Source organism: Halomicrobium sp. HArcht3-1 (assembly GCF_058933345.1).
On the sequence record NZ_JBZYDM010000001.1, the window covers coordinates 111078 to 332924 of the forward strand.

The 221847-nt window shown below is 64.4% G+C and carries 245 protein-coding genes and 2 tRNA genes (2 of these 247 running past the window's edge); 134 read left to right on the top strand and 113 right to left on the bottom strand.

The genetic code is table 11. From position 1 onward, the window contains the following. On the bottom strand, window positions 1-225 hold the 5' end (the start) of the coding sequence (locus tag AC5FRW_RS00560) for a DUF502 domain-containing protein (RefSeq protein ID WP_493566466.1). The gene continues 471 nt to the left of window position 1, outside the view; only the first 225 of its 696 coding nucleotides appear in the window; its start codon is at window positions 223-225; its stop codon lies off the left edge, out of view. A gap of 237 nt (window positions 226-462) precedes the next feature. On the opposite strand from AC5FRW_RS00560, the gene AC5FRW_RS00565 reads away from it, so the two are divergent. Continuing rightward, window positions 463-1509: a hypothetical protein gene (locus tag AC5FRW_RS00565; RefSeq protein WP_493566467.1), complete on the top strand. Its 1047-nt coding sequence runs from the start codon at window positions 463-465 to the stop codon at window positions 1507-1509. 48 nt (window positions 1510-1557) lie between these two features. On the opposite strand, the gene AC5FRW_RS00570 is transcribed toward AC5FRW_RS00565, so the two are convergent. The 7 genes from AC5FRW_RS00570 to AC5FRW_RS00600 form a co-directional block, all read right to left on the bottom strand. Further along, window positions 1558-2802, bottom strand: a complete 1245-nt coding sequence (locus tag AC5FRW_RS00570) for an aminotransferase class V-fold PLP-dependent enzyme (RefSeq protein ID WP_493566468.1) — start codon at window positions 2800-2802, stop codon at window positions 1558-1560. A gap of 61 nt (window positions 2803-2863) precedes the next feature. Next, complete coding sequence (locus tag AC5FRW_RS00575; protein ID WP_493566469.1) at window positions 2864-3028, bottom strand: hypothetical protein; 165 nt, start codon at window positions 3026-3028, stop codon at window positions 2864-2866. Window positions 3029-3099: 71 nt separating this feature from the next. Then, window positions 3100-3390 (bottom strand): hypothetical protein, encoded by a 291-nt coding sequence (locus AC5FRW_RS00580; RefSeq protein WP_493566470.1) that lies wholly within the window; start codon window positions 3388-3390, stop codon window positions 3100-3102. 53 nt (window positions 3391-3443) lie between these two features. Beyond that, window positions 3444-4331 carry a hypothetical protein gene (locus tag AC5FRW_RS00585; protein ID WP_493566471.1) on the bottom strand — a complete coding sequence of 296 codons (888 nt, stop codon included), beginning with the start codon at window positions 4329-4331 and terminating at the stop codon, window positions 3444-3446. A gap of 70 nt (window positions 4332-4401) precedes the next feature. After that, complete coding sequence (locus tag AC5FRW_RS00590) at window positions 4402-4692, bottom strand: DUF424 domain-containing protein (RefSeq protein WP_493566472.1); 291 nt, start codon at window positions 4690-4692, stop codon at window positions 4402-4404. Beyond that, complete coding sequence (locus AC5FRW_RS00595; RefSeq protein ID WP_493566473.1) at window positions 4689-5432, bottom strand: tetratricopeptide repeat protein; 744 nt, start codon at window positions 5430-5432, stop codon at window positions 4689-4691. Before AC5FRW_RS00595 ends, AC5FRW_RS00590 begins: the two co-directional genes overlap by 4 nt. 53 nt (window positions 5433-5485) lie before the next feature. Then, window positions 5486-5692 carry a hypothetical protein gene (locus AC5FRW_RS00600; RefSeq protein WP_493566474.1) on the bottom strand — a complete coding sequence of 69 codons (207 nt, stop codon included), beginning with the start codon at window positions 5690-5692 and terminating at the stop codon, window positions 5486-5488. A 76-nt stretch (window positions 5693-5768) separates the two neighbouring features. Here AC5FRW_RS00600 and thpR point away from each other — a divergent pair, with 76 nt between their 5' ends. After that, window positions 5769-6329 (top strand): RNA 2',3'-cyclic phosphodiesterase, encoded by a 561-nt coding sequence (gene thpR / locus AC5FRW_RS00605; RefSeq protein WP_493566475.1) that lies wholly within the window; start codon window positions 5769-5771, stop codon window positions 6327-6329. Here thpR and AC5FRW_RS00610 read toward each other — a convergent pair. Continuing rightward, the gene (locus tag AC5FRW_RS00610; protein ID WP_493566476.1) at window positions 6326-6592 is read right to left on the bottom strand and encodes a DUF7999 family protein; all 267 of its coding nucleotides are present in this window, start codon (window positions 6590-6592) and stop codon (window positions 6326-6328) included. The genes thpR and AC5FRW_RS00610 overlap by 4 nt on opposite strands. Window positions 6593-6811: 219 nt before the next feature. Between AC5FRW_RS00610 and AC5FRW_RS00615 the strand changes: the two genes are divergently transcribed. Continuing rightward, on the top strand, window positions 6812-7615 hold the full coding sequence (locus AC5FRW_RS00615; RefSeq protein ID WP_493566477.1) for a ZIP family metal transporter: 804 nt from the start codon (window positions 6812-6814) through the stop codon (window positions 7613-7615). On the opposite strand, the gene AC5FRW_RS00620 is transcribed toward AC5FRW_RS00615, so the two are convergent. Continuing rightward, complete coding sequence (locus AC5FRW_RS00620; protein WP_493566478.1) at window positions 7616-8128, bottom strand: hypothetical protein; 513 nt, start codon at window positions 8126-8128, stop codon at window positions 7616-7618. 152 nt (window positions 8129-8280) lie between these two features. Between AC5FRW_RS00620 and AC5FRW_RS00625 the strand changes: the two genes are divergently transcribed. Genes AC5FRW_RS00625 through AC5FRW_RS00635 form a run of 3 tightly spaced genes read left to right on the top strand, consistent with a single transcriptional unit; the run spans window position 8281 to window position 9380 of the window. Beyond that, the gene (locus AC5FRW_RS00625) at window positions 8281-8433 is read left to right on the top strand and encodes a 50S ribosomal protein L39e (RefSeq protein ID WP_493566479.1); all 153 of its coding nucleotides are present in this window, start codon (window positions 8281-8283) and stop codon (window positions 8431-8433) included. Next, a complete protein-coding gene (locus AC5FRW_RS00630) occupies window positions 8433-8711 on the top strand; it encodes a 50S ribosomal protein L31e (protein ID WP_493566480.1) in 279 nt (92 codons plus the stop codon). Before AC5FRW_RS00625 ends, AC5FRW_RS00630 begins: the two co-directional genes overlap by 1 nt. 3 nt (window positions 8712-8714) lie before the next feature. After that, complete coding sequence (locus tag AC5FRW_RS00635; RefSeq protein WP_493566481.1) at window positions 8715-9380, top strand: translation initiation factor IF-6; 666 nt, start codon at window positions 8715-8717, stop codon at window positions 9378-9380. Between the two features lie 16 nt (window positions 9381-9396). Here AC5FRW_RS00635 and AC5FRW_RS00640 read toward each other — a convergent pair whose 3' ends face one another. Beyond that, entirely contained in the window at window positions 9397-10140 is a 744-nt protein-coding gene (locus AC5FRW_RS00640; RefSeq protein WP_493566482.1) for a hypothetical protein, read from the bottom strand. Window positions 10141-10300: 160 nt separating this feature from the next. Here AC5FRW_RS00640 and rpl18a point away from each other — a divergent pair, with 160 nt between their 5' ends. From rpl18a to ftsY, 3 genes are read left to right on the top strand one after another with little or no spacing between them, the layout of a single operon-like run. Next, complete coding sequence (gene rpl18a / locus AC5FRW_RS00645; protein WP_493566483.1) at window positions 10301-10474, top strand: 50S ribosomal protein L18Ae; 174 nt, start codon at window positions 10301-10303, stop codon at window positions 10472-10474. Next, window positions 10471-10935: a prefoldin subunit alpha gene (gene pfdA, locus AC5FRW_RS00650; protein ID WP_493566484.1), complete on the top strand. Its 465-nt coding sequence runs from the start codon at window positions 10471-10473 to the stop codon at window positions 10933-10935. Before rpl18a ends, pfdA begins: the two co-directional genes overlap by 4 nt. A gap of 11 nt (window positions 10936-10946) precedes the next feature. Continuing rightward, window positions 10947-12062: a signal recognition particle-docking protein FtsY gene (gene ftsY, locus AC5FRW_RS00655; protein WP_493566485.1), complete on the top strand. Its 1116-nt coding sequence runs from the start codon at window positions 10947-10949 to the stop codon at window positions 12060-12062. A gap of 57 nt (window positions 12063-12119) precedes the next feature. Here ftsY and AC5FRW_RS00660 read toward each other — a convergent pair whose 3' ends face one another. The 4 genes from AC5FRW_RS00660 to AC5FRW_RS00675 form a co-directional block, all read right to left on the bottom strand. Continuing rightward, window positions 12120-13955 carry a PDC sensor domain-containing protein gene (locus AC5FRW_RS00660; protein ID WP_493566486.1) on the bottom strand — a complete coding sequence of 612 codons (1836 nt, stop codon included), beginning with the start codon at window positions 13953-13955 and terminating at the stop codon, window positions 12120-12122. 429 nt (window positions 13956-14384) lie between these two features. Beyond that, window positions 14385-15530, bottom strand: coding sequence for a thiolase family protein (locus AC5FRW_RS00665; RefSeq protein WP_493566487.1), 1146 nt, complete (start codon window positions 15528-15530; stop codon window positions 14385-14387). Between the two features lie 74 nt (window positions 15531-15604). Beyond that, the gene (locus AC5FRW_RS00670) at window positions 15605-16255 is read right to left on the bottom strand and encodes a bifunctional 4-hydroxy-2-oxoglutarate aldolase/2-dehydro-3-deoxy-phosphogluconate aldolase (protein WP_493566488.1); all 651 of its coding nucleotides are present in this window, start codon (window positions 16253-16255) and stop codon (window positions 15605-15607) included. A gap of 300 nt (window positions 16256-16555) precedes the next feature. Continuing rightward, on the bottom strand, window positions 16556-16930 hold the full coding sequence (locus AC5FRW_RS00675) for a cupin domain-containing protein (RefSeq protein ID WP_493566489.1): 375 nt from the start codon (window positions 16928-16930) through the stop codon (window positions 16556-16558). Between the two features lie 110 nt (window positions 16931-17040). Here AC5FRW_RS00675 and AC5FRW_RS00680 point away from each other — a divergent pair, with 110 nt between their 5' ends. Continuing rightward, window positions 17041-18450: a signal recognition particle protein Srp54 gene (locus AC5FRW_RS00680; protein WP_493566490.1), complete on the top strand. Its 1410-nt coding sequence runs from the start codon at window positions 17041-17043 to the stop codon at window positions 18448-18450. 24 nt (window positions 18451-18474) lie between these two features. On the opposite strand, the gene AC5FRW_RS00685 is transcribed toward AC5FRW_RS00680, so the two are convergent. After that, the gene (locus tag AC5FRW_RS00685) at window positions 18475-19059 is read right to left on the bottom strand and encodes a methyltransferase family protein (RefSeq protein ID WP_493566491.1); all 585 of its coding nucleotides are present in this window, start codon (window positions 19057-19059) and stop codon (window positions 18475-18477) included. Between the two features lie 114 nt (window positions 19060-19173). Between AC5FRW_RS00685 and AC5FRW_RS00690 the strand changes: the two genes are divergently transcribed. From AC5FRW_RS00690 to AC5FRW_RS00700, 3 genes are all read left to right on the top strand, one after another. Next, a complete protein-coding gene (locus AC5FRW_RS00690) occupies window positions 19174-19752 on the top strand; it encodes a magnesium transporter (protein ID WP_493566492.1) in 579 nt (192 codons plus the stop codon). Between the two features lie 49 nt (window positions 19753-19801). Next, a complete protein-coding gene (locus AC5FRW_RS00695) occupies window positions 19802-20320 on the top strand; it encodes a magnesium transporter (protein ID WP_493566942.1) in 519 nt (172 codons plus the stop codon). Between the two features lie 75 nt (window positions 20321-20395). Then, the gene (locus AC5FRW_RS00700; protein ID WP_493566943.1) at window positions 20396-21433 is read left to right on the top strand and encodes a nucleoside recognition protein; all 1038 of its coding nucleotides are present in this window, start codon (window positions 20396-20398) and stop codon (window positions 21431-21433) included. Window positions 21434-21482: 49 nt separating this feature from the next. On the opposite strand, the gene AC5FRW_RS00705 is transcribed toward AC5FRW_RS00700, so the two are convergent. Next, window positions 21483-22373 carry a CBS domain-containing protein gene (locus AC5FRW_RS00705; protein WP_493566493.1) on the bottom strand — a complete coding sequence of 297 codons (891 nt, stop codon included), beginning with the start codon at window positions 22371-22373 and terminating at the stop codon, window positions 21483-21485. A 64-nt stretch (window positions 22374-22437) separates the two neighbouring features. Here AC5FRW_RS00705 and AC5FRW_RS00710 point away from each other — a divergent pair, with 64 nt between their 5' ends. Beyond that, window positions 22438-23361, top strand: coding sequence for a lamin tail domain-containing protein (locus tag AC5FRW_RS00710; protein ID WP_493566494.1), 924 nt, complete (start codon window positions 22438-22440; stop codon window positions 23359-23361). Between the two features lie 28 nt (window positions 23362-23389). On the opposite strand, the gene AC5FRW_RS00715 is transcribed toward AC5FRW_RS00710, so the two are convergent. Then, window positions 23390-23959, bottom strand: a complete 570-nt coding sequence (locus AC5FRW_RS00715; protein ID WP_493566495.1) for a hypothetical protein — start codon at window positions 23957-23959, stop codon at window positions 23390-23392. A gap of 67 nt (window positions 23960-24026) precedes the next feature. Here AC5FRW_RS00715 and AC5FRW_RS00720 point away from each other — a divergent pair, with 67 nt between their 5' ends. Then, window positions 24027-25130, top strand: coding sequence for a molybdopterin-dependent oxidoreductase (locus AC5FRW_RS00720; protein ID WP_493566496.1), 1104 nt, complete (start codon window positions 24027-24029; stop codon window positions 25128-25130). A gap of 24 nt (window positions 25131-25154) precedes the next feature. On the opposite strand, the gene AC5FRW_RS00725 is transcribed toward AC5FRW_RS00720, so the two are convergent. The 3 genes from AC5FRW_RS00725 to AC5FRW_RS00735 are packed head-to-tail and all read right to left on the bottom strand — an operon-like array spanning window position 25155 to window position 26806. Next, entirely contained in the window at window positions 25155-25796 is a 642-nt protein-coding gene (locus tag AC5FRW_RS00725; protein WP_493566497.1) for an HAD family hydrolase, read from the bottom strand. Continuing rightward, window positions 25793-26215 (bottom strand): RNA-binding domain-containing protein, encoded by a 423-nt coding sequence (locus AC5FRW_RS00730; RefSeq protein ID WP_493566498.1) that lies wholly within the window; start codon window positions 26213-26215, stop codon window positions 25793-25795. The genes AC5FRW_RS00725 and AC5FRW_RS00730 overlap by 4 nt, the downstream gene beginning before the upstream one ends. 15 nt (window positions 26216-26230) lie before the next feature. Next, a complete protein-coding gene (locus tag AC5FRW_RS00735) occupies window positions 26231-26806 on the bottom strand; it encodes an AAA family ATPase (RefSeq protein ID WP_493566499.1) in 576 nt (191 codons plus the stop codon). Between the two features lie 84 nt (window positions 26807-26890). Here AC5FRW_RS00735 and AC5FRW_RS00740 point away from each other — a divergent pair, with 84 nt between their 5' ends. After that, window positions 26891-27265: a YccF domain-containing protein gene (locus AC5FRW_RS00740; RefSeq protein WP_493566500.1), complete on the top strand. Its 375-nt coding sequence runs from the start codon at window positions 26891-26893 to the stop codon at window positions 27263-27265. A 375-nt stretch (window positions 27266-27640) separates the two neighbouring features. Here AC5FRW_RS00740 and AC5FRW_RS00745 read toward each other — a convergent pair whose 3' ends face one another. From AC5FRW_RS00745 to AC5FRW_RS00760, 4 genes are all read right to left on the bottom strand, one after another. Further along, a complete protein-coding gene (locus AC5FRW_RS00745; RefSeq protein WP_493566501.1) occupies window positions 27641-28483 on the bottom strand; it encodes a polyprenyl synthetase family protein in 843 nt (280 codons plus the stop codon). Window positions 28484-28653: 170 nt separating this feature from the next. Continuing rightward, window positions 28654-29604, bottom strand: coding sequence for an electron transfer flavoprotein subunit alpha/FixB family protein (locus AC5FRW_RS00750; protein ID WP_493566502.1), 951 nt, complete (start codon window positions 29602-29604; stop codon window positions 28654-28656). After that, window positions 29601-30392: an electron transfer flavoprotein subunit beta/FixA family protein gene (locus AC5FRW_RS00755; RefSeq protein ID WP_493566503.1), complete on the bottom strand. Its 792-nt coding sequence runs from the start codon at window positions 30390-30392 to the stop codon at window positions 29601-29603. Before AC5FRW_RS00755 ends, AC5FRW_RS00750 begins: the two co-directional genes overlap by 4 nt. 132 nt (window positions 30393-30524) lie before the next feature. After that, window positions 30525-31694 carry a helix-turn-helix transcriptional regulator gene (locus AC5FRW_RS00760; protein ID WP_493566504.1) on the bottom strand — a complete coding sequence of 390 codons (1170 nt, stop codon included), beginning with the start codon at window positions 31692-31694 and terminating at the stop codon, window positions 30525-30527. Between the two features lie 156 nt (window positions 31695-31850). On the opposite strand from AC5FRW_RS00760, the gene AC5FRW_RS00765 reads away from it, so the two are divergent. Next, a complete protein-coding gene (locus AC5FRW_RS00765; protein ID WP_493566505.1) occupies window positions 31851-33089 on the top strand; it encodes a DUF7096 domain-containing protein in 1239 nt (412 codons plus the stop codon). 33 nt (window positions 33090-33122) lie between these two features. Then, window positions 33123-33602: a type IV pilin N-terminal domain-containing protein gene (locus AC5FRW_RS00770; RefSeq protein WP_493566506.1), complete on the top strand. Its 480-nt coding sequence runs from the start codon at window positions 33123-33125 to the stop codon at window positions 33600-33602. A 12-nt stretch (window positions 33603-33614) separates the two neighbouring features. Here AC5FRW_RS00770 and AC5FRW_RS00775 read toward each other — a convergent pair whose 3' ends face one another. After that, a complete protein-coding gene (locus tag AC5FRW_RS00775) occupies window positions 33615-34241 on the bottom strand; it encodes a methyltransferase domain-containing protein (protein ID WP_493566507.1) in 627 nt (208 codons plus the stop codon). Window positions 34242-34414: 173 nt separating this feature from the next. On the opposite strand from AC5FRW_RS00775, the gene ahaH reads away from it, so the two are divergent. The 13 genes from ahaH to AC5FRW_RS00840 all read left to right on the top strand — a co-directional run bounded on the left by ahaH (window position 34415) and on the right by AC5FRW_RS00840 (window position 46760). Further along, window positions 34415-34747, top strand: coding sequence for an ATP synthase archaeal subunit H (gene ahaH, locus AC5FRW_RS00780; RefSeq protein WP_493566508.1), 333 nt, complete (start codon window positions 34415-34417; stop codon window positions 34745-34747). Further along, complete coding sequence (locus AC5FRW_RS00785) at window positions 34734-37007, top strand: V-type ATP synthase subunit I (protein ID WP_493566509.1); 2274 nt, start codon at window positions 34734-34736, stop codon at window positions 37005-37007. Before ahaH ends, AC5FRW_RS00785 begins: the two co-directional genes overlap by 14 nt. A gap of 309 nt (window positions 37008-37316) precedes the next feature. Further along, window positions 37317-37583: a F0F1 ATP synthase subunit C gene (locus AC5FRW_RS00790; protein WP_493566510.1), complete on the top strand. Its 267-nt coding sequence runs from the start codon at window positions 37317-37319 to the stop codon at window positions 37581-37583. Window positions 37584-37604: 21 nt separating this feature from the next. Then, window positions 37605-38189: a V-type ATP synthase subunit E gene (locus tag AC5FRW_RS00795; RefSeq protein ID WP_493566511.1), complete on the top strand. Its 585-nt coding sequence runs from the start codon at window positions 37605-37607 to the stop codon at window positions 38187-38189. After that, window positions 38186-39265 (top strand): V-type ATP synthase subunit C, encoded by a 1080-nt coding sequence (locus tag AC5FRW_RS00800; protein WP_493566512.1) that lies wholly within the window; start codon window positions 38186-38188, stop codon window positions 39263-39265. The genes AC5FRW_RS00795 and AC5FRW_RS00800 overlap by 4 nt, the downstream gene beginning before the upstream one ends. Further along, window positions 39262-39585, top strand: a complete 324-nt coding sequence (locus AC5FRW_RS00805) for a V-type ATP synthase subunit F (protein WP_493566513.1) — start codon at window positions 39262-39264, stop codon at window positions 39583-39585. The genes AC5FRW_RS00800 and AC5FRW_RS00805 overlap by 4 nt, the downstream gene beginning before the upstream one ends. 1 nt (window position 39586) lies before the next feature. After that, window positions 39587-41347: an ATP synthase subunit A gene (locus tag AC5FRW_RS00810; RefSeq protein ID WP_493566514.1), complete on the top strand. Its 1761-nt coding sequence runs from the start codon at window positions 39587-39589 to the stop codon at window positions 41345-41347. Between the two features lie 2 nt (window positions 41348-41349). Beyond that, window positions 41350-42768, top strand: a complete 1419-nt coding sequence (locus tag AC5FRW_RS00815) for a V-type ATP synthase subunit B (protein ID WP_493566515.1) — start codon at window positions 41350-41352, stop codon at window positions 42766-42768. A 176-nt stretch (window positions 42769-42944) separates the two neighbouring features. Next, window positions 42945-43700: a bacteriorhodopsin gene (locus AC5FRW_RS00820; RefSeq protein WP_493566944.1), complete on the top strand. Its 756-nt coding sequence runs from the start codon at window positions 42945-42947 to the stop codon at window positions 43698-43700. Window positions 43701-43775: 75 nt separating this feature from the next. Continuing rightward, window positions 43776-44510, top strand: a complete 735-nt coding sequence (locus tag AC5FRW_RS00825; protein ID WP_493566516.1) for a lycopene cyclase domain-containing protein — start codon at window positions 43776-43778, stop codon at window positions 44508-44510. Then, window positions 44480-45541 carry a Brp/Blh family beta-carotene 15,15'-dioxygenase gene (locus AC5FRW_RS00830; protein WP_493566517.1) on the top strand — a complete coding sequence of 354 codons (1062 nt, stop codon included), beginning with the start codon at window positions 44480-44482 and terminating at the stop codon, window positions 45539-45541. The genes AC5FRW_RS00825 and AC5FRW_RS00830 overlap by 31 nt, the downstream gene beginning before the upstream one ends. A gap of 72 nt (window positions 45542-45613) precedes the next feature. Continuing rightward, the gene (locus AC5FRW_RS00835; protein ID WP_493566518.1) at window positions 45614-46306 is read left to right on the top strand and encodes a V-type ATP synthase subunit D; all 693 of its coding nucleotides are present in this window, start codon (window positions 45614-45616) and stop codon (window positions 46304-46306) included. A gap of 61 nt (window positions 46307-46367) precedes the next feature. Then, complete coding sequence (locus AC5FRW_RS00840) at window positions 46368-46760, top strand: DUF6276 family protein (RefSeq protein WP_493566519.1); 393 nt, start codon at window positions 46368-46370, stop codon at window positions 46758-46760. 274 nt (window positions 46761-47034) lie between these two features. On the opposite strand, the gene prf1 is transcribed toward AC5FRW_RS00840, so the two are convergent. Continuing rightward, complete coding sequence (gene prf1, locus AC5FRW_RS00845; protein WP_493566520.1) at window positions 47035-48288, bottom strand: peptide chain release factor aRF-1; 1254 nt, start codon at window positions 48286-48288, stop codon at window positions 47035-47037. Between the two features lie 284 nt (window positions 48289-48572). Here prf1 and AC5FRW_RS00850 point away from each other — a divergent pair, with 284 nt between their 5' ends. Beyond that, entirely contained in the window at window positions 48573-49388 is an 816-nt protein-coding gene (locus AC5FRW_RS00850; protein WP_493566521.1) for a MinD/ParA family ATP-binding protein, read from the top strand. A gap of 16 nt (window positions 49389-49404) precedes the next feature. Here the strand turns inward: AC5FRW_RS00850 and argS are convergent, their stop codons facing one another. The 4 genes from argS to pyrH form a co-directional block, all read right to left on the bottom strand. Continuing rightward, a complete protein-coding gene (gene argS, locus AC5FRW_RS00855) occupies window positions 49405-51150 on the bottom strand; it encodes an arginine--tRNA ligase (protein WP_493566522.1) in 1746 nt (581 codons plus the stop codon). 70 nt (window positions 51151-51220) lie between these two features. Continuing rightward, complete coding sequence (locus AC5FRW_RS00860; protein WP_493566523.1) at window positions 51221-52966, bottom strand: site-2 protease family protein; 1746 nt, start codon at window positions 52964-52966, stop codon at window positions 51221-51223. A gap of 40 nt (window positions 52967-53006) precedes the next feature. Beyond that, window positions 53007-54788, bottom strand: a complete 1782-nt coding sequence (lysS, locus tag AC5FRW_RS00865; protein WP_493566524.1) for a lysine--tRNA ligase — start codon at window positions 54786-54788, stop codon at window positions 53007-53009. Next, window positions 54785-55504 (bottom strand): UMP kinase, encoded by a 720-nt coding sequence (gene pyrH, locus AC5FRW_RS00870; protein ID WP_493566525.1) that lies wholly within the window; start codon window positions 55502-55504, stop codon window positions 54785-54787. Before pyrH ends, lysS begins: the two co-directional genes overlap by 4 nt. A gap of 435 nt (window positions 55505-55939) precedes the next feature. On the opposite strand from pyrH, the gene AC5FRW_RS00875 reads away from it, so the two are divergent. Then, entirely contained in the window at window positions 55940-56188 is a 249-nt protein-coding gene (locus tag AC5FRW_RS00875; RefSeq protein ID WP_493566526.1) for a DUF7123 family protein, read from the top strand. A gap of 115 nt (window positions 56189-56303) precedes the next feature. Next, a complete protein-coding gene (locus AC5FRW_RS00880) occupies window positions 56304-57449 on the top strand; it encodes a site-2 protease family protein (RefSeq protein ID WP_493566527.1) in 1146 nt (381 codons plus the stop codon). A gap of 16 nt (window positions 57450-57465) precedes the next feature. On the opposite strand, the gene thiL is transcribed toward AC5FRW_RS00880, so the two are convergent. Beyond that, on the bottom strand, window positions 57466-58338 hold the full coding sequence (gene thiL, locus AC5FRW_RS00885) for a thiamine-phosphate kinase (protein WP_493566528.1): 873 nt from the start codon (window positions 58336-58338) through the stop codon (window positions 57466-57468). Window positions 58339-58424: 86 nt separating this feature from the next. On the opposite strand from thiL, the gene AC5FRW_RS00890 reads away from it, so the two are divergent. Both AC5FRW_RS00890 and AC5FRW_RS00895 read left to right on the top strand, forming a co-directional pair. Further along, window positions 58425-59453: a lysylphosphatidylglycerol synthase transmembrane domain-containing protein gene (locus AC5FRW_RS00890; protein ID WP_493566529.1), complete on the top strand. Its 1029-nt coding sequence runs from the start codon at window positions 58425-58427 to the stop codon at window positions 59451-59453. 71 nt (window positions 59454-59524) lie between these two features. Beyond that, window positions 59525-59986 carry a 30S ribosomal protein S19e gene (locus tag AC5FRW_RS00895; RefSeq protein ID WP_493566530.1) on the top strand — a complete coding sequence of 154 codons (462 nt, stop codon included), beginning with the start codon at window positions 59525-59527 and terminating at the stop codon, window positions 59984-59986. A gap of 391 nt (window positions 59987-60377) precedes the next feature. On the opposite strand, the gene AC5FRW_RS00900 is transcribed toward AC5FRW_RS00895, so the two are convergent. Both AC5FRW_RS00900 and AC5FRW_RS00905 read right to left on the bottom strand, forming a co-directional pair. Next, window positions 60378-60890: a DUF8154 family protein gene (locus tag AC5FRW_RS00900; RefSeq protein ID WP_493566531.1), complete on the bottom strand. Its 513-nt coding sequence runs from the start codon at window positions 60888-60890 to the stop codon at window positions 60378-60380. After that, the gene (locus AC5FRW_RS00905; RefSeq protein WP_493566532.1) at window positions 60883-61575 is read right to left on the bottom strand and encodes a nucleotidyltransferase domain-containing protein; all 693 of its coding nucleotides are present in this window, start codon (window positions 61573-61575) and stop codon (window positions 60883-60885) included. The genes AC5FRW_RS00900 and AC5FRW_RS00905 overlap by 8 nt, the downstream gene beginning before the upstream one ends. Window positions 61576-62019: 444 nt before the next feature. Between AC5FRW_RS00905 and AC5FRW_RS00910 the strand changes: the two genes are divergently transcribed. From AC5FRW_RS00910 to AC5FRW_RS00925, 4 genes are read left to right on the top strand one after another with little or no spacing between them, the layout of a single operon-like run. Next, a complete protein-coding gene (locus tag AC5FRW_RS00910; RefSeq protein WP_493566533.1) occupies window positions 62020-62370 on the top strand; it encodes a DNA-binding protein in 351 nt (116 codons plus the stop codon). After that, entirely contained in the window at window positions 62371-62994 is a 624-nt protein-coding gene (locus AC5FRW_RS00915; protein WP_493566534.1) for a DUF7411 family protein, read from the top strand. It begins immediately after the preceding gene. 46 nt (window positions 62995-63040) lie between these two features. After that, window positions 63041-64351: a histidine--tRNA ligase gene (gene hisS / locus AC5FRW_RS00920; RefSeq protein ID WP_493566535.1), complete on the top strand. Its 1311-nt coding sequence runs from the start codon at window positions 63041-63043 to the stop codon at window positions 64349-64351. A gap of 39 nt (window positions 64352-64390) precedes the next feature. Further along, the gene (locus AC5FRW_RS00925) at window positions 64391-64783 is read left to right on the top strand and encodes an SHOCT domain-containing protein (RefSeq protein ID WP_493566536.1); all 393 of its coding nucleotides are present in this window, start codon (window positions 64391-64393) and stop codon (window positions 64781-64783) included. On the opposite strand, the gene AC5FRW_RS00930 is transcribed toward AC5FRW_RS00925, so the two are convergent. Beyond that, the gene (locus tag AC5FRW_RS00930) at window positions 64784-65305 is read right to left on the bottom strand and encodes a GNAT family N-acetyltransferase (RefSeq protein ID WP_493566537.1); all 522 of its coding nucleotides are present in this window, start codon (window positions 65303-65305) and stop codon (window positions 64784-64786) included. It lies immediately after the preceding gene. 96 nt (window positions 65306-65401) lie between these two features. Here AC5FRW_RS00930 and truA point away from each other — a divergent pair, with 96 nt between their 5' ends. The 5 genes from truA (at window position 65402) to AC5FRW_RS00955 (ending at window position 70824) form a co-directional block, all read left to right on the top strand. Next, window positions 65402-66196 carry a tRNA pseudouridine(38-40) synthase TruA gene (gene truA / locus AC5FRW_RS00935; protein WP_493566538.1) on the top strand — a complete coding sequence of 265 codons (795 nt, stop codon included), beginning with the start codon at window positions 65402-65404 and terminating at the stop codon, window positions 66194-66196. Window positions 66197-66250: 54 nt separating this feature from the next. Further along, complete coding sequence (gene pepF / locus AC5FRW_RS00940; RefSeq protein WP_493566539.1) at window positions 66251-68041, top strand: oligoendopeptidase F; 1791 nt, start codon at window positions 66251-66253, stop codon at window positions 68039-68041. An 85-nt stretch (window positions 68042-68126) separates the two neighbouring features. Further along, window positions 68127-69347 carry a proteasome-activating nucleotidase Pan2 gene (gene pan2 / locus AC5FRW_RS00945; protein ID WP_493566540.1) on the top strand — a complete coding sequence of 407 codons (1221 nt, stop codon included), beginning with the start codon at window positions 68127-68129 and terminating at the stop codon, window positions 69345-69347. A 606-nt stretch (window positions 69348-69953) separates the two neighbouring features. Next, window positions 69954-70424: a pyruvoyl-dependent arginine decarboxylase gene (locus tag AC5FRW_RS00950; RefSeq protein WP_493566541.1), complete on the top strand. Its 471-nt coding sequence runs from the start codon at window positions 69954-69956 to the stop codon at window positions 70422-70424. A 49-nt stretch (window positions 70425-70473) separates the two neighbouring features. Next, entirely contained in the window at window positions 70474-70824 is a 351-nt protein-coding gene (locus tag AC5FRW_RS00955; RefSeq protein ID WP_493566542.1) for a DUF5811 family protein, read from the top strand. Window positions 70825-70851: 27 nt separating this feature from the next. Here AC5FRW_RS00955 and AC5FRW_RS00960 read toward each other — a convergent pair whose 3' ends face one another. The 3 genes from AC5FRW_RS00960 to AC5FRW_RS00970 form a co-directional block, all read right to left on the bottom strand. Then, window positions 70852-71043, bottom strand: coding sequence for a DUF8015 family protein (locus AC5FRW_RS00960; protein WP_493566543.1), 192 nt, complete (start codon window positions 71041-71043; stop codon window positions 70852-70854). Between the two features lie 79 nt (window positions 71044-71122). Next, entirely contained in the window at window positions 71123-72937 is a 1815-nt protein-coding gene (gene infB / locus AC5FRW_RS00965; protein WP_493566544.1) for a translation initiation factor IF-2, read from the bottom strand. Between the two features lie 122 nt (window positions 72938-73059). After that, window positions 73060-73626 (bottom strand): plastocyanin/azurin family copper-binding protein, encoded by a 567-nt coding sequence (locus tag AC5FRW_RS00970; RefSeq protein ID WP_493566545.1) that lies wholly within the window; start codon window positions 73624-73626, stop codon window positions 73060-73062. Window positions 73627-73716: 90 nt separating this feature from the next. Here AC5FRW_RS00970 and AC5FRW_RS00975 point away from each other — a divergent pair, with 90 nt between their 5' ends. Both AC5FRW_RS00975 and AC5FRW_RS00980 read left to right on the top strand, forming a co-directional pair. Beyond that, window positions 73717-73956 carry a PRC-barrel domain-containing protein gene (locus AC5FRW_RS00975; RefSeq protein WP_493566546.1) on the top strand — a complete coding sequence of 80 codons (240 nt, stop codon included), beginning with the start codon at window positions 73717-73719 and terminating at the stop codon, window positions 73954-73956. Further along, a complete protein-coding gene (locus tag AC5FRW_RS00980) occupies window positions 73957-74415 on the top strand; it encodes an NOB1 family endonuclease (RefSeq protein WP_493566547.1) in 459 nt (152 codons plus the stop codon). A gap of 12 nt (window positions 74416-74427) precedes the next feature. Here AC5FRW_RS00980 and AC5FRW_RS00985 read toward each other — a convergent pair whose 3' ends face one another. The 3 genes from AC5FRW_RS00985 to AC5FRW_RS00995 form a co-directional block, all read right to left on the bottom strand. Further along, a complete protein-coding gene (locus AC5FRW_RS00985) occupies window positions 74428-74574 on the bottom strand; it encodes a CopG family transcriptional regulator (protein WP_493566548.1) in 147 nt (48 codons plus the stop codon). A gap of 47 nt (window positions 74575-74621) precedes the next feature. Continuing rightward, entirely contained in the window at window positions 74622-75377 is a 756-nt protein-coding gene (locus AC5FRW_RS00990; protein WP_493566549.1) for a CPBP family intramembrane glutamic endopeptidase, read from the bottom strand. Window positions 75378-75445: 68 nt separating this feature from the next. Further along, window positions 75446-76750 (bottom strand): phosphoglucose isomerase-related protein, encoded by a 1305-nt coding sequence (locus AC5FRW_RS00995; protein WP_493566550.1) that lies wholly within the window; start codon window positions 76748-76750, stop codon window positions 75446-75448. Between the two features lie 110 nt (window positions 76751-76860). On the opposite strand from AC5FRW_RS00995, the gene AC5FRW_RS01000 reads away from it, so the two are divergent. Next, complete coding sequence (locus AC5FRW_RS01000) at window positions 76861-77523, top strand: DUF8056 family protein (RefSeq protein ID WP_493566551.1); 663 nt, start codon at window positions 76861-76863, stop codon at window positions 77521-77523. A gap of 60 nt (window positions 77524-77583) precedes the next feature. Beyond that, a complete protein-coding gene (locus tag AC5FRW_RS01005) occupies window positions 77584-78039 on the top strand; it encodes a DUF5812 family protein (protein WP_493566552.1) in 456 nt (151 codons plus the stop codon). 16 nt (window positions 78040-78055) lie between these two features. Here AC5FRW_RS01005 and AC5FRW_RS01010 read toward each other — a convergent pair whose 3' ends face one another. Further along, window positions 78056-78364: a DUF7968 family protein gene (locus AC5FRW_RS01010; RefSeq protein ID WP_493566553.1), complete on the bottom strand. Its 309-nt coding sequence runs from the start codon at window positions 78362-78364 to the stop codon at window positions 78056-78058. Between the two features lie 101 nt (window positions 78365-78465). On the opposite strand from AC5FRW_RS01010, the gene secF reads away from it, so the two are divergent. Further along, the gene (gene secF, locus AC5FRW_RS01015; protein ID WP_493566554.1) at window positions 78466-79347 is read left to right on the top strand and encodes a protein translocase subunit SecF; all 882 of its coding nucleotides are present in this window, start codon (window positions 78466-78468) and stop codon (window positions 79345-79347) included. Next, a complete protein-coding gene (locus tag AC5FRW_RS01020) occupies window positions 79344-80963 on the top strand; it encodes a preprotein translocase subunit SecD (RefSeq protein WP_493566555.1) in 1620 nt (539 codons plus the stop codon). Before secF ends, AC5FRW_RS01020 begins: the two co-directional genes overlap by 4 nt. Window positions 80964-81068: 105 nt before the next feature. On the opposite strand, the gene rnhB is transcribed toward AC5FRW_RS01020, so the two are convergent. Next, on the bottom strand, window positions 81069-81701 hold the full coding sequence (rnhB, locus tag AC5FRW_RS01025) for a ribonuclease HII (protein ID WP_493566556.1): 633 nt from the start codon (window positions 81699-81701) through the stop codon (window positions 81069-81071). Between the two features lie 151 nt (window positions 81702-81852). After that, complete coding sequence (locus AC5FRW_RS01030; RefSeq protein WP_493566557.1) at window positions 81853-82464, bottom strand: translation initiation factor IF-2 subunit beta; 612 nt, start codon at window positions 82462-82464, stop codon at window positions 81853-81855. Between the two features lie 303 nt (window positions 82465-82767). On the opposite strand from AC5FRW_RS01030, the gene AC5FRW_RS01035 reads away from it, so the two are divergent. Then, window positions 82768-83718 (top strand): DUF4397 domain-containing protein, encoded by a 951-nt coding sequence (locus AC5FRW_RS01035; RefSeq protein WP_493566558.1) that lies wholly within the window; start codon window positions 82768-82770, stop codon window positions 83716-83718. A 289-nt stretch (window positions 83719-84007) separates the two neighbouring features. Here AC5FRW_RS01035 and AC5FRW_RS01040 read toward each other — a convergent pair whose 3' ends face one another. From AC5FRW_RS01040 to AC5FRW_RS01050, 3 genes are all read right to left on the bottom strand, one after another. Next, the gene (locus tag AC5FRW_RS01040) at window positions 84008-84202 is read right to left on the bottom strand and encodes a cold-shock protein (protein WP_493566559.1); all 195 of its coding nucleotides are present in this window, start codon (window positions 84200-84202) and stop codon (window positions 84008-84010) included. 215 nt (window positions 84203-84417) lie between these two features. Further along, complete coding sequence (locus AC5FRW_RS01045) at window positions 84418-85488, bottom strand: SDR family oxidoreductase (RefSeq protein ID WP_493566560.1); 1071 nt, start codon at window positions 85486-85488, stop codon at window positions 84418-84420. Continuing rightward, the gene (locus AC5FRW_RS01050; RefSeq protein ID WP_493566561.1) at window positions 85488-87068 is read right to left on the bottom strand and encodes a succinic semialdehyde dehydrogenase; all 1581 of its coding nucleotides are present in this window, start codon (window positions 87066-87068) and stop codon (window positions 85488-85490) included. Before AC5FRW_RS01050 ends, AC5FRW_RS01045 begins: the two co-directional genes overlap by 1 nt. 89 nt (window positions 87069-87157) lie before the next feature. Between AC5FRW_RS01050 and AC5FRW_RS01055 the strand changes: the two genes are divergently transcribed. Beyond that, window positions 87158-88171 (top strand): deoxyhypusine synthase, encoded by a 1014-nt coding sequence (locus AC5FRW_RS01055; RefSeq protein ID WP_493566562.1) that lies wholly within the window; start codon window positions 87158-87160, stop codon window positions 88169-88171. 21 nt (window positions 88172-88192) lie between these two features. Here AC5FRW_RS01055 and AC5FRW_RS01060 read toward each other — a convergent pair whose 3' ends face one another. Continuing rightward, window positions 88193-89881: a hypothetical protein gene (locus tag AC5FRW_RS01060; RefSeq protein WP_493566563.1), complete on the bottom strand. Its 1689-nt coding sequence runs from the start codon at window positions 89879-89881 to the stop codon at window positions 88193-88195. Window positions 89882-90080: 199 nt separating this feature from the next. Between AC5FRW_RS01060 and AC5FRW_RS01065 the strand changes: the two genes are divergently transcribed. After that, window positions 90081-90584, top strand: a complete 504-nt coding sequence (locus AC5FRW_RS01065; RefSeq protein WP_493566564.1) for a GNAT family N-acetyltransferase — start codon at window positions 90081-90083, stop codon at window positions 90582-90584. 1 nt (window position 90585) lies between these two features. Here AC5FRW_RS01065 and AC5FRW_RS01070 read toward each other — a convergent pair whose 3' ends face one another. Continuing rightward, the gene (locus AC5FRW_RS01070; protein ID WP_493566565.1) at window positions 90586-92160 is read right to left on the bottom strand and encodes an ATP-binding protein; all 1575 of its coding nucleotides are present in this window, start codon (window positions 92158-92160) and stop codon (window positions 90586-90588) included. A gap of 166 nt (window positions 92161-92326) precedes the next feature. On the opposite strand from AC5FRW_RS01070, the gene AC5FRW_RS01075 reads away from it, so the two are divergent. Next, complete coding sequence (locus AC5FRW_RS01075) at window positions 92327-93514, top strand: redox-regulated ATPase YchF (protein ID WP_493566566.1); 1188 nt, start codon at window positions 92327-92329, stop codon at window positions 93512-93514. Between the two features lie 29 nt (window positions 93515-93543). Here the strand turns inward: AC5FRW_RS01075 and AC5FRW_RS01080 are convergent, their stop codons facing one another. Then, entirely contained in the window at window positions 93544-93792 is a 249-nt protein-coding gene (locus tag AC5FRW_RS01080; RefSeq protein ID WP_493566567.1) for a HalOD1 output domain-containing protein, read from the bottom strand. 230 nt (window positions 93793-94022) lie between these two features. Next, window positions 94023-94739 carry a helix-turn-helix domain-containing protein gene (locus AC5FRW_RS01085; protein ID WP_493566568.1) on the bottom strand — a complete coding sequence of 239 codons (717 nt, stop codon included), beginning with the start codon at window positions 94737-94739 and terminating at the stop codon, window positions 94023-94025. Window positions 94740-94906: 167 nt separating this feature from the next. Between AC5FRW_RS01085 and AC5FRW_RS01090 the strand changes: the two genes are divergently transcribed. Further along, on the top strand, window positions 94907-96115 hold the full coding sequence (locus AC5FRW_RS01090; RefSeq protein ID WP_493566569.1) for an aminotransferase class V-fold PLP-dependent enzyme: 1209 nt from the start codon (window positions 94907-94909) through the stop codon (window positions 96113-96115). A gap of 48 nt (window positions 96116-96163) precedes the next feature. Here the strand turns inward: AC5FRW_RS01090 and AC5FRW_RS01095 are convergent, their stop codons facing one another. Together AC5FRW_RS01095 and cysK are read right to left on the bottom strand one after the other, a co-directional pair. Next, on the bottom strand, window positions 96164-96730 hold the full coding sequence (locus tag AC5FRW_RS01095) for a hypothetical protein (RefSeq protein WP_493566570.1): 567 nt from the start codon (window positions 96728-96730) through the stop codon (window positions 96164-96166). Between the two features lie 86 nt (window positions 96731-96816). Next, window positions 96817-97749, bottom strand: coding sequence for a cysteine synthase A (gene cysK / locus AC5FRW_RS01100; RefSeq protein WP_493566571.1), 933 nt, complete (start codon window positions 97747-97749; stop codon window positions 96817-96819). A 151-nt stretch (window positions 97750-97900) separates the two neighbouring features. Here cysK and AC5FRW_RS01105 point away from each other — a divergent pair, with 151 nt between their 5' ends. After that, on the top strand, window positions 97901-98029 hold the full coding sequence (locus AC5FRW_RS01105) for a DUF8556 family small protein (RefSeq protein WP_493566572.1): 129 nt from the start codon (window positions 97901-97903) through the stop codon (window positions 98027-98029). Between the two features lie 253 nt (window positions 98030-98282). Here the strand turns inward: AC5FRW_RS01105 and AC5FRW_RS01110 are convergent, their stop codons facing one another. Further along, a complete protein-coding gene (locus AC5FRW_RS01110; RefSeq protein WP_493566573.1) occupies window positions 98283-98987 on the bottom strand; it encodes an SOS response-associated peptidase in 705 nt (234 codons plus the stop codon). An 82-nt stretch (window positions 98988-99069) separates the two neighbouring features. Here AC5FRW_RS01110 and AC5FRW_RS01115 point away from each other — a divergent pair, with 82 nt between their 5' ends. Both AC5FRW_RS01115 and AC5FRW_RS01120 read left to right on the top strand, forming a co-directional pair. Beyond that, entirely contained in the window at window positions 99070-99453 is a 384-nt protein-coding gene (locus AC5FRW_RS01115) for a hypothetical protein (protein WP_493566574.1), read from the top strand. A gap of 38 nt (window positions 99454-99491) precedes the next feature. Beyond that, complete coding sequence (locus AC5FRW_RS01120) at window positions 99492-100721, top strand: ornithine cyclodeaminase, nickel-pincer nucleotide-dependent (protein ID WP_493566575.1); 1230 nt, start codon at window positions 99492-99494, stop codon at window positions 100719-100721. A 299-nt stretch (window positions 100722-101020) separates the two neighbouring features. Here the strand turns inward: AC5FRW_RS01120 and AC5FRW_RS01125 are convergent, their stop codons facing one another. From AC5FRW_RS01125 to AC5FRW_RS01155, 7 genes are all read right to left on the bottom strand, one after another. Continuing rightward, window positions 101021-101764 carry a class I SAM-dependent DNA methyltransferase gene (locus AC5FRW_RS01125; RefSeq protein WP_493566576.1) on the bottom strand — a complete coding sequence of 248 codons (744 nt, stop codon included), beginning with the start codon at window positions 101762-101764 and terminating at the stop codon, window positions 101021-101023. A gap of 76 nt (window positions 101765-101840) precedes the next feature. After that, complete coding sequence (locus AC5FRW_RS01130; RefSeq protein ID WP_493566577.1) at window positions 101841-102113, bottom strand: DUF7553 family protein; 273 nt, start codon at window positions 102111-102113, stop codon at window positions 101841-101843. Between the two features lie 116 nt (window positions 102114-102229). Then, a complete protein-coding gene (locus AC5FRW_RS01135; RefSeq protein ID WP_493566578.1) occupies window positions 102230-102595 on the bottom strand; it encodes a hypothetical protein in 366 nt (121 codons plus the stop codon). Continuing rightward, the gene (gene cruF, locus AC5FRW_RS01140; RefSeq protein WP_493566579.1) at window positions 102592-103443 is read right to left on the bottom strand and encodes a bisanhydrobacterioruberin hydratase; all 852 of its coding nucleotides are present in this window, start codon (window positions 103441-103443) and stop codon (window positions 102592-102594) included. Before cruF ends, AC5FRW_RS01135 begins: the two co-directional genes overlap by 4 nt. Beyond that, a complete protein-coding gene (locus AC5FRW_RS01145) occupies window positions 103436-104326 on the bottom strand; it encodes a prenyltransferase (protein WP_493566580.1) in 891 nt (296 codons plus the stop codon). The genes cruF and AC5FRW_RS01145 overlap by 8 nt, the downstream gene beginning before the upstream one ends. A 4-nt stretch (window positions 104327-104330) precedes the next feature. Then, complete coding sequence (gene crtID / locus AC5FRW_RS01150) at window positions 104331-105833, bottom strand: bifunctional phytoene desaturase/3,4-desaturase (RefSeq protein ID WP_493566581.1); 1503 nt, start codon at window positions 105831-105833, stop codon at window positions 104331-104333. 52 nt (window positions 105834-105885) lie between these two features. Beyond that, on the bottom strand, window positions 105886-107052 hold the full coding sequence (locus AC5FRW_RS01155; protein WP_493566582.1) for an MFS transporter: 1167 nt from the start codon (window positions 107050-107052) through the stop codon (window positions 105886-105888). Between the two features lie 118 nt (window positions 107053-107170). Here AC5FRW_RS01155 and AC5FRW_RS01160 point away from each other — a divergent pair, with 118 nt between their 5' ends. Next, complete coding sequence (locus AC5FRW_RS01160) at window positions 107171-107857, top strand: SDR family oxidoreductase (protein ID WP_493566583.1); 687 nt, start codon at window positions 107171-107173, stop codon at window positions 107855-107857. Window positions 107858-107920: 63 nt separating this feature from the next. Next, window positions 107921-108790, top strand: a complete 870-nt coding sequence (locus tag AC5FRW_RS01165) for a ZIP family metal transporter (protein ID WP_493566584.1) — start codon at window positions 107921-107923, stop codon at window positions 108788-108790. Window positions 108791-108807: 17 nt separating this feature from the next. Here AC5FRW_RS01165 and AC5FRW_RS01170 read toward each other — a convergent pair whose 3' ends face one another. The 3 genes from AC5FRW_RS01170 to AC5FRW_RS01180 all read right to left on the bottom strand — a co-directional run bounded on the left by AC5FRW_RS01170 (window position 108808) and on the right by AC5FRW_RS01180 (window position 109963). Next, window positions 108808-109236 (bottom strand): DUF3887 domain-containing protein, encoded by a 429-nt coding sequence (locus AC5FRW_RS01170; protein WP_493566585.1) that lies wholly within the window; start codon window positions 109234-109236, stop codon window positions 108808-108810. Between the two features lie 81 nt (window positions 109237-109317). Further along, a complete protein-coding gene (locus tag AC5FRW_RS01175; RefSeq protein ID WP_493566586.1) occupies window positions 109318-109620 on the bottom strand; it encodes a DUF7521 family protein in 303 nt (100 codons plus the stop codon). A gap of 1 nt (window position 109621) precedes the next feature. After that, entirely contained in the window at window positions 109622-109963 is a 342-nt protein-coding gene (locus AC5FRW_RS01180; protein WP_493566587.1) for an ArsR/SmtB family transcription factor, read from the bottom strand. 100 nt (window positions 109964-110063) lie between these two features. On the opposite strand from AC5FRW_RS01180, the gene AC5FRW_RS01185 reads away from it, so the two are divergent. Continuing rightward, window positions 110064-110948 (top strand): CPBP family intramembrane glutamic endopeptidase, encoded by an 885-nt coding sequence (locus AC5FRW_RS01185; RefSeq protein WP_493566588.1) that lies wholly within the window; start codon window positions 110064-110066, stop codon window positions 110946-110948. Window positions 110949-111017: 69 nt separating this feature from the next. Here the strand turns inward: AC5FRW_RS01185 and AC5FRW_RS01190 are convergent, their stop codons facing one another. From AC5FRW_RS01190 to tenA, 8 genes are all read right to left on the bottom strand, one after another. After that, the gene (locus AC5FRW_RS01190) at window positions 111018-111551 is read right to left on the bottom strand and encodes a YkgJ family cysteine cluster protein (protein WP_493566589.1); all 534 of its coding nucleotides are present in this window, start codon (window positions 111549-111551) and stop codon (window positions 111018-111020) included. A 70-nt stretch (window positions 111552-111621) separates the two neighbouring features. After that, complete coding sequence (locus AC5FRW_RS01195; RefSeq protein WP_493566590.1) at window positions 111622-113268, bottom strand: histidine kinase N-terminal 7TM domain-containing protein; 1647 nt, start codon at window positions 113266-113268, stop codon at window positions 111622-111624. Window positions 113269-113441: 173 nt separating this feature from the next. Beyond that, complete coding sequence (locus AC5FRW_RS01200; RefSeq protein WP_493566591.1) at window positions 113442-113765, bottom strand: transcription factor S; 324 nt, start codon at window positions 113763-113765, stop codon at window positions 113442-113444. Window positions 113766-113878: 113 nt separating this feature from the next. Further along, window positions 113879-114436 (bottom strand): ATP-binding protein, encoded by a 558-nt coding sequence (locus AC5FRW_RS01205; RefSeq protein WP_493566592.1) that lies wholly within the window; start codon window positions 114434-114436, stop codon window positions 113879-113881. Beyond that, entirely contained in the window at window positions 114436-115794 is a 1359-nt protein-coding gene (locus AC5FRW_RS01210) for an NRAMP family divalent metal transporter (protein ID WP_493566593.1), read from the bottom strand. The genes AC5FRW_RS01205 and AC5FRW_RS01210 overlap by 1 nt, the downstream gene beginning before the upstream one ends. Before the next feature lie 128 nt (window positions 115795-115922). After that, on the bottom strand, window positions 115923-117452 hold the full coding sequence (locus AC5FRW_RS01215) for a sodium:solute symporter family transporter (RefSeq protein WP_493566594.1): 1530 nt from the start codon (window positions 117450-117452) through the stop codon (window positions 115923-115925). Further along, on the bottom strand, window positions 117446-118204 hold the full coding sequence (locus AC5FRW_RS01220; protein ID WP_493566595.1) for a TenA family protein: 759 nt from the start codon (window positions 118202-118204) through the stop codon (window positions 117446-117448). The genes AC5FRW_RS01215 and AC5FRW_RS01220 overlap by 7 nt, the downstream gene beginning before the upstream one ends. Then, window positions 118201-118866 (bottom strand): thiaminase II, encoded by a 666-nt coding sequence (tenA, locus tag AC5FRW_RS01225; RefSeq protein WP_493566596.1) that lies wholly within the window; start codon window positions 118864-118866, stop codon window positions 118201-118203. The genes AC5FRW_RS01220 and tenA overlap by 4 nt, the downstream gene beginning before the upstream one ends. 104 nt (window positions 118867-118970) lie before the next feature. Between tenA and AC5FRW_RS01230 the strand changes: the two genes are divergently transcribed. After that, window positions 118971-119894, top strand: coding sequence for a thiamine-phosphate synthase family protein (locus AC5FRW_RS01230; protein ID WP_493566597.1), 924 nt, complete (start codon window positions 118971-118973; stop codon window positions 119892-119894). A gap of 5 nt (window positions 119895-119899) precedes the next feature. On the opposite strand, the gene AC5FRW_RS01235 is transcribed toward AC5FRW_RS01230, so the two are convergent. The 4 genes from AC5FRW_RS01235 to AC5FRW_RS01250 all read right to left on the bottom strand — a co-directional run bounded on the left by AC5FRW_RS01235 (window position 119900) and on the right by AC5FRW_RS01250 (window position 123538). Beyond that, complete coding sequence (locus AC5FRW_RS01235; RefSeq protein WP_493566598.1) at window positions 119900-120463, bottom strand: DUF8135 domain-containing protein; 564 nt, start codon at window positions 120461-120463, stop codon at window positions 119900-119902. Next, window positions 120460-121494 (bottom strand): ribbon-helix-helix protein, CopG family, encoded by a 1035-nt coding sequence (locus AC5FRW_RS01240; protein WP_493566599.1) that lies wholly within the window; start codon window positions 121492-121494, stop codon window positions 120460-120462. Before AC5FRW_RS01240 ends, AC5FRW_RS01235 begins: the two co-directional genes overlap by 4 nt. Window positions 121495-121602: 108 nt before the next feature. Beyond that, on the bottom strand, window positions 121603-122442 hold the full coding sequence (locus tag AC5FRW_RS01245) for an RAD55 family ATPase (RefSeq protein ID WP_493566600.1): 840 nt from the start codon (window positions 122440-122442) through the stop codon (window positions 121603-121605). A gap of 115 nt (window positions 122443-122557) precedes the next feature. After that, window positions 122558-123538: a beta-ribofuranosylaminobenzene 5'-phosphate synthase family protein gene (locus tag AC5FRW_RS01250; RefSeq protein WP_493566601.1), complete on the bottom strand. Its 981-nt coding sequence runs from the start codon at window positions 123536-123538 to the stop codon at window positions 122558-122560. A 108-nt stretch (window positions 123539-123646) separates the two neighbouring features. Between AC5FRW_RS01250 and ilvD the strand changes: the two genes are divergently transcribed. After that, window positions 123647-125380 (top strand): dihydroxy-acid dehydratase, encoded by a 1734-nt coding sequence (ilvD, locus tag AC5FRW_RS01255; RefSeq protein WP_493566602.1) that lies wholly within the window; start codon window positions 123647-123649, stop codon window positions 125378-125380. A gap of 20 nt (window positions 125381-125400) precedes the next feature. Here ilvD and AC5FRW_RS01260 read toward each other — a convergent pair whose 3' ends face one another. The 3 genes from AC5FRW_RS01260 to AC5FRW_RS01270 all read right to left on the bottom strand — a co-directional run bounded on the left by AC5FRW_RS01260 (window position 125401) and on the right by AC5FRW_RS01270 (window position 128450). Beyond that, the gene (locus AC5FRW_RS01260; protein WP_493566603.1) at window positions 125401-125814 is read right to left on the bottom strand and encodes a VOC family protein; all 414 of its coding nucleotides are present in this window, start codon (window positions 125812-125814) and stop codon (window positions 125401-125403) included. 113 nt (window positions 125815-125927) lie between these two features. Next, window positions 125928-126731: a TrmB family transcriptional regulator gene (locus AC5FRW_RS01265; RefSeq protein WP_493566604.1), complete on the bottom strand. Its 804-nt coding sequence runs from the start codon at window positions 126729-126731 to the stop codon at window positions 125928-125930. An 81-nt stretch (window positions 126732-126812) separates the two neighbouring features. Next, window positions 126813-128450, bottom strand: a complete 1638-nt coding sequence (locus tag AC5FRW_RS01270) for a DUF255 domain-containing protein (RefSeq protein WP_493566605.1) — start codon at window positions 128448-128450, stop codon at window positions 126813-126815. An 87-nt stretch (window positions 128451-128537) separates the two neighbouring features. On the opposite strand from AC5FRW_RS01270, the gene AC5FRW_RS01275 reads away from it, so the two are divergent. The 11 genes from AC5FRW_RS01275 (at window position 128538) to AC5FRW_RS01325 (ending at window position 135851) form a co-directional block, all read left to right on the top strand. Then, window positions 128538-129128 carry an FxsA family protein gene (locus AC5FRW_RS01275; RefSeq protein WP_493566606.1) on the top strand — a complete coding sequence of 197 codons (591 nt, stop codon included), beginning with the start codon at window positions 128538-128540 and terminating at the stop codon, window positions 129126-129128. 86 nt (window positions 129129-129214) lie between these two features. After that, window positions 129215-129288 (top strand) — tRNA-Ile (locus AC5FRW_RS01280). A 172-nt stretch (window positions 129289-129460) separates the two neighbouring features. Beyond that, complete coding sequence (locus AC5FRW_RS01285; RefSeq protein WP_493566607.1) at window positions 129461-129712, top strand: DUF7563 family protein; 252 nt, start codon at window positions 129461-129463, stop codon at window positions 129710-129712. Next, a complete protein-coding gene (locus AC5FRW_RS01290) occupies window positions 129709-130566 on the top strand; it encodes a DNA adenine methylase (RefSeq protein ID WP_493566608.1) in 858 nt (285 codons plus the stop codon). Before AC5FRW_RS01285 ends, AC5FRW_RS01290 begins: the two co-directional genes overlap by 4 nt. After that, on the top strand, window positions 130563-130760 hold the full coding sequence (locus tag AC5FRW_RS01295) for a helix-turn-helix domain-containing protein (protein ID WP_493566609.1): 198 nt from the start codon (window positions 130563-130565) through the stop codon (window positions 130758-130760). The genes AC5FRW_RS01290 and AC5FRW_RS01295 overlap by 4 nt, the downstream gene beginning before the upstream one ends. Then, window positions 130757-131440 carry a DNA cytosine methyltransferase gene (locus AC5FRW_RS01300; RefSeq protein ID WP_493566610.1) on the top strand — a complete coding sequence of 228 codons (684 nt, stop codon included), beginning with the start codon at window positions 130757-130759 and terminating at the stop codon, window positions 131438-131440. The genes AC5FRW_RS01295 and AC5FRW_RS01300 overlap by 4 nt, the downstream gene beginning before the upstream one ends. Next, window positions 131437-131736 carry a hypothetical protein gene (locus tag AC5FRW_RS01305; RefSeq protein ID WP_493566611.1) on the top strand — a complete coding sequence of 100 codons (300 nt, stop codon included), beginning with the start codon at window positions 131437-131439 and terminating at the stop codon, window positions 131734-131736. The genes AC5FRW_RS01300 and AC5FRW_RS01305 overlap by 4 nt, the downstream gene beginning before the upstream one ends. Continuing rightward, complete coding sequence (locus AC5FRW_RS01310) at window positions 131733-131864, top strand: hypothetical protein (protein ID WP_493566612.1); 132 nt, start codon at window positions 131733-131735, stop codon at window positions 131862-131864. The genes AC5FRW_RS01305 and AC5FRW_RS01310 overlap by 4 nt, the downstream gene beginning before the upstream one ends. Continuing rightward, window positions 131864-132379, top strand: a complete 516-nt coding sequence (locus AC5FRW_RS01315; protein ID WP_493566613.1) for a hypothetical protein — start codon at window positions 131864-131866, stop codon at window positions 132377-132379. Before AC5FRW_RS01310 ends, AC5FRW_RS01315 begins: the two co-directional genes overlap by 1 nt. Continuing rightward, on the top strand, window positions 132376-134070 hold the full coding sequence (locus AC5FRW_RS01320) for a DUF7845 domain-containing protein (protein ID WP_493566614.1): 1695 nt from the start codon (window positions 132376-132378) through the stop codon (window positions 134068-134070). Before AC5FRW_RS01315 ends, AC5FRW_RS01320 begins: the two co-directional genes overlap by 4 nt. Window positions 134071-134672: 602 nt before the next feature. Then, window positions 134673-135851, top strand: a complete 1179-nt coding sequence (locus AC5FRW_RS01325; protein ID WP_493566615.1) for a restriction endonuclease — start codon at window positions 134673-134675, stop codon at window positions 135849-135851. Between the two features lie 40 nt (window positions 135852-135891). Here AC5FRW_RS01325 and AC5FRW_RS01330 read toward each other — a convergent pair whose 3' ends face one another. From AC5FRW_RS01330 to AC5FRW_RS01365, 8 genes are all read right to left on the bottom strand, one after another. Next, window positions 135892-136272: a PD-(D/E)XK family putative nuclease gene (locus AC5FRW_RS01330; protein ID WP_493566616.1), complete on the bottom strand. Its 381-nt coding sequence runs from the start codon at window positions 136270-136272 to the stop codon at window positions 135892-135894. 163 nt (window positions 136273-136435) lie between these two features. Further along, the gene (locus AC5FRW_RS01335) at window positions 136436-137608 is read right to left on the bottom strand and encodes a hypothetical protein (RefSeq protein WP_493566617.1); all 1173 of its coding nucleotides are present in this window, start codon (window positions 137606-137608) and stop codon (window positions 136436-136438) included. Continuing rightward, window positions 137601-138392: a hypothetical protein gene (locus AC5FRW_RS01340; RefSeq protein ID WP_493566618.1), complete on the bottom strand. Its 792-nt coding sequence runs from the start codon at window positions 138390-138392 to the stop codon at window positions 137601-137603. Before AC5FRW_RS01340 ends, AC5FRW_RS01335 begins: the two co-directional genes overlap by 8 nt. Next, window positions 138392-138979, bottom strand: a complete 588-nt coding sequence (locus AC5FRW_RS01345) for a DUF8063 family protein (protein ID WP_493566619.1) — start codon at window positions 138977-138979, stop codon at window positions 138392-138394. Before AC5FRW_RS01345 ends, AC5FRW_RS01340 begins: the two co-directional genes overlap by 1 nt. A gap of 6 nt (window positions 138980-138985) precedes the next feature. Next, window positions 138986-140527: an Env/VP5 family phage fusion protein gene (locus AC5FRW_RS01350; RefSeq protein ID WP_493566620.1), complete on the bottom strand. Its 1542-nt coding sequence runs from the start codon at window positions 140525-140527 to the stop codon at window positions 138986-138988. Then, window positions 140524-140748 carry a hypothetical protein gene (locus tag AC5FRW_RS01355; RefSeq protein ID WP_493566621.1) on the bottom strand — a complete coding sequence of 75 codons (225 nt, stop codon included), beginning with the start codon at window positions 140746-140748 and terminating at the stop codon, window positions 140524-140526. Before AC5FRW_RS01355 ends, AC5FRW_RS01350 begins: the two co-directional genes overlap by 4 nt. 6 nt (window positions 140749-140754) lie before the next feature. Continuing rightward, window positions 140755-141186, bottom strand: a complete 432-nt coding sequence (locus AC5FRW_RS01360; protein WP_493566622.1) for a DUF8023 family protein — start codon at window positions 141184-141186, stop codon at window positions 140755-140757. 106 nt (window positions 141187-141292) lie between these two features. Then, entirely contained in the window at window positions 141293-142456 is a 1164-nt protein-coding gene (locus AC5FRW_RS01365) for a hypothetical protein (protein WP_493566623.1), read from the bottom strand. 125 nt (window positions 142457-142581) lie between these two features. Here AC5FRW_RS01365 and AC5FRW_RS01370 point away from each other — a divergent pair, with 125 nt between their 5' ends. From AC5FRW_RS01370 to AC5FRW_RS01380, 3 genes are all read left to right on the top strand, one after another. Further along, a complete protein-coding gene (locus tag AC5FRW_RS01370; protein ID WP_493566624.1) occupies window positions 142582-142764 on the top strand; it encodes a DUF8053 family protein in 183 nt (60 codons plus the stop codon). A gap of 223 nt (window positions 142765-142987) precedes the next feature. Further along, window positions 142988-143245, top strand: coding sequence for a DUF7386 family protein (locus tag AC5FRW_RS01375; RefSeq protein ID WP_493566625.1), 258 nt, complete (start codon window positions 142988-142990; stop codon window positions 143243-143245). A 111-nt stretch (window positions 143246-143356) separates the two neighbouring features. After that, window positions 143357-144430 (top strand): PDDEXK family nuclease, encoded by a 1074-nt coding sequence (locus tag AC5FRW_RS01380; protein WP_493566626.1) that lies wholly within the window; start codon window positions 143357-143359, stop codon window positions 144428-144430. Window positions 144431-144457: 27 nt separating this feature from the next. Here the strand turns inward: AC5FRW_RS01380 and AC5FRW_RS01385 are convergent, their stop codons facing one another. Further along, window positions 144458-145816: a DNA cytosine methyltransferase gene (locus AC5FRW_RS01385; RefSeq protein ID WP_493566627.1), complete on the bottom strand. Its 1359-nt coding sequence runs from the start codon at window positions 145814-145816 to the stop codon at window positions 144458-144460. 115 nt (window positions 145817-145931) lie between these two features. Here AC5FRW_RS01385 and AC5FRW_RS01390 point away from each other — a divergent pair, with 115 nt between their 5' ends. The 6 genes from AC5FRW_RS01390 to AC5FRW_RS01415 all read left to right on the top strand — a co-directional run bounded on the left by AC5FRW_RS01390 (window position 145932) and on the right by AC5FRW_RS01415 (window position 150041). Then, window positions 145932-146186: a transcriptional regulator gene (locus AC5FRW_RS01390; protein WP_493566628.1), complete on the top strand. Its 255-nt coding sequence runs from the start codon at window positions 145932-145934 to the stop codon at window positions 146184-146186. A 2-nt stretch (window positions 146187-146188) separates the two neighbouring features. After that, on the top strand, window positions 146189-146977 hold the full coding sequence (locus AC5FRW_RS01395; protein ID WP_493566629.1) for an HhH-GPD family protein: 789 nt from the start codon (window positions 146189-146191) through the stop codon (window positions 146975-146977). Window positions 146978-147058: 81 nt separating this feature from the next. After that, complete coding sequence (locus tag AC5FRW_RS01400) at window positions 147059-147913, top strand: hypothetical protein (RefSeq protein WP_493566630.1); 855 nt, start codon at window positions 147059-147061, stop codon at window positions 147911-147913. 92 nt (window positions 147914-148005) lie between these two features. Further along, window positions 148006-149064: a Cdc6/Cdc18 family protein gene (locus AC5FRW_RS01405; protein WP_493566631.1), complete on the top strand. Its 1059-nt coding sequence runs from the start codon at window positions 148006-148008 to the stop codon at window positions 149062-149064. A gap of 165 nt (window positions 149065-149229) precedes the next feature. Next, complete coding sequence (locus AC5FRW_RS01410; RefSeq protein ID WP_493566632.1) at window positions 149230-149766, top strand: hypothetical protein; 537 nt, start codon at window positions 149230-149232, stop codon at window positions 149764-149766. Window positions 149767-149804: 38 nt separating this feature from the next. Beyond that, the gene (locus AC5FRW_RS01415) at window positions 149805-150041 is read left to right on the top strand and encodes a hypothetical protein (RefSeq protein ID WP_493566633.1); all 237 of its coding nucleotides are present in this window, start codon (window positions 149805-149807) and stop codon (window positions 150039-150041) included. A gap of 7 nt (window positions 150042-150048) precedes the next feature. Here AC5FRW_RS01415 and AC5FRW_RS01420 read toward each other — a convergent pair whose 3' ends face one another. Then, the gene (locus tag AC5FRW_RS01420) at window positions 150049-150363 is read right to left on the bottom strand and encodes a winged helix-turn-helix domain-containing protein (RefSeq protein ID WP_493566634.1); all 315 of its coding nucleotides are present in this window, start codon (window positions 150361-150363) and stop codon (window positions 150049-150051) included. Window positions 150364-150658: 295 nt separating this feature from the next. Here AC5FRW_RS01420 and AC5FRW_RS01425 point away from each other — a divergent pair, with 295 nt between their 5' ends. Together AC5FRW_RS01425 and AC5FRW_RS01430 are read left to right on the top strand one after the other, a co-directional pair. Next, window positions 150659-150781, top strand: coding sequence for a hypothetical protein (locus AC5FRW_RS01425; RefSeq protein WP_493566635.1), 123 nt, complete (start codon window positions 150659-150661; stop codon window positions 150779-150781). Continuing rightward, window positions 150778-151830, top strand: coding sequence for a tyrosine-type recombinase/integrase (locus AC5FRW_RS01430; RefSeq protein WP_493566636.1), 1053 nt, complete (start codon window positions 150778-150780; stop codon window positions 151828-151830). The genes AC5FRW_RS01425 and AC5FRW_RS01430 overlap by 4 nt, the downstream gene beginning before the upstream one ends. 224 nt (window positions 151831-152054) lie before the next feature. Here AC5FRW_RS01430 and AC5FRW_RS01435 read toward each other — a convergent pair whose 3' ends face one another. From AC5FRW_RS01435 to ahbB, 4 genes are all read right to left on the bottom strand, one after another. Further along, on the bottom strand, window positions 152055-152501 hold the full coding sequence (locus AC5FRW_RS01435; protein ID WP_493566637.1) for a pyridoxamine 5'-phosphate oxidase family protein: 447 nt from the start codon (window positions 152499-152501) through the stop codon (window positions 152055-152057). Window positions 152502-152559: 58 nt separating this feature from the next. Next, the gene (gene mptA / locus AC5FRW_RS01440) at window positions 152560-153489 is read right to left on the bottom strand and encodes a GTP cyclohydrolase MptA (RefSeq protein WP_493566638.1); all 930 of its coding nucleotides are present in this window, start codon (window positions 153487-153489) and stop codon (window positions 152560-152562) included. 122 nt (window positions 153490-153611) lie between these two features. Further along, window positions 153612-154205, bottom strand: coding sequence for a HalX domain-containing protein (locus tag AC5FRW_RS01445; RefSeq protein ID WP_493566639.1), 594 nt, complete (start codon window positions 154203-154205; stop codon window positions 153612-153614). Between the two features lie 106 nt (window positions 154206-154311). Further along, on the bottom strand, window positions 154312-155349 hold the full coding sequence (gene ahbB, locus AC5FRW_RS01450) for a siroheme decarboxylase subunit beta (RefSeq protein ID WP_493566640.1): 1038 nt from the start codon (window positions 155347-155349) through the stop codon (window positions 154312-154314). 136 nt (window positions 155350-155485) lie between these two features. On the opposite strand from ahbB, the gene AC5FRW_RS01455 reads away from it, so the two are divergent. Both AC5FRW_RS01455 and AC5FRW_RS01460 read left to right on the top strand, forming a co-directional pair. Further along, a complete protein-coding gene (locus AC5FRW_RS01455; RefSeq protein ID WP_493566641.1) occupies window positions 155486-156574 on the top strand; it encodes an anthranilate phosphoribosyltransferase in 1089 nt (362 codons plus the stop codon). A gap of 44 nt (window positions 156575-156618) precedes the next feature. Beyond that, window positions 156619-157515: an alpha/beta fold hydrolase gene (locus tag AC5FRW_RS01460; protein WP_493566642.1), complete on the top strand. Its 897-nt coding sequence runs from the start codon at window positions 156619-156621 to the stop codon at window positions 157513-157515. Window positions 157516-157546: 31 nt separating this feature from the next. On the opposite strand, the gene AC5FRW_RS01465 is transcribed toward AC5FRW_RS01460, so the two are convergent. Then, the gene (locus tag AC5FRW_RS01465) at window positions 157547-158311 is read right to left on the bottom strand and encodes a hypothetical protein (protein WP_493566643.1); all 765 of its coding nucleotides are present in this window, start codon (window positions 158309-158311) and stop codon (window positions 157547-157549) included. Between the two features lie 75 nt (window positions 158312-158386). On the opposite strand from AC5FRW_RS01465, the gene AC5FRW_RS01470 reads away from it, so the two are divergent. The 4 genes from AC5FRW_RS01470 (at window position 158387) to AC5FRW_RS01485 (ending at window position 161913) form a co-directional block, all read left to right on the top strand. Next, window positions 158387-158992 (top strand): class I SAM-dependent methyltransferase, encoded by a 606-nt coding sequence (locus AC5FRW_RS01470; protein ID WP_493566644.1) that lies wholly within the window; start codon window positions 158387-158389, stop codon window positions 158990-158992. Between the two features lie 226 nt (window positions 158993-159218). Next, window positions 159219-159917: a potassium channel family protein gene (locus AC5FRW_RS01475; RefSeq protein ID WP_493566945.1), complete on the top strand. Its 699-nt coding sequence runs from the start codon at window positions 159219-159221 to the stop codon at window positions 159915-159917. Window positions 159918-160051: 134 nt separating this feature from the next. Then, a complete protein-coding gene (locus AC5FRW_RS01480) occupies window positions 160052-160591 on the top strand; it encodes a peptidylprolyl isomerase (protein ID WP_493566645.1) in 540 nt (179 codons plus the stop codon). 158 nt (window positions 160592-160749) lie between these two features. After that, window positions 160750-161913 carry an MFS transporter gene (locus AC5FRW_RS01485; RefSeq protein ID WP_493566646.1) on the top strand — a complete coding sequence of 388 codons (1164 nt, stop codon included), beginning with the start codon at window positions 160750-160752 and terminating at the stop codon, window positions 161911-161913. A 38-nt stretch (window positions 161914-161951) separates the two neighbouring features. Here the strand turns inward: AC5FRW_RS01485 and AC5FRW_RS01490 are convergent, their stop codons facing one another. After that, window positions 161952-162371 (bottom strand): dual specificity protein phosphatase family protein, encoded by a 420-nt coding sequence (locus AC5FRW_RS01490; RefSeq protein ID WP_493566647.1) that lies wholly within the window; start codon window positions 162369-162371, stop codon window positions 161952-161954. 3 nt (window positions 162372-162374) lie between these two features. Then, window positions 162375-163076, bottom strand: coding sequence for a hypothetical protein (locus AC5FRW_RS01495; protein ID WP_493566648.1), 702 nt, complete (start codon window positions 163074-163076; stop codon window positions 162375-162377). Window positions 163077-163230: 154 nt separating this feature from the next. On the opposite strand from AC5FRW_RS01495, the gene AC5FRW_RS01500 reads away from it, so the two are divergent. The 8 genes from AC5FRW_RS01500 (at window position 163231) to AC5FRW_RS01535 (ending at window position 169907) form a co-directional block, all read left to right on the top strand. Next, window positions 163231-163803, top strand: coding sequence for a metallophosphoesterase family protein (locus tag AC5FRW_RS01500; protein ID WP_493566649.1), 573 nt, complete (start codon window positions 163231-163233; stop codon window positions 163801-163803). Window positions 163804-163898: 95 nt separating this feature from the next. Then, complete coding sequence (locus AC5FRW_RS01505) at window positions 163899-164858, top strand: DHH family phosphoesterase (RefSeq protein ID WP_493566650.1); 960 nt, start codon at window positions 163899-163901, stop codon at window positions 164856-164858. An 88-nt stretch (window positions 164859-164946) separates the two neighbouring features. Next, entirely contained in the window at window positions 164947-165288 is a 342-nt protein-coding gene (locus AC5FRW_RS01510) for a ferredoxin (protein ID WP_493566651.1), read from the top strand. Window positions 165289-165390: 102 nt separating this feature from the next. Further along, entirely contained in the window at window positions 165391-166581 is a 1191-nt protein-coding gene (locus AC5FRW_RS01515; RefSeq protein WP_493566652.1) for an MFS transporter, read from the top strand. Between the two features lie 109 nt (window positions 166582-166690). Continuing rightward, window positions 166691-166775 (top strand) — tRNA-Leu (locus tag AC5FRW_RS01520). 254 nt (window positions 166776-167029) lie between these two features. Continuing rightward, a complete protein-coding gene (locus tag AC5FRW_RS01525; RefSeq protein ID WP_493566653.1) occupies window positions 167030-167542 on the top strand; it encodes a DUF5813 family protein in 513 nt (170 codons plus the stop codon). Between the two features lie 512 nt (window positions 167543-168054). Next, window positions 168055-168729, top strand: a complete 675-nt coding sequence (locus AC5FRW_RS01530; protein ID WP_493566654.1) for a hypothetical protein — start codon at window positions 168055-168057, stop codon at window positions 168727-168729. Continuing rightward, on the top strand, window positions 168729-169907 hold the full coding sequence (locus AC5FRW_RS01535) for an inorganic phosphate transporter (RefSeq protein ID WP_493566655.1): 1179 nt from the start codon (window positions 168729-168731) through the stop codon (window positions 169905-169907). The genes AC5FRW_RS01530 and AC5FRW_RS01535 overlap by 1 nt, the downstream gene beginning before the upstream one ends. Before the next feature lie 49 nt (window positions 169908-169956). On the opposite strand, the gene AC5FRW_RS01540 is transcribed toward AC5FRW_RS01535, so the two are convergent. After that, window positions 169957-170187 carry an Lrp/AsnC family transcriptional regulator gene (locus tag AC5FRW_RS01540; RefSeq protein WP_493566656.1) on the bottom strand — a complete coding sequence of 77 codons (231 nt, stop codon included), beginning with the start codon at window positions 170185-170187 and terminating at the stop codon, window positions 169957-169959. Between the two features lies 1 nt (window position 170188). Continuing rightward, window positions 170189-170875, bottom strand: coding sequence for a potassium channel family protein (locus AC5FRW_RS01545; protein ID WP_493566657.1), 687 nt, complete (start codon window positions 170873-170875; stop codon window positions 170189-170191). A gap of 85 nt (window positions 170876-170960) precedes the next feature. Between AC5FRW_RS01545 and AC5FRW_RS01550 the strand changes: the two genes are divergently transcribed. Together AC5FRW_RS01550 and AC5FRW_RS01555 are read left to right on the top strand one after the other, a co-directional pair. Then, window positions 170961-171191: an Lrp/AsnC family transcriptional regulator gene (locus AC5FRW_RS01550; RefSeq protein ID WP_493566658.1), complete on the top strand. Its 231-nt coding sequence runs from the start codon at window positions 170961-170963 to the stop codon at window positions 171189-171191. A gap of 49 nt (window positions 171192-171240) precedes the next feature. Beyond that, window positions 171241-171564 (top strand): DUF7991 family protein, encoded by a 324-nt coding sequence (locus AC5FRW_RS01555; protein ID WP_493566659.1) that lies wholly within the window; start codon window positions 171241-171243, stop codon window positions 171562-171564. On the opposite strand, the gene tmk is transcribed toward AC5FRW_RS01555, so the two are convergent. Continuing rightward, window positions 171565-172155 carry a dTMP kinase gene (gene tmk / locus AC5FRW_RS01560; RefSeq protein WP_493566660.1) on the bottom strand — a complete coding sequence of 197 codons (591 nt, stop codon included), beginning with the start codon at window positions 172153-172155 and terminating at the stop codon, window positions 171565-171567. A 141-nt stretch (window positions 172156-172296) separates the two neighbouring features. Here tmk and AC5FRW_RS01565 point away from each other — a divergent pair, with 141 nt between their 5' ends. From AC5FRW_RS01565 to cofG, 5 genes are all read left to right on the top strand, one after another. Continuing rightward, window positions 172297-173202, top strand: a complete 906-nt coding sequence (locus tag AC5FRW_RS01565) for a complex I NDUFA9 subunit family protein (protein WP_493566661.1) — start codon at window positions 172297-172299, stop codon at window positions 173200-173202. 129 nt (window positions 173203-173331) lie between these two features. Further along, window positions 173332-174513, top strand: a complete 1182-nt coding sequence (locus AC5FRW_RS01570) for a tubulin/FtsZ family protein (protein WP_493566662.1) — start codon at window positions 173332-173334, stop codon at window positions 174511-174513. Window positions 174514-174541: 28 nt separating this feature from the next. Then, window positions 174542-175267, top strand: a complete 726-nt coding sequence (locus AC5FRW_RS01575; protein ID WP_493566663.1) for a hypothetical protein — start codon at window positions 174542-174544, stop codon at window positions 175265-175267. Beyond that, window positions 175268-175885 carry a 2-phospho-L-lactate guanylyltransferase gene (gene cofC / locus AC5FRW_RS01580; protein WP_493566664.1) on the top strand — a complete coding sequence of 206 codons (618 nt, stop codon included), beginning with the start codon at window positions 175268-175270 and terminating at the stop codon, window positions 175883-175885. Window positions 175886-175928: 43 nt separating this feature from the next. Next, on the top strand, window positions 175929-177044 hold the full coding sequence (gene cofG, locus AC5FRW_RS01585; protein ID WP_493566665.1) for a 7,8-didemethyl-8-hydroxy-5-deazariboflavin synthase subunit CofG: 1116 nt from the start codon (window positions 175929-175931) through the stop codon (window positions 177042-177044). Here the strand turns inward: cofG and AC5FRW_RS01590 are convergent. After that, complete coding sequence (locus AC5FRW_RS01590) at window positions 177041-177688, bottom strand: helix-turn-helix domain-containing protein (protein ID WP_493566666.1); 648 nt, start codon at window positions 177686-177688, stop codon at window positions 177041-177043. The genes cofG and AC5FRW_RS01590 overlap by 4 nt on opposite strands. A gap of 86 nt (window positions 177689-177774) precedes the next feature. Here AC5FRW_RS01590 and AC5FRW_RS01595 point away from each other — a divergent pair, with 86 nt between their 5' ends. From AC5FRW_RS01595 to AC5FRW_RS01610, 4 genes are all read left to right on the top strand, one after another. Then, window positions 177775-179100 (top strand): cytochrome P450, encoded by a 1326-nt coding sequence (locus AC5FRW_RS01595; RefSeq protein ID WP_493566667.1) that lies wholly within the window; start codon window positions 177775-177777, stop codon window positions 179098-179100. A gap of 97 nt (window positions 179101-179197) precedes the next feature. After that, window positions 179198-180217 (top strand): sodium:calcium antiporter, encoded by a 1020-nt coding sequence (locus AC5FRW_RS01600; RefSeq protein ID WP_493566668.1) that lies wholly within the window; start codon window positions 179198-179200, stop codon window positions 180215-180217. 119 nt (window positions 180218-180336) lie between these two features. Next, window positions 180337-181692 carry a 7,8-didemethyl-8-hydroxy-5-deazariboflavin synthase subunit CofH gene (gene cofH / locus AC5FRW_RS01605; RefSeq protein ID WP_493566669.1) on the top strand — a complete coding sequence of 452 codons (1356 nt, stop codon included), beginning with the start codon at window positions 180337-180339 and terminating at the stop codon, window positions 181690-181692. A gap of 158 nt (window positions 181693-181850) precedes the next feature. Next, a complete protein-coding gene (locus AC5FRW_RS01610; protein ID WP_493566670.1) occupies window positions 181851-182879 on the top strand; it encodes a phosphoribosylaminoimidazolesuccinocarboxamide synthase in 1029 nt (342 codons plus the stop codon). 100 nt (window positions 182880-182979) lie between these two features. On the opposite strand, the gene AC5FRW_RS01615 is transcribed toward AC5FRW_RS01610, so the two are convergent. Next, window positions 182980-183954, bottom strand: a complete 975-nt coding sequence (locus tag AC5FRW_RS01615; RefSeq protein WP_493566946.1) for a formyltetrahydrofolate deformylase — start codon at window positions 183952-183954, stop codon at window positions 182980-182982. A 205-nt stretch (window positions 183955-184159) separates the two neighbouring features. On the opposite strand from AC5FRW_RS01615, the gene AC5FRW_RS01620 reads away from it, so the two are divergent. From AC5FRW_RS01620 to purQ, 6 genes are all read left to right on the top strand, one after another. Continuing rightward, entirely contained in the window at window positions 184160-185884 is a 1725-nt protein-coding gene (locus tag AC5FRW_RS01620) for a PKD domain-containing protein (RefSeq protein ID WP_493566671.1), read from the top strand. A gap of 110 nt (window positions 185885-185994) precedes the next feature. Further along, complete coding sequence (locus tag AC5FRW_RS01625) at window positions 185995-187239, top strand: hypothetical protein (protein ID WP_493566672.1); 1245 nt, start codon at window positions 185995-185997, stop codon at window positions 187237-187239. 114 nt (window positions 187240-187353) lie between these two features. Beyond that, window positions 187354-188568 (top strand): hypothetical protein, encoded by a 1215-nt coding sequence (locus tag AC5FRW_RS01630; protein WP_493566673.1) that lies wholly within the window; start codon window positions 187354-187356, stop codon window positions 188566-188568. 253 nt (window positions 188569-188821) lie between these two features. Next, window positions 188822-190102 (top strand): hypothetical protein, encoded by a 1281-nt coding sequence (locus tag AC5FRW_RS01635; protein ID WP_493566674.1) that lies wholly within the window; start codon window positions 188822-188824, stop codon window positions 190100-190102. A gap of 237 nt (window positions 190103-190339) precedes the next feature. Then, window positions 190340-190597 (top strand): phosphoribosylformylglycinamidine synthase subunit PurS, encoded by a 258-nt coding sequence (gene purS / locus AC5FRW_RS01640; protein ID WP_493566675.1) that lies wholly within the window; start codon window positions 190340-190342, stop codon window positions 190595-190597. Between the two features lie 52 nt (window positions 190598-190649). Further along, window positions 190650-191327, top strand: a complete 678-nt coding sequence (gene purQ, locus AC5FRW_RS01645) for a phosphoribosylformylglycinamidine synthase I (protein ID WP_493566676.1) — start codon at window positions 190650-190652, stop codon at window positions 191325-191327. Window positions 191328-191352: 25 nt separating this feature from the next. Here purQ and AC5FRW_RS01650 read toward each other — a convergent pair whose 3' ends face one another. The 4 genes from AC5FRW_RS01650 to arcS all read right to left on the bottom strand — a co-directional run bounded on the left by AC5FRW_RS01650 (window position 191353) and on the right by arcS (window position 195752). Then, the gene (locus AC5FRW_RS01650; protein ID WP_493566677.1) at window positions 191353-192090 is read right to left on the bottom strand and encodes a DUF4013 domain-containing protein; all 738 of its coding nucleotides are present in this window, start codon (window positions 192088-192090) and stop codon (window positions 191353-191355) included. 305 nt (window positions 192091-192395) lie between these two features. Further along, window positions 192396-193472, bottom strand: coding sequence for an archaeosine biosynthesis radical SAM protein RaSEA (locus AC5FRW_RS01655; RefSeq protein ID WP_493566678.1), 1077 nt, complete (start codon window positions 193470-193472; stop codon window positions 192396-192398). 37 nt (window positions 193473-193509) lie between these two features. Next, entirely contained in the window at window positions 193510-193944 is a 435-nt protein-coding gene (locus tag AC5FRW_RS01660) for a VanZ family protein (RefSeq protein WP_493566679.1), read from the bottom strand. A 35-nt stretch (window positions 193945-193979) separates the two neighbouring features. Further along, window positions 193980-195752 (bottom strand): archaeosine synthase subunit alpha, encoded by a 1773-nt coding sequence (gene arcS / locus AC5FRW_RS01665; RefSeq protein WP_493566680.1) that lies wholly within the window; start codon window positions 195750-195752, stop codon window positions 193980-193982. Between the two features lie 149 nt (window positions 195753-195901). On the opposite strand from arcS, the gene AC5FRW_RS01670 reads away from it, so the two are divergent. Both AC5FRW_RS01670 and AC5FRW_RS01675 read left to right on the top strand, forming a co-directional pair. Further along, window positions 195902-196126: a DUF1059 domain-containing protein gene (locus tag AC5FRW_RS01670; protein WP_493566681.1), complete on the top strand. Its 225-nt coding sequence runs from the start codon at window positions 195902-195904 to the stop codon at window positions 196124-196126. Window positions 196127-196263: 137 nt separating this feature from the next. Then, a complete protein-coding gene (locus tag AC5FRW_RS01675; RefSeq protein WP_493566682.1) occupies window positions 196264-196428 on the top strand; it encodes a DUF1059 domain-containing protein in 165 nt (54 codons plus the stop codon). 104 nt (window positions 196429-196532) lie between these two features. Here AC5FRW_RS01675 and tgtA read toward each other — a convergent pair whose 3' ends face one another. Then, window positions 196533-198002 carry a tRNA guanosine(15) transglycosylase TgtA gene (tgtA, locus tag AC5FRW_RS01680; protein ID WP_493566683.1) on the bottom strand — a complete coding sequence of 490 codons (1470 nt, stop codon included), beginning with the start codon at window positions 198000-198002 and terminating at the stop codon, window positions 196533-196535. Between the two features lie 95 nt (window positions 198003-198097). On the opposite strand from tgtA, the gene AC5FRW_RS01685 reads away from it, so the two are divergent. Continuing rightward, window positions 198098-199126: a DUF7972 family membrane protein gene (locus tag AC5FRW_RS01685; protein ID WP_493566684.1), complete on the top strand. Its 1029-nt coding sequence runs from the start codon at window positions 198098-198100 to the stop codon at window positions 199124-199126. Between the two features lie 2 nt (window positions 199127-199128). Here the strand turns inward: AC5FRW_RS01685 and AC5FRW_RS01690 are convergent, their stop codons facing one another. Then, window positions 199129-201057: an SLC13 family permease gene (locus tag AC5FRW_RS01690; RefSeq protein WP_493566685.1), complete on the bottom strand. Its 1929-nt coding sequence runs from the start codon at window positions 201055-201057 to the stop codon at window positions 199129-199131. A 57-nt stretch (window positions 201058-201114) separates the two neighbouring features. Next, the gene (gene thrS, locus AC5FRW_RS01695) at window positions 201115-203037 is read right to left on the bottom strand and encodes a threonine--tRNA ligase (RefSeq protein WP_493566686.1); all 1923 of its coding nucleotides are present in this window, start codon (window positions 203035-203037) and stop codon (window positions 201115-201117) included. Window positions 203038-203131: 94 nt separating this feature from the next. On the opposite strand from thrS, the gene AC5FRW_RS01700 reads away from it, so the two are divergent. From AC5FRW_RS01700 to AC5FRW_RS01710, 3 genes are all read left to right on the top strand, one after another. After that, window positions 203132-203569 (top strand): universal stress protein, encoded by a 438-nt coding sequence (locus AC5FRW_RS01700; RefSeq protein WP_493566687.1) that lies wholly within the window; start codon window positions 203132-203134, stop codon window positions 203567-203569. A gap of 131 nt (window positions 203570-203700) precedes the next feature. Then, entirely contained in the window at window positions 203701-204504 is an 804-nt protein-coding gene (locus AC5FRW_RS01705; protein WP_493566688.1) for an RICIN domain-containing protein, read from the top strand. Window positions 204505-204841: 337 nt separating this feature from the next. Further along, window positions 204842-205546, top strand: coding sequence for a hypothetical protein (locus tag AC5FRW_RS01710; protein WP_493566689.1), 705 nt, complete (start codon window positions 204842-204844; stop codon window positions 205544-205546). Window positions 205547-205660: 114 nt separating this feature from the next. Here the strand turns inward: AC5FRW_RS01710 and AC5FRW_RS01715 are convergent, their stop codons facing one another. Then, window positions 205661-206818 (bottom strand): DUF5305 domain-containing protein, encoded by a 1158-nt coding sequence (locus tag AC5FRW_RS01715; protein WP_493566690.1) that lies wholly within the window; start codon window positions 206816-206818, stop codon window positions 205661-205663. Window positions 206819-207074: 256 nt separating this feature from the next. Between AC5FRW_RS01715 and AC5FRW_RS01720 the strand changes: the two genes are divergently transcribed. From AC5FRW_RS01720 to AC5FRW_RS01760, 9 genes are all read left to right on the top strand, one after another. Then, complete coding sequence (locus AC5FRW_RS01720; protein ID WP_493566691.1) at window positions 207075-207536, top strand: hypothetical protein; 462 nt, start codon at window positions 207075-207077, stop codon at window positions 207534-207536. 126 nt (window positions 207537-207662) lie between these two features. Then, entirely contained in the window at window positions 207663-209285 is a 1623-nt protein-coding gene (locus AC5FRW_RS01725; RefSeq protein WP_493566692.1) for a CARDB domain-containing protein, read from the top strand. Window positions 209286-209388: 103 nt separating this feature from the next. Further along, window positions 209389-210279, top strand: a complete 891-nt coding sequence (locus tag AC5FRW_RS01730) for a hypothetical protein (RefSeq protein ID WP_493566693.1) — start codon at window positions 209389-209391, stop codon at window positions 210277-210279. 67 nt (window positions 210280-210346) lie between these two features. Next, window positions 210347-211492, top strand: coding sequence for a signal peptidase I (locus AC5FRW_RS01735; protein ID WP_493566694.1), 1146 nt, complete (start codon window positions 210347-210349; stop codon window positions 211490-211492). A gap of 91 nt (window positions 211493-211583) precedes the next feature. Beyond that, a complete protein-coding gene (locus AC5FRW_RS01740) occupies window positions 211584-213092 on the top strand; it encodes an RAD55 family ATPase (protein ID WP_493566695.1) in 1509 nt (502 codons plus the stop codon). After that, a complete protein-coding gene (locus tag AC5FRW_RS01745; protein ID WP_493566696.1) occupies window positions 213089-213664 on the top strand; it encodes a DUF7504 family protein in 576 nt (191 codons plus the stop codon). Before AC5FRW_RS01740 ends, AC5FRW_RS01745 begins: the two co-directional genes overlap by 4 nt. A gap of 60 nt (window positions 213665-213724) precedes the next feature. Beyond that, the gene (locus AC5FRW_RS01750; RefSeq protein WP_493566697.1) at window positions 213725-214237 is read left to right on the top strand and encodes a gamma carbonic anhydrase family protein; all 513 of its coding nucleotides are present in this window, start codon (window positions 213725-213727) and stop codon (window positions 214235-214237) included. A 48-nt stretch (window positions 214238-214285) separates the two neighbouring features. Further along, window positions 214286-214726, top strand: coding sequence for a hypothetical protein (locus AC5FRW_RS01755; protein WP_493566698.1), 441 nt, complete (start codon window positions 214286-214288; stop codon window positions 214724-214726). Between the two features lie 26 nt (window positions 214727-214752). Then, complete coding sequence (locus AC5FRW_RS01760) at window positions 214753-216486, top strand: glutamate-cysteine ligase family protein (protein WP_493566699.1); 1734 nt, start codon at window positions 214753-214755, stop codon at window positions 216484-216486. A 36-nt stretch (window positions 216487-216522) separates the two neighbouring features. On the opposite strand, the gene AC5FRW_RS01765 is transcribed toward AC5FRW_RS01760, so the two are convergent. From AC5FRW_RS01765 to AC5FRW_RS01780, 4 genes are all read right to left on the bottom strand, one after another. Then, window positions 216523-217551 (bottom strand): dipeptide epimerase, encoded by a 1029-nt coding sequence (locus tag AC5FRW_RS01765; protein WP_493566700.1) that lies wholly within the window; start codon window positions 217549-217551, stop codon window positions 216523-216525. Then, window positions 217548-218561: an N-acetyltransferase DgcN family protein gene (locus AC5FRW_RS01770; RefSeq protein ID WP_493566701.1), complete on the bottom strand. Its 1014-nt coding sequence runs from the start codon at window positions 218559-218561 to the stop codon at window positions 217548-217550. The genes AC5FRW_RS01765 and AC5FRW_RS01770 overlap by 4 nt, the downstream gene beginning before the upstream one ends. A gap of 107 nt (window positions 218562-218668) precedes the next feature. Next, window positions 218669-219562 (bottom strand): Vms1/Ankzf1 family peptidyl-tRNA hydrolase, encoded by an 894-nt coding sequence (locus AC5FRW_RS01775; protein WP_493566702.1) that lies wholly within the window; start codon window positions 219560-219562, stop codon window positions 218669-218671. Window positions 219563-219635: 73 nt separating this feature from the next. Then, window positions 219636-219983 carry a DUF5802 family protein gene (locus AC5FRW_RS01780; RefSeq protein WP_493566703.1) on the bottom strand — a complete coding sequence of 116 codons (348 nt, stop codon included), beginning with the start codon at window positions 219981-219983 and terminating at the stop codon, window positions 219636-219638. A gap of 335 nt (window positions 219984-220318) precedes the next feature. On the opposite strand from AC5FRW_RS01780, the gene AC5FRW_RS01785 reads away from it, so the two are divergent. Beyond that, entirely contained in the window at window positions 220319-221746 is a 1428-nt protein-coding gene (locus AC5FRW_RS01785; RefSeq protein WP_493566704.1) for a hypothetical protein, read from the top strand. Between the two features lie 55 nt (window positions 221747-221801). After that, window positions 221802-221847: the start of an ArsR/SmtB family transcription factor gene (locus tag AC5FRW_RS01790; protein ID WP_493566705.1), read on the top strand. Its footprint extends 611 nt past the window's final position; the window shows 46 of its 657 coding nt (coding positions 1-46); its start codon is at window positions 221802-221804; its stop codon lies beyond the right edge, outside the window.

Genomic DNA, 221847 nt, shown 5'->3' on the forward strand with positions numbered 1-221847 from the left:
GCCGAGGACGACGACCGCGGTGAGGACGGCGACGATCGCCAACAGCTGGGCCGCGAGCGGTTCGTTGGCGGTGTACGTGGTGAGTCCGGTCTCCTCGACGATCGGATCGATAAACCCCAAGAGCCAGTTCGACAGGACCTTGATGACGTAGACGGTCACGACCAGCGGTGCGACGAGGATCAGTCCGGCCACGAAACTCCGTTTGACGGCGTCTCCGATGCCCATACCCCCTGCTGGGCGAGGCGACGCAAAAAGATAGCGTGGCACGGGTACTGACCGCCAGCCAACGACCCACTGACACATTCACTATTAGTTTTGATAACTGTGGGCGAACGATTATAGCGCAGTTCAGACAGAGCTAGGACCATATGAGTGCCGGCAGTGTGCCGCTTACTATCTCTCTTCTTGCACACTCTCCGGTCTGTATCAATATCAATGCTGATTACTTGCGGAGTGGTCACGATGCGTAGGGGTCCACTGGCTGCCGTCCGCCGAACGATCACCGGCGCCAGTCCACCGATCAGCATCGGCCCGGTGCACGTCGTCGCGTCGTTGCTCGTCCTCGCCGCGCTCGCGAGCGGGGCGCTCGCAGTCTCGGTCAGCGACGACGACACCGTAGTCAGCCCAGCGGGCGGAGCGACGGCTGATAACGGTCTCGTCACGACGACGCTGTTCGAATCCTATCACGCTGTCGCCCCACAGCGTGGTGTCCGCTCCGTGTTCGGTCCCGACCAGTCCTTCGACGCCTCGCTGTCGCCCAACGCCACCGACAGCGACGGTGACGGACTCGCCGACGCCGTCGAGCGACGCCACGGGACCGACCCGGAGAACCCCGACACGGACGGCGACGGGCTGCTCGACGGGCACGAAGTGACTCGCCCGGATCTCTATCCCGACGCCGATCCACTCGAACACGACATCTACATCGAGGTCGACGCGACCGGTGACCGTCGACTCGGCACGCGGGCAATCGCACAGGTCGAAGAGGCCTTCGCCGACGCCCCGGTCGAGAATCCCGACGGCAGCCGTGGGATCGACGCCCACGTCCTCGTCGACGACCGCGGCCTATCGAGCAACGCGACGGTGTACTCGCGCGACCGGCCCGGCCCGCGCGACGACATCTACGACTTCCGGGACGCGACGTTCGACGCCCGCGGCGCGGGCTACTACTACGTCCTCGTGACCGACGACGCGGCGTACAACGGGGACGCTCGCTACGTCGGTGCCGGCCGCCCCGGCGTCGTCGTCATGCAGACCTTCGACTCGCCGACACTGACCGCCTCGCTGTTCATGCACGAACTGGGCCACGCCTTCGGTCTGGACGCCGGTGCCACGGGGATCGATGCAGAGACCCACTCGACTCAGGAGTACGACAGCGTGATGAACTACAATGGCCTGTACGACCAACTGACCTACTCCGACGGGACCGACGACGTGGGCCGCGACGAGTGGGCTTTCGTCGCCGAGGAACGCTACCGGCCGCCGCTACGCGTCGACGACGACTCGTAAGGCGAGCGAGACGAGTCGGTTCGCTCGGCGGAGCCGCGCGTTCGACCGTCAGGCGAACAGTTCCCGGGCCTGCTCCAGCGACTCGACGAGCGCGTCCACTTCCTCGCGCGTGTTGTAAATGTAGAACGAAGCACGCGCCGAGGCGGGGACGCCGAGTTTGTCGTGGAGTGGCTGCGTACAGTGATCACCCGCTCGCACCGCGACGCCGTTGGCATTCAAGATCTCGGACACGTCGTGTGCGTGGACCGTGTCGAGATTGAACGAGACGAGTGCGGCGCGGTCGTCGCCAGCGGGGCCGAGGATGTCGATGTCGTCGAACTCCTGCAGGCGGTCGTAGGCGTACTCGGCCATCTCTTCGCCGTGGCGTTCGACTCGGTCCATGCCGATCGAATCGAGGTAGTCACAGGCCTCGGCTAGCGCGATCCCTTCGCTGATCGGGGGCGTGCCGGCCTCGAACTTCCAGGGGAGTTCGTGCCACGTCGAGTCCTCGAAGGTGACCTTCTCGATCATCATGCCACCGTAGAGATACGGCTGCATCGCCTCCAGCAGGTGCTCTTTCCCGTAGAGGACGCCGACGCCCGTGGGACCGCACATCTTGTGGCCCGAGAAGGCAAAGAAGTCGGCGTCGATCGCCTCCACGTCGACGGGCATGTGCGGGACCGACTGGGCACCGTCGACGAAGATCAACGAGTCGTGATCGTGGGCGATGTCGGCAAGCTCTCCGACGGGGTTGATCGTCCCCAGCGTGTTCGAGACGTGGACGACGCTGACCATCGCAGTGTCATCGGTGATCAGCTCGCGGGCGTGGTCCATGTCGAGGTAGCCGTCCTCGTCGACCGCGATGTACTTCACCGTCGCGCCGGTCTTCTTTGCGATCTGTTGCCACGTCACGAGCGCGGCGTGGTGTTCCATCTCCGTGAGGACGATCTCGTCACCCTCGCCCAGTTCGGCCAGCCCCCAGGCGTAGGCGACGGTGTTCATCGACTCCGTCGTGTTCTTCGTGAAGACGACCTCTTTCCGGCCGCCGCTGGCACCGATGAACTCGGCGACGCGGTCGTGGGCCTCCTCGTAGGCGATGGAGGCTTCCTGACTGAGCTGGTGGAGTCCGCGGTGGACGTTGGCGTTGTAGTGGCGGTAGTAGTGACTGATCGAGTCGATCACCTGCTCGGGCGTCTGGCTCGTCGCTGCGTTGTCCAGATACACCAGCGGCGTCCCGTCGAACTCCCGTTCGAGGATCGGGAAGTCCGCGCGGATTCCCTCGACATCGAGCGCCTCGGCGTCGGTGTGGCTCATTACCTCACAAGAGGGTCTCGACGGGCAACTTTCCTTCGGTTCCCCGACCCGCTGGACAGTGTCACTCGCGCTCTGGTCCCGTCGACGCCCGTATCTGACGGTGGTACTCGTCCAGTCGAGACACGTCCCAGACGAGGTCGGCGAGCAGGTGGACGTACAGGACCGCAGCGACGAAGGCGGTCATCGAAAGATCCCACAGCGCGAGTGCGGGGACGACCACGCCCACGATCAGGACGTGACTGATACTGTCGGCTGTAACTGTTTCAAGATATTTGCGACCCGGGGTCGCAAAATTCTTCACAGATTTACAGCCGACAGTATGAGGAGACGCTGCAGCGGCCAGATCGATCCCGAGTCGAAGATCCGGTCCTGCCCGAGGAAGACGAGCCGTGGATTCGCCAGACACCGCCGGAGCGCCTGCCACTCGCCGGTCGTCAGGCGAGCGACGAGGAAGTGATCGACGTCGATGCCGACCCCTGCGAGGAGTGCGACGACGAGCGCCACCGGCCAGCCGACGAGCAGATCGAGTACGAGGACGGCACCGACGGCGACGACGACGGAGAGGACGGCGTGATCGCGCGAGTCCATCGCCCGACCGCTCGCCCGCGACCCCCTTCAAGTGGTGTGTCCGACGGACGGCGTTACGTCTCCCAATCGAGGTCGTCGCGCCACTCCTCGGGAACGACGACCAGGACGCGGTCGGCCGCCAGACTGTCAGTGACGCCAAAATGCAGGTCATCGCCGCCGACGACGCCCGCGTCCGTGGCGGCCATCTCGTCCCAGTGGTTCACGACGCTGTCCGGGATCGAGACCGTCCGCTCGTCGTCGATCCGACTACTCGCGACGTAGCGGACGCCCTCACGCGTCGTGATCGCGTCGTAGTCGTTCGAGACCAGTACGACGTCGTCGGCCTCGCGGATTCCCCACGCGACTTCACTCCCGAGCGTGAGGAACTGTCGGTCGAAGGCCTGCTGGGGTGCTGGAACCTCGTTGCGGTACTCGTCGAAGGCCGCCTCGCCGAGTCGTTCGTATGTCTCGCCGATCGCGGTCCCTGCGTCGGTCGCATCGACCGACTCGGCACCGCTTCCGACCTCGTCTGCGTACTTCGGGGGTTCCTCGCTCTCCGCACCAGTCTGTGCCGTCGCGCCGGTGTCTCCTCGTTCGTCGACTTCCTCCTTGGACCCGGGGACGGCGTCGGCCGAGCCAGTGTCCTGTGTCTCGGCGAACGCGTCGACTGTCGTCTGCTCGCTGTCTCGGCCGCCCGTGCTGGCCCGCTGTGCCCGTGCGACGGCCAGTAACAGACCGCCTGCGAACAACTGGAGGGTTGCACGTCCCCACCGACGACGGCGGAGCGAGTCCAGTCCCCGCAGCGCTATTGCACCGCCGGCGACGCCCGCGACGAGGCCCGACTTCACGCCTCGGCGCGCGCCTGCCCGGAGTCGCTCACGTACCGGGCGGTCGTCCTCTCCGCCCGACGATACCTGTCCGTTCTCGTCGTCGGACCGCCGACTGGCCTGCCGATAATTCATACTGGAAGAATGTTCGATCTCGAAACATTTAGAGTTGTGCCAGCACCTGGGGGCGACGGCCCGGATTCGGTCACAGCCAGAGCAACTGGGCGTGCAGCGTCCCGTCGAGGTCGAGCACGTTCTCCTCGTCGACGAAACCGTGTTCGATCGCGAGTGAGACGGCGTCGGTGCCGACGAGGTTGGCGACCGAGCAGCGCGCGAGGCTGTCGACGACGGCCTGTTCGTCGACTTCCTCGCCGTCGTAGAACCCCTCGTCGACGGTCAGCGAGACCTGGCCGTTCTCGAAGGTCTCGCCGAGCACGTCGGGGTCACAGACCGAGACGAGCGTCCCCTCGTCGGTGTCGCGTTCGTTGAGTATCATCCGGTTCGTTCGTCGACGAGTTCCTGTTCGGCCTGCTCGCGCAGTTCTTCGGCCTCTTCGACGAGGTCTTCGGCGCGTTCGAACTCCTCCATCTCTTCGAGCGCGCGGGCCTTCTCTTCGAGGATGTCGGGGTTACGGAAGCCGAGTCGGGTTGCGTTGTCGAAGGCGTTGACGGCGTCCTCGGCCAGCCCACGTTCGAGCAGGAAGAAGCCGCGGTTGTACCAGGCTTCGGCGAAGCGGGGATCGATCTCGACGGCGCGTTCGGCGTGTTCCAGTGCCTGCTCGGTCCGGCCCGACTCCCACAGTGCGTAGGCGAGGTTCGTCTCCGCCGTCGCGGCGTGCTCGGAATCTTCGAGCACGTCGAGGGCCTCTTTGTACGCGCCGATGGCAGCGTCCCACTCTTCGAGTTCGGCGTGGGCCGCGCCCTTGTTCGTCCACGCCTCTTGTTCGATCCGGTCGTCGTCGGTGAACCGAGCGGCCCGCTCGAAGGTTTCGGCGGCCTGCTCGTGGCGATTGATGTGGACGTAGGAGACGCCGACTTCAAGCAGTTGCTCGGCGTCGACGTCGTCGGCGGGCATGTTGCCCTCGTCGAGCATGTCCGTGAGGACACGGGAGTCGACTGGGTCGACCTTGTCCGTGTCGACGGAGAGTTCCGGCGGATCGATGTCGAACCCCTCGTAGGGGTCGCCAAAGCCCTGCCCGGAGGAGAACTCGTGGTCGTCGCGCTCTCGATCAGTCATAGTCCCGGGTTGGCGGTCAGGAGGGTTAAGGGCTACGTCACCGGGTCAGCATCTCATTTCCCGTCGGCGGCCCTGCGTCTGTCGGCCGACCGGCCGACGAAGAGGACGCTCACGAGCAGGTACAGTCCGCTCCCGACCACTAAGATCGCAGCGATCGGGGTCGGGCGTGCCGTCCCCGCTTCGAGGGCGGCACCGATCACGAAGATCAGGAGGGCGGTACAGCGACGGACGGTCCGGCGGAGGAGGGCAACGTCGTCCATACGCCTCCGTCCGGTGGCGACGGTCTTAGTGGTGGTGTCCTGCAACGCTCAAGTCGACGGCGACCGATCTCCCGGTATGGGAAAGCGACTGTTCGTCAGCGTCGACCTCGACGGACTGACCGAGGCGGTCGCCACAGCACAGGAACCCTTGGCGGACGCGAGTGGCCTCACGCTCGTCGACCCAGCTCAGGCCCACGTCACGCTGAAATTCCTCGGTGACACCGACCCCGCGCGCGTCGACGACCTCGTCGCCCAACTCGAACGGGCCGTCACGGACAGTGGTGTGGCACCCTTCACCGCCTCGTTCGAGGGACTGGGCGTCTTTCCGAGTCTCGACTACATCAGCGTCGTCTGGCTGGGCGTCGGCGCGGGCAGCGCGGCACTGACCGCCCTCCACGAGGCAATCGAGCAGCGGACGACGGCGATGGGATTCGAACCGGACGACCACGACTTCACGCCACACGTCACGCTCGGGCGATTGCAACACGCTGGCGGCAAGGAACGTGTCCAAAACGTCGTCCGCGAGCGCGAGCCAGTAGTGGGTGAGCGACGCGTCGAGGAGATTCGATTGACAGAGAGCGTCCTTGGGAACGACGGCCCGACGTACTCGACGGTCGAATCGATCCCGCTCGATTAGAGACCGGGAGCCAGCGGCGCACCGGGCTTGACCCGAGTTACGACCCAGTCGAGTCCCTCGGGGTCGGCAGGGGCCAGTTCGAGTCGGACGGTGCTCCCGACCGGGCGTGCGGCCAGCTTCTCTTTGACCATCCGATCGGCGTAATCGACGACGTGATACACCTCGTCGGTCGTCGTCTCGCGGACGGTGAGCGCGCCGTCCGGCCCGACTGGCTCTTCGATAGCGAACGATCGTTCACTGCTGGTCGACTTCGTGGTTGACATACACTCGGTTACTGCGAATTATTGTATAAATGTTTGCTTCAAGGTGGCGGTAGGTGGTGCTATGTCTGATAATGTATCCGGTATCGTCCAAGGATGTGGGGTCTCTCGGCAGAATTATAGGTGTTCTAGGACTGGGTGGGCGCAGTCGGCAGTTTAGGTCTCCCGAAAAATAGTCATATTGGTGATAGGTCTTATTACCGTCCACGGGCAAGCACCGGTATGGCACTCGTCGAGAACCTCGCTCTCGTGTTTGTCGCTGGTTTGATAACTGCGCTGGCGACGGGGCTTGGAGCGATCCCCTTCTTTCTGGTCGAGGACTTCAGCGACCGGTGGAACGTCGCGCTCTGGGGTGTCGCCTCGGGGATCATGGTCTCGGCATCACTCTTCGGTCTCGTGCGGGAAGGACTCGCGTACGGGTCAGCACTCTTGCTCGTGCCCGGTCTGCTTGCCGGCGTCGTGCTGGTCGTCGCCGGGCACAGCGTGGTCGACTCTTTCGATCACCACCCCAAACAGTTCGAAGCCGCGGATTTCAAGAAACTCGTGTTGATTCTGGGCGTGCTGACGATCCACAGTTTCCCCGAGGGCGTCGCTATCGGCGTCTCGTTCGCCGAACTGGGGTTCGCCAGTGCGGAGACCATCGGCGTGTTCGGCGTCGCGATCCCGGTGCTTGCGGTGTTTATGACCATCGCCATATCCATCCACAACGTCCCGGAAGGGGTCGCCATCTCGATTCCACTGCGCTCGATGGAGATCAGCGAGTGGAAGATGGTGTGGTGGGCCGTCTTCTCGTCGCTGCCCCAGCCCATCGGCGCGGTCATCGCTTTCGCCTCTGTCCGTCTGGCCCGGGAGTTTCTCCCCTTCGGCTTTGGCTTTGCGGCCGGCGCGATGATCTATCTCGTCGCGACGGAGTTCGTTCCCGAGGCACTGGACTACGGCAAGGGACTTCCGGGCGGCGGGAAACGGGAACTCGTGACGGGCGCGCTCACCGGCGTGTTACTGATGGTGCCACTGGCGTTCGTGTAGTCAGAACCGATTCTTCACGACTTCCAGATCGACGAACGCTGCGAGCGGTTCCGCGAACTCGTCGACGCGGTTCTCCATCCGGTAACTGGAGTGGTCGACGACGAAGTAGTAGGGACCACCCACGTCGATCGACTCCCTTGCCCCGCCGTCCTGTGTCGCGGCTTCGTACGTCGATCCGTCGCCGTCCCGCGGAAGAGCAACTTTGCTGAACGCTTCGTATCCGGCCGGCGTACGGTCCGGCTCTCGGCCTTTGATGTACGCCTCGTAGTGTTCGTACTCGTCCTCGCCGGCGAAAAAGTACACGTCGAAGCGCCGGTCGTCCGACCGGACCGTGTAGGAGATCGCACCGCCGGTGTCCGAGATGTCGGGAATCTCCTCGACCCAGCCACTGCCGGGTTCGACGCGAACACTCTTCTGGACGCTCACGATCGCTTCCCCACCCAGTCCAAGACAACCGGCGGTTCCCAGTGACGCTCCAGCGCCGATCGCCTGCAGGAAACCCCTTCTTTTCATCTATGATACTATCCAGTTTTCAACCGCTTAATCGTAACTGCCCAGTTTCTATCGGTGATAACGCCGCTCGTTGTCGGCGTTCGAGACGACGGTGCGCCACGTTGGTCGAAAAGAACACACATTTAAGCTACGGCGCGGAAAGGACGCACATCATGAGCCGGAAATCCAAAGCCCAGAAGAAGCGACTGGCGAAGCTCGACCGACAGAACAGTCGGATTCCCGCGTGGGTCATGCTCAAGACCGACCGCGAGGTCCAGCGAAATCACAAGCGCCGCAACTGGCGACGGAGCAACACTGACGAATAATGAGCGCCAACGACTTCGAAGAGCGGGTCGTCACCGTCCCGCTTCGTGACGCCGACGCCGAAGCGAACCACAAGAAAGCAGACAAGGCGATGACGCTGATCCGCGAGCACCTCGCGAAGCACTTCGCCGTCGACGAGGACACCGTCCGCCTCGACCCCTCGATCAACGAAGCGATCTGGGAGCGCGGCCGGTCGAACCCGCCGAGTAAACTCCGCGTGCGTGCCGCCCGCTTCGACGAAGAGGGCGAGAGCGTCGTGGAAGCCGAGACTGCAGAGTAAATCTTGCTCCGCGCGGCTTTCTCGGGTTCGTCGTACATCGGTGTCTTCGCCCGGACGACGGACGACTGTCTGCTAGTTCGCCCCGACATCGAGGAGTCGTTGCAGGACGACCTCGGTGCAGAGCTTGGTGTGCCGGTCGTCCCGACGACGGTCGGTGGCTCCGGGACCGTCGGCGCGCTCGCGACCGGGAACGAGAACGGGCTGCTCGTCTCCAGTCGCGTCAGCGACCTCGAAATCGACCGGATCACCGAGGCCGTCGACCTGCCGGTCCACGAACTGCCGGGTCGAATCAACGCCGCCGGCAACGTGGTCCTCTGTAACGACAGCGGTGCCTACGTCCACGCCACCCTCTCGGACGAGGCCGTCGCCGCCGTCGAGGACGCACTCGACGTCCCAGTCGAACGCGGCACGCTCGCGGATGTCGAGACGGTCGGCACCGCCGCCGTCGCCACGAACCGCGGCGTCCTCTGTCACCCGAAAGCGACCGACCCGGAACTCGACGCCCTCGAAGCACTCCTCGACGTGCCGGCCGACATCGGGACGATCAACTACGGTGGGCCGCTGGTCGGCTCTGGCCTGCTCGCCAACGAGAACGGCTACGTCGTCGGACAGGACACGAGCGGCCCGGAACTGGGTCGCATCGAGGACGCACTGGGCTACATCGACTAGCCTGCCGACTCGCTGCTCATTCTGTCGGACTGATCGTCAGATCGTCGAACCACGTCTTTCCGCCCGCTCCGTTTGGGCTTTCTTCGATTCCGAACGCGACCGTCCCCGCCGGCAGGGACTCGCCGACGGCCAGTTCGACCCGATGATCGCCGTCGACAGCGGCGGTGATCCGTTCGTCTGTCAGTTCGATTTCGAGCCGGTGGGTCCCCTCGGCACCGATCTCGGGGAATCGCTGCCGGAACCCGCCGGTGGGTCCGCTGACGACCAGCTGTTGTGGGCGCACCTGCACGTACGTACTGGCTCCGTCCGGCACGTCGCCGATGCCGACCGTGCAGTCGCGAAACTGTGGGTCGGAGCCAAACCGGAAGTCGACGCTGATCGTCCCACCACCGGGCCACCGAAGCGCACCGGCCGGCGGTGCGAGCAGCGCTTCAGCGCCAGTGTCGACCGTGTCCACGAGCGCACTGTTGCCGTCGATCCCAGCCGTCACCGACCACGATTCGTGTGAGCCGGTGATCGGGCGGTACTGCCCGAGTCGACCGCCAGCGAAGTCGTCGCTGAAGCCAGCCGACCGTGCCGTGGCCCCTGTCTCGCTGCCCGCCGTGGATGCCCCCTCTCGTTCGGTCGTGGTCGCCGTCTCGATGGTCGTCGCCGTCGATTCCTCCGTGTCGTTCCGACCGGGACAGCCGGCGAGACCCGCCAGCCCACTCCCGGCAAGCGCCAGCACCCGTCGTCGTCGAATCGTGCGCTCGCTCGCCATCGTCGTCTGGTCGTGGTCACACCGGCTTTGCAATGGCGTCGATACCGTTCCCGTAGCCAGCGGCTACTCCGTCGACGGATGGCGACGACGGTCGCTGTGGGCCGCTGTCACGCGTATCGCAAGGAGAAGATACTTCCCTGTCCCCGCCACATCCAGAGGCATGAGTGAGTTCACGGTCACGGGAACGTTCGAGTCCCGCGACGGCCCACAGGAGTTCGAGAAGTCTATCGAGGCACCGAACGAGAACGTCGCGCGCGACCGAGCCTTCGCTGCTTTCGGTTCCGAGCACGGTCTCAAGCGCACACAGGTCGACATCAGTGAGGTGGCACAATGATGGGCGGTGGCGGCGGTGGCGGCGGCCAGATGCAGCAGATCCAGCAGGAGATCGAACAGATCGAGCAGGAACAGGAAGCTATCGAGGAGGAGATCGAGAGCCTCCGTACCGAGCAGACCGAGATCGACGAGGCCATCGAGGCCGTCGAGACGCTCGACAGCGGCGACACGGTGCAGGTTCCGCTGGGCGGCGACGCCTACCTCCGTGCCGAGATTCAGGACATCGACGAGGTCATCGTCTCGCTGGGTGGCGGCTATGCCGCAGAGCGTGACGAGGACGGCGCTATCGCCAGCCTCGAAACGAAGAAAGACACCATCGACGACCGCATCGAGGACCTGCAGGGCGACATCTCCGAACTCGAAGCCGAGGCCGAGCAGATGCAACAGCAGGCCCAGCAGATGCAACAACAGCAGATGCAGCAGATGATGCAACAGCAGCAGGAAGAAGGCGACGACGAGTAAGGTAGGAGCCGATGTTCGACGGACTGAAAGACAAGCTCGGCAGCTTCACCTCCGATGTCGAAGAGGACGTCGACGAGGAGGCACAGGAAGCCGCCGAGGCAGAGGCGGAGACAGAGAGTGACGACGCTGCCGTCGAGAGCGAGCCCGAAGAAGCCGCCGCGTCGACCGACGACGCCGACCTCGACGAGGCCGGTGACTCGCCCGACGCTGCCGACGAAGCGGACGACGCTGCCGACGACCGCGGCCTGACAGAGAAGGCCAAGATTCTCGCCACGGGCAAGTCGATCATCGACGAGGACGATCTGGAGGGGCATCTCGACGATCTGGAACTGGCCCTGCTGTCCAGCGACGTGGAGATGGGCGTCGCCGGCGAGATCCTCGATGGCGTCAGGGAGAACCTCGTCGGCGAGACCCGTCGCCGCCTCTCCAGTACGGGCAACCTCGTCCGTGACGCCCTTCGTGAGGCGCTGTACGACGTGATCAGCGTCGGCCAGTTCGACTTCGAGCAGCGCATCCGCGAGGCCGACAAGCCCGTCGTCATCATCTTCACCGGCGTCAACGGCGTCGGAAAGACGACGACCATCGCGAAACTCTCCGAACGCCTCGAAGGGCAGGGGCTGTCGACCGTGCTCGCCAACGGGGACACCTACCGTGCTGGTGCGAACGAGCAACTCCAGAAACACGCCGACAACCTCGACCGGACGCTCATCTCCCACGAGCAGGGATCGGACCCCGCGGCTGTCATCTACGACGCCGTCGAGTACGCCGAGGCCCACGACACGGACGTGGTACTCGGCGATACGGCCGGGCGACTCCACACCTCCGACGACCTGATGGCCCAACTGGAGAAGATCGACCGGGTGATCGACCCGGATATGACCATCTTCGTCGACGAGGCCGTCGCCGGACAGGACGCGGTCAACCGCGCTCGCGAGTTCGACGAGGCAGCCGAGATCGACGGCGCAGTACTGACGAAGGCCGACGCCGATCCACAGGGTGGCGCGGCCATCTCGATCGCCCACGTCACCGGGAAGCCGATCCTCTTTCTGGGGACCGGGCAGGACTACGACGACCTCGAACGGTTCGATCCCGAGGCGGTCGTCGACCGATTGCTCGTCGACGAGTAAATCGGCGACCGACTGCGAATTTTGGGTTTCGCTCACCTGCCTCACACCGACCGCCGATCAGTCGTCGGTGTCTTCGACGCGAGTCGGGCCTTGCGTGAAGACGAACTCGTGTTGTTCGTCGGTCTCGAAGCGCCCGATCACGTCGGCGAGTGGCTGGACGTAGTGTACCAGTTTGTCGGCCTGTTTGGACACCTCGTTGAGTTCTGCGGCCTGTTCTTCGGCGGCACCGGCGACCGTTTCCGCCTCCGAGAGCGTCTCGTCGGTGTGCTGTGCAACGGTATCGAGCCGTGTCGCGACGGTGTCGAGTGCCCGGTGGCCCGCTTCGAGGTCACCCGCGTCGAGTGCATCGATCGCTTCGTCGACGGCTTCGGCGGCGCGACGGACCTTCTCGCGTTGCTCGTTGGTGTCGTCGGAGATCGTCTGGATCGACGTGGCGACCTGTTCGGCAGCGATGCGGACACTCTCGGCGCTGGTCTCGACGACAGTGCCAGACTCTTCGACCTGATCGGCGAAGGTCTCTAACTGGCCGATCGTCTTTTCCAGTTCCGCGATCATCGCGTTGAAGTCGTTTGCGATGGCGTCCATCGCGTCGTTCTCGCCGTCGGTCTCCATGCGCTGGGTCAGGTCGCCGGCCGTGGCCCGATCCATGACGACAGAGTACGCCTGCGCTTTCCCTTCCAGATAGTTGTTGGTCTCGATGGCCTCGGTGCGCGCCACTTCGGCCTCCTTACGGGCGCGCTCGGCTTCGTCGATCTGCTCGCGCAGCGAGTCACGCATCGTCGCGAAACCGTCGTAGAGATTGCCGATACTGTCGATTCGATCGCTCTCGATCTGTACGTCGAGGTCGCCAGTCTGCATCGTCTCGGCCTTTCCGCGTAGCCGGTCGAGTGATCGAGACGTGTTGTGACCGATCACCGCACCGACGACGCCGATGATCGTGACACCCGCGAGCGTGGCGAGCAGCCCCTGTGTGACGACGCTTCGGACGACGCCGTAGGCGGTATCGATGTCCGTGTGGACGAGGACGACCCAGTCGGTGTTCGGAACGCGGGCGTAGCCGACCACGTATTCGTCGTCACCGATGGCGGACGTTTCGCCGACGACGCCCGTCGCCGGACCGCCAGTGGTGGCCCCGCCGCCGGATTGATCTGCAGTACGTGCCGCGGCCGCTGCGCCGTTGTCTTCGCCGTAGTCGACGAGTCGCTTGCCACGCGACTCTCGAAACAGGACCTGATTCCGGGCATCGACGACGAACGTGGCACTGTCACTGCTCGATTCGAGCCGCGAACTGTAGCGATTCAGCGGCACGGTGTAGACCACGACCCCATCACGCTCGGGGATCGGGCTGCTGTATGCGATCCGCCTAGAGGGGTCCCCTTGCTCAGAGGCACTCCGGTATCCGGGTGTCACTGTCGTCCCTGTGTCCTGAAGGGCCTGACGAACCGTTCCGTTGAGCGTATCGATGTTCTCGCCGACGAACTGTGCTCTCGTCGACGCTTCGATGGTGCCGTTGGCCGTGTCTACGTAGTGGAGGTTCGCCGTCCGGTCGCCGTTACTACCAAGGACGCCGCGGTTGCGCATCTGGGCGGTGACCACGCTCTGGATCTCGGTTGTGTTCCCGTTCTGGACGGTCTCGGTGTTCGCGACGGCCGAGACGAACTGGAGATTCTGCTGATTCCAGCCAGCCAGTTGCTGGGCCTCTTCGTGGGCGATATCGGCGTGTCTGTCGTCGACCTGCTGTTTGAACTCCGACTGGATCTGTGTGGTCCCGGCGACACCGACACCGCCGACCATGACACCGATACACAGCAGTGCAATGAAGAACTTCAGCGCGAACCGTCGGCGGATCGCGTTCGGTGTAATCTTGCTGAGGAGTGACGACAGCCCACTCATCGGCCACCTCCGCGCTCGCTCACTCGACAGTGATTCAGCTGATGCCGACGCAGCAAGTGATGTCCGTTCGTTTGCATACTAATCGCCACCACGGCACTATTTGATAAATATTAGGTTTTCCGGAATGAAATAGAGTATTTTACTATTCTTTCCGCCAGTGGTGGATGTCTGAACACACAACTGCTATTCGGACGGATCGCCGATGTCGGTTCAACGATTTCGAATCCGTGGGTACACGACTGCAGTTGACAGCCACCGAGACAGTAATACTGGAGACGGGGCGCCACTGCCGGGACCATAGGGCGATTGCTGCTATCGGGACGATACAGTCGACGGACGGGTCGACTGGGCTGCTGTTGTGTGGTGCTGTCCGACGACCCGCTCTAGCCCAGTGTAACGACACGGTCCTTCTCGCAGCGCATACGCCCGCTACGGGCGTTCGAGCACCGTAACCACGACGCAGTTACCGAACCCCCCGACGTTGCAGGCGAGGCCCACGTCGGCCGCGACCTGGCGCGGGCCCGCGCTGTCGGTCAACTGCTCGAACAGTTCGACCCCCTGTGCGACGCCAGAGGCCGAGAGTGGATGTCCTTTCGACTTGAGACCACCGGAGGTGTTGATCGGCATGGCTCCCGTTCGGTGGGTCCGTCCGGCGACGGTGTCGCGCCACGCCGCGCCCGCGTCGGCCAGCCCCAGTGCCTCCATCTGGAGGAGTTCGAGGATGGTGAACATGTCGTGGAGTTCGGCCACGTCGATGTCTTCGGGACCGAGTCCGGCCCGGTCGTAGGCCCGACGGCCGGCCTCGCTGGCGGCCGGCATCGTCGTCAGATCCTCGCGCTGGTGGACGACGTGGGTGCCGGTCGCGCCGGCGACGCCGGCGACGCGGACGTAGGGCCGGGCGAGTTCGCGGGCCCGTTCCTCGGTGGTAAAGAGTAACGCGGCGCTCCCGTCCGAGATCGGACAGAAGTCGTAGAGTCGGAGCGGGTCGGCGACGATTGGTGAGTCGAGCACCGTCTCCACGTCGACCCTCTTCTGGAAGTGGGCCTTCGGATTGTCGACGCCGTGGGCGTGGTTCTTGACAGCGACTTCGGCCAGCGCCTCGCGTGGCGCGTCGTAGCGCTCCAGATAGTGGCGGGCGGTGAGTCCGGCAAACGAGGGGATGGTAACGCCGTGTCTGTACTCGCAGGGATGGGTGATCGCCGACACGCCGTCCGTCGTCTCGGCCGTCGAGGCGTGGGTCATCGTCTCGCCACCGACCAGCAGCGTCATCTCGCTCTCGCCGCTCGCGACCGACCGCCACGCTGCGTAGATGCCCGCGCCGCCGGCCGCGGAGGTCTGATCGACACAGCGAGCGTGGGCGGGATCGGTCCCGAGATCGCCCGAGAGCGATGCCATCAGCCCGCCATCGCCCTCGTAGTCGCCACTGGAGCGGGCGACCAGCAGGTGCTCGACCTCGTCGGGACCGACGCCGGCGTCGTCGAGACACGCCGTCGCGGCCTCGGCCAGTAGCTCGCGCAGCCACGCCTCACGCTGGCCGAACTGTGTCATCGCCGCGCCGACGATGGCGACTGCCATGCCGGGGCGAACCGACGGTCGGCGATTGAGTGTTTCGATCCCGAACGCCGAGTGAAAAAACGGAGCCTGATCGCTCAGTTCCGGGCGTCTTCGACGGCCTGGACGAACTCGGCGGCCTGCTCGCGTACGCCGTCCATGTCACCGGCCTCGATGGCCTCGTAGTTCACGAGCGCGGAGCCAGCGCCGACGGCGACTGCGCCAGCGTCGAAGTAGTCGTCGACGTTGTCCGCGGAGACGCCGCCGGTCGGCATGATCGGCACGTCACCGAGTGGCCCCTGCAGCGCGCCGATGTGGCTCGGACCGACGGTCTTGGCGGGGAACATCTTCAGGATGTCCGCACCGGCGGCCATCGCCGCGTCGGCCTCGGTCGGTGTCATGACGCCGGGGATGGCGACGACACTCTCGCGATTGCAGACCTCGATGACCTCTTCGTTGAGATTGGGCGCGAGCACGAACTCCGCGCCGGCCTCGATGACGTTGCGCGCAGCGGCGGCGTCCATCACGGTACCGGCACCGATGACGGCGTCGGTCCCCTCCAGCGCGCGGTCGACCTTCGCGATCATCTCGCTACAGCGCTTGGCGTCGGCGGTCAGTTCAAGCGCCGTGACGCCGCCCGCGTGGATCGCCTTGGCGACCTCGACGATGTCGTCTTCGGGGATGTCTCGCATGACTGCCGTGACGCCGCTGTCGACGATGCTGTCCATGACGGCCTGCTTGTTCGTCATAGGCGGGCCTGCGATGGGCACGGGCAAAAGTCCACCCCATCTCGCTCGTTCGGCGTCAAGTTCGCTCCGTGGGAACGACGTACCCGAAAAGGCGTCCATCGGCATCGTCTCCAGAAAGCGATCCAGTCCCAAAGCACTTGTCTTACCGATGACAATACGGCCATATGACGGACAGGACGACAAAGCCGATGGCACCGGATCTGTCAGTGTTTCCTGACTGGGTGGGGACTGCGGTCATGCTCCTCGCTGCCTTTTTGATTTGCGTGTTCGTTGCCTTCCTATTGATGGATACGTTCTAGTTCAGCCCTCTCGCTCGTACGGGATCGCCGGATCGGTCTTCGGTGCGCCGGTCCCCATCACGGTCACGTCCCCGTCGGCATCCGCGGGATTGTACGCGCGGTGGGGACTCTCCGGTTCCGCCACGAACACCTCGCCGTCGGGCACGACGTACTCCTCGTCGGGCGTCTCGACGTGCAGTGTCCCAGACAGAACGACGAACGCCTCCTCACGCTGGCGATGGGAGTGGTACACGCGAGGGAGCTGCTCGCCGGGTGCCATCGTGTACTGGGCGAGGTGCAGGAGCGTCGTCTCGGCGTCGTCAGAGACGGCACGGCGGTCGCAGGGGTAGTCCTCGGTCGCGTCGAGGTCGTCGGGATCGATCTGGTGGTAGGACATAGCGGGTAGCTTGTTCGGTTGTGGTTTGTAGCTGTCGGGCGGTCGCCGAACTGCGCGTGACGACCCAGCAGACAAAGCCTTTAACGCCGTGGTCGCGTATCGGTGAGCAAATGGTACTCGACGATTTGGGTAGTTCCCTTCGGGGAACCCTCGACAATCTCCGTGGCAAGTCCCGCATCTCCGAGGAGGACGTGCAGGACATCGTCAAGGAGATTCAGCGGTCGCTGTTGCAGGCCGACGTGGACGTCGGCCTCGTTCAGGACCTTTCGGACAGCATCAAGTCGCGGGCCCTCGACGAGGAGCCACCCGCCGGCACGACGCCGCGGGATTGGGTGCTTCGCATCGTTTACGAGGAACTGGTCGATCTGGTGGGCGAGTCGGCCGAGATCCCGCTGGAGGGCCAGACGATCATGCTCGCCGGCCTGTACGGGTCGGGGAAGACCACCACCGCGGCCAAGATGGCGTGGTGGTTCTCGAAGAAGGGACTGCGCCCGGCGATCATCCAGACCGACACGGACCGGCCCGGCGCGTACGACCAGTCAAAGCAGATGGCCGAACGCGCGGAAGTCGAGTTCTACGGCGACGAGGACGCCGACGACCCCGTGAAAATCGCCCGCGACGGACTGGCGGCGACCGAGGACGCCGACGTACGCATCGTCGACACGGCCGGCCGCGACGGCCTGAACGAGGAACTGATCGACCAGATCGAGCGCATCGGTGCGGAAGTCCAGCCCGACCGAAACCTGCTCGTCATCGACGCCGCGATGGGCCAGTCGGCCAAGGATCAGGCCCAGGAGTTCGAGGACGCAATCGGCATCGACGGCGTCGCCATCACCAAACTCGACGGGACGGCGAAAGGTGGGGGCGCGCTGGCGGCGGTCGACCAGACCGACTCCACTATTGCCTTCCTCGGGACCGGTGAGACTGTCAAGGACATCGAGCGCTTCGAGCCGTCGGGCTTCATCTCCCGGCTGCTCGGAATGGGCGACCTCAAACAGCTGACAGAGCGCGTCGAGCGCGCGATGGAGGAGACTCAGGCCGAGGACGAGGACTGGGACCCCGAGAACATGATGGAGGGGTCGTTCACGCTCAAGGACATGCGCAAGCAGATGGAGGCGATGAACAACATGGGACCGCTGGATCAGGTGATGGACATGATCCCCGGACTGGGTGGCGGGCTGATGGACCAGCTACCCGACGACGCCATGGACGTGACCCAGGAACGAATGCGTGACTTCGAGGTCATCATGGACTCGATGACCGAAGAAGAGTTAGAGAACCCCCGTGTCGTGGGCAAGTCCCGGACAGAACGCATCGCCCGTGGCTCGGGCAAGCCCGAGGAGCGCATCCGCGAACTGCTCCAGCAGCACAAGCAGATGGACCAGATGCTCAATCAGTTCCAGGGCATGGGCGACGGCGACATGGAACGGATGATGAAACAGATGCAACAGCAGGGCGGCGGCCCCGGCGGCGGCATGGGCGGTCTCGGCGGCGGCGGTGGCGGTCCGTTCGGCGACTGACTCCGGTCGCGCCGTTTCTCGCAGTCACCACACCCCGGGCACAAGTCGATACGGTGTCCGTTCGACGTAGGTCTCGTACTCGTCTAATTGCACACGGAGTGCTCGTTCCTCGACCGTGATCCGGTAGCCAAAGCCAAGGAGTGCACCCGAGAGCGCGGTGACGATGCTCAAGACGTTCCCGGTGGCGATCCCGATACCGAGATACGTCACTACCGCGCCGGTGTAAGAGGGGTGGCGAACGTATCGATAGGGACCCCACTCGACGACCGTGTGCTCGTCCTTGATCGCGACCGCGTGACTGAACTGCTCGCCCAGTGCCAGCATAGCCGTCAATCGGAGCACGAACCCGGCGAGCATCACGCCGATACCGAGCCAGAACGCCGGGACGGGCGGGAAGCGGTTCCCGATGCCGACGAACGGAACGGAGAACGCAAGCGCCGTACCGAGGGCCGTCGTCGCCCAGAGCACGCCGAAGGACCCTCGTTCGAGCGCGGTGTCGGTGTCGGGTCGCCAGAGGCGGCGCGCGAGGACTTCCCGGAGCGCGAGGAGACACGCCACACCGAAGAAGACGGAGAGATAGGGCTGCTGGACGAAGCGTGGCGTCGGCATACGAGCCGCTACACCGCACGCGAAAAAATGTACATCGCTTCCGGTCTCGCTGGACTCGCTTACCTGCTGACCGAGTCACCGGTGTTTTTGCCGGCCCCGACCGTTCGCCCGCCAATGACGGTCCGCGAGGTCGCCGCCGAGGCCTACCGGGAGACGCTGCCCGTGCTGGTGTTGAGCGCGGTCGGCGGTCTGTTCGCGGGGCTGGTGCTGGTCGGGATGGAAGCCGAACTGGCGGCCGTGCCCGGCCTGCTCGTGCTGGTCCCGGCACTGCTTGCGACCCGTGGCAACGTCTATGGCTCGCTGGGGGCGCGACTCGGATCGGCGCTCCATCAGGGGGTGATCGAGCCGAACCTCGGGGTGGGTGACGACCGACTCAACGCCGCCGTCGCAGCGGCGCTGGCAAACGGCGTCCTCGTGAGCGGCTTCGCGGCGGTGCTCGCGGTCGTCGTCCTGCGCGTACTCGCCGAGCCAGTGGCTGGCCTACTGACGCTGGTGGCGATCGCGCTCCTTGCGGGGCTGATCTCCGGGCTGTTACTGACGGTCGCCGTCGTCACCGTGGTCCTCGTCGGCTATCGCCGAGGGCTGAACCCCGACACGCTGGCGGGGCCGGTCGTGACGACGACGGGCGACGTGGTCGGTATCGCGACGATGCTCGTGGCCGCCCGTGTGGTCCTCGCACTCGGGGGTGGGTAGCGTGGTCGAGTACGCCAGCGAGTGGACCGTACGCGGGATCGTTCGGACGATGTTGCCGCTGTTGCTCGTTCTGACCGGAATCGAACTGGTGAGCGGGCTGGTGCTGGATACGTTCGAGGCGACGTTGCTTGCCGCGCCGTCGCTGCTCTTGCTCGTGCCCGTCACGATCGGGATGGCCGGCAACCTCGGGAGCGTGCTGGCCGCGCGGCTCTCGACGGCGTTTCACCTCGGCTTGCTCTCCTTTTCGCCGACGGACGACCGACTCGCTGGCAACGCCGTCGCGACGGTCGCGCTCTCGGTGACCGTCTTCCCGCTGGTCGGGGCCAGTGCGTGGGGCCTGACAGCGGCCGTCGGGGAGACGGGATTACGACTCGTCACGGTCGTCGCCGTCGCCTCGCTGAGCGGGCTCGTTCTCGCCGTCCTCGCCGTGGTCGTCACGGTAATCACGACCTACGTCGCCTACCGCTACGGGCTGGACCCCGACGACGTGGTGGTGCCCGTGGTCACGAACGTCTGTGACGTGCTGGGCGTGCTGGTCCTCTTTGGCGTCTATCGGGTCCTTACGTGAGGCCGGCAGGTCCCTGACGGCCACGTCAGAATCGACGCGCCTTTGCTCGTCTCTCCCCGACCCCTGAACGTGCAGGTGACGAGCCAGTTCGCCGGCCCGCTCGCCGACCTTCTCGTCGGGACCGTCCTCCCACGAGTCGGGACCATCGCCGTCGCGCTCGCGGCCGGCGTGTTCCTCGCGAACGTTGCCGTCGCCTTCGGCGTCGTCGAGTACATCGCCGCCCTCTCGAAGTACCTCACCGAACCCGCGAATCTCCCGCGCGAGGTCGGAACGGCCATCCTCGCGACCACCGCCTCGCCGACGGCGGGCTACGGGATGCTCGCGGAGTTCCGCGAATCGGGGGTACTGGACGATCGGGCGACGCTCGTGGCCGTCACCATCAACACGTTCTTCGGGTTCGCCCAGCACATCTTCACCTTCTACGCGCCCGTACTGATCCCGATTCTTGGCCTGCGCGTCGGCCTGCTGTACGTCGGAGCGCGGGCCGCGATCTCACTGGCGATCACGGTCGTGGGTATCCTCGCCGGGGCACTCTTGCTCTCTGATCGGAACGTCGACCGAAGCCGGATGCCCGACGTCGAGGACCCGACTGACGGGGACGACAGCGCGCGAGAGAAGGTCCGCGAGGCAGCCGAATCGACCGCCGAGAAACTCCGTGACATCCTGCCGCGCCTGCTCGCGATCTACGCCGTCGTCGCCGTGCTGGTCGACTGGCAGGAGATTCCGGCGCTGGTCGACGTGGTCGCCGCTGCGAGCGGGACCGGTCTCGACACGCTCGTCCCGTCGATCACGGACGCGATCGGGGCGTTGACCGGCATCGTGGGTCTGCCGAGTGCCGCCGTCGGCGTCGTCGCCGTCTACGCAATCGACACCACGAACGGGGCCATCGTCACCGCGCCGCTGGTCGAGAACGGGACGTTCACCGTCCGACAGGCCGTCGCGACGATGCTCGTCGGCGGGATCGTCTCCTTCGCGTTCTCGACGTTCAAGCGGTCGATCCCCTTCCAGTACGGCATCTGGGGGGCCGACTTCGGGTCGAAAGTGATCGCGGTCAACACCGTCCTCAAGATCGTCTTCATCGCCACCGCGGTCGCGGTGTTGCTGGCACCGTGACGGGTCCCCGCGAAGACCATCGGTTCACGTCCCGGCAGTGGCTCGAACGCTACGTCGGCAGTTCGTCGGCCAGCACGACGGCATCGCCCTCGATCACGACGGCATCGTCTTCGTCCAGTACTTCGGTCAGCAGGCGATACCGATCCCCGCCGAGTGCCTCCGTCACCTCACAGTGGGCGCTGACTCGCTCGCCGATGTCGACGGGGGTCTTGTACGCGACTTCTTGCGAGAGGTAGACGATCAGGCCGGGCAAGCGCGCGAGCGCGGCGCTAATCGTGCCGCTGACGAGCGTCCCGTGAGCGATGAGGCGGCCAAAGCGCGTCCGCTCGGCGAACCCGGCATCGAGATGGAGACGGTTCGTGTCGCCGCTGGCGTCGGCGAACGCTTGCACGTCGCCCTCGTCGATCACTTTCGTGAAGGTGACGCTGTCGCCCACGTCGATCTGGCCGTCGTGGGTGCCGAAACTCTCGAACTCCCACGTCTCGTCTTCGTAGGCTGTCTCTGCTGTCCCGTCACGCCGACGGGTCGAGCGTTCGGATTCTTCGGCCCGCAGGCGGGCCAGCGTCGGGATGTAGTACGAGAGGTCCACGGCGGTGACGATGCCAGCCAGACAGCCGTCGGCGTCACAGACGGGGAGTTTCTTGACCCGCTCCTCGCGGATCGTCGCCGCGAGGTCGTCGATCGACGCATCCGTCGTCGTCGTGACCACGGGCGTCTGCATCACGTCTCGAACGGGGGTCTCCCGGGCCGCGCCGACGACGAACTGGTGGACCACGTCGGCGTCGGTGACGATCCCGACCGGTCGGTCGTCCTCGGCGACGATCACGGACCCGATCCCGCGCTCGTCGAGCAGTCTGGCGGCCTCGGCCAGCTGAGTCGCCGGGAACACGGTCACGACCGGTGTCTGCATCACATCGCTGGCGGTGAGTGAAACAGTCATCTCGGGTGACACGTCTCCCGGCGACACCAAAGCTTTCTCCCCGCACCGTCTCGGTCCGTGACGAATGGCTCGTCATCTCCTCGTGGGACTCGTCGTTACACTCGCACTCCTCGCTGGCTGTGTCTCGGTCGTCCCCTCGACGCCGGCCGACACCACCCCGGCCGCTCCCGGCGATGCTGTCCCGGCCGACAGCGAGCGCCTGAACGCGACGGTGGTCCGCGTCGTCGACGGCGATACGGTCGAGGTACGCTACGACGACGGTGAAACCGACACCGTCCGTCTCGTCGGCATCGACACGCCGGAGACCCGCGGGGGCACCAGTCCCGAGGAGTTCGAGGGCGTGCCCGACTCTGCGGCCGGACGGGCCTGTCTCGCGACCGCGGCCGACGACGCCACCCGCGCGCTGGAACGCTTCGCGGCCGACAAACCGGCCGTGCTGGCGGTCGATCCCGACACCGACCGCCGGGACCGCTACCAGCGCCTGCTGGCCTACGTCGTCGTCGACGGCACGAACCTCAACGAACGCCTCGTCGCCGCGGGCCACGCTCGCGTCTACGACTCCTCGTTCTCGCTGGCCGAACGTTTCTACGACCTCGAAGCCAGCGCACAGGACGAGCGCCGTGGTCTCTGGGCCTGCACCGACCCCGACGCCGCGACCGCCGCCGACGGACTACACCTCCGCGTGGTCGCCGACGCCCCCGGTGACGACCGCGAGAACCCCAACGGCGAGTTCGTCGTGCTCGCGAACCCCACCAGCGACCCCCTCGCCATCGGCAACTGGACGATCACCGACGAAGCCGACCACACCTACACCTTCCCGCCGAACGCGACCATCCCCGCCAACGGCTCTGTCCGACTCTACTCCGGGTCGGGCACCGACACCGCGACCGCGTTCTACCGCAACGACGGCCCCATCTGGAACAACGGCGGCGACACCGCCACTCTCACGGCCGCAAACGGGACCGTCGTCGCAGAAGTGTCGTACTGAACCGACCATCTGGGACACGAGGGTCCGTTCACTCGGATGGTAGTGGTGTACTCGTTATTCTGGGGCACGCAATCTCGTTCTGCGTCGAGAACAGTCCCAGTGTCCCGCTCGGAGCGATCTGGACAACGACGCTGAAGCAGTCCGGATACCCGTACTCCGCGGGATCGACCGTCTGCCACTCGTGGCCGGACAGACGCGCCGAGACGGTGAACTGTCCCGCTTCATCGGGCCACGTCTTTTCTGGCAGCGCCCCCGGAATCTGACTGTCTGTCGGATCGTCGGCGGCGATCTGGTAGGTCTGGTCGAGCCTTTCTTCACCTTCCCACGTAACGCGAAAATCGACTGTGTGGGGCTCGGTATCGCGGTTGTTGATCAGCGGCCGTGGAAGACGGCTGCCCTTCGGTTCTGTGCCCAGAGACAGGCATCCTCCGAGTGAAACAGTCGCGATTCCGGCGAGCAATCGTCGCCGTGCTGTCCGCTTTGCCATCGCTGTGGGCAGCCCTGTCGACTGTGTGGGCGATACGCTTTGTGAATCATTCTCGGGCGTTTCCTTGATCCCTCGGTGCCCGATTCCGAGCCACGCGTCGGTTTCGACCATCGCTGCGCGCTCGTTCTGACGATTGTTAGCGCGACATGCACAAGCACGTCCAGTCCTAAGCTGGCACATGCGCCGGCCGGATCACGCTATCCGTGCGGCCGTCTCCGCGCTCGAACCCGGCCCGAGGGTCCTCGACTGGAGCCTCGCCGCGAGCGTCGCCGTCATCCTCGCGACCGGCCTCTACAGCCTCGTCGTCGGCCGGCCGACGGGAGCGTGGGTGTTCGATCTCCACGCCATCGCCGCCGTCGCGCTGATCGTCCTGCTCGCGTTCAAACTCCGCCGGGTCGCCCCGCGGGTCGCCCCGTCCCGGCTGACCGGGCCGCGCGTCCTCTCGATACTGCTGGCCGTCACCGCTCTCACGGCCCTCGCGACGGGGGTCTGGTGGGTCTTCGGCGGGACGGTCGCTCTCTGGGGGTGGGGACTGCTGAACCTCCACATCGGCGTCGGCCTGCTCGTCCCGATCGTCCTCTTGCTCCACCTCCGCCATCGGTTCCACGACCCACGAGCGGTCCCGAACCGTGACCGTCGCACGGCCCTGCAGTTCGCCGGCGTGATGGGCGTCGCCGCGGTCGCGTGGCGGGGCCAGCGTGCCGTCAACGACGTGTTCGACACCGCCGGTGCGGATCGGCGATTCACCGGGTCGCGCGAGGACGGCAGCGACGACGGCAACGCCTTTCCCGCCACTAGCTGGATGGCCGACGATCCCGACCCGATCGATCCCGACGACTGGACGCTGTCGGTCACGGGCCGCGTCGAGACGCCGGCGACGTTCACGACCGAGGACTTCGCGTTCGACGCTCCCGAGCAGGCCAGCGAACAGCGCGCGCTGCTGGACTGTACGAGTGGCTGGTACTCCGAGCACGACTGGCAGGGCGTCGCCGTCGCCGATCTGCTCGCCGCCGTCGACCCCGACGACGCCGCCCGGTGGGTGCAGTTCCGTTCAGTGACGGGCTATCGCTGGTCGCTTCCGATCGAAGAAGCCCGCGAGGCGCTGCTGGCGACCCACGTCGACGGCGACCCGCTCAGTCACGCTCATGGCGCACCCCTGCGACTGGTCGCGCCCGGTCGCCGGGGGTTCCAGTGGGTCAAGTGGGTCGAGGAAGTCCGACTCTCGCGCACGCGTGAGATCGGCGAGTCCGTCGCCATCTTCGTCAGTGGACTGGACGAGTGACCGACGACAGAAGTATCCGAACTGCTACAGCATCGCGGTGAACGTCTCGAACAGGTCCACGTCGGCGTCCTCGTAGTGGATCGGGACGAAGCCGGCTTCGCGGGCCGCCTCGACATCGGCCTCGTAGCTGTCGCCGACCATCACGTACTCCTCGGCAGCGATGCGGTCGTGGACCGCGGCGTACGGTTCGCCGCTGGTCTTGTGCCCGCCAACGTCGTACGAGACGACCGTCTCGTCAAGATACCGGTCGATGTCGTGGTGGTCGATCTTGGCGCGCTGCCAGTCGCCGACGCCGTCGGTCAGGACGACCACGGTGGTCTCGTCGTCGTCGGCCAGTTCCGACAGGCAGTCGTGGACGGCCGGGGGGACCGTCGTCGCCGCGAACTCCGCCTCGCGCAGGGCCGCGACGAGCGAATCGATCCGCTCGCCGTCGGCATGACCGGCGGCGTCGAGCGCGGCGGCCATGCCGGCGTGGTAGGGTTCCGGTTCGACCGCTTCGAAGGCCGCGAAAAATCCCTCGTCGTAGGCTTCACCCATCGCTGCGCTCGCTGTCCCCAGCTCCGCCTCGAACACGGATTCGAGGATCGCGTCGAACCCTCGCTCGTACTGGACGAGCGTTCCGTCGAGATCGAAGCAGGCGGCGGTCGTGACTGACACGTGTGTCACGTCCCGTCCATCTCGATCGGGGCCCCGTCCTCGGTCGGCGGCGCGATGGCGTCGATAAAGGCCTCGGCCGACGGCTCGGTGACCTGCACGCGGACGTGAATATCGCCCAGTTCGGAGGGACCGCCGACGGCGAAGTTGATCCGGCCCTCGAAGGCAGCCTGCTTTTTCAGGTCGAACGAGAAGGTGTCGTTGCGCAGATGCTCGAAGAAGACGCCGCGTGCGGTGTCGAGGATCTCCTCGCGGTGGAGTAGCTCCGAGAGGTGACTCAGGTCGTGAATCTCGGCGGTGAGTTCGCCGTCGGCGAACGTCGGTTCGGCCGTCGGGAAGATGTTCGTGATCGCGTCGGCGACGCGGTCGGTCACCTCGGTGTCGTTGACCGGTGCGGTGACCTGCACGTCGATACTGTAGACTGTGCTCATCGTTCTCTGGGGAATTCAGTCATCGTACTGTTGGTCGTCGCTCTCGACGCCGTCGGTCAGGAGTGTCCGTACTTTCGCCCGGAACGTCGCCAGCGTGTCGGTGTTGTCGATGGTCACGTCCGCCCGCTCCATCGCTTGGTCCATGCCAAAGCCACGCTCGCGCTCGTCGCGCTCTTCGAGGGACTCGCCGCCCTCTTCGGCACCCTTATCACGACCGCGTTCGGCCAGTCGCTCCTTCCGAACCTCGAAGGGCGCTTCGATGCTCACCAGCGAAAAGTCGTCACCGAAGGCGTCCTCGAAGGCGTCGACCTCCACGTCCGACCGGACGCCGTCGACCAGCACCACGTCGCTCGATTCGAGTTCGGCCTCGATCAGCGGGAGCGACCGCTCGGCGATGGCTGCCGGTCCGTTCTCCTCACGCAGCGCTTTCGCGACCGTCCCGTGGTCGGTCGCCGGGTCGAGACCGCGGTCCCGCGTCTCTGCTCTAATCACGTCGCCCATCGTCACGACCGGCACGTCCAGTTCGTCGGCGACGTTGGCGGCCTCGCCCTTGCCACTGCCGGGCAGCCCGACCGTCGCGAGTACTTCCATTGGAACGTCGTAGTTCCAGCCTGCGCATAAGAACTGCGTTTACTTGGCAACAGCCCTATACCGTCCTCCGGCGTATCGCACGATATGACCCAGCGTTCCCTGTTCGTGCGCGCCCTCTGGTTCGTTTTCGTGGGCTGGTGGCTCACGCCGATCCTCGTCAACGTCGCGTGGCTGCTGAACGTGACGATCATCCTGATTCCACTGGGCATCAAACTCATCAACCTCGTCCCGACGGCCCTGACACTGGCCGAACCTCGATCACTCGCAGACAGCGACGAGAGCAGCCAGCACTCGCTGGTCGTGCGCGCGGTCTGGTTCGTCTTCGTCGGCTGGTGGCTCTCGTGGCTGTGGGCCAACGTCGCAGCCGCCCTCTCGCTGACGATCATCGGCATCCCCGTGGCGATCTGGATGTTCAATCGCCTGCCCTACGTCACCTCGCTGTATCGCTTCCACGGCTAGCAGAACCGAGTGATAACGCCCGAGCGCTCGCTGGAGCGGACACCGTCTCGAAAGCCCTCGGCGCGCTCGTGGTTCCGCGCCTCGCTACGGTCCTCGCTCGCGGTGCTCGCTGTGGTCCTTGCTTCGTCGGGGAACCGACGACCCCGCCTCGCCCTTTCATCCGCCAGGCTCGTAGATTGTCCGTCAGTCTCTGTCCTGGTGGATGAAAGGGCGAGGAGCGTTCCGGGAACCCCGGTGACGAAAGCACTGGAGCGAGCGCAGCGAGCGAAGCGCGCGCAGCGAACCGCGGGACTGGAACGGTCCGAGGGCTTTCGAGACCTTCTCTGCGCTCCTCACCGCCGCTGACAGTCCGTTTCGTTTAGCCTCCGCTGCTCGTCACCGCTCCCGAACGACGACGAATTCGGCGAGGTCCTGCAGGTACTCGACGGCCTGTGTGTCTGTGGTGTCGACGGTCGCGAGCGCTTCGAGTGCGGTGTCGGATTCGGCGCGGGCGCGCTCGTTTGCCTCCTCGGGTGTCAGTTCGGTCACTTCGACGAGCGAGGGACGTTCCATCTCGGCGTCCTGTCCGGCGGGCTTGCCCAGCTTCTCTGCGTCGGCGGTCGCGTCGAGTACGTCGTCGCGCATCTGGAAGGCGACGCCCACGCGCTCTGCGTACTGGCCGAAGGCTTCGACGGTGTAGGCGTCGGCGTCGGCGGCGATCGCCCCCAGCTCTGCGGCCGCGCGAAAGAGCGCGCCGGTCTTGCGACGGGCCAGTTCCATGTACTCGGCCTCGTTGGTGGGCTGGCTGACGAGTTCGGTCGCCTCGCCCTCGCCGAGTTCGACCATCGATTCGGTCACCGCCTGCATCGCGCGCTCGTCCGAAGAAAACAGGGCGAAGGCCTCGCCCAGCAAGCCGTCGGAGGCGATGATCGCCGGCCCGTGGCCGAAGGCCGCCCACGCCGAGGGCGTCCCACGGCGTACGTCGGACTCGTCGATGATGTCGTCGATCACGAGTGAGGCGTTGTGGACGAGTTCGATGCCGACCGCGAACTCGACGGCGTCGGCCGGATCGCCCCCGAGTGCCTCACAGACCAGCACCGTCACCGTCGGTCGGACCCGCTTGCCCCCCGCCAGTGCGACGTGGCGCACCTCCTCGGCGAGTTCGTCGGGTTCGACTGCGTCGAGTACCGCCTCCAGTCGCTCCTCGACGCGGTCCCGACGCCGCTGCAGATACTCCATGTGTCGGCGCTTAGGAGTGGGGGCGCTTGAGGCTGACGGACCGATACCACCTTTTTCGGCGTCGGGTCGCTCGCTGCGCTCCCGACCACTCGCACGAAAAACGTGGGCGAAAAAGGCCGGTCCTCACTTCGTTCGGACCGGTGAACCGCCTCGCGTCGCTCGCCGGATGCCTACTCGAACTCCTCGGTCAGCGCCGGTACAACCTCGAACAGGTCGTCGACGATCCCGTAGTCTGCGATGTCGAAGATCGGTGCGTTGGGGTCGTTGTTGATGGCGACGATGGTCTCCGCGCCTTTCATGCCGGCGACGTGCTGGACGGCCCCGGAGATGCCGATGGCGATGTACACGTCCGGCGTCACCACTTTGCCCGACTGGCCGACCTGTCGGTCCTTGGGGAGCCAGCCGTTGTCGATGATCGGGCGCGACGCCGAGAGGGTCGCACCCAGCGCGTCGGCGAGGTCCCGCACCAGATCGAGGTTCTCCTCTTCGTCGATGCCCCGACCCACGGAGACCAGCACGTCGGTGTCGGCGATGTCCACGTCACCGTTGCCGACCTCCTGAAAGCCCGTCACCGTCGAGCGGACCTGTGATTCGTCGATGTCGGCGTCGAACGCTTCGATGCTGGCGTCACCGGTCCCTTCGGCGGCCGGCCACTCGGCGGGCCTGAGCGTGACGGCGGCCTGCTCAGCGTGAACGTCGATGGTCGTCTCGACCTTCGAGCCGTACAGTTCCCGGGTGACGGTCAGTTCGTCGTCGTAGGCAAGATCGACCGCGTCGGTCACGAGCGGGCGGCCGAGACGGCTCGCGACCGCCGGTGCGTAGTCGAGACCGTTGACCGTGTTGGGCATGAGCACGACCGTTGGATCGATGGCGTCGGTCAGTTGGGCGAGAGCCTGTGTGTACACGTCGTGGTTGAACTCCTCGCCGTGGTCGACGGTGTGAATCACGTCGACGCCCTCGCGGTTCAACCGGTCTGCGTACTCCTCGACGGGACCGCTGATGATCGCGACGTGGAGGTCGCCGTCGGTCGCGTCGGCCAGTTCACGCCCGGCAGCGAGGAGTTCGTGACTCACGTCACGGAGCTCGCCCCGGCGGTGCTCGGCGACGGCCAGCACCGTCATTGGCCCACCCCCCGTTCCCGCAGCAGGCCAGCCAGTTCACCGGCTGTCTCCTCGGCGCTGCCCTCGTACAGCGTCGCCTCGCCCTCGGCTTCGGGTTCGTACAGGGAGGTCTGTTCCAGCGGACTCGCGAGCGCGTCGGCTCCGAGTCCCAGATCGTCGAGTCCCTTCACATCGAGGGGCTTGCTCTGGGCCTGTCGAATCCCGCGGAGGCTGGCGTAGCGTGGATCGTTGATCCCGGTCTGGATCGTCAACACGGCGGGGAGCAGTACGTCGGTGAGTTCCTCGACGCCGCCTTCGAGTTCACGGTGGACGTGGGCGATGTCCTCTTCGGCGTCTACATCAAGGGCGTTCACGACGGCCGCCCACTCCATACCCAACTGTTCGGCCAGCGTCAGTCCGGTCGCCCCGAGGCTGTCGTCGGCCGACTGGACGCCGGTCAGGACGAGATCAGGCTCTTCCTCGCGCGCGACGGCAGCCAGCAGTCGGGCCTTCGTCGCCGGGTCGAGCAGCATGCCGTCAGCGAGCGCGTCGTCCCAGACTCTGACAGCCCGGTCTGCCCCTTTCGCGAGCGCCTGCCGAATGGTCTCTTCGGTGTCGGCGTCACCGATGGTCACGGTGACGACCTCGACGTCGTCGAGCGATTCGGAAAGCTGGACCGCCGCTTCGACGGCGTACTCGTCCCACTCGTTGAGGTCGGCCGTGACGTACCGGTCGTCGATTTCGAGCCCGTCGATCTCGAACTCGTCGTCGACGGCTGTCACCTGCTTGACTGTGACAAGAATTTTCATACCACGCAGTGGGACCGGCCGGTGAATAAACGTTTCCGAACGTCCAACCACGCGACCACTGTTTGCTCGTTCGTCCGACGTCTTCGATCGACTGGTGGTACCGTCTCTCGGTGCACGGCCCTCGCGAACAGATCAGTCCTCGATATCGGTCACGTCCTCGTCCGGGAACGAGATGAGGTTCTCCCGACCGATCCTGAGCTTGTCGATTTGGCCGTCCTCGGCCATCGCCGAGAGCAACTGTGAGACCTTGGCGTTCGACCAGCCGGTCTCCTTGACGATGTTGGCCTGTTTCATCCGACCTCCGTTCCGTTCGAGCAGGCGCTCGACGCGTTCCTCGTCACTGAGCAGTTCCTCGTCGAGTTCGTCGTCGCCCTCGTCGCTGTCGGCCGAGTCTGGCGAGTCGGTCGCTGGGACGGTGGCGGCCGGTGGCTCGTCCTCGTCCACTTCGGACGGCTCTCTTGCCGTCGTCGCCCCGTCGAACGGGTCGCCGTCACGGACCGAGAGCATGTAGACGCTGAGGACGGCGATTCCCAGCCCGACGACGAAGAAGCCACCCCAGAGGATGGCGTTGCCGTCACCCTCGTCGCCGGGTTCCGATGGGCCACCCGGACTGTCGGGCGACGGCGATGTCGGCGACTCCGGCGAGTCCGGCGGGACTGTCGTCGTGCCCTGACTGTACGCGACTTCGAGATCGCCGTCCGAGAACGTCGTCGGTCCCTGCCAGACGATGCGGCCGTTCTGGACTCGCTTGGGAGCGCTCCGAACACCGGCGTCCGGTGGCAGTTCGACGACGAGCGTCTGGTCGGCTTCGAGCCCACTCAGCCATCGGTCGGAGGTGTTGTACACGTCGTCGACGTACAGCACTTCGTCCTCGCTTCGTGCGTAGTTGGTCCAGGTGAACGCGAGCGTCAGCGACCCGTTGTTGCCGTCACTGGTCCGCCTGACATCCGTGATATTCATCTCTCGGCCGGTCGCGTCGCTCGCCACGCCACTGGCGCGCCTGAACGCGGACAGGCCGAGGATATCCGTCTCACCGCCTGTGAATCGCTCTGCCGTCTCGTTGAAGCTCGCCCGATCCTGTGCCGTCGTGACGTTGAAGTACGTCGTTACTTGCCAGTGTACGTCGTTGTTCGACGTGAGCTGGATCTCGATCGTGGTGTGACCCGCTGGTGGTGAGTCTGACGGCGTGGCCGTCAGTTGCTGGGCACTTGCGCCGTCGACGAGTGCACTACTGGCCGCAACTGGCGCTGCGAGCGCCACCAGGAGGAGGGCGAGGTGGGCGGCACGTAGCCGGTGAGACATCTTCGTCTGTGGTCTGTGCTTCCCGAGAGGAAAACGCTTTCCATCACAGGATAAAACGTCAACGGCGCCGTTGAAACGTCTCGGCTATTCTGCGTCCGTGATCCGGTGCTGATCGAAGAGAGGGATTTTTGTGGTTCGGGGCTGTACGACGGCATGATGCGTTCCGCCCCCGTCTCAATCTTCGCCCTCCTCCTCGTCGCGTCGGTGGCGATCCCAGCAGGGTCGACAGCGTTGTTGCCAGTCGATGACCGACCGGCACCGACACAGTTCGACGACTCCTCGCCGGTGATCGAACCGGTCGACGACTTCGCCAGCTACGCCTCGATCTCGCCCGACAACGTGACGACGACGACGTCCAGTGGCGTCTCCGTCGACGTTGCCACGGCGATCGAAGCCGACGCCGAGAGTCTGCGCAGTAACTATCAGGAGACCGCCTTCCAGGACCGGTTCTACGGCACCCAGCAGTCGAGTGAGCGTGACGAGATCATCGTCGGCCACACTCGCCGGGCCGAAGCACGAACGGCGGAACTCCGTGACCGACGCCAAGCCGTGATCGAGGCGTTCGCCGATGGCGAGCACTCGACGGCGGCGTTCGTCCGGTCGCTCGCACTCATCGACGCGGAGGCCGAGCGAGTCGCAGCGATCGTCCGACGCATCAAAAACGTCGCACGAACGTCGAGTTACTCGCTGCCGCGCTCGCTCGATACGCGACTGGAAAACCTCAGGGGTGAACTCGAAGTACTTCAGGGGCCGGTCGCACAGCGTTCCGCTCGTGCCATCGCGGGCGGCGAAGCGATCGAATCAATCTACGTCGAAACGTCCGACTCGGGCTACAGCCTCGCGATGGTCGATGACGACTCGTATTTCCGTGAGACGTACCTTGCCGACGAGCGCCGTCCCGACGCGACCGACCAGTTCCGCGAGAGCGACCTCTATCTCGTCAATGCCGCAAACCGCCGCGGCGTCGAGCTGTATCCGTGGGTCTCGAACGACACGTCTCCGTCGGGACAGGCACTCGGTCAGACGGGCATCTACCGCTTCCGGGCCGAGTACACGAGTGGCGATCTGACCGCGTATCTCGACGGTGGGACGACGAACGTCTTCCGCGAGACACAGCGCCAGTCGGTCGCTGCCGTCCCGGTCACCGACACCATCACCGAGCACAACGACTCCGTCGCCGTGGAAATAAACCGCACCTACCAGACCGGGCCGATGAGCGTGACGGTCGTCGACAACGCGACCGGTCAGCCACTCGACGCTACGGTGTCGATTTCGGGTGATCGTGTCGGCCGAACGGGTGCTGATGGGTCGCTCTGGCTCGTCGAACCTCGTCCTGGCGTCCCGCTTTCGGTGCGTACCGATTCGGGTCTCGTCGAGGTCCGTATCCCACCCTGACGTTCAAATCAGAACACGGTCCCACCGGGGCACATGCGCCCACCGGAGATCACGAACCGGGCCACCACGCCGGTCGTCGGCGTGGCACTACTGGTCGCACTGACGATCCTGCTAGCGACCGCCGTCGGGACGGCTGCTGTCGCACTGGACACCCCCTCTCAGCCGCCGATGGCGTCGTTCTCGCTGACGGCCGACGCGGAGCGTGCCACTCTGACGCTTCGCCACCGAGGAGGTGACACACTCGATACGCACGGGCTTGCTCTCCGGATCACGGTCGCTGGACAGCCACTCGATCACCAGCCACCAGTCCCCTTCTTCGCCGCGACGGGGTATCGAGGCGGGCCGACCGGCCCGCTCAACAGCGGCGCTGATCCAGTCTGGTCGGCCGGCGAGCGTGCCACCCTCCGACTGGCCGGGACGAACGCGCCGCTTCCCGAGACTGGCGACCGCGTTACTGTCGGGATACACGCAGAGAACACTCGGATTGCGACGGTTCGAACAGTTGCCGGCTAACCGCGAGTCACGTTACGATCGTTCGGGAACCTGTGCGATCGTCGTGATCGCGCGCGGACTGCCCGGCCGGTTCTGTTGGATGATGTGTTCGAAGTCCGTGTAGCCGGCGTCCTCGAACATCCGATCCGCTTCCTCCTCGTCGTAGAACAGCATAATCGCGTCGGCGAGTTTCTGGAAGACGGTCTGGCTCGGGTAGTCGGGACCGACGATCAGGACCTGCCCACCCGGTTTGGTGATCCTGCGACACTCAACGAGTGCGTCGACGGGATTGGGCCAGTACTCGATCGATCCCGACGACCACACCACGTCGAAGGTGTCGTCGGCGAAGGGGAGTCGCTCGGCGTCGCCGCGGTGAAACTGAACCGGCCCGCGCTTACCGAACTTGGCGTAGGCCTTCTCTAATTGGTGGGCGCTCTGGTCGAGTCCGTAGACGCGTTCGGTCTGTTCGAGTAGCCCCTCGGTGGCAAAGCCGGTCCCACAGCCCACGTCGAGCACGCGGTCCTCGGGACCGATGTCGAGCTTGGCGATCGCTTCGTCGCGCATCGCCTCGTTCCAGATGAAGGGGTTGATCTGGTCGTACACCTTCGAGAGGTATTTGTAGAACGTCCGCGCGCGCGACTTGTTCTCGAGGACTCCCATTGTACGGCGTTAGGACTTGGCAGGCATAATTGCCTCGGATCGTCGTTCCCGCGACCGGTGTTTGGCCGTGGCGTGCGACCCCATACCATGACTCGCACTTCTGCAGACGATTCACTCGCTCTAACTTCGCAACTACCAAATAGCCCCTGAAGCAACGATTAGGCGATTAGAAGATGCCACGGCCAGAAGTTCTCGACCGAATTAGGGAGGCCGAACAGGAGGCCGACGAAATCGTCGACGAGGCCGAGCAGGACCGAGAAGAGCGGATCTCGGACGCTCACGCCGAAGCCGATGAGATTCGTTCGGCCGCGCGCGAGGAAGCCGAGGCGGACGCCGAAGACCGTCTCGAATCGGCTCGTGAGAAGATCGAGGCCGAGCGCGAAACCATCCTCGAAGAGGGCCAGCAAGCCCGCGAGGAACTCGAAGCCAGCGCCCAAGAACGGACCGAGGACGTGATCGACCACGTCACAGACCTGTTCGAGGAGGCGGTACATGCTCAGACCTGAGCGAATGAGTCGCGTCTCGGTGACGGGATCGAAACGGGTCATGGACGACGTGGTCGACGCGGTCCACGACCTCAGCATGCTTCACGTCACCGAGTACGACGGGTCTTGGGAGGGGTTCGAACCCGGCGACCCGATCGCAGGCTCCGACTCTGCATCCGAAAAGCTCGTCACCGTCCGCTCGCTCCAGTCGATCCTCGACGTCGACGCGGCCGACGCCGGACCGACGCGACTGGTGACCGACGAAGCGCTCGACGAGGAACTCGAAGAGATCCGGCAGGAAGTCAACGAACTCGACGACCGCCGTGACGAACTCGAACGCGAACTGCGCGACGTCGAAGAACAGATCGACACGATCGATCCGTTCGTCACACTCGGGATCGATCTGGACCTGCTCCGGGGCTACGACTCTCTGTCGGTCCTCGTCGGCACGGGCGACGCAGATCAGATCGAAGCCGAACTGGCCGACAGCGAGGTCGACACCTACGACACCTTCACGGAGGACGACGTCGTTGCGATCTTCGGCCAGACCGATCGCGACACGCTACAGGACGCGATTCTCGGGACTACGTTCTCGGAACTGACGATCCCCGCCGGCGAGACCGACCCGGAATCCTACCGCGAGGAACTCGTCCACAAGAAACAGCAACTCGAATCCAATCTCTCGACCGTCGAGGACGAACTCGAAGACCTGCGCCTCGATGTCGCCGGCTTCTTGCTGGCGGCCGAAGAGAAACTCGCGATCGAGGTCCAGAAGCGCGAGGCACCGCTGACGTTCGCGACGATGGAGAACGCCTTCATCGCCGAGGGCTGGATTCCCGACGCCGAGTACGACACCTTCGAGCAGACGATCCGCTCGGAAGTCGGCGAGGCAGTCGATGTGGACAAACTCGAAGTCGCCGAGTACGACGACCACGGCCACGCCCACTCGTCGGAGGAAGTCGAGCACGGCGGCAGTGGTGGTGCAGCCACCGAGGCGTCGACGACCACGGCACAGGCCGACGCCGGCGGTGCCGCCGAGGAGACGAGCACCGAGGAAGGCCAGAAAGTCGCCGACGGCGGACTCGTGACGATGAGCGACGACGAGCCGCCAGTCATTCAGGACAACCCCGGCCCGGTCAAGCCGTTCGAGGACCTCGTCGAGGTCGTCAACCGACCGAAATACAGCGAGTTCGACCCGACGGTCGCCTTCTTCCTGACGTTCCCGGCGTTCTACGGGTTCATGATCGGTGACCTTGGGTACGGGATTCTCTACTTCCTCGCAGGCTTTGGCCTGTACTCGAAGATGGACAGCGACGTGCTGAAGAGTCTCGGTGGCGTCACCATGTGGGCCGGCGGATTCACGGCGCTCTTTGGCGTCCTGTATGGCGAGTTCTTCGGGCTCCACCAGCTCGGTGAAATCGTCTGGGGCGGCGACCCGCCGATACACAAGGGACTCCAGCCCGCGTTCGGTGACTACGCCATCGCGTGGCTGACGATCAGCCTGCTCGCTGGCATGCTGCATCTCGCGGCTGGCTGGATCTTCGACTTCGTCGAGAATCTCGGCCACGGTCTCTGGGACGCGATCACCGAGAGTGGCTCGTGGCTCCTGATGATGTTCGGACTCTGGGCGTGGGTGTTCTCCGGTGCCAACGGTGCCGCGCCGAACTTCCTCTACACCGCCGAGGAAGGGATCTTCGCCGGACATCCGTTCGCGCTCGGATTCACCGGCCTCCCGGCGTTCGATCTGTTCACGATCCCCGGACTCGGCGCGCCGTTCTCGGCGTGGCTGGCCGTGTTCCTCGTCGGACTCGTCCTGCTCGCACTCGCCGACCCCATCGAGGTCGTCGAGTTCCTGAACGTGTTCGTGAACGTCCTGTCGTACACCCGACTGGCCGCCGTGCTGCTAGCCAAGGCGGGGATGGCCTTCGTGGTCAATCTCCTCTTCTTCGGTGTGTACGTCGTCGACAGCGGCCACGGCGCTGAGTGGCACTTCGGCATCGACCACTCCCCACAGTACATGCTCGAACAGGGGACCTACCACGGTCACGAAGTGACTGAAGTCATGTTCGGCGGCCTGATGCACTCGGGCATCGCCGGCGTGGTCGGTGGCCTCCTCGTGCTCGTGCTCGGTCACGTGCTCGTGCTCGTACTCGGTGTCACGAGCGCCGGCCTGCAGGGCGTCCGTCTCGAATACGTCGAGTTCTTCGGCAAGTTCTTCGAGGGCGGGGGCAAGTCCTACAACCCCTTCGGCTACGAGCGCAACTACACGACCGAAGAGTAAGCGCCGCGACGGCGCTCTCACGTTTCCTTCGTTCTACACGAAATCGTCATCCCGAGTCGCTCGATCGGCTTTTTCGTTGCCGTTCGATCCTGCGGGCCGTCCGGCGATTCGCTCGATCATCACCCGCCGGCACCCAGTAGGCTGCCAGTACCTCGTAGCGACGGCTGGTATCACGTCACACTCCCTCCCCGCTCAGGGGCTAAAACGCCAATGCAGCGTGCTGACGAACGGTTTTGGGAAGTTTTATGAACTCCGTGGGGTCACATACGCTTGTTCGGAACGAGCAACCGCAGACAGGAACCTAAAACAATGATGGAAACTTTCGCACTCATCGCTAACGTCGTACTGCAAGATGGAACGTCCGCGGCCGCCCCGGCGATTCCCGCCGGTGCCGCAGCAGCCCTCGCAGTCGGTCTCGCCGCCCTCGGTTCGGGGTATGCAGAGCGTGGGATCGGTGCCGCAGCGGTCGGCGCCATCGCCGAGGACGACAGCATGTTCGGTCGTGGGCTGATTCTTACAGTCCTGCCGGAGACGCTCGTCATCCTGGCGCTGGTCGTCGTCTTCATCCTCGGTTAATCCACCCCCACTTTTCCAACAATGAGTCTTGAAACAGTCGTAGAGGACATTCGAGAGCAGGCCCGCGCACGTGCGGACGAAATCCGCGACGACGCCCAGCAGCGCGCCGACGAGATCATCGCGGAGGCAGAGGCCGACGCCGACGAGATCCGCGAGGAGCGCGCCGCCGAGGTCGAACGCGAGATCGAGCAGGAGCGCGAGCAGAAAGTCTCCAGTGCGAAACTGGAGGCCAAGCAGGAACGGCTGGAAGCACGCCGTGACGTCCTCGAAGACGTTCGAGAACAGGTCGAAGCAGAGATCGCGGCCCTCGACGGCGACCAGCGCGAGGAGCTGACGCGAGCGCTTCTCGATGCCGCCGCCGAGGAGTTCGACGACGACTCGTCCGTGCAGGTCTACGGCCGCGCCGACGACGCCGACCTCCTCGAGTCGATTCTGGAGGAGTACGACGGCTACGAACTGGCAGGCGAGTACGACTGTCTCGGCGGTGTCGTCGTCGAGAGCGACAGTTCGCGCATCAGCGTGAACAACACCTTCGACTCGGTGCTCGAGGAAGTCTGGGAGAACAATCTGCGAGACATCAGCGGACGACTCTTCGAGGACCAATGAGCGCGCGAGTCGGCGACCGTGGCGAGGGAAGCAGCAACTACGAGTACGTCAACGCTCGTGCCCGGTCACGTCGAGCCTCGCTGTTCGACGACGACGACTACCGCAAACTGGTTCGGATGGGACCGGGCGAGATCGCCCGGTTCATGGAGGAGTCGGAATACGAGGCAGAGATGAACGCGCTCGGGTCGCGCTATTCGGGCGTCGACCTGATCGAGTACGCGCTCAACCGCAACCTCGCGAAGAACTTCGAGGATATTCTGGACTGGTCCGAGGGTCGGCTGTACGACTACCTCGCCCGGTACCTGCGCAAGTTCGACGCCTGGAACGTCAAGACGGTCGTCCGCGGTCTCTACTCCGGTGCGGACCGGACCGAAATCGAGGACGACCTGATCCGAGCCGGTGAGTTCACGTCCGATCAGCTCGATCGGATGCTGGCCGCCGGTTCGATCGAAGAGGTGGTCGAGGTGCTCGACCGCACCATCTTCGGTGAGGCACTCACAGCAGCCTACGAGGACTACGAGGAAAGCGGTGTCCTCGTCCCGCTGGAGAACGCCGTCGACCGGACGTTCTACGAGACGCTGCTGGACGGCCTGCCGGCCAACCCCGAGGTCGACAGCCCGACCGGGCTGTTCGTCTCGTTTTTGCGTGCCGAAGTCGACTTCCGAAACCTTCGGAACGCGGTTCGGCTCGCGCGGAGCGGTGCCGAGAGCCTCGACCCGACCGACTACTACATCGACGGCGGACGCCTGTTCAAGCAGAGCGATCTGGCCGGCCTGTCCGCCAACGTCGATCAGCTCGTCTCGGTCGTCCGCGAGAGCGCGTACGGTGACGATCTCGACGAGGCACTCGACGCGCTCTCGGAGGCGGGCAACGTCATCGAGTTCGAACACGCACTCGATGCGGCCCTCCTCGAATATTCGGATCAACTCTCGAACCGCTATCCGCTGTCGGTCTGTCCGGTGCTGTCGTACATTCTCGCCAAGGAGCGAGAAGTCGACAACATCCGTGCGATCGCTCGCGGTCGCGAGGCCGGACTCGACAGTGAGGAGATCGAACAGGAACTGGTGGTACTATGAGCCAGGAGATCGGTGTCATCGGCAGTCCCGACTTCACGACCGGCTTCCGACTGGCCGGCGTGCGGAAGTTCGCCGACGTGCCGGACGAGCAGAAAGACGAGGACCTCGACGCCGCCGTCGAGGAGATGCTCGACGACGAGGAGATCGGCATCATCGTGATGCACGACGAGGACCTCGACCACCTCTCGCGCGGGGTGCGGAAAGATGTCGAGACGAGCGTCGAACCCGTGATGGTGACACTCGGTGGTGGCACCGGGAGCGGCGGACTGCGCGAGCAGATCAAACGTGCGATCGGAATCGACCTGATGGAGGAAGACTAATATGAGTCAAGCGACAGAATCCGACGTCCGTGAAGACGGCGTCATCGACAGCGTTTCGGGGCCGGTCGTTACCGCGACCGACCTCGACGCCCGGATGAACGACGTGGTGTACGTCGGTCACGAAGGGCTGATGGGCGAAGTTATCGAGATCGAAGGTAACATTACCACGATCCAGGTGTACGAGGAAACGTCCGACGTTTCCCCGGGCGAACCGGTCGAATCGACCGGGTCCCCGCTCTCCGTGGACCTCGGACCGGGGATGCTCGACGCCATCTACGACGGCGTCCAGCGCCCCCTCGACGTCCTCGAAGAGAAGATGGGATCGCCCTATCTCGACCGTGGTGTCGACGCACCCGGGATCGACCTCGAAAAGACCTGGGAGTTCGAACCCGAGGTCGAGGCAGGCGACGAGGTCAGTTCCGGCGACATCGTCGGGACCGTCCCCGAGACGCCCAGTATCGACCACAAAGTGATGGTGCCACCCGACTCCGACGGTGGCGAAGTCGTCGCCGTCGAATCGGGTAACTTCAACGTCGAAGAGACGGTCGTCGAACTCGACACCGGCGAGGAAATCTCGATGCGACAGGAGTGGCCGGTGCGCCAGCAGCGTCCCTCCGAGGAGAAGCAGACGCCGACTACGCCCCTGATCTCCGGTCAGCGCGTGCTCGACGGTCTGTTCCCCATCGCGAAGGGTGGGACGGCAGCGATTCCCGGTCCCTTCGGGTCGGGGAAGACCGTCACGCAGCACCAGCTCGCCAAGTGGGCCGACGCGGACATCGTGATCTACGTCGGCTGTGGTGAGCGTGGCAACGAGATGACGGAAGTGATCGAGGACTTCCCCGAACTGGAGGACCCGACCACCGGTAACGCGCTGATGGATCGGACCTGCCTCATCGCCAACACCTCGAACATGCCGGTCGCAGCCCGTGAGTCCTGTGTGTACACCGGAATCACCATCGCGGAGTACTTCCGTGACATGGGCTACGATGTGGCACTGATGGCCGACTCCACCTCCCGGTGGGCCGAGGCCATGCGCGAAATCTCCTCCCGTCTGGAGGAGATGCCCGGTGAGGAGGGGTACCCTGCCTACCTCGCCGCGCGCCTCTCGGAGTTCTACGAGCGGGCCGGTTACTTCAAGAACGTCAACGGCAGCGAAGGCTCCGTCTCCGTTATCGGGGCGGTCTCGCCGCCGGGTGGTGACTTCTCGGAGCCGGTCACGCAGAACACGCTGCGTATCGTCAAGACGTTCTGGGCACTCGACGCGGACCTGGCCGAGCGCCGGCACTTCCCGTCGATCAACTGGAACGAATCGTACTCGCTGTACCGAGAACAGCTCGACCCGTGGTTCGTCGAGAACGTGCGATCCGACTGGCCCGAGAAGCGCCAGTGGGGCATCGACACGCTCGACGAAGAGGCCGAGCTACAGGAAATCGTTCAGCTCGTCGGGAAGGACGCCCTGCCGGAGGACCAGCAGCTGACGCTGGAAGTCGCACGCTACCTGCGTGAAGCGTGGCTCCAGCAGAACGCGTTCCACCCGACGGACACCTACTGTGAGCCAGAGAAGACCTACCGCATCCTCGATGCGATCAAGACGTACAACGACGAGGCCTTCGAGGCGCTCGACGCTGGCGTCCCGGTCGAGGATCTGACGGACCTCGATTCCGTCCCACAGCTCAACCGGATCGGTGTCCAGGAGGACTACAACGAGTACATCGACGAGCTCGAAGCGGACATCGAGGCAGAAATTCAGGAGCTGTACTAACAATGAAGAAAGAATACGAGACCATCACGGAAATCAGCGGTCCGCTGGTGTTCGCCGAAGTCGACGAGCCGGTCGGCTACGACGAGATCGTCGAGATCGACACCGGCGACGGCGACGTTCGCCGCGGTCAGGTGCTCGAATCGACGAGCGACTACGTCGCGATTCAGGTGTTCGAGGGGACGACGGGGATCGACCGCAACTCCTCCGTTCGCTTCCTCGGCGAGACGATGAAGATGAAGCTCACCGAAGACCTGCTCGGGCGTGTCCTGAGCGGGTCCGGTGACCCCATCGACGGCGGTCCGGACATCGAGCCGGACGAGCGTCGTGACATCGTCGGGAAGGCGATCAACCCCTACTCCCGGGAGTACCCCGAAGAGTTCATCCAGACCGGTGTCTCCGGTATCGACGGGATGAACACGCTCGTGCGCGGCCAGAAACTGCCGATCTTCTCGGCCTCCGGGCTTCCGCACAACGATCTGGCACTCCAGATCGCCCGACAGGCGAGCGTGCCAGAGGAAGAGGAAGGCGACGACGGCGAGGGATCGGAGTTCGCCGTGATCTTCGGTGCGATGGGGATCACCCAGGAAGAGGCAAACGAGTTCATGCAGGACTTCGAGCGCACCGGTGCGCTGGAGCGCTCCGTCGTCTTCATGAACCTCGCAGACGACCCGGCCGTCGAGCGAACGCTCACGCCGCGACTCGCACTGACGACGGCGGAGTATCTCGCCTTCGACCAGGGATATCACGTGCTTGTCATCCTCACGGACATGACCAACTACTGTGAGGCGCTCCGAGAGATCGGGGCCGCTCGTGAAGAGGTCCCGGGTCGTCGTGGCTACCCCGGATACATGTACACCGACCTGGCACAGCTGTACGAGCGTGCCGGCCGGATCGAGGGTCGTGACGGCTCTGTCACCCAGCTTCCCATCCTGACGATGCCGGGTGACGACGACACGCACCCGATCCCCGACCTGACCGGCTACATCACCGAGGGCCAGATCTACATCGATCGGGACCTCAACAGTCAGGGTATTCAGCCGCCGATCAACGTCCTGCCGAGCCTCTCACGGCTGATGGACGACGGGATCGGCGAGGGCCTGACGCGTGCCGACCACGCCGACGTGAAAGACCAGATCTTCGCCGCCTACGCGGAGGGTGAGGACCTGCGTGACCTCGTGAACATCGTCGGTCGCGAGGCGCTGTCGGATCTGGACAACAAGTACCTCGACTTCGCCGACCGGTTCGAGACGGAGTTCGTCGATCAGGGTATCGAGACGGACCGCTCCATCGAGGAGACGCTGGAACTGGGCTGGGACCTCCTCTCGATGCTCCCGCCCGAGGAACTCAACCGGATCGACGAGGAACTCATCGAGGAACACTACCGCGAGGACGAACCGGCCCAGGAAGTCTCTGCGGACTGAACGACCACACTTTTCGGTTCGACTATTTATTGCCGCCACCTCGAAATTACCGTATCGCCCATATCAGCGCCGTCGCGTCGCTTTACCTCTTCGTGTGAGGGCATACCAATCCTTGTTGGTATGAGTTGTTTAAGTATCTATGACTAAGGTATCTGTGTGTCATGATACAATCAGGCATGAGCGCGTACACGCCAGGCGGTGAAGGAATCTTCCTCTGGGCCGGGACGGCCGGCATGTTCATAGGGATGTTGTACTTCATCGGCCGTGGCTGGAGCGTCACGAATCAGCGCCGCCAGAAGTTCTACATCGCGACGATTATGATCGCCGCGATCGCCTTCGTGAACTATCTGGCGATGGCACTGGGGTTCGGTGTGACCGAGATCACGATCGCCGGTGAAGCACGCCCGATCTACTGGGCGCGATACACCGACTGGCTGTTCACGACGCCACTGCTGTTGTATGACCTCGCGTTGCTGGCGGGCGCAGATCGGAACACGATCTACTCGCTGGTCGGCATCGACGCACTGATGATCGGTACCGGTGCGCTCGCGACCCTGTCGGCAGGGTCCGGTGTGCTGGCAGCAGGGGCCGAACGCCTCCTCTGGTGGGGCATCAGCACTGGCTTCCTGCTGGTGTTGCTGTACTTCCTGTTCAGCAAACTCACCGCGCGGGCTTCGGAACTGTCGGGAGATGTCAGATCGACGTTCTCGACGTTGCGAAACCTGATACTGGTCCTGTGGCTGGTGTATCCGGTATGGTGGATCGTCGGCACTGAAGGGCTGAACCTGATCGGCATCGGTGCCGAGACGGCCGGCTTCATGGTGCTCGACCTGGTCGCCAAGATCGGGTTCGGGTACATCCTGCTTCGGAGCCACTCCGTCCTCGACGAGGCAGAACAGCCGACACCCGAACGCACGCCGACGGCCGACTAACCGGTCCCATCGGCCCGTTCGTCCGCGCACCGCCAGCGTCACGACTACCCACCGGTTTCGTTTCAGTACCACACGATGGCAGCTTTCACATACGCCCAATTTCACGCACTGTTCGTCCTTCCGGCGCTGGCAGTCCTCGTCGGCGCGGTGGGGATTCGCTCGCGGTCCACCCGGAGCGATGTCCGACCCGTCGCCGTCGCCGTGATCATCCTCGTCGCGATGCTGTACACGATTCCGTGGGACAACTATCTCATCCTGCGCGGCGTGTGGTCCTACGGCCCGGACAGCGTCGTCGCCGTCATCTGGCACGCGCCCGTCGAGGAGTACCTGTTCATCCTCTTGCAGCCAGTGGTCGCCGCTCTCTGGCTACACCTGATCTCACCGGGCGTCCCACTCGACGACGACACGAGCGTCAGCGGGCGTGATCGACTGTTCGGTGTCGCCGGCGGCGCGGTGATCACGCTGCTCGGCACGGCGTTGCTCTTCGAGTCGGCCACCTTCTATCTCGGCGCGATCATCGCTTGGAGTGGGCCGGTCTTCGCGTTGCAGTGGGCCGTCGGCTGGCCGTATCTGGTGGCCCGCTGGCAGACGCTGGCCGTCGGGATCACGGTACCGACGGCGTATCTCTGGATCGCCGACCGTATCGCACTCGCCTCCGGCGTCTGGATCCTGTCGGAGCAGTACACGACCGGACTGTCGCTGCTTGGTCTCCCCATCGAGGAGGCCACCTTCTTCCTCGTGACCAATGCTTTCGTCGTGCAGGGCCTGTTACTGTATCCATGGGTGATCGATCGATGGCGTTCGAGATAGCGACCGAGCGTCGCCAGCGTCGGTCCGGTGCCTGGCGGCGTCTCGCACGCGGGACGTTCCTGCCGGCGTGGGCCGGAATCGCTCTCGTCGCGTTCGCCCATCTCGGCGGTCTCTCGCTCCCGATCACCGTACGGTACGCCGTCCTGCTGGTGACGCTGGTGGTGCTGGGCCTGCCCCACGGAGCGGCGGATCACTACTCGTACGCACGCGTCCTCGGGCGTGACCTCTCTTTGGGGCTACTCGGTCGATTCTGTGGCGCGTACCTCCTGTTGGCAGCGACGTACACGCTGGGTTGGTTTCTCGCGCCGACTGCCGCGTTCTGCTGTTTCCTCGGCCTGACGTGGTTCCACTGGGGACAGGGTGATCTGTACTGGCTGGGGACGCTGACCGACGCCGCTCCATCGCGGGTCCTCGCAGCGCTCACAGTCGTCGTTCGCGGTGGCCTGCCGATGCTCGTGCCGCTGCTCTTCTTCCCCGACCGGTACGCCGCCGTCGTCCAGACGGTCGTCGCGCTGTTCGGTGCGGATGTGAGCGGGTGGCTCGCCCCGCTGTTCGGGTCAGACGTTCGATTCGGACTCGGCGTCGCGTTCGCCACCGTGACCGTCGTCACGCTCGCGATGCGTGCGTACACGGTCGGTCTCGGCCGAGTCTGGAGCGTCGACGTGGGCGAGACGGCACTGCTGTGGGCCTTCTTCGCCGTCGTCCCGCCGGTACTCGCGATCGGGACCTACTTTGCGCTCTGGCACTCGCTGCGCCACATCACGCGGCTGATCGCCCTCGACGACGTGTCGATGGCGGCCCTCGACCGTGGTGCTGTTGCCCGCCCGATCCGTCGGTTCGTCCACGACGCGCTGCCGGCGACAGTCGGTGCGCTGGTGCTGTTCGGCGGGTTGGCACTGGCCGTGCCGACGACGCCGGTGGCCGTCGAGGAGATCGGTGGTCTCTATCTGGTCTTGCTCGCCGTTCTCACGTTGCCCCACGTCGTCGTGGTCTCCGTCCTCGACTGGCGACAGGGTGTCTGGGGTCGGTGAGACACCGCGTGCTGGCCTGCCAGCCACGGAAACTGTAAACAGTTATCCGACTGGGAACGTAACGCCCCGATAATGGCTAAAGACGTCAAACCCACTCGGAAGGAGTTGATGCAGATCGAGGATCGCATCGACCTCTCCGAGCGTGGGCACGACACGCTGGAGAAGAAGCGCGACGGCCTCATCATGGAGTTCATGGACATCCTGGACCAGGCACAGGACGTTCGTGAGGATCTCGACGACTCCTACGACCGTGCCCAGCACGCCATCAACATGGCCCGCGCGATGGACGGCGACGTGGCCGTTCGGGGCGCTGCGGCGGCACTGAAAGAACACCCCGAGATCACGACCCAGTCGAAGAATATCATGGGTGTCGTCGTCCCCCAGATCGAGTCCAGCAAGGTCAAGAAATCGCTGGACGAGCGAGGGTACGGCGTCATGGGAACCTCCGCGCGGATCGACGAGGCCGCCGACGCCTACGAGGACCTCATCGAGAACATCATCCTCGCCGCGGAGGTCGAGACCGCGATGAAGAAGATGCTCGAAGAGATCGAGACGACCAAGCGCCGCGTCAACGCACTGGAGTTCAAACTGCTGCCCGATCTGTACGACAACAAGGAGTACATCGAGCAGAAACTCGAAGAGCAGGAACGCGAAGAGATCTTCCGCATGAAGAAGATCAAGAACAAGAAAGAGGAAGAGGAATCCGCCGCCCGCGAGGAAGAAGCGCAAGCGGCCGAACCCGCGACCGTCGCCGCCGACGACTGAACGTCTCCGATCTCGACTGCCCTGTCGCTGTCCTTTTTACTGCGCCGTGCCCATCGATTGCATGGACTGTCCCGAGTGCGGTCACGAGATGATCGTCTTCGCCGTCGAACCGGACCTTCGTGCGTTCCTCCCGGGCGAGGACTCCGGGGCAGCGCTGTGTTCCCGGTGTCTGACCGTCCGGCCCGCGGCGGAACCACCGGTGTCGGACCCTGATTTCACACCACTGGGTGACTCTTTCCCGTCCGACACGGACGCGGCCGTTCCGATGGCCCTCCTCCTTGGCTTGCTGTCGTCGTTGGCACTGTATCGTGAGGAGATCGCTGCACTCCTGGAGCGTGTCGAACGGGCTGGCGTCGACGTACTGTTGGTGCTCGACCGACTCGACGCCGACCCATCGATCGAGAGTGAGGTCGATCTGGCCCGCCGTCGGCAGCAACTCGAACAGTTGCTGTGAGCGGGACCCAAACTAGTAAGGTACTGTTTCTTTATATGTGGGGGCAATACAATCAAGTGCGGCATCAGGACGTGGACGACACTCGTCCACGACGCCACAGCGGTGTTGTGCCCACTCACCATCCCCACCCCACCACAACATCATCCTTCCCATGCCACCTTGGACGTGCCGCACCTGGTCGCCCTGTCCCGGGCGACCGTGCCTCTGACTTTTACACCGGTGAGCGACAGCCGTCGCTGGTCGGTCGGAACGACACGGCCGAGCAGGAGCCGCTCTAGACGCCGGTGGAGTATCGCAGCAGGCCGGCAACGCCACCGAACGCCGTGAGAAGCTGTTCGCCCTTCTCGAAGTCCGTCGAGATGAAGAGCGTCTCCGAGCCACGCTGTTCGGCCAGTTCCATCAGATGGTCGATTGCGTCCTCGCGTTCTGCCTCGTCGGCCTCGACCGTCGCGCCACAGCGTGAACAGTCGTGGTCACTCGTCGTCTTCCGGCGGTCGATCATCTCGTACTCGTCGTGGCCGTTCTCACAGGTGTAGCTCACGATGTCTTTTCGGAGGTCCTCGGAGATGAGCAGGCGGTCGACGGCACCCATCATCAGGTTCTCTCTGGTCGGGCCAAAGCCGTAGGTCGCCTGATCGCCGTCGTGGAGTTCCTTGAAGAACTCCTCCATAGCTTCCTTGTCCTGCAGGATCTCACGCTCTGCCAGCACTTCGCTCGCGGCGTCGACCAGATCGTACAGCCCCGACTCGTCGGTGTAGGCCACGTCGAACTTCCCGAGGACGTTGTCGCCCAGTTCGTGATGGAGGTAGTCGCCGTCGAGGAACTCGTCTTTCGTCGGCGAGGGACCGCCCACGAGGATGCCGTCCATCTCGTGGCGACGCGGGACGAACAGGTCGTTCGCCATCCCGGCGACCTCCTGATAGAAGTTGTCGATGGCTTCGAGGCGCAGTCGGGCGAAACGCTGGGCGGACTGCCCACCTTTGCGCTGTTTGCCCGGCACAAGCGAGGAGGCGGACTTGACGGGTTCGACGCGCTTGCCCTTGAGCCAGCCGACGTTGGCCTCGCGCCGGTCGAGCACGATCAGGCCAAAGAGACCCTTGTCCGCGAGCATCTCCGCCAGCGGTTCGGTGAGGAAGTCCGAGTCGCAGTGATACCGGAAGGACTCGACGGGATCCGGTGGTGATTCGAGCACTTCGGTGACCATGTCGGTCCGGCCGCCGCCCGAATCGACCGCTCCCGAGAACAGCACCATCCCGTTCTCTGGCGGGGTGTTCCCGTAGTAGCGTAGTCGATCCTTGATACTCGTCAGTGCGTCCTGCACGTTCGTCCGGGTCTGCTTGGACTTGATGTTCGAGGCCTCCGAGTGCTCCTGGGTGACGTGGGCGACCACGTCGCTGATCATCTTGTCCTCGGGGACGTAGATCGTGACCAGCTGTGTCCCGGAGCCATCGTAGCCTTTCAGCTTCTCGATGACCTTCTTGAACTCGTATTTTTGTTTGTCTGATTGCTCCTGCTCGGACTCGCTCATTGGAACAGTGTTGGCTGAGCGTGTGTAAGTAAGTGTTGACAGGGAGGCGCTGAGTGGAACGAAGCGCCTCCTGATTGCGAGCGGGAGCGTCAGCGACACGCGAACAGCGAAGGCATCGACGAGCGCAGTGAGTCGAGGTCCTCGTTATGGCGAGCGGGAGCGTTAGCGACACGCGGGTAGGGCGGCGCGTGAGGACCTACGGGAGTCACGGGCCGCCGAAAATCGGCTTCTGGGTGACGGGCGGCTTTATATGATAGCCAGCCATGGCCTTAGATACTCAAACAATGGCGGGTTACGTGTGCACGATCGCGGGTGGTAAGGGCGGTGTCGGCAAGACCACGACCGCGGTGAACGTCGGTGCCGCGTTGCAGGAGGGGGGTCACGACGTGGTCGTCGTCGACGCGGATCTGGGGATGGCGAATCTGGGGTCGATGCTGGGCATCGAGCACTCGGCGTCGCTCCACGAGATCCTCGCCGGTGACGCGGCCGTCAGCGAGACGTTGACGGATGCGCCGGGTGGCCTGACGATCATCCCCGGCGAGCAGTCCCTGGAAGCGTTCGCCGATGCCGACCCGGCGAAGCTTCGGAAGGTCATCAAGACGCTGCGCAACGCCTACGACGTGGTGTTGATCGACACCGGTGCGGGGCTGAGCCACGAGGTCGCCGTCCCGCTTGGACTGGCAGATGGTATCATACTCGTGACGACGCCCGACGACGTGGCCGTCGGCGACACGGTCAAGACCGCCCAGCTGGCCGACCGCATCGACGGCGAGGTGATCGGGGCGATCCTCAATCGCGTCACGAAGCACACTGACGTGGCCGACATCTCCGAGCGGCTGGGATTCAAGCTGCTCGCGGTCGTCCCGGACGATCAGGCGGCGACGACCGACGAACCGCTCGTGCTCAACGCCCCCGATAGTCGCGCGGCGAGTGCATTCAGTCAGCTCGCAGCGTCCCTGGAGACGATGTTCTTCCGCGGGGAGTCCGCCGACGAAGTCGAGATGGTCCTCGAAGAGGAGTGGTTCGTCGACGAGGAGGAACTGGACGACGACGACGAGGACGACGAGGAGTCGGGTGGCGTCTTCGGACTCTTTGGTTGACGTACTGGACTCTCTCTCACATCGAGTCGGGTGCTTCCACACCGATCGCGTCGAGCGCGTTCGCGACGGTGTGGCGAGCGGCGTCGACCAGCGCCAGACGGGCCAGTCGAACGTCTTCGTCGGCATCGAGCACTGGACACTCCCGATAGAAGGTGTTGAACTGCTCGGCGATAGCGCGGGTGTAGGTGGCGACGACGTGGGGACGGTGTTCGTCGGCGGCCTGTTCGATCACGGCCGGGAAACGAGCGATCACGCGCAGGAGATCCCGCTCGGCATCGGTCGAAAGCAACGACACGTCGAGGTCGTCGGCGGTCGGCGTTGCGTCGCTCTCGTCCAAGATACCACAGCAACGCGCGTGGACGTACTGGACGTAGGGGGCAGATTGGGCCTCGAAATCGAGTGCGCGCTCCCACTCGAAGGTGATCCCCTTCGTTGGCTGTTTCGAGACGATATCGTAGCGGACGGCACCGATACCGACCTGATGGGCGATGCGGTCCACGTCCTCGGCGTCGATGTCGTCGTCGCGGCTGCGGTCGTCGAGTCGGTCCTCGACTTCGTCGCGAGCACGCGAGATCGCTTCGTCGAGGAGATCGTCCAGATCGACGCCGGTGCCTTCACGGGTACTCATCCCGCCTTCGGGGAGGTTCACCCACGAGTAAAACACCTGTTCGAGCTGGTCGGTGTCGTTCCCGAGTAGATCGAGGGCGGCGTCTAGCTGGTCTGCCTGTAGTTTGTGATCCTCGCCAAGCACCGTCACGGCCCGGTCGTAGGTGTCGAACTTCCACTCGTGGTGGGCGAGGTCCCGGGTCGTGTACAGCGAGGTCCCATCCGAGCGCAGGAAGACGAGGTTCTTCTCGAAGTCCGCCAGATCGAGTTGCCACGCGTCGTCTTCGTACACCGCTTCGTCGAGTTCCTTGAGGCGGGCGACGAGGTCGTCGGTCGAACCGTCGCGCATGAAGCGGGTCTCCTTGACGAACTCGTCGAAGGTCGCCGGGAGGCGTTCGAGGGTGGCGCTCATGCCGCCAAGCACCGTGTCGACCACTTCACTGACCCGTTCGTATGTCGCCTCGTCACCGTCTTCGAGTCCCTGCAGGATCGACTGGATCTCGGTCTCTGCTTCGTCGACCCGGTCGGCGTCGGCCTCTTCGAGGAAGGAGTTGCCCTTGCGGTAGTAGCGGACCATCTCGTACTCCGGGGAGTCGCGTTCCGGTTCGGGGAGGTCGCTCTCGTCGAAGGTCTCGTAGGCCCAGGTGAACACCGCGATCTGGCGGCCAGCGTCGTTGACGTAGTAGTGACGATCCACGTCGTAGCCGGCGTAGTCGAGCACGCGAGCGAGCGCGTCACCGATGATCGGGTTCCGGGCGCGGCCGACGTGGACCGGGCCGGTCGGGTTCGCGGAGGTGTGTTCGACGACGACGCTCGTCTCGCGGTCGGGCAGTCGGCCGAAATCGGCGTCCTGTGCCCCTTCGAGCGTGTCGGCGAAGTAGGCCTCGCTGGGCAGGAAGTTCACGTAGGGACCCTGCGGTTCGACGCTGTCGACGTATTCGAGCGTGTCGGCGTCGATTTCGGCTGCGATGTCGGCGGCTACCTTCGGCGGCGGTGCGCCGACCTCGCCTGCGAGACGGAACGGGACGCTGGAAGCGAGGACGGCCGCCACGTCTTCTGGGGGTTCCTCGATACCGAGGTCGTCGCTCGGGAGGTCGAGCCCTTCGAGTGCGGCTTCGAGGGCGTCTGTGACCTCCGAGCGGGTCTGGCGGAACATACTCGCGGCTTTCGCGGCGGTCGGTATAGGGGTAACGGACTCGCCCGCCAGCCGAGCGTGTCAGTGCCGATCAGGTCAGCAGGCGGGGCGCAAACACCATCATGAGCAGGCTGGTGATCATCGTGATCGTGATCGCACCCGTCACCGCTGTCGTCAGCGAGTGCTTGCTCTCGATGGGGAGGCGAGCGACGATCGACTCGACGCTGGCCCGCAGCAGGTGGCCCCCGTCGAGTGGGAACGTCGGGACGAGATTGAACTGGCCGATGAGGAGGTTGATCCAGCCAGTCCAGAACAGGACGTTCGCCAGCAGGAAGCCGGGACCGTCACCGAGTGCGCCGACGACGCCACCGACCTCGTAGAAGTTCGTCCAGAAGCCGGTAAAGCCGGGGAAGTTGTAGCCGAGTCCGCTGGCGACGCCCGCGAAGGGCAACAGGAGCATGGCGAAGATTCGCTGTGGCAGGTCGAGCGTGGCTGCGCCGGTCTCCCCGTCCATCTCGCCACCGAGCAGTTCGAGGAAGGCCCCAGCGGGGTAGTACCGGACGCCGAGGTCGGTGACTGCCAGCCCGCCGATGCCGGGCGCGGTGTTGACGCCGAGACCGTCAGCGCCGACGGCCACGGAAAACTCCTCGCGTTGCCCGTCGACGTAGCCGACGACTGTCACCTGATCGCCCTGTGATTTCGTGTTCATCGCGCGCTCGAAGTCGCCGTCGCTGACGATCCGTTCACCGTCGATCGCGGTCACGACGATCGTTCCTTCGGCGGGTGCACCCTCGCCAGTCAGTGGACTGTCGGCGGTGATCCGGCCGAACGCGCCCATCGGGATCGTCACGTTCCCGGCGCTGGTCGTCACGTCTGCGACCGTGTGGTTCCGGGCCAGTCGGTAGAACTCCGATTCGGTGTGGACGGGCGTGCCGTTGATCGCCGTGATCGTGCTGTTGGTCTCGATTGGGACACTCGTGACGTTGCCTCGGACGATGACCGACCGCTCCAGCGTGACGGTGTCACCGCCGCGCAGTCGGAGATCGACCGAGCGCTCCGTTGTGTTGGCGAGGACCTGTTCGAGATTGCGACTGGACGCGATCGGCTGATCGTCGACGGCCGTGACGACGCTGCCCTGTTCGAGGCCCGCTTGTGCAGCAGGCCCACCACCGAGCACGCCGCCGATCTTCGCGCCGTCGACGACGGCGAACGATCCCATCACTGGACCAAAGAGCAAGAGGAAGGCAAACAGTGCGATCGCGAAGTTGTTGGTGACGCCGGCGGCGAACATCCGAACCTGCGACCCGCGACTCGCTCGCTGCACGTCGGCTTCGTCCGGTTCGACGAACGCGCCGATGGGGATCACGGCCAGCAGTGCAAGCCCCATCGACTCGATGTCGATGTCCTCGACACGGCAAAACAGGCCGTGGCCGCCCTCGTGGACGATCAGCCCGAGCGCGAGTCCGGCGAGGATCTCGGGAGCGACCGACAGCGGGAGGAACTCGTTGACACCGGGGATCGCAAGCACGTTGCGCGGTTCGTTGAGCTGTGAGGGCTGTGGATCGACGACGGCGTTGTAGCCGGCAAAGAGGAACGCGACGAACGAACCGACCATGACGACCAGTCCGAGTCCGAACCCAATGTTCCCCCACGCTCGCCAGAGGCGCTTGGGCCGGGCGAGTCGTTCGAGTAACTGTCGTCCTTTCTTCGTGTGGAGGGTCGTGATCGGGCCAGAGAGACGGACGTACTCCGGGAGCAGTCCTCGTGTGCGCAGCACCATCCCGAGAATGGTGTAGGCAACGACGCCGACGAGGACCCACGTGAACGTACTGACCATTCGGTCGAATAGAAGACCCACCCGGCAAAGAGGGTTTGGTCTATCGCTCGCGCCGGAACCGTTCGACGACGAACGCCCGATCGAGCTTCGCGACGAAGGGACCGAGCTGTGGCCCCTCGTCTTCGTCGAACAGGAGTCGATAGCCTGCCGAGAACAGATCGCCGATCGCCACGTCGTGGCGCTTTGCCGTCTCGTAGATCTCGCCCTGAATCGTCTCGCCGTCGTGACCCTCGGCGATGAAGTCAGCGAGATCGGCGAGTGCGGCTTCGGTGGCTTCGTCGAAGTCCACGTCGGGCATCTGGGCGCGTTTCAGTTCGTAGTCGAATTCGTTGTCGGTACGACTGGCCCACTCACTGGCTTGCTCGACCCGACCCATGGCGGTCTCGACGGCCCACTCGGGTGTGTCGTCGACGAGATGGCCCTCTTTGCGAGCCACGTCAGCCCGGAGTTCGGGGTCGTCGAACATCCCGAGGACGGCCGCGAAGGTGTAGGGAATCCGTACGCGGTCGGCGAACGCGTCGTCGATCAGGTCGACGATCTGCTCACGCGCGTCGCGGTCGTTTACCATTTCGCGCCACGCCCCGTCGCCCAGCGTGTCCGAAAAGCGGGCTGCCACTGTCGGGCGAATCGACGGCGGGTAGGCTCGTCTTGCCAGTGCCGTCTCTCGTTCGGTGCCCGACTCCTCGTCGAAGTACAGCCGTTCGGTTCGGTCGAAGTCGTCGACGAGCTGATCGAGTCGTTCGATGCTGAAGTCCCGGGCCTTGCTGGGGTCTTTCGAGAAGAAGTATCGCAGCACCTCCGGTTCGAGCAGTTCGAGTACGTCGTGGACCATCACGACGTGGCCCTCCGAAGACGAGAAGGGCTTGCCGTCGAGCGTGAACCACTCGTAGACCATCGGTACCGGCGGCTGAATGTCAAAGACGTGCTCGGCGATGTCGACGCCGGAGGGCCACGATCCCTCGGCGTGATCCTTCCCGAATGGCTCGAAGTCCACGCCAAGGACTTCCCAGCCGGCAGGCCACTCGAAGCGCCACGGGAGCTTTCCGTCACGGAGCGTCGCGGTCCCCTCGTGGCCGCAGCCGTCGATGACGCGGTCGCCGGCTTCCATGTCCGTACAGCGGTACTCGACGGCCCCGGCGTCGGTGTCGACCGCTGTGACCGTCTCGGTTACCTTCCCGCACTCGCCACAGATCGGATTGAACGGGACGTACGAGTCGTCGACCTTGTCCTGATACTTTCCGAGTACCTCGCGTGCCCGCTCCTGATTGTCCAGCACGTACCGGGTCAGCTCCTCGAACGCGCCGTCCTCGTAGAGATCGGTCGTCGAGACGATGTCGATGTCGACGCCCATCAGTTCGGCACAGTCGGCGATCAGGTTCGAGAAGTGATCGCCATAGGAGTCACAGCAGCCGAAGGGATCGGGGATGTCGGTGTAGGGGCGACCAAGATTCTGTCCGAGCGCGCCCGCGTTGACCTCGCCCAGATCGACGATGTTGCCGTCCAGATCCGCGAGCTTGCGCGGGAGCTTTCGGAGCGGATCGCGGTCGTCGGTGGTGAACACTTGCTGGACCTCGTATCCGCGGTCGCGCAGTGACTCGGCGACGAAGTAGCCCCGCATGATCTCGTTGACGTTGCCCAGATGCGGAACGCCCGAGGGGGAGATCGCACCCTTGATCACGACCGGCTCGGTCGGGTCGCGAGCCTCGATCTCGTCTGCGACTTCGTCGGCCCAGAAGACGTTGTGCGCATCCTCGGATTCCTCGCCGTCGTGGTCGCCGAGCGAATAGGGATCGGCCGTGGTCTCGTCCTCGCTGTCACTCATGGCTGGTCCCAGTCGTCGGGGGCAGCGCCGACGCCGTTCGGAATCACGTCGGTTCCGTCGTGGTCGCCCGTCCTGATCGCCCGCTCGACGGCCGCCGGGTCGGAGCCGTCAAGGACGATCGATCGCAGTCCCGCTCGTTCGATGATCTTGGCTGCCAGCAGGTCGACGGGAGCGTTGCTGCCGGCGTTCATTTCGAGCCCGGCGATCAGGTCGACCAGGTCCGAGGCGGCCATCTCCTCGTAGCGTTCCGCGCTGTCGTCCTCGTTGGGATCGGCGCTGAAGACGCCGGGTACGCTCGTGGCGTACACGAGCAAGTCGGCGTCGACGTGTTCTGCCAGCGCGGCGCTGACGGCGTCGGTCGTCTGGCCGGCGACGGTGCCGCCCATCACCGGGATGTCGCCGCGTTTGATCGCTTCGCGGCCACCGTCGTAGCTCTCGATCGGCGCCGGTGCGGCGGCGTCGCCGAGTGCGGCGATGAGAAGCCGGCTGTTGAGCCGGGTAACGGCGATACCGAGCTGGTCGAGTTCGATCTCGTTGGCCCCCAGATCACGTGCCGTCGTGATGTATTCGCGCGCTGTCGGACCGCCACCGACGACGATCCCGAGGGTGTGTCCCGCTTCGTCGAGTGTTTCGATAACGCGGGCGTACTCGCTGATCCGATCCGGTTCCAGATCGGGTGCGAGGACGCTCCCGCCGACGGAGACGACTACTTTCATTGTGCCAGCGTAGCCCCGAGGCAGTCTTAAGGGTTGTCAAGACCAGCGCGTGGCCGTCTCTGACCGCGACGACCGATTCGATGGGCACGAGCACTGCACTATCCAAGCCGACGTTACCCTGTGTCCCCATGCTGGACCGTGAGACGGGCACACATGCCGTCTGACGCTCGTCTGCTGCCGGCGCGAGTACCGGCAACAAATTCTTATTTTTGAGGCGGATAGTGTCGCTTTCCCACATTTATCTCGGTGCGATAATAGGAGAAAATATAGTGCCAGAAAACAGCATTAGATCATAGAATAAAATGTCTCGTTGCTTCTGAGGCGTTCGTGAAAGGTGCGTTTTTCCCTGATTCAGCCTGAAAGTTGCCGAAGCGGCGCGAAGCTTCCTTCGTTTATATACTGTCAGGGGCGGAATGAGTTGACGAGGTCACAAAGATGAGCACGACTGTGCAGCCCTCCACGGACGAGATGAGCAAAGAAGACCGTCTGAAGACGTTTCTCCAGGAGAAGGCCAACAACGGCGAACTCTACTTCAAGAGCAAGTTCATCGCTGACGAGGTCGGACTCTCCCCCAAAGAGATCGGCGCGCTGATGGTGAAGCTCAAGGACTCGGCGACAGATCTGCAGGTCGAGAAGTGGTCCTACACGAGCGCGACCACGTGGCGCGTCGAACCCGCACAGTGACGCCGACCGGTCTCCGCCCTGTATCGACTCCTGTTGCAGTGTTCGACACCTGACAGTGCTCCCGGACAGGTCCCCGTCCGGGGTTTTATGCTCGCGCGACGCGTAGCAATCGCTGATGGAACGGCCAGACTCGCCGGCGACAGCGCCGTCGGTCGAGGAGCTTGCGTCCGTTTTCAGGGTCTATCAGGTCCGCCGAGACGGTGATCGGCTGGTCTACGTGGGCGATCCGCGTGTACAGCCCGAAGCCGTCGAACGGCAACTCTGGGAACCGTTCCACGACGCTGGGTACGAGATCACGCTCGAACGGGAGTACGTCCCTGCCGACGAGACGGCGATTCCCACACACGGCTGGGTGCTCGTCGCCCGGCCGTACTCGATCGGTGTCGACGGCATCCCGTGGACGAACATTCTGCTTGGACTGGTGACCGTCGCCTCGACACTGCTGGTCGGCGCACTTCAGTGGTACAACGTCGACATCGTCAGCGATCCACTCGCCGTCTTTCGGGCCTGGCCCTTCGTCGTCGCTGTCCTCGGTGTCCTCGCGGTCCACGAACTGGGTCATTACGTAGCCAGTCGCTACCACGGCGTCGACGCCAGTCTCCCTTACTTCATCCCGTTCCCGACACTCATCGGGACGATGGGTGCGGTCATTCGGATGAAAGGGCGGATTCCCGACCGCAAGGCGCTGTTCGATATCGGCGCGTCGGGACCCCTCGCGGGACTGGTCGCGACGGTCGTGGTCTCTGCCATCGGGTTGCAACTCGATCCGGTCGTCACAGAGCAGGCGATGGCGGCGAGTCCCGACGCTCCCTACGTCGACTTTCACAATCCTCTCTTGCTGGAACTGATCGCTGCCGCCACCGGCACGCTGGAGACGCTGCGGACCGAGCCACTCCACCCGGTCGTCTTCGGGGGGTGGGTCGGGATGTTCATCACGTTCCTCAATCTCCTGCCGGTCGGGCAACTCGACGGGGGCCACATCGTCCGCGCGCTGTACGGCAAGCGTCAGGAGACCATCGCCGCTGCGGTCCCGGCGGCGCTGTTTGCCCTCGCCGGCTACCTGTACTTCTTACAGGACGTGACCAACGCCGTCGGCATCTGGGTCATGTGGGGCCTGCTCGCGACGGGACTGGCCTACGCCGGCCCGGCAGACCCGATCCGTGACTCCCCGCTCGACAGCAAGCGAGTCGTGCTAGGTATCCTCACGTTCGTGCTGGGTATCCTCTGTTTCACGCCGGTCCCGTTCGAACTCGTCACCTGACCGGACGGGGTCGGGGCTACTTCCCGTGACTGTACCCGCGGTCCGGGAGCGGATCGCCGTCGAGTGTCACACCGTCGTCGGTAACGGTACCGATCGGTGTGAGCGGACACGGCACCTGCTCGCGCGCTCGCTCGACGGCCGATTCGGGGAGCGTACAGACCAGTTCGAAGTCCTCGCCGAAGAACGCGCCCAGTTCGAGGCGCTCGTCGCCGTCGGCAGCCACCGCGTCGACGCTGTCGTCGATCGGAAGCGGGGACTCGACGGCGACGCCACACTCGGAGGCTTCGGCGAGCTGGTGCAGCGAGCGCGCCAGTCCGTCGCTGGAGTCCATCATCGCCGTCGCGCGCCCGGCCAGTGCCGTCCCTGCGGCGACGCGCGGGACGAACCGGAACAGGTCGTTGGCACGCTCGATCTCGCCACGGTCGAACAGTCGCAGTGCCGCCCCACTCTGCCCGAGCGTGCCGGTCACACAGACCACGTCACCCTCGCGTGCACCGGATCGCAACACTGGATCGTCGGTCCGGCCCAGTCCGGTCGTCGCGACCGTAAACTCTTCGTGGCCGTCCAGATCACCGCCGACGTACTCGGCACCGACGCGTTCACAGACGTCGCTGGCCCCGTCGACGAAGGCGGTCAGTTCGTCGGGGTCGAAGCTGGGTGCGCCGTAGACGGCGACGGCGGCGGTCGCGTCAGCACCCATCGCCGCCACGTCCGACAGTGAAGCGCCGACGGCCCGCCAGCCGGCAGTGTAACGAGTCGTCCCCGGAGGGAAGTCCGTCGTCTCGTGGAGCATGTCCGTCGTCAGCACCTGCCCGTCGACGACGGCACAGTCGTCGCCCGCCGCCGGAAGCTGTCGACCCACCATCGCGAGGGCCGCGCGTTCGTCCATGTCGGTCGCTGGGCCGGCCAGCACAAAAACGGTCTCGCTCTGCCCTCACCGGTGATTTGAAACGCACGCCGCTACTCGAACGCCGTATGGGTGATCGCCTGCCGACGATCGTCGGCTTCGCTGGTGCGCTCGTCGTGCTGGGCGTACTCGTCTGGTTCGTCGGCGTCGATCAGATCCTCGCGTCGCTCTCCATGGCTGACATCGCCGTCGTGGCCGTCGTCGTCGCCGTCGCCGCGTTCTGGATGACGGCCTGGGGGCTGGCACTGCGGACCGTCCTCGAATCGCTCGGCGCACCGGTCGCTGCCCACACTGCCGTGCTGGTGTTTACCGCTGCCGTCTTCTCGAACAACATCACGCCCTTCGGACAGGCCGGCGGCGAGCCAGTCAGCGCACTGCTGATCTCGGAGGCGGCCGACACGGAGTACGAGACCGGTCTCGCCGCGATCGCAAGCGTCGACACGCTGCACTTCATCCCGTCGATCGGCTTCGCCATCGGTGGGCTGGTGTTCGTCGCCGCCGGCACGGTCCGACTCGGACGCAACGTCGTCTTCGCCGCGAGCGCGATAGCAATCCTTGCGGTCGGCCTGCCGATCGGCGCATACCTCGGCTGGCGGTACCGGTACGAACTGGAATCGACCGTCGTCCGGGCGCTGACGCCGGTCGTCCAGACAGTCGGCAGGATCGTCCCGCGCTGGACCCCGCCGACGGCAGCGCGGATCGAGCATCGCATCGAGGGCTTTTTTACGTCTATCGACCGGGTCGCCGGCGACCGGGAGTCGCTCCTCGCGGCGACGGGCTTCTCGGCGCTGGGCTGGCTCGGTCTCGGCGCGGCGCTGTGGCTCTCGCTGTACTCGCTCGGATACAGCGTCCCGTTCTCTGCGGTGATGCTCGCGATTCCGGTGGGCATGGTCGCCGGCATCGCACCGCTGCCCGGCGGGTCGGGTGCCATCGAGACGGTGCTCGTGACGCTGCTGGTACCGACCGCGGGCGTCCCCTCGGCGGTGGCGCTCTCGGCCGTCCTGATCTACCGCGGTGCGACCTACTGGCTCCCGATCCTGATCGGCGGCGGCGTCGCCAGCTTCCTCGGCGCCGGACGCGCAAGCAACGCCGGATAACGGCCGTCACCCATTAGCGCACTCGCCTCCTAACGATGGCCTTAAATGACGCCGACGGAAACCACAGTGCAATGACGACGCTCTACGACGTGCCCGCGGACGAGCTTATCGAGGCCGCCGCGGTCGAGCTCGCCGCGGAGGACGCCATCGAGGCACCCGACTGGGCCGAGTTCACCAAGACCGGCATCGACCGAGAACTGCCCCCGGAACAGGACGACTTCTGGCAGCGCCGCGCCGCCAGTGTCCTGCGCAAGGTCGCCACCGACGGTCCCGTCGGCGTCGGCACCCTCCGCACCGCCTACGGCAAGTCCAAGGGTGGCACCAACCGCTATCAGGTCCGTCCGCCGCACAAGACGGACGCCTCCGGTAACATCATCCGCACCATCCTCCAGCAGCTCGAAGATGTCGGCTACGTCGAAGCCGCCGGTGGCGAGGGTCGACGCGTCTCCGCCGACGGTCGCGCGTTCCTCGACGACCTCGCCGGCGAGGTCATGCAGGACCTCGACCGACCCGAACTCGAACGCTACGCCTAAGCTACCACCTTTTTCCGCTTCGGGTGAGCGCGAGGCGCTCACCGTCTGCTCACGGGCGCTTCGCGCCCGTTCGCATGGTATGCGGGTGCGGGGCCTCCGGTCCCGCACTACTTGCGCAAAAAACGTGGGCGAAAAAGGCGCGAATCGCCATTGGCGATTCGGGTGTTGTGCGTGAGCCTGCGAACGCACCGCTCGTCAGAGCTTGCTCTGACGGTGAACCGGGCGACCTACCGGGTTCTTCGAACCGCTCGGTCGCCCGGATGCTTTCTACCAATACCTTCCTCTCTAGCATGACTTGGCAGTTTTGCCGGTGATTTATCGGCTAATCAGTACCGGTGACTCTCACCATCGTACCCGACTTGCTCTATTTCGTTCGATACTCCGTGTGCGATCACAGGTTGTTACAGACGCAGATACCGCCGTGGCGAATCTGCTCGGTCGCGTGCGTATGAATTGCTCGCGCCAACGCACGCATGGCGGTGGCCTGCTCGTGGGTCGGGCGATTGCCACCGTAGTAACTGTCCGTTCGGTTGTTGTCGTAGAGGTGCCGGAGCTGTGTCGAGGTCTCCCGAGACAGTAAGCCAAGCTCTGCCGCCCGCGTGTAGCATGTGGTGTGATCGTGGAAATCCCGGAGCGAATCGCCACCTTCGGCGAGGGCGTACGCTTCGAGCGATCGTTCTATGGCACCGAAACACAGTTCGATGATTGCCGTATCGTACCCGTCGACGACCGACTTCTCGGCGAGGTCGAGAAGCTTACAGCCTTTCGTGAGTTGTGCGGTCCAGTGTTCGTCGATATCGATCGATTCTTCGGGCGTCGGGATACCACCTCCCTCCTGATTGAACGCATCGACTGCAGCGTCCAACGCTCGCGTAAGATCGTTCGGATCGGAACGGTTACTCATCAGCAGCTCCCTTGAGAATCATCTCTCGTAGTTCGATGAACTCGTCCGTGTCGTACACCACGATACCGTCGCTGAGAATCCGGCGAATGTCCGAGATGTGGCTCGGGGCTGCCTGAAAGCTCTCGACGTCGATCTCGAATTCGAACCGTTCGCCGTCGAATCGCCTCTCCTCTAGGTCCTGTCTGACTCGATTTGCGCGCCGCTGGTTTTCCATCCGATTGTTTCTGATGGCCACCCAGAGGTCGATATCACTTCGTCGGTCCGCGTCACCACGAGCAACGCTCCCGTACACGACGACGCCGATCACCTCGTCGAGCCGCTCCCTGAGCGAACTGACCGCCGCCCGAACGGGTGGCCGGAACGTTGGCTGTGGGATCTCGAATAACGGATCGTCTGGGACGGAGAGACGGCCCGTATTGATCTGGACGAGCTTCTTCTGTGCCTCTTGCTCGACTGTGACGAGCTGGTTAGCTACGAGTACGTCGACAGCCTTCGAGATGCTCGGGCGTGAGTAATCCAGTACCCGCCCAAGCTCGACGTACGAAAACTGGGACTCCGGATTTTTGCTCACGAACGAGAGGATATCACTCATCGCCTGGCTGCTGAACAACCGGTCGTCTTGGATCGGGAGATTGAGGACTATCGTCGTGGCGTGGTCGTCCTGACTGTTCGAGTTCGTTTTCATAGTAAAGATATCTTTTCGCATCGAACTTAAAGTTTATATCCAAACAGAGATTACTTTATAAAGACATAGGGCGAGTCAGTGACTGCGGTGGGTATCTGTTCCCCTGGAACCGATCGTTTAGCGGACCAGCTGTCAGGATGCCGACGCTCGCGTTTTATCGCGAGCGCACGGGGAGGGAGCGAGATTCCAACGGAATCTCGGAACGACGAGCGGGGAACACCGTGACCCGCGAGTCAACGGGGACCGCGGGAGCGGTGTGGTCGGCGGCGCGCACTCGGGCGCGCCGCTACGGAGAGCCGACAGGCGACTCAAGCGCCGCCGAGCGTCGCTCGGCGGGCGCAAGGCGGCCTGGTGGAATACTAAGGGCGAGGCAGTCGCGCCAGCGACCTGCCGAGGGCTTAGTAGGAAAGAAATTTTGGTGCTCAGCCAGTAGTGGGGAATAGTATGAGTGGTGAGCCAGACGAAGAACGACTCGAAGAACTGCGCGAGAAGAAAATGGAGCAGCTCAAAGAACAGCAGGGTGGTGACGGTGACGCGGAGGCCCGTGAGGAGGCCAAGCAACAGCGCGAGGCCCAGAAGAAGGCCATCCTCCGCCAGAACCTCACCGACGAGGCACGCAAGCGTCTCAACACGGTGAAGATGTCAAAGCCCCAGCGCGGCGAGCAGATCGAACAGCAGATCGTCTCGCTGGCCCAGAGCGGCCGCGTGCAGGGCAAGATCGACGACGAGAAGATGAAGCAGTTGCTCAAGGAACTGACGCCCGACTCCAAGAGCTTCGACATCCAACGCCGGTAGATGCGCTGTGGACTGCTGTACAGCGGCGGCAAGGACTCGACGCTCGCGGCGCTCGTTCTCGACCCACTGTACGACGTGACACTCGTGACGGCGACGTTCGGGATCGGCGACGACGGCAGCGAGGGTGGTAGCAACGCCGACGTGGTCGGAAACGGCCGGGAAGCGGCCGAGTCCGTCGGTTTCGACTTCGAGACGATCGAACTCGATCGCTCGGTCGCCGAGGCGGCCGTCGAGCGAATGGTCAGCGATGGCTACCCCCGCAACGGCATTCAGCAGGTCCACGAGCACGCTGTCGAGACTATCGCAGCCGACGGGGAGTTCGACGCCATCGCGGACGGGACCCGCCGTGACGACCGCGTCCCGACCGTGGATCGGCCGCTGGCCCAGAGTGTCGAAGATCGCTTTGCCGTCGACTATCTAGCTCCTCTCTCGGGGTTCGGCCGGGACGCCATCGACGCGCTCGTCGCCGACCGGCTTCGAGTCCAGACCGGACCGAGCGAGTCGATTCCGAAGGCCGACTACGAAACCGAACTGCGAGCCATCATGCGCGAAGAGTACGGTACTGCGGTGGTGTCGGACGTGTTCCCCGAACACACCCAGTCTCGGGTCGTCGGCCGTCGGTGAGTCGGTAAAGGACAGTTTCAAGCGGGCCGTCGCTGTATCCCGGGACATGTACGACTCGCTGAAGGGGTTTCGTGACGTCTACCCCGCCGAGATGGCTGCCTATCGGGCGGTCATCGATCAGGTCGAGACCACCGCCAAGCGCTACGGGTTCCGCGAGATCGCCACGCCGGCACTGGAGGCGACGGAACTGTACACCGACAAGAGCGGCGAGGAGATCGTCGAAGAACTGTACCACTTCGAGGACAAGGGCGGGCGCGACGTGGCACTGGCCCCGGAACTGACGCCGACGGTCGCGCGGATGGTCGTCGCCAAGCAGCAGGAACTGTCCAAACCGATCAAGTGGGTGTCGACACGGCCGTTCTGGCGGTACGAACAGGTCCAGCAGGGCCGCTTCCGTGAGTTCTATCAGACCAACATCGACATCTTCGGGTCGAGCGAGCCGTCGGCCGACGCCGAGATTCTGGCGGTCGCAGCGGACATGCTCACCGGATTCGGGCTGTCGGCCGACGACTTCGACTTCCGTGTCTCCCATCGTGATATCCTCTCGGGGCTGCTCGATTCCTTCGACGCCGACGTGGACTCCCGTGAGGCCATCCGCACCGTCGACAAGCGTGCGAAGATCGACCGCGACGAGTATCTCTCGCAGTTGCAAAGCGCCGGTCTCTCGCTGTCTCAGGCCGAACAGTTCGACGAGTGGCTGCAGGCTGGCGAGGACGACCTCGATTCGCTGGCCGAGGCGAGTGAGTCAGCGCAGGTCGCCGACGCCGTCGAAAACCTCCAGCGCGTCCTGGCCGCGGCCGAGGACTTCGGTGTGCGGGAGTACTGTACCGTCTCGCTGACGACGGCGCGCGGGCTCGACTACTACACCGGCGTCGTCTTCGAGTGTTTCGACTCGACGGGCGAGGTGTCACGGGCCGTCTTCGGCGGCGGCCGGTACGACGACCTGATCGAGGGCTTTGGCGGTGAGCCGACGCCGGCGGTCGGGTTCGCTCCCGGCGTCCTGAACTCGACGCTCCCACTGCTCCTCCAGCGGGCGGGCGTCTGGCCCGAGGAAGCGCTGGCGACGGACTACTACGTCCTGCAGGTCGGTGACACGCGTTCGGTCGCGGCCCGGATCGCGCGGGACCTGCGCGAGCGGGGCAACGTCGTCGAAACGGACGTGTCGGATCGGAGCTTCGGGGCCCAGATGGGCTATGCCGACTCGATCAACGCCGAGACGGTCGTCATCGTCGGCGAGAACGATCTCGAAAACGACGAGGTGACGGTCAAGGACATGGCGAGTGGCGACCAGACGACCGCGCCGGTTGACGCCTTCCCCGGCGAAATCGATCGGCCGACGTACGACGATTTCGCGTAAGCGACGGAATTTTCACGATCGCCGTCCGAATTTGTTGTCATGAGTTCCCTGTTCCCGATGGGCAAATGGCGACTCGCCGGTACCATCGCCATCCTGAGCTTCGGGCTTACCTCCCTGGCCGCCGTCCTCGGCGGTGGAACGCTGGTCCCTGCCCTGTTCGTGTTTGGTATCTTCGTCCTGCTCCCGCTGGTCGCGCTGCTGGGTGAGGACCTCCCCTTCGTCGCAGCCTCCGAAGACGAAGCCGACGGTTCTCGGTTGCCCGACGACGATCCAGTCGAACTGCTCCGTGAGCGCTACGCCCGTGGTGAACTCTCGAAAGAGGAGTTCGATGCGCGACTGGATCGGTTGTTAGAGACAGAAGACCTTTCGGCTGGTCAGTCGACCGACCGGTCGTCGAGCGTTCAGCGAGAACGCCTGCTGGACGAGGAGTGACTACGCAAGATCCAGTTCCATCTCGTGTTCGCTGCGCTCGCGTTCGGTCGTCTCGAAGCCCACGGACCGATAGAGATTCATCGCGACGTGGTTGTCGCGCTGTACCGAGAGCCAGACGTGTGTCAGTCCCGCCTGTTGGCCGGCACCGAGCAGCGCGCGGATCAGCCGTGACCCGATACCGGCGTGGTGGTAGTCGGGGTGGACGAAGATCACGAGTTCGGCGGTGTCGTCGTGGGGGAGCAAGGCGGCGTGGCCGACGGCTCGCCCGGCATGCCACGCGGCGAGATTGATCCCGTCGTCGAGGAGGATATCGATCCACTCCCGGATGTCGCGCCGTTCGCGTGGGGGGATTCCCTGTGCGCGGTCCGCGTCGGTGTAGGCGGCGTACATATCGACGAGTGCGTCGCCATCGGTGGAATCGGCGGTCGTGATCTCGATGTCGCGCTCGTGGGTGTCGACGAACGAACGTGGGGGTGGCTGGAACTCGTCCGGAGCGAGCGTCGCCGTGGCGTCGTCTGCCATCGTCCGGGTTTGGTCGTCCGGCCACGTAAAGGCGGCCAGTTGCTCCCGATGGGCGAGAACGGCGGTGTTGAAGTGTCCGACGGCCGGAGTCGGTGTATGCGCGCCTATCGGATCGCCTACGACGGTGGTCCCTACCATGGCTTCCAGCGCCAGCCAGACGTAGCGACCGTCGAGGGGGAACTGCTCGCAGCCCTCTCGGGACTCGGGGTGACGGATGGGACCGTCCCCGAGGGGTACGCGGCCGCCGGCCGGACCGACGCTGGCGTCTCGGCGCTCGCACAGACCGTCGCCTTCGAGGCTCCCGAGTGGCTCTCAGCGGCGGCGTTCAACAGTGAACTGCCGGCTGACGTGCGAGCGTGGGCCAGCGCGGACGTGCCCGAGGAGTTCCACGCGACCCACGACGCTCGCGAGCGAACGTACGTCTACCACCTGTACGCGCCTGACGCCGACGACGAGCGCGCTCACAGGGCTGCGGACGAACTCGCGGGCGCGCACGACTTTCACAACCTCACGCCCGACGAGACCGGGACGGTTCGGGACCTCTCGATCGATCTGAGCCGCGACGGGGACTTTCTCGTCTGCACGCTCCGTGCAGGGGGGTTCTGCCGACAACTGGTCCGGCGGATCGTCGCACTGGTCGAATCGGTCGCCACGGGCGCAGCTCCGCTCTCGACGGTCGATCGCGTCCTCGACGACGAGCCACTCGACGGGCCAGACGGTGTCCCACCGGCGCCGGCCGAACCGCTCGTGCTGACGGCCGTCGACTACGGCATCGACTTCACGGTCGACGAGGACGGTCGTGAGAGCGTTCGAGCGATCTTCACACAGCGCCACGCACGGCGACTCGCGGGCGCTCGCGTCGCCCGGACGATCGGTGATGGCGTGGAGTGATTACACGCCGGCGGGCCGGCAAGACTTACGGTACCGAGGTGCTAACGCCGGGATATGAGTTCGGTGCCCGATCGATCGGAGATCGATGAAGAGTACAAGTGGGATCTCGAATCGCTCTATGCGACCGACGAGGACTGGGAAGCGGCCTTCGAGGAGGCCGAAGGTCTCGTCGAGGAGCTAGCGGCCTACGAGGGTGAAGCGACCGACGACGCGGAGACTCTCCTCACCACGCTGGAGACCTACGAGCAGTTGATGCGGACCGTCAGCAACGTCGCGTCCTACGCTCGGATGCGCAAGGACGAGGACACGACCCGCGACCAGTATCAGGCCCTGACCGCCCGATCACAGTCGCTGTCCTCGGACGCGTCGAGTGCGGCGAGCTTCCTCGAACCAGCGCTCCAGGAACTCGGGTGGGACGACATCGAGGCGATGATCGACGCCGAGCCAGCCCTCGCCGAGTACGAACACTACTTCGACGACGTGCTGCGGATGAAAGACCACACTCGCTCACCCGAGGTCGAGAACGTACTCGCCGAACTGAGCGAGGTGACCGGGGCGTCCGGCGAGGTGTACAACATGCTCGCCAACGCCGACATGTCGTTCCCCAGCGTCGAGGACCCCGACGGCGACGAGCAGCCCGTGACGCTGAACAACTTCACGACCCTCCAGAAGCGACCGGACCGCGACTTCCGACAGCGGGTGTACGAGTCGTTCTACGACGAGTGGGGCACTGTCCGTAACGCCGTCGGTTCGGCCTACAAGAACAGCGTCAAGACCGACGTGAAGATGGCACAGGCCCGCAACTACGACACCGCACGCGAGGCCGCACTCGACGGCCCGAACGTCCCCGTCGAGGTGTACGACACGCTCGTCGACACCGTCCGCGAGAACTTAGACGCGCTCCACCGTCACGCCGACCTCAAGCGCGAGGCCATCGGCGCGGACGACCTGGAGATGTGGGACCTCTACGTCCCGCTCGTGCAGGAGGAATCCCCCGAGATCGAGTACGAGCAGGCCTGTGAGTACGTCGTCGACGCCGTTGCCCCACTGGGCGAGGAGTATCAGTCCCGTGTCGCCGAGGGCCTCGAATCGCGCTGGGTCGACGTGTACGAGACCGAAAACAAGCAGTCCGGGGCCTACTCCGGTGGCACCTACGACTCCCAGCCGTACATCTTGATGAACTATCAGGACGACGTGGAGTCGATGTACACGCTGGCCCACGAACTGGGCCACTCGCTCCATTCGGAGTACACCAGCGAGTCCCAGCCCTACGTCTACTCGGGCTACGAGATATTCGTGGCCGAGGTCGCGTCGACGGTCAACGAGACGCTGCTCACCCACCACCTGCTCGACACCGTCGAGGACGAGCAACTGCGCCGGCACGTCCTCAACGAGTACCTCGAACGATTCCGGTCGACGCTGTTCCGCCAGACCATGTTCGCCGAGTTCGAACACCGCGCCCACGAGATGAGCGAGGCCGGCGAACCGCTGACGCCCGACCGACTGGACGACCTCTATCACGATCTCAAGAGCGACTACTACGAACCGGCCAACGTCGACGACCGCATCGCCCGTGAGTGGATGCGCATCCCCCACTTCTATCGGGCGTTCTACGTCTACCAGTACGCGACGGGCATCTCGGCGGCGGTGGCGCTCGTCGACAGGATCCTCGACGAGGGCGAGCCAGCGGCCCAGGACTACATCGACTTCCTCGCCAGCGGGTCCCGCGAGTACCCGCTGGAACTACTGCAAGGTGCTGGCGTCGACATGTCCACTTCGGCCCCGGTCGAGGCCGCAATCGACACCTACGGCGACTATCTCGACGAGTTCGATCAGTTGATGTAACGCACTTCGGTGGGCCTGTCGATTCGACTATGTGTATCTGACCCAAAGGCCCTTAATAGTTCAATTACGTAGACCCTATAACTCGATGTCGCGCAGTCCCTCGCTTCCCGACCGGCCACGGTTGAATCTCGACCCCGATATGACGCCCGAAGAGCGCCTCGAAGCGCTCCGGGACCACTTCGCCGAAATCGTCGAGGTTCACGACGAATTGGAGACACAACTCGATGCGGCCCGCGACCGCCAGCACTCGCTGACGGACGATGTCGACCGCATCGAGCGAGAAAACGAGATGCTCAAGACCTCCTCGCTGTACATCGCGACCGCCGAGGAGATCACTGACGACGGCGTGATCGTCAAGCAGCACGGGAACAATCAGGAAGTGTTGACCGAGGTGTCGCCGTCGATGCGCGAACGCTTAGACGCCGGCGACCGCGTCGCCATCAACGACTCCTTTAGCGTCAAGCAGATCCTCGACGCCGAGACCGACGCCCGCGCACAGGCGATGCAGGTCGATGGCTCGCCCGATGTGACCTACGACGACATCGGTGGGCTGGAAGACCAGATTCGCGAAGTCCGGGAAGCAGTCGAGGAACCACTCGTCAACGCCGAGCAGTTCACCGAAGTCGGGATCGAACCGCCTGCCGGCGTCCTCTTGCACGGCCCGCCGGGCACCGGAAAGACGATGCTCGCCAAGGCCGTCGCCAACGAGACCGACGCGACGTTCATCAAGATGGCCGGCTCCGAACTCGTTCGGAAGTTCATCGGCGAGGGCGCGCGACTCGTCCGGGATCTGTTCGAACTCGCCGCCGAACGCGAACCCGCCGTCATCTTCATCGACGAAATCGACGCTATCGCGGCCAAGCGAACCGAATCGAAGACCTCCGGCGACGCCGAGGTCCAGCGGACCATGATGCAACTGCTCAGCGAGATGGACGGCTTCGACGAACGCGGCGAGATCCGCATCATCGCCGCCACCAACCGCTTCGACATGCTCGACCGGGCCATCCTCCGACCCGGCCGCTTCGACCGACTCATCGAAGTCCCCGAACCCGACTTCGACGGCCGCAGCCGCATTCTGGAGATCCACACCGAACAGATGGACCTGGCTGACACCGTCGATCTGTCGACCATCGCCGGCAAGACTGACGGGCTTTCGGGCGCGGAACTGGCTTCGCTGTCGACGGAAGCCGGCATGTTCGCCATCCGCGACCAGCGCACCGAAGTCACCGAAGCCGACTTCGACGACGCCTTAGCAAAGATCGAAAACGGCGCTGAAGACGGCAGCGTCCCGGTTGCCTTCGCCTAGTTACCATCTTTTTCCGCGTCGGGTTTCCTCGCTCGCTCCACTCGCTGCGGGAACCCTCGCGCAAAAACATGGGTGAAAAAGGCTCGACCTCACTCCGTTCGGTCGAGTGAATCGCGCGACCTACCGGGTCCTGACGGACCGCTCGGTCGCGCGAATGCTTACCGCCCAATACAGACGATCTATGTAACATTCTGCGTTGGCGTGCGCTGTCGCTCGCTCCGTCGAGCGATGACAGTGCGCGAGGGATGAGTAACGCAGGGAGCGGAGCGACCGAGTAACGCAGTCGGTTGGGGAGGTGTGTGGTGCGGTGCTGTGCAGTGCGGTCCTGGCGGATGAAAGGGCGAGGTGCGCTGGCGCTCGTTGTAGTCGTCTGAGCGGCCCCTCTCCGAGCGACGCGAAGCGGAGCGAGGAGATGCCGGTCAGCGACCGCCAGCGTGGCGAGGGCTTTCAGTGGTCGTTTCCAGTGTTGGCGGGGACCGACTCGACTGCTAGCCAGCGTGGCGAGGGCTTTCGGTGCTTTGTTGCTGTGACGGTAGCAGTGTTCGACCAGTAGACTGCCCCACTCAAAGCGAAACCCCTTACAGCCAGCACCGACCAAGAACAGGTATGAGCGTCATCCGAGTCGTGTGGGGCACTGCAGGCGGTCCCACTGAACTCTCCGCGTTCGACGCCGCCCTCGCAGAAGCGGGCGTCCACAACTACAATCTGGTGACGCTCTCCTCGGTGATCCCCGCCGACCCCGATATCGAGGTCGTGGGCCGTGCGCCGGACCTCGGGCCGGTCGGTGACGAACTCCACGTCGTCGAATCGTCGGCGACGGCCGCACCCGGCGAGCGTGCGGCGGCGGGCATCGGCTGGGCACGCAGCGCCTCGGGCCGGGGCATCTTCTACGAGGTCTCGGGCACCGATCCCGACGCGGTCGAGGGAGAGATCGAAGCGGGGCTGGCGGCGGGACGCCAACTCCGAGACTGGGACTTTATCGAGGAAGACGTGGTCGTTCGGTCGGTCGACGCCGACGACGAACACGCCAGTGCCGTGGTGTGTGCCATCTACGGACGAAGCCGGCCAGCACTGTAAGCATCGCCGCGTTTTTAACCGCCGTTCGCATAGATACGCCGGAAACCGAATGTACGGAAATACCCAGTTTGGGGCCGACGTCGAGGAGGTCACGCTGACGGCCGAGCAGCGCCAGTCGCTCCGACGTGATCTGACCCACGTCGCGGCCGGGCTTCGTGAGGTGCTCCCCGACGAGTTCGTGGTGGGTTCTGAGATCAGCAGTGGCTCGGGCGGGCCACGGGCGACCATCGCCGTCCAGCCGCCGCTTGGCTCGGTCGTCAGCGCGGGCTACTCGCCGACCGAGGACAAAGTCGAGATCACCGATGAAGAACGCGACGACCTCGTGCACGGACTGGCGGCGTCGGCCGCGCTGCAGGTCAAGCAGGCGATGACCGACGACGCAGCGCCGACCGCACAGTAAACGACCGCTGACAGCATCGATTTTCGTTCACCCGTCCGCCGGCGGATCGTAAAAGAGCGCGTAGCCAAGCGTCCCGCTGGCCGGGAGGCTGCCGGCACACATCGCGACGCCTAGCTGGACCGAGAAGACGACGCCGACCAGCGAGGCCAGCACCATCGGCACCGCCATCACGAGCAAGACGAGATCGGCCGTCGCGAGCGAGACCTCTCCGGGGAGCATCGTATCAGCAATGGCTCACGCCAGCTAATTAAATATTATTACTCGGTGGCCGGGCGCGTGTCGGTCGCCCGCCGTCGGCCTATTTCCCCCAGAAGGGGTCGCGATTACGCTGCTTTTCGAGGTACTGATTGAGCGCTTCGCGTTCGTCGCCGGTGATGTCCTCTTTGAGTTCCTGTTCTAAGATCTTGGCGTGTTTCTCGGGCAGCTCGGTCCAGAGTTCGTCGCCCTCGTGGATCTGGCGGCCGACGGTCGGGCCGTCGATGGAGACGGCGACGCGGTCGCCTCGCGTGGCCTCGTCCACGTCTTCGCCCTCGTCCTGAATCGATTTCATCAGCCCGATGCGTTCTGGCTCGGCCCCGTCGAACAGCGCGACGTGGGTGTTGCGCTTGATCGTGCCCGCAAGCACTTCGACGCCGACGACAGCGGGGTCGTTCTGGCGGAAGGTGTGATCGGGCAGGATCTGGAAGCGGGCGGGGCGAGTGATGTTGTCGAGGATCTGGTCTTGCTGGGCGGTTTCGATGGCCTCGACGTGTTCTTCGTAGTCCTCGATGAGCTGATAGATCACGTCGTGCTCGAAGATTTCGACCTCCTCTTGCTCGGCCAGTCGCGTCGCGTCGTCGAGGATGTCGACACCGAAAGCCAGCACGGCGCGGTTGATCGGCTCGCCTGCGGTCCCGGCGACCCGAACGTCTCGCGGGGCCACGTCGCCGACTTCCGCGCGCATCACGGGAATCTCGTGTTCTTCGAGCGTGCCCGACAGTGCTTCGAGCGACCCGAGTGTGTCGGCCTTGATGACCAGCCCCTCCTCGGCAGTCGAGACCTCGAAGCCGGCCAGCTCTTCCTCCACCTCGGCGATGACCTCGTTCAGATCGCGGTTCCGAACCACTCGGACCGGCGCACCGGCCATCGCATCGTCTAGATCCGGCGCGGCGATCTTGATCCCGTCGGCTGCGGCGACGGTCTCGACGCGCTGGAACTCTTTTTCGGTTCGAATCTCGGCGAGTGGCTGGGGCTTCAGCAAGGCTCGAACCTCGGTCACGATGGGGCCGTCCAGTCCGCCGACGACGATCTGATCGTCCTCTTTGATCGTGCCGTCGTAGACGACGGCGTCGATGGTGGTCCCGAAGCCACGCGCTTCGGTCACTTCGAGTACCGTCCCGACGCCGGGACCGCCGACGTCGACGGACATCTCTGCTTTGAGATAGCGCTGGGACAGCCCCATCATCACCGTCAGCAGGTCCGGCACGCCCTCGCCGGTCTCGGCCGAGACCGGGACGACGCCGATGTTGTTCTGGAAGTCCTGCACGCGCCAGTACATGTCCGCCGAGAAGCCGTTGTCCGAGAGTTGGCCGATGATCTCGTACAGCTTCTCGTCCAGATCGCCCTGCACGCGCTCGGACTGCTTGGCTTTGGTCGCCTGCACTGGCTCTCCTTCGTTGGGGTTCCAGCCGGGGACGGTGTCGATCTTGTTGGCGGCGACGATGAAGGGTGTCTGGGTGCGTTTGAGGATGTCGATGGCTTCGAGCGTCTGGGGCTGGAAGCCGTCGTTGACGTCGACGACGAGGATGGCGATGTCGGCCAGCGCCCCGCCACGCGAGCGCAGCGTCGAAAAGGAGTGGTGGCCGGGCGTGTCGATAAAGAGAAGCCCCGGCAGGTCGAAGTCGGTCGGGTCGACCAGATCGCCCGCCATCGTCGAGATCACGTCGAGTGGGACGGCGGTCGAGCCGATGTGCTGGGTGATCGCACCGGATTCGCCCGCGGTCACGGCCGAGCCGCGAATCTTGTCGAGCAGGCTGGTCTTGCCGTGGTCGACGTGGCCCAGCACCGCCACGATCGGTGTTCGGAGAGACCCAGCGTCGAAGTCGTCGTCAGCGTGAGAATCGGGTTCGGACATGGTGGAGCACCGTCGAGAAGTTGTTGGATCGAAGTTGGCGACACCTGATAAGTGCATCGTAATGCCCCGCTATTCGTGTGCTGGAATGGCGTACCAGCCGGTCGGAGCGTTCGACTTTGTGCCTACTCGACGACGGTGAACGACCCTTTCATGATGCCCTGATGGGGGTTACAGTAGTACTCGTAGGTGCCGGGAACCTCGAAGGTGTACGTGTGGGTGTACCCCTTGTCGTAGGTCGTTCCGGCCCCGTCGGGCGTCCCCGTCCATTCGCTGCCCGCTGGCTGGCTGTCGACGACGATGTTGTGGCCGCCCGCCTCCCAGACCCACTCGACGGTGCCGCCGACGGCGATCTCGAACGACCGGGGATCGAACCGCAGACTTCCCGGTGCGACCTGTACTGTCCGTTCGGTGGGCACCGCTTCGGTCTGCGTGGCGGTCGGCGTCGCGGAGGGAGTCCGGGTGTCGGTCGCCGTCGGTGTCTCGGTCTGCGTGGCGGTCGTCGTTTCGGTTGCGGTCGCCGTCGGGGATGCGGTGGGCGTGTCGGTCGCCGTCGGTGTCGCGGAGGGGGTCTGGGTGTCGGTCGCCGTCGATGTCTCGGTCTGCGTGGCGGTCGATCCACCGTCCGAACAGCCGGCGAGAGTGGTCACGGGGACGGTCACGAGCGCGGCCAGAAAGCGTCGACGATCCATGGGGGTTCGAAGGACCGGCCCCACTAAACTGTGTGCCACCGGCGTCAGACGGCCCGTGGCGTTTAAGGTAGCTCACTCGGATGGACCTGTATGGCAGAAATACTCGCCGAGAACCTCACGGAGAAGGATGTCATGGGAACGGACGGTGCGGAAATCGGCAGCCTGTACAACATCACGATGGACCTCGATACGGGGACACTCAAGAACCTCGTCATCGACGCCCACGAGTCGTTCCGCGAGAACGACTTCGAACGCGACGAGACCGGACGTCTCCTCGTTCCGGTCGAGCGAGTCCAGGCCGTCAAAGACCACATGATCGTCAAGCGTTAGATGTACGTTCTCGACTCATCGGCGTTTATCAACGAGTATCACACCGACGAGCCGATCGCTTCGATCCCGCTCGTCCGCGAGGAACTGGAAGGGGAAAGCTCCTACCGCTTCGACGCACTGGAGGGGTCGGGGATGCACATGCATATCCCCGAACCGGGAACCGTCGAGCGCGTCGAGCGGGCCGCCCGCGAGACCGGCGATCTGGCCGAACTCTCCGACACCGACGTTCGTCTGATCGCCGCCGCGTTCGAACTCGACGGGAATCTCGTCACCGACGACTACGCGATGCAAAACGTCGCCGAGAAACTCAACGTCGCGGTCGACGTGATCGCACAGGAGGGCATCGCCGAGCAGCGCGACTGGCGATTTCAGTGTCAGGGCTGTGGCCGTGAGTTCGACGAGAACCACGAGCGCTGTCCGATCTGCGGGAGTGATCTCTCGCGGAAGAACCCGGCGTAGTCCAGAGACCGCTTAAACAGTCGATTCCTCGACGGATTCGAGACCGAGGTCGATCAACTGCGCGAGGACCTCCTCCTCGGTGATCCCGTACCGGTGTGCGAGCCGTGTGACCGCTCGCGCCTGGTCGTCGTCACAGACGACCGTGTACCGGGTCGACATACGCCGTGGTATGCTACATTGTCGCATAAATCCCCGTCAGACAGCCGTCACACCGGGAGTGTGACCCCGTGGACGATGTCGAGCCACTCGACGATGTAGATCCGCGAATTCCAGACGGCGTGGATTGCGATCGGGACCAGCAGGTTCTCCGTGTACTCGTAGACAGCCCCGAGGATCAGCCCCAGGATCGTCGCGACCGCCAGATAGGTGACCTGCCCGGTCCCGGTCAGCGCGCCCGAGTGCGAGATCCCGAAGAGCAGGCTCGCGATCACGACGGCCGGCAGCGGGCCGTAGGCCTCTCGGAACTTCCCCTGGACGACGCCGCGAAAGACCAGTTCCTCTCCGGGCGCGACGAACAGCAGCGTGATCGGCAACAGTAGCAGGAACAGGACCGGGTTCTCGCGGCCCCGAACGATGGCCCGGTTCTGGGCGCTCTCGACGCCGAGCGCGGTGATGACCTCGCCCAGTACCGTCGACGCGACGACGAGCGCGAGGAAGCCGGCGACGATCCAGCCCAGATCACGGGCGGTCAGCAGCCGATAGCGCAGGAGGTCGCCGTGGCCGCCACTGACCACGTAGCCCACGACGACGAGGACGAAACCCGCCGGTAACAGCGCGTACTGGAGTGCGAGCACGACGACCGGCGTCGATTCGAGCGTGTAACCGACCGACGCAGCGGCCCAGATACCGAGCGACGCGAGGACGATACCGACGCCGTAGGCGAAGGCGACGATGCCAAGCGACGCGACGACGGCTTCCAGTCGAACAGACCGGTCCGCGGTGTGATACAGGTCCGACCCCATCTACGGGAGCGTTCGGGAGACGCCCCCTTATACTGTCTGTTGTCGCGCTCACCAGTCGCAAGCGTTCGTCACTCGTCGTCGACGACGAGTTCGGTCTTGTTCGCGATGGCTGCGGTTCGCTCGGTCTCCTCGCCTTCGAGACTGTCGCGAGCGGCCTGCTTGCTCCACTCGACGGCCGGCTGGGTGAACGTCTCGATGTCGGCCAGTTCGCCAACGAGGATGCAGGCGGCCTCCATCGCGACGAGTAGCTCGCCGAGACCCTCGGCGTCCAGTCGGTCGATTTCGAGTCGGACGTTGGGCTGGCCTGCAGCGGCGAGACTGCCTTCGGTCGCGCGTAGCTCCGTGTCCAGTAGTTCACCGAGGTCGGTGCCAGCGAGATGAGAGAGCGCGTCGGTATCGGTCGGTGGCACCGCGAGTTCGGGACGCTCGCGCGGGCGGACGAGCGTCACCAGTTTGTCCCGGCGGCCGGCCCGATACAGCTGTAACTGGGAGTGTTGATCGGTCGCGCCGAGTGCGCGTGCCGGCGTCTGGCCGCGCCCGTCCTTGCCCAGACTCTCGGCCCAGAGCTGTGCGAACCACTCGGCGAAGGCCTCCAGTCGCTCGGCGTAGGGCATGACGGCGTTGATCGACGCGCCCCGTTCTTCGAGTGCGTAGGCCACCGCGCCGTAGGCGTAGGCCGGGCAGTCGTACAGCGACGGCGCGAGCGAGTCCAGTGCCGTCTGCCCGCCGGCAAGTACCCCTTCGATGTCGCAGTCGAGGATCGCCGCGGGGACGAGACCGACCGCCGACAGCGCCGCGAAACGGCCCGGAACGCCCTCGGGCACCGCCAGTGTCGGCAGGTCGTGTTCGGCCGCCAGATCGGCCAGCGGCCCCTCGTCGCCGGTAGTGACGACGGTCCGTTCGGTCCAGTCGACGCCGGCGTCGACGAACGCCTCGCGGACGACGAGGAAGTTCGAGAGGGTTTCGGCGGTCGTCCCGGACTTGGAGACGACGTTGACGGCGGTGTCGGCGAGCGACAGATCCGCGAGGACGCGCTCGACGTGATCGGGGTCGACGTTGTCCAGCACGACGTGGCTCGCGCCGCCGTCGTCGGCCAGTGCGCTCGTGATCGTGCGCGCCCCCAGTGCGCTGCCACCGATCCCGACCGTCAGGACCGTCTCGGCGTCGTCGACGGGGGCGACGGCGTCCCTGATCGCCGCCGGATCGGTCCGTTCGGGCAGCGCGAGCGATGCGTAGCCAAAGTCGCCCTCGGCACGCCCGCGGTCGATCCGTTCGTGGGCTGTGGCGACTCGCTCGTCCAGTTCGTCGAGGTCGTCCCGGGTGAGTCCCGGGTCGGCGACTGTCCCAAGTACGTTCCCGATGTCGACGTTCATGTGCCAGCCTCGACCGGGCAGCGTAAAAAGTACGCCTCATCTCCGTCGCCCAGCGTCGTTCACTGGCGGGAAACGCGGTGTTTAACCCCAGCCGTTCCCTATGGCCGACAATGGCCGAGGACGCCGTCGATCAGGGCGCGAGCGGCGACGAGTGGGGCCGGACCGACGACGAGTGGGGCCGGACCGACGACAGCGCGACCGGTGGCGGTGCGACTCCATCGCCATCGGACGAGTCACAGTCCGCGACGCCGCAAGCCCCAGTCGACGAAGACGACACCTACGGCGGGCTGGTGGGTGCGTTCCCCTACGCCTTCCGGTCGAGCGAGTCCTACCTCTTTCGGAGCTACGTACTGGTAGGCGGACTGGCAGCGGCGCTGGTCGCGCTCCTGTTCGGACTCGCGCTCGTCGTCCTGCTTGGCAACACGGTCGGTGCTGGCGGCGGGACGTTCAGCTTCGTGCGGGCCTTCTTTATCTTCGTCGGCCTGCTCGTCGTCGCGCCGCTGCTCGCCCCCGTGCTGTTCGTGGCTCGACGACGACGGCGGGGCAACGCCGACACCCGCTTCGAGGCGACGATAGCGGGGGTCGGCTACGCCTTCATCGCCTCGCTGTACGTTGCTGCCATCATCTCGACGCCCGTGGGACAACAGGAGTCGACGAGTGGCTTCCTCGCACCGGTCGTCGACGTGCTGTACTCGCTGCCCAGACTCGCAGGACTGATCCCGCCCATCGTGGCCGTGGCCGTCATGCTCGCCGTCGTCCGGCGCTGGCGGTAGCCCACGCTCGCCCGTGACGGAACCGTGACCGAGAAAAGCACCGAGTCGCTACCGATGGGTATGAAGACCAGTACGTTCCTCGTGACGGCCGCAGACGCCGAGACGGCGACGCTGCGCGACGTGATCGACCAGCAGGTGATCACGCTCGCTTCGAACCCCGGACTCGAAGTCGACGAGGCCATCGAGGGGACCGTCGAACCGGAGCCACCGCTGGAGGTGGCCTATCAGCTCACCGAAATCGAGCGCCAGTGGCGGATTCCGATCGAACGCAGCGACGAGTCCCCGACCCAGCTCGCACGGGACATCGCGGCCGAGCAGGCCGTCGGCGAGATCACGAGACGCGAACGCGCCGGGTCGGGTGAGTTCCATGTCCTGACCGTCCCGGACGCCGAGGCCGCCGCCGAAGACGTACTCGACGACGTGGCGACGCGCGAGCGGGCCGCACGGCTGGGTGTCGACCGCGTCTCCGTTCGAGCCGGCGACGGCGTCGTCAGCGTCCGGTATCTGCCGAACTAAATCGCTTTTGGACCGTTCACTCGGTCGGGCCACCGGCGCTCTGGACGCGCCAGCCACCGGCGACGCCACACGCCTCGCGCTCGACGTACTCGATCTCGGTCTCGTCGGACAGTTCCGCGCCGCCCTCGACGCGTTCGACCCGGAGTGGTACGTCGAGTGCGCTGCCACAGCAGCCGACACCGACGAACTCGTCCCACACGTCGCCCTCGCTGGCGGTGTCGTGGGCCGTGCTGAGGTACGACCGGAACGCTGGGCGCTCGATCACCTGCCGGCCCCACTCGCTGAGATCTGCCGGGTACGAACATACGAGACGGGTCGCAGTCATCATACCGGTCGTTGGAACCGGCCGCTGAAAGCTCCGTCGCGGGCGTGTGTCACCATCGAGAGATAAGAAGGCTTATTCGGGGCGCTCGCACACCCACGCCCATGAACGCGTTCGAGGTACCGGAGGTCGATTACGACCAGTACACGAACCGCCAGCTGGCGGCCGTGCCGCTGGCGGTACTCGGCCTCGCGATACTGATTCTCGTCGGGTGGTGGGCGATGACGGGCGCACCAGTCACACCTGGTATCGACTTCACGGGTGGAGCCGAACTGACCGTCGTCACCGAGATGTCACAGTCGGAGGTCGAAGCGTCCTTCGACGCCGAACCGCTGTCGGTCCAGCAGGCCGTCGACGAGGCAGACACCGTCGGGCCGAACGAGGACCAGTACATCGTCCGGTTCCAGTCGAGCCAGATCAGCCAGCTCAGGACCCAAGCCGAGGACGCCGGGATGGAACTGCTGTCGAGTTCCTCGACGGCTGCCGCCTTCGGAAGCGGCAACCAACAGACCGCCGTCCTCGGCGTGCTGGTGGCGTTCGTCGGGATGAGCGTCCTCGTGTTCGCGCTCTTCCGCACGTTCGTCCCGAGTATCGCCGTCGTCATCTCCGCCTTCTCGGACATCGTCATCCCGCTGGCGGCGATGAACTTGCTGGGGATCAAACTCTCGCTTGGGACCGTCGCCGCCCTCCTCATGCTGATCGGGTATAGCGTCGACTCGGACATCCTCCTGAACAACCACATCCTGCGCCGGTCGGGGTCGTTCTACGAGAGCACGTACCGGGCGATGCAGACCGGTGTGACGATGACGCTGACGTCGCTGTCGGCGATGGCCGTCATGGCCGTCGTGGCGACGATCTTCAACATCGAGCTGATGGCCTCGATCGGTGTCGTACTCGTGATCGGCCTCGCTGCCGACCTGATGAACACGTACATGCTCAATCTCTCACTGCTTCGCTGGTACAAGTTCGAGGGGGTGTCCCGATGAGCGGCCTCCGCGAGAACTGGCGAATCATCCTGCTCGTCGTGCTCGCGCTGGGCAGTCTCGTTACGCTGCTGGTCCCCGGCGCGACTGTCTCGACGGGTGACAACGCCACCCAGGTCAACGCGACAAACGCCTCCGACGCGGGGCTGTCGAACCTCCAGTACGGGATTCAACTCGACGGGGGGTCACGTATCCGAGCGCCGATCGTCGGCATCACCGCAGAGGACGTCGAGATAACCAACGGCACCGAGGCGGGCAGGCTACGGGACGCGCTCGTCTCGCGCTTCGGCGTCGAACAGATCGACGTGGAAGTGCGCCTGCCCAACGAGCAGGCCCAGCAGAACGCGGGCACGACGGTCGAGGTGTTCACCGAGAACGTCTCACAGGCCGAACTCGCCACCGCCCTGCAGGAAGAGGGCTACGACGTGAGTGAGAGCGACGTGCGCGACGGCGTCACGCAGGCGACCAGAAACGAGATGGTCCGCGTCATCGAGCGCAAACTCTCTTTCTCGGCGCTCAGCAACGCCAACGTCCAGGCCGCCCAGTCCGCGACCGGCCAGAACTACATCGTCATCGAGGCGACCGGTCGCGACATCGACGACCTGCGGTCGATCGTCGACCAGCGTGGTGTCGTCCGAGTCTACACCTTCACGCCCGGCGAGAACGGGAGTTACGTCCGCAATCAGGTCCTCACCCAGCAGGACTTCACGCGGATCGGCAACGTCCAAGAGCGCCGAGACTCCGGTTATGGCGTCTCCGTGACGATCAGTGACGAGGCCGCACCGGGATTCGTCCGGGACGTGCAGAACGCCGGCTTCAATCAGGCGACGACGTACCGCTGTCTCTACAACGAGACCGACCCGAGTCAGTCGACCGGTGCGCCCGGCGGTGCTCACTGTCTGCTCGCCACGCTCGACGGGAACGTCGTGTTTAGCGGCGGTGTCGACGGGGACCTCGCCAGTTCGTTCGCCAGTGGGACGTTCACCAACGACCCGACGTTCTCGATGACGACGCCGACCCGCGAGCAGGCCCGCGACATCGAACTCAGCCTGAAGGCTGGTCAGCCCCTGCCCGCACCACTGGACTTCGAGAACGCACAGACGACCTCGCTCGAACCGGCGCTCGCGGATCAGTTCAAGATCAACTCCCTGATCACTGGGATCATCGCGGTGCTCGCGGTCAGTCTCGCCGTCTTCCTGCGCTACGGTGACCCCCGCGTGGCCGCACCGATGATCGTCACCGCCCTCTCGGAGGTGCTCCTGTTGCTGGGGTTCGTCTCGCTGATCCAGTTCCCGATCAATCTCTCGCACATCGCCGGCTTCATCGCCGTCATCGGGACCGGTGTGGACGACCTCATCATCATCGCCGACGAGATCCTCCAGCGCGAGGGCGTCGCGACGGGACGGGTGTTCCAGAACCGCTTCCGCAAGGCGTTCTGGGTCATCGGTGCCGCCGCCGCGACGACGATCATCGCCATGAGTCCGCTGACGGTGCTGGGACTGGGCGATCTGACCGGCTTCGCGATCATCACCATCATCGGCGTGCTGATCGGTGTGTTGATCACCCGACCGGCCTACGGTGACATCCTCCGCAAGCTGGTGCTGGACGACGAGCAATAGCCGCTCTCGCGGCCGACCGATTTTCATACGGAAAGTTGTCGTTGCGTACCGGTGAGCGTCGCCACGGGGTAGACGCTCACTGGTACATCGCTACAACCGTCCGTATCAGAAGGAGTCGAGTGAAGACTGTTCGACAGCGGCGAGCACGTCCGAACAGGTCGACCACGACCGGCGGGCACAGTCGGGCAGGTCGTCGTGGTCGTCGACGTACGATTCGAGAAAGTCGCGTGTCTTCGGATCGCTCGGGTAGCCGCTGCCGACCGTTCCGTATTCCTCGGCGAGACCCTCGACGTGGGCCTCCCGTGCGGACTTTGCGACGATGCTCGCGGCACCCACGACCGGGTCGGTCTCGTCTGCGCGGTGTTTCGCGGTCAGGTCGAGGTCGGCGTCGACCCTGTCGGTGACCCGCTGTTCGAAGCGGACGGCGTTCGTATCGCCGGCGTCGACCACGCCCGAGAGTCCATCCGCTGCGACCGCCGAGAGTGCCTCGGCGTGGGCCACGACGGTGAGCGTGTTCATGTCCGTCTCGGGGTCGTCGATCCGGTCGGTCGTGATCTCGGCGACCCCCACCGTCGCGACCGAGCGGATCTGCTCGGCCAGTCGTTCCCGGCGCTCGTCGGGGATTCCCTTCGAATCTCCGACGCCGTCGGGGAGGTCGGCCGGGTCACACCGGACGGCCGCGGCGAACATCGAACCCAACACCGGTCCCTTGCCGGCCTCGTCGACGCCCAGTCGCATCGCTCGTCAGGATGACCAGCGGGGGGAAAACGATTGTGGTCAGTTACTTTCCGTTCCAGGGGCGAAACAGTGGCTTCCTTCGGTTGTCCAGTCGAAGCAGTGACGCTATCGGCGTCCCGGTCACTCCGAAAACGATCGCTACTGTCTCGTTTTATGCGAGTCGCGAGAAGGCCAGCGTGCCGCTGATGTTCTCGATGTAGATGTCGACCACGTCGCCCTCCTGTGCGCCGGGGACGAAGATGGTGTACTTGCCCTTCTCGGCCACACCGTCGCCTTCGCGGCCGGTGCCGGTGATCTTGACCTCGTAGGTCTTGCCCTCTTCGAGGGTCGGGCGGTCGGTCTGTGTGTTCTTCGTCGAGCGTTTGGTGACCGGGCGGAAGGCCCCACAGGCCTCACAGCGGAGCATGTCGACGCCGTCCTCCGTGGTGAGTTTGGTGTCGGGCAGGCCACACTCAGAGCAGGTGACGTATTCGGCGATGTACGCGTCGATGGCGGCCTCGAAGTCGCTGACGGAGAAGTCACCGTTGTAGCGGGCCTCGTTGCCGTCGAACTGACCGTTCGTCCCGAACTCGCGCTGGATGGTCCGGTGGACGTGCTTGGAGTCACGCGAGAGGGCGTCCGAGATGGCGTCCAAGTTGGTCAGGCGCGTGAACGCGCCGTCGGTCTGTCCAACGGGATCGGGGACCGAGAGTCGGTCACCGCCTTCCCGGGGCTGGTCGGGGAGCGCGTCGAACGCTCTGTCGAGTGCTGCGTCGTAGTTCATACCTAGTGCTGGCGACTGAGACGTATATGGGTTCCGTCGTCGCCCAGTGCCGACAGGTGTGCCGGCCGAGCGACCGACGACGACAGGTCGGGAGGACCGTTGCAGGCCCAGAGATTACGACTCGGCCGATAACCCGGCCTTTCGGTCGCCAGCGTGGCGATGTGTCCGTTCGATACGGCGACGTTACCGGCATGCCGGTGGTGACAACGGTGACGTTACCAGCGGTGGGTGTGTGGACTGCGCGCCCGCCGACCTGTATGGCGATTTATAACAAAGCGCCGGTCGTCCTTTCTCGGTGATGGAATGTCGATACCAACTGCACGAACCCTGAGTACGCTCGTCGTATCCGCGCTGTTGCTCGGGAGTATGCTGGTCGTCGGTGGCGTTGCCGGTCTCCAGCAGGCCCCAGACACCGACGAAACGGCGACACAGGACGCCTCGTATCTCCGCGTGATTCACGCCGCATCCGACGCGCCTGCGGTCGACGTTACCGTCGACAACGAGACCGTACTGGCCGATGTCCCGTTCGGTGGCGTCAGTAATTACCTGTCCCTGTCGGCTGGCACGTACAACGTGACCATCGCAGCAAACGAGAGTGGCACGGTCGTCTTCGACGATTCGATCACGCTCGATCCACGGTCGATCACGACGGTCGCAGCGGCCGGTGAGATCGGCGAGAACGCAACCCAGCCGTTCGAAGTGATCCGCTACGAGGACAACGCCTATCAGCCGGCCGCCGGCGAGTCGGCCGTCAGCGTCATCCACCTCTCGCCCGACGCCCCCTCGGTCGACGTGACCGTCGGTTCCGGCAACGACACCGTGGTACTCGCCGAGAACGTCTCCTACGGCGAGGCCGGTGACTACGTCACGGTGCCCGCTGGAAACTACAGCGTCGACATCCGCGAGGCAACGGCCGACAACGACGGTCCCGTGCTCGCGACGACCGACGTGACCCTCGACAACGGCAGCGCCCACTCTGCGCTGGCGCTTGGCAACGTCTCGCCCGAAGGCGACGCCCAGTCGTTCCGGGTCGTCCGAACCGTCGACGCCACCGTCGCGGTCCAGTTGCCCGACACCCCGACGCCGACCCCGACGATCACCGCGCCACCGGTCGGCAACGACACCGAGACGTCTCCGACCCAGACCGAGACCGGCGGCGAGGCGACGGCGACGCTGACGGAAGCGCCCACGCCGACCGAGACGAGCGAGCCGATCGAGACCAGCACGCAGACTGAAGTCAGCGGCGACGCCTGATCGGTCGCGCCGCTAGTCGATCTCGATCGGAACGCGAGAGCAAAACCCAGCCTGCTCGCTGTGAGGGTCCGGCGAGCACCCTCGACGCGTCGCTTGCAGCGGGTCGCCATCCATTATAAGCGGTGGCATCGCTCGTCGGTGAGTGTCCAGAAAACTGAAAAGCTCTTACGCCGCGTCAGCGGCGGTCCGAGACATCGGGATTGCTGTAGCCGATCGCAGGAACAAGCCCTGCGATCGGTCGGCTTCGGGCGTCGCGAAGCGACGCCGTCAGCGACTACAGCAATTCCGATCAGTTGCGAACGACGTTGGTCGCGCGCGGGCCCTTCGGGGCCTGTTCGATGTCGAAATCGACGTCAGTACCTTCTTCGAGGTCCGGGCCGCCCACGTCTTCCATGTGGAAGAAAACGTCGTCGTCCGCATCCTCAGTCTCGATGAATCCGTAACCGCCTGTGTCGTTGAAGAAATCAACCTTACCGTTTGCCATTGCAATTAACGAAATGCGGGTTACACGGATAAGCATTTGCATTTTGTACTCTTATCTGCCTTTTTGCTGGACTTTTGATTTTCATATACTGGATATTCTGGACATTGTTGTCGATAGCGTCGGTTACTCCGGTAGCTTCTGTCGAATCCCAACAGATCCCGGTGATCGGCCCCGATACCGGAATTTTTCACTTTCTAGTGAGGTCTGTGACCGTTTCACACCATCGCATCGTCGCCCAGATCCGGGTGTTCACGGGCGTACGCGACCAGTCTGTCGGCGTAGCTCTCGAACAGCGGACAGGCCACGCCAGTGCCCCCGAGTGCCCGACGCGTGTTCGTGTCGGCGTAGGTCGTCGGATGCGTGAGGTACGGCATCGCCGCCGGTTCGATGCCGTAGCGGTCGGCGACGGTGGGGTACCGTTCCAGCAGCGTCGTCGAGAGGGCTGCCGTCCCGCGGACCGATACGACGGCTTGTCCGGTCGTACGACCGAACGCGCGAGCGATACCGGCGACCGTCGGCGGGTGTGGGTTGGCTAGCTGGTACACCTCGCCGACGGTGTCGGCCCGTCCCGAGAGTTCGGCGATGGCGTCGACGACGAAGTCCCGCGGGACGACGTTCATCGTCGTCGGCCGGGCCGGTGCGGGCGCGACGGCGACGCGTGGCTGGCGGTCCAGCAGCGCGAGCAGGTAGTAGGGACCGTCGTACTTCTGGGTCGCGCCGGTCTGGCTGTCGCCGACGGCGATGGCCGGCCGGTAGATCGTCGCCGGCAGGCCCGTTCCCATTCGTTCCTGCACGGCGACTTCGGCGGTGAACTTCGTCGCCTCGTAGTGGTTGTTGAACGACTGGCCCACGTCGAGGTCCGTATGGGTGAATTCGCCGTCGAAGCGACCGCTGACGTAGCACGTGCTGACGTAGTGGAACTGGTCTACGTCGGCACCCTCGGCGAAATCCAGCACGTGGCGGGTGCCGTCGACGTTGACCCGCTGAGCCAGCGCCCGGTCGACGCCCAGATCGTAGACCGCGGCGAGGTGATACACCGCCTCGGTTGCTCGCTGGCGGCGGTCGTATTCGTCGAGTCCCAGATCGGGCTCGGTGATGTCGCCTTCCACGAGTACGATTCGATCTGTCGGGACACCAACCCGCTCTGTCAGCGCTCGACGCCGCTGCTCGGCCTGTTCGCGGTACACCGACTGAATCAGGCACGTGATCGGCGCGTCGCTTCGGGCGAGCAAACGCTCGACCAGCGCCGACCCGAGGAAGCCGGGAAAGCCGGTGAGAAACCGCATTACGGTCCCCACGGTCGGTGCCTGCGCCACCAGCGCAACAGCCTGACGCCCGCGGTCGCGCCGCCAGCGACGAGGCGCTTGGGGACGCCGTCGAACGGAACGAGCGGCGGTCCGCGCTGGGTGGTGACGGTCTGGCTCTCTGTGTATTTCAGCATCCCCTGCCGGCCGTGGCGGCGGCCGATTCCCGAATCCTCGACGCCGCCCATCGGTGCGTCCGTCGAGGCCCACATCCCGAGGTAGGCGTCGTTGACGGCGACCGAGCCGGCGTCGATCCGGCGGGCGACCTGCCGGCCCCGGTCGCGGTCCCCAGTCCAGACGCTGGCGTGCAGGCCGTAGTCGGTGTCGTTGGCGCGTGCGATGGCCTCCTCGCTGCCAGCGACCGGCGTCACCGCGACGACCGGACCGAACGTCTCCTCGCAGGCCGCATCGGCGTCGTCGGGCAGCCCGGTCAGCACGGTCGGCTCGTAGCACAGCGGTCCCACGTCCTCGCGGCGGCGACCGCCGGTCTCGACGGTCGCGCCACGTTCGCGGGCGTCGGCGACGTGGGCCTCGACGGTGTCGAGCTGGTGCTGGCCGATCAACGATCCCACGTCCGGCCCGAAGTCGAACGTCGCGCCGAGTTCGAGCCGTTCGGTCGCCGCGACGAGCGCTCGCAGGAAGTCGTCGGAGACGTGCTGATCGACGTAGACGCGTTCGAAGGCGATACACAGTTGGCCGGCGTTGGCGAAGGCTCCGCGTGCGATTCCTCGGGCCGCCTGCTCGATGTCGGCGTCGTCGAGGACGACCGCGGCGTTCTTCCCGCCCAGCTCCAGCGAGGTGTCGACGAGGTGTTGGCCCGCGAGCGTAGCGACGGCGCGGCCGGTCGCCGTCGACCCAGTGAAGGTGAGGTGGTCGACGCCCGCGATCAGTGGCTCACCGAGTGGCTTCCCGTGGCCGGTGACGACCTGCACGAGATCGGCCGGCACGCCCGCCTCGTCGAGCAGGGACACGGCCTGCAACGCGGTGAAGGGTGTCGCCTCGGCGGGCTTGAGGACGATCCCGTTGCCCGCCAGCAGCGCCGGCAGCATGTCCGAAATCGCGAGTGTCAGCGGGTAGTTCCACGGTTCGATCAGGCCGACGACACCGGCGGGATCGTAGTGTTCCGTCGCCGTCGTCACCAGCGGGACGCCGCTGGTCCGGCCGTCGGCAGCGAGAAAATTGGGGGCGTGTCGCGCGTAGTAGTCGGCGTTCAGTACCACGTCGAGCAACTCCTCGTGGGCGTCGAACCGGGCCTTGCCGGTCTCTAACTGGACGGTGTCCAGCAGTGATTCGCGCTTGGCGAGGACCAGATCGGCGAACCGTTGGCAGATCGCTGCGCGCTCGTCGACTGGTCGCTTCGCCCACGAGGTCTGTGCCGCCCGCGCGCGCTCGGTGGCTGTCTCGACATCGGCGGCCGTACACTGCGGAATTGCACCGACCGTCTCGCCCGTGTAGGGAGCGGTCACGGTCAGTGACTCGCGGTCGCCGATCTGACTGATACGCTCGCGAAGCTGGCTGCGCGTGTGCTCGGACAGTCGCCTGTCGACACCGACCGTGTGCATTGGTCACACCTTGGTTGCCACGTACATCGGACTTTCGGCGAGCGGCCGGAACCGCGGCGTTGAAAGTCGCGGCTCACACACTGTCGACAATGAGCGACCACGACGACGAGCGCGAGACATTCAGTCACGACCCGATCGGCCACACTGAGGTCCGAGCGGGCATGACCGTCGGCGAACTGATCGAGGAGTACGGTTCGGCCGGCATCGGCGCAGCGGATCTCCACGAGGCCGTCGACATCTTCGCCGCGATGTGTGATGAGGACGTGACCACCTTCGTCGGACTGGCCGGTGCGATGGTCCCGACGGGGATGCGGGCCGTCGTCGCAGACCTGATCCGGGACGGCCACATCGATGCGCTCGTCACCACGGGCGCGAACCTCACCCACGACACTATCGAGGCTATCGGCGGCAAGCACCACCACGGCGAGGTCCACGCCGAGGGCAAGACCGAGCGCGAACACGACGAGACGCTGCGCGACGAGGGCGTCGACCGCATCTACAACGTCTACCTCCCGCAGGAACACTTCGCACTGTTCGAATCTCACCTCCGCGAGGAGGTCTTTCCCGTCCTCGCCGAGGAGTGTGACGACGGCGGCGTCTCGATCCAGCGACTCACCGCAGAACTGGGGCGAGCCAACAGCGAGCGCAACGAATCGGAGGGCATCGAGGAGGACGCCGGCATCGCCGCCGCGGCATACGAGAACGACGTGCCGATCCACTGCCCCGCCGTGCAGGACTCGGTGCTGGGCCTGCAGGCGTGGATGTACTCCCAGACCTCTCCGTTTACCCTCGACGCGCTCGGGGACATGACCGCGATCACGGATCTCGCCTACGAGGCCGAGGAGGCCGGGGCCTTGGTCGTCGGCGGCGGCGTCCCGAAGAACTACGTCCTCCAGACGATGCTGGTCTCGCCCGACGCCTACGACTACGCCGTCCAGTTGACGATGGACCAGCCCAACACGGGCGGTCTCTCGGGCGCGACGCTGGACGAAGCCCGGTCGTGGGGCAAACTCGAAAAGGCCGCTCGCAACGCCTCCGTCTACGCCGATGCGACGATCACGCTCCCCCTGCTCGTCGCCGGAGCGCGTGAACGGATCGACTAACCGCGCCGTCGCGCGCTCTCGTTACTCTTCTTCGTCAACCACGTCGGATAACGGATCGTCCCCGTCGTCGTCCGTCTCCTCGACGACTGGCCCGTCCTCGGACACGCTCTCGTCGGCGTCACCGTCTGGCCCATCAGCGTCGGTGTCACCAGCGACGGCGGTCGCCGCGCCGTCGTTGCCAGCATCGTCGTCGGTGTCGCCTTCGTCGTCGTCCATCGCCTCGGCATCGGCGGCTGCGGCCGCCTCGGCGGCGGTCCGCTCGCCACGCTCCGAACCGTCGATCACGTCGTAGCGAAGTGCCAGCCAGACCGCAAGCAGCACGGCCCCGCCGACAGTGAAGGCCAGCGAGACGGTCCCGACGCGGCCGAACAGTTGCCCGAGGACACCGAGTGCGAGGTCGGCTCCCGCCTGCGCGAAGTCGCTGGGGTCGCCAGCGGTCAGTTGCGCCTCGACGCGCTGTTCGACCATCGACTGGAGGACGCCAAGCGAGAGGTAGATCGGTAGCCCGGCCACCAGCAGCGAGGTACCGAGCGACCCTGCGACGGTCTGGCCCGACCGGGTCGCGAAGTAGATCAGTCCGACGAGCACCAGCGCCAGCAGCGGCAAGATGATCGCCAGTCGGTCGAGCCACGTCACGGCGGTCTGTCCCTGCTGGAGGGCCTGCTGGGTCCCGGCGTCCATGCCCGCGGTCAGGCTGATCCGGTCGTCGAGCTGTTCGTCGAGCTGTCGGGCGACTTCCTCGCCCACCGCGGTGGCGGCCTGTGCTTTCGCGCCGTCGAGATCAGCCCGGAACTCCTCGTAGGTCATGTCGGTGGTCAGCCCGGCGACGAAGGCAGTCTGCATCTCGACGGTGGCAGCCTCGATGCCCGTCTCGTCACCGCTCGGCTCGGGTGCGAGCGTCTCGTTGGCCTCGGCGAGGCGCTGTTCGATCCCTCGGTCGATCTGGTCACCGCGCTCTCGTTCGATCCGCTCGCGCAGTGCCGTCCGAATCTCCGGCTCTCTGTCGGTGACCATCTGCTCTTTCTCGGCTTCGGTGTAGTCCCGTGGGTCGTAGTCCGGGACGACCAGCGCGAGCTTCTCGTCGTTGCTCGATTGTTCCCACGCCTGCTGGACGAGACTGTCGAGCACCTGCTGGCGAAGCTGGTCTCGAACGTCCTGTCTGACCGCTTGATAGCCGCTCTCGTTTGCGGTCATCTGCTCGACTGTCGTCTGATTGAACTGCACTGGCAGCCCGTCACCGGCGATCGCGGTGATGTCCGTCTCCGACTGTTCGAGCAGCTCTGAGACGGTCGCATTGCGGATCTGGGCCTCGACGGCCGCCTCGATGTTGTCTTTCAGCGGGGCTGCCTCGACGCTGAGGTTCAGCGTCTCGCTGTTGCCGTGGAGGTAGGCGTACAGCCGATCGACGTTGTCCTCCGTCTGGTTCTGTAGATACGACTGATCGATCGCGTCGCGGACCAGCGACTCCGTGTCGACCAGCCCGGTGATGTTCGTGGACCCGCTGCTCTCCACGTTCTGGACCTGCGCGGCGGCGGTCTCGACTGCCGCGTCCTCGACGAGGTCGTACCCGCCTTCTTCTTCGATCGTGTTCTGGACGAAGCCCGGATCGAGGACGGTCAGGTGGGCCGCAGCGAGGAGATTCCCCGTCACCAGCGTCGAGGTCAGCAGGAGCGTCAGGACGAGGACGGCGAACTTGCGAACGAGGCTCATCGCTGCCCCCTCCGGTGATCGGCCGCTCTCCGGTCGTTCGAGTAGCGCTGTTTACACACCATCATGCACTGAATTGTGTCCACCTGTGTCGTCACCTGCCTTAGCCCTATCGGCGGGAGTATCACCGGCAATACTGACCAGCCGTGGCGCGGGTCGGTCGCGGCGAGGGCTTTAGTCACTCGTCTTCGTAGCCACTGACATGTCTTCGAAAGCGACCGTACGATCGGCGACCGAAGCGGACGTGGCGGCGATCCAGCGGGTCGCGCTCGCTTCTTGGCGGGCGACCTACGGTGACCTCTTCGACGAGGACGCCATCGTGGCGATGGTCGAGGAAGGGTACGCCGCCGACGTGCTCACGGAGATGATCACACTGGACGAGGTCGGCCTGTTCGTCGCGACGAGAGACGACGAGGTGGTCGGGTACGCCAGTTGCGGGCTGATGGACCCGGCGGGCGTCGGTGATCTGGACATCTACGTCCATCCCGACCACTGGGGCGAGGGGATCGGTGAGGCGTTGCTCGACCGCGGGACGGATCACCTCGCAGCCCTCGGGACGACGACTGTCCGTGACGAGGTACTGGCTGCCAACGACGTGGGCAACGCCTTCTACGAGCAGCACTTCGATCGGGTCGACAAGCGTACCGTCTCCTTCGGTGGTCGAGAACTACCGGTGAACGTCTACGAGACGAGCATCGGCGCGTGACCTATCGAAATCGATCGATCTGGGCACTGAGTCGGCCATCGGCTCGGTTGACGAGGGGAGTGAGGACTCGGTCGCCCCAGACGGTCAGCGCGCCGAGCGACGCACCCCAGACGAGATGCGTGCTCAGGTGCAGGGCAGTGAGGTTTGGCAGCGGTGTGTCCATTCCGAGCAGACGAAGCCAGGCCGGGGCGACGATTCCGGCGGCCCCGATCCACAGCACCAGCCCCCAGGCGACGCCGAGACCGACCGACGGCCAGACGCCGGTCCGGTAGCGTTCCGGGGCCAGCGACCGGAGACTGACGAAGACGAACCCGAAGACGATGCTATGGAACTCGTGCGTGAGCCAGCCGATGATCGGATCGGCCGTGCCGTAGAAGACGCCGATCCCGGCGATCGATCCACCGAGTTCCTCGGACGTGATGCCGAACAGCACGCCGGCCAGGACCGACGCCACCAGCGTCACGAACAGGCTGGCCGCGTCGGGCCGGATGCCGGTCAGGTTCGACTCGCTCGCTGCCACGTGCCGGTCGACGGTGTCCGTTCGTTCTAGCACGACGGTGACCGTCGTGCCGGTCGGCCCGGTGTCGGTCTCGACTGTGCCCCCGTAACTCTCGACGAGCAGTCGAACGACGTTCAGGCCGTACCCGGCCTTCGGGTCGTCGAACTCACCGATCTCGCCGTCTTCGAGTAATCGTTGCTGGGTCTCTGGGAGTCCGTCGCCGTCGTCAGTAACGCTGAGGCGGACGGTCGTGCGAGAGACAGTCACGTCGAGGCGAGGACACTCGTCGTTCGCGTGGACGATCGCGTTTTCGAGCAACTGTGCGACGACCTGCACGAGGCGTTTGCTGGCCGCGACGTTGACCCGCTCGTCGACGCTCGCCGTCTCGATGGTGGTGTCCGGGTACCGCTCGTGGACGGCGTCGAGTGCCGCTGTCAGTGCCTCGGACAGCGGGGTCGGTGCGGTGGTCGTCGTCCCCTTGCCCGCCTGCTTGGCGAGGTAGCTCACTTCCTCGACGGTCTCCTCGATATCGTCGGTTCTCGACTCGATCACGCTGATCGCGTCGGGATGCTCGCTGGTGTCGACCGTCCCGAACCCGCGGATCGGCGTGAGTGCGTTCAGGACCTCGTGGCGCAGCATTCGGTTGAGCACGACCAGTCGGTTCGTCTGCTGTCGGAGTTCGGCGCGCTGTGTTCGATTGCGCGCCGCGTACAGTCCGGTCAGGGTGCCGCCGACGCTCCCGCCGATGAGGAACGTCGAGAACGCCGACTGTGCTCTCGCCGTCTGGATGTCCGACGCGCCTTCGGGCGACCCGAGCAGGATGAGAGCAGACAGCAAGAGCATTCCGACCGTCCCGAACACACACCACAGTGCCGTCGTTCGGACGACGCTGGCCTCGACATCGGCGACGGCCAGCGCCACGCCGAAGGCTGCCAGCCCCAGTCCGAGCGTCAACGGCACGACCCCCGAGAGCAGAAATCGTGCCAGACCTTCGTAGAGCGCGAGTGTGACGGTAAACCGGGTCAGAAAGAAGCCGACGCCGGCGATGACAAGCCCACTGTAGTTGACGTGTGCCACGATACCGAGTGTATGGTGACAGCCGCATTAAACCCACCCCGACTGGCAGGCCGACTCGCTGCTGGGTGACGGCGACCGACCTGCCCGAGACCGCCCCCCATGGCATGCGCACACACTCTCGATCGCTTTGACAGCGTTTAAACGGCGGATTCACGTGACTGTGTCCATGAGCTTCGACGTCGGACTCGTCGGCAAACCCTCTGTCGGCAAGTCCACTTTCTTCAACGCTGCGACGATGAACGACGTGCCCGAGGGAGCCTATCCGTTCACGACGATCGACCCGAGCGTCGGCGAGGCCTACGTTCGCGTCGAGTGTGCGGCCCCGGAGTTCGATCACTCCTGTACGCCGAATCTGGGCTACTGCGAGGACGGCACCCGGTTCGTCCCGGTCCGTCTCGTCGACGTGGCCGGACTGGTCCCGGGCGCACACGAGGGGAAAGGACTGGGCAATCAGTTCCTCTCCGATCTCAACGAGGCCGACGTGTTGATCCACGTCGTCGACTTCTCGGGGACGACCGACATGGAGGGCGAACCGACCGAGGGCCACGACCCACGGGAGGACATCGATTTCCTCGAAGACGAACTGGACATGTGGTACCTCGACGTACTGGAGAAAGGCATCGAGCGCTACCGTTCTGGCTACCACGGCGAGGAAGCCGCTATCGAGGAGGATCTGGCGACCCAGATGAGTGCGTTCCGCACCAACAAAGACGAGATCAAGCAGGTGATCCTCGCACTCGACCTCGAACTCGACCCCGACGCGTGGGACGACGAGGACCGCGAGGAACTGGCCCGCGAGATCAGAAAGCGCACCAAGCCGATGGTCGTCGCGGCCAACAAGATGGACACGCCCGCCGCACAGGACAACTACGAGGAGATCACGAGCGATCCCGACTACGATCACCTGACCATCGTGCCCGCCAGCGCCCACGCGGAGAAGGCGCTCAAGAACGGCGACGAGCAGGACGTGCTGGACTATCGACCCGGTGACGACGACTTCGAGATCGTCGAGGACGTGCCCGAGGAGAAGGCCGCGGCACTGGAGCAGATCGGCGACTTCACCGACGAGTACGGCGGGACGGGCGTCCAGCAGGCCATCGAGACGGCCCTGTTCGAGGAACTGGACGCGATCGCCATCTTCCCCGGTGCCCGCAAGCCACAGGAAGACGGGACCTTTCTGCAGGACTGTTTCGTCCTCGAAGGTGGCGCGACCGCCGAGGACTTCGCGTACTTCCTGCACACTGACATCGGCGAGGGCTTCCTGCACGCCCACGACGTGCGAAGCGGTCGCCAGATCGGTGCGGACACGCTGCTCGACCATCGCGACGTGGTGGAGATCACGACGACGAACTAGCGCCGTCGAACGAATTCTGCGAGAAGTCCCTATTTTGCTTCGAGCGTGATCGTCTCGTCTTCGACGGTGATCGCGTACCCCTCGTACTCGAAGGAGATCTGTACCGTGACGTCCGTGTGCGTCACCATCGAATCGAGTGCCTCTGGATCGATCGTGTGATAGAGCGGCGTCAGGTCCGTCTCGGAGACCCCTTTCTGCTCCGCGACGGCACGAACGATGTCTTCGGTCGTAGCTGGTGGATCGCGCGCTGTACTGCTCTCTGGAACCTCTGATGTCATGCTTAACATGTGTAGTCGGTGTCGTGCCCTTCCCATTGGCACGGACGTTTCTGCCACTCGTGTGGATGGTATTCGTCGTGCTCAAACTATTGCCTATCCAGAAAGGTTTCCTGTTCAGTGTTGGTGGTTCACACGGGTGTCCGGAGCGTTCATACTGCCGGCTGTACGTCTGGACGGAATTTCGCGACCCCGGGGTCGCGAATATCTCGAAACGGGTACTGCCGGCAGTATCAGTGACTCGCTGGAACGCTGTCGCGCTCCTCCTCGGAGATGTCGAACAGATCGAGCAACAGCAGTTCGAGTCCGCGATACAGATGCTGGCTGAACGTCGGCTGTGAGATTCCCAGTGCGGCCGCACAGTCGCTCGCGGTGCTTCGTCGGGGCCAGGCGAGATAGCCGCTCTGGACGGCCGCCCGGACGGCGTCGCGTTGCTTCGTGGTAAGCGCCGAGAGGTAGCGTTCGGTTCCAACCGCACCGGTGACGGCGACGAGGTCCGAATCGTCGCGGTGCCACTTCGAGAGCAACGCGGTCCCCGGGTGGTGGTCGAGCATCGTGTCGACGACGGCGCTCGCGTCGGCGTGTCCCGGTACCTCCACGACGATGATGCCGGTCCCCGATTCTGCGACGGTACGCTTGATCACCGCGTGGGTCGTCGCGAGTGTTCGCATCACGCAATCCTGTCGGTCGATGACGACTTCCAGCAGCGATTCGGTGCCCGTGTCACGGACGACTCTGGCCGACTCGACGTTTTCGAAGCCCTGCGCGAACTCCACCGTCGTTTCGGGTGGTGCTCTGACGGTGTAGTATTCCAGAAAGTAGTCGTCGTCGCGGTGGATCGCGTCTTCGGCGACGACACGACACTTCAGTGCTTCGGAGACGGCGATAAAGAAACTCTCCGAGTCTCTGATTTCGAACTTGAGTTCGACCGTCGCCCGCTCCTGTTCCATATCTCCATATTGACAGTCGGCTACAAATCCATAATTGCGGTACCTGGGCATTAATAGCGGTAAGCCGTTCCTAATCGATGTTTCAGCCGCGGAACGGTCGACTTCCCGGCGCGATGCGTGCGGTCGTGACGACCAATACTTATTGATCTCGCGGGGAAGGGCACAGTATGCCAGCACACACTTCGATCTACGACGATATCGGCGTCCCGACGGTGATCAACGCCGCCGGCACCAAAACACGGATCGGCGGAAGTCTCATCCGGCCGGAAGCCGCTGACGCGATGCGAGCGGCGGCGAACTCGTTTGCGCGGATCTCCGATCTCCAGTCACGGGCCAGCGATCTGATCGCCGACGTGACCGGCGCGGAGGCCGGCTACGTCGCCAGCGGGGCCGCTGCGACGATGACACTCGCAGCGGCGGCCGCCATCGCCGGCGACGACCTCGGGACGATGGCACGCCTCCCCGACACCGATGGAGTCGCCGACGAGATCGTCATGCCCCGGACACATCGGACCGGCTACGATCACGCGCTGCGCGCCGCCGGGGCGACGATCGTCGACGTGGGGACGAACGACCGCCACCTCGGGACCGGCGCGACCAACGTCGAGCCGTGGGAGATCGCCGACGCCATCGGCGAGGACACGGCCGCCGTCGGCTACGTCCAGAAAGAGTACACCGACCCACCACTGTCGACGGTCGCCGACATCGCACACGATCACGACGTGCCCGTGATCGTCGATGCCGCCGCCGAACTCCCGCCGGTCGACAACCTCGAACGCTTTATCGACGAGGGCGCGGACATGGTCGTGTTCAGCGGCGGCAAGGCGATCCGCGGCCCCCAGTCGACAGGTATTCTGGCCGCCCGTCGCGAGTACGTCCGTTCAGCCGCTGCCCAGCACCTCGACATGCACGCCGCCGCGGACGCGTACGTCCCGCCCGAAGACCTGATCGACGTCGAGGCACTCGGCGGCGTCCCCCGACAGGGCATCGGTCGCGGATTGAAGATCGGCAAGGAGGAACTGGTCGGTCTCATCCGCGCGCTCGAACTGTTCGTCGAGGAGGATCAGGCCGCGAAACAGGACGAGTGGGCACGCCGCGCCCAGCGTGTCGTTGCCGGTCTCACCGACGCGCCGGTCACGGCCGAAATCACGGGCGGTGACGGCGTCTCGGTCGCACCTGAAGTCTCCGTCTTCGTCGATCCCGACGCCGCCGGGATCACGGCCGCGACGTTAGCCCGCGAGCTTCGACAGGAGGACCCGCGCGTGTTCGTCGGTGCCGACGGGATCGACGACGGTATCGTGACGATCAATCCGATGTGTCTCACCGACGAGGAAGCCGACTACGCCGTCGAGCGGATCGAGGTGGCGCTGGCGTAGCGATCCGCTGACAGTATCCCGTTCGGTGGCTCACTCGTCAGCGTTCGATCACGTCCGGTCCCGACTGGCCGTGACGAACAGCCATGTCAACAGCACGTACGGGAGAATCGGGCTGGCAACGTTGAACGCCGCCGTCGCGACCCAGATCGCGGGATCGGTGCCGGCGATTCCAACGTACGGTGCAATTGTCTTGTCGATGGTGGCGCCACCGAGGACCGTCACTAACTGGAAACACGACCCGTAGACGAACGCGAGTGCGCCGACGTGGTGCATTCCGAGTAAATACGCGGGATCCATCTTCTCTTCGGTGATGTACGCCGGGATGATCGCGTCCGACGCGATGAGTAGCCCACCGAACAGGAGGAGCGCGATCGCGTGATACTCCATGTCGATCGGGGCGATACCCGGCGGATCGATCGCTTCGTTGACCCAGACGAGAAGCCCACCCGCGTAGACGATCACGAAGAACGGACCGAGCAATCTGCCCATCCCTGCGGTGTACCATCGGATCCTGTCTCTCGCCCGGTCGTCGTCCATCGGCCGGTAGATAATCCGAGCAACGTTCCCAGCAAGCCGGTAGTGGAAGTGGCGATACCGTCCTTTCAAACTGGTCATCTGACAGTCGAGACTGTCACCTCACCGGGAAAGGTCTACCGAGCGGATCTCGGGACCTCGCCCTTTCTCGATGGTCGCGTCGGTCTTCACTCGAACAGATCGGTCGAGAGGTACCGCTCCCCGGTGTCGGGCAAGATTACGACGACGGTCTCCTCGGGGTGTTCTCGGGCGTACTCGACGGCGGCACCAAGGGCTGCGCCCGACGAGATGCCCACGAGGACGCCCTCTTCCCGGCCGAGGCGACGGCTCCACTCGCGAGCGTCGTCCGCCGAGATCGTGCGGATCTCGTCGAGCAACTCTCGCCGGAGCACGTCCGGGACGAATCCGGGTCCGATGCCCTGTATCTCGTGGCTGTCGGGGGCGTTCTCCGAGAGCAGTGGCGACGACTCCGGTTCGACCGCCACGGAAGTGACCGTTGTCTTGCCCCGTTCCTCCTTGAGATACGCCGAGATGCCCGTAATCGTGCCGCCGGTGCCGACGCCAGCGACGACGGCGTCGACGCCGCCACCGGTGGCGTCCCAGATCTCCGGGCCGGTCGTCTCCCGGTGGACCCGCGGATTGGCGTCGTTCTCGAACTGTCGGGCGCGGATCGCCCCCTCGGACTGGGCCAGTTCGTCGGCGCGCTCGATGGCCCCGCTCATGCCCGCGTCGGCGGGCGTCAGTTCGAGGTCGGCACCGAGCGCGCGCAGGAGTCGGCGGCGCTCGTCGCTCATCGAGGCCGGCATCGTCAGGATGCAGTCGTACTCTTTCGCGGCACAGACCGCTGCAAGTCCGATCCCCGTGTTGCCGCTGGTCGCTTCGACGACGGTGCCTCCGTCGTCGAGTGCGCCACAGTCCTCGGCGGCTTCGATCATCGCCAGCGCGATGCGGTCCTTGACTGAGTAGGGGTTCGATGCCTCGATCTTCCCGTACAGGTTCGATGCGAACGAGTCGAGTGCCAGCAGCGGCGTCCCGCCGACGAGGTCGGTGACGCGTTCGGCCGCGGCGATTCGCTCGGTCGACGCTCCAGCAGCGGTCATGCAATCGATCCGACGGGCGGGACTCGCCTGAGTCGTCACCCTCGATACTGCGGTGCTTACCGTGGATCTGCTCCCCGTCCCCGAACTGTACAGCTTAACTCGATTCCGAGTCCGCGGACATTTATATCCTATGAACGATTATGAACAATCGATGCCTCAGATCACGGTATCAGATTCACTGTACCGCAAGCTCGAAGAATCGACAGACGGCCGCGACATGGAGCAGGCGATGTGGCAGATGGTTTACCTGTTCGACCGCGGTCAGAACCCCTCCGAGTGATACGGATTATTGTAGCGATTTACCGGTGACCGTCGTCACGGGGGATACGATCACCAGTAAGCAACTACAATAAACCATATGAGACTGTCGGCTGTTACCGGCCCGCCGGTTCGTGACATGGGATCACGAACCGCTCGACTGACAGCCGAGCACACGAGCACACGCCTGTCCCCATAGCCAGATTCCGCCGGTCGTCGTCGTCGCGCTCCCGGTGGTTGACGACGCCGGCTTCGAGCGAACACGTTTTCTGACGCTACGCCCCGGGAGCGTTCAGCACCGCTCGTGAATCGTTGCTTGGATCGTTGATACGCGTCGAGATCGGCCGAGCGGCCAGTTCGCCGTCGTAGGGAGAACAGAGTGTGGCGCGGGCCGTCTCGTCGCCGTGGAGCCACGTCGACTCCTCGTCGGGGGCGAGGATGACGGACATCCGGTGGTGCAGATCGGCCATGAACTCGTTCGGTTCGGTCGTGAGAATCGTAAACGTCTCGACGATTTCGTCCTCGTCGTCCTCGCTGTCGGTGCCGGCCCCGAACTCGCCCAGACCGGTCTGGCGCTGTGGTGGCCGCCAGCGTTCGTAGATGCCCGCCATCGCGAACGGCGTCTGGTCGGCCAGCGTCACCCGATAGGGCTGTTTCTCGCCGTGTTCTTCCGTCCACTCGTAGAAGCCATCCGCCGGGACCAGACAGCGCCGCTGCTCGTAGGCGTCGGCGAAACTGCGCTTCTGGTCGACAGTCTCGGCCCGTGCGTTGATGAACTCGAAGTCACTCCTGTCGTCGGCCCACGACGGGATCAGCCCCCACTCCATGCGCTGGATGGTCGTCGGTTCGTCGGCCGTGATCACCGGCAGCGACTGGCTCGGGGCGGCGTTGTAGCGTGGTTCGTAGTCGTCGTCGAACGTCGCGCCGAAGCGCTCTTCGATGTCCCCACGTGGCGCGAACAGGCTGTAGCGACCGCACATGGGCGTGGGTTCGTCTCCCAGCGTCAAATACTGTCCTCTCTGCCCGCGAGTTTAAATCCGATCACGCCCTACCGTCGCCCGGATGACGGCTGATCCCTCGTTTTCGATCCCCGCGCGGCCGCGGCGACGCTATCCGTCGAGTGGCGGCGTCGAGTACGAGGGCCAGACGATGTTTCGGGTCGACCCGGCGACAGACCACTCCCACGCCACCCTCCGCGACCTCGTCGAGACCGTCGTCGCGGACGGTCCGTACCGCTCGGGAGAGTTCATCGAACTGCCGATGCCGCTGTGGCTTGTCCGTGACGACGAGACGGCCGACGTGTTCCGCGTGTCGATCAGGAACGGCCAGATTCGGCTGCACGTCCTGCCCGCCACCGAGGCCGACGGCCTGCGTCGGTTCTACGAGCGACTGGTCGCCGCGAGTGACTGTGCGTGGTCGGTCGCCTGTGAGTCCACTATTGCGTAGGGAAACCGTCTTGTCGCCCCCCACACTACGCTTCGAGCATGACTGTCTCTCGTGAGGTCGAACTGGAGGGTCACATCATCGACTCCGGGATGATGCAGACCTCTTTCGGCATCATCATGGACATGGGTGGCTCGTTCTCCGTCGAGACGTTCGAGATCGGTCGCCACGAGACCGCGGAGTCGTACGCCAGGCTGCTGGTCGAGGCCGACGACGAGGCCACGCTGCAGTCGATCATTCACGAACTCCACCAGAACGGCGCGAACCCGAGCGATCCCAAAGACGCGACGCTGGAACCGGCTCCCGCCGATCAGGTCGTCCCCCACGGCTTCTACTCGACGACGAATCACCCGACCTACATCCGCTACGACGGCGAGTGGATCGGCGTCGAGAACGTCGAGATGGACTGTGCAGTGGTGGTAGAAAACGGAGACGACCCCCGTGCCTACACCAAAGTCCTCAACGCCGTCGAGGAGGGCGACCTGATCGTCACCGGCGAGACCGGTATCAAGGTCGAACCGCCAGAACGCCCGCGTGGCAAGCAGGGTGCCTTTGGCTTCATGCAGGGTGGGGTCTCCTCGGAACGGCCCTCCGAGTCGACGATCCGCCAGATCGCAGAGGCCATCGCGGAGACCAAGGCCGACGGCGGCAAAGTCCTCGCGGTCTGTGGGCCGGCGCTCATCCACTCGGGCGCACGCGAGGACCTCGCCCAGTTGTTCCGCGAGGGGTACATCGACATGCTCTCGGCCGGCAACGGATTCGCCGTCCACGACATCGAGCGGGACCTCTACGGCACGTCGCTGGGGATGGACACCGAGACGCTCGATCACGCCCGGAAAGGACACAAACATCACATCTACACCATCTCGGAGATCATCCGCGAGGGCGGTATCGAGGCCGCCGTCGAGTCGGGCACGATCGAGTCGGGCGTGATGTATGAATGTGTCACCAACGACCGCCCCTTCGTGCTGGCGGGGTCGATCCGCGACGACGGCCCCCTCCCGGACACGATCACCGACGCCGTCGAGGCCCAGAACGCCATCCGCGAGCAGGCCCACGAGGCCGACATGGTGTTGATGCTGTCGACGTTGCTGCACTCGGTCGCGGTCGGGAACTGCCTGCCCTCGACGACCCGCGTCGTCTGTGTCGACATCAACCCCGCGACCGTGACCCAGTTGCTGGATCGGGGCAGCGCGCAGGCCGTCGGGATGGTCACTGATATCGGCACCTTCGTGCCGATGCTGGCCGAGCAGTTGGTCGGCGAGGAGTAGCGCCGCGAGCGAAGCGAGCGGTTTTTTGGTCCAGATTTTTGCGCGAGTGGTCGCGAACGGAGTGAGCGACCCGATGCGGAAAAAGGTGGATCGCGGACGTTCGTGCCGATGCTGGCCGAGCAGTTGGTCGACGGGGAGTAGGACCGCGAGCGAAGCGAGCGGCTTTTTCGCCCACGTTTTTCGACGAGTGGGTCGCGACCAGAGCGAGCGATCCCGAGGAGAAAAAGGTGGATTGCGGACGTTCGTGCCGATGCTGGCCGAGCAGTTGGTCGGCGAGGAGTAGGACGGTCCGAGCGGTGTTATTTCTCGATCACCCACACCTGCTCGGTACTGTCTTCGGTCACGGGCGAGCGGTCGAAGTCGCCGTACACCGTCCACTCGGAGAAGCCCGCCAGCCGAACGAGTAGCTCCATCTCACGACGGTACACCGCTTTCAGGTCGAACGTCTCTTCCCACACCAGTTTGCCGTCGCGGTACAGTTCGCGTTCGGTGCGGACGATCGGCGTCGCCGGATCGACGGTCTCGCTCTCGTCGTGCTGGCGGTAGGTGTGGCCGTCCAGTTCGAACTCGTGATCGAGGGTCATCCCGTCGGCCATGATCTCGTGGCTGGGGATGAAGACGTTCAGCGCCAGCGTGCCGTCCGGCTGGAGGTGCTCGCGGACCCGTTCGAGCGCGGCCAGCTGATCGTCGATCGAGTGGAGGTGGAGGAACGACCGGAAGGGAATCGTGATCAGTGCGTACTCGCGGGGCGCGTCGAACGTCCGCATGTCGTCCTGCCAGACCGTCGGGTCGAGACCGCGATCCGCGGCCTTCGCTTCGAGTCGGTCGAGCATGTCCCGCGAGGCGTCCAGTCCGTCGGCGTCGATGCCAGCGGCGAGCAGTTCGTTGTAGATCCGGCCAGTACCACACGCGACTTCGAGGACTGGGCCGTCGGCGTTCGTCGCCAGATCGACGTAGAAGTCGGTGTCGCCGATCGACTGTTCGTCGTAGATCCTATCGTAGTACTCGGCCCAGCCGTCGAACAGGGCGTCACTGTCGTCCATGCGATGCTGGTCGTGTGGGGTCGGAAAAAGGGTGTTCCCCGTGTGTCATCAAGTGACACGATGGTCGTCGCCGCGATCAGACGCCTTCGACGCCCGAACGGTACTCCTTGACGTGCTCGTGGGCCTCTGCGATCGTTTCAGCGGCCTCGTCGACGGCACTCGATTCGAGGTCGTGGAGCGCGTTCTGGATGCGGGCCAGTCGGCCGTGGTCGGGACCCTCGTCGGCCGTCGAGAGCCGGTCGAGCTGGTCGGCCAGGTCCGAGAGGCGTTCGCTGTCGTCGTCGTTGTCGGCGGACTGTGCTGCGTCGGCGAGCAGTTCGCTCGCGGTCGCGAGTTCTTCACGCGTCATACTCACCGCTACACACATCGCTGGAATAATCCTTCGGATCGACGGCGGTCGTTCCGTGCCGGACCGACCGTACGACTGCGTGCGGTCGGCCGGGGAAGCGGCGATCACTGTCCGTCTCACTTAGTCTCGCGCAGGCGGAGGACGCCACCGACGACGACCACTGTCGCACCGACCAGCGTGGCGTACACACCGACACCGGCCGTCGAGAATCCCGAGACGAGACCGATCCAGTGGCCGGCGACGACCGCGATCAGTGCACCGCCGCCGACCGCGGCCTGCCCACTGCGACGAGTCCCCTGTAGCACCGCGACCACCGCGAGCACGGCGAAGGCGACGAGGATCGCGAGGAAGCCGTTGGCTTCGAGGCCGGCGGTCGTCCCGCCTGCCGTGACCTGCCACGGGAGGAGGGTGCCGACGATCGAAACGAGCGCGCCAGCGAGGGCGGCATACTCCGGCAGTCCGAGGGACGTATCGTCGCTCATCCGTCCATCCACCTCGGTCTGGTCGGCACGTCGAAGCGGTCTGTAACCACGAGGCCGAGGCCGAACAGGGTTGCGACGGCGACGGGCACCCAGTTGCCGAAGTAGGCGTTGATCGACCCCCAGAGGATGACGAAACTCACCATGTCGTCGAGCATGAACGTACAGGAGCGAAGCCGATTACGGAGGTCGGCCCACTCGAAGCCAAAGTCCAGTGCGAGGACGGCCACCGTCGCCGACAGCACCCACCCCTCGTAGTTCGACCACGGCACGCCGTAGTACGCGCCCCCGCCGTAGTCCCAGAAGCCGAGCGCCACCGCGCCGGGATCGAGGACGAGATCGACGGCGAGGACGGTCGCGATCACCGCCGGCAGGCGGATCCACGCGCTGGCGGCCCGGTCGCCCAGCAACAGCGTACACAGCAGGTAGCTGTTGACCACCAGCGGGACGAAGAAGATCGGCAGGCCCAGTGGCACTTCGCCGGCCAGCATCGGCCCGAGCGAGACGCCGTAAGTAAACTCACCGTAGGGCCACCCGGTCGACAGTCCGACGAACTCGATGGCGTAGGCGTACAGCGTCAACAGCCCCAGCGAGATGGCCGCCCGGCGGTCGATCAGCGGTGCCAGCCCGGCCACGAGGGGCAGGCGCATCACGAACGTCCCCAGCAGGATCAAGAGCGGGTGAAAGACCAGCGGGTCGGGCAACCACGGCGGATTGACGGCACTCAGCGTGAGCAAGACGGCTCCCGTCACCGGAAACACGACAGCGATGGTGAACCGATTTTCGAGGACCAGATCGTCCAGTCGGTCGACGACACGCTCTCGCGTCGTCGTGGCGAGCAGGTCATCCATACAGCATCACCCAGAGGCCGACGAGCGTCATGCTCGTGCCGACGAGCGTGTTGATCGCGGGGTACCACCAGTAGGCCGCGTGGACGTCGACGCCGGCCAGCATGATACCGAACACGAGGACGGGGTAGAGACCCAGCAGCAGGCCAAAGACCCAGTGGACGAGTCCGAAGGTGACGGCGGCGGCGAGCCAGCAGGCCCCACAGTAGTAGTAGGTGCGGCGTTCACCGAGCCACGTCGCCGTCGTCTGGATGCCCGCCTCGCGGTCGGGTTCGATGTCGGGGATGGCAGAGAAGGTGTGCATCCCCATCGTCCAGAGCCACGCGCCGGCGATGGCAAGCGTCGGGGGGAGAGTGCCCTCGATGGTGGCGAAGGCGATCACTGCGGGGAGGATGTACAGCCCGTTCGACAGCGAGTCCAGCAACGGCGTCGTCTTGAAACGCGCCGGTGGAGCGCTGTACTCGACGGAGAGGACGGCCCAGACACCCATGGCTGCGAGTGCGCTCGTGGGCAAGAACGGGACAAAGGCCAGCACGAGCAGGCCGGAGAGTACGATCACGCCGAGCACGACGGGGTCGCGCTGGAAGCGGACTTCTTTCCCTGCGTCCTCGTCTTTCTTCGGGTTGTACTCGTCTACGTCGGCGTCGAAGGCGTCGTTGACGCCATAGAGGAAGACGTTCCCCGGCACCAGAAAGTACGCGAACAGGGCGATGGCGACCGGTGCGAACAGTTCGGCCGGCCCGTCGGCCGCGTAGGTCACGCCGACGATCACTGGACCGGCCAGATAGAACCAGAAGCGCGGCCGTGACAGTCGCAGGAGGTAGCCCACGCGGCTCTCCTCTGGCGGGAGGGCGGTCGCCAGTCGGTCGGTCAGTGCAGCGCTCATGCGCCTACTGCTGGTCCTCGATCAGTTCGTTCGCGGTGTGTTCGCCGCTGATCAGACACATCGGGACGCCGATGCCGGGCCGGGTAAAGGAGCCGGTGAAGTACAGGCCGTCGACGGCCGACGAGCGGTTCGGCGGCCGGAGCAAGGAGGTCTGGCGCAGTGTGTGGGCCAGTCCAAGCGCGGTCCCGCCGCTGGCGTTGTACCGGTCGGCGAAATCGGAGACGGCGAACTGCTCTTCGAACACGATCCGGTCGCGCAGATCGACGCCGGTGTTGTCGGCGATGTCGGCGAGGATCTTCTCGCGGTACTGGCCCCGGATTTCGTCGCCGTCGTGCAGATCGGGGGCGATGGGGACCAGCACGAAGAGATTGGTGTGGCCGTCGGGCGCGACGGTGTCGTCGGTCTTGGAGGGGACACAGAGGTAGTACGCCGGATCGTCAGGCCAGCGTGGCCGGTCGAAGATGGCGTCGAAGTGATCGTCCCACTCGTCGGGCAAGACGAGCGTGTGGTGGGCCAGTGGCTCTACGTCGCCCTCGATGCCGAGGTACATGAGATACGCAGAGGGCGCGAGCGTGCGGTCGTCCCAGTAGTCGTCGTCGTACTGGCGTTCGTGGTCGGGCAGGAGGTCGCGCTCGGCGTGGCCGTAGTCGGCGTTGACGACGACCTCGTCGGGTCGGAACACGTCGCCGTCGACGGACTCGACGTGGAAGCTATCCCGGCGCTTGGTGATCTCGTCGACCTCGCAGTCGGTGACGTACTCGACCCCCAGTTCCTCGCCCAGTTCGACGAAGGCGTCGACGACGACGCCGATGCCGCCCTCGCCCTCGTCGTTGGTCGGGTAGTAGACGCCGAGGTTGAAATCGACGTGGCTCATGATGTTGTACAGCGCGGGCGTGTTCGTCGGCGAGCCACCGAGGAACACGAGCGTGTACTGCATGATCTGCTGGAGCTTGGGGTGCTGGAAGTAGTCGGAGACGTGGCCTTGCATCGAGCCGATCAGCGAGAGACCCACGGGCGCGGCCCGCATCACGTCCAGATCGACCCAGTCGCGCAGGCGCGGCCGGTCCGTGTAGACGAAGTGTTCCATCGCCGTCTCGTAGTGTTCCTGACTCGTCGCCAGATACTCGTCGAAGGCCTCGCTCGCGCCGGGTTCGTACTGCTCGAACTTCGTGCGCATCTCCGCCAGATCGCCGGTCACGTCGAGCTGGTCGCCGTCCTTGAAGAAGATCCGGTAGTGGGGATCGAGCCGGTCGAGATCGTAGTAGTCGCTTGGCTCACGGTCGAAGTGAGCGAAGAATCGCTCGAACACGTCGGGCATCAGGTACCACGACGGTCCCATATCGAAGCGGAAGCCGTCTTCTGTCAGCCGACTCGCACGGCCGCCCAGCTGTTCGTTCTTTTCGACGACGGTCACGTCGGCCCCCGCGTCCGCGAGGAAGCACGCGGTCGAGAGGCCACCCACGCCGCCACCGACGACGACGATCTCGTCACCAGACAGGTCACTCATTAAGTGAACAGAAGGCGGCGTCGGTGTTAAATACGTCCCCAAACCTGTGGGGCTACGCGGCGGCCGTCGCGTCCGGCGCTCCGATCCGCACGCGCAGCACGACCACGATCACGGCGAAGGCGATTGCGAGCACCGGCAGCATCGACAGCGCGGTGCCGATCCCGAACTGGCTCGCCAGCACGCCGACGAGGGCCGGCGTGACAGAGAGGCCGAGATAGCTCGCGCCGGTGGCGATAGCGTTGACCGGACCGCTGTAGGTCGGGTGCGTGTCGACGCCGAAGGCCGAGATTGTCGGGAACAGGCCCGAGACAGTCGCCCCGGAGAACAGCACGGCGGCGACCAGCACGGTCGTCGAAGTCGTCGTGAAGGCGATATAGAGTGCGGGTGCAGTCAGCACGGAGAGACCGGCGACGAGCCACAGCGAATCGACGCGCTCGACGAGGACGCTGTAGACGGCTCTGCCGGGGATGTAGGTCGCCAGAAAGCCAGACAGCAGGAGGTTCGCCTGCGAGTCGGCGAGGAACTGGCCGGCGTAGTAGGGCAGCCACGTGAAGAACGTGCCCTCGATACTGCCACTCAACACGAGCGCAAGCGTCATGCCGGTCACGGGGGGGTCGCGAAGCAGTTCGAGGAATCGCGCTTTCGAGACCACCCGCTCGTTGCCCTCGATGGAGGGCTTTTCGGCGTGACTGAGCAGGACTGCGGCGGGGACGAACACCAGCGCCAGCAGGTAGAACACCCAGCGCCACTCCCCGACCGCGAGGACGGCGTTGACGAAGATGGGCGCGGCGGCCGCGCCGGTCGCCCACACGAGCGCGTAGAGATTGAAGATTCGACCGCGCTGGCCCGGGTAGAGGTGGCTGAGGATCGGGCGGTCGAGACCGCGGACCACGCCGTCGGCGCTGCCCTGCACGAACAGGAAGCCGAGAAAGAGGGGGTAGATCGGTGCCGCACCCATCACGAGGAAGGCGATGGCGGCGACGCCGAGCGCCCCGAGGACCGTTCGTCGAACGTTCAGTCGACCGGCGGCGATCCCCACCAGCAGGATTGCGACGATAAACCCGGCCGTTCCCGCGGGTGCGACCAGCCCAAGCAGCGCCTCGCCGACCTGATACTCCTCGCTGAGGCTCGGGATGATCGCCCCACGGACCTGCAATGCGAGCGCATCGCCGATGGTAAAGAGGAAGATCGCGACGGTCCACAGCCGACGTTGGTTCATAGCCAAGCAAGCGAACTCGTCGGTGAAAAGCCACCGATTTCGAAGAAGAATCTTGAACTAGATAACGAATCCTTCGAACCGGGGCAACGCGCTTTGGTCAGCAGTGCTTACGCGACGTATGGACGACGCGACGGTCGTGATCACTGGTGCGAGTCGCGGGATCGGTCGGGCGGTCGCCGAGCGCTTCGGTGACGCCGGTGCCCACGTGGTCTGCTGTGCGCGTGATCGGGCGGCGGTCGAATCGGTCGCCGAGACACTCCGGGGGGACGGCGTGTCCGTCACGGCCCTCCGTGCCGATGTCCGCGACGAGTTCGACGTGGAACGCCTGCTGCAACGGGCCGCCCGCGAGGGACCCATCGACGTGGTCGTCGCCAACGCCGGCGTCTACCACGGCGACCCGGGTGAGACACCACTCGCCGAGTCGTCGTACGCCGCGTTCGACGACCACCTGCGGACGAACGCTCGGGGCGTGTTCACGACGATCCGGGAGTCGCTGCCACATCTGGCTGACGACGGTCGGATCGTCGTCCCCGTCGGTCCCTTCGGCGAGCGAACGCCACCGGGCTACGGCGGCTATGGCGTCTCGAAGGCGGCCGCCGACGCCGTTGCCCGGACGTTCGCCGCGGAAATCGATGTGCCGGTCGCACGCGTCGATCCCGGCCAGACCGCGACGGCCCTGACCGGCGAGGCGGGTCACGACCCCGGTGAGGCCGCCGAACTCTGTTACTGGGCTGCGACGGCACTCGACGACGAGGAACTCGACAGCGTCGTGACGCGGGCAGACTGGCGACGCGCGACGCGCTGACCGGCACCGAACCGTGGTCGACGGATCGATGATGTTATGAACTACAAGTCTGTGTTTAATAACATGGCTGCAAACGAATCATCTCATTTCACAATGCCGGGGCAACGCGTCTCCGTGGCCGGACTCGTCGGTATCGCGATCCTCGTGGGGCTGTCGGTGCTCGCGGTGCTGTTCGACGCGGGGAAGGTGTTCGTCATCTCGTGGGTCGCGTTCGCCGCGATGGCGGTGGGGGCGTGGCTCGGTGGCCGGACCGAAGCGACCAATCCCTACCGACTGGTCTGGGGCTACGGGCTGGCGAGCGGCGCGATGATCACGAGCGCGGCGATGTTCCTGCTCCCGCAGGCGATGGGGCTGGGACAGGCTGCCGGATCGCCGCGACTGGGCGGGATCGGCGTCGCCGCCGGTATCGCCGTGGGCTACAGCGCTCACACCATCGCCCATCGACTGACCCACATCGACACGACGTTCGACGTGACGACCCTGGAGATCACGGCCCACGCGCTCTCTGCGGGGCTGATCATCGGGCTGGTCTACGCCTCGATGCCGGGGCTGGGACTCCTGCTCGGTCTCGCCATCGTCTCGCACAAGGGACCGGCCGGTTACGCCGCCGCGCGTCGCCTCTCGCGGGCGGACAAGTCCGTCACGTCGCTCTTGCTCCCGGCCGCGGGCGTCGGGCTGACGGCCATCCCGATGGCGCTCGTGACGGTGCCCGAGGCTCCGGCGATCAACGCCGTCGTCTTCGGCTTCGCCGCGGGTATCTTCCTTCACGTCGCGATGGACTTCCTGCCCAAGTGTGAATCCGGCAGTGAGATCGACGAGGTCGTCCAGCTACAGGAGGGTGCACACCACCTGTTGGACGAACTCAGGACCCACGCCGTCGCCTCGACGGCGGTCGGCGTCCTCGCCGTGGTCGCCGCGTGGCTGCTCGTCTAGACGGGTGCCGACGCTCGCTACTCCGTCTCGACGTTTTTGATGAACAGGCCGGCGATCTGCTCGTCCACGATTGTCACCTGCAGGGCGTAGTGGCCGTTCTCACAGTCGACACGGGCGAAGACGGCGTCTGTGTCCTCGTTCGATTTCAGTCCCCACGCGCTGATCTCCTCGTAGGCCCCGAGGTCGCCGACGGTCTCGTCCCAGACACTCTCGATGCGATCGGCCGACATACCGTCGCGCATCTCGTCGGTGAACGGCTCTCTGGCGGCCTCGTACTCGCCGTCGTGAACGCGCTCGACGAACGTCCGCGCGACGGCCTTCTGCTCGTCCGTCGGCTCACCGTCGGGGAACGTAAAGCCCTGTTCGAGCGCGCTACACCCTGCGAGGACCGTGACGCCGGTGGCGAGGAACCCACGCCGCGTCCAGCGGATCGTATCGTGGTACATCTGTCTCGTTCGTTCCTTCGTCTCGGTCGGACACAAAAGGGCCGGCACGGTCGCAGGTTGTGCGACTGTGCCGGCGGGCCGTCACTCGGGATCGACCCATAGCCCGTAGAGGATACTGCACATGCCGACGATCTCGCTGGCCTGCGTGAGGCCCCCGACGATGATCTCGCCGACGGGCAACAGCAAAAAGAGCACGCCCAGTAGCCCGGGGACACCCATCAGGAGGACGAACCCGACCGCGACGTACAGCATCGGCTTGCTCCGGTGGTTCCGGTAGCCACGATAGGCGATGTAGCTGATCGCCAGTCCGATGGCGACGGTGACGTAGTCACTCAGGAACAGGACGAGTTCGACCGGCGAGAGCAATCGTAGCTGACCCAGCACGCTACATCTCCTCCACGAGTCGCGTGAAGCGCCCGGTCATACTCTCCTCGCGGGTCACGTTTACCTCGAAGCCGTCGTCGGTCGCGTCGATCACGATCCGATCCAGCGCCGCGGTGAACTCCTCGTAGTGGTGTCCCTCCTCGTCCGGTCGGGTCCGGGCCTCGATCAGGTCGTGTTCGCGCAGGTCCTCGATGCGCCGGTAGATCGTACTCGGCGAGACGCCACAGCGGTCGCTCAAGGTCTCGGCTGACATGGGTTGGGTCCGTGTTTCACGCAGGATCTGGCGCGCCGTCTCGTCTGCCAGCACCTCGGCGACGGCGGCCACGTCTGGATCCTCGCTCACTATCCGTGTCTGTCTGCCCGGACTATTAAGGCTGTACCGCAGTCGCAGTGTCTGCGACGCTGCTCGCAGTTATACCCGTCCGGCCTGCGTCGGTCGTCGTATGGCCTCGCTGACCGATACGAACCGTCGTCGTATCATCGTCTTCGTCGCCATCGCGTACGGTATCGCCGCCCTCACCGGTGCGGTGCTGTACGCGACCGGCGGCCTCCAGAACAGTCCCGAGGTCGTCGCAGGCGTCACGCTCGCGACAGTCCTGCTTCCGACCGTCTACATGTTCTCGCCGGCGGTCGCCAACGTCGCGACCCGCCTGCTGACCGGCGAGGGCTGGACAGACCTGCGCCTGCGGCCGGATCTGCGCGGACGCTGGCAGTCCTACGTCGCCGCGTGGCTCGGGACGATCGTCCTGATCGGGGCCGGCTTCGGTCTCTATCTTGCCCTCCAGCGGGCGGGACTCGTCACGGCAGCGAGCACCGGTCCCGACGTGACGACCGTCGCCATCGTCCTCTCTCTCACGGCCGGACCGGCGATCAACACGCTCGTGGCCGTCGGCGAGGAGTTCGGCTGGCGCGCGTACCTCCTGCAGAAACTCGAACCGCTGGGCGTTCGCCGGGCGCTCGTCGCCCACGGCGTGATCTGGGGCGTCTGGCACTGGCCGGTGATCGCGATGGGATACAACTACGGCTTTGGCTACCCGCTGGCACCGTGGAGCGGGCTGGCGATGATGACCGTCGCGACCGTCTGCATCGGGACCGTCATCGGTGCCATCGCGCTGTGGGCCGACAGTGTCTGGCCCGCCGCCCTCGCCCACGGCACGCTCAACGCCGTCGGCAGCCTCGGGGTCCTGCTCTCGGGCGTCGGTCTCGTCGGCGCGGCCCCGATCGCACTCGTGGGCGTCGTCCCGTGGGCCGTCGTCGCGGCTGCGGTGCTGATCCGTGCCGGGGGCGAGACGACGACCCGGCGCGTCACCGACGCGGACACCGCCTGAGACGGGTCGGATCGATCCAGCGGTGTGGGTCCGACGGTCGGCGATCCACAGCGCCACCACACCGTCGCCCTACAGTTGTCGGTACGTCTCTGGATCGTCGAGGTCCCAGAGGAGCGCGGGCAGGAAGGCGTCGAGGTGCTCGATCACTCGGCGTTCCGAGACGTTCAGTCCTTCGCAGTGCTCGTGGGCCGTGTCCCTGATCGAGACGTGGATGTCCCCGCCGTCCCGTCCCGTCGCCGTCCCGTCCTCGACAGTGACGTGCAGCGGGAACACCGAACAGCGCGCGGGCTTCCACTCGTGTTCGGCATGCAGCGCACAGAGTCCGTCCTCCCGCAGGAAGAAACAGGCCTTCCCCTCCTCGTCGACGTGGTCGTCACGGGCTTTCTCCTCCTGTCGGACGAAGTCCTGCCCGCGGAACTGCGTCGTCGACTCGTTGAGGTTCTCGCGGGCCGCAAGCTCCAGCAGGTCCTTCTCGTACAGCAAGACGCCGTGGTGACAGCACCACGTACACTCCTCGACGCACTCGAAGGTCAGGTCGGGATCGAAGTCGATCACGGCCTCCTTGCCGGGGTAGACCTCGACCGTGTGGGGCGTCGTCGACACTGTCCGGGCTTGGCGGCGCGCGGGCAAAAGGCCGACGGGTCGATGTCGCTCTCGATCTGACGGGATCGGGCTAGCTCGGCGCCTGGTTCCGAACCACCGCACCGTCGACGACGATCTGTGATCCATCCGCTGTGCGTTCGAACGTCACGTCCCACCCCTGTGCCCGCGCCAGCGTTCGGATCTTCGGCAGTGCCAGTCCGTCCGTCGTACCGGTCAGCCCACCGGTGTACTCGAAGAGCTGGTCGTCGTCGAGCAGTTCGGGCGGCCGCCAGTCCGTCTGGACGGTAAGCCCATCGCCGTGCGTGGTGAGTCGCATCTCCGTCCCGCCGTTGTGCTCCAGAAAGTCGAGGAGAGTGACCAGTAGCTCGTGAAGCCGGGTCCGGTCGGCTTCGATCGTCGCGTCGTCGACGACGGTGACCGCCAGCGCTGCCGCGTCGGCCGTCTGCTGTGCGTCCGCGACGACGGCGTCGAGAGGGACCCACTCCACCTCGTCGACGGTCTGGCCGTACTGGGCGAGCGTCGAGAGGCCATCGACGACCGTCACCATCTCGTCGGCGCGCTGTGACACCGTCCCCAGTCGCTCGCGGGCCTCGCCGACGTTGCCCGACTCCAGTGCGTCCCCCGCAGCCGTGACCCGACCGCCGACGACCTGCAGGGAGTTCAGGAGTTCGTGTCTGATCCCCGCCGAAAAGTCCTCCAGTTGCTCGTTGTGTCGCTGTAGCTCCCGGCGCTGGTGTTCGAGCCGGGTCACGTCGACGAACACCAGCATTCGGTCGATAGACGACTGGGCCGTCGTCAGCGGACTCCCGTTCACGAGATAGTATCGCGTCTCCTCGCCGTCGAGCGCCAGAATCTCCTGGCTGTCCGGTGGACCATCGAGTGGCGTCGCCGCCGCGATGGGCTGGCCGACGCTCCCTGAGAGGTCGGGAAAGAGTTCGCGGGCCGCGTCGTTGTACTCCCTGATGCGACCGTCACCATCGAGGAAGACCACCGGCTCGGGTATGTTCCCGGTCAACTGCACCGCGAGGAATCGATCCCTGACGACGAACAGGACGCCGACAGCGAACGCTGCGACGCCCAGTGGCGCGTAGATGATGTCGATCACCGCTGCCGACTCGAAGGCGATCAGGTCCAGCGTGACCGGGAGCGCCGTCAGCCCGGTCAGCGCCGCCAGCGAGCGCGTGTCGTAGCCCGCCTCGACGAACGCCTCGAACAGCATGAACATCCCGATCGCGGCGAGGACGTACGCCAGCCCCGTCGCGATCCAGTGGGCCGGCCCGTGGACGATCGCCAGATGGGGGAACGGTGTCCCGACCATCATCGCCCTGAAGTACTGCTCGTGGAAGGGATTGGTTAGCTTGATCCCGACGACGATGCCGTACAGCACCAGCCCCGCGTACTGGTAGGGTCGCCGCCGATGATACTGCCGGTCGGTGTACGCCGAGCAAAAGTACAGCCACGCGAACACGGTGCCAAAGCCGACGACCAGTCCGATCGTGTACCATAGCTCTTTGAGCGGCCGTGTCGGCGTGTAGAGCACGCCGAGGTAGGTCACAGCCCACAGTCCCGACGCCAGCAGGAGTGCGACAAGCCCGTCTCTGGTCGCCCGATCCTCGACGTGCCACGCTCTGGCGAGACTCCCGAGACAGGCCAGCGCCGCCACCGCAAAAAAGAGACCGTAGCCGGCTCTCAACGAGAGTTGCAACGAAACTGCCATTCAGTCGTTGACTCCTCAGTCAGGTTCGGATATATACCTGCGGGTCCAATATCAGAAGGTAATAACCGCAGGACAGTTGCTGGAAGCTACCCGGACGACGTATCGTCGCCGTGGTGCCGGTCGACCCCACACCGTCGTGCGGTCGATCCGGGACGGATCGACAATACTCCGTCTCAGTTGTAGCCCCGCCAGCGCTTGCCACACTCCTGACACTTGAAGAAGCGTGTCGGTGGCTCGTCGGCAGAGCCGGTCTGTTTGATCGTGTACCACGCCTTGCCGTGACCGCACTGTTCGCAAGTCACGTCCTCGGCCGTCGGTTTCCCTTCGAAGTTCGCGCCTTCCTCGGTCTCGATCACGTCGTCGTCGCTCTGCTCGTCGGTGCTGACGAACGCGGCGGCCCGGTCGGTGTCCTTGGCGACGCGTTCGCCACAGGACTTGCAGACCATCTCGTCGCCGTCTGCGTGCATCATCGAACCGCAGTCGTCGCAAAACTGCATGTTGGCTCGACGTACTCACCTCGGACTCATATATACCCGTGTTCGACGCTGGATACTGGTCCGCGACAACGGCGATGCTCGTGACCGAGACCCACCGGAAAGTCAGGTCCCGTTTAGCTCCGTCCGCGTCGTTCGTCCAGTGTCACGACACGGTCGGCCCACGCTTTCAGCTCTCTCAGTGCGGCCCGTTCGTGTTTCGACACCGGATCGTCGGTGCCGAGTTCGTCGCTCTCGAAGGCGTTGGCGACCACGAGCGTCGCCCCCTCACAGTACCGCCGCAGTGCGTCGATGTCGCCGTCGGCCTGAAAGGGGATGGTGGCGTCGTTGACGAAGACGGCCGTCGGGTCGGCGGGTGCGGCGGCAAAGAGGTCACGAGCGCGCTCGGCGTTGTCGCGGGCAAGCGCCAGCGCCTCCTCGTCGTCGCCACCTTCCGAGCGCGGCGCGTGGGCGTCCAGCACGCCGGCAAAGACCGTGTCGGGAACGGTCGTCTCCCGGTCGAGACGGCCACCGATGATCCGCCCGTCGCGTTCGACCTCGGGGGCGAAATCGAGGACGACGACGCCGTCGGGACCGTGACTGTCGAGCCACTCCGCAAGTGCCGCGGCAGTCTCGGTGGTCTTGCCGACGTTCGAGGGGCCGACGACGAGCGTCCGGCCGGTGTCCAGTGCCATCAGGCCAGCAGTTCCTCGCGGGCGTACTTCCCACCCAGTGTGAGCGTCGCCAGCGCGATAGCGACGGAGAACGCGAGGACGAACCACGCCAGCGGGCTGATCGCGCCGAGGACGACCGTTCCGTTCTCGCCGACGGCGGGCGCGACCTGTCCCCGGACGAAGTTCGCGGCGAGCGTGCCAGTGACGACCAGCAGTGCGACGCCACCGAGGTTGGCAAGCAGCGAGTTCCCGCGCGTAACGGCGTCGGTGTTGAGCAGGTAGAGCACGATGGCAACGGCGAACGGCGTTCCGACCGTGCCGACTGCGAGGATCAGGAGGAGCTGTCCGAGGACGCTCCCGGGGATGAACGCGCCGGGGATCGACAGCAGGGCGACGCCGACCAGCAGCGCGCGGTAGCGGTTGTCGCGCACGTCCGTCTCCCAGCCGAGTTTGTCGGCGACGAGGAAGGCGGGTACGATGGTGTTGCCCCCGAGCGTCGACACCGCCGCGCCGGCCAGCCCGATCAGGAAGAGCCACTGGGCGCTGTCGCCCGCGATGGGACCGAGCGCCTGCGCCGCGCCGATGGTCGTCGCGGTGTCACCCGGCGCGAGGACGCTGGCGGCGACGAGGAAGATGGCGAGGCTGTACACGCCGAAGACGGCGAGCATCGTGGTCCCGATGTCGAACGTCGCCAGATCGTAGTCGCGCTCGGTCCAGCCACGGGCACGCATCGTGTAGGAATGCATCGTGATCAGCGAGATGTGGACCGCGCCGCCGACGACGCCGGCGGCGGCGACCGCGCTCCCCTCCGGCAGCGACGGCACGAGACCGCCTGCGGCCGCACCGGCGTCGATGGGGACGACGAACAGCGAGGCGACGAAGGTCACGACGACCAGCGACACCAGCACCTTCGCGCCGACTTCGAGGAAGCGGTACCCGCGCCCGGCCAGCCCGACTGCCAGAATCACGCCCCAGACGCCACCCCAGATGCGTGCGTCGACGCCGGTCATCGTCGCCGAGACGCCGGCGACGGTCTTCATGATGACCAACTGGGCGACACCGGAGGCGAGCACCGCGTCGGCGACGAGGAGCCATGCCCACGTCTCCCCGAGGTAGTCCTCGACGACGCCGACGATCCCTCGCTCGGTCAGCAGGCCGAGTCGCATCGAGAGATACTGTGACACCGTGCCCGCACCTGCCGAGAGGACCACGACCCACAGCAGCGCGTAGCCGAAACTGGCCCCCGCACCCAGCAGTGCTGCCATCGACGCCGGCCCGGCGGCGATCGCACCGGCGACCCACGCCGGCCCCATCTCACTCAGATACGAACGCACTGTACTCGTGCCGAACCCGGACAGTTCGGTCGTCTCGTTACTCATTGCCTCCACGTAGACGTTCCAGCGTAAAAGACTACTGAACTGCGTTGTACCACTGGCTTATGTCTTCTAGCCGCCATGTGGCCGAAGTGGCCGGGCGGCCGCCGAAGAACTGCGCGACGGCGGCGGGATCAGTCGGCTGTCTCTCCGCCGTCGGTCGCTTCGTCGAGCCGACCGATCTCCGCGGACAGTCGGTCGTGGTCGTAGGTCGACGGCGAGAGGCGGGCAGCGGCGACGGTGAGACCGGCCGAGACGACGAACGCGCCGCCGAAGGCAGTCAGATAGAGTGGGTCGGGGGCCGGCAGGAGACCGCCGACGACGGGAACGGACCGCAGGAGTCCCGCGAAGTCGGGGAAGTAGGCCAGGCCGACGGTCAGCCCGCCGAGACTACTCATCAGCGCACCCAGTCCCGTCAGGCGGTCCGAGTAGAGACCGTACAGCAGCGGGACGGCGACGGCCGCCCCGAGCAGGTCAGCGAGGAAGAACAGGCGGAGGACACTCCGGGCGCGCAGACTGACGTAGATCGCGGCGACGGCGACGACGACCGTCAGGAGCCGGGCACCCAGCCGCAGGGTGCGGTCGTCCGGGTCGGTAAGCAGTCGGGGGAGATCGGCGGTGACGACGCTGGCGAGTGCGTTGAACAGCGTGTCGACGGAACTCATCACGAGCAACAGTGCCAGCAGGACGACCGCGAGCACCAGCCACTCGGGGAACGCCGACTGCAGGAGGACGAAGAAGGCCACGTCGGCGTTGTACGCCGAACTCGTCACGTCGGTCACGACCTCGGCACTGCCGACCGCGACGACGCCGAACAGGGCGGCGGCGAAGACGATCAGGCCGTTGTAGAGGCTGGCTCGCCGGAACCCCTGTCGGACGGTCGCCTCGCTGTCGGCGGCGTAGATGCGCTGCCACCACGTCTGATTGATCAGTTCGGCCCCGAGGATGGCGAAGGCGAGTCCGAGACCGAACTGGAGTCCCGGCAGGTAGCCCGGATCGAGCAGCGTCGGGTTCGCCGCGGCGACGTTGGCGTGAATCTCCGCTGGCCCGCCGAGTGCGAGGACTGTGCCGACGACCGCGAGGAGCAGGAGCGGCGCGACGAGGACGGCCTGCACGGTGTCGGTCAGCATCGACGCTCGCAGGCCGCCGTAGCTGGTGTACAGCAGGACGAACCCACCGACCAGCACGGCCGTCTGCCACTGGGGGACGCCGGCGACAAGGGAGAGTGCGCCGGCGATACCGGTCAGCTCCGCGGCGACGAAGACGAACATGTAGAGACAGCTCACCACCAGCACGAAGGCGTACATCGCAGAGCCGTAGCGGGCGTGGGCGTACTCCGTCAGCGAGTGCCCGCTCGGGATCACCTGTCGGATGCGCGGGCCGAGTCTCGCGTAGACGAGCATCGGCACCGCCTCGCCGATGGCGTAGCCGATGACGGCGGCGATGCCGAAACTCGCCCCCGCTTCGGGTGCGGCCAGTAAGATCCAGACGCCCATCACCGAGGCGACCAGCGTCGCGGTCGTCCGGCGTGACCCGGCCGAGTTGCGCGCCGTCAGCAGGTCCTCGACGCTGCCGACGGCGTCCCGCGAGTACCACAGACCGACGGCGGTGACGGTCACGAGCGTGGCGACGGTGAGCGCGAGCGCGACGGTGGCACTCACCACTGGCCCGCACCTCCGTTCGGGATCGGCCCGTCGCCGGTCTCCGCCGCGTACGCACTCTCGAAGAAGGCGACTTCGAGTTCGACAGTCCGGCAAAAGAGCCGTTCGAGCCGGCGCTGCCGGGACTGGGCGGCGGCCGCCCCCTCGCGGTCCAGCTCGTCACGGAGCCACTCGACAAACGCGTCGAAGGCGGGGTTGTCGTGGAGGTCGATCCACTCGGCGAGATAGAACCGCTCGGGGCGTGTCGGCGGGTCGGCCGCCCACGACCGATAGATCCACTCCGCGGGGACGAGGACCGCGAGCGTCTCGGCGTAGCCGCCTTCGTGGGCGACGCGGCCGAGCAAGTCCTGCAACGCCCGCGTCGTCGGCGTCAGATCGGGGTCGATCCGGGTGGCTTCGTCGACGCCCAGCGCGTCGAACGCGCGCTCGAAGTAGTCGTTCTCTTCGTCGGTGAGCGTCCCGAGGAACTCGGCCAGCCGACCCTTTGCGGCCATCGACGGGGCGTCCCCGAGCGCGTGGCCGAAGGTGCCCACCAGCGCGTCGAGGAAGGCGTAGTCCTGCACGAGATAGCGCTCGAAGACGGCGTCGTCGAGAGTGTCGGCCCGGAGCTGTTCGGTGAACCGATGGTCGACGGCCGCCGTCCAGTCGGGGTCGGCACGCTCGCGACACCAGTCGGTAAAACGGGCGTCCGCCCGGTCGGCGGCGTACTCGGCGAACCGCTCGGGCGGGCGCTCCGCGTTCGCGTCGTCGCTCATACCGACCACTCCTCCTGTCGCCACGCGGCGTCCCAGAAGCGGTACTCGTAGCGCGCGGAGGTACGGAACAGGTCACGGTAGCGTTCGCGGTCGGTCGCCGTCGCGTCGGCCCACACGTCGTCCATGAGGTCCTTGCACCACTCGGTCAGTTCGGTAAACTCCGCGCCGGCGTAGGTGTCGATCCACTCGGCGTAGCCCTCGTGGTCGGGCCGACCGCGTTCGGCCAGTCGCGTGCCGGTGACGTTGAATCCCCACATGCAGGGCAACAGCGCGGCGACGAGGTCGCCGAACGTCCCGGTCGCGGCGGTGCCCACGAGGAAGTCGGTGTATGCCTGCGTCGTGGGCGACGGCTCGGTCGCTTCGAGTTCGGCCTCGGTGATCCCGAAGTCGGCCGCGTACTCCCGGTGGAGGTCCATCTCGGTGTTGATCGTCGACGCCAGCAGTTCGGCGAAGGTCCCCATCCGGTCGAGATCGGGTGCCGATGCCGCGCCGTGTGCGAACACCCGCGCGTACTCGATCAGGTAGACGTAGTCCTGGCGGACCCAGTAGCGAAACGGCGCTTCGTCCAGCGTCCCCTCCCCGAGTTGTGTCACCATCGGATGATCGAGGATCGCCTCCCAGATCGGATCGCCGATTGCCGCGAGTTCGTCGGTGCCGGTCATGCTTGCCCGTGTCGTCGCGCCGGCCTTATAACCTTCTAATATTATCAGTTTATCGGTACGCCGCGCCCACACGACTTTTAGCCACCCTCGGCGAACGGACGGCCATGTCGCTGGTCTTGCCGAGCGAGATCGTCGTCGAGGAGGTCCTGCCGACGGTCCGCACGATGCTCGCACGCGAACTCGCCGCCGAGGGGCTGACACAGCAGGCCGTCGCGGACCACCTCGGGGTGACACAGGCCGCGGTGAGTGCCTACCTCAACGACGACACGGCGCCGACGGGGCCGGTGGCCGACGACTCGCGCACGCAGGCGGCCGTCGAGCGCATCGCCGCGGGACTCGCGGGCGACCGGATGGACGGCTACGACGCGCTGGCGGAACTGCTCGACCTGATCGCCGCCTTCGAGGACCGCGGGCCGATCTGTGAACTCCACGAGGACGCGATGCCGGCCCTGCAGGGGCTTGGCTGTGACCTGTGCGTTCGTGGCGACGACCCCGCGCTCGCGGCCGAACGTGAGGCGCTGGCGACGGTCCGGCGGGCCGCGCGACTGCTGGCGACGGCCGACGGGATCGCCGCGGTGATCCCGAACGTCGGGACGAACCTCGGGACGGCACTGCCCGACGCGACCGACGCGACCGACGTGGCCGCGATCCCCGGGCGTCTCCACGCGATGCGCGGGCGCGTCGAAGTCCCGTCCGATCCGGCGTTCGGTGCCTCCAGCAACGTCGCGACGATGATTCTGGCCGCCCGCGCCGTCGATCCGACGGTCGGCGGCGCGCTCAATCTCACGACTGACGAGGCGCTGCTGGACGCCGCCCGCGAGCGTGGAATCGAGCCGCTGCGCTTCGACGCGGATTACGACGACCGGGCAGCGCGCCTGCGCGAACGCTTCGACGAACGCGGTGACGTTCCCCGAGTCGTCTACCACGAGGGTGCCTTCGGCATCGAGCCGATCACGTACGTCTTCGGCGAGACTGCGGAAGCGGCCGCACGGCTGGCGGTCGCACTCGTCGACGACGCAGAACTGTAGTGACCTTACTCCAGTTCTTTCCGCCGGGCGACGACCGGACAGTCACGCAGCCGTACCCGTTCCATGTCGAGATACTCGATGATCTCGGCGGTGTCGTGCGTGCAGTGGGCGTCTGGCGGTTCGGCGAAGAACTCACACTGCTCGCAGAAGGCGTGTTTCGACACCGCGGCGTAGCGGTCGTCGTCGGGGACGACCGACCCGTCCCCGGCGTCGCCGTCGTCGGTGATCGTCTCCCAGACCTCGTCGTCGTCGACACTGCCCACGTCGACGCGCTCGAAGACATTGTCGGCATCGCCAAACGGGTCGCCGGTCCGCTCGTCCATGTCGGCGAAGGGATCGGGCTGGTCGATGTCGCTCTCCCGTTCGCCAGCCGTCACGTCGTCGGCGACGGTCGGACGCTCTCCCTCGGCCGCATCTGGCTCGAAGTCGGCAAAGGGGTCCGGTCGGGACTCGTCACCGGAATCGGTTGTCTCGTCCGTCTCTTCGCCGTCGCCAAGTCGCTCGAACGGGTCGCCCTCGCGGTCGACATCGCCAAGTCGCTCGAACGGGTCGTCGGCGTCGTCGGTCATTCGGAGTCACCAGCTTCGAGTTCCGACGCGGTCACGAGTCGTGCCTTCGACCGGAACAGGCCGCCCTCGGGGCGCACATCCGTGACGGCGGCGGTACAGTGTGGGCACTCTGGGTCGGTCAACAGCCCGATCTCGACAGACTCACTGCACTTCTCACAGCGTGCCGACGTGATCCCTTCCTGTGCGGCAGCGCGCTTGATACGGGCGACGGCGCGCTCGTTGCTGTCTCGCCCACGGCTGTCGTCGCGCAGGTCGCTGACGACCCACGCGACACGTTTGAGTTTGTCCTCGGTGTCGTCGAGCCGTCCCAGTACGTCCGTGACCGTCTCGTCGGTGTCGTCGATGGCGTCGTCGAGGTCGTCGAGTTCGTCCCGAACGGTCAGCAGATCCGTGCCGATCTCCTCGATCTCGGCGTCGAGTTCGTCCAGCCGATCCAGTTCCGGGTGGCTGTGGTCTCGCGGCGCTTTCGTGTCTGTCTCGCGCTTGAGCTGGATGACGCGCTCGCGAACGTCCTCGATCTTGCCCTGAAACTCGGATTCGACGCGTTCGACGTCGTCTTCGATCCCGTCGGTCTTTGCCGTGAGACGCTCGTCGAGACGGCTCTCGACTGCGTCGGCGATGCTCGGCAGTTTGTCCGCCATCGCCGCGTCGACCGCATCGGCCAGTCGCTCGTCGACGATCCGTTCGACCCGCTCGTCGAGGGCCGTCTCGACCTCCTGGGTCACCACACGCGTCACTCGGTTCTCGATCTCGTCGTCGAGGCGGTCGGGCAGTTCGGATTCGAGGCGGTCGGCGACCACTGCCCGGGTGGCCTTCGTCGCCTCAGTGGCGACGGTCTGTTCGACGGTCTCCTGAATCTCCTCGACGGCGGTCTCGTCGAGTGTCTCGGTCGCGTGGTAGGTCTCCAGCAGTCGGCGGATGACCTCGTCTCGGCTCGTGTCGCTTCGTTCGGCCTGTTCGTCGAGCCACTCGTCGAGTTCCGCTGAGAGATCGACCGAAACGGACTGCTCTTCACGCGACTCAGTCCCCATTGTCAACCGGTATCGTAACCAGACAGTTAAGCGTTTGCCGCCGATTTCAGCCGGTGATAGAGCGATCCGGCGGTGACTGCGCCGACCGCTGGACGGTCACTGCGGGGGTCACCGGATCTTGCGCACGTCGCTGATGTCGAAGCCGCCATCGCCGATCTCGGTCTCGAATCTGACGATGTTCTCGGCTTCGATCTGTGAGAGGACGCCCCGGAATTGCGAGACGACGAGGGTACGAGCACGCGTCGATCCGCCGGACTCCCACTCGAAACGCATCGATCCGGTCGTCGCGTCGGTCAACTGTGCGTATCGCGTCGAGGACACCGTCTCGTGGTTCAGGTGGACGAGGATGAGACCGTCCCACTGGTGGGCTGCCTTCGTCAGGCCCTGCACGAGATAGCTGATGTCCGACCACTCGAGGTCGTCGCCGACGGCGCTGACGAGGTCCGACAGCGAGTCGATGACGACGAGGTTGCCGGGTGCGATCTCGCTGAGTTTCGTCCCCAGTGCCTCCAGCAGCCCCATGCGCTCGTGGCGCTTGCGCAGGTCAGTGATGCTGTGGGTCGCGTCGGCGTACCAGTTTCGTGGGACCGGACTCATGTGGAAGTAGCGCTCGGCCATCTCGTGGAACTGGATGCTCTCGAAGCCCTGTTCGACGATCTCGGAGTCCATCGCCAGTGCCATCTCGTCGATCAGGTTCTCTTTCGAGGCGGTAAAGGAGATGTAGTGGACCTCTTCGGGGTCGATGGCGTCGTTCGCGCTCGTCCCGTAGTAGAGATCGTATAGCTCGTCGTTGTCCCCGACTGCCAGTCCGTTGATCAGCGCACTCGTGTACATAAACTCCCGTGAGCCAGCCCCCGACTCCCCGGCGACCAGCACGACGCTCCCCGTCGGTGCGCCCCCCTTGATCGTGGTATCGAGTTGTCGCACGCCAAACGGGATGCGATCCATACCGTCACTGTCCCGCCACCGCGCTTAATGATTGTCCCGCAGTTATCGCGACCGATTATCGCGTGTCTCCCGCATAGCCACGGCTCCGCGGTGGCAATCGACTCACCGTGGCCGATCACCCGAGCGTCGGGCCGTCCGTGATCGTCGCGCCCTCGTTACGCGGTCGCGCGACCCGAACGTCGGCACTGACCGCGAGGTCGGAGAGCGCCATCTCGACGCTGGTCCGGGCGGTGTCGACGTCGGCCGTCGTCGTCAGCCCCCAGACAGCGGGTCCCCAGGAGGACTGGCCCGCACCGGAAATCGTCGGCTGCTGGGCCAGTCGCTCGACGATGGGGCCGGCCGGCGGGCGATAGACGCCACCCTGTTCGTCGGCGTACCACGCACCGTTCAGCCGCCCGAGGCGGGCCGCGGCGGTGCCAAAGCGGCGGTGATCGCCCTCCGCAGCGGCCGGCAAGAGCGTCCGGGTCAGTGTCGCCGCGATGTCGTCGGCGATCCCTGGGTCAGCCCGTTCGACGGCCTGACGCATGTGGGCGTCCTCCTCGGCACCGCTCGCGCCCGGTTCCGTTTCGGGCACGACCAGCAAGAAGCGCCAGTCTTCGGGCACCTCGTGGCGGGCGATCACCGGCGGGACGGTCCAGTCGCCGTTCGCGGGCGGTTCGGACGTGAATCGCTCAGTCGGGTGGCCCCCGTCGACGACGAAACCGCCCGACTCGAAGGTGGCGACGCCGATGCCGCTACGGCCGCCACGGCCCAGGTCCGGTGCGACTTCACGCGGGTCGACCTCCCGGTCGTAGGCTCTGGCGACCGCGACGAGGGCGGCCAGTGCGAGCTGTGTGCCACTGCCAAAGCCGACGTGTCTGGGCAGGCGCTCTCTGATCGAGACCCGCGCCCCGTCGACGCCGAGGGTCGCGACCGCCCGGCGGACGTACGACTGGGCCTCGCCGTCGTCACACTCGATCCCCTCGGCCGGCTGTGCATCCAGCACCAGCTGTGGCTCGTCGAGTGCGATCCCGACCCCGCCGTACAGCCGTTCGTTGGCGAGCGCGAGATTCTGAAAGCCAAAGTGGAGTCGCGCCGCCGTCGTGACCGTCACCATACGTCGCGTTCGTGCTCCCGCGAAATGAAGGGTCCGGCTCTGGGACGGGTGTGATCGACGAACACGGTAGTCCGTGCGTTTAAGATGCCGCGTCGCCCACCTGCGAGCATGAGCAAGCAGGGACAGCAGGAGGCCCCGGACGCCGAGAAGGACCCGGACCTCCCGAGCACCGACGTGACGGAGGGCTACGAGAAGGCACCACACCGCGCGATGTTCCGGGCGATGGGCTACGACGACGAGGACCTCTCCTCGCCGATGGTCGGCGTCGCCAACCCCGCAGCCGACATCACGCCGTGTAACGTTCACCTCGACGACCTCGCAGAGGCTGCCTACGACGGCATCGACGAGGCCGAGGGCATGCCCATCGAGTTCGGTACGATCACCATCTCCGACGCCATCTCGATGGGGACGGAGGGGATGAAGGCGTCGCTGATCTCCCGGGAGATCATCGCCGACTCCGTCGAACTCGTCAGTTTCGGCGAGCGCATGGACGGACTGGTGACGATCGGTGGCTGTGACAAGAACATGCCCGGCATGATGATGGCCTCGATCCGTACGGACCTGCCCAGCGTCTTCCTCTACGGTGGCTCGATCATGCCCGGCGAACACGACGGCCGCGAGATCACCGTCCAGAACGTCTTCGAGGGCGTCGGCGCGGTCGCCTCCGGCGACATGACCGAGGACGAACTCGACGAGATGGAGCGCCACGCCTGCCCCGGTGCCGGCTCCTGTGGCGGGATGTTCACCGCCAACACGATGGCCTCGATCTCCGAGGCGCTTGGCTTCTCGCCGCTTGGCTCTGCGTCCTCGCCAGCGGAACACGAGTCCCGATACGAGGTCGCCCGTGCGGCCGGCGAACTCGCCGTCGAGGTCGTGAACGAACGCCGCCGTCCCTCCGATTTCCTCTCGCGAGAATCCTTCGAGAACGCCATCGCCCTGCAGGTCGCCGTCGGTGGCTCGACCAACGCCGTCCTTCACCTGCTCGCACTCGCCGCCGAAGCCGGCGTCGATCTGGACATCGAGGACTTCAACGAGATCAGCGCCCGAACCCCCAAGATCGCCAACCTTCAGCCCGGCGGCACGCGCGTGATGAACGATCTCCACGAACTCGGCGGGGTCCCGGTCGTCCTCAAAGCGTTGCACGACGCCGACCTGCTCCACGGCGACGCCCTGACCGTGACCGGCGAGACGATGGGCGAAGCACTCGAACGGATCGACCCGCCCGCCATCGAGGATCTCGACGCCGACTTCCTCGCGCCGGTCGACGATCCGTTCCACGAACGCGGTGCGATCCGCATCCTGACGGGCAACCTCGCGCCCGACGGCGCGGTCATCAAGATCACCGGCGAAGACCACCTCCACCACGAAGGCCCAGTGCGCGTCTTCGAGGAGGAGGAAAACGCCATGCAGTACGTTCAGAAAGACGAGGTCGAGGCGGGCGATCTGATCTGCATCCGCAACGAAGGCCCACGCGGCGGCCCGGGCATGCGCGAGATGCTCGGCGTCACCTCTGCGGTCGCCGGGCAGGGCCACGCCGAGGACGTGGCGCTCTTTACCGACGGGCGCTTCTCCGGCGCGACCCGTGGCTTCTCCATCGGTCACGTCGCCCCCGAAGCCTTCGTCGGCGGCCCCATCGCCGCGCTCGAAGACGGCGATACGATCACCATCGACATCGACGAACTGGAGCTGTCCGTCGACCTGACCGACGAGGAGATCGAGGCACGGCTCGAAGACTGGGAACCCGAACCCAACTACGAAAGCGGCGTGCTGGCGAAGTATCACCGGGACTTCGGCTCTGCGGCGAACGGCGCGGTGACCAATCCCGGCGCGAAGTGGGACTAAACCGAACAGCGCTTGCCTTTTCAGGGTTCGAGCACTTCGACGAGGTTCCCCTCCGGGTCGACGACGAACAGGATACTGGTCCCGCTCGCCGTGGTCTGTGGCTCGCTGATCGTCTCGACGCCGTCGTCGAGGGCGGCGTAGAACGCGTCGAGGTCCGCGACCTCGAAGCCCAGATGCTTCGCGCCGGTGTCGTTGATCGCGTCGGCGGCCACGTCGTCGCCCGCCGGGTCGTACGCGACCAGTTCGAGTCGAATCCCGTCGGCGTCCAGATGGGCGAAGCGCCCTTCGGCGTCGGGGACGCCGACACCGGTCTCGAACGCCTCGCCTGCGACCTCGAAGCGGCTCAACACCTCGAAGCCGAAGGTGTCGCTGTAGAACTCGACGGCGCGATCAAGATCCTCGACGGTGATCCCCACGTGGTGTGCACTTGGCATACCAAACGGTGGGTCGTCGTCGGAAAAACGCCTTCGGAGTGGGGTGGTTCGATACCGTCTCGACTCACTCCGTGTGGGCCGGGCCACTGGCACCGAGGACGAAGACCGCCGGATCACTCACCGACGATCTTTGTCGCGCGCTCCCAGCGCGGTTCGAACTCCTCGTAGATCTCGTCGGCGAACTCCGGGTCCTTCAGGTCGATGACGGCGAAGGTCGATCCACCCAGCGGGTGCGGGACCTCGATACAGACCTCGATGTCGTCGATCAGTTCGAAGGTCGACGTGACCTCATCGCTCGTGCGATAGTGATAGTTGTCGTACTGCTGGAGGCGTCGCTGGTAGGCCTGCCCCACGTCCTGCGGGACGGCCTCGATGAACGACGGCGGCAAGAGCATGTAGACGGCGACGCCCCGTTCGAGGGCGCGTTCGAGTTCGTCGACGAGCCGGTCTGTCGTCTCCGTGAGATCGAGTTGCCGGCCCGGCAGGGACCCGACCATCACGATCAGATCGTCGGCCGCGGCGAGGCGCTCGACGAGGAGGTCCACCGTCTCCTGTGGTCCGACGGCGGCGGTCCAGAACGGCTCGTCGACCGGGTCCGCGGATTCGAGCTGGTCGGACAGTTCGTCGACGATTTCCTCGTACTGCTCGGCCTTCTCGTCCAGTTCCCGCTTCTTGTCTTCGAGCAGTCGGTCGAGGGCGGTATCGGGTTCGACTGGCGCGTACTTCTTCGGTCGGCTCGCCGTCTGGCTGCGCACGAGATTGTACGTCTCCAGACTGTTGAGCACGTCGTAAATTCGGCCCATCGGCACGTCACTGGCCCGTGACAACTCCTTTGCGGTTGTCGGGCCAGTGTCGAGCAGTGACCGAAACGCACGATCCTCGTACTCGGAGAGGCCGAGGTCTCTAAGATTCGCCATATCTGTGCCACGGGCTGGGGCATAAAAAACACACCGGCAGTTTGCCCGCGTGGACAGTTGTTTACGGGGACCGGACGGCGCTCACTCCTCGTCGGTCAGCACGCCTTCGAGGTCGGCCGGGGTCGTCGCAGCGCCGACCCGTTCGCCCTGCTGGACGAGCGTCGCCTCCTCGCCGCCGACGCCGGGGACGACGACGGTCTCGTGGTCGGCCAGTCTGAGCGCGGCGCGGTGGAGGTCGCTGCCGGCGGCGGGGCCGACCCTGACGACGCGCTGGTCGAGGAAGCGAGCGACCGTCGCCGCGTAGTGGGCCACCTCGACGCCCATCCGGTCTGCCGCGCCAGCGAAGGCGGCGACGGCGTCGTGGGCGGCCCCCCGGTAACTGTCGTCGTCGGCGAGCGCCGCCAGATCGAGCAGGGCGTCGGCCAGTTCGACGGTCGCATCCAGCGGGTACTGCGGACGCGAACAGAGACCGGGTCCGTCGGCCGGTCCGTCCCGAAACGCCCCCGAGTCGGTCTGTAAGTGCTCGATCGTCCAGTCGGCGACGGCGGTCGCCGGGCCACCCTCGCCGAGCACCTGCCAGCTACTCGTCAGCCCCTGCAGGACGCGGGCCTGATCGAGGAGCAGCCCGGTCGGCCCGGTCTCCTCGTCGGTTCGGTAGTGGGTGACCGCACCGTCGTCGACCAGCGTCGAGACGACGGTATTGCGGGCGCGCTCTGCGTACCGACTGGCGCGCTCGTCGTCGGTGTAGGCCACGTACGTACAGAGTGCGTCGACGGCCAGCCCGTTCCGGTCGGCCAAGACCGTCTCGTCGACGTGCGGTGGTTCGGCCGTCGCCCGATCGCTCGCATCGAGGCGGTGATACTCGTCGTCACCGGCCTGACTGCCGGCGAACGCGCCGCTGGTCCCGTCGGCATCGGTGTCGACCCAGAGATCCGTCGTCAGATACTCGATGGCGTGCTCGGCGGTCTCCCGATAGGCGTCCTCGCCGGTGTAGCGATAGCCATGCGAGAAGGCCCGTATCAGGGCCGCGTTCTCGTCGAGGAGGCGCTCCGTGCGCGCGTTCGACCACTTGCGTCCGTTCGCGTACCGGTAGAAGCCGCCGTCGTCGGTGTCCCGCAGATGTGTCTGGATCGCTTCGAGCGTGCGCGTGGCTTGCTCGGGCGCACGCACCAGCGCGAATTCGACGGTTCGGGGCAGCGGGAACTTCACGTCGGTCCCCCATCCACCATAGCTCTCGTCGTAGGCCGCCAGCAACTGCTCGATCATCAGTTCCTCGATGCGTGACGTGATCTCGCCGCCCGGCGGTGCGTCGGTCTGGAGCGAGCGCGGTACCGATCCGGCATCCTCTCCCTGTGCGTCCCACGTCTCACGCACGCTGTCGAGGATCCCACGGAACCCGTCCGGGCCGAGGAATGTCGCACCCGTGAGGACGGTCCCCTCGGGAGTGAGGAACACCGTCGACGGGAACCCACCCATCGTGTAGCGTTCGCGTACCTCGGGATGGCGGTCGCCATCGACTCGCACCGGGACGAAGCCATCGTTGACGTTGGCCGCGATCCGTGGCTCGGCGTAGGTCCGCCGGTCCATCTCCCGGCACTCGGGACTCCACGGCACCGTCAGCGCGAGCAAGACGGGTTTGTTCGCCTCGCCGGCCGCCTCGAAGGCCGCCGCCCCCCACTCGCGCCACTCGACTTTCGTCTCGGCTGCGAACTGATCCATACCTCGACTTTGGCGGGGATGGAAAAGAGGCTTGCATTCCATCCCGACACTCGAAAAGTGTATGCCTCGCCGCCAGCAAGGGTTGGTATGCTCCGCGTCATCGCGGTGTTGCTGTTGATACCGCTCCTGGACGCTCTCTTGCTCGTCGTCGCAGCCACCCAGTTCGACGGCCTTTCAGCACTGCTCGTCGTTCTGCTGGTCGTCGTCACCGCCCTCATCGGCTCACTGCTCGTCCGCGCCGAGGGCCGCCACACCCTCCGGCGTATCCAAGAGAAACTCGCGACCGGAGAGGTCCCTACCGACGAACTCGTCGACGGCGGGTTCCTCGTCGCCGCCGGCGCGTTCTTCCTCACACCCGGCTTCGTCACCGACTTCCTCGCGCTCCTACTGGCGATTCCACTCACCCGCGCGCCGATTCGTGCAGCCGCAAAACGCTGGGTCATCACTCCCTATCTCGACGCCAAAGCCGAGGGCTTCGTCACCGGCAACGTCTACGTCGGGGGCTTCCCCGGACAGGACGGTGCTGGCGGCCCCGGCGCTGACTCCGGTGGCACGGGTCCGAGCGGGCCGAGTAGCGGTCCCGGCGGCGACGTTCACAGCGGCGACGGCGGTTCGCCCAGCGGCTTCGACCACGACAACGCCACCGACATCGACTTCGAAGAACGCGACCACGAATGACCATACGGCGTGGTGTCGACCCACACCCCGACCCCGAAACGTAACCGTTAACAGTACCCCTCGGGTACAAATGAATGCGCTCACCTGGGCCAATAGCTCAATCAGGTTGAGCGCTCGGCTGATAACCGGGAGGCTCGCGGTTCAAATCCGCGTTGGCCCATCTCAATCCCGACCGGTTCCTTGCCGGCTGGGATCTGGGGTCTCAACTCCCCAGCCACTCAAGTTTACGGTTCTAACGATTCTGAGGGTGGGGTCTCGAAACGTTGTCCCAACAGGGAAACGAACGCACACCCACCACGTCGGGCACCGTCATTAGCCGGAGGTGAGCCGGCATGATGCGCGTTCGCCAGCAGAACCCCTCAGAGTGCCAGAACTGCGGCGCTCACGTTTCTCGGGACTTTCGGCGGACGTTCGGCGACGAGGAGAACGTCGCCCACCGCTGTCCAGCCTGTGACTGCATGCCTCGAATCTCTCGGGGCACCGCTGCCGGGAAGGAACTCGATTATCCCGACCCGGAGGACCAGCCCCAGCGCAACCAGGGCGGGCGCGTGGACGCTCGTGCCGACGGGGGTGAGTCGCTGTGAGACTGTCGGCGTTCCCGTATCCGGGCGGGAAGACGCGCTTCGTTGACCAGATCATCACCCGGCTGCCCGACCATCGAACCTACGTCGAGCCGTTCGGTGGCTCGGCTGCCGTCTTGCTGAACAAGCCCGAGAGCTACACGGAGGTGTTCAACGACCTGAACGCCGACATCGTCCACTTCTTTCGGGTGCTTCGTCAGCAACCCGACGAGCTGCGCGAGTGGCTCGGGACGGTTCCCTATTCGCGCGAACTGCATGGGCGGTGGGCCAGCGAGTTCTACGACGGCCACCGACCGGACGACGACGTTGCTCGGGCCGGGAAGTGGTTCTACCTGCGCTACACCCAGTACGGCGGGAAGATCGCCGCGTACTCCGGGTTCAAGACCAGCGGCGAGCGCAACGAGGCGAGGAGCTTCCGCGGGGCCGTCGATGGATTCGACGAGATCCGTCAGCGGTTCCGTCACGTCAACCTCGAATGTCAGGACTACCAGACGGTGATCGATCGCTACGACGATCCCGAGACGGTCGTCTACCTCGACCCACCCTACTACCAGAAAGAAGGCTACTACAACTCCGAGGGGTTCGATCACGGTGACCTCGTCGCGACGCTGTCCGACACTGAGGGACGGTGGCTCTGTTCCTACGGCGAACTCCCGCCCGCGATGGCAGACGCCGTCGATGAGTACGGATGGCACGTCGCGACCTACGACGTTCACTACTCGCTGGACGTGCGCAAAGGCGAGGACTGTGAGACTTCGACCGAGCGGCTGGTACTGAACTACGATCCCGACGACGTGGTTCCGTTTCGCCCGACCCAGCAGACCGGCCTGGAGTCCTTCAGGGGTGAGTCGGCGTGAGACATCAATCGTCGTTGTTCGAGTACGAGGAAGACCTCTCGCCGCTTTCAGATGCCCAGCGCGAGGTGTACGAAGCTGTCGAGCAGGACGGGTACGGCGTTCGCGAGTACGCACGAAAGACAGGGAGAGCACCCGGTACTGTCGGGAATCTGCTTCGGCGGGCGCGGAGGCGGCTGGGGGGTGACGAGGCGTGACGGATTGCCCAGAACAGGTGTGTCTGGACCTGTTCGCCGGAGCTGGCGGCTTCTCGGCTGCTTTCGCGGACTCCCCACGCTGGCGAGTCGTAACCGTCGACAACCGTCCGGAGACTGACCCCGACATCGTCGCCGACGTGATGGACCTGCGCCCGGCTGACCTTCCCGAAGCCGATATCGTCCTTGCCGGGCATCCGTGTACGCTGTTCTCGCGGGCAGGGAACCACGACGAGTGGGACCAGCAGGCTCGCGAGCCGATCGGCGACCGTGCGAAGTTGCACGTCGCGATTGTGTACCACACGCTCGGACTGATTCACGCACTCGCACCCGAGTTCTGGTTTCTCGAAAACCCACGTGGTCGACTCCGCTGGGTGCTCGGTGAACCGGAGGGCACTGTCACCTACTGTCAGTACGGGACGAACTACCAGAAGCCCACCGACCTCTGGGGTGAGCATCCTGAAGGATTCACGTATCGGAGCTGCCCATCAGGTGCCGATTGCCACGCGAGTAACACCGACGACGACGGCTACAGTGCTATCCAGTCGATGCCCTCGGACTACGACGAGCGCTCGAAGATGCCGCGCGAACTCTCCGAGAGCATCCTCCGGGCCGTCGAAGGCCGGTCCCAACAACAGACACTCGGAATGGTCGCAGCCACCGATGGGGGTGAATCACGGTGAACCTCGATCGTCTCGTTTCCCGGCTGTCACAGTCGGTGACGGAGATCGTCGTGGCGTACCTGTTGGCGTTCATCGCGGGCGGGACGGACCCGCTTCGACTGGCGAAGATCGTCCTCGCGATCAAACTGAACGTCTTCGCCCTGCCACTGTCGTGGACGCCCGTGCTCCGGCTGCCGCTGTGGTGCTGGTACGTCGTCGCGGTCCTGTGGCTGCGTCAGTGGTTGCTCCTGTCGGGCTACAGCGTCGCCGAGGCTGTCGGACAGGTCGAGCGATACGTCGGAGGTGAGTCGGCGTGACCGAGTTCGTCCGTGCCTCTCGCCTCTACGACGTGGAGGCGAGCGAACCCCTCCACTTCGACTGGGGAACAGTGCAGCCACACGGCGAGGGCCTGCATGCGACCGAGCGCCACGCAGGAGGGCGGTGATGCCGTCGACGAACCAGAGCGCCAGCGGTCGGACTCGCGAGACCTTCCCCAGTATCGCCGACGACATCGGCGAAGATCCCGCTCGGTGGCTCGACTGGGAGATTCTTGGCGACGAGGGCCGTGAAAAGCTCGTTCGCACGCGAATCGACTCGATCGACAGTATCGAAGTGATCCGGGCATGGATTGCGGTCGAGCGGGCACTCGGACGCGACGACGGCAGCCCTCGCGAGGGCATCGTCAACGCGCTCGAACAGCGCGAGCTGACGCTTCGGGAGATCGGGGAGCGCCCCGACCGGCTGGAGCCACGCGACGAACCGCGGGACCTCCCGCCCGTCGAGTGCTCGTATCCCGACCGCGACGATGTAGACGAGGCCAGTGATCGGGCCGTTTTCACCGCTGAACGCGCCTTTGGGCCGCTACGGGAGCGATACCCGCATCTGTTCGAGGATGGTCCCAGCGCCGACGAGAGTGGCGAGACGGGTGCCGTCGCGACCGATGGAGGGAGCGACGAGTGAGTATCGATCCGCTGAACCCGGCCGGCGACGATCACATTCGCTTCGACGATGTCGCTGGCGGCTACGAGACCACCGCGATGCCCAAGCCCGTCGCCCACGGAGCGGCGATTCAGAACGTGCTGGCGGACCTCTCCCCGAGCGATCAGGACGCCGCGCCGAACGAGCGTGAGACGCTGTATTCGACCGCTGTGGATTACTGGCGGGCGAACATCTCGAACCGCGATGTCGAGCCGTACATCGCCGTCCGCGGCGTCGAGGACCGGTACGACTGGGTGCCCGACGACGGCCACGAATACGGCTTCGTCGTCCGGTCGAGCAAGTGGATGGCCGGCACCGAGACCGGTGGCGACTATCGGCCCTACTACCAGCAAGACGTGTTGCTCCGGCGGATCATCGACGACGATGACCCTGGCCTGTCGCTCGAACCCGGTCCCGTTTCGCTCCGGGTCGAGATCATGCCCCAGTACCGCGACCTCGTCTATCAGAATTCCCGCGACCCGCTGCCGTGTCCCTACGGCGAGGGAACTCGCCTGCAGATGTGGACCACGTGGGCCGAGGAGGCTGCAGAGGTAGAACGGCGGGCCTACGACGCGCTCCGAGCGGTGTACGGGAGCGACGCCCTGAACGTCGGTCGGGATCGTGTCGACGAGTCCCGGCGCATCGCGAAGGCCGAGACGCATATCCGCTTCGACGTGGACAAGAAACCCCGTGTCGTCGAAGCCCTGGAGAACTCAAAGGACCTAATTGCGTGGGGTGGGCACTCGGAGATCGAAGCCGGCCAGCAGCGCGACCGGGAAGGCTGGAACGAAGTTTCGGTCGAGTCCGACCGCTGGGACCTGCTTGGGTTCGAGGGCACGAAATACAGCGTTCACGCGAAGATCTACCAGGCACAGGACTGGCACAAGCGTCCAGAGACGGACTATTACCGACATCCGAAGTTCGAAGCCGCCTATGCTGGCGTCGACCGGGGCGAGAACCCCCACATCGACGACTGGGACGACGTGATGACCCACCTACGGACGATCGTCGCGACGCATGCCTACTGGGGTGGGCTGGACCGAGCGGACCACGTCGAGGACGACTATTTCGATGGTGCGTTCGCCGAACAGTTCGAGTTCGAGCGCCCCATCGGCCGGCGTGATATGCTCCGACGACGGTATCAGGACCTCGCCACCGAAGTGTACCGCGAGGCGCTGAAGGAGTCGACAGACGCCGTCTATGACATCCTGAAGGTGGTGACCCGGGCCAATGGCGCGACCTACGATCACCTGGAGAACGAGACGGGACTCGCCCGCTCGACGATCCGCTATCACATCGCCCGGCTGGCCGAGAACGGCGTGGTCGCCCGGCGTGGGAATCCGGTACTGGTCACCTTCGTGAGCAAGGACCTGTGGAAGCGCGCCACCGAGATCCTCGCGAAGGCGAACCCCGACGACACGCAGGAGGACCTCGCCGAACGTGCTCAGGAGCGCCGTGAGCGCCGCGAGGAACGCCGCGAGTCCGACGGCACCGAGGACGCTGGCGACGCCGTCGACGCTGTCGAGGGTGGTGACAGCGATGGCTCGGCCCGCTCGGAGTGGCTGTATCTCGATGAGTGGGGGAGCGTCGACGAGCTGATCGGTGAGCTGACCTACGGTGATCGGACGCCCCGCGACGTTCGTGTTCGTGATCTGAGCGAGCCACCGGGCTAAGGCGGATTCGTGGGCCGGGCGCTGGTGGTGCGGATAGCTACTTCTCTCGCGTTTCAGACTTTCTTACGCGACTTTCGTTAACTCATTCTTAGAGGATCGGTTTCAGTGCGTCTTCGACCCGGTCGTTCGGGCCGTCGCGACGGGGTCGACGCCTCGATCGGGGCGGGTTCGGGCCAGTTTCTCGCCGAGCGCCCTGCTCGCGACGATCCCGAACCGCCCGTGAGCGGGCGCTTCTCACCGCGAAAACGGTGGTCTCGCGGGCCGGGCCGTCCGCGCAGGTTGCCGGGTCCCCCTACGGCGGTGCCTGTAGGCAGGGCCACCAAGTGCGGGGCGCGCAGAACGCGCGCCCCTTACCGCACCGCTACCGCAAACAGTGTTCGGGCGGCTGACTGGTGTGTACGCGCTTCTTATGGGGTGTAGACTGCCACGGGACCCTGACAATCAACCTTGTCAGAAACGCCTACGAGGGGGTAAGAAGTCCTGTGGCTAAGGTCACCTGTTCAATATACACGCACAGCATTGCTACCAGAGAGGTGGAACAACCGACGGCTGTGAGATAGAATTTGTTGATACTTTTGGCTACTTTTATCCCAATACATCAGTTGCTATACTACAACGTATCTATGGGATCATACGGCGACCAGTATATTGTAGGAGAAGAATATCGCAACTCAACAGCGACTGAAACGAATCAGTATCATAGGTGGTTGAATGCACCTTTAGATGGAGGCATCAATCCACAGATGGGGATCGGGAGGCTCCAAAACCCAACCACTGGAGAGCGTGAATTTCTCGTTTTCTACTCGTCTGACGGCCAATCTATGCGGCACGATCCGTGGGAGGATGTCATCAATATGGAAGATGGGGTTGCACATTTTTGGGGCGACTCTAAGGCCGGAAACGGACCAGATCCGTTAGAACGTCCTGGGAACACTCTGGTGAAAAAGGAGTACTGTACGAACTATGCTCAAAACCACCGATCCGATGCCGCTCCCGTGCTACTATTTCAAAAAGAGCGACCGGGATATGTGACGTTCAAAGGACTCTGTCTCATTTCTGGTATAAACATTAAGCGGCACAAAGATGGGGACGAGACTGTTGTCAATTACCGAATTGATCTTGATATTCTTGATGCAGATTCTGTCGACTTAGAATGGATACATCGTAAAGCACGAACAGGTGTCGATAGCGATGGACCGGAAGCGTGGGATCACTGGGTGGAGACTGGCACCATCCGCCGGTACTCGGTATATAAAGACCGCATCCGTTCAGAGGATGCTCAAAAGCCCAAAGGGAGGCTATCTGATCTTCATTCAGATATCCGATCACGTCTCGATGGATCAAATACTGAAAGAGGAAAAAAGCTGGAAAGACTACTGAAAAAGGTTCTCAGTAGCATGGACAATATGTCTCAGGTCGAATTGACTCCCAGCAGTGGAGACAGGGGTGTTGATTTGACAGGCAAAATCGAGCTGATAACTGAGGCACACCTGAGCGAGCCAAATACAAAAATAGAATTCAAAGCCCAAGTGAAGAATAAATCAGGCAGTGTTGGTGGGCGCGAGCTTAGCCGTCTGGCGTCGCGGGTCGATGACGGGGAAATTGGACTGTTTTTCACGATGTCGTACTATACTCAAAAAGCTCAGGAAGAGAATCTATCGACATATCCAGTACGACTCTTTTCGGGGAAGGATATCGTTGAACTGCTGGCCCAGACGGACTTAGCAAGCAGAGAGCGGCTGAATGACGCTGTTGTTGATGAGATCAATAGTTCTGTATAGCCCTGATCTTCTGCGTAACAAGAATACTTGGCCCGTCCAGTCAGCGTAACCCGGAGGGGCGGATCTTCGCTTGCTTCGCATCTCGATGCTGTCCTCCACCGTGCCAGTCCAACTTCGGTAACCGCGAGGAGTGACGCATCTCCCACTGTAGCACTTCGATACCACGCCCACGAACCCGATACACCGCGAACACGTACCATCCATTCGCTGCTCGTAGCCGCTCGTGGTACCGGTCGTACAGCTTGAACGTGCCGGGCTGGCCGTCGGCGTGGCGGTGCATCGCAGCCTTGATCTCGACCGGCGTTCCGTCGGGCCGGGTCGCGTCGTGCCAGCTACACCGATCGAGTTCGAGGTTGTACCGCTCGACCGCTTGGCGCTCGACGAGCGTGCCGTAGTGATTGGCCCTGTGTGACCGACTCATCGCGATCGCGCCTCGCGTGCGTCATATATAGATACTCCTCCGGGTTGGTGACAGCCGTTGCCCATGGCTCGCGGGCGCTCGCACCCAGCGAGCGCGCCATGGGCCAACAGTAGGGGTGCGCCGGGGGGTTGGTTGTTGTTGGTTTGCCCGAATCCCGTCGCAGTCATGCGGTTAGTCCCTCCACCTCGCCAACCACGTTTCGGTGCTCGCCGTCGTGCTGGTACTCGTTCCAGCGTTGTCGGACCCATTCGGCGCTATACGGCACGAAATCGGCGACTTCGTGGTTTGGTTGCTCCGGGTTCGCCTCCTTCGCCGTGATGACCGTGTACACCGCCAGCTTCCGCGAGAGGTCCGCTGGATCGACTTCGTCGCCGTCGTCCTCGCCGCCGGACCACGACCACGTCGTCGGCTCCTTGTCGTCATATCGCCAGTCCGTCTCCGGGATGCCAGAGACCGAGAAGATCGGATTCACGCCCGATCGACCCTTCACGTCTTCGTAGAATGTCGCCTCTTTCAGTCCCTCCTTGTGGACACAGACGGCCAGCTCACGGACGAGTGGATGCACGTCGCGACCGTCGTGGCCGATCACGATCAACGATCCGCCGTACTTCCGAATCTTGTACGTCAACGGCCCGAGTTTCGTCTTCGTGTCGTAGCCGTCCTTCCCGCTCCCTCCGGCGTTGCTCGATGCCTCGTCGAAGATGAACAGCTTCGGCGTCTGGGTGTTGTGCATCGGGTCGCCGTCCTGTTTCAGCCACTCGTTCAGATCGCCGTAGTTCGCCAGCCACCCGTCCCGTTCCTCGCCGTCGTCGTCGGTCCAGGGGTCGGTCTCTTCGAGGGTACGAATGTTCGAAGCGACGAGACCGTCGGGGTGCTGTTCCTTCCAGAGCTGTCCCAGTAGGCAGGCGAAGTTCGACTTCCCCGTTCCGGGTTCGGCCCACTCGTAGAACATCGGCGCGGGACCAGTCATCTGGGCGCGTAGCTGGTCGATGGCTTTGATGCCCGAGATGTCGGCCCGCTGGCCGGCGTCGCCCGTGAAGTGCTTCAACGACTGCATATCCCCATTTTCGAGCGCCCGGCGGGCGGTCTCGGTCCCCTCGATCCGAACGATGTCGCGCACGTGCTGGAGGTCCTTGGCCTGGCCGGGCATCTTCGCCGGGTCGTCAGCTTGCTGTGGATCGTAGTGCGTTTCGAGGATCGAGAGGTAGCGCGACAGCTTTTCATCACGGACGATCCCGGCGTGAGGGTGTGTCTCGTCGGGATCACGCTGGCCGTAGCCGTCCTGGTACTCGCGGAACTGTGCCGGCGTATAGAGGTCGCCACTGTCGTCAGTCATCGTTCATGTGGGGGTTCTGGTTCTGGTGGTCAGCGGTCGGTACCTCCGTCGGCCCATCGCCCACGGCAGCGTCCGCCGTCGGGTCGTGATCGTCGAGGTCGTGGATCGTCGGCGCATTTTCGGGGTTCTCGCCGTCGACGAGGTCGCCGAAGGTGTCCTTCGCGGCGGTCTTTTGGATCATCTGGCCGCGTTCGTTCGCCTCGCTCTCGGCCGTGATGAGCTTCTTTTGCAGTTCCACGGCACCACGAGACCACCGCCCGCGAATCGCTGCGAGTTCCTCGGCACGGTCGATGAGCCAGCCGTGAATGTCTTCCATCTGCTTTTTCGACGTCATCAGTTGGGTGTCCTGGCAGCCTTCGAGCCACACCCCGCGCACGCGCACCTGTTCGATATCGTCGAGATACTCGTACTCCCGAACCGCCCACGCGCTGCCGCCGTTGACAGGGTACGGATCGGGACCTTCGATCTCCTTCTCGCGCCAGAGTTCCGGCGGGACGTAGTACTTCTGCAGCACGTCCTCGACGGCGTTGACATGGTGAACTTCCACCCAGTTCCGAGTGCGAAGCCAGCGGGCGATCTTCGCCCCGACGAGGTAGCACGGCACGCCGAGCAGGAGCCAGCCAGCCAGTACCCCGGCGATCCAGACCGGCGGTGTCGGGAGCTGTGGCTGATAGTACGCGAACAGGCCGAACGCCCCAAGGATCATGCCCGAGACGAGTAGCTTGTACTCACCGAGCAGCCACGTCAGCCGGTCGCGGTTCGAAGCGAACGTCGGCGCGGGCATCAGGCCACCTCCGGCCGGCCGTCTTCCCGCCGCATGACGTTGTAGCCGGCGACGACCATCCAGACGAACGCGATGGCAGCGCCCGCGAGCCACGCCTGCAGCGACGAGAGCGTTTTCAGGATGTCCAGGCCGCCACCGGAGGGCTGCTTGACGATCTCCGAGTACAGGCGCGTGCGCTCGGTTGAGATAGCGACGCCAGCCCAGCCGTCAACTTCGGTGACCGGCACTTCGAAGGTGGCGGTCTCGCCGGGTCGGAGAGCCTCGACCTGCACCGGCACCTGTCCGCCCTGGCGGAACCGACCGGCGTCGGTGAACGTGACTGTCTGGGCCGCTCGCGAGCGGATCGTCAACAGTGCCAGACTCTCGTTTTTCCGGTACTCCGACTCGACGATCACTGTTTGTGAGTCGATTCGCGTGGTGTCGGTCGGTGTCGACTGTGGGCTTTGGGCCGTGGGCGGTGGGCTGGGAACCGTCGTCGTCGTTGCGTTCGTGGCGGTGCCAGCGGTCATGGTCGGTGTCGCGCCAATCGGGACCGCCAGCAACGCCAGCGATACGACTACCAGTGTGGTGAGGTGTGAAAAACGCATGGTGGGTCAGTTGAGGAGTGCAGCGCCGGCCAGTGCAGCGATGACCAGCAGCGCGACGGTCTGATTGATCGAACCACCGCCGCCGAACAGGCCACCCCCGCCGAAGAGACCGTCATCGGCGTTACGGACTCGCTGTTCACGGGCTTCGATCTGTGCTCGTTCGTATTCCAGCTCTTTGAGGATGTTGTGGTACTCAGTGAGGTTCGTTGTGGTGTAGTTGCGTTCCTCGATGGTGACGTTCTGAACGTGCTGGCCGCTGGTGTCCCGGATGTCGGTGACGGTGAACTCGCCAGTGAGTTCGACCATGTCCGTGGTCGTCACCACGTACTGTTGGCCGGTGATATTGCTGGCGTTGTAGGTCGTGTTTGTGGTGAACGAGCCGGCTGCGGGATTGGTCTCGGACATGAGCATCCCGCGGTATTTGTCACCGCTGGCGGTGGTGACGTTGAAGTAGCCGGTCGAATCCAGCGTTTCGGGCGAGTTGACACCGGTCGTCGTGAGGGTCGACATCGCCCACGCTTGGAACTGGTCGCCGGGATTGTACTCGCTCTGGAGCATGTAGGGGTCGATCAGATCACTGTTATTGATCTGGCCGGCTTGATAGGCGTCGTAGGTGTGGTTGGACAGCGTGTCGATCTGGCCGTGCAGGTCGGCGTTCTGACTCCCGACCTCGTTGTAGCGTTTTTCGAAGTCGTCCCAGGCGTGCAGTGGCAGCGGGTCGAAGTTCGAATTCGGTGGCCGGACGATCAGACCTGTGACCTTCACACTCGGACGGCCGGAGCCACCGCCGTCGTTCGTGAGGGCGGATTCGCTGATGTCGATAGCAGCCGTGCGCGTCCATGTGTCGCGGTACTCATAGCCCGCGTTGGTCCAGATTTTCGGAGCGCGGTAGGTGTAGGTGGTGCCGTTGGCGAGCGTGGCCGTAGCGTTGCCCAGCCCACGGTACTCGATCTTTGCGCCGCTACTGTACGGGTGGGTGTGTTCGATGCCGATGAAGGTGCCCTGATCGGAGGCGACCGTCGAGTCGACACCGGATTCATTCTCGGCGACGCCGTGGATGTAGTCGTAGGTCAGTGCTTGGGATTCGTATGCCTGCAGGAGTTCGACTTGCTTGGTGGCGTAGTAGTCCGAGATGGCATTTTTGGCGTGTGTTTCGGCCGCTGGCTGGGTGGACTCGTTGTTGAGCGCGCGAACGTAGGCGTTCTTCCCGATGATGAACGCCTTGATTTCGGTATCCTGCAGGTGGTTCGAATGAGCCGTCAGGAGCAGGTCGGCGTTCTTGTTGGAGTCCTGTGCCTGTGCGTACAAATCCATCTGGGCCTGTTCGGCGTCAGTCCCGGTGGTGTTCACGTTCCCAGTGCTGACGTAGTCGTAGCAGCCGCTGGCATACGAGACGAGTCCAATGGCACCTGTCGCGATCTGCGCGCCGTCGGGGACGCACTGCTCGTTGGCGTCCTCGCCACCGACCCAGTAATCCGCCGACACGGGTGCCCCAACCGTCGAGAGGAGCAGCAACGCCACGATGGCGATGGAACCACGTCGGGTCATCTGGCGCTCCCGTCGGAGATCGTCGTGTCCGCGTCGGTCGCGCCGTTGAGCTGATCGCCGGAGTCCTTCGTGCGGACGTGGTGGGCGGCGACGACGGCGGCGGCGAAGACCATCGGCACGACGACCGGGAACGGACGGCCGACGACGGCCGAAGCGATGGTCGAGGCGCTGATGCCGATGGTTCCGAGCAGGGCGTAGCCCATCAGCGTATCAAGTTGCACGAGCGATCACCCCAGGTAAGAGATGACGTAGTAGCCAGCCGATTCGACGGCCACGACGGCCAGTCCGAACGCGGCCGTTCCGGCGATGATCTCCTGCACGCCGAGGATGTTCAGGCCCGTCAACAGCACGAGGACAGCGGTACCGACGGCGAGGTACGTCTCGACGGGGGCTTCGCCGCGGGCGATGTTCGCGAGGTCGGTGTCGATCTCGTAGGACTTCCCGCTACTCCGGTTCACTCGGTTGGTGGCGTAGGCTCCGACGAGGGCGACGAGGGTCAGGAGGAACGCGAAGGTGATGTCCGTGCCCTGGACGGTCCACACCGCCGCACCGAGGTCGTTCCCGAGGATGTTGATCGTCGCGATACCGTTGGTGACGAACGCGCTGGCGGCGAAGATCGTGCCGAATAGCGCGTCTTCGATGTCGATTTTGCCGTACATGGTTGCACCCGGCCGCCGATTGCGACCGTGTTCGGCGCGTGCAGTGGTTGTCCTAGAAAGCACCGAATCCCGGGGTTCGCGGGACGATACAGACGAAAGCGAGAGGTTAGTCTTCCAGAGTCAGATTGTTGTAGTGGATGACTACACGATAGTCGCTTTCGACAGCGTCGTTCTGATAGTAGATCTTGTCTTCGTTTCTGATCCAGATGCTAAATCCCCAGTGGGATGAGTAATCTTCTCGTTCCATGTCCCAGCGCCAGCAACTCTCCTCCATCCGGGCATCGCCAGCCGTGTTATCAGGGTGCTCAGACTGGGAGTTTCCGAACCAATAACTGTAGTACACGTCGCCATCGGATTGTTTCGCTACATCGGTTACACACAACTCAACTTCCGTCTCGTCAGTCACGACGATTTCGTCTTCGACCTGAGCAGAACCGCCGGAATCTCGATCGAAGGTAAACGTGTTCCCGAAGTTGTCCTGTACTTCCCTGATTTTGGGTTGTCCCGGGCCTGAGTCTGATCCTGTATCCGTGTCGTCGCCTTCCAATGTGAGATTAGTGTAGTGAATGGTCACTCGGAAGTCGCTCTCGACGGCATCATTCTGATAGTAGATCTCGTCTTCGTTCCTGACCCAGATACTGAATCTCCAATCAGACGCATAATCCTCACGCTGCATTTCCCAGCTCCAGCAGGTCTCTTCGATTCGAGCGTCCCCTGCAGTATTGTCGGGATGATCTGGTTGCGAACTTCCAAACCAGTAGCTGAATCGTACATCATCACTTGACTGGCTGGCGACCTCTGTAACGCACAGTTCAACCTCCGTCTCGTCGCTCACGACGATCTCATCGTCGACCTGAACAGAACCACCGGAGTCTCCATCGAAAGTGAACGTGTTCCCGAAGTTGTCCTGTACTTCCCTGATTTTGGGTTGATCTGGCGACGAAGCCGTTTCTGTCGGCTCTTCCGTCTCTGTGGGTTCTGCTGTCTCGGTGGGCCTTTCTGTTTCCGTCGTAGTGTCCGTTTCTGTACTTGTCTCCGTAGCGGTCTCTGTCTGTTCCTTCGTATTCGTAGCGATCTCAGTTGTCTCGGCTGTTTCAGGAGTTACTGTCTCTGGGATCTCTGTTTCTGTCGTTGATGAATTCGCCTCTGTCGTTGTCGCTGTCGGCTGGCTTTCCTGCTCCGCTTGTGACTCGTCACCAGCACAGCCGGCTAACAATCCAGAGGCAGCGATATATGAAAGATAGGCACGCCGTCTGACCTGTTCGTCCATCTCTGCACACATCATCTATGGTTTCGCTTAGTGTTTTTCATGACTCGATCGGATTCCTCCATCCAAAGACGTGATTCCAAGGATTCACCCGAGGATTGAAGTAACGAGACTGCAGGGCCGTCGCCATGGAGATGCGAAAACTCTCCCCGGCCGGCGGCTGTGTGACGGTCTCAATCCCGATCGACGATCTACGCGAGCGCGGGATTGTCGACGAAGACGGCGAACTGGTGGGCGACCACTGGGCGAAGGTCCAGTCGCTCGACGAGACCGACGAGGGCGACTATCGATTAGAACTGGTCAGTCCATGATCCGACCCCGACACCACGGGGTTCGAGCCAGATGTATCGCCGATCCTCGATGTATGCACCTGTGGGCTGTGGGCCGTGGGCCACGGTGCATAGATTCGAGCCGGTTGGACCAGCGGTTCGCACCGATCACGCCGACGCCCCGACCCCCCTTTATCAAGAACCACCCAGTCGCTCACACGCGAGCGACGCGATTCGACCCCCCGTACATACACCAGTTTAAACCATGACTCGACGGACCTCCCTCAAGATCACCGACGAACGGCAGCGACTCCTCGACAAGGCCAGCGCGATCGTCGCCAGCGACCCACACGACGACCCACCGATGTCCGACGTGCTCGATGCCGCGCTGACCCATCTGGTCGAGAGCGAGGAGAACATCGACAGCGCACGCGGGGAGCTGGACCCCGAGACGATCCAGCAGTTCAACACCAGTGTGATCGGGTTACGGTATCGGACAAGTGTCGAGAGTCGGTGGAGATAGTCTTCTCAACTGGAGTTCGGAATTTCGTGGGACGAGAGTGCGATAACGTGAGTATCTTGTATTCAAGATGTAATCTGTTTTCTTTATATTTTCTCTCGTCGCCGATGGTGAATGGCTGACTATTCGGGAGATCCCTCCGAATTCAAGGTGTACTGGTTTGCACGAGATCTCATCGCCTCCAGCTATGGGAGCTACGCAAAGAAAGAGAAAGCGACGCTCAAAGAGCTTTCAGCACAGCTGGGGAACGAACTCGAAAGCCGACAGTTCACCGGAGATGACTCTATTGAGAGGCAGAAGCGCATAATCCGAGATACGATCACAGACTCAGTCAACAGGACGTATGGTGGCGATATTTCGAAGCGGTATCGGCAAACTGAGGATCTTGTCGAGCGGATTCTGAGACGTATTGAAGCAGAGGATGACATCCACGAGTTTCGGATTGCGATTGATGCCGTGGTCCGAACCAGTGAGATTCTGGAAACCACCCCGAGCTTCGGCAAGTCGGAAATCGTCGAGATAATCGACGAAACCCTCCAGACGGAATCTGGAGCACTTGATCCTGCCAGAACCTACGATGCCCTGTTCAATGTCGATTTTGAGGGAGAAGCATATCAGCTCGGCGCCCAGCGGGAACCGCTAATTGACTATATTCACGAAAAGATGGGTGATCTTCACTCAGACCCACAGACAGGCGAAAAAGAAGTGGCGAGGATCATTTCGGGCATCGTTCAGGAATACGAGCGACGTGCAGGCCAGAGTCGAGCATCTACTGCGGGGAACGTTCTTGAAACCGGCCTTCAGTACATTTTCGATCAGTTTGGGATTCCTGCGACGGGCGATCCAGCCCATTTCGGTGATCTCGAAATAGACAACATGGTCGATGGTCCGGAAGGTAGCATTGGATTCTCCTGTAAACGAACGCTCCGAGAGCGGTTTCGCCAGAGTCTCTCACGGGAAGCCGAGATCGGGGTTGACGAAGTCTGGTTTGTTTCGCTGCTCATGGCAGACGTTTCCAGAGAGAAGCTGCAGGACATCAGCAACGATGGCAGTAGAATCTATGTCCCACGTGACTCCTTCGTCTGGAACCGATACGAGAATGACCCGGAACTGTCCTATACACTCCGTCCAGCAGATAAGTTCATCGAGGATGTGGTAGAATTCACCGGCATGAACGCGAAACTGTGACAGCTCAAAATCACGTAGCAGTGTGCTTCAGTCTGCCTTTTGCGCTTCCTGTTCCTGAACAGGCTGATCGAAGATTTCCGTCCGAATGGCAGTAGCAAGAGCCTGCGCCAGTAGTGGTGGGACAGCGTTACCCACCTGCTTGAATGCGTGCGTCCGCGAGACAGGGAATTCGAAGGTGTCTTTGAACGACTGGAGACGGGCGGCTTCACGGACAGTGATCGATCGAGCCTCGTTCGGATGGATGAACATATGGCCGTCCTTGTAGAGATGGGCCACGATGGTCGTCGCAGGCTCTTTCGGGTTCTGTTTCTTGAGCTTGTCGGGGAAGATATCAGTCCGGTATGGCTGGTGCTCTTCCGGAATATCGCCAATGATGTACGAGGTACCCTCACCGAGGAGTTTGTAGAGAGTGAGGTCTCGCATATTGTGTCCCCGGCATTCGTGATTTAGAAGGGGCTGATCTTCCCAGTCCTGTTCCTCACCGAGGTTACGTGCCCAGTACTGGAATTCTGAGACTGGACCAATCTCGTGCTCTTCTGCTTTGGTCGGAGGTGTATCTCCACTGGGGGAGACAGGAGGTAGATCGAGAATGCCGTCAGCCACCGTGTTCCACGGCTCCCTGTTCTGTTTGTTCTTGCGGAAGGCAGGGAATTCCTCAGTCCCATCCTCATCCACAAACCCATGTAGTGTAGACTGATCTTCTTCGGACCGCTCCGATGGGTCTTCCTTGTATTTGATCTTCTTTTCTTCATCGTTCTTCGGTTTCCGATGGGTTTTCCACTCGGTCATATCCGGATTATCTTCGTCAATCCGGTTACCGATGAAGAAGAGACGCTTTCTGTGCTGGGGAACCCCGTAGTCTGCCGAATCCAGCAGTTGCACTCGAACACTGTAATTCAGATCCAGATCGAGATCTGCAACTTCTCGCTCTCCACGCATCTGTTCCTTAATGGTATCGACGACCGGCTTACCGTCTTCATTTTCCGCCGAGAGCATCCCTTCAACGTTCTCCATCAGGAAGGCTCTGGGCTGATAGTGATCTACAAAACGAAGGAACTCTTCATACAACAGATGGCGGTCGTCACTCTGGTTGTCTCTCCCCTCAAGCGAGTTGATCTTGCTACGTCCGACGAGCGAGAAGGTTGGACAGGGCGGCCCACCGGCAACCAGATCCAGTTCACCCTCTTCGAGTCCGAGATCCGGCGGTTCCTCTTCCCTGATATCACCGACCGTCATCTCACAGTCGTGATTTTTCTCGTAGGTCGGTTTGGTCTTCTCCTCGTGGTCAATGCCCCAGAGAGTCTCAAAACCGGCATCGTGAAGACCCTGTGAAAGCCCGCCTGCTCCACAGAACAGGTCAATGGCTGTGAGCCGTTCTTCACTCATCTGTAGACACCAATGCAAGCGTGATCGTTTAAACTTCCTTTTTTCCTCATGTGTGTACTTCGTGTGTATATTGTAACCAAGTTAAATACTGTGTTGCGGTCTATCCGACGGCTGAATGGACATTGAGGAATACTCGTGGGTGAAGGCAAGCGAGTATCGCGAGAATCTCCTGCTCGCGGTCGAAGAGAAGCCCCGAACGCCGAAAGAGCTTGCCGAGATGAATGACTACTATCTCAGCCACGTCAGCAACGTACTATCTGACCTTGACGACCACGGACTTGCTGAGTGTATAACTCCGGAAAAGAAGAAGGGGAGACTGTGGGCCGCGACCGAGAAGGGAGAAGAAATCGTTACGGATCTGAAGCGGTAACGATGACCGTATCACAGCCATTCGGGAGAACAGTGGTCTCAGAGAGAGAATTAGAGTCTCTCGTTGATGTTGAAGAGGCGATAGAGCAGGCAAAGAAAGGTGAAGTTGAGGAACCAGCACAGCGGATTCAGAGAGTCATCGAGGCACTTCCCCAGTTACTGTGCTGGCTCGAAGACCACGGACGGCAGTACCCGTGGAGAGAGACAACTGACCCGTGGAAGGTATATCTGGCAGAGATATTGCTCCAGCGAACACGAGGAGACGCTGTCGAGGGTATCTATGACGAAGTTCTGCGCAAGTTTCCCGATCCAGAGTCGATAACAGACAGTCCAGAAACCGAGATCGAGGATACTGTGCGATCACTTGGTTTCGTCAATCACAGAACCCGGACCCTGAAAGAGGTGGGCGAGATTTTCACTCGCGACTTTGATGGCGAGGTTCCAGATACGGTCGAGGAGCTGAAACGGCCCTGGCGAGCGGGTGACTATTCTGCACGGGCTACTCAGATCTTCGCCCGTCAGAAAGCGATGGCCCTCGTTGATGCGAATTTTGCCCGTGTCATCGGTAGAGTACTGGGATACGAGATGCCGACACAGCCACACAAGAGCAGTGAGGTCTATTCCCTTCTGGAAGCGTTAACACCGGAGGATCCGGCTCTTGCCCGAAGTTTCAACCTCGCAATTCTCGATCTCGGTGCCCTGGTCTGTACGCCCGAGAATCCAGACTGTCAGAACTGTCCGCTCAATTCGGCCTGTAGCTACTACGAAGCCACCCAGAAGCAAGATCAGTAAATTCCTCAGGTATACCCCCGTGAACTGGATCCAGATTCGATACCGCGCTGTTTTTTAATACTCATCTCAGAGAGCGATTGAATGCTGGAGGATATCCGCGAGGAATACGAGATCAATCCGGAGACGGATTTTGAGAAGATAGCCGACATCTTCGTCGAAGAATTCTCTGATGCTGTTCGCCAGGGAGTTGATGAAGTGATCTTCGCAGACGATGGGCCAGTCGACTCCCTTGCGTGGATTGCGATGAATGGCTATTCCGAACACGAGTTCTTCTACGACGATAGTAATCCCGACACTGAGACACTGTACACTCTCATCTCGCTCTCTCCGAGCAAAGACGATATGCCGGCACTCAGGAAGTTCCTGAGCAGTGAATTTGGAGTTGTGAAATCACTGGAGGATGCTGCTGTTCTGTCGATTCCAGATACGTATCAGCCGGGCTCGAAAGCCCGCGCAAACGTAGCATTCTACAGAAGTCCCGTTAGTCACGAATTGAACGTAGCTCTCAATGGGACCCCGGCAAAGAAAGAAGCCCAGATCGTCGACGATGCCAGTCAGATCGTTCCGTCAAAGAACCTTGAAAAGTTCATTTACCGGGTTACGGAGTTGTTCTACGATAGTATCGAGGAGGCCGCGAAAGAACATCTCATAGAAGGCGATATTCTGTCGCTTCTGGAAGACGATCCAGACTTTCGATATCAGACCACAAAACCACTCCCGGCGGACGTGAATCCGCTGTACAGGGAAGAACCAGCCGAACTGTGGCAGAAGCCAGTCTCGAAAGAATCGGCAATTAGCAGTTCTCAGGGCTTCATTCGGGTCTGGGTTCCTGAAAACGAGCAGGACATCGGATTCGTTTCGGTGACGGATGGAGATTACGACGATCGAGAGGCTCTTGATGTGGTTCGATCTGGAGTGGAAACAGCTCTGAACTGAATTCCGTTCCACACAGTTAACCCCTCTGTCGGTTTCGCTCCCGGAAATGCCGCACTAATTTTTACCCCTATCCATCGTTACGTCGAACCGAGATGATCACGGACTCCGCTGTCTTCGACGACGAGCAGTTGCCGCGTCGCCTCCTCCACCGCGAAGCCGCCGTCGACCACCTGTCCCGCGCGTGGGAGCCGGCCCTCCAGGGCGAGCAGGCCCACGACGTACTGATTTACGGCCCCTCGGGCGTCGGGAAGACGGCGCTCGCTCGGCACACCCTCCAGCGACTTACCCAGCATGCAGACATCTACTCGGCCCACGTCGAGAGCCTCGGCAAGAGCACGGCCGGCGTCGTTCGGTCGATCCTCCACGACCTCCCCGGCAGTGACCCCGCAACGAACACACCCCGCGAGGATCTGTGCGTCGAGCTGCGCGAGCGCGTCAATCAGCCGACGGTCGTTATCCTCGACGAAGCGGACGACCTGCCGGCCACCGACGTACTGGACCGACTGGCCGACGTAGAAGAGCTATCGGTCGTCGCGATCTGCCACGACCGCGAGAAGTGGCTCTCGCAGGTGGATAACCAACTCCGTCGACGGCTGTTGCTGAAGGAGCTGGCACTCGACCGCTTCGGCGTAAACGAACTGGCGGACATCCTCGAAGCGCGTGCGCGGCGTGGGCTGCCGTCGGGTGTCGTCACGCGTGAGCAACTGGAGGCGATCGCCGACGAAATCGCGGGTGTCGCCCGGAAGGGCATTCAGGCGCTTCGGCAGGCGGCGCTGCTGGCCGAGGAGCGGGATCACGGCGAGATCGGGAGCAACGACGTGGCCGATTCCTACGAGCGCGCACAGCGGTACATTCTGGAGCAGAATCTGGAGTCACTGCCGTTCCACCACCAGCTACTGTACGAGCTGATTCGTGTGGGCGGTGGGCTGCAGGCTGGGGAGTTGCATGAGCGGTACGAGGCGGTGGCCGACGACGTGTACCGTGGGCGTGGGCTGACGCCAATCTCGGAACGGTCGAGGCGACTGAAGCTATCGAAACTGGAGGATTACGAGTTGATCGAGGTGGAGGGGGAGAATCGGCATCGACGGTATACTGTGTGCGATGAGCGTGTGCAGGCTGAAATTACAATAAATTGGCCCGTCCGAACCTAAGATGGATTAATTTTCAACAATCCACTCCCAGCCCTGTGGATGGGCATAGAGTACAGATGTAGTGTCACAGAGGCCAATTATCTTGTCAGTAGCCCCATCACGAAGAATTATGCGGGTAGTAGAATACCATACATTAATCATTTTCACTGGATATATTAGGATGCTATGGAAGACCTTTCCGACGAACCACTTTGGGCAAGAGTTCTATACGAGTTGTATCACGGCCAAGAGACGTTCGATATAATGATTAAAACACATGATATGCCAGATTCAGAATTGGCTAGAATTGAAGCTGACCAACAGGATGAATTAGCAGATAAATTGGGTGTCGAGGTTGAAGAAATACAAGAAACGGTCAAATACCTGAAAGAGATGAAGTTAATAAAACAGATGGAATATGGTCCATATCATGGTCCAATTCAACTTGATAAATCCGGTTTTGACGTAATTCATGATTTAATACAAGAAAAAAGAGATCAATTGCGCAGAGAGGAAAGAGCCGAAAAGAGACAGAAGACCAACATTCTTGCAGGTGTTCTTACATTTGGATTGATGTCTGTAACAGTTGTAGATACTGCTGTTAGGGCCTTCGTCGGAATTGGAAATGAAATCTTAACCTTAGCTATGCTTGCCTTGGGATTCTTGATCTTAGCTGCATATGTGAGAGTTCTACCATCCGCCTCACTTCTCCCGGAAATCTAGCACCTTTTTAACCCGTATCCACCCCTCGACCCATCTGTATGCAGGACAGCATGCAGGTCTACACTGGCGAAGAGGTGACAGTAGAGCACGTGAAGACCCTCTCGGGACGTGGCGCACGCTTCGACATCACCACCGACGATGGGCGAAAGTGGCGCGTCGACGTGAGCCGGAGCGGCGACGTGGAGATCGTGACGAGCTGGCGGGACGGATCGCTGGCCGATCTGGAACTGCCGGAGTGGGCCGACGACGTGACGGCGCGACTCGCGAGGGTCTGAAAGAATGTCAGCCGGAGTCTTCGATAGGATCGAGTTCGCTGGCGTCGAGTTCCTCGTCGAGGTAGGCGATGCCGTCTTCGGTGATTCCGAAGAGTCCCTTATCGATCCGGTGGAGCAGGCCGTACTTGGCAAGCTTCCGGCATCGCTCACCAGCCCACTTACGGCCGATGTCGATTCGGGCAACTTCGCCGTCTCTCGACAGAGCGATTGGGGTCATGTTGCCCTCGCCTCGGATCACTTCGAGAATCCGATCATCGGCGGGCTGGGACATCCATTCAGCGGACTTTCGCATCTGGTCTTCGGATGGGTTGGAAGCACTCATAGTAACACCGATATACCAGAACAATTCACCAAGAGGTCATAGTAGTAACCCATCGGCTTGTCTCAACAGCCGTTGGGAAAGTTATATTGTGGTAGCCATTCATCTGCCATTTGGAAGCCAGTCCACACGGGTGCTCAGAAAGTGCCCGACGTGCTGGAACACGTCGGACTTGGCTTCCAATCCGGTTGGAGATTCGAGAAGCCATGAAGTACGACAACGACCGGGCTATTGAAAGTAGCCCACCGACCAGCGGTATAGCCATTCGACCGACGACGCCACGCGGGGGTGCGTCCGCGTGAGTGACCGCGTCATCGAGGACGTGGACAAGTGCGCCAGCGACGGGTGTGAGGAGTTCCGGTATCCCGGAGAAAATCGGTGTCTCGGGTGCTTCCGAAAGCGCGAGCGGGGGCGGGCATGAGCGACGATCTCGACCCGATCACGCCCGAGGCGGCGCTGGATTACTACCTCGACACGCGCCGGTACGATCTGGCCGACGAGACGTACAAGAGCCACCGCTACCGGCTGAAGTCCTTCGTGAGGTGGCTCACGAGCGAGGAGTACGGCGACGGCGAGATCGTGAACATGAACAACGTGGATCTGCGCACGGTCCACGCCTTCCGCGTGTTCAAGCGCGAGGAGAACTTCCCCGACTCCGACCCCTGCAGCGCCGTCTCGATGCAGGGGCAGGTCTCGACGATGCGGAAGTTTTTCGAGTACCTCGCGGACATCAAGGGCGTTCCCTCGGACTTCCACGAGCGGATTCGCCTGCCCACGGTCCACGACGGCGAGGACGTGAGCGAGCAGGTGCTCAACGCCGAGCGGGCGAACTCGATCCTGAACCACCTCCGGCAGTGGGAGTACGCGACGACCCATCACGTCGCCTTCCTCATCTTCTGGCGCACCTCCTGCCGCCTCGGCGGGCTGCAGGCGCTGGACGTGGAGGACTTCGACCCCGACGAGTGCGTGCTGGAGTTTCGCCACCGGCCGAGCGAAGACACCCCGCTCAAGAACAACAAGAGCGGCGAGCGCGACGTTTCGATTAAGCCCCGCGTCGCCAAGGTGATCGAGGACTACCTCGGCAGCCCACACCGGGAGGAGCGGAAAGACGAACACGGCCGTCGACCACTGATCACCACGCGCGAGGGTCGGCCGTCGAAGGGAACGATCCGAAACTGGGTGTACAGGTGGACCCAGCCCTGCCAGATCGGCGAGCAGTGTCCCGACGGGCGCGACCCCGACGAGTGCGAGGCGACGAGCCACGGGGACTTCTCAATGTGTCCCTTCTCGCTGTCGTCTCATCCAGTCCGGTCGGGGAGTATCACGGCCCACCGTGACGCCGGGACGCCCCGCGCTGTGGTGAGCGATCGAGGCGACGTGAGCGAGAAGATTCTGGAGAAGCACTACGACCGAGCATCGAAGCGCGAGCGCATGGAACGCCGTCGCGAACACATTCCAGACGAGATATAATAACCATGAAAATCGCAAGCAAGCAGTTTATCGAACTAGTCTTTAGCACTGATACGAAAGGCCGTACCCCGCGTTGGCCCATCTCAATCCCGGCCGGTTTTTTGCCGGCTGGGATCTGGGGCTTCAACTCCCCAGCCACTCAAATTCGTCTGACCAACCTGCGAGCGGTGCCGATCGTCGCGAATTCGGCGTGAACGAAACGACGAGCGGCAGCGGTCGCCACCTCACGCTTCTCTGATGCCGTGCATCGTCGCGATCTGAAACTCGACGATGGTGAACTCGATGTCTTCGACGGGTCGTTCGTGGACCTCGAAGAAGGGGATGTCGAGGTGGTCGACGGCCTCGCGGACGGTGGCGTCGAGTTCGGTCTCAGAGAGCTGTTCGAGGTGACCTTCGGCGACGACGCTGTGCCAGCCTGCGTCGGTCTGGTCGTAGACGACGAAGGTGGCGTGGTCGGTCGACTCGATGTAGTCCTGTTTCTGGCTGGCCGGGGCGTAGCCAAGGCGGAAGTAGATCGTCGGGCTGTCGTCGCCGCCGTCGTCGTAGGTAAAGGAGACGGGGATCGCGTAGCTATCGTCGCCGCTGGCCAGCGAGAGGACCCCGGTCTGTTGCGTACTGAGGAACTCGCCGATCTCGATCGCGTCCAGCGCGTGGGCCTGTCGCGTGCTCATGCCCACACATTGTTTTTGAATAACAATTAGTGCAGGGGGTCGAACCGCCACGCCGCCACTACTCGTCCGCGAGTTCGGTTTCGAGGTCGCCAAAGTGGGCGACGCGTTCGGCGTGGGCGTTGTGCTGGTGGATCGACTCGTCGTTCGATTGCTTCATCGTCACGACGGCGTCGTCGGGGAGGTGGTCGAAGGTGTCGACGACGCCCTCGGCCATCGAGCGCACGCAGTCCTCGACGAACTTGGCGTTCTTGTGCGATTCGTAGGTCATGTGGTCCTCGTCCGGGCGTTTGGCGAGGTTGTAGATACGGGCGCTCATCGAGTCCCGGGCGACCTCGATCAGGGTGTTGAGGTCCACGTCGGGCGAGCCGTCGCTTTCGATGGTCAGGGTCGCGTGGCCCCGCTGGGAGTGGCCGGGCTGGGGGGCCTCTTCGAGGAAGGCGTCGATGGTCTCGTCCTCGACGTCGAGTCCACGGAGTGTTTCGCGGGCGCGGGCGGCGGACATCCCCTGTGAGCAGGGACAGACCGTCATGCCGGTGACGCGGGCACCGATCTCCTCGCGCGTGCCCTCTTGATCGGCCGTCGCCGACGCGATGATGTCGGCCGTCGACTGCGTGGGGCGGTCGGATTCGGGCGTCTGTTCGCGGGTGACGTACTCGGCTTCCATGCGGACCTCGGCGTTGGTCGTGTAGTCGTGCTTTTCGAGCAGGCGCTCGGCGGCGTCACCACACACGTCCTCGACGCCGGCGACCTCGTCGCGGACGGCCGCTTCGAGGGTCTCGTCGATGACCTCCATGTTTCGGCTCATGTCCGCGCCTTTCCGCCAGGAGGGGAGGTCGACGAACACCTCGAATTCGGCCATCAGGACGATGGGGCGCTGGTCGGCCCGATCGATCTTCACGAGTTTCTCGACGCCGGTGACACCGACGCGGTTGAGGCCGACCGTCACGTCCGGACTCGACGCCTGTACGTCCGGCAGTTGTTGGCTCATCGCCACTGCCTAGGGAATATCTTCGGTTAGTGTTTTCGGAAGTACATACGGCACACCGCTCGTGGTGTGTCTCACTCGTCGAAGGAGTGTGTGGAACTGCTCGTCGAACGTGGGGGTGGAGTTTACTCGTCGAAGGTGAGCTCCGCACGCCCGCCCACGTCGCGGAAGATGGCCTCGTAGTCGTTTTCGTCGAAGCGGTTGACCATCTCGTCGAGTTCGCTTCGGTGGGCTTCGATCTGGGCTTCGAGCTCCTCGAACTCGTCGCTCGAACGCAGTTCGGCGTCGGTCTTGCTCGCTTTCAGGGCCGCGTACTTCGAGGTCAGCGCGTAGTACTCACGCAGACGGCTCTGATAGGCCGCACAGCTCTGGAGGCGTTCGATCGTCTCGAAGAGGTCGGTGCGTGCGACCGGCTTGACGACGTAGTCGTCGAACGGCATGTCGATGATGTCGAAGTCGGGGTCGACGGCGGTCACCATCGCCACTCGTGCCTGCAGGTCCCGTTCTCGGATCCGATCGAGGATGTCGTCGCCGGAGATGTCGGGCATCCGGCGGTCGAGCAGGACCACGTCGATCTCGGGGTCGAGCGCGTCGAGTGCGCCTTTACCACTGTAGACCGTCTTGACTTCGTACTGATCGCGTAGCTGGGCTGCGTACGCGTCTGCTACGTCGGGTTCGTCGTCGACGATCAGAACTGTCGCGCGCTCGCTGACGGCCATTTACCTACCTACCACTATGAACCAACTAACGCAAAAGCGTTCCGGGGACCGGCCGCCGTCTGTGGATTCGTACCGATCGTCCGGTGATGACTGCCCGACGGCGGCCTCACTCGCCGACCAGATCGGCGTAGCGTGCGCCGGTCTGTTTCAGCGTACGGGTCGAGTAGAGCCGTTCGTGTTCGACGGGGAGGTGCTCGCTCGCCAGTTCGTCGATCTTCGCGTCGACGGCGTCGGCTTCGCGGCCGTGGATCATGGTAAAGAGGTTGTACTCCCAGTCCTGTTCGGGGCGGCGCGGGCGGTGGTAACACAGCGTGACGTACGGTAACTCCCCGACGGCAGTCCCGCGCTCGTCCAGTTCGTCGTCGGGGACGTTCCAGACGACCATGCAGTTGTTGTCGAACCCGGTCGTGACGTGGTTGACGACACAGCCGATGCGCTTGATACAGCCGTCTGCACGGAGGCGCTCGATGGTCGCGAGCACGTCCGCGACGGGTGCGTCGACTTCGTCGGCCACGTCACGGTAGGGCGTCGCCGAAAGGGGCATCCCCTCCTGAATCGCGAGCAAGAGCCGGCGGGCCAGTGGCGTCAGGTCCGCGGCGGCACTCTCGCTGATCCGCGTCGCCGATACGTCGGTCGACTGGCGACTCTCGCGAGCGAAGCGGTCGGTGTTGACGACCGGGAATTCGAGGTCGATGTAGTAGTCGGTCAGCATCGGAAGCACGAGCACTGTACAGCCAGTGCGACGCTCGATCTCCGCGAGGATGTCGTCGCGGGTCTCTCGTGATCCGGCCGTCACGACGAACCACATGTTCCACTCGTGGTCGCGCGCGTAGTTGTGGTTCACTTGCTCGTAGCCGTTGACGATGTCGGCGCACTCCTCGAAGCGGTCCTCGGGCGCTTTGATCGCTGCCAGTGCCGAGGAACCGATGACCGGAGGATTGAGAACTGGCCCGAACCGGCGGAAGATGCCGTCGTCGAGTAGCCGCCCTACCCGTTCGAGTGCCTCGTCGGCACCGATCCCGAGTTCGTCACCGACGGTCTCGAAGGGGCGTTCCGTGACGGGGAAGCCACTCTGGTAGCCGTCGATGAGCGTGGCGTCCACGTCGTCGATGCGCTCGCGCCAGTCGCCCGACTGGAGACTCATCGGTCGAGGTTAGGACTATGATGGTGTATCCCTTTCGCCTCTGGCCGGCATGAGACCCACAGAATTACGGTCTCACGACCGTCGAGAGCCGTGGGAAACCGGGGGGCTTTAGCCCCTCGCAGCCAAACGAACGCGCATGGCACAAGCGACGCGCGAGTACGGTGAGTGGCCGCTCAAGCGCCTGATGACCGAGGTCGTCGGCTCCGGACACAAGTCCGCCGAGGACATGACCCGCGAGCAGGCCCGCGACGCCTTCCTTCGTATCCTCGATGGCGAGCCAGACCACACGACACTGGGGGCATTCTGGCTGGCGAACCGCTGGAAGCGCAACACGCCCGAGGAACTGGCGGCCTTCGTCGACGTCATGGCCGAAGAGGGTGTCACGGTCGAAGCACCCAGCGCCGATCCCGTCGACTGCGGGGCCAACTACGACGGCAAGCACACCTCCGCCATCCTCGGTGTCGCCGCTGGCGTCGTCGCTGCCGGTGCGGGCACACCCGTTGTCGCCCACTCGGGCGACCGCGTCCCGACCCAGAAACTCGACGCGTACAAGCACGTGCTGGACGAACTCGGCGTCGAGACCGATCTCACGCCCGGCGAGAGCGCCGACATGGTCGACGACGTGGGCTTTGGCTTCTACTACCAGCCCAACTTCAACCCCGGCATCGACGGCCTCTGGGAGCGCCGGGACATGATGGGCGTCCGGAGCTTCGTCAACACCATCGAGACGCTGGCGAACCCGGCCGACGCCGACGTCCACCTCGGGAGCTTCTATCACCTCCCCTTCGCCAAGCGGATGATCAAGACGCTCAAGCAGTCAGAGACGAGCACGGTCGAGCGCGCGCTGTTCTTCCAGGGGATGGAGGGGTACGACGACATCCGACCCGGCGCGACCGTCGTCGCAGAGTGGCCCTCCGACGACGAGGACGCGGACGAAGCGGGTATCGTCGACTACGAGATTCGGACCTCCGAGTACGGGATGGACCTGCAGGCCGAAGACCTCGAAGTCGACGATGTGGCCGCCGACTCCGCGGCGATCACGGAGGACGTCGTCGCCGGTGAGTGCGAGGACGACGCCTTCGCCGACGCGGTCGAACTGAACGCGGCGCTGCGTATTTACGCCCGCGAGGACGTTGCGAGTCTGGACGACGGTCTCGCCGAGGCCCGCGCTGCGATCTCCGACGGCAGCGCTGCAGCCGTCCTCGACGACCTGACCGAGTACTGAGCCACCGAACGGACTGTCGTCCCGGTTTTGATCCCGCGCTACCAATGTCACCGCCCACCCTCGACGACATCGACCTGACCCACGAAACCGTCTCTCCCAACGGTGTCCGACTCCACTGTGTCACCGCTGGTCCCGAGGACGGCGACCTCGTCGTCCTGCTCCACGGCTTCCCCGAGTTCTGGTACTCGTGGAAACACCAGCTTCCGGCGCTCGTCGACGCGGGCTTCCGGATCGTCGCGCCGGATCTGCGAGGGTACAATCGCTCGGAGAAGCCGTCGGGCGTTGCCGCCTACCGGATGGACGAACTCGTCGCCGACGTGGTCGGGCTGATCGACCACTACGGCGACGGCGCGGCCCGCCTCGTCGGCCACGACTGGGGCGGTCTGATCGCGTGGCAGGTCGGTATCGACCGCCCCGACGTGCTCGACCGTCTCGTCGTGGCGAATGCCCCCCATCCGACGAAGTACGACCGCCACCTCCGGTCGTCACCGTCGCAACTGCTGAAGTCGTGGTACGTCTTCTACTTCCAGCTTCCCGGCCTGCCCGAAATCGGGTTCCGGTGGAACGACTACGCCGTCGTCGAATCGCTCTTGAAAGCCCAGACACGGGCCGGCGCGTTCACGGACGACGACATCGAGCGCTACAAGTCCGCGCTGGCGACGCCGGGCGCGGTGACGGCGGCACTGAACTACTACCGCGCGCTGGGCCGCCAGCGTGCCCGCCAGTACATCCGGGGCGAGGGCGTCGGCGACCAGCCAGTCGACGTCCCGACGATGCTGGTGTGGGGCGCGGACGACCACGCGCTGGACGCCGAACTGACCGAGGGTCTCGACGAGTGGGTCCCCGACCTCCGGGTCGAGCGTATTCCCGATGCGAGCCACTGGGTGCAGTTCGACGCTGCCGACCGGGTGAACGATCTGCTGGTCGAGTATCTGTCGTAGGGAAGTGCCGATCCGGGACGACGACGAACAGCTACGAGCGTTTCATCTGCGTCGAGCAGCGCAGACAGAGCGTCCGACCGGCGATCCAGTTCACGTCCGTCGAGTCACACGCCGGACAGTCGAAGTTCGCGTTGTCGTACTCCGTCGTCCCGCGACTGGCCGCCAGATGGCCGGTCTCGATTGCCCGCGCGAGCAGCGAGGGGAATCGCTGGCGCTTGTACGTCACACGGCGGGCCAGAAAGGCACCGCCGTCGCTGGGATCTGCCCCGTGTAAATCCTCCCACGTGACGGCGATCTCGCCGTCGGCAAGTCCCCGGGCGACCTGCTTGAGCGTCGCTGCGGCGGCCTCGAACAGCGGCGTCGTCGCCCACCGCTCGGGTGACTCGACGGACTCACCGGCCGCGCGATAGGCGTCGGCGGCGTCCTCGTAAGCGGCCCCGGCGTCGCCCACGTCACCGACCACCCGGAAGTCGCCGACGAACTCCGCGAGACAGGCCCGCTGGACCGGTCTGTCGAGCGTCCGTTCGAGGTCCCGGGTGATGGCGACGCCCTCGACGGCCCGGTGGGTCGCTCGTTCGGCCACGCCAGCGACGCGGTACGCCACCGCTGCGGTCGCAAGAAAGCGCAGTCCCTCCCCGATCCAGCCGTGCTCGTCCGGGTCGAACGGATGGTGTTCGTCGTGGGGATCGGCCAGTCGTCGCCACGCAGCGCGCGTGTACTCGTCGCCCGCTCGCTCGTACGCCCGCTCCGCGAGGGCTTCGACCGCGGCCGTGTGGGCTGCCGTTTGCTCGCTCATACCTCCCCTTGGTCCCCGGACAGAAATACCGGCTACCTACAGCAGGCTCATTCCGCTGGGCGTCCAACGACGGGTATGGACCGCTCGCAGATCCGCGACGCGTGGGACGAGGTGGCTGAGACCTACGCCCGCAATCGCGACCCCACCGGCTCTGACGCGGCGCTGATCGACGACCTGCTGGCCGAACTGGGGGACGATCCACTGGTGCTCGACGCTGGCTGTGGCGACGGTGCTCGCACCCTCGCGAATCTCCCGGCCGACAGCGTCGGCCTCGACTTCTCCCGGCGCGGTCTCGAACTCGCTCGCGAAACCGTGCCCGGCGCGCGACTCGTGCAGGGAGATATGACCAGCCTGCCGGTCGCCGACGACGCCGTCGACGCGATCACGGCGTACCACGCCGTCTTTCACGTCCCGCGGGCCGAGCAGCCGGGAGTGTACGCCGAGTTCGCGCGGGTGTTGCGGTCCGGCGGACGCCTGCTGGTGACCGTGCCCGGCGGGCGCTTCCAGACGGTGCGACAAAACTGGATGGGCGGGCGGATGTTCTTCGCCGCGCCCGGCCGCGAGCGGATGCTCCAGCAACTGCGCGCGGCGGGGTTCACCGATCTGCGGACGATGACTGCCGACGACCCGCTGGGAGCGAGCACGGAGTTCGTGCTGGCGACCGTCGCGCCGTCGGCCTAATACGACTAGAGGTCCCTCGGTCGGTCGGTGACTCTACTGTGGTCCCCCGGAGTGTTTAACGGGAAGGTATATGTGGCTCCCTCGGCCGATTGCTGTCGTAGTGTGGCACACAATAACATGACTGTTGCTGTCTCGAACGGACGGCCCGACTCACCGGACTGGAGGCGGGCCTGACGTGGCAGGAGCCTTGCTGCAGGCCGTCCTCGACCGGACGCTCTTGCGCCAGATGCTTCGCCCGGTCGTCGCCTTCGGCGGCGTCGTCGTTGCCGGTGTGGTCGGCTTTGGCACACTTGCTGGCGTCGGCATCGTCGAGGCGCTGTTCTGGCTCCTCGATCCGACCAGTATCGAACTGTACTTCGAGCACCACGACGGGCCGGCGACGCTGGTGAAGGGTTACGCCATCGTCGTGCTCTCGGGACTCGTCGTCGCCGGTCTGTGGACCGGTGAGACGGTACTGTCGGCGACCTTTGGCGGACAGATACGGGACGAACTCAGACACATGCAGATCCAACAGACGATCGACGACCTCGACGGCCACGTGGTGGTCTGTGGCTACGGCACCTTCGGCAAGACCATCGCCGCGGGACTCGCCGAGCGCGACCGCGACGTGGTCGTCGTCGAACAGGGCGACGAACAGTTTCAGCGAGCGATCGACGACGGCCACCTCGCCGTCCGTGGCGACGCACGCACGACCGAGACGCTGGTCGAGGCGGGCGTCGAACGGGCGCGCACCGTCGTCGGTGCGATCGACGATACGAACGCCAACGTCCAGATCGGGATCGCGGCCGGCGAACGCGCACCACACGTGGAACTCGTCGTTCGGGCCGGCGACCGGATGGACGAAGCGCTGGCCCGCCGGGCCGGGGCCGACGAGGTGATCGTCCCCGAAGTCGTCAGCGGCGAGCAGGTGACGGCGACGCTGTGATACGGTTTATTGTCGATCTTTACCGGATCGACCGCACACCGTGGTGCGGTCGACCGGGAAAACGGCTACAATAATCCGTATGAGTCGCCCGTCCGAACGCGGGGTTTTTCAGCCCCCGCGTCGTGGACCGGACCATGACGAACGTCACACTGACGACTTCAAAGGGCGACATCGAACTCGAACTGTACGACGAGCGCGCCCCCCGCACTGTCGAGAACTTCCTCGGACTGGCCGAGCACGATCCGGCCGCGAGCGACGACCCATCGCCGTCGACGACGACGTGGGAAGACCCCGAGTCCGGTGAAATCCGGGGCGATTCCCTGTACGAAGGCGTCGAGTTCCACCGCATCATCGAGAACTTCATGATCCAGACCGGCGACCCGACCGGTACCGGCCGCGGCGGTCCGGGCTACCAGTTCGACGACGAGTTCCACGACGACCTGCGCCACGACGGCCCGGGCAAACTCTCGATGGCTAACAGCGGCCCCAACACCAACGGCTCACAGTTCTTCATCACGCTCGACGCCCAGCCACACCTCGACGACAAGCACGCCGTCTTCGGCGAAGTCGTCGACGGCATGGACGTCGTCGAGGCCATCGGCAACGCCGACACCGACATGCACGACGCGCCGACGACGCCGATCACCATCGACAGCGTCGAGATTCACGACTAACCTGCTCGCGGCGACCAACAGCAGCTGTAGTTCTCGGGACGCGACGAGGTGGGCGATACGACGTGCTCGGCTCCGTTGCGGACGACTATCGAATCCGTTAACAATTGGTGTAGTTTTACATCCGTGGCTTGAAGTGGGAGGATTCGAGTGTGTGCTGTATGCTCGGGGACAAGCGCCAGTACCAGTTGCTGTACTTCGTTTTTTTCGCGTCCTCGAACGGCTTTCTGGTCTTTCGGAACGCCTACTTCGAGGAACTGGGGCTGAGCGGGGGTCAGATGGGACTGCTCGGTTTCGTGCTCGTCGTCGGTGGGATGGTCGCCCAGCCGATCTGGGGTGGGCTGGCGGATCGCTTCGCGGCCTCGAAGCCCGTCCTCCTGATCGCCGCTGGCGTGTCGAGTGTGGCGATCCTCGCCTACCCGCTGGCCGGCAGCGTCCCCGACCCGTTCCTGTTGCTCGTGCTCGCGACCGCGCTGCTGTCGACGGTGCGCTCGCCCATCGTCCCGATCACGAACGCGATGATCCTCTCGAAGGGACTGGACTACGGGCAGGTCCGGGCCTTTGGCTCTATCGCGTTCGGACTCGGAAGTCTCGTCGTCGGCTGGCTGCTCTCCCAGTACGCGACCGAGATCGTCTTCTACATCTACGCAGTCGGGATGGTCGTGCTGGTGCTCATCGTCAGGGGCGTGCCCGACGCCGAAGCCGACCTGACGCCCGACCTCAGGAGCGAGGCCGTGAAGCTGCTGACGAACAAACGATTCGTCCTCCTGCTCGCCGTCGCCGTCCTGCTGGGTGCTACGAGTTCTTCCGGGAGCGCGTACTTCTCGGTGTACGTCCGTGCGATCGGAGCCAGTGACGGTCTCACCGGCACCGCGTGGATGGTCAAGACCGTCGGCGAGGCGGCCATCTTCCTCTCGATGGCTCGGATCGGCCTCGCGAACCGGACCCAGTTGACCCTCGGTGCCGCCCTGTTTGCCGGGTCGTTTTTCGTGTACGCCGCCGTCGCGACGCCCGCGGCGATCATGGCCGTCCAGCTCGTCCTCGGTGCAGGGCTGGCGCTGTACAACCTCGCCGTCGTCGAGTTCGCCCATCGCTTCTCGCCCGAGGACCTGACCTCGACAGGACAGGCGGTGCTGTCGGCGCTGGGTATCGGGACGGGCCGGGCGCTGGGCCAACTCGGGGCCGGTGGCGTACTGGACGCCGTCGGCGTCGTCTCGATGTACTACGTGCTCGCGGGACTGGCTGTGTGTGCGCTCGTCCTCAGTCTCGCCTTCCACGGGCCGACGCTGCGACGACTCGGTCGCGCGACCGGCGCGGGGCAGTGACTCTCGTACTGCCGGCAGTGCCGGCGGGCGGCTGACGCCTACGACTCCCGGTACACCGTTACTGCTCGCCGGACCAACGCGTCGTGTGGGTCACAGGCGTCCGCGTTCTCCGACACCCGCTCGAACGCGGTCTCGATCCCGATGTTCCGAGCGAGCGCGGTGGCGGTGGCCGCGACGGACGGACTCCGTGACGCCCCACGAGAGCAGTGTACCAGTACGGTCTCGCCTGCCTCGATACGTGCGCGCACCGCTTCGACGGCGCCTTCGAAGCGGTCCCGGTCGTTTTGCGGTCCGTCGAGCATATCGTGTTTTATCACCGACACCTCGTCGGGAAATCCGGCGTCGGGATCGGCGTGGGTCAGTGAGACGACCGTCTCGACGCCGTTCTCGGCGAGCAGTCCCTCGTCACTCGCGTCCGCCAGCGTCCCGACGAACAGCGACTCGGCGACTCGATCCACGCGTCAGTCACCTCGCAACAGCGTCAGTCGACACCCGGACGCGGCGTCGAACGTCGCCTGCCCGGTCACCACCTCGGGGCGTTCGAATCGCTCTTCCAACCGCTCTGCATCTCGGAGCGTGAACGCCGACCCCGCTTCCACGTACCCAAAGACCACTGGTCCGGGACCACGACACCGCGCGACTAGTCCGGTGAGGTCGTCGCGGTCGCCGACGGCTCGGTGCAGCGACACCGAGCCACCGTCCCGCAGGTTCGACCTGACACGGCCATAGTCCGTCTCCAGCATCATCGGCTGTGTGAACGCCGTGAACACGTCCGTCGCGACCTCACGAATCACGTCACGCTTCGCTGTCGACACGACGGTCCCGAACGACGCTTCGAGCCGCTTTCGATCCGGCCCTCGTGACTCGCCGGTGAAGACTGCCATCGTAATTGCATCGGGATCGCAACAGTCGCCGATACGGGCAGCGGTCTCGACAGCACCCTCTTCGGTGACACCCCCGGTCACCACGACGACATCGAACGACGCGAACCGGTCCGCGACGACGGACGCTCCGGTTTCGACGACAGCGTCTGAGGGGGCCGGATCGTCGTTCGGGACCATCTGGCCGCTGCCGTCGCGGCTCTCGATCCCGTCTTCGACACGCTCCGCACCGAAATCGCCGACACCGACGAAACACGTGCGCACCCGGAACTGGTCGACCATCTACCCGAGACCGAGGAGTGGTTGCGTCTTAGTTCCCGGTCCCGTTCGTGGTGTGATCATGCGCATGATAGTCGCTAACAACCCATGGGCAGCTATAGGTAGCTCCCGGCGAACGATACGCTGTCGCCGAAGCCGACACACAGGAGGCAATCTAATGGGTCGATACGTCATTTCGGATCATCACTTCGGTCACTCTCGGATCATCGAGTACACCGGTCGCCCGTTCAGTTCCGTCGGGGAGATGAATCAGTCCCTGCTGAATCGGCACTACGAGACCGTCGACGAGTCGGACACGCTCGTCCACCTCGGCGACGTGGCGATGGATATGCGCGACGGGACCGAGACCATCGAGTACTTCGACCGGCTCGGCGGTGATCTGCTGGTGCGTGGCAACCACGATACGGGCCTGACGGCTGGGGATGCCCCGTTCCCGGTGGTGCGATCCTGTACCATCGAACACGGTGACAGGACGTTCTACTGTACGCACCGGCCAGCCGACGTTCCCGACGAGTGGGACGGGTGGGTGCTTCACGGGCACGAACACAACAACAATCCCGAGGAGTTCCCGTTCGTGGCCTACGACGCCCGGCGGATCAACGTCAGTTGCGAACTGCTGAACTATCGGCCGATCGCACTCGAAACGCTGTCGGGGATTCTCGATGCCTGCCCGGACGGGTCGCGAATCCGCGACGTGGACACCGCACGCGCCGAGCTGGGCGAGGGGTGAGACGGGCGTGTCTGCGCGCACCATCTTCCACCGGCTGCAATCCATCGACAATCTCCGTGTAGCCGATCCATTTCACCATACTACGAGGACACACGATGTCTGAACTCACCGAGCGGTTAGAGCGGGCGACCGCGCCAGTGTTCATCACACATAGACGAGCGGACCGGGATAGTCTCGGCGCAGCGCTGGGTCTGCGGGCGATCCTCGGCGTCGGGACCGTCTGTGCGCCAGCCGGCATCACGAAGTCTGCACAGAGATTATGCGACGCTACGGACGCGACCGTCCGTGCGGAGACCCTTCCCGACGAGTTCGACGAGGCGGTCGTCGTCGACGCGCCGTCGACGGATCGGATCTCGCCGGTCGCTCCCGACGCCGTCCTGTTGATCGATCACCACGAGCCCGCCGACCTCGCCGACAGCGCCGTCGCCACGCTCGTCGATACCGACGCCGGTGGGACGACGGAGTTGGTCACCCGGCTGGCAATGTCGGCCGGCTGGGACGTTCCTGCGGACGCAGCGCTGCCGTTGCTCGTCGGCCTGCTCGACGATACCGACTTTCTCGGGGACGGTGGTCCGCGGACGGCGGCGACGGTAGCAACCCTGTTCGAAGCAGTGGGCGAGCAGGTGACACTGCTTCCGGCGTTACTCGACCGATCGGTCGGTCGCGACGAACGGATCGCCAGTGCGACCGGCGCCCTCCGGGCCAGCGGCTACCGGGCCGGCGATCTGTTCGTGGCGTTTTCCCGGGTCGGGGCACACGAAGGGGCGGCCGCCGAACGGCTCCGGGCGGCCGGCGTCGACCTCGCGGTCGTCTGCTCGACGCATGGCGGCGAGATCCGCGCGACGGCGCGAGCGTCCGACAGGATGGCCGAGCGGCTCAGTCTCGGAGCCACGGTCCTCCCGGCACTCGCCGACGAGTTCGGTGGTGACGGTGGCGGGCACGCCACAGCAGGGTCCGCGACAGTCGTTGCTCGGGACACTGGCGCGGTTGTCGAGACGGTGCTCGCGATAGTGGAGTCGGAACTCGGCCTGACGTTCGCCGAGGTGTCGTGGTAAAGAGGAGTGCCCGGAACCCACGGCACGGTTCGAACACCTCCTTTCGCGAAGAGTCGCGCTTATCTGTCCCGGCCGCCGATAGTCGTACATGGCAGACGAGGACGGACCCGTCGACCCGAGCCAGATGGGTGGGACCGACGCCCCGCCGGTCGAGGCAAAGCCGTACAAGATCATCTTCGAGGCCAACAAGTGCATCGGCGCAGGGAAGTGCGCCGAGGTCTCGACGAACTGGGAACTGGATCTCGACACCGGTATCGCCGCCCCGAAGGCCTACTTCGTCGGCGAGGACGAGGTCGACGACGAGATTCGCGCCGCCGAGGTGTGTCCCGCGAAGAAGGACGTGGGCGTGATCCACGTCGTCGACCGGCGGACGAACGAGGAGATCGCACCCGATCCACACGGTGACGGGACGCTGTCGGTCGACTGGTAGCGACGGAGCCGATTCACGCGCGAACAGCGTCTACTTGTCACGCTGTTGTCGTCGACGCAGTCGTCCCACAGATTCAAGCCATACCACTGGTGTTGTAGTGGTGTGTTCGACGAGAAACGTCGCTACCAGACGCTGTATTTCGTCTTCTTCGCCGCCGGGAGCGGCATCACGGCGTTTCGGAACGTCTACTTCGAGGAACTGGGCCTGTCGGGCTTCGAGATGGGACTCATCGGTGCCGTCATGGTCGGCGCGGGGATGTTCGCCCAGCCGCTGTGGGGCGTCGTCGCCGACCGCTACGGTCGGACGAAGGGATCGCTGCTCGTGGGCACTGCGGTGTCGGGGGTCGCCGGACTCGCCTTTCCGGCTGTCGGGCAGTCGGTCACTGATCCACCGGTGCTCTTTGGCCTGTTGCTCGCGGCGGGCGTCGTCTTCGCCACCTTTCGCGCGCCGATCATGCCCATCGCTAACTCGATGGTACTGGATTCGGGGCTGAACTACGGCTCGGTCCGGGCGTTCGGGGCGATCGCGTTCGGTCTCGGTCTCGTGGGGATCGGGAGCCTCGTCGAGTGGTTCGGGACGCCGGTCGTCTTTTACATCTACGTCGTCGGCATGGCTGCCTTCTTCGTCTTCCTGCATGGCCTCCCAAAGCCCGAGACGACGGTCGCACCGGACATCCGCAGCGAGGCCGTCCGTCTGCTGACGAACAAGCGCTTTCTCGTCCTCTTTCTGGTCGCGCTGATCATGGGCGGGGTCATCTCCGCCGGGGCCTCCTTTTTCGCCGTCTTCATGCGGGACATCCGGGCCGGCGACGACATCACCGGTCTCGCGTGGTTCATCCGCACTGTCGGCGAGGCGGCCATCTTCCTCGCGATGGCTCGGATCGGACTGGACTACCGCTGGCAACTCTCGCTTGGCGTCCTGACCTACGCCGTCGGCTACGCTGTCTACGGGCTGACCGGCGCTGTGACGGCGATCCTCTCGGTCCAGCTCGTGCTCGGCGTTGGCTACGCGATGTTCAATCTCTCGACGGTGAACCTCGCTCATCGGTTCGCGCCCGCCACTCTCTCCTCGACCGCACAGGCGGTGATGACCGGCATCGGCATCGGTGCCGGTCGCGCACTGGGCGAACTGGCCGGCGGCCAGCTCGTCGATATGGTCGGCACACAGGAACTGTACCTCTGGCTCGCCGGCGCGACCGTCGTCGCGCTGCTGGTGAGTCTCGTCTTTCACATCCCCGGCGTCGGCACCGCTGTCGCTGCCGACGACGCCGAGGCATCCTATAGCAACGATTGACACACCGGTCGCACTGCTGTCGCGCGGCCGGACGTGCACCGAGTGTCACCGCCGACCATCGTCCGGGACCGAAAGGGACAACCCCGTGCCGTTCGCTTTAGCAGAATGCGCGAGGGTAGCCGAGCCAGGCCAAAGGCGGTGGGCTTAAGACCCGCTCCCATAGGGGTCCGTGGGTTCGAATCCCATCCCTCGCATTTTCCGACTCGAACGGACGTGAGTGTCATGAAAATCGATCGTGGGATTCGAAGCCCGGAAGTCGCGTGCAGCGAAGCGAGCACGTCTTCCTCCGGTTCGAACGCCGCGGAATCCCTCGGATCCCGCGAGGATCGCACCCGCGTCGCGGGTGCTCACTCCCATCCCTCGCATTGCTGTCGCGAACACAGCCGTGAGCGACAGCGACCGATCGCTGACGACGCCCTTTTGCCCGTCAGCGGCCTATCGACGGTCAATGACCGAGGATCTCCCCGAGAGCGCTGTCCGGGCCTTCGAGAACCACGACGCCATCGCGGAAGCCGACGACGCGTATCGCGTGACGACCACCGCCTTCGAGGGGACCGTCACGGCCGCGGACGCCCCTGAGTGGCGCATCGCCTACACCGTCACCATCCACGCACCGACGCTGGAGACGGCGACCGTCGACGAGGTGGGCGACGCCGTGGCCGACGGGTGGTTCGAGACGCTCGAACGCCGTCTCGAAGATGCCCCGAAAGCCACGCGCACGACGGTCGACCTCGATACCTACACCGTCGAGCGCGACGACGGCGACGTGGTCGTCACCTACGGCTTCGAACTCGGTAACGCAGACACCGCTGCCCGCGTCGCCAAGACCTTCGTCGAGTACGTCGAAGGCACCTACGTCGAAGGGATCATCCCCGGCTACGAGTACGAGGGCGCGGTCGCGAATCTGGTGGATCAGGCCCAGACCAACGGCGATGGCGGGGCCGGCGGAACGCCGCTCTGACGACGAGTGTCGGGCATCCGCGCGAGGAAGCGAGCGCGGTTCACTCCGAGCGCACCCCTCGGGTGCGACTCGGAGGTCGTTTTTAGCGTAGATTTTTGCAAGGAGTGGTGCCCGCAGTGCCATCGGCACGAGGACACCCGACGCAGTAAAAAGGTACAACGGCGACGGCGGGGCCGGCGGAACGCCGCTCTGACGACGAGTGTCGGGCATCCGCGCGAGGAAGCGAGCGCGGTTCACTCCGAGCGCACCCCTCGGGTGCGACTCGGAGGTCGTTTTTAGCGTAGATTTTTGCAAGGAGTGGTGCCCGCAGTGCCATCGGCACGAGGACACCCGACGCAGTAAAAAGGTACAACGGCGACGGCGGGGCCGGTGGAACGCCGCTGTGAACGATTCGTACTTGCCAAGGTACTTGAGTCGAGAGGACGTTTAAATAGTACTGTGTATTCTTTCGCATCTGGTGGGCAGCGAATCGCTTCCGAGACGAACAGCCCCGGACAGGGGCCGGGAGATCTGTGAACCCGAGTCGGGTCGACTCGATCGTCGACCTCGTCTACGGCCTCTTGATCGCGCTCTCGGTGGCGCTGATCCTGCTCGTCGGCAACGCCGTCGGACTCGCCTTCGGGTTCGGTGTCTTGCTCTCGTATCTCATCCATGTCGTCTGGAAGATGGCCCGGTTCGATCCAGAGTGGATGACGACGGAGGTCAAGGAGACGGTCGAGAAGACCGTCGAGGAGACGGTCGACGAAACGGTCGGTGAGAAGGTCGAGGAGACTGTCGGTGAATCGGTCGAGGAGACCGTCGAAGAGACTGTCGGCCAAAAAGTCGAGGAGACCGTCAGTGAAACAGTCGACGAGACGGTCGGTGAAAAGGTCGAGGAGACAGTCAGCGAGACCGTCGAGGAGACTGTCGGTGAATCGGTCGAGGAGACTGTTGGCGAGAAAGTCGAGGAGACCGTCGAAGAAACCGTCAGTGAGACCGTCGAGGAGACTGTTGGCGAGAAAGTCGAAGAGACCGTCGAAGAAACCGTCAGCGAGACCGTCGAGGAGACTGTTGGCGAGAAAGTCGAGGAGACCGTCGAAGAAACCGTCAGCGAGACCGTCGAGGAGACGGTGGACAAGAAAGTCGAAGAGACCGTCGAAGAGCAGTTAGATGAGGAGAGCGACGACACGACGAGCGAGGACAGCTGATGGTCGAGCTACTGCTGGTCGTCGGCGTCCTGGTCGCGATGTTCGTCGCGTACAACATCGGCGGCTCGACGACTGGGCCGGCGTTCGGGCCAGCTGTGGGGGCAGATGCGATCTCGAAAACCACCGCTGCGGCGCTGATGGGCGTGTTCTTCTTCCTCGGCGCGTGGACGATCGGCCGGAACGTCGTGACCAAGCTCGGCACGGAACTGGTCGTCGATCCCGGCGTGTTCACGCTCGAATCGTCGATCGCCGTGCTCTTTTTCATCGGTATCGCGCTGCTGATGGGGAACCTCTTCGGCGTCCCGGCCTCGACCTCGATGACGGCCGTCGGCGCGATCGCGGGGCTGGCGCTGGCCGGTGGCGTGCTGGACATGGCCGTCATGGGCGAGATCGCCGTCTGGTGGGTCGTCTCGCCGATCATCGGCTTCTGGGTGTCGCTGATCCTTGGTCGGTACTTCTACGCGCGACTGAATCGCCTCGTCGCGATGGAGCGCAGCACCGGCCCGCTGTTCGACGTGGATCGGTCGGGGATCGTCCCGATCCCGCGGGTCCACCGGACGACCAATCGTCGAGAGCTGGGCGGGACGATCACGGTCGTTTCGATCGGTTGCCTGATGGCGTTTAGCTCCGGCACCTCGAACATCGCCAACGCCGTCGCACCGCTGGTCGGAAGCGACGAACTCGCGATGAACCCGGCGATTATCCTCGGTGGCATCGCCGTCGCGATCGGTGCGTTCACGATCGCTCGACGGACACTGGAGACGATGGGCAGCGATATCACCGAACTACCGCTGACGGCCGCAATCGTCGTCGCGTCGGTCAGTTCGACACTCGTCGTGTTCCTCTCGGCGCTTGGTATCCCTGCGAGTTTCGTCATCATCGCGACGATGTCGATCGTCGGGCTGGGCTGGGGGCGAGCGACGCGACCGGTCACCGTGTCCGAGGCCGTCTCTGGTGAGGAAACGCCACCGGTCACGGTCAACGCGCTGGCTGATGACGAGGAAGGCGAAGCGCTCCCATCGATCGGTGAGGCGGATACGGAGGACGTCCCCGAGCCGTCGGCACTGTTCAATCCGGCAACGACGGCCCGGGTCGTGCTGATGCAGAACGTGGTCCCGGCGATCGCGACGATCGGGGCGTATCTCACGTTCCGGTTCGTGCCGATATTCGGGATCTAACCGATCGAGAGCGAGCCCAGCGGTCGGGTCCCTGCGCCGTGGGTCACCGCTAGTGCATCGCGATGTACGTCTGTGTGTCTTCGACGCCCTCGATCTCCTGTATCTGCATGGCGGCGATGTCCTTGACCTCGGCGGGCGTGTCGACCTCGACCTTTGCGATGAAGTCCACGTCGCCGGCGACGATGTGGGCGTCGCTGACGCCGTCGATGGCTTCGATCGCGTTTTTCAGTCGGTCGGCGTCGCCGGTGTACACCTTGATCATGACGTAGGCGACGACCATCTCAGGCACCTCCCATGGCGGTCGCGCGGCCGGTCTCGCCAACGACGATACTGCGCACGTCGCTCAGCACGTCGAAGTCGGCCAGCACGACGAGGTGGTCGCCGAGGTCGAGCGTCTCGTCTTCGCCGGGCAAATCGAGCGGGCCGTCGGCCTTGCCGAAGGCCAGCAGTCTGGCGTTTGCGGGCAGTTCGAGTTCACTGATGGAGTAGCCTCGCATGGGTGACTGTTCGGTGATGGTGAGTTCGACGAGCTGGAGGTTCTGGTCGATGTCGGCGACGGCGCGGATGTTGCCTCCGAGCAGGGCGTTCTTGGCGGCGATGGCTCCGAGGCGTTCGGGGTAGATCACCTCGTCGACGTCGCCGGCGTACTTGCGGTAGATTTCTTCGCGATAGTCTTCGTCGATTCGCATGACGGTTCGACAGCCGAACTGTTTGGCGATCAGACACGCTGCGAAGTTGGTGTTGAGGTCGCCGGTCAGCGCACCGAGCGCGTCCGCGTCGTCGAGGGCGGTCTGATCGAGGGTGTCCTCGACAGCACCGTCTCCTTCGATGGTCTCGAACCCTCCTTCACGAGCGCGTCCGACCTTCGTCGGGTCGTTTTCGACGAGCACGACGTCGTGCCCACTTTCGTCGAGCACGCGGGCGGTACGGAGACCGACGCGACCGGCACCCACGATAACGAATCGCATGGTAATGCTTACGACCGACGGTCGGATAAAGCTACCCCGTGGATAGACCTGAACCTTTTTCGTGTTACCAATCCACACAGTAGGTATGGTCACCGCCTTCATCATGGTCAAGACCTCGGCCGGGAAATCGGAGGGGCTTCTCGAAGACATTCGCAGCCACGAGGGCGTCAGCGAGGCCCACATCGTCGCCGGCAAGTACGACATCATCGTCGAAGCGGTCGGCGACGAAGTGTACGACGTGATGCATACGGTCGCGACACGGATCCGTGATCTGGACGGCGTCGTCGACACCCGGACCTACATCTGCATGGAGTAGCCCGACTCGATGGCGACACGGCAAAGACCCCTGCCCCCCTAGGGCCGCCATGGTCGGCGTCCTGGATCTCGTTGGCGTGCTCGTGATCGTACTGGTCAACAGTGGCGTCACGGCGTTGATGACCCGCTTTTTCCGCGTCAGGCTCGACACGCAGTGGGGGAGCCTGCTCTATGCGCTGCTGTTGTGCCCGGTCGTCCTCGTCGTGCTCTTGCTGGTGTTCTCGGGCGTGTTCAAACTGGGCGGGAACCTCGGCAGTCGTGGGACCGTGATGATGCTGACGATCTTCTTGCCACTCGCGCTCGGGATGACGTTCGACTACGTGTGGATGCCCTCGCCGGACGAGGTCGAGGTGCCGGACACGACCGGCCAGTAGTCATCCCAGCAGGTCCGTGATGGCGTCGTCGACGGCCTCGCGCACGGCGGCCTCGGGCTGAGTCGCGTCGATCCTGACGAAGCGGTCCGGTTCGTCCGCGAGCAGTCGCTCGTAGTTCTCGCGAACGTCTGCGAGGTAGTCGGCCGTCTCGAACTTGTTGGTCGCACCGCTGCGTTCGGCGGCCGTCTCCGGGTCCACGTCGAGATAGAGCGTCGCGTCCGGCGGGCGCGTCCACGGTGCGTGAACGTCGCGGACGTATTCGAGGGCGTCGTCCAGTCGCTCGTCGAGTGTGGCACCCTGATAGGCGTATCGCGAGTCCGAGTAGCGATCCGAGATCACGACCCGTCCCTCGGCGAGTGCCGGTTCGATGGTGTTGGTGAGGTGGTCGGCGTGGTCGGCGGTGTACAGAAAGAGTTCCGCGAGCGAGTCGGCGCCGGCGTCGTCGATCGACCGCTGTACCGCCTCGCCGTACCACGAGTTCGTCGGTTCGCGCGTGAAGAGGGCGTCGTCGGGGACTGCCGCGTGGTCCTGTAGCGCCTCCCACGCACTCGTCTTCCCGCTCCCGTCGAGCCCTTCGAGCGTGACCAGCATGTTCCAGTCGTCGCCAGCGCCATACGTAAACGCCTCGGCTGCCGGTCCCGGGCAACCCCTCAGTTCGCTGGCGTGGTATCGACCGTCGGCCCTAATAGGGTGCGCACTACCTTTATATCACTTCCCGATCACATACTGTATATGAACGTACTCGTCGTCGGTGGGAGCGGCTTCGTCGGATCGAATCTCTGCGCGGAACTGGACGAGCAGGGACACGACGTGACGGCACTGGCCCGGTCGCCGGGAGATGGGGACCTGCCTGCCGGCGTCGAGACGGTCGCCGGCGACGTCACCGACTACGAGAGCATCGAGGGAGCGTTCGAGGGACAGGACGCCGCGATCAACCTCGTGGCGCTGTCGCCGCTGTTCAAACCAAAGGGCGGCAACGAGGCCCACGACCGGGTCCACCGCGGTGGGACCGAACACTGTGTCCGGGCCGCCGAGGAACACGGCGTCGAGCGGTTCGTCCAGATGAGCGCGCTCGGGGCCGACTCGAACGGGCCGACCCACTACATCCGGTCGAAGGGCCGGGCCGAGGAGATCGTGCGTGACTCGTCGCTTTCCTGGGTGATCGTCCGTCCGTCGGTCGTCTTCGGTGAGGGCGGTGAGTTCGTCCCCTTCACCAAGCGACTCAAGGGGATGTTCGCGCCCGGCGTCCCGCTGTATCCGCTGCCCGGGGGCGGCAAGAAGACTCGATTCCAGCCCATCTGGGTCGGTGACCTCGTACCCATGCTGGTCGACGCGCTGACCGACGACGCTCACGTCGGCGAGACCTACGAACTCGGCGGCCCAGAGATCCTGACGCTCCGGGAGGTGACCGAGCAGGTGTACGAGGCCAGCGACAGTTCCGTGAGTATCGTCCCGCTCCCGATGGCGCTGGCCGGCGTCGGCCTGACGGTGCTCGGTTCCGTTCCGGGCTTCCCGATGGGTGCCGATCAGTACCGATCGCTGAACTTCGACAACACGACCAGCGACAACGACGTCGCTGCCTTCGGCGTCGACCCCGACGAACTGACGACGCTGGGCGAGTATCTCGGCCTCGCGTAACGCTCCCCCACCGGACCGCGATCAGTACGAGACGACCCCCTGATTTCGCGTCCATCGTATTCGATCTTTGGGCAAAAGGCTTATCCCCTCATTCCTACTTACCCCTTTTAAGCGGAGTCTCACCAATCAATGAAACTCGCGATGATCGGCTTCGGGCAGGCCGGCGGCAAAATCGTCGACAAGTTCCTCGAATACGACGAGCGGACGGACTCCGGTATCGTCCGCTCGGCGGTCGCGGTGAACACGGCGAAGGCTGACCTGCTCGGTCTCGAGAACATACCACAGGAGAACAGGGTCCTCATCGGACAGGCACGGGTCAAGGGGCACGGCGTCGGTGCTGACAACGAACTCGGCGCGGAGATCGCCGAGGAAGACATCGACGAGATTCAGGGCGCGATCGACGGCATCCCCGTCCACGAGATCGACGGCTTCCTGATCGTTTCGGGACTCGGTGGTGGCACCGGGTCGGGTGGTTCGCCGGTTATCGCGAAACATCTCAAACGGATCTACACCGAACCAGTCTACGGACTGGGCGTCTTGCCCGGGAGCGACGAGGGTGGCATCTACACGCTCAACGCCGCCCGATCGTTCCAGACGTTCGTCCGCGAGGTCGACAACCTCCTCGTGTTCGACAACGACGCGTGGCGAAAGACCGGCGAATCCGTCGAAGGCGGCTACGACCACATCAACGAGGAGATCGTCAGGCGCTTCGGGGTCCTGTTCGGTGCCGGCGAGATCGGGGATGGGGACAACATCGCAGAGAGCGTCGTCGACTCCTCGGAGATCATCAACACCCTTTCCGGTGGCGGCGTCTCCACCGTGGGCTACGCTTCCGAGGATGTCGAGATGTCCTCCAGCAGTGGCGGCGGTTTGCTGTCGCGCTTCTCCGGTGGCGACGACAGCAGCGACATGGACAGTGCGAACACGACCAACCGGATCACCTCGCTGGTCCGCAAGGCTGCCCTCGGTCGCCTCACGCTGCCCTGCGAGATCGACGGCGCAGAACGTGCCCTGCTCGTCATGGCTGGTCCCTCTGCCCATCTCAATCGGAAAGGCATAGAGCGCGGGCGCAAGTGGCTGGAGGAGCAGACTGGCAGCATGGAGGTCCGCGGTGGGGACTACCCGACCAACGAGCCTCGCGTGGCCGCGGCGGTCCTGCTTGCGGGCGTCCACAACGTCCCACGGATCAAGGAACTCCAGCAGGTCGCCATCGAAGCCCAGGACAACATCGACGACATCCGCCAGGAGAGCGAAGATAACTTAGAGCAGTTGGTCGAAGACGACGATGATGAACTTGACCCGCTATTCTAAGACTGCGACTGCGCTGCTTTGCGTTGCGATGTTACTCGGCGCGGCCGGGACAGCCACTGCGCTGACGCTCTCTTCGGAGGGGATTCCAAGCGAGGCACAGGTCGGCGAGGAAGTGTCTCTCACCTACACGATCGACGACCCCTTTACCGACACTGCCAACGAGTGGACACTCCGGGCCGACACGGAACTGACGAACGTCCGCTGGACCGTGACCGTGTTGCGGGCCGGGACCCCGGTCGAAGACGGTGAGACGACCTACGGTCAGCAGTCGTTCAATCAGACGCTCGACGTCGACAACAACGGCGACGAGGTACAGATCGAACTCGTCGGCGAGGTGCCCGAGGTCGAGCAGTACAGCTACGAGCCACGCCAGACGTTCGTCGTCGGCGCACTCGACCAGCAGGTCGGTGGCAACACGGACGAACTGACGAACGACAGCGTCCACCACTACACCAGCGAGAGCCAGTCGGCCCGACAGGCCATCGACGAGGCCCAGACGGCGGTCGACTCGGCCGGTGGCGATCAGGGACAGGAGCTGCTCAACAGTGCGATCTCGTCGTACGAGAACGAGAACTTCCAGAACGCGGAGGATCTGGCGGGTCAGGCCCAGAGTGAGGCCCAGTCGGCCCAGCAGTCCCAGCAGACCACCCAGACGATCCTGTACGCTGCCGGCGGTCTCGTCGTGCTTCTGTTAATCGGCGGCGGCGCGTACTTCCTGCTCTCCCGTGGCGGCGACGACTACTCGAAACTGTAGATGCGCGTCGTCGTGCCGTTTTCGACCGTCGAGCCAAAGACGCGACTCGCGTCCGTTTTGACCCCCGACGAGCGCCGGCAGTTCGCCCGTGCGATGCTCGACGACGTGCTCAACGCGCTCGAAGCGACCGGCGTCGATCCCGAGGTGCTGGCCACTGCACCGCTCGATCTCGGCCGTGACGTACCGGTCACTGTCGACGACCGGCCGCTCGATCCGGCTATCGACGACGTACTCGCAGAGACTGACGGACCGGTCGCGGTCGTGATGGCAGACCTCGCGTTAGTGACGCCCGACGCGCTCGATCGGCTGTTCGGGGCCGACGGCGACGTGGTTCTCGCGCCGGGGCGCGGTGGCGGGACGAACGCCGTCGTCGCGCGCCACCCCGACTTTCGGGTGGACTACCACGGTGCGTCGATCCGGGACCACCGGGCAATTGCAGCCGACAGTGGTGCCGACCTCGCAGAGATCGACTCGTATCGCCTCGGAACGGACATCGACGAGCCTGCAGACTTGACCGAAGTGCTTCTCCACGGTGGGGACACCAGCGCGGCGTGGCTCCGGGCGGCGGGCTTCGAACTGCGTGCCGACGACGGACGAACGGCCGTCGAACGGTCCTGACCACTCAGTCAGCTTTTTGCCCACGCAGATACGAGACGGAGACGTGATTCCCGGCGCAGCCGACTACGACTACTCGCTGTCGATCGACGACGAGGCGATCGAGCGCCTGTTGTCGGTCTCGCCGGCAGACGTGTCGGCCCCATCCGAGCTTTCCTTCGCTCGCAACGTCTTTCTCCCGCTGACGACGGCCTGTCGGTACACCTGCACCTACTGTACGTACTACGACCCGCCGGGACAGGCCGAACTGATGGCACCCGAGGCGATCCGTGAGACCTGCCGGCGTGGAGCCACAGCGGGCTGTACGGAGGCGCTGTTTACCTTCGGCGACGACCCCGACGACCGCTACACCGAGATCCACGACCAGCTAGACGAGTGGGGACACGACTCGATCCACACCTACCTTCGGGAAGCCTGTAAGATCGCACTCGACGAGGGGTTGCTGCCCCACAGCAACCCCGGCGACCAGACCCGCGAGCAGATGGCCGAAGTCGCGGACCTGAACGCCTCGATGGGGGTGATGCTGGAGACCACGGCCGACGTGCAGGCCCACGGCGGACCGCGGGCGAAGAACCCGGGCCAGCGGCTCAACACCCTGCGGGTGGCTGGCGAACTCGGCGTGCCCTTTACCACCGGAATCCTCGTCGGTATCGGTGAGGACTGGCGCGACCGGGCCGAGAGCGTGCTGGCTATCGCCGAGATGCACGCTCGCTACGACCACATTCAGGAGGTGATCGTCCAGCCAGTCGTCGAGAACGAGCGCTGGGCGGGCGGGACGCCGGATCTGTCGACGATGCGCCGCGTGACGGCGATGGCTCGTGCCGGTCTCCCCGAAGAGGTCTCGGTGCAGGTGCCGCCCAACCTCGCGCCCGCCCGCGACCTCGTGGACTGTGGCATCGACGACCTCGGTGGCGTCTCGCCGGTGACGGTCGATCACATCAACCCCGAGTACGAGTGGCCCGCGCTCCGGGAACTGCGCGCCGTCGCCGACCACGCCGACGTGCCACTGCGTGAGCGACTCCCGGTCTACGAGCGCTTCTTCGATGACGAGCGGTGGCTCTCCGAGTCGATCCGCTCGGCGATAGACCGCGAGGACGACCACGGCGAGCGCTTCCGAGCGGTGCGTGACCGTGGTGACAATCCGGTCCCGGCGGACGACTAACCGAACTGTGAGAAGACGCGGTGTTCGATCTTGCGGAGGTGTTCACCGACGGTGCCGGCGCTCGCGTCGACTGCCGCAGCGATGTCCGCTTGGGTAGCGTCCCGTGGATTCTCGTAGTACCCCAGTTCCAGCGCCGCTTCGAGGACGGTCTGCTGGCGCTCGGTGAGACTCGCGAACAGGTCGTCGCCCTTCGGCGGGCGCTCGCCGGTCTCCAGCAGTTCGATCTCGTAGGCCTCGTCGGCCGGGACGGCCTCGGCGAAGGCGCTCTCGTCGCCGACGAACGTGATCACCATGCCACCGTCGGGGTGGATTTCGACGGGCATCTCGATCATCACGGGTGACTCCTGTCGATACCGGAGCATCCGGCGGTTGGCGTCGCTGGGGTCGAACTGGAGGTAGGCGTACCAGCGTCCCGCCGCCCCGGTGACGGCGTACTGGTGGACGTACTCGCTGGCATCGAGGATCGACTCGTAGCGGTCCTGATTGCCGCGCGCTTCGGCGAGCATCACGCCAGTGCCGTCCGCGAGCAACTCGACGCGGTGGATCGCCTCGCGTGTGATGTCGTCGGCGTCGGCCAGCGCCTGTCCCAGCGGGTGGAACGAGGCCTGCTCGCGTGGGATCGCTCGCACCGTGACGTACCGCATACTCGACGGTCGTCACGGCACGTACTTAAATCGACCTCGTCGGTGAGGCACCAAAGCGAGGCGCGTCCGGCGCGTCTCTTCACACGATGACGACCACTGACGTTCCCGGTCCGCGCGGTCTGCCAGTACTCGGAAACACCCACCAGTGGGCGCGCGACCCCTGTGCGTTCCGCGAGCGCTGTGCCGACGAGTACGGCCGCGTCGTCAACTACGAGATGCTGGGCTGGGACACCTACATGCTGACCGACCCACAGGACGTCAAGCGCGTCCTCGAAGACACCGAAACGTTCTCGAAACACGAGGAGGGGACGGCACAGCTACGGGAGTTCGTCGGTCGTGGCCTGATCACGAGCGAGGGCGACTTCTGGGAGCGCCAGCGTGAGGCGATCCAGCCGGCGTTTTACATGGACCACATCAGGAACTACGCCGACATCATGGCCGGTCAGGCAGCGGCGACCGGCGACCGCTGGACCGGCGGGGACCCGATCGACATCAGGAGTGCGATGACTCGCTGTACGCTCGATATCCTCGTCGACTGCATGTTCGGCGAGGAGATCGACCCGGGTGAGCGCGGTCTCTACGATGCCGTCGAGGCGTTTCAGGAACCGCTCAAGCCCAGCAAGCAGCCCATCACCTTCTTCGCGCCCGACTGGGCACCGGTCCCCTTCCTGCGGCGGGCCGACCGCGCACTCGACCACATCGACGACCAGATCTACGACATCGTCGAAACCAGACGCCGCAAGCGCCGCGACGGCGGCGACGACCGCGACGACTTGCTGGCGATGTTGCTCGACGCCGACACCGCGATGGACGACGAGACGATCCGCGACGAGATGGTCACGTTCCTCTTTGCCGGTCACGAGACCACGGCCCTGTCGATGAGCTACGTCTGGGACCTCCTCTCGCGCAACCCCGACGCCGAAGCGACACTCCACGACGAACTCGACGACCAGCTCGACGGCCGACCGACCATCGAGGACGTGTTCACCTTCGAGTACACCGAGGCCGTCGTGAAAGAGGCGATGCGTCTCTACCCGCCGGCCCACGACATCCGGCGTGAGCCGACCCGCGACGTGGTGATCGGCGACTACACGATCCCCGCCGGTTCGCTCATCACGCTCCCGACGTGGGTCCTGCACCGCGACGGGCGCTTCTGGGACGACCCCGAGCAGTTCCGTCCCGAACGCTTCCTCGGCAGCGACGACCGTCCCGAGTACGCCTATTTCCCCTTCGGCGGCGGCCCCCGGCGCTGTATCGGCCAGCAGTTCGCCATGACCGAAGCCCAGTTGATCCTCGCGACGCTGGCCCGCGAGTGGACGCTCGTCCGCGAGTACGACGACCTCGAACTGGCCGCTGCGGTGACCCTCCAGCCGGATCACCCGATGCCGATGACGCCCCGAAGGCGGAAGTGAGTGTTCCGGGGACCACTGACAACATCACGCGACGCTGTGATGGGCTGTCGTGCGTGGACCCAAACACATAACAGCGAACGCGGCGACGCGTCGCTCAATGAGTGGGGTTTCCCCGATCGACGTCGCGATCATCCTCGCGGCGACCGTGGCGATCTGGAAGGGCAGCGACTGGCTCGAAGGTGCAAGCGACGAGCTATCGACGTACTACGGGCTGCCACTGGTCGTGCAGGGAGCGGTCGTCGCCGCCATCGGCTCCAGTTTCCCCGAACTGGCGAGTGTCGTCGCCTCGGCACTGCAGGGGTCGCTGTCGCTCGGTGTCGGTGCGATCGTCGGTTCGGCGATCTTCAACATTCTCGTGATCCCCGCGGTGTCGGGCATCGCCAAGGACGGCGAGATGGAGTCCAATCGGGCGCTCGTCTACAAGGAAGCGCAGTTCTACATGCTCGCGGTGTCGGTACTGGTGATCACCTTCGCGATGGCGGTGATCTACTACCCGGTCGACGGGGCGACGCTAATGGGCACCGTCACGCGGCCGCTGGCGCTGATCCCCATCGGAATGTACGGCCTGTACGTCTTCATCCAGTTTCAGGACACCAGCGATCACGAGGCCGACCCGAGCGCGGCCGAGGGGATCGACGTGCGTCGGCAGTGGGGGTTCTTGCTGGCCGGACTGCTCGTCATCCTCGTGGCCGTCCACTACCTCGTCGAGTCGGTCGGCGAGATCGGTGCGGTACTCGGGGTCCCGGAGTTCATCATGGGCGTGACGATCATCGCCGGTGCCACGAGTCTCCCCGACACGCTCGTCAGCGTCCGATCGGCACAGGACGACAGGGCCGTCGCCTCGCTGGGGAACGTACTGGGGTCGAACACGTTCGACCTGCTCGTCGCCATCCCCGTGGGCGTGCTCATCGTCGGCGAGGCCGCCATCGACTTCGAGATGGCCGTCCCGATGTTTGGCATCCTCACGCTGGCGACGCTGATGCTGTTTACCGCCTTGCGGACCGACATGGTGATGACGACCGGCGAAGCCTACGCCCTGCTCGTGGCCTACGCCGCGTTCGTCGTCTGGGTCGTGCTTGAGACGACGGGCGTGATCGTCGGGATCATCCCCGCGTAGATACGGGTCAGATCACCCGGTCCCGCCACACTCGCCACACTCGCGTGGCGACCATCGCAAAACCGGCGGTTTTGCTCACTCCCGCCACGCTTTTGCTCCCCTGGACCTATCGGTAGACGATGCCGAACGCCTTCGACGCCGCAGCGAACGTCCCCCGAGGCGAGTTCGACTTCGAGCATCGTCCCGAGACGGACCAGTCCTTCGAGAACGCGCTGGCGAAGGCCCGCGATGGGACCCGTCTGTCGGTCGACGACGCCATCGAACTGCTGACGACCGGGACCGACCGGGTAGGGATCGACGGCGTCCGCAAAGAGCAGGTACTCGAAGCCGCCGACCGCCGCCGGGCCGAGGTCGTCGGCGAGGAAGTCACCTTCGTCGCGAATCTCAACAACAACGTGACGACGGCCTGTAACACGGGCTGTCTGTTCTGCAACTTCAAGGACCGTTCCGAGCAGTTCCGCAGCGAGTATCAGGGCGAGCACGGCGGCTTCACGAAGACCCCGAGCGAGTCCCGCGAGATCGTCGCCGACGCCGTCGAGATGGGGATCTACGAGGTCACCTCGGTGTCGGGACTGCACCCCGCCTTCGCGCTGGACGACGACCATCGCGAGATCCTCGAAGCCAGCGACCGGGGCGACCTGAACTATCGCTCGCCCGGCGAGTACGACACCGATCCGGGGACCTACACCGAGCAGATGGCTGCGATGAGCGTCGGCGGCGTCCACCTCCACTCGATGACGCCCGAGGAGGCGTATCACGCCCGCCGTGGCACCGACTGGAGCTACGAGGAGGTGTACGGCCGACTGCAAGACGCCGGGCTGGACAGCGTACCCGGCACCGCAGCAGAGATCCTCGTCGACGAGGTCCGGGACGTGATCTGTCCGGGCAAGATCGACACGGGCGAGTGGCTCGACGCGATGGAGGCCGCGGCGAACGTCGGTCTCGATGTCACCTCGACGATGATGTACGGCCACGTCGACAACGAGGCCCACCGGGCGCGCCACCTCCAACGCATCCGCGAGCTACAGGACCGGACGGGGGCGATCACGGAATTCGTTCCGCTCTCCTTTATCCACGAGCAAACGCCCCTCTACGATGAAGGGATAGTCTCCGGGGGCGCGACCGACGCCGAGGACGAACTCCTGATCGCCGTCGCCCGCCTGTTCCTGGACAACGTCGAACACATCCAGACCTCGTGGGTCAAATACGGCGACGCCAAGGGGCTGAAGATGCTCACCTGCGGCGCGGACGACTTCATGGGAACGATCCTCTCGGAGGAGATCACCAAGCGCGCCGGCGGCGACTACGGCGAGATGCGAACCGTTCAGGAGTACGTCGACATGATCACCGCCGTCGGTCGCGTGCCGGTCGAGCGCTCGACGGACTACCGACAGCGCCGCCGGATCGACCCCGACGAGTCGCCGATCGGCCCGACGCTCGGGCCGAAGGCCGACGGGACGCCGCTGTTAGAGTAACGACTGGTCTTGCTGTCCGGTCGACATCGTTCCCGAGGGCACGAGACGGTACGCGAAACGTCGAAATCCGTCAGTGCGATCGGTGCTCAATCGCTTCAACTGCAACTGTCGACCGAAGTGCAAACGTCTATGTCCGGCCCCCGACTACCCGAGCAGTAATGACGAGCGTCAAGGAGTTCCGTGTCGACGAGCCGGCCACCGCCGACGACTTTGGCCGTGGTGCGTTCGTGTTCACCGACGACTACTCCGTCTTCGACTGGGGGAAGATGCCCGACCAGATCCCCGACAAGGGGGCGTCGCTGTGTACGATGGGCGCGTTCAACTTCGAACTGCTGGAGACCAACGCCATCCCCACTCACTACGAAGGGGTCGTCGTGGAGGGTGAGCAAATGGACCTCGACGACGCCATCGACGCCGGCGTCGCACCCGACGAGATGGCGATCGCACTCACGCAGGTCCCGGAGCTACCCTTCGAGGACGGCAGCTACGACTACGACGCCTTCCACGCCGATGCCGACGAGAACTACCTGATCCCGCTCGAAATCGTCTTCCGCAATCGCGTGGGTGTCGGCTCCTCGCTGCGAACGCGCACCGACCCGGCCGATCACGGACTCGACTTCGAGACGTGGCCCGACGAGGTCGTCGACCTCGACGAACCGATCGTCGAGTTCTCGACGAAGTACGAGGAACAGGATCGCTATTTGAGTCGTGCCGAGGCCGACGAGATCGCGGGCATCGCCGACATCGACCGCCTCGACGAACTCGCGCGTGCCGTCAATCATATCGTCACCGAGCAAGCCGCCGACGCGGGGCTGGTCCACGAGGACGGCAAGATCGAGTGTTGCTACCATCAGGGCGAGATTCACGTCGCTGACGTGGTCGGTACCTTCGACGAGAACCGCTTTGCCTACGACGGCCAGCAGGTCTCGAAGGAAGTCATCCGCCAGTATCACAAGCGCACCCAGCCAGCGTGGGTCGAAGCGGTCAGCGCCGCGAAGGCGGAAGCCGACGAGACGGGCGTCGCAGACTGGAAGTCACTGTGTGCGGTCGAACCGACTCCGCTCGACGACCACGTCATCCGTGCCGCTCGCGACCTCTACTGTGCCGGGACGAACGCCTACGTCGGCCGCGACGTGTTCGATGCGCCGCCCCTCGACGACGCCGTCGCGACCGTCCGCGACCTGTAGCCCCCTGCAGCTTCCTGCTTTGGGAGAGACGCCGATCTCCTCACGCGATGTCTCGACGTGTCCCTCGTCGACGGTTCCGAGAAAGAACGACCTGACTGCCTCAGTCGTCGGCCTGTGCGCCGTCGTCATCGCCAGCGACGATCTCACCGAGTCCATCGATCGGTCGATCGGGATTTTCCCGATCGAGCTGGCGCGGCGCACCGAGCTGTGCGTCCACGGTGTCGGGATCACGCAGTTTCGTCCGGCCCCGGTGGACCGTCACCTCGTCGTTGAGGTGGAGCTTGATCGCTTCGATCAGCGCCTCGGCTTCGAGGGGCTGGCCGATCTGCTGGAGTTCCTCCTCGGCCGCGTCGTCGGGGACGTTGAACGCCCGCTGGGTGATGATCGGTCCCTGATCGAGGTCCGTCGTCACGTAGTGAGCCGTGACACCGGCGATCCGAACCCCCTCCTCGATGGCCTGCATGTACGCCGAGGCCCCGGGGAAGGCCGGCAGCAGCGACGGGTGGACGTTGATGATCCGGCTCTCGTAGCGAAACACCACGTCGGGACTGAGAATCCGCATGTAGCGGGCCAGCACCATCAGATCGGCGTTGTACTCCGAGAGCAGTTCGAGCAGTTCGTCCTCGTCGGGCGTCCCCTTCTCGTCGCCGATGTCGTGGAAGGGAACGTCGTACTTCTCGGCCAAGGGCTGGAGATCGGAGTGGTTCCCGATCACCACGTCGATATCCGCACCGAGGTTGCCACTGGCCCACGACTCGAACAACGCTTCGAGACAGTGACTCTCCTTGGTCACGAGGACGGCGATCGACTGGGTCTCGCGGTCGGCGGGGAACCGCACCTGCACGTCGACGCCGAGTTCGTCGCCCAGATCGTGGAGGTCTTCCCGGAGTTTCCCCTCCGTACAGACCATCTCGCCGGTGTCGACGTGCATCGTCATTCGGAACACGCCTTCACGGACCGCCTGGTCCAGATCCTCGATGTTGATGCTTCGCTCGAACAGCAGGGAGGTGACTTCGGCGATCAGACCGGTGTCGTCGTCACCGACGACGGTGATCTCGGTCAGGTCCCGCGTCACGTCCACCACCCTGTGACGATGTCCCTACTCATTGCTCTCCCGTCCGTTGCGCCACTTCAAAAGCCTTCGTGTTGCCTGCCATCGTCCCAACTCCATCCGCATGCGACATGGTTAGCTACAGTATAATCTATGAGCGAAAGAGACGAAATTATATATGCGGGGACGAAACCACTGGCGTGCGTAGATGCGCCGATGGCCCGCTCTCGTGATCGTGTTCGCCGCAGTCGTGACGATACTGGCAGTCCCAGCCGCTGCAACAGATAACCAAGCGCCCACCGCGGCGGCCGGTCTCGACCAGTCTGTCACCGTCGGCACGACGGTCTACCTCGACGCCGGTGGCTCTTCGGATCCCGACGGCCGACTCACCGCGACCGAGTGGACGCTCCAAGCACCGAACGGAACGACGCTGACACCCTCCTGCCGGACGTGTACGACGCCGACGTTCACACCCGACGCAGCCGGACGCTGGGCCGTCACGGTCACCGTGACCGACGACGACGGCGCGACCGCCTCGGACACACTCTTCGTCACCGTCGGCGAACCACGTGGTCCCGACATCACCACCGGACTGCCCGACACGACGACACCCGGCGCGTCGACACCCATCGTCGTCGACACGAGCACCGACGACGGCACTCTCCGCCGCGTCGAGCTCTTCCACAACGGCACCCGCGTCGACCGCTTCGACGTGTCCGGCAACAGTAGCTCTGTCACGACGACCCATACGTTCGACGCGCTCGGGTCCAAGGAACTACTCGCCGTCGCGACCGACGAAGACGGCTACGTCAATACGACGACAGTGAGTGTCGAGGTGGTGAGAGACACCTCCAGCAGTGGAACGACAAATCCCGCTATGACTGGTGGTTCTGAGGGACGTGGTAATTCGGGTGGCGACGACAGCAGCGGCTGTCGTGTCATCCGTGACGGTTACGAGTACCGTACGGTTCATGGAGCTGGCTGTGATAATGATCGGGTCTACCATACCCTCGGTGAGGGCGGTGAGGTCAACGGCACCCGACTAGCTGATGCTGACGGAGACGGTGAGATAACGATGAACATCCTGGCGGATGTCTTTGAGGATGATGTAAAGACAGTTACTATCAGCGACTATGTCGACAGGAGCCAGTACGAGGTCGATACCGGCACAGATCTCCAAGCGGTCGATTACTCTGTCAAGTCTGTTGTCCGATCCAGAGCTATCGAGAAAAAACGAGCTGAGGATAACGAGCAAATCAGGAATGTGAGAGATGGCGACAGCACAAATGACTCGCCAAAGAAAACGGAATCTCCAGACCACTCCAGCTCGTCGTCGAGTAGTGGCCCGTCATCAAGCAGCGGCTCATCGTCCGGTAGCGGCCCGTCATCCGGTATCTCGGGAGGGCACACCGGACCATACGGTCCGGGATCTTCCAGTCACAATACGTCACCGCCGGACTCCGATAGTGGGCTCATCACGGAACCTTCAGACGACTCTGACTCATCGTCCGGCAGTGGATCGTTCTCCTCCGGTAACTCGGGAGGACACACTGGACCATACGGTCCGGGGTCTTCCAGTCATAATACGTCACCGCCGGACACCGATAGTGGACTCATCACGGAACCTTCAGACGATTCCGACTCTTCGTCCGCTAGCGGTCCGTCATCCGGTAGCTCGGGAGGGCACACTGGACCATACGGTCCGGGGTCTTCCAGTCATAATACGTCACCGCCGGACACCGATAGTGGACTCATCACGGAACCTTCAGACGACTCTGACTCATCATCCGGCAGTGACTCATCTTCCAACAGTGGTTCATCGTCTGGTAAGGACTCATCTTCCAACAGTGGTTCATCGTCTGGTAAGGACTCATCTTCCAACAGTGGTTCATCGTCTAGCAGTGATACCGGGAATGACTGCACTGCAATGGAGAGGTGGCAGGGCGCGTGCTGAATTGATCCACTGACATTGGTGAGATTGAATGTAACTCATCTCTTCGACTGAGATTTTATATACCAACACAAATAAACCAACTGTGGAGATTGAAACAAAGCACTTTCAACATGATCTCAACGAACACTGCTTCAGTTCGAAAAATCACTCTCGGCGTTCTTTTCGCCGCCTTACTGATTAGTGCTGGCTGTAATGGCATTGGTGTCGGGGAAACCGATACACGCGTGGACAGGGGAAGTGCCGAGCCTACCGTAGATGCTACGCCCGATTCTACCGCTACGGTTACGCCAACCGTCACGCCAACGCCCGACCCTGACGCAAGGGACCTGCGGGAGATCGAGGTACACGTCACCGGGACCAGCGACAACGATCCGAACACGCGGGGTGAGATCGACCGTGGCGACCCGACCAACGAGGACGGCCACTACGAGCCCGTAATGTTCGTCGCGCAGGCCAACGATACGATCAACGTCACAGCTACGGCGTATCTCAACGGCGGTGATCCGAAAGTTGAGCTTCGCGCTCCCAACGGGACGACGCTCGATATCGACGATGACGGAGGGGTCGGTGATGCGGCCTCGATCGAGAACGAGACGCTGCCGGTAACGGGCCATTACACTGTTATCGTCAGCAGTGCCGATGACAGTTCCACTGCAACGTTCGGCTACTATCTCACCATCGACCGTCTTCCCCGGAAGGCTGAGCTTGAGACGCCGACGGAAACTAAATCTGATGCGCTTGGTTGGTTTAGCGGCAACGCAGAAAACTGGAACGAATCCGAGCGGTACGCCGAACATGCTCACGACTTCGCCGAGATTACGAATGATACTGATCCGGCAGCCGATGCTGAGCCGAGCGTCTGGGTGAATCCTGAAGCGGATTACGTAGTCATCACGATGATCGACGGCCCGTTCTACGACGGTAGCCATCGACAGGATATCATTGCTTCCCTTGCTCTGACAAATGTGGAACTGTACAAGGGAACTGTCAACGAGAGCAACGAGGTCGTCAACGAGACGTGGTTCCCTGACCGCACATACGTGCGGTTCGTGACGCCCGAAGACCGCGAACTGTACCGAATCAACGCCTTTCGGAAGCAGTCCGCAATGGAAGGAGCAAACATGAGTGGCTACGGCGTCGGCCCCAGTATCGATGACTTCTTCGGGTCGATCTATCTTGGACCTGCGAACGAAAACTACGAGCCGGGTACTCGCGGTTCCATCGAGAGCCGAGCCGACATCAACTATACCCATATCGAGAGCGAGGTGGAAGCGCCCCCGATAGATCGATATCGGCCGAGCATCGACAGAACGACCAGCATCCCCTCAGTCGCTAACAATTCCTCGGAGGGATAGATCGAGTCGGCAAGCACGGACTGCAATTCATATAACAAGGAGTGAAATAATCCCAATGATACCAAAACAAGTGAGTCTCTGATGATCTCAAGCCATTCGCTCCTGCCACGAAACATGGTTCTGACAGTGTTCGCTGCCGCTCTATTATTGACTGCCGGCTGCCACGGCCTTTGCGCCAGTGACCCTGATACGGGCGCAGACGACGACGGTACAGAACCGCACACTACTACAACGCCGACGCCAACACCGACACCGACCGCGACGCCGACGCCAACTCCCGATCCCGACGCGATCGATCTCCGGGAGGTCGATGTACAAGTCGTCCCAGCGGGGGGAGCGCCTACGCAAACGACGGGGGAGATCGACCGTGGCGATCCGACCAATGAGCGCGGCCACTACGAGCCGGTCGTGTTCGCCGCCGAGGCCAACCAGACGGTCAACATCTCCGTGCAAACGTTCGAGGGCGACCCCCACATCACGCTTCGTGCGCCCAACGGCACGGTGCTCGACGTCGACGACGATGGTGGTGTTGGAGAGGCTGCGAAGCTCGAACGGGAGACCCTGCCCGCGACCGGCCGCTACACCGTCATCGTTTCCCCCTCGCCAGACAGTTCGGTCTCGATCTTCGAGTACCGCATGAGCGTCGACCGAGCGCCGCGTGAGGGCGAGCTACCCGAGATGACTGAAACTCCTCGAAACGAGACGATCGGCGACTCTCAGAGCGATGAATGGATGGCTCCTGATACGATGTGGAACCAGACCGAGCGGTATGCCGAATGGGCCTACGACTTTGGGACGGTCGCAGAGGATACAGACCCAGAAACAGACATCGAACCGCAAGTAATGGTGAATGCCGAACAGGATTACGTCATCATCACTCTGATCGACGGCCCACATTACAACGTGAGTATTCGCCAGTCAGTACTTGGAGAGCTCGCGGCCACTAATGTCGCACTCTACGAAGCGTACGCGAACTCTTCAGAGGTCGATACGTCGTGGATTCCCGAGTGGACGTTTTTCCGGTTCGTGACGCCCGAAGATCGTGGACTGTACCGGTTCACTGGAATGAGCAAAGCGTCCGCTGTGGAAGGTGCGAACGTCAGTAACGTCAGTGATAGCTTGAGACCGAGTACGAACGACTTCTTCCGCGCGAAGTATCTCGGCCCAGCCAACGATCTGTACGAGCCATCGGCGTCCAATGCGATCGAGAACTTGAGCGAAAGCCCATTTCTTGAAAGCCGCGAGGGCGAGGTCCAGGTCCCGCGAAACACGCGCCAAAACGTCTCCAAGACGACGAATCGGACCACCACGAACGCCACGAACGGTTGATCGGTGGTTACCGGCCTGCGATTTTCGACCTGTACGGATCGATGGTAAAACCAATGATGGGAAAGCCACCTCCACGATTAAAAAATGGCACGGGACTTGTTAGTAATAGTCTCGCCTCTTTGCCATTTCTTGTCCGAAATCCCTGACGTATAGCGGTCCCGGCCCCAGTGCCAGTACGCGCTCGAAGCACCTCGGTTTTATAAGCGAACACAAAGCAACAATCAGATGGAATGCGAAAAAAAGTGATCTCAACATGGAATCAACGTTCACTCCTGCAACTCGACACGCGGTTCTCAGCGTTCTGCTTGCGGTGCTACTGGTGAGTGCTGGCTGCAACGGCCTTGGAGTCGGCCAAGCGGACACTGGTGTGGATGAGCGCCCGAATCAGTCGACCGCTACGCCCACCGCAACGCCGACACCGACCCCGACTGCGACGCCGACGCCAACTCCCGATCCCGACGCGATCGACCTCCGGGAGGTCGATGTACAAGTCGTCCCAGCGGGGGGAGCGCCTACGCAAACGACGGGGGAGATCGACCGCGGGGATCCGACCAATGAGCGCGGCCACTACGAGCCGGTCGTGTTCGTCGCCGAGGCCAACCAGACGGTCAACATCTCCGTGCAAACGTTCGAGGGCGACCCACACATCACGCTTCGCGCGCCCAACGGCACGGTGCTTAACATCGACGACGATGGTGGCGTTGGAGAGTCTGCGAAGCTCGAACGGGAGACCTTGCCCGCGACTGGGCGCTACACCGTCATCGTCTCTCCCTCGCCGGATAGTTCGGTCTCGACCTTCGAGTACCGCATGAGCGTCGACCGAGCGCCGCGTGAGGGTGAGCTACCCGAGACGCCCGACAACTCTGAGGAATCTGGGGAGTCTGATACGCAAGAGGCAGAGTGGTTCGATGGACCCAGTCCCACCTGGAACGAGAGTGAGCGATACGCGGAGTGGGCCTACGACTTCGCCGTGTTTGCGAACGGAACCAACTCAGAAACCAACGCGGAGCCGAGCATCTGGGTGAACACCGAGCACGACTACGCCGTTATCACGGTCCTCGGCGGGGAGTTCCTGAACGTCTCACAGAACCAAGGTATCGCCGGTGCGCTCGCCTACACGAACGTAGATAATTATAAGTACTACGTGAATGAGAGCAACAGCAGGGTCAACGGGTCGTGGATTCCAGAGTTCACTGTTGTGCGGTATGTAACGCCTGATGAACGTGAGCTGTACAGGTTCACTCGACTGAGCAAAGAGGTCGCAGCGATGGGGGCGAACAAAAGCGGACTTGGAGTTGGACCCAGTATTGACAGCTTCTTTTACTCGCTCAGACAGGGGCCTGCGAATCCCGGCTACGACGAAGAAAAAGATTCCTCGTTCGAGAGCCGATACGAGTACTCCAACGTCGAGAACAGTTCCGAGATCAAGCCGCCGGTATCAAAGCGTCACTCCATGAATCGGACGACGATGGTCAACGGGACGCTGGTCGACGTATCGACGCTCAACGAGACGACTGCGAACGAGACGGGATAGTCACGTCATCGATAGTCGTGAAGGTGAGGTTCAGGTCCCGCGAAACACGCGCCAAAACGTCTCCAAGACGACGAACCGGACTACCCCGAACGCCACGAGCGACTGACTGGAGTCGACCAGCCAGCGAAATCGACCTGTCCGGTGTGGTGTCGTTCTGCCCTGGACGACTGTTGCCGTCATCGCTCGGTTCGGGACAGAACACAAGCGTTTTCTCCGGTCCCGACCGTCGATCCATCAATGACTGACTACACCGCGACCGTGACGGTCAGGCTCAAGCGGGGCGTTCTCGACCCCGAGGCCGAGACGACGAAGCGCGCCCTCGACCGGCTCGGATTCGAACTCGACGCGCTGCGGTCGACCGACCGGTTCGAGATCGATCTGGCCGCGGAGAGTGAGGACGCGGCGGCCGAACGAGCCAGCGAGATGGCCGAGCGACTGCTGGCGAACCCGACCATCCACGACTACGAGGTGGCGGTCGAGCAGGCCGAGGCATGACGGTCGCAGTCTTCACGACGGTAACGCTCGGTTCTCGCACGAGGTGGTCACTGTGACAGTTGCCGTCATCCGATTCGGTGGGTCGAACTGTGATCGGGACTCGGTGCAGGCGCTTTCGCAGTTAGGGATCGACGCCGAACTCGTCTGGCACGAGGACGAACTGCCGGACGACCTCGACGGGATCATGCTGCCCGGTGGTTTCTCGTATGGTGACTACCTGCGTGCCGGAGCGATGGCCGCGCGGTCGCCGATCATGGCGGACGTGCGCGAGGCCGCGGCCGATGGGGTACCGGTACTCGGCGTCTGCAACGGTGCCCAGATCGGCTGTGAGTCGTCGCTGACGCCCGGCGCGTTCACGACGAACGAGAGCGCCCGCTTCCAGTGTGAGCACGTCTATCTGCGCGTCGAGAACGCCGACACGCCGTGGACGAGCGCGTACGACGAGGGCGAGGTCGTCGAGTTCCCCATCGCACACGGCGAGGGGCGGTTCGAGATCACCGACGAACGGCTCGACGAACTGGAGACCGAGGACCGGATCCTGTTCAAGTACTGCGACGAGGACGGCGTGGTCCACGAGGGTGCCAATCCGAACGGCTCGAAGCACAACGTCGCCGGGATCACCGGCGAAGACGACCACGTCGCCGTGATGATGCCCCACCCCGAGCGTGTCGCGTTGCCGGATCTGGGCAACGTCGCCGGGCAGGGCGTCCTTCGAGGATTCGCCGAATAGGCAGCGAGCGCGTTTTCTGGCCGTTTCAGATCGGTCCGTCAGCGGGTGATCCAGCGGTGTCGCCGGTGGTTGTCTCGGCGGTCGCCAGCGGGGGGCTGCCGTACTCCTGTTCGTAGGCGTCGGCAAAGCCACGTGCCCACACGTAGAACAGTGCCGACTGGACGACGAACTGGATGAAGGGGAACGCGAGAATGCCGACAATCGTGAAGAGCAGCATCGTCGTGACGGCGTTGCCGATGATGTTTACGCCGACGCCCAGCAGCACGGCTTTGAGCATCGTCTTGTTGGTCGCGAGCCGGCGGATGACGCTGATCTCGAAGCCGGCGGCGATACTGTCCTTTCGGACGAAGTTGGCCGTGGCGATCGGTGCGACGACGACCATGGCGAGGAGACCGACGAGATAGAGCAGGGTACCGAGCAGGACGCCGAGGAGCCAGAGCGCCTCGCCGCCGGCGAATGCACCGATTGCGAAGAGTGCGACCACGGGAAGCCCGGCTAACAACAGGACGGCCAGCACGTACGGGACGATGACGACCATGTGACGCAAGCCGTCGATAGTCGTCTCCACGAGGTCGAGAGAGTCCCACGCTGGCGGATCCTCGACCTGACCGCCCATCACTCGGCGCATCACTTCGAGCATGTACCCTTGCAGCGTGAACGCGGGTACGATGAAGAAACTCAGGAGTGCAACCACACCACCGATGGCGACGCGTTTGACCCAGTCGTCGCCCTGCGCCTGATAGCGGAAGGCTGCTTCCAACATAGTGACTGATCTGTTTCAGGAGATGGATAAATAGCTTGTGTAACGATCAGTTCTCTGACCGGAGACTCTCCGGTCGGTTGTCGTCGAGGTACCAGACAGCCACACGATTCGACGCCGTGGCTCACGAGTGAAAGGGAACGAGGGGCCATGGAGCGTGTGACAAGGTCCTGACCCCTACGGCTGCCTAACACCCCCAGAAACAAAAAGCCGCGGTTACCGAAGTGAAAGTGAAACCGCGTGCGGGCGCGCCGTCAGACGTTGGTACAGTCTCACAGGGCGTGGTAATTACGGGGTAGTGCGCTCGCTCAGCGTGCGAGTGGCAGCGAGTAACTGCGTTCGCGCTCGCAGACGGCGTCCCAGGTCGCTTCACACTCGCAGGACACCTGCTCGAAGACGCTGGGGTCCTGTCGGAGGTCGAAGTCCTTGATCGCGCGCTGTGCGCGGTCGTCGCAGTCGCCGCAGTTGTGCGGGCCCCGATCGCTCCCGTGGCCCACGGGGTCGGAGACGACGATCACGTCCTCGTCGGCGGTCGATTCGAGAACTTCACACACGGACCAGAGCCACGGTGGACGGTAGCCACCGTCGTGGTACAGTTCCTCGACCATCGTGTAGCGCTGGACGTTGCAGGGGTTCATCGAGACGGTGTGACACCCCTCGACGCCGGCGCACTTGCGCACGGACCGTTTCATGTCCTCGATGGCTTCGGACTCGGTGAGGAAGGGTGGCTTCATCAGGAGGTAGGCTTTCACGCCGCCGCCGGCGGCCTGGGCTTCCGCTGCCGCGGCCTCGAAGTCCGAAAAGTCGAAGTACTTGTTCACGCAGTCCCGGCGGACGCGGTCCGTCGCGGTCTCTAGCCCGACGGCGATGTCGGTTTCGAGACCCTGTTCGACGAACTCGCCGACCTTCTCGCGGTCGACGAAGTCCGGCAGGGATTCGACGACGATCCGGTCGCGGTCGCCGAAGGTCTCGGCGATGGCGCGGCGAGTCTCCGCGCCGACTTCGCGCTCGTCGAGAAATGAGCCGGAGGTGTAGATCTTGATCAGGCCCGCCTTCTCGTCGGCGTTCTCTGCCTCGTGGTCCAGACAGTGCTGGATCTGGGCCATCAGGTCCTCGTGGGCGACGCTGCCGCCGTCGACGCTCTCGGCGACGTAGCCACACATCGTACAGCCGCCGGCACGCGCCCAGCGACAGCCGCCGGTGTTGAGGATGATCGTCAGGCTCTGGTAGACGCCGTCTGGCGTGTTGTCCTCGTCCAGCCAGACACGCGTCGGCTCGCGGGGGTCGTAGGACGCGTCGTTGCGCGAGCGCACCTCGCGCATCACCTTGTTGTGGGCGTCCATGCCCTTGCCCTGCTCGTAGACGTCGGGCGTGGGTGTACTCATTGTCGAACGAAGCGTCTCGGTGCCTAAAGCGGCTTCGCTACGACTCGCGCCGGCCCCTGTCGCCGACGGGCAGCGTCACACGCCGGAACCGGACCCGGCCGCCAAGAGCGGCCCACGCCGTCCCGACGACTGTCGCGCCGACCGCGTTGGCGAGCAGATCGAGACCGCTGTACTGTCGATACGGGAGCGACAGCTGGAAGAGTTCGACGGCGAGACCACAGGCGAAGGCCGTAGTGACGGCTGCGATGGCAACACGTCGGGTGTCCCACTCGGCCATCGCGTAGGCCAGTGCAAGCGCCAACACGGCGTAGCCACCTGCGTGGAGATACTTGTCGAGACCGACGCCCAGCGGGCCGGTGGCCTGTCCGGCGCTCCCGGTACGTACGACCGAAGCGACGAGGATGGTCCCGGCGACGAGCGCGACGGCAGCCCAGCGGAGTGTCGACGGGACGAGTGGGACGGGGCGGGCCATGATTGGATTGAGACGCGTGTGGCGGTGTCCTCTGGCTACTGTTCTTCGACGTGGCGGACCTCGCAGGCGATCCCGCGGGTCGCGTCGGTCATCGCCGGACCGGGCATGGCAGCGCGGCCGATCCCGAAGGCCGAGGGTCCCTCGATGACGACCTCGTCACCCACTCGGATCTCGTCGTCGGCGTCGACGACGCCCGGCGCAAGCACGGAGCCGTGGGGGACGAAGGCGTCGATCTCGACGCGCTTTGCTGGGACATCGGCATCGACCCAGCGGCGCGCCCCGGCGATGGTCAGGCCCAGCACACCGTACTGCTGGGTCAGCGCGGCGAGTTGTTCGCCCTGTCCGTCGTCGTCGCGGGCACCGTGTGCGCGCAGTTGCGGATAGGTCCCTTCCGCTGTCAGATCGTCGCCGAACAGTTCGTCGCCGGCACCGGCCCCGAACTGGTAGTCGGCGACCGCCCGGAGCGTGTTGTGCTGACGTTCGCGTTTCAGATACTTCGGATACCCCTCCAGTGCGCCCGCGAGGTTAGCCAGCGAGTCGGCCGTCGTCGGGTGGTCTTCTACGGTGTAGGTGAAATCGAGGTCGAGCGACTCTTCGACGCGCTCACAGATCTCGCGATACCCCTCGCCGGGAACGTGGACGATCACTTCGGGATAGGATTTGTCTTCGAGGTAGCGTTCGAGTACGTCGCTGACGAACTCGATCTCGTTTGCCGTCCAGTTGCCGGTCACGACCGAATCGTAGTGTTGTGCGGGGTAGGTCAGTTCGAGTTCCTGCGGGACGACCCCGATTGGCGAGGTCATCGACATGAGGTGACCACGGAACTGGATCGACTGGTGGTACTGCTCGTGGCTCTGGGAGTCGCTGTAGGGTTTCCGGGCCGAACAGGGGACGATGACGAGGGGCTGTTCGTCGAAGCGACACTGATAGCGCTCGGTCACGCGCTGGGCGAAGCGCTGGATCTCGACCCGTCGCATGGTGTCTTCGGTCGCGGCGGTGATCTCGTCGCGCCGGTAGATCGGCGTGTGGCGTTCGAGATAGGCGTACTGCTGGTCGAGTCGTCGCATCGTGGCCGTGAGCCACTGGTCCTGCCGGGCCTGTCCCTCGACGTAGTCTCGGAGACGGCCGTCGCGGATTCGTCGACGGACCCGGCGGAGTTCCGCTTCGAGTGCGTTGACGTTGTGGTCGGCACAGTCCTCGCGGGTGAAGTCCTCGCGGGGCGTCTGACAGGCCGGGCACGAGCAGGGGAGTTCGTCGAGGTCTTCGAGGAAATAGGCGTCGTCGGTCGTGAGATAGCGGCCCTGCGTCCCGCGGATCACGGCGCGATCGGTGTCCACGAGGTCGACGCCGGCGTAGACGAGCGTCGCGACGTTGCGCGGGGTCGCGACGCCCGGCAGATACAGCGCGGTGTCGTCCGGGATGGACTCGCGGGTCTCGACGACGGCGTCGACGAAGGCTGCGGCGTGGCCGACGACACCCGGCGCGCCAGAGAGGACGTAGGCGTCCGCACCGTAGTTCTTGGCCGTGTCCGGTGAGACGACGGCGGCGCTGGGAAAGTCCACGTCAGGATAGTCGACGGCGAAGGCGTCGGTCACCTCGTCTGGCGTCCCGCCCGGCAGGCCACGGTGGGGGAGTACTGTCAGGACGGACTCGTCGCCCTCGGGTGCGTCTCGCTCCTCGGGCCAGAGACTGCCCGCGTCGGCGACGTACTCGTCCACGACCGCCGGCGTCGTCGGCGAGTCGGCCAGCCGTAGCTCGGCCAGCCGCGCCGCGCCGTCGCGCTCGTGAACCTCGAAATACTCGGTCATGCAGTCGATTCGGCGGCGAGTGCCCAACTATCTTGCGAGTTCGGCCCCAGACAGCGTGTCGGTGTTCGGACCGTGCGTTTCCGATCGGTATGTCTCTCCTTACCAACCGGAACGATCAAGTGAACAGACGGCTTGAGCGGGGTACGTAGATGAGGCAGTGCTCCTATCCAGACTGTTCCTGGCACGCCATCGCCCCGTCCGAGGAGGCCGCATGGACGCAGTACGCCGAGCATATCGTCGACGAACACGCGAACGAGGTCGAGGCGGACATCCCCGACGGGATGGTGCAGGTCAAGCTAGAGCAAGACGGTGAGTGGATCACGACGACTCCGGAGGACGCCCGAAAGCTCCACGAGCGCGTCCACGACGACTGAGACGGACAGTTGCCGGTCGTTGTCGCCGCCGACTGGTACGGATACATCCCCCTTGCGACCGGTAATCTACCGATTGGCCACGTAACAGGCCAATAACAAGGACCCGACCGCCACATCTCCCACTGGAGGACTACAGTATGGCAAAAGAAGTAGCATGCCGAGACGCGGGGTACGACTGTGACTTCGTGATCCGAGACGAGAACGAGTCAGAGCTAATCAAATTCGTACAGGAACACGCCAGCGAGGTCCACGACACGAACATGTCCGAGAGCGACATCCGCGGGGCCTGGAAGACGGTCTGAACCGCTTCGTTTTTTCGGCTGCTCATACGGACGGTTGTATCGATGTACCGGTGAGCGTCTACCCCGTGGCGACGCTCACCGGTACGCAACGACAACGTTCCGTATCAGTCCGCCCCGAGTCGTCGCACCGTCACCGACTCGGGGACGCGTTCGAGCGCGCTCGCAGGCCAGTCGAACTGGGCGAGCGTGAGGTCGGCGTCGGGATTACACTCGGCCAGTCGAGCCACGCCGTCGGCGGCGGTCTCGTAGGCCAGCCGGCTGAGCCGTTCGGGCACCTCGGCGGTGAAGGGGTAGGCGTCGGTCATCTCCCGAGGGTACGGACCAAAGGGCGGCGTGACGCGCCAGCACTCGTCGTAGGCATCGTCGCGCTCGCCCTCCGTCAGGAGGACCTCGCCCGCACAGTCCAGGCGGTCGAGGCGCTGGTGGTGGCGGACCACTTCGGGTCGCCGTGCGCTCTCTGTCGAGGTGTGAAAGAAGGTGTCCTTGGCGATCCGGTCGGTGCGTTCGAGTTGCTCGCTGTGGTCCAACAGCGCGCGGTAGCCGTCGAGCATCGTCGGGTGAGCGCGGGCACGCGAGTCGACCAGTTCCATCAGGTCGCCGTCGCGGATCGCCTGCTTGATCGTCCGGATCTCGCCGTAGGTGACGTGGAGATTGTGCCGAGCCAGCAGGTCCTCGCCGCGCTGCCCGCCGATCTCGCGCAGGTCGGCCGGTTCGTGTTCGACACACACCGGACAGTTGCAGGGGAAGTACTCCATGTCGTCGAGGTGCTCGGTCCCACGAACAGTGAGATAGCGTCCGTCGCGGGCGTACAGCGCGTAGGCGGCCGAATCGAACAGGTCACAGCCCAGCGCGACGGCCATCGCGAACATCATCGGGTGACCGGCACCGAACAGGTGGACTGGCGCGTCCTCTCCCAGTCCGCGCTTGCTCGCAGCGACCACGTCGGCGAGGTCGGCGTAGCGATACTCGTTCATCAGCGGCACGACCGCGCCGATAGGGAACACGTCGAGGTCGGTCCCGTGGGCGTGTGCCGCGGCGCGCTCGCGCAGGTCGGGGTAGGTCGACCCCTGAATCGGTGCCGTCTTCAGCATCTCGCCGGTGTCGACGCCCTCGGCGACTTCGAGGCGTTCCTGTGTGGTCTCCAGTTCGGTCTCGGCGCGTTCGCGCTCGACATCCGGCGGCGTCGGAATGTCGACTGGCGTTCCGATGTCGCTGCCGATGCGCTGCTGGAAGTCCAGAATCTCCTCGGTCGTGACGGTGATCTCGCCGTACTCGGCAAGCTGGAACGACCCGGAGTCGGTCATGATCGCACCCGAGAAATCGAGCAGATCGTGCAGGCCTCGTTCGAGGGCTGGCTCCCGGAGTTCGTCGCTCTGGTGGAGGATGTAGCTGTTGGTGATGAGGATCTCGGCCCCGAACTCGGATTCGAGCGTCGACGGCGCGACCGTCTGGACGTGGGGGTTGACGACCGGCAGCAGTGCGGGCGTCTCGACGGTGACGCCGGCCCGTGGCACCGTCAGCTCGCCCAGCCGGCCGGCCGCGTCGTAGCGACCGACCTCGAAGTGGTCTCGCATTGGGTTCACTCGGTCGACCGTCGGCCTAAGGATTGCGTTCCAGATTCGTCGCCGTCGGCCGTACCATTAGGGGCTTCGGGTCAGTACCCACGCGTATGACAGGCGCCGACGACGAAGTCGGAGAAGGGACGATGCGCGAGCGCGCCGCGGAGAGTCGCTGGAAGCTCTGGGTGTTGCTCGGCGCGGACCGGCGCGTCCTGACTGCCCTGACGCTCGTCGTCGTCTTCCTGACACTCGTCAGTCTGAGCCAGATCGTCGGCACCGACCTCCGGGCCACGATGGGGAGTAGCGATCCCGTCGAGACACTCTTTCAGGCGCTGGTGACGGCGATCATCACCGGTGTCACGCTCGTCGTCACGCTCGCCCAGCTCGTGCTCTCACAGGAACTCGGTGCTGTCGGCGACCAGCACGAGCGCATGGAGGGGGCGATGTCGTTCCGTCGTTCCGTCGAGTCGGTCATCGAGAGCGACGTGAGTCCGCCGGACCCGGCGAGTTTCCTCCAGTCCATCGTCGAGGCTGTCGGGACGAAGGCGTCGGCACTCGCCGATGCGGTCGAGGACAGCAGCGACGACCGTGTCGCGTCGTTCGCCGACGAACTCCAGTCCGACGCCGACGCCGTCAGCGACGACCTCGAAGACGCCCAGTTCGGGACGTTCTCGGTGCTTTTCGCGGCGCTGAACTTCAACTACGCCGGCAAGATCTACGAGTGCCGACGGCTCGCCTCGGAGACGGACAGCGACGAGGTGGCGGCGAGGCTCGACGATCTGGTCGAGACGCTGACCGCCTTCGGCCCGGCCCGCGAGCACGTCAAGACGCTGTACTTCCAGTGGGAACTGATCAATCTCTCGCGGGTGATCGCGTACGCCGCCGTCCCGGCGCTGGTCGTCTCGATCGCGATGATCGTCTACGGCGACAGTACGAGCGTGATCGCCGGGACGTATCTCGGCGTCGACAGTGTCGTCTGGCTCGTCGCCACGGCGGCGACGGTCGCGCTCGTCCCGTTCGCCCTCCTGCTGTCGTACATCCTGCGGATCGTCACCGTCGCCAAGCGGACGCTGGCGATCGGCCCGCTCGTCCTGCGGGATACGGCCCGGTCGGGGACGGACGGGCAAAACGACGTGTGAGCTTAGGGCAATGCCGACGGGAGCCACAGCGCCGCCACGCCGAGGGTCGTGACGACGAGCAACAGCGCTTGTAACGGTGCGCCCACGCGGGCGAAATCGGTAAAGCGGTATCCACCCGGCCCGTAGACGATGAGGTTCGTCTGGTAGCCGATCGGCGTCAGGAAGGCGTTGCTGGCCGCAAACAGTATCATCAAGAGAAAGGGGAACCCCGACAGCCCAGCGGACTCGGCCGTCGTGACCGCGATCGGTGAGAGGACGACGACCGTCGCGACGGGGGTGATGACACTCGCGAGGATGGCGGTACAGAGGTAGTAGCCCCCCAGCATCGCCAGTGGTGGGAGACCGAGCGCGACCGAGGCGAGTGCGTCACCGATGAGGGTCGCGCCGCCGGTCGCCTGCAGCGCGCGTTCCAGCGGTAACATCCCCGCGAGCAGGAAGACGACACTCCAGTTGACCGAGCCGTAGGCCCGCGCGGTGCTGATCGTATCCGTCGCGACGAGGCCGACTACGCCGCCCAGTGCTGCGATGTAGATGGGGACGATATCGAGCGCCGCGAGGGCGACCGCAGCCAACAAAAGCCCGACTGCGACCGGGGCTTTCGGCGATAGCGACGGTCGGGGCGTCGATTCGGCCGTCGAGAACAGCTCCGCCGGTCCCTCGGTCAGGACGAGATACCCCTCTTCCTGCAAGTAGCCCACGGCGTCGGGCGGGGCCTGTAGCAGGAGCGTGTCACCGGTCCCGAAAACGTGGCCGGCCAGCGATTCGTGGACGAACTCCTCGCCCCGGCGGATCGCGAGGACGGTCGTGTCGAATCGTGCGCGGAGGTCCACGTCGGCGATGGTCCGCCCGGCCAGCCGTGATTCGGGGTGGACGACCGCTTCGACGAGAGCGCCCGGGTGACCGCTGGCCGACAGCAGGTCCTCGGTGACCGACTCGCGTGAGAGCTGTCGCAGCCCGAACGCCTCCCCGAACTGATTGGTGGCCTGTCTGTTGCCCCGGACCGTCAGCACGTCACCAGTTTCGATCGGTCGGTCGGTCGTCGACGCGAAGAACGCCTCGCCATTGCGCTGGAACTGGAGTACGTCCACGTCGATCGCCTGCCCGGCCGTGACGATAGCCCGGAAGTCGGCGTCGGCCGCCAGCGGTTCGTCCGGGATGGCAGGTGGCTCGTCGATCACCACGTCGGGGCGGTCCAGTGCCTCGCGGACTGTCAGCCCGACGAGCGGCGAGTCCTCACGGACCTCTAGCTGTGCGAGGTGGCGATCCATGTCGAACTCCTCGGTGAAATCGGCGAAGGGCCGGATCCGCTCGGGCACTAGCCAGTAGCCCACGGTCGCGAGATACACCAGTCCGACGGCAAGCGTCAGCAGGCCGACCGGCGTGAACTCGAACATCCCGATCGGGTGATCGAGCAACTGACGCGAGAGGTCGCTGACCAGCAGATTCGTCGCGGTGCCGATCAGCGTCACTGTTCCGCCGAGCATCGCCGCAAACGACAGTGGCATGAGCAACTTCGAGGGTGAGAGACCGTAGCGCTCGGCGATGTCGGTGACCAGCGGGACGAACATGGCGACGATCGGCGTGTTGTTGATGAAGCCAGCCGACAGCCCGGTGCTGGCGATCGTCGCCCCGAGGACGCGCCGCTCGTCTCCGCCGGTCGCCGACGAGAGATACGATCCAAACAACTGGATGACGCCGGTCGCCTCGATCCCGGCGCTGAGGATGTACATCGCGATGATCGTCACGACGGCGGGGCTGGCAAAGCCCTCGATTGCGGTTCGTGGGTCGACGCCGGTGATCGGCGAGAGGACGGCGAGCGAAACGAGGATCGCGAGGGCGGTGATGTCGGGTGAAAGCCACTCCGTGACGAACAGTATCAGGGCGACGGCGATCAGCGCGAAGACGACGACGGTCCCCGTCGACAGCGACATAGCTGCCCGTTCAGCGAGTGACGCTAAAAAGCCCCGCCTCTGACGACGGGAGCGCCCTCAGACGAGATACGTGACGGCGGTCCGTTTCTGCTCGACTTCGCGTTCGAGATGCTCCTTGAAGTCGCTCAGTTCGAGGTCCTTCTCCTCGCGCTCCTTGCGGTCGCGCACCGAGATGGTCCCGGCCTCTTCCTCGTCGTCTCCGATGACCATCATGTACGGCACCTTGTCGTCGTGGGCGACCTGAATCTTCTTGCCGACCGTCCACGAGCGGTCCTCGATTTCGACGCGGAAGTCGTCGAGTTCGTCTGCGATCTCCTCGCAGTATGGGATGTTGTCGTCGCTGACGGGCAGCAGGCGGACCTGCTCTGGCGCGAGCCACGGCGGGAACTTCCCGTCGTAGTGTTCGATCAACACCATGAAGAACCGCTCGTAGCTGCCATAGAGGGCACGGTGGATCATCACCGGGCGGTGATCCTCGTTGTCCTCGCCCGTGTAGGTCAGGTCGAACCGCTCGGGCATGTTGAAGTCTAGCTGGACCGTCGGACCGTCCCAGTGGCGACCCAGGGCGTCCTCGAAGGCGAAGTCGATCTTCGGCCCGTAGAACGCACCGTCGCCCGCCTCGATGTCGTAGTCCACGTCCTCCGCGTCGAGTACCGCGGCCAACTGGGACTCGGCTTGCTCCCAGATCTCGTCTGAGCCGACGGACTTCTCGGGACGGGTCGCAAGCTGGACCGTGTAGTCGAGTCCGAACGTCGACAGGGTTTCGAGGATGATCTCCATGATCGAGCGCACCTCTTCCTCGATCTGGTCCGGCCGGACGAACAGGTGGCCGTCGTCGATGGTGAACGCCCACGTTCGCGACAGGCCCGAGAGTTCGCCGCGCTGTTCCTTGCGGTACACTTTGCCGTCCTCGAAATAGCGGACGGGAAGGTCGCGATAGGACCACGACTTCTGGTCGAAGATCGTCGCGTGGCCCGGGCAGTTCATCGGCTTCAGCCCGTACTCCTCGTCGTTGACGTCCAGCAGGAACATGTCGTCGACGTAGTTGTCGTAGTGGCCCGACTTCTTCCACAGCTCCGTGCGGAAGACGTGTGGGGTCTCGACCTCGTCGTAGTCGGCGTCGAAGTTCAGTTCCGCGACGTAGTCCGACAGTTCGTTGAGGATGCGCTTGCCGTTGGGTTCGTACAGCGGGAGACCGGGACCGGTCGTCTCGTCGATCGAGAACAGGTCCATCTCCTGGCCGATCTTGCGGTGGTCGCGCTTCTTGGCCTCCGCACGGCGTTCGAGGTAGTCGTCGAGTTCGTCTTCGGTGGGGAACGCCGTGCCGTAGACCCGCGTCAGCGTGTCGTTTTCCTCGTCACCGCGCCAGTACGAGGCCGAGATTTCGAGCAGCGCGAAGCCGCCGATCTCGCCGGTCGACTCGACGTGGGGACCCTGACAGAGGTCGTAGAACTCGCCTTGCTCGTAGAAGGAAACGGGGTCCTCGCCCGCCGCTTCAGTGTCGAGGATCTCCTGTTTGTACTCGTTGTCCGCGTAGCGCTCGATGGCTTCCTCGCGGTCGAGCATGACCCGCTCGATGTCGAGGTCTTCGTCGATGATGTCGTGGGCTTCATCCGCGATCGCTTCGAGGTCGTCTTCGTCGAGATCGACCCCCGTCACGTCGTAGTAGAAGCCGTCGTCGGTCCACGGTCCGAGTGTCAGCTTCGCCTCCGGGTACAGTCGCTGGAGCGCCTGTGCGAAGACGTGGGCTGCCGAATGACGGAGCACGTCGACGTACTCCTCGGACCCGTCTGTGACGATTTCGAGGTCTGCGCCGTCGGGCAGGGGAGTGTGTTTGTCGACGAGCGCACCGTCGACGACGCCGGCGACCGTGTCCGAGCCAAGACCCGGACCGATCTCGTAGGCGGCGTCTTCGACGGTGGCCCCCTCGTCGAGTTCGAGGGGAGAGCCATCCGGTAGCGTGACCGTGACCGTGCTCATGCACGGCACAAAACGACACGCCGGGATAAGTGTATTGAGATGGGGCAGCGCGTTGGGGCCACACATATTGGGGATGGGGACGAAGAGCGAACCGATGGAGGAGTACGACGATATACTGCTGCCGACGGATGGAAGCAAGGGTACCGCCAAGACGGTCGATCACGCTGTCACGCTGGCACGTAACCACGACGCGACACTGCACGTGCTGTACGTCGTCGACCGGCGGCGCTTCCTCGCCGCCGACAAGGACACGCAGGACGACGTGATCGAGGCACTGCGCGAGGAGGGAGAGGTCGCTCTCGACGACGTGGCCGTCAGCGCCGAGGACGAGGGGGTCGATGTCGTGACGGCGATGGAGGACGGCATCCCCCACAAGACGATTCAGAAGTACGCCGCAGAGGAGGACATCGACGTGGTGACGATGGGGACTCACGGTCAGACCGGCCGCGATCGGGTGTCGACGCTTGGCAGCGTCACCGAACGAGTCCTCAAGGGCGTCGAGGTCCCGGTACTGGTCGTCAACATCGAGTGAGCCGGTATCGACTGCTGAGTGAACACCAAGCTTAACGTTGCTTCTCGACAATACACCTTACGAACCCAATAGGTCGGGGGTGTACGGTGGGAGACAAGCGCACACTCACACGGCGAGGAGCATTAGCCCTCATGGGGAGCGGCGGTGCCGTGCTGGTGGGGCGCACCTTCGGGCTGACGAAATCGACGGTCAATCGGCAGTCGTCTGTCACCGTCGCTTCGGACGAGAACGCGTTGCTCGGGATCGAAGGCCTGAACGGGTGTTACAGTGAGCAGTTGACTCTCACGAACAACGGTGGAACGACGTTCACCGTCGAGATAACGACCGATACCATCTCCGTCGTCGATCCGAATACGGGCACCCGGAGTAGCAGCGTCACGTTCCAACTCGATCCCGGTGCCCCGAACGCGGTCGACGTGGAGTTCGTCTCGGCCAGCGACACCAGCGACGACGTACAGATCACGGCGACAGCACCGGGAGAGACAGTGGAACTGTCGCGTCGGATCACCGTTCCGCCCGTCGATTCGAACCCGGTGCAAGTCGAAGCCGACCACTCCGGGCTGACGATGGGTGCGGACTTCCGGGACAACGTCGTCCAACGCGGCCCGCTCAGCTACTGGGACTTTCGCTTGCAGAACGACTGTACGTACCGCATCGAGAGTTTCTTTTTCGGCGGTGTTCTCGCCCCGAAAACGCCCAATAAGCAGGGGTCGCCGCTCAAGGTGAAAAACTGGGATGGAAGTGACGCACAGCGCTGGAAAGTGGTACCGATCGACGGGACGGCCGGTCGGTACCGCATCGAGAACGTCGCCAGCGGACTGGTCCTCGACGTGGAAGGCGCCAGTACGTCACCCGATGCAAAGATCATCCAGTGGCCCTGGAAAGGAGCGAACGCGGGCGTCACGAACCAGTTCTGGAACATCCGAGAAGTGTAACGACCGACACTTCCTCGCCGCCGACGAGGAGGCGCTAGACAGCGTCACCGAACACGACTTCCGGGGCGTCGAGTCCGCGGTGCTGGTCGACCACGTCGAGTGACGGCGTCGACACTCCTGTGGTGCGATTATTGCGATCCTCTCCCACCTCGATGTACTAGTGTGCGACAAAATTTTTATCAGTCACAAGGCGTACAATAGCGTGTCGTGGATCGAACGGGGTGGGGGTGACACGGTGAGCAACAAACGGACTCTGACGCGGCGTGGCGCACTGGCACTCGTGGGAAGTGGTAGTGCGCTGCTCGCGAGCAGGACGCTGGGAGTCACGTCGTCGTCGGTGGACCGGCAATCGTCTGTCAGCGTCGCTTCGGACACCGACGCTTTGCTCGGTATCGAGGGTCTGTCGGACGCTGATGGGGAGATCGTCCTCACGAACAACGGCACTGCCACCGTCGAGATCACCATCGAGACCGACGCGCTCGCCGTGGTCAGCCCACAGACTCCCTTCCTACTCGATCCGGGTGCCAGCAACGCCCGACGAGTGACGTTCGAACCTGATGGCAACACCAGCGACGATGTCACGATCACGGCGACGGACAGCCAGAAGATGGTGACACTGACCCGAACAGTGACGGCACCGCTGGTCAGCGAAGGAAAGTACAGGATCTATTCACAGAGAATGGATTCGAGAGAGTCCCTCGGACCTACTGGGGACTACTTCGTTAGTCGTACGGGAGGCACTGGTGAATGGTACATCACTCCTGAAGGGGGCGCATACACCATTCAGTGGGCCGGCTACAAGGACACCACTTACCCAAGCTACGTTGCGCCAGCGAGCGAGAACGAGGACGCAGACCTCAAATTAGTCGACTCCTCTTCACGCCAGAGATGGGAATTTGTGGAGATAACAGGCACGAACGACCAGTATCAGATCAGGAACGCCGACAACTCGTACGCGTTCCAAGAGAACGGATTGGGCAACAGGGTTACACAGTCCGTTCCGGACAAAAGTAAAGACAGTCAGAAGTGGTCGATTGGATGACAGGTCTCCCTCAGGAAACGACCAGGGACTGGGGGTCTGCACTCGAAGCGCGAAACGGGGACTGGCGTTACTCCCAGTCGAGACAGTGCGGCCAATCGACGGCACAGACGGTCCCTACCGCACCGAGTCCTCGTCGATGGTTTCGGCACCGGCGTCGTCCTGTGCCGAGTCGTCGGACGCCGGGTCCGGGTCGTCGACTGTCTCCTGAGCCTCGAACCGGTATCGTACCGACCCGTCGATGACGACGAACTGTTCGCCGTCGCGGTCCTCGATCACGCGGCGATCACTGTCGATGGCAACGTCGACGAGATCCTCCAGACTGTCGATGGTGACGACGTGTTCGTCTTCGCTGACCGCTGGGACATGCCCGACGGAAATCCACTCGTCGAATCGATCCCGCGTCCGGGCCAGCTCCAGTGTCGCGACCACCTCGGGCGGGAGGGTGAGTCGATCTCGGTGACCGGCGTACGCCAACCCGACGGCTGCCGCCAGTGACAGCGCTGCGAATCCAGCGCCACCGTATATTCGCCCCGTGTCCTTCTCGATGGGGACTGTGACGGTCTCTCGGCTGATGACTTCGCTTTGCTTGCCGGTCGTGTTCGCCGTCACGGTGTAGGTCGACCGCCCGGGTTCGATGCGTAGCCGATCGGTCCGGGTCCTGTTCAGCTCTCGGCCCTCGAACGTCGCGGTCACTCGCGTCGTGACGCGGACGAACACCTCGATACGGCCCGGCGTCCCCCCGAGTTCTCGCTCGATCTGGTTGGTTTCGTTGCGCTGTTTGGAGACGTTGATCCGGAACGGCGTGCGTGCGGTCTCGCCCGATTCGAGGGTCGATTCCGTCGACGCGAGTCGGTCGCTGACCTGCCAGAATTCGGTCTGCTCGCCGTCGGTGCCACTGACCGAGCGCTTGACCAGTGTCACGTTCGTCGTGACCGTCGCCCGTTCGACATCGTTTCCGTGGCGGAACCGGTGTTCGCCGGTCAGTTCGGGCGTGATGCTGGTGAGGTAGGCAGACCGATTGTCCAGCACGGTCCCGGCGTCGAACGTCCTCGTCGAGCGCTGGACGGTGGCGCGGTGGCTGAGATCACTCTCGGTCGACCACGTCGCGGCGGTTCGCTGTTCGGTTCTCGTGTCCGGGGCCGAAACCTCCTCGTAGGCGACGAATCCGCCAGCGCCGGCGAGCAAGAGACAGAGAAGGACGGCCACAGTGAGGTTCTGGGCGAGCCGATGGCGCACACGCAGTGCGGTCGACGGTGGGTCATCGGTCGCCATTGCCCACCACTGTCGTGTCCACTACCAAAGACGTGACGGTCGACAGAACCGGGGCCAGCGACCACTGTGGGTTCGACGACCGTCTTTTCGGAGAGAGCGATCATCGACTTCCCCTCGTGCTATGATACCGAATGACAGGGCCATGGGCCTCGAAACACGCTCTCGGACGAGTTCACCGTTCGATACATCCACGAGATATATATGTCAGTATGACCAATAACTGGTAACCACCTTGGTGGGTGGTCGAGTGAAAAACATGAACGCACGAACTCTACTCATAGGTATTGGTATCGTTGCAGTCGTTACTGGCGGCGTCCTCGGAAGCGGCGCGTTGACGACTGTGCAGGCAGATCGTACGGCGACCGTGTCGACCTCCGGTGATGCAAGCGCTGCGATCAGTCTCCAGCTCGCCGACGGCGCGTCCGATGTCGTCGAAGAAGGAAGCCCCGGTGACGATCTCGACCTCGCGTTTACGAACATCAACAAGAACGCGACGACCACTGTCTCGGCGATCAACGTCACGAACAACATCGGTGACACAGTGAACATCACCGCGGAAATTGAGTCAGGCACCAACTGGCTCACGGGTGCGACCGTCGAAACCTCCGAGTTAGGCAATGGCACCTCGACCGATATCGTCCTCGAAGTCACCACTGACGGGAGTGCGGACGCAGACTACTCCGAAGCGACGATCAACATCACCGCGACGACCGAATAACCGTTCACACGCGCGACGGTTCGGTCCACCCCATCGACGATCGGGTCACTCGGTCGTCGATAGCCAACGCGCTCGGCCGAACAGCCGACGCTGACACCGTGATCGTCCGCTGAGCAGTCCCACCATATGATTCGCCTTCATCACGCCGTACTCGTCGCCGCTGCTGTGTTCGCCCTCGGCGCAGTCGTGGCTACGGGTGCGTTCTCCGGTGGCGATCAGGCGGTTCGCGGTGTCTATTTGACGCCTGCTGACACCGAGAACGGGGAGCGCTACGCGACCGTCAACGACACCGGCCAGCTCGAACTGTCGATGACGAATCTCAATCCCGAAGCGACTACGGTCGCAGAGAGCGTTTTCCGCATCGGCACGGATCTCGAACAGGCACACGTCTGGATCGAGGACAATCGGTCGGCAGTCTCCTTCTATCGGATGGACACTGGGGCCACACTGGAAGACCCGGACAAGCCGGTGCAGTTACGCGACGGCGAGTCGGTACTGGTCGGCGTCGAAATCGAGACCGGGACCGAGACGGTCGTCCTCGAACAGATCACGCTGCGTGCGCTGGTGCCCGAGAACGACGGTGGCGGTGATGGGACCGCGACGGTGACCCAGACGGCGACTGCCACAGAAGCCACCGGTGGCAACACTGGCGGCGGAAACAGCGGAAACACTGGCGGCGGTTCGAACGACGACACGCCGACGCCGGCAACCGAGACAGCGACCGACACCGAAACGCCGGTGGCGACCGAGACCGGCGGTAGTGGCGGTGCAGTCGGTGGTGGCACGACGACTGCCACGCCGACGGCGACCTCGGCGACTGACGACGCCGGCACCGAGACGCCGACCGGCACGGCCACGCCGACTGCGACGGAGACCCAGACAGTCACGGCGACGCCCACGGCCACGTCAGTCTCGACCGACACCGGCGGTGGGGCCGGCCCGACCGAGACTCCCGATGGAAACGTCCGCGTCGTCGAGCTGACGACCGATCCCGAGCGACCGACCGTCGGGCAGGCGATCACGGTCACTGGGACCTTCGAGAACGCCGGGTCGACCGAGCGCAACGTCACGCTGGAACTGCGCGCCGACGGCGAGACCATCGCCACCGAGCGGGCGCGCCTCGCACCGGGCGAGCGTCGGACGGTCTCCGGGACGGTGACGTTCGACGAGCCGGGTGCCTACGAGGTCGCGCTCGGTGATCGGTCGGTCACCGTTACCGTGGTCGAGGACGACTCGTCGCTCCTCGAAATCGGGTCGTTCGCACCGCTGCTACTGGCCGTGCTGGCGTTGCTCGCTGGCGGACTGGGAGTGCTCGCCTACTGGCGGTCCGGCGGGCCGACACTGCTCGTCTCGGCCGACGACAGTAGCTGGTCGAAACTGGAACTGGTCCCGGACGACGATGCCGACGCCACCGTGACCGAAGACGACGGGCGGACGACGCTCCGGTTCGACCTCTCGGGTCGCGGCGTCGTGTCGATCGATCCAGCGTTCTCGGTCAGGAACGCTGTCGCGACGACTGTCGGCGTCCGGGTCGTCCCGGTCGATGCCGACGGCGAGTCGATCACGCGGGGCGTGACCGTCCAGAGCGCCGACGGGACGGATCTGACGACGTTCCCGGTGGACGCGGCGGCGCCGAACGTCCTCGAGGGCGGCGAGACGCTGACGGTGCGGGTGAGCGTCGACCGCGACGACGACGCCGCGACACAGATCGCGTCGCTTCGGGTCGAGGCGGACCCGGACAGCGAGTAACGTAGCGACGTGCGCTTCCGCTGGCCTACCCAATTTTCACATCTGATATTTCAGAGGGAATCATCAAGCCGCTGGCTAGCGAACCGCTCGATACGGTGACGATATGAGTAATCAGGGTCGTGTCGTCGGATCTGGTCGGTACCAGTCGCCGCTCTGGAGTGGCTTTCATGCCGTCGACCTCGTCGTACTGTTCTCAGTGCCGATACTCTTGCTTGGCATCTACCTGCTGCCGCTGGCGACGCGGGAGACGCTCGTGTTCCGGTACACGGACCCCTCGCTTTTGACTGCCTTCACCGCGTCGTTCGTCCACCTCGGGTCGTTGCATCTGGGCGTGAACGTGCTCGGCTACCTCCTCGTGGTGCCGGTGGCGTATCTGCTGAGTGTCGCCAGCGGCTGTCGAACCCGATTTTTCGTCGTCTTCGTCACTTTCGTGCTGGTGTTCCCGGTGTTGCTCTCGTATCTGAACCTCGCGGTGGTACGGCCAAGCGCCGGTGTTGGCTTCTCCGGGGTCGTGATGGCCTTCGTCGGCTATCTGCCCCTGGCACTGGCCGACTACCTCGAAGAGCGGGCGAACGTCGGACCGAGCAGGACGCTCGCGCCGGTCCTCTTTTTCCTCGGGATCGCACTGATCGCCGGGCTGAGCATCCAGTCTGTCCAGCGCCAGCGAGCGACGGTGTTGTTAGGGACCAGTGGACTCGTCCTGACGGCGGTGCTGTCGGCGCTCCTGTACTGGCTCTCGGCCCCGGACCACGCCACCGACGTGTTCCACAAGGTGCGGTCGACGGCGGGTCGTGCGGGCAGCGCCGAGTTGCTGAGTTTCACCGGCGTCCTGTTCGTCTCGTTCCTGTTCGTCGCGTTCCCGCCAGAAGTCGTCGACGGGACGACCGTCGTCAACGTCTACGTCCACCTGCTCGGCTACGCGCTCGGCTTCATCGCGACGTACGCGACCGTCGAAGCCAGCGTCCTCCTTCCCGGTGAGGGGACGGCGATATAGAGCCATCGGCCACCCGCTGTCCGGGGCGCTACCAAGCCTTTTGTCGGTCGCCGGTCTACGCCAGTCCGTGTCCGTTCGCTCGCTCGTCAGTCGGACGCTCGAAGTGCTCGCCGTCGTCGTCGTCGCCTCGCTGTTGCTCGGGGCCGTCCTCGGTCAGCCGATCCTTCTGAGCTACGTCGAGACGGGGAGCATGGAGCCGACCATCGACACCGGGGATGGGTTCGTCGCTATCCCGACACCACTGGCGGGCGGCATACAGGAAGGGGATGTCGTCGTCTACGAGGCCCGGGAACTACAGGGCGGTGGGTTGACCACCCACCGCGTCGTCGGCGAAACCGAGGCCGGCTACATCACCAAGGGCGATGCCAACCCCTTCACCGATCAGGACGGCCCGGAGCCACCGGTGACCGACGAGCAGATCGTCGCCGAGGCACTGCAGATCGGCGGGACCGTCGTCGTCATCCCGAAGCTCGGGGTCGCGATCGGTGCGATTCAGTCGGGCGTGCTCGGATTCCAGTCGACGTTCGCCCAAGCCGTCGGCTTCGGTGACTCGCTGGACCGACAGGGGTCCGGCGTCCTGCTGTTCGCCATCGGGTTCGCACTCTTCGCGCTCACGTTCGTCCTCGACGGCGGCCGCGAGCGCACGACCGACCGCTCTCGCCAGCGCGGGACGCTGTTGAACACTCGTACCGTGACGATCCTGCTGCTGGCGGCGGTGTTGCTCCCTGCCAACCTCGCGATGGTCGCCGGTGGCGGAACCCAGACGCTGACGGTCAGCGGCGAGGACATCGCCCAGAGTCCCGATGTCGAACCCGGCGAAGACACCACCTGGGACATCGGCGTGGACAACTACGGGTTCGTTCCGGTCATCCTCGTCTTCGAGGGCCAGAGTGCCGGCACGACGGTCATCGACGAACAACTGACCGTCGGGCCGGGGCAGGCGGCGACGCTGACGGTGGCCGCGACTGCACCGGGACCCGGCCAGCAGACGGCACTCTCCGTGACCGAGTACCGGTATCTGTACGTGTTGCCGCCCACGACGATCCGCGCGTTGCACGACATCCATCCGTTGCTGGCACTGGGCGTGGTCAACGCCGTCCTCGGCGGTGGCCTGTTCGCGGTCCTCGCGCGCGTCGTCGGCGTTGGCACGATCCGAGTCCGGGACCGGGGCAACGCCTCGCTTGGGACTCGACTACGGCGCCGATTCGGCTGACTCGGCGAGTGGCCGGCGGCGGACCGGGCCGATTTCGATCGCTGATAGCCGGCCAGCAGGCATAAATCGGGAGAGTCCAACCACCCGGTGAATGCCTGTCCAGACAGGGAGCGAGACGCTGGATACGATCCTCGACGGTGGCGTACCCGAGGGGAGAACGGTCCTCGTCACCGGCGGCCCGGGAACTGGCAAGAGCACACTCGCGATGCAGTACCTGCAGGCCGGTCTCGACGCCGGCGAGGACTGCCTCTACATCAGTACGGAACAGACTTTCGAGGAGATCGACGACTCCTTTTCTGATTTCGCGTTCGAACTCGACCACGAGCACCTGACGATCACGTCACTGCACGCGACGACGGGCTACACGGTCGACGAGGGCGAGGAGCGCGAACTCACGCTTGAGACGCTGGAGGGTGGCCAGATGCTCGGTGGCGACTACTCGGCCCCGTTCGAGGCCGAGTACATCACGACTCACCTCGAACGGTTCGCCCCCGCCGACCGGATCGTCCTCGACTCGGTGTCGGGCCTATCGGCGATGGGCGAGGACCGCGACGTGTTCCGCCGGACGATCCTCGACATGATTCGGTTGTTCGACGACGAGTTCGGTGCCACGACGCTGTTTACCGCCGAGGAGTCCCAGCCAAACGCGGCCCAGCAGGACGTCAAGACCGTCGCCGCGAGCGACGCCGTCCAGTTCAACACCCACGGTGTCGTCCGCCTGTGGCGTGAGGTCGTCGACGGAGACACCCATCGCTTCATCGAGGTCGTGAAGATGCGTGGCGTCGATCACGACACCCGCGTCCACGAGGTGACGTTCAGCGAGCAGGGCGTCAGGGTCAGCCCACGACTACGGACCCATCCCGGCGAGTTCGTCCCTTCGGAGTATATGACGACGCGAATCCCCGGGCTGGATACGCTGACTGGCGGCGGGATCGTGCTGGGTGGATCGATGGTGCTCGAACACGACGGACAGGCCAACCCCCATTCGATCCTGACGAATCTGATGGTCGAGGCGATCGAACAGGACATGGCGATCGCCATCGTCCCGCCGGTCGAACTCCCGCCAAAGCTCCTCAAAGAGATCATCGACGAGCGCGTCGGCGATATGCACGACCTGATGGCGAACGATCAGTTCTTCCTCGTCGACTTCACGAACGTCTGGCAGAACACCCGCCGGAACGTGTTCAAACCACAGGACCACGAGAGCGACGATCCCGAGACGGTGTTCAGGACGATCAACGAACGCCGAGGGGAGCGCCCGATCCTCAGCCTGATCAACGTCGAGGCGCAGTTGCCGACGCTCGACCCGGACCGACTCCGTCAGGTTCGCTTCTGGGAGGAGGAGAACCTCTTCCGACCCGCCGACACGTCGTTGTACTTCTACAACAGCGACGCCATGAACGACCAGCTGGCTGCGTTCTACCAGAACAGTGCGTGGCAGTCCCTGCGGACGTGGGTCAGTGACAACGGGCTTCAGTACGTGAAGCTGAAAAAATCGCCGGGGGGATATCTGGGATCGACCCGTCTCGTGGAGTACACTGACGACCCGCCGTACATGCAGGTGCTGAATCCGCCGGGCGTCGACGGAGGGAGCGAATGACGAACGCTGGCGGTGACGCAGTCCCGTCTCCCGGAACGAACGTCCTGGTGCTCGCGCCGTCGCTCAGTAACGCGAAACACGAGCAGTGTGCGCGCCTGTCGTCCCCAGACGATCCGACGACCCTCGACGTGCTTCGCGTCACGTATTCGAGCACGCCAGTCGAGATCGTCGCGGACTGGCAGGATCGCCACGGGACGCTCCCCGCGCGGATGGGGATCGTCGATGTCGGCGATCAGGTCGGCGTCGGTTCCAGTCCAGACCCCGACGTGCCGGACGGCGTCGTCGTGACGACGGCAAACCCCAACGACATCACGGGACTGGGGATGCGTCTGAACAACTACCTCAACGATCTGCACCCGGACCGACGGCTCGTGGTCTGTTTCGACTCCTTGACGGAGCTACTACAGTTCACCGACGTCAAGGCGGCGTTCAAGTTCCTTCACATGTTCACCGGACAGCTTCGCGAGACGGGTGCCATCGGTCACTTCCATCTGGACCCGAACGCGCTCGACGACCAGACGGTCAATCGGCTCAAGCCCGTGTTCGACGACGCCGTCAGCGCCGACTCCTAATCGTCACGAACAATATAGTTCGACCGACACTTTTTGCCCTCCGCCCACGTTGTGGCTGGTATGGACAGTCGAGAGTATTCGTTCGAGGGGACTGCGCCCGACATCAACGGCTACGCACACGTCAGCAACGAGGCAACTGTGGTCGGTGACGTGACGGTGGCGGCCAACGCCAACGTCTGGCCGGGGGTCGTCCTCCGTGGCGACGTTGCCCCGGTCGAAGTCGGTCACGAGAGCGCCATCGGCGACAACGCCGTCCTGCACGCGTCGACGGTCGGCGACCACGTCATGGTCGGCCACGGGGCAGTCCTGAACGACGCCACCGTCGAGGAGGGCGCACTCATTGGCTTCAATTCGACGGTCAGTGAGGCGACGATCGGTGCCGGCTCCATCGTCGCGATGGGCACCGTCGTCCCGCCGGGCTACGACGTGCCCCCGGATTCGTTCGTCAGGGGGATGCCCGCCTCCGTCACGCCCCTCTCGGAGACGACGATCGATCCTGAATCCGTCTTCGAGGCTTTCTCCTCGGGGGACTACGCGAACCTCGCGGCGCGTCACGAAGACCTGTTCGAGTAAGTGACTGAACCACAGTAATTGAATTCGCCGGGGTCCGATGGTCGTCACATGGTCCCCCTCCCTGCCGTCCGTTCGCACCGAACTATCGCCCTCGCTGGCGGTCTCGTCCACGCCGTCGCAGTGTTGCTCTGGGCGTTCACGAACGGTGTCAGCTACTCCGCCACCGACCCGTTTTCCATCGCGTTCGCACTCGGCTACGGCGCGGTCGGAATGGTGGCCTTTGCCGCCGTGCCCCTGTTCTTGCTGAGTCGCTACTCACTGGTGACGCCGACGCTCCTCGCGGCGTGGACGCTGGCCGACACCGTCTTTCAGTCGCTGTTCCTGACCCATCCACACCCCATCTCGTCGTATCTGACGGTCTGGCCGCTACTGGTCGGCGTCGTCGTCCTCGCCGGCATCGTCGAGACCGTCCTGCGTACCGTGATCGACCGCGCGTTCGGGGTCGCTCGCCTGCGGCCGCTGTGGGAGTCCGGTGAGGCGCAACACTAAACCCCCCGGTTGCGCATAGCACAGCCATGGACGACGTGGTCGACCTGGTGCACCGGTCGCTGGATGGGGAGAGTGACGCGGCGTTTCGCGAGCGCATCGCAACACAGGCCGACCAGTTACGCGAGGCGATCGAAGCCGGCACGTACGACAACGAGGACTTCGCGGTGGGACTGGAAGTCGAAGTGTACGCGATCAACGCCGAACCCGAACCGGTCTCCGAGGGCAACGGCGAAGCCGACGAGCCAGACGAACCCGACGAGGCGACACTGGACGACGACCTCGCAAGCGGCGGTGGCGGCGGGCTTGGTTCTCTGGAGCCAGCGGGTGACGACGACGCCGAGGCGGACGACCCGCTCGAAGCAGCGCCCGAGGACGACGCCACCGACGAGCCATACATGGACCCCGACGAGTGGATGGGACGGCTGGCCGAGCTACCCGAATCTACCTTCGAGGGTATCGCTGCCAAGGAACTGGGGGTCCACAACGCCGAAATCAACACCGACCCGGACGCGCTGGGCGCGACCGGACTGGAAGTCCAGACGACCTCCATCGAGATGCGGATCAAGAAGGCTCGCGACGCCGCTCGCGCCGAGAACCACGAACTCGTGCTGGACGCGATGTGGACCATCCCACCCGAGGAGGGCAGCGTCGAGTACCTCTCGGATATCGAGGAACGCGACGGGGTAGTGCTGGCCGACAACATGCGCCAGGACCCCCGGTACGTCGCACTGGACAACGAGGCCCTTCGCCACGCCGGCGGCGAGATCGATTTCGAGGTGCCGGGCTTTGCGGGATCGTTCCCGACGATCCTCTTCGAGTCGCTGACCTCCTCGATCCAGCCCCACCTTCAGATCCCCGACAGTGAGGCGTTCCCGGCCTACTACAACGCGGCGATCCGAACGCTCGGGCCGATCCTCGCGCTGACGGCGAACTCGCCGCTCCTGCCGGCGGACATGTACGAAGCGGTCGACGATCCCGAGGGGCTACTCGACGAGACCCACCACGAACTCAGGATCGCCGCCTTCGAGCAATCGGTCAACACCAGCGCCAACCCGAAAGTCCGGGTTCCGCGTGACATCGACACGGCGACGGACGTGGTCGACCGGGTCGTCGAGGACGACCTCTTCGCTCCCTTCCTCCGGGAGTGGATCGAGGAGGGCGGCCGCGAGAGTCTCCACGACACCTACTGGGAGTTCGATCACAAGCGGGGCACCTACTGGCGGTGGCTGCGCTGTGTGATCGGTGGCGACCCCGTCGACGGGGCCGGTGACGAGCACTCGCTGCGCATCGAGTACCGACCGATCCCGACCCAGCCGACCGTCAGGGACACCATCGCCGTCCAGACGCTGACGGCGGGGCTGATCCGGGGTCTCGTCGTGGCCGACCACCCCCTCGCGGAACTTCCATGGCAGGACGCGAAGACGAGTTTCTACAACGCCGCCCGCGACGGTCCCGAGGCCGATCTGTCGTGGGTTACCGCCGACGGACAGCGGACGACCGACCACGACGTGATCTACGACGAAATCTTCAGCCTCGCGCGGCGCGGTCTCGCCGCACAGGACGTGCCGGACGCCCGGATCGACGAGTTCCTCGAACCGGTCGAACGACGCCGAACGCTGGGGGCGACCCCGAGCACGTGGAAACTCGACCGCGTCCGGGAGCGCCTCGCCGAGTCCGACCTGCCCGACGCAATCGCCGAGACCCAGCGCGAGTACTACGAACTGAGCCGCGAGCACGACGCCTTCTACGAGTGGCTCTGATTGGGGCGGCTGTCGACGCGCCCGATCGGGCGCGGCTCAGACCGGCGTGACGCCGGTCCCCGACTCGACCGACCGGAGATCGATCCGCCCTTCTGCGAGTGACGGGCCGTCGTAGGCGTCCTCGGCCAACAGGAGCGCCCCGTCGAGGTCGGCGTACTCTGCAAGTGGCGCGAGGTGGCAGGCCGGCGCGATGGAGGCGTTCGATTCGAGCATACAGCCGAGCATGACGTCGAGTCCGGCGGCGTGGGCGGCGTGGATCTGCTCGACTGCGGGGCGGACGCCGCCACACTTCATCAGTTTCACCGTCACGATCTCGCAGGCGTCTGCCACCGAGCGCACGTCCGCGGCCGTGACACAGCTCTCGTCGGCACAGATTGCCAGCGGTGCGGTCTCGTGAACCCGCCGGAGACCCGCGATGTCGTCGGCTGGAACGGGCTGTTCGAGGAACTCGACGCCCTGCTCGGCCAGCCAGCGGGCCTGTTCGATCGCCTCGTCGGGCGACCACGCGCCGTTGGCGTCGACCCGGATCGTCGCGTCGGGTGCGGCCCGACGGACGGCCCGGACTCTGGCACGGTCGTCGTCGGTGCCGACCTTCACTTTCAGCACCTCGAAGCCCTCGGCGACGGCACGCTCTGCCTTCCTCGCCATCTCGTCGGGGTCGTCGAGACCGATGGTAAAGGACGACCGAGGCGCTGCGTCGGGGTCGAGTCCCCACTGGCGATAGCAGGGCACACCCAGCGTCTGGGCGGCGAGGTCGGCCAGCGCGGTCGAGATAGCTGCTCGCGCTGCAGGCGCATCGGGCGCTTCCTCGGCGAGGACCGCCCCGACCCGCTGGCCGGCGTGTGGATCGTCCCATTCCTCGACGACGGGACGGAGGGTTTCGAGCGTCGCCACGACCGAGTCGGCGCTCTCACTGTAGTACGCGGTCGGTGCTGCTCCGCCGACGCCCGTCGTGCCCTCGTGGGTGAATTCGACCGTCACGACCGCCGCGGTCGTGGTCGTCCCGCGGGCGATCCCGAACGGATCGGCGGTCGGCAGGTCGTGGCGGGAGAGCGTGAGATTCACAGCAGCGCCTCCAGCACGTCGTCGCCGACGCCAAAGCGGACGGGATCGGTTGCGGGGACACCCAGATCGGCCCCGTACTCCGCGACCGCCCGGTGGGCCGCATCGTCGCGCAGCGACTGGGTGTTGAGCATCCCGGCGACGACGGCGCTCTCCCGGACGGGTGTGGCGACTCGCTCGTAGAGGTCGGCGTACGCCGCGACCGACGGGATGGCCGTGTCCTCGTAGCCGTGGACCTCCGTCCGGCCGGCGACGTGACACATGACGAGCGAATCTGGCTGTGCGCCGTGCAGGATGCTCGTCGTCACGCCCGAGTAGGCGGGATGGCCCAGCGCGCCCTGTCCCTCGACGATCACCAGGTCGTGGTCCGCGGCGGCCGTCTCGACGAGTCGCTCGACGGCACCCGCGGCGAAGTCCGCGATCACCCGGTCGACGACGATGCCCCACCCTTCGATGAGGACGCCGGTCTGGCCGGTCGGGACGACGGCGGCGTCGATCCCACGCTCGCGAGCGGCGTCGCGCAGTTCGTAACTGGCGGTCATCTTCCCCGACGAGCAGTCCGTTCCGACCGTCAGCACCACGTCGGCGTCGACGCTCCCGGCGGTCCCGTCGGCGACGGTGAGGTCCTCGGGTGGCCGGCGCAGATCCCGCAGTTCGGCGTCGTGTTCGGCGGCGAGTGCGACGAACTCCTCGTCGTCGGCCAGAAAGTAGTGCAGCCCGGCGATCACGTCACAGTCGCGCTCGATGGCGGCTCGCACTTCCGACCGCCACGATTCGTCGAACCCACCGCCGATGGGCGCGATGCCGATCACCAGCGCGTCGACCGGGGGTACCTCGTCCATGCTCGCGACGATAGGGGCGTCCTGTACGTCGGCGACGTGGTCGGCCACGCGATCGCCTGCGTTCGCGCGATCGATCACCGCTCGCACGGTCTGGTCGCCGTACCGCAACATCCCCAGTGCCGTCTTGGCCCGGCCGGGAAACTGCTCGTGGGCGAGCAATGCGATGTCCATATCGCAGTGTCACAGGGGCGGTGAGTAAAACCTCGCCCCGTTGGCAGCGCGGTCTCGGAGTAGTGACCGACGACCGGGAAACAGGGTACCGAACGCCCGCGCCACGCTCACAGCACTCGAAGCCGGACGGTCCAGAACTCGTGGACGGCGTCGGCGAGCGCGTCCTCGGGGTCGCCGGTGGCGTCGACTCGCTGGGTCACGTCCGCCACGTCCGAAAAGTGCGAGAGGATGCTGCGCTCGCCGACCACGTAGAGGGTGTCGACGTTGCGCTCCTCGATGGCGGCCAGACAGCGGTCGACGTGGGAGTCGATCTGGGCGTCGCGCAGGCGTTCGAAGCGACCCTGCGAGAAGCCGCCCTTGGAGTGCTGGCTCTTGAGGTCGGAGTCGAAGCCGTGGAAGGCGACCCGGTCGCGGCCGTCGAACTCGCCGAGCGCGAACAGGTCGGAACGAACGAGTGCAACGGCGTACTCGCCGCGTGGCTGGAGCCAGTCGCGGTCGATGGCGAACCCATCGCACCAGTCGGCGAACGGTTCGGGTGGAACCGGCGTCGACAGCGTCGCCGCGACGAGACCGGCGTCGTCCGTACAGCACAGGCAGGGGGCGGCCCGACGGACCAGCGGCGCGTCGTCACCGAGAGTCTCGCGGACGGCCGGCGGGAGGTCGTGGCCGTCGTCGACGTAGGCAGTCAGCGCGCCTTCGGGGCCGGTCGAAAACGAGTCGAGGCGGTCGAGGACGGCGTCGAGACGCTCGCCCGTCAGCGCGGTCTCGCGTCGAAACTCACCCTCGCCCGCGTCGTCGTTGAGCCGTTCGACCCGATCTTCCAGTTCCGTCACGCGGTCTTCGAGGCGATTGACCTGCTGCTCTGCGGCCTGTCTGTCACTGACTGCGTCGGCCCGGCGCTCCTGTTCGGCCTCGAGCTGACGCTGCAGGTGGCGCTTGTCGTCTTCCAGTTCTGCGACGCGCTCTTTCAGCGACGCGCGACCGAGCACCCTGTCGAGCATCGACTGGGAGCGGGTCGCCCTGACGTATAAACGTTCACACCATCGAGCCGTGTGGAATCCGGTCCGACGGCGTTCACACCGCCGTGTCGCTGGTCAACGAGAGTAACTGCTCGGCCCGGTCGGCCTTCGCGAGCAACACCTCCTGTAGTGTCGGCGGATTCTGCACGTCGGCCGCCGCCAGTACGTCTTCGGGGACGGTCAGCGTGTCGGCGGGGACCGTCTCGTCGCCCTCGACCGCAAGGTGATGTGTTCCGACCTTCATCACGAGGGGGTGGTTCGTCCGCTCGACGCCGTCACCAGTCGTGTAGAGTTGCTCGTTGACCCGCTCGTGTTGCTCGCGGCACATCGCCGGCGAGCCGTCTGCGCTGGGCTCGACGTAGAGTCGTCCCAGATAGTAGCCACGCGAAAACTGTTCGAACATGCTGTACGGGTCATGCTATGTGGTACCACGTCATAAACCCTCGCCGAGAGCTTTATGTCGATGGGCAATGCTATTGCTCCGCCGTCGGTGGTAATGGCTGCTTCACTGACCCGTCGGGTCGTCGCCGTGCTGGTGATCGGTCGCTCGCGCTGGCCGCGCGGTGACTGCTCGAAGTGTCGACCAGTGCTGCCGTCTGAGAACGGATAATGAACTCTATCACGACCGCTCTATCCGTTTGAGCTGGCAGTAAACGGTTCATAGCCGGTGCGTGCGCGCGCTAAACGGTGCGAACAGTGGGTGTCGTTTTTTATCGTGTATCACAGAGGTCCTCGTACATGCACAGTCGGCAGGCCGCGCTCGTCGTCGTGCTCGCGGTCCTCGCGATCGGCATCGCGACGCTCCCGGTGAGCGCTGCGAGCACGCAGACCACGAACGAGACCGCGGACAACGAGACGACGAACATGGGGACCCAGCTGACGGCCTTCATGCAGGCAAGCGCTGCACAGACCAGCGACACGGTCGAATCGGGTATGTGGACGGCCGGATTCGAGCGTGCCAACGAGTCCGAACGGGCACGGCTGGCGACCGATCGAACAGTACGGATCGAACAGCGCCTCCAGCACCTGCAGGAACGAAATCGAACACTGCGCCAGCGATACGAGAACGGGTCGCTCCCGGAACCGGCCTACGTCGCCCAGTCGAGCCGACTCGCTGGGCGGATCGCAGCGCTCCAGACCAGTGTCGACGACACTGCAGCGGCTGTCGAGGCCGCGGGCGTCGAGACGGGCGAGGTCGGGCGGCTCAGAGAGCAGGTCCGAAACGTGACGACACCCACGATTCCCGGTGTCGCTCGCGGCGTCACGGGGACCGACGGCCCACCGGCACGCGCTGGGTCACCGACCGATGCCGGCCCGCCGAGCGAAACTGGTCCATCGACGAACAGCAGTCAACGCGGCCCGCCGGCCGATGCCGGGCCAGCGACGAACACGACGAACGGCAGTCAACGCGGCCCGCCGGCCGACGCCGGGTCGGCCAGTGAGACCAGCGGGCAAGCCGACGACGCCCGGAACAGCGATGGCCCCCCCACCAACCGGACTGGCGGATCGAACACTACCGGACCGCCGGACGAGGCGTCCACTCCCGAGAGACCGTCCCAGACAGGCGCGAGTAACGGGGCCGGTCAGTCAGGAACGAGTGCGTCAGATTCTGCTGCTTCCAGTAACGACGCCGGCGGTGGTGACGGCGACGGCCCTCGGGATACGGGTGTGTCAAACGGATCCGATGATGGGCCGTCGGACGACAGTGAGTCGACTGCGACACCGGACGACAGCGATTCCGACGCCAGTTCTGACACCGACGCTGCCGGTGACGGTGGGGCCGCCGAGGGAGACAGTTCGGCGAGCGACGGTGCTGCTGCCAGTGAATCGACCGGTTCGGATGGGGGCGGATCGGACAGTGCGACCGGCTCGACCAACGACGCTGACGGGCAGGCAGGCGATGCCGCTGGCGGCCAGTCCGACGAGACGGACAGTCAGCCGGACAACTCCGGTGGCGGCGACCAGTCGAGCAACGCGGGCGGCCAGTCGAACGATGGTGGCAGCCAATCGAGTGACGCGGGCAGCCAGTCGAACGATGGTGGTGACCAATCGAGTGAATCGGGCAGCCAGTCGAACGACGGTGGCAGCCAATCGAGTGACGCGGGCGGCCAGTCGGGCGATGCTGCTGGCGGCCAGTCGGGCGGCGGGCCGGGGAACAGCCCGTAATCCACAGCGGGCGAGGGGACACGCTTTTCAGCGCCGATAGCCTACCTCGTACCGAATGGACTCCGCCGAGCTACTCGACCTTCTCGGAAACGCGAACCGAC

Coding starts and splice junctions, on each gene's coding strand:
- AC5FRW_RS00565 (WP_493566467.1), top strand. CDS start 463: ATGCGTAGGGGTCCACTGGCTGCCGTCCGCCGAACGATCACCGGCGCC.
- AC5FRW_RS00570 (WP_493566468.1), bottom strand. CDS start 2,802: ATGAGCCACACCGACGCCGAGGCGCTCGATGTCGAGGGAATCCGCGCG.
- AC5FRW_RS00580 (WP_493566470.1), bottom strand. CDS start 3,390: ATGGACTCGCGCGATCACGCCGTCCTCTCCGTCGTCGTCGCCGTCGGT.
- AC5FRW_RS00585 (WP_493566471.1), bottom strand. CDS start 4,331: ATGAATTATCGGCAGGCCAGTCGGCGGTCCGACGACGAGAACGGACAG.
- AC5FRW_RS00590 (WP_493566472.1), bottom strand. CDS start 4,692: ATGATACTCAACGAACGCGACACCGACGAGGGGACGCTCGTCTCGGTC.
- AC5FRW_RS00595 (WP_493566473.1), bottom strand. CDS start 5,432: ATGACTGATCGAGAGCGCGACGACCACGAGTTCTCCTCCGGGCAGGGC.
- AC5FRW_RS00600 (WP_493566474.1), bottom strand. CDS start 5,692: ATGGACGACGTTGCCCTCCTCCGCCGGACCGTCCGTCGCTGTACCGCC.
- thpR (WP_493566475.1), top strand. CDS start 5,769: ATGGGAAAGCGACTGTTCGTCAGCGTCGACCTCGACGGACTGACCGAG.
- AC5FRW_RS00610 (WP_493566476.1), bottom strand. CDS start 6,592: ATGTCAACCACGAAGTCGACCAGCAGTGAACGATCGTTCGCTATCGAA.
- AC5FRW_RS00615 (WP_493566477.1), top strand. CDS start 6,812: ATGGCACTCGTCGAGAACCTCGCTCTCGTGTTTGTCGCTGGTTTGATA.
- AC5FRW_RS00620 (WP_493566478.1), bottom strand. CDS start 8,128: ATGAAAAGAAGGGGTTTCCTGCAGGCGATCGGCGCTGGAGCGTCACTG.
- AC5FRW_RS00625 (WP_493566479.1), top strand. CDS start 8,281: ATGAGCCGGAAATCCAAAGCCCAGAAGAAGCGACTGGCGAAGCTCGAC.
- AC5FRW_RS00630 (WP_493566480.1), top strand. CDS start 8,433: ATGAGCGCCAACGACTTCGAAGAGCGGGTCGTCACCGTCCCGCTTCGT.
- AC5FRW_RS00640 (WP_493566482.1), bottom strand. CDS start 10,140: ATGGCGAGCGAGCGCACGATTCGACGACGACGGGTGCTGGCGCTTGCC.
- rpl18a (WP_493566483.1), top strand. CDS start 10,301: ATGAGTGAGTTCACGGTCACGGGAACGTTCGAGTCCCGCGACGGCCCA.
- pfdA (WP_493566484.1), top strand. CDS start 10,471: ATGATGGGCGGTGGCGGCGGTGGCGGCGGCCAGATGCAGCAGATCCAG.
- ftsY (WP_493566485.1), top strand. CDS start 10,947: ATGTTCGACGGACTGAAAGACAAGCTCGGCAGCTTCACCTCCGATGTC.
- AC5FRW_RS00660 (WP_493566486.1), bottom strand. CDS start 13,955: ATGAGTGGGCTGTCGTCACTCCTCAGCAAGATTACACCGAACGCGATC.
- AC5FRW_RS00665 (WP_493566487.1), bottom strand. CDS start 15,530: ATGGCAGTCGCCATCGTCGGCGCGGCGATGACACAGTTCGGCCAGCGT.
- AC5FRW_RS00670 (WP_493566488.1), bottom strand. CDS start 16,255: ATGACGAACAAGCAGGCCGTCATGGACAGCATCGTCGACAGCGGCGTC.
- AC5FRW_RS00675 (WP_493566489.1), bottom strand. CDS start 16,930: ATGTCCTACCACCAGATCGATCCCGACGACCTCGACGCGACCGAGGAC.
- AC5FRW_RS00680 (WP_493566490.1), top strand. CDS start 17,041: ATGGTACTCGACGATTTGGGTAGTTCCCTTCGGGGAACCCTCGACAAT.
- AC5FRW_RS00685 (WP_493566491.1), bottom strand. CDS start 19,059: ATGCCGACGCCACGCTTCGTCCAGCAGCCCTATCTCTCCGTCTTCTTC.
- AC5FRW_RS00690 (WP_493566492.1), top strand. CDS start 19,174: ATGACGGTCCGCGAGGTCGCCGCCGAGGCCTACCGGGAGACGCTGCCC.
- AC5FRW_RS00695 (WP_493566942.1), top strand. CDS start 19,802: ATGTTGCCGCTGTTGCTCGTTCTGACCGGAATCGAACTGGTGAGCGGG.
- AC5FRW_RS00705 (WP_493566493.1), bottom strand. CDS start 22,373: ATGACTGTTTCACTCACCGCCAGCGATGTGATGCAGACACCGGTCGTG.
- AC5FRW_RS00710 (WP_493566494.1), top strand. CDS start 22,438: ATGGCTCGTCATCTCCTCGTGGGACTCGTCGTTACACTCGCACTCCTC.
- AC5FRW_RS00715 (WP_493566495.1), bottom strand. CDS start 23,959: ATGGTCGAAACCGACGCGTGGCTCGGAATCGGGCACCGAGGGATCAAG.
- AC5FRW_RS00720 (WP_493566496.1), top strand. CDS start 24,027: ATGCGCCGGCCGGATCACGCTATCCGTGCGGCCGTCTCCGCGCTCGAA.
- AC5FRW_RS00730 (WP_493566498.1), bottom strand. CDS start 26,215: ATGAGCACAGTCTACAGTATCGACGTGCAGGTCACCGCACCGGTCAAC.
- AC5FRW_RS00735 (WP_493566499.1), bottom strand. CDS start 26,806: ATGGAAGTACTCGCGACGGTCGGGCTGCCCGGCAGTGGCAAGGGCGAG.
- AC5FRW_RS00740 (WP_493566500.1), top strand. CDS start 26,891: ATGACCCAGCGTTCCCTGTTCGTGCGCGCCCTCTGGTTCGTTTTCGTG.
- AC5FRW_RS00745 (WP_493566501.1), bottom strand. CDS start 28,483: ATGGAGTATCTGCAGCGGCGTCGGGACCGCGTCGAGGAGCGACTGGAG.
- AC5FRW_RS00750 (WP_493566502.1), bottom strand. CDS start 29,604: ATGACGGTGCTGGCCGTCGCCGAGCACCGCCGGGGCGAGCTCCGTGAC.
- AC5FRW_RS00755 (WP_493566503.1), bottom strand. CDS start 30,392: ATGAAAATTCTTGTCACAGTCAAGCAGGTGACAGCCGTCGACGACGAG.
- AC5FRW_RS00760 (WP_493566504.1), bottom strand. CDS start 31,694: ATGTCTCACCGGCTACGTGCCGCCCACCTCGCCCTCCTCCTGGTGGCG.
- AC5FRW_RS00765 (WP_493566505.1), top strand. CDS start 31,851: ATGCGTTCCGCCCCCGTCTCAATCTTCGCCCTCCTCCTCGTCGCGTCG.
- AC5FRW_RS00770 (WP_493566506.1), top strand. CDS start 33,123: ATGCGCCCACCGGAGATCACGAACCGGGCCACCACGCCGGTCGTCGGC.
- AC5FRW_RS00775 (WP_493566507.1), bottom strand. CDS start 34,241: ATGGGAGTCCTCGAGAACAAGTCGCGCGCGCGGACGTTCTACAAATAC.
- ahaH (WP_493566508.1), top strand. CDS start 34,415: ATGCCACGGCCAGAAGTTCTCGACCGAATTAGGGAGGCCGAACAGGAG.
- AC5FRW_RS00785 (WP_493566509.1), top strand. CDS start 34,734: ATGCTCAGACCTGAGCGAATGAGTCGCGTCTCGGTGACGGGATCGAAA.
- AC5FRW_RS00790 (WP_493566510.1), top strand. CDS start 37,317: ATGATGGAAACTTTCGCACTCATCGCTAACGTCGTACTGCAAGATGGA.
- AC5FRW_RS00795 (WP_493566511.1), top strand. CDS start 37,605: ATGAGTCTTGAAACAGTCGTAGAGGACATTCGAGAGCAGGCCCGCGCA.
- AC5FRW_RS00800 (WP_493566512.1), top strand. CDS start 38,186: ATGAGCGCGCGAGTCGGCGACCGTGGCGAGGGAAGCAGCAACTACGAG.
- AC5FRW_RS00805 (WP_493566513.1), top strand. CDS start 39,262: ATGAGCCAGGAGATCGGTGTCATCGGCAGTCCCGACTTCACGACCGGC.
- AC5FRW_RS00810 (WP_493566514.1), top strand. CDS start 39,587: ATGAGTCAAGCGACAGAATCCGACGTCCGTGAAGACGGCGTCATCGAC.
- AC5FRW_RS00815 (WP_493566515.1), top strand. CDS start 41,350: ATGAAGAAAGAATACGAGACCATCACGGAAATCAGCGGTCCGCTGGTG.
- AC5FRW_RS00820 (WP_493566944.1), top strand. CDS start 42,945: ATGAGCGCGTACACGCCAGGCGGTGAAGGAATCTTCCTCTGGGCCGGG.
- AC5FRW_RS00825 (WP_493566516.1), top strand. CDS start 43,776: ATGGCAGCTTTCACATACGCCCAATTTCACGCACTGTTCGTCCTTCCG.
- AC5FRW_RS00830 (WP_493566517.1), top strand. CDS start 44,480: ATGGGTGATCGATCGATGGCGTTCGAGATAGCGACCGAGCGTCGCCAG.
- AC5FRW_RS00835 (WP_493566518.1), top strand. CDS start 45,614: ATGGCTAAAGACGTCAAACCCACTCGGAAGGAGTTGATGCAGATCGAG.
- AC5FRW_RS00840 (WP_493566519.1), top strand. CDS start 46,368: ATGGACTGTCCCGAGTGCGGTCACGAGATGATCGTCTTCGCCGTCGAA.
- prf1 (WP_493566520.1), bottom strand. CDS start 48,288: ATGAGCGAGTCCGAGCAGGAGCAATCAGACAAACAAAAATACGAGTTC.
- AC5FRW_RS00850 (WP_493566521.1), top strand. CDS start 48,573: ATGGCGGGTTACGTGTGCACGATCGCGGGTGGTAAGGGCGGTGTCGGC.
- argS (WP_493566522.1), bottom strand. CDS start 51,150: ATGTTCCGCCAGACCCGCTCGGAGGTCACAGACGCCCTCGAAGCCGCA.
- AC5FRW_RS00860 (WP_493566523.1), bottom strand. CDS start 52,966: ATGGTCAGTACGTTCACGTGGGTCCTCGTCGGCGTCGTTGCCTACACC.
- lysS (WP_493566524.1), bottom strand. CDS start 54,788: ATGAGTGACAGCGAGGACGAGACCACGGCCGATCCCTATTCGCTCGGC.
- pyrH (WP_493566525.1), bottom strand. CDS start 55,504: ATGAAAGTAGTCGTCTCCGTCGGCGGGAGCGTCCTCGCACCCGATCTG.
- AC5FRW_RS00875 (WP_493566526.1), top strand. CDS start 55,940: ATGAGCACGACTGTGCAGCCCTCCACGGACGAGATGAGCAAAGAAGAC.
- AC5FRW_RS00880 (WP_493566527.1), top strand. CDS start 56,304: ATGGAACGGCCAGACTCGCCGGCGACAGCGCCGTCGGTCGAGGAGCTT.
- thiL (WP_493566528.1), bottom strand. CDS start 58,338: ATGGACGAACGCGCGGCCCTCGCGATGGTGGGTCGACAGCTTCCGGCG.
- AC5FRW_RS00890 (WP_493566529.1), top strand. CDS start 58,425: ATGGGTGATCGCCTGCCGACGATCGTCGGCTTCGCTGGTGCGCTCGTC.
- AC5FRW_RS00895 (WP_493566530.1), top strand. CDS start 59,525: ATGACGACGCTCTACGACGTGCCCGCGGACGAGCTTATCGAGGCCGCC.
- AC5FRW_RS00900 (WP_493566531.1), bottom strand. CDS start 60,890: ATGAGTAACCGTTCCGATCCGAACGATCTTACGCGAGCGTTGGACGCT.
- AC5FRW_RS00905 (WP_493566532.1), bottom strand. CDS start 61,575: ATGAAAACGAACTCGAACAGTCAGGACGACCACGCCACGACGATAGTC.
- AC5FRW_RS00910 (WP_493566533.1), top strand. CDS start 62,020: ATGAGTGGTGAGCCAGACGAAGAACGACTCGAAGAACTGCGCGAGAAG.
- AC5FRW_RS00915 (WP_493566534.1), top strand. CDS start 62,371: ATGCGCTGTGGACTGCTGTACAGCGGCGGCAAGGACTCGACGCTCGCG.
- hisS (WP_493566535.1), top strand. CDS start 63,041: ATGTACGACTCGCTGAAGGGGTTTCGTGACGTCTACCCCGCCGAGATG.
- AC5FRW_RS00925 (WP_493566536.1), top strand. CDS start 64,391: ATGAGTTCCCTGTTCCCGATGGGCAAATGGCGACTCGCCGGTACCATC.
- AC5FRW_RS00930 (WP_493566537.1), bottom strand. CDS start 65,305: ATGGCAGACGACGCCACGGCGACGCTCGCTCCGGACGAGTTCCAGCCA.
- truA (WP_493566538.1), top strand. CDS start 65,402: ATGCGCGCCTATCGGATCGCCTACGACGGTGGTCCCTACCATGGCTTC.
- pepF (WP_493566539.1), top strand. CDS start 66,251: ATGAGTTCGGTGCCCGATCGATCGGAGATCGATGAAGAGTACAAGTGG.
- pan2 (WP_493566540.1), top strand. CDS start 68,127: ATGTCGCGCAGTCCCTCGCTTCCCGACCGGCCACGGTTGAATCTCGAC.
- AC5FRW_RS00950 (WP_493566541.1), top strand. CDS start 69,954: ATGAGCGTCATCCGAGTCGTGTGGGGCACTGCAGGCGGTCCCACTGAA.
- AC5FRW_RS00955 (WP_493566542.1), top strand. CDS start 70,474: ATGTACGGAAATACCCAGTTTGGGGCCGACGTCGAGGAGGTCACGCTG.
- AC5FRW_RS00960 (WP_493566543.1), bottom strand. CDS start 71,043: ATGCTCCCCGGAGAGGTCTCGCTCGCGACGGCCGATCTCGTCTTGCTC.
- infB (WP_493566544.1), bottom strand. CDS start 72,937: ATGTCCGAACCCGATTCTCACGCTGACGACGACTTCGACGCTGGGTCT.
- AC5FRW_RS00970 (WP_493566545.1), bottom strand. CDS start 73,626: ATGGATCGTCGACGCTTTCTGGCCGCGCTCGTGACCGTCCCCGTGACC.
- AC5FRW_RS00975 (WP_493566546.1), top strand. CDS start 73,717: ATGGCAGAAATACTCGCCGAGAACCTCACGGAGAAGGATGTCATGGGA.
- AC5FRW_RS00980 (WP_493566547.1), top strand. CDS start 73,957: ATGTACGTTCTCGACTCATCGGCGTTTATCAACGAGTATCACACCGAC.
- AC5FRW_RS00985 (WP_493566548.1), bottom strand. CDS start 74,574: ATGTCGACCCGGTACACGGTCGTCTGTGACGACGACCAGGCGCGAGCG.
- AC5FRW_RS00990 (WP_493566549.1), bottom strand. CDS start 75,377: ATGGGGTCGGACCTGTATCACACCGCGGACCGGTCTGTTCGACTGGAA.
- AC5FRW_RS00995 (WP_493566550.1), bottom strand. CDS start 76,750: ATGAACGTCGACATCGGGAACGTACTTGGGACAGTCGCCGACCCGGGA.
- AC5FRW_RS01000 (WP_493566551.1), top strand. CDS start 76,861: ATGGCCGAGGACGCCGTCGATCAGGGCGCGAGCGGCGACGAGTGGGGC.
- AC5FRW_RS01005 (WP_493566552.1), top strand. CDS start 77,584: ATGAAGACCAGTACGTTCCTCGTGACGGCCGCAGACGCCGAGACGGCG.
- AC5FRW_RS01010 (WP_493566553.1), bottom strand. CDS start 78,364: ATGACTGCGACCCGTCTCGTATGTTCGTACCCGGCAGATCTCAGCGAG.
- secF (WP_493566554.1), top strand. CDS start 78,466: ATGAACGCGTTCGAGGTACCGGAGGTCGATTACGACCAGTACACGAAC.
- AC5FRW_RS01020 (WP_493566555.1), top strand. CDS start 79,344: ATGAGCGGCCTCCGCGAGAACTGGCGAATCATCCTGCTCGTCGTGCTC.
- rnhB (WP_493566556.1), bottom strand. CDS start 81,701: ATGCGACTGGGCGTCGACGAGGCCGGCAAGGGACCGGTGTTGGGTTCG.
- AC5FRW_RS01030 (WP_493566557.1), bottom strand. CDS start 82,464: ATGAACTACGACGCAGCACTCGACAGAGCGTTCGACGCGCTCCCCGAC.
- AC5FRW_RS01035 (WP_493566558.1), top strand. CDS start 82,768: ATGTCGATACCAACTGCACGAACCCTGAGTACGCTCGTCGTATCCGCG.
- AC5FRW_RS01040 (WP_493566559.1), bottom strand. CDS start 84,202: ATGGCAAACGGTAAGGTTGATTTCTTCAACGACACAGGCGGTTACGGA.
- AC5FRW_RS01045 (WP_493566560.1), bottom strand. CDS start 85,488: ATGCGGTTTCTCACCGGCTTTCCCGGCTTCCTCGGGTCGGCGCTGGTC.
- AC5FRW_RS01050 (WP_493566561.1), bottom strand. CDS start 87,068: ATGCACACGGTCGGTGTCGACAGGCGACTGTCCGAGCACACGCGCAGC.
- AC5FRW_RS01055 (WP_493566562.1), top strand. CDS start 87,158: ATGAGCGACCACGACGACGAGCGCGAGACATTCAGTCACGACCCGATC.
- AC5FRW_RS01060 (WP_493566563.1), bottom strand. CDS start 89,881: ATGAGCCTCGTTCGCAAGTTCGCCGTCCTCGTCCTGACGCTCCTGCTG.
- AC5FRW_RS01065 (WP_493566564.1), top strand. CDS start 90,081: ATGTCTTCGAAAGCGACCGTACGATCGGCGACCGAAGCGGACGTGGCG.
- AC5FRW_RS01075 (WP_493566566.1), top strand. CDS start 92,327: ATGAGCTTCGACGTCGGACTCGTCGGCAAACCCTCTGTCGGCAAGTCC.
- AC5FRW_RS01080 (WP_493566567.1), bottom strand. CDS start 93,792: ATGACATCAGAGGTTCCAGAGAGCAGTACAGCGCGCGATCCACCAGCT.
- AC5FRW_RS01085 (WP_493566568.1), bottom strand. CDS start 94,739: ATGGAACAGGAGCGGGCGACGGTCGAACTCAAGTTCGAAATCAGAGAC.
- AC5FRW_RS01090 (WP_493566569.1), top strand. CDS start 94,907: ATGCCAGCACACACTTCGATCTACGACGATATCGGCGTCCCGACGGTG.
- AC5FRW_RS01095 (WP_493566570.1), bottom strand. CDS start 96,730: ATGACCAGTTTGAAAGGACGGTATCGCCACTTCCACTACCGGCTTGCT.
- cysK (WP_493566571.1), bottom strand. CDS start 97,749: ATGACCGCTGCTGGAGCGTCGACCGAGCGAATCGCCGCGGCCGAACGC.
- AC5FRW_RS01105 (WP_493566572.1), top strand. CDS start 97,901: ATGCCTCAGATCACGGTATCAGATTCACTGTACCGCAAGCTCGAAGAA.
- AC5FRW_RS01110 (WP_493566573.1), bottom strand. CDS start 98,987: ATGTGCGGTCGCTACAGCCTGTTCGCGCCACGTGGGGACATCGAAGAG.
- AC5FRW_RS01115 (WP_493566574.1), top strand. CDS start 99,070: ATGACGGCTGATCCCTCGTTTTCGATCCCCGCGCGGCCGCGGCGACGC.
- AC5FRW_RS01120 (WP_493566575.1), top strand. CDS start 99,492: ATGACTGTCTCTCGTGAGGTCGAACTGGAGGGTCACATCATCGACTCC.
- AC5FRW_RS01125 (WP_493566576.1), bottom strand. CDS start 101,764: ATGGACGACAGTGACGCCCTGTTCGACGGCTGGGCCGAGTACTACGAT.
- AC5FRW_RS01130 (WP_493566577.1), bottom strand. CDS start 102,113: ATGACGCGTGAAGAACTCGCGACCGCGAGCGAACTGCTCGCCGACGCA.
- AC5FRW_RS01135 (WP_493566578.1), bottom strand. CDS start 102,595: ATGAGCGACGATACGTCCCTCGGACTGCCGGAGTATGCCGCCCTCGCT.
- cruF (WP_493566579.1), bottom strand. CDS start 103,443: ATGGATGACCTGCTCGCCACGACGACGCGAGAGCGTGTCGTCGACCGA.
- AC5FRW_RS01145 (WP_493566580.1), bottom strand. CDS start 104,326: ATGAGCGCTGCACTGACCGACCGACTGGCGACCGCCCTCCCGCCAGAG.
- crtID (WP_493566581.1), bottom strand. CDS start 105,833: ATGAGTGACCTGTCTGGTGACGAGATCGTCGTCGTCGGTGGCGGCGTG.
- AC5FRW_RS01155 (WP_493566582.1), bottom strand. CDS start 107,052: ATGAACCAACGTCGGCTGTGGACCGTCGCGATCTTCCTCTTTACCATC.
- AC5FRW_RS01160 (WP_493566583.1), top strand. CDS start 107,171: ATGGACGACGCGACGGTCGTGATCACTGGTGCGAGTCGCGGGATCGGT.
- AC5FRW_RS01165 (WP_493566584.1), top strand. CDS start 107,921: ATGGCTGCAAACGAATCATCTCATTTCACAATGCCGGGGCAACGCGTC.
- AC5FRW_RS01170 (WP_493566585.1), bottom strand. CDS start 109,236: ATGTACCACGATACGATCCGCTGGACGCGGCGTGGGTTCCTCGCCACC.
- AC5FRW_RS01185 (WP_493566588.1), top strand. CDS start 110,064: ATGGCCTCGCTGACCGATACGAACCGTCGTCGTATCATCGTCTTCGTC.
- AC5FRW_RS01195 (WP_493566590.1), bottom strand. CDS start 113,268: ATGGCAGTTTCGTTGCAACTCTCGTTGAGAGCCGGCTACGGTCTCTTT.
- AC5FRW_RS01200 (WP_493566591.1), bottom strand. CDS start 113,765: ATGCAGTTTTGCGACGACTGCGGTTCGATGATGCACGCAGACGGCGAC.
- AC5FRW_RS01205 (WP_493566592.1), bottom strand. CDS start 114,436: ATGGCACTGGACACCGGCCGGACGCTCGTCGTCGGCCCCTCGAACGTC.
- AC5FRW_RS01210 (WP_493566593.1), bottom strand. CDS start 115,794: ATGAGTAACGAGACGACCGAACTGTCCGGGTTCGGCACGAGTACAGTG.
- AC5FRW_RS01220 (WP_493566595.1), bottom strand. CDS start 118,204: ATGAGCGACGACGCGAACGCGGAGCGCCCGCCCGAGCGGTTCGCCGAG.
- tenA (WP_493566596.1), bottom strand. CDS start 118,866: ATGACCGGCACCGACGAACTCGCGGCAATCGGCGATCCGATCTGGGAG.
- AC5FRW_RS01230 (WP_493566597.1), top strand. CDS start 118,971: ATGTCGCTGGTCTTGCCGAGCGAGATCGTCGTCGAGGAGGTCCTGCCG.
- AC5FRW_RS01235 (WP_493566598.1), bottom strand. CDS start 120,463: ATGACCGACGACGCCGACGACCCGTTCGAGCGACTTGGCGATGTCGAC.
- AC5FRW_RS01240 (WP_493566599.1), bottom strand. CDS start 121,494: ATGGGGACTGAGTCGCGTGAAGAGCAGTCCGTTTCGGTCGATCTCTCA.
- AC5FRW_RS01245 (WP_493566600.1), bottom strand. CDS start 122,442: ATGGATCGCATCCCGTTTGGCGTGCGACAACTCGATACCACGATCAAG.
- AC5FRW_RS01250 (WP_493566601.1), bottom strand. CDS start 123,538: ATGGTGACGGTCACGACGGCGGCGCGACTCCACTTTGGCTTTCAGAAT.
- ilvD (WP_493566602.1), top strand. CDS start 123,647: ATGAGCAAGCAGGGACAGCAGGAGGCCCCGGACGCCGAGAAGGACCCG.
- AC5FRW_RS01260 (WP_493566603.1), bottom strand. CDS start 125,814: ATGCCAAGTGCACACCACGTGGGGATCACCGTCGAGGATCTTGATCGC.
- AC5FRW_RS01265 (WP_493566604.1), bottom strand. CDS start 126,731: ATGGCGAATCTTAGAGACCTCGGCCTCTCCGAGTACGAGGATCGTGCG.
- AC5FRW_RS01270 (WP_493566605.1), bottom strand. CDS start 128,450: ATGGATCAGTTCGCAGCCGAGACGAAAGTCGAGTGGCGCGAGTGGGGG.
- AC5FRW_RS01275 (WP_493566606.1), top strand. CDS start 128,538: ATGCTCCGCGTCATCGCGGTGTTGCTGTTGATACCGCTCCTGGACGCT.
- AC5FRW_RS01285 (WP_493566607.1), top strand. CDS start 129,461: ATGATGCGCGTTCGCCAGCAGAACCCCTCAGAGTGCCAGAACTGCGGC.
- AC5FRW_RS01315 (WP_493566613.1), top strand. CDS start 131,864: ATGCCGTCGACGAACCAGAGCGCCAGCGGTCGGACTCGCGAGACCTTC.
- AC5FRW_RS01330 (WP_493566616.1), bottom strand. CDS start 136,272: ATGAGTCGGTCACACAGGGCCAATCACTACGGCACGCTCGTCGAGCGC.
- AC5FRW_RS01335 (WP_493566617.1), bottom strand. CDS start 137,608: ATGACTGACGACAGTGGCGACCTCTATACGCCGGCACAGTTCCGCGAG.
- AC5FRW_RS01340 (WP_493566618.1), bottom strand. CDS start 138,392: ATGCCCGCGCCGACGTTCGCTTCGAACCGCGACCGGCTGACGTGGCTG.
- AC5FRW_RS01345 (WP_493566619.1), bottom strand. CDS start 138,979: ATGCGTTTTTCACACCTCACCACACTGGTAGTCGTATCGCTGGCGTTG.
- AC5FRW_RS01350 (WP_493566620.1), bottom strand. CDS start 140,527: ATGACCCGACGTGGTTCCATCGCCATCGTGGCGTTGCTGCTCCTCTCG.
- AC5FRW_RS01360 (WP_493566622.1), bottom strand. CDS start 141,186: ATGTACGGCAAAATCGACATCGAAGACGCGCTATTCGGCACGATCTTC.
- AC5FRW_RS01365 (WP_493566623.1), bottom strand. CDS start 142,456: ATGGACGAACAGGTCAGACGGCGTGCCTATCTTTCATATATCGCTGCC.
- AC5FRW_RS01370 (WP_493566624.1), top strand. CDS start 142,582: ATGGAGATGCGAAAACTCTCCCCGGCCGGCGGCTGTGTGACGGTCTCA.
- AC5FRW_RS01375 (WP_493566625.1), top strand. CDS start 142,988: ATGACTCGACGGACCTCCCTCAAGATCACCGACGAACGGCAGCGACTC.
- AC5FRW_RS01380 (WP_493566626.1), top strand. CDS start 143,357: ATGGCTGACTATTCGGGAGATCCCTCCGAATTCAAGGTGTACTGGTTT.
- AC5FRW_RS01385 (WP_493566627.1), bottom strand. CDS start 145,816: ATGAGTGAAGAACGGCTCACAGCCATTGACCTGTTCTGTGGAGCAGGC.
- AC5FRW_RS01390 (WP_493566628.1), top strand. CDS start 145,932: ATGGACATTGAGGAATACTCGTGGGTGAAGGCAAGCGAGTATCGCGAG.
- AC5FRW_RS01395 (WP_493566629.1), top strand. CDS start 146,189: ATGACCGTATCACAGCCATTCGGGAGAACAGTGGTCTCAGAGAGAGAA.
- AC5FRW_RS01400 (WP_493566630.1), top strand. CDS start 147,059: ATGCTGGAGGATATCCGCGAGGAATACGAGATCAATCCGGAGACGGAT.
- AC5FRW_RS01405 (WP_493566631.1), top strand. CDS start 148,006: ATGATCACGGACTCCGCTGTCTTCGACGACGAGCAGTTGCCGCGTCGC.
- AC5FRW_RS01410 (WP_493566632.1), top strand. CDS start 149,230: ATGGAAGACCTTTCCGACGAACCACTTTGGGCAAGAGTTCTATACGAG.
- AC5FRW_RS01415 (WP_493566633.1), top strand. CDS start 149,805: ATGCAGGACAGCATGCAGGTCTACACTGGCGAAGAGGTGACAGTAGAG.
- AC5FRW_RS01420 (WP_493566634.1), bottom strand. CDS start 150,363: ATGAGTGCTTCCAACCCATCCGAAGACCAGATGCGAAAGTCCGCTGAA.
- AC5FRW_RS01430 (WP_493566636.1), top strand. CDS start 150,778: ATGAGCGACGATCTCGACCCGATCACGCCCGAGGCGGCGCTGGATTAC.
- AC5FRW_RS01435 (WP_493566637.1), bottom strand. CDS start 152,501: ATGAGCACGCGACAGGCCCACGCGCTGGACGCGATCGAGATCGGCGAG.
- mptA (WP_493566638.1), bottom strand. CDS start 153,489: ATGAGCCAACAACTGCCGGACGTACAGGCGTCGAGTCCGGACGTGACG.
- AC5FRW_RS01445 (WP_493566639.1), bottom strand. CDS start 154,205: ATGGCCGTCAGCGAGCGCGCGACAGTTCTGATCGTCGACGACGAACCC.
- ahbB (WP_493566640.1), bottom strand. CDS start 155,349: ATGAGTCTCCAGTCGGGCGACTGGCGCGAGCGCATCGACGACGTGGAC.
- AC5FRW_RS01455 (WP_493566641.1), top strand. CDS start 155,486: ATGGCACAAGCGACGCGCGAGTACGGTGAGTGGCCGCTCAAGCGCCTG.
- AC5FRW_RS01460 (WP_493566642.1), top strand. CDS start 156,619: ATGTCACCGCCCACCCTCGACGACATCGACCTGACCCACGAAACCGTC.
- AC5FRW_RS01465 (WP_493566643.1), bottom strand. CDS start 158,311: ATGAGCGAGCAAACGGCAGCCCACACGGCCGCGGTCGAAGCCCTCGCG.
- AC5FRW_RS01470 (WP_493566644.1), top strand. CDS start 158,387: ATGGACCGCTCGCAGATCCGCGACGCGTGGGACGAGGTGGCTGAGACC.
- AC5FRW_RS01475 (WP_493566945.1), top strand. CDS start 159,219: ATGCTTCGCCCGGTCGTCGCCTTCGGCGGCGTCGTCGTTGCCGGTGTG.
- AC5FRW_RS01480 (WP_493566645.1), top strand. CDS start 160,052: ATGACGAACGTCACACTGACGACTTCAAAGGGCGACATCGAACTCGAA.
- AC5FRW_RS01485 (WP_493566646.1), top strand. CDS start 160,750: ATGCTCGGGGACAAGCGCCAGTACCAGTTGCTGTACTTCGTTTTTTTC.
- AC5FRW_RS01495 (WP_493566648.1), bottom strand. CDS start 163,076: ATGGTCGACCAGTTCCGGGTGCGCACGTGTTTCGTCGGTGTCGGCGAT.
- AC5FRW_RS01500 (WP_493566649.1), top strand. CDS start 163,231: ATGGGTCGATACGTCATTTCGGATCATCACTTCGGTCACTCTCGGATC.
- AC5FRW_RS01505 (WP_493566650.1), top strand. CDS start 163,899: ATGTCTGAACTCACCGAGCGGTTAGAGCGGGCGACCGCGCCAGTGTTC.
- AC5FRW_RS01510 (WP_493566651.1), top strand. CDS start 164,947: ATGGCAGACGAGGACGGACCCGTCGACCCGAGCCAGATGGGTGGGACC.
- AC5FRW_RS01525 (WP_493566653.1), top strand. CDS start 167,030: ATGACCGAGGATCTCCCCGAGAGCGCTGTCCGGGCCTTCGAGAACCAC.
- AC5FRW_RS01535 (WP_493566655.1), top strand. CDS start 168,729: ATGGTCGAGCTACTGCTGGTCGTCGGCGTCCTGGTCGCGATGTTCGTC.
- AC5FRW_RS01540 (WP_493566656.1), bottom strand. CDS start 170,187: ATGGTCGTCGCCTACGTCATGATCAAGGTGTACACCGGCGACGCCGAC.
- AC5FRW_RS01545 (WP_493566657.1), bottom strand. CDS start 170,875: ATGCGATTCGTTATCGTGGGTGCCGGTCGCGTCGGTCTCCGTACCGCC.
- AC5FRW_RS01550 (WP_493566658.1), top strand. CDS start 170,961: ATGGTCACCGCCTTCATCATGGTCAAGACCTCGGCCGGGAAATCGGAG.
- AC5FRW_RS01555 (WP_493566659.1), top strand. CDS start 171,241: ATGGTCGGCGTCCTGGATCTCGTTGGCGTGCTCGTGATCGTACTGGTC.
- tmk (WP_493566660.1), bottom strand. CDS start 172,155: ATGCTGGTCACGCTCGAAGGGCTCGACGGGAGCGGGAAGACGAGTGCG.
- AC5FRW_RS01565 (WP_493566661.1), top strand. CDS start 172,297: ATGAACGTACTCGTCGTCGGTGGGAGCGGCTTCGTCGGATCGAATCTC.
- AC5FRW_RS01570 (WP_493566662.1), top strand. CDS start 173,332: ATGAAACTCGCGATGATCGGCTTCGGGCAGGCCGGCGGCAAAATCGTC.
- AC5FRW_RS01575 (WP_493566663.1), top strand. CDS start 174,542: ATGTTACTCGGCGCGGCCGGGACAGCCACTGCGCTGACGCTCTCTTCG.
- cofC (WP_493566664.1), top strand. CDS start 175,268: ATGCGCGTCGTCGTGCCGTTTTCGACCGTCGAGCCAAAGACGCGACTC.
- AC5FRW_RS01590 (WP_493566666.1), bottom strand. CDS start 177,688: ATGCGGTACGTCACGGTGCGAGCGATCCCACGCGAGCAGGCCTCGTTC.
- AC5FRW_RS01595 (WP_493566667.1), top strand. CDS start 177,775: ATGACGACCACTGACGTTCCCGGTCCGCGCGGTCTGCCAGTACTCGGA.
- AC5FRW_RS01600 (WP_493566668.1), top strand. CDS start 179,198: ATGAGTGGGGTTTCCCCGATCGACGTCGCGATCATCCTCGCGGCGACC.
- cofH (WP_493566669.1), top strand. CDS start 180,337: ATGCCGAACGCCTTCGACGCCGCAGCGAACGTCCCCCGAGGCGAGTTC.
- AC5FRW_RS01610 (WP_493566670.1), top strand. CDS start 181,851: ATGACGAGCGTCAAGGAGTTCCGTGTCGACGAGCCGGCCACCGCCGAC.
- AC5FRW_RS01625 (WP_493566672.1), top strand. CDS start 185,995: ATGATCTCAACGAACACTGCTTCAGTTCGAAAAATCACTCTCGGCGTT.
- AC5FRW_RS01630 (WP_493566673.1), top strand. CDS start 187,354: ATGGTTCTGACAGTGTTCGCTGCCGCTCTATTATTGACTGCCGGCTGC.
- AC5FRW_RS01635 (WP_493566674.1), top strand. CDS start 188,822: ATGGAATCAACGTTCACTCCTGCAACTCGACACGCGGTTCTCAGCGTT.
- purS (WP_493566675.1), top strand. CDS start 190,340: ATGACTGACTACACCGCGACCGTGACGGTCAGGCTCAAGCGGGGCGTT.
- AC5FRW_RS01650 (WP_493566677.1), bottom strand. CDS start 192,090: ATGTTGGAAGCAGCCTTCCGCTATCAGGCGCAGGGCGACGACTGGGTC.
- AC5FRW_RS01655 (WP_493566678.1), bottom strand. CDS start 193,472: ATGAGTACACCCACGCCCGACGTCTACGAGCAGGGCAAGGGCATGGAC.
- AC5FRW_RS01660 (WP_493566679.1), bottom strand. CDS start 193,944: ATGGCCCGCCCCGTCCCACTCGTCCCGTCGACACTCCGCTGGGCTGCC.
- arcS (WP_493566680.1), bottom strand. CDS start 195,752: ATGACCGAGTATTTCGAGGTTCACGAGCGCGACGGCGCGGCGCGGCTG.
- AC5FRW_RS01670 (WP_493566681.1), top strand. CDS start 195,902: ATGAGGCAGTGCTCCTATCCAGACTGTTCCTGGCACGCCATCGCCCCG.
- AC5FRW_RS01675 (WP_493566682.1), top strand. CDS start 196,264: ATGGCAAAAGAAGTAGCATGCCGAGACGCGGGGTACGACTGTGACTTC.
- tgtA (WP_493566683.1), bottom strand. CDS start 198,002: ATGCGAGACCACTTCGAGGTCGGTCGCTACGACGCGGCCGGCCGGCTG.
- AC5FRW_RS01685 (WP_493566684.1), top strand. CDS start 198,098: ATGACAGGCGCCGACGACGAAGTCGGAGAAGGGACGATGCGCGAGCGC.
- AC5FRW_RS01690 (WP_493566685.1), bottom strand. CDS start 201,057: ATGTCGCTGTCGACGGGGACCGTCGTCGTCTTCGCGCTGATCGCCGTC.
- thrS (WP_493566686.1), bottom strand. CDS start 203,037: ATGAGCACGGTCACGGTCACGCTACCGGATGGCTCTCCCCTCGAACTC.
- AC5FRW_RS01700 (WP_493566687.1), top strand. CDS start 203,132: ATGGAGGAGTACGACGATATACTGCTGCCGACGGATGGAAGCAAGGGT.
- AC5FRW_RS01705 (WP_493566688.1), top strand. CDS start 203,701: ATGGGGAGCGGCGGTGCCGTGCTGGTGGGGCGCACCTTCGGGCTGACG.
- AC5FRW_RS01715 (WP_493566690.1), bottom strand. CDS start 206,818: ATGGCGACCGATGACCCACCGTCGACCGCACTGCGTGTGCGCCATCGG.
- AC5FRW_RS01720 (WP_493566691.1), top strand. CDS start 207,075: ATGAACGCACGAACTCTACTCATAGGTATTGGTATCGTTGCAGTCGTT.
- AC5FRW_RS01725 (WP_493566692.1), top strand. CDS start 207,663: ATGATTCGCCTTCATCACGCCGTACTCGTCGCCGCTGCTGTGTTCGCC.
- AC5FRW_RS01730 (WP_493566693.1), top strand. CDS start 209,389: ATGAGTAATCAGGGTCGTGTCGTCGGATCTGGTCGGTACCAGTCGCCG.
- AC5FRW_RS01740 (WP_493566695.1), top strand. CDS start 211,584: ATGCCTGTCCAGACAGGGAGCGAGACGCTGGATACGATCCTCGACGGT.
- AC5FRW_RS01745 (WP_493566696.1), top strand. CDS start 213,089: ATGACGAACGCTGGCGGTGACGCAGTCCCGTCTCCCGGAACGAACGTC.
- AC5FRW_RS01750 (WP_493566697.1), top strand. CDS start 213,725: ATGGACAGTCGAGAGTATTCGTTCGAGGGGACTGCGCCCGACATCAAC.
- AC5FRW_RS01755 (WP_493566698.1), top strand. CDS start 214,286: ATGGTCCCCCTCCCTGCCGTCCGTTCGCACCGAACTATCGCCCTCGCT.
- AC5FRW_RS01760 (WP_493566699.1), top strand. CDS start 214,753: ATGGACGACGTGGTCGACCTGGTGCACCGGTCGCTGGATGGGGAGAGT.
- AC5FRW_RS01770 (WP_493566701.1), bottom strand. CDS start 218,561: ATGGACATCGCATTGCTCGCCCACGAGCAGTTTCCCGGCCGGGCCAAG.
- AC5FRW_RS01775 (WP_493566702.1), bottom strand. CDS start 219,562: ATGCTCGACAGGGTGCTCGGTCGCGCGTCGCTGAAAGAGCGCGTCGCA.
- AC5FRW_RS01780 (WP_493566703.1), bottom strand. CDS start 219,983: ATGTTCGAACAGTTTTCGCGTGGCTACTATCTGGGACGACTCTACGTC.
- AC5FRW_RS01785 (WP_493566704.1), top strand. CDS start 220,319: ATGCACAGTCGGCAGGCCGCGCTCGTCGTCGTGCTCGCGGTCCTCGCG.